This window comes from Microbacterium sp. Y832, assembly GCF_057669765.1.
Window position 1 is genome coordinate 57,672 of record NZ_JBYHFM010000001.1, and the last position, 230,686, is coordinate 288,357.

Genomic DNA, 230,686 nt, shown 5'->3' on the forward strand with positions numbered 1-230,686 from the left:
GGCCAATCCCGCGGCGATCAGCTCGTTGGCGCGCGTCGCGATCCATCCGGTCGCGTCGGTGTCGGCGGGCCCGCCGTGAGGCGGGTTGTACTTGAAGCCGCCGTCGCGCGGCGGGTTGTGCGACGGCGTCACGACGATGCCGTCGGCGCGCCCGGTGTCGGCGATGTCGCGACCGCGGTTGTAGGTCAGGATCGCGTGCGAGAGGGCTGGGGTGGGCACCCACGAATCGCGGCTGTCCACGCGCACGTCGACGCCGTTGGCCACGAGCACCTCGATCGCGCTGCGTTCGGCGGGGCGGGAGAGGGCGTGCGTGTCCCGGCCCAGGAAGAGCGGCCCTTCGATGCCCTGGCTGCGGCGGTAGTCCACGATCGCCTGGGTCGTGGCGAGGATGTGGTCCTCGTTGAAGCTCGACGACAGCGACGAGCCGCGGTGGCCGCTCGTGCCGAAGGCGACGCGCTGCGCGGGTTCGTCGGGGTCGGGCCTGCGGTCGTAGTACGCCGCGATCAGGTCGTCGACGTCGATCAGGTCGGATGCTTCGGCGGGCTGTCCAGCTCGGCTCATCGTCCCAGTCTGCCCGCAGCGGGCCTGCAACGCACGGGACACGTCCGATGAGCCGCAGGACACCCGGTGCCCGGATGCGGGTGCGGCGTAGGCTGAGCGGGTGACTGCCGAGCCCGGAACCCGCACGTACAGCTTCCTCGGGCCCGCGGGCACCTTCACCGAAGCAGCCCTCGCGCAGGTTCCCGAGGCCCGCGGCCAGCGCTGGCGGCCCGTGCGCAACGTCGGCGAAGCGCTCGGCGACGTCGTCACGGGGCGGTCGGATGCCGCCATGATCGCGATCGAGAACTCGGTCGACGGCGGGGTCTCGACGGCTCAGGATGCCCTGGCCACCGTGCCGGGGCTGCGGATCGTGGGGGAGTACCTCGTGCCGGTCGAGTTCGTGCTCGTCGCAGCGCGCGGCACGCGGCTCGACGACGTCTCACTCGTCGCGGCGCACCCCGTCGCCTACGCGCAGTGCCTGCAATGGCTCACCAAGAACCTTCCCGCGCACGCGCATCTGCCCGCCGCGAGCAATGTCGCCAGCGCTGTCGGCATCGTGGACGGCTCCAGCAACGCCGATGCCGCGATCGCGCCGCCCGGCATCCTCGATCATCACGATCTCGAGCTGCTCGCATCGAAGATCGGCGACAACCCGAACGCCGTGACCCGCTTCGTGCTGGTGAGTCGCACGGTGCAGCCGCCCGAGCCGACGGGCGCCGACAAGACCTCGCTCATCGTCGAGCTTCCCGAGGAGTACCCCGGCGCGCTGCTCGAGATGCTCGAGCAGTTCGCGACGCGGGGGATCAACCTGTCGCTGCTCGCGTCGCGTCCGATCGGAGATGAGATGGGACGCTACCGCTTCGTCATCGACGCGGACGGGCACATCCGCGACGAGCGCGTCGCGGACGCCCTCATGGGGCTGCGCCGGTTCAGCCCTCGCGTGATCTTCCTCGGCTCGTACCCGCGGGCCGACCGCCAGGTCGTGCGCTATCCCGACCGGTATGCCGACGATGTCTTCGTCGAAGCGCGGGATTGGCTGCGGGCCCTCGTCAGCGGCGAGCCCGCGGCCTGATGGTCACGCCGCGGTCATCGCGGCGGCGAGAAGCTCGAGCGTCTGTGCGCGGCCGTGCGCGGTGTCCATCGGCTCGTTCTCGTACGAGCCGGCGACGGGCGATATCATCACTTCGTCGACCTCGTGCTTCGCGGCGAACGCCGTGACGGATGCCGCGACCTCGGCACCCGTGCCGATGAACCAGTTCGCGCGCGACGACGCCATGATCGACTGCGCGAGGGCGTCGAAGTCGGCCGCCCCCGAGATCGACTGTTCGACGGACTCGAGCGCCGTGAGCGGCCGGTTCGTGCGCAGCCGCGCCATCATCCGCAGCTGCGGAAGAGCGCGCTCCTCGGCTTCGTCTGAGGTCGGAGCTGCGATCGCGTTCGCCGTGAGGAACGTCCGCGGGGCGTCGAGCAGCGCGGAGGGCTGGAACCGCGAGCGGTACAGATCGAGCGCTCGGTCCAGGCCCTCACCCGAGAAGTGGTTCGCGAAGACGTACGGCAGGCCGAAGCTCGCCGCCAGCTGAGCCGAGTAGTCGCTCGAGCCGAGCAGCCAGACCTCGGGCACGGTGCGCGCCGCCGGGGTCGCATGCACGTCGTACGTGCCGCCCGAGGTGAACCGCACGGTAGCGCCGTCGGGCGAGACGAGTCCGAGGATGTCGCGGATGTGCTCGGGGAACCGCTCCACGTCGCTCGTCGTTCCGGACATGCGCAGCAGCTGCGAGATGACCGGGTCGCTGCCGGGGGCACGGCCGATCCCGAGGTCGATGCGCCCGGGGGCGATCGCCTCGAGCGCCGCGAACTGCTCGGCGACGACGAGCGGCGAGTGGTTGGGCAGCATGACCCCGCCCGAGCCGACGCGGATCGTCGTCGTGCGTGCTGCCGCCGTTGCGATCAGGACGGGCGGCGACGTCGAGGCGACCGCGGGCATGTTGTGGTGCTCGGCGAACCAGTACCGGCGATAGCCGAGCCTGTCGGCGTGCTGCGCGAGACCGAGCGACGCCGCGACGGCCTCGGGGCTGGTCTGCCCCGTGCGCACGGGCACGAGGTCGAGGACGGACAGGGCAGGAGCGGCGGAAGCAGACATCCTCTGGCACAACCCGCCGGGGCCGGGGATGATTCCGGACAGTCGAAGGGGCGGGGCTGCTGCCAGCCCCGCCCCTCACGATCGTGCGACTCAGCGGGAGGGGAACACGCCGAACGGCGCGGTCCGCGTCTCGGTCACGGTATCGCCGTCGACGGTCCAGGTCGCCGTGACGCTGGCCTGGCCAGCAGGCACCGCGGCCAGACGCGAGTTCACCGACACGGCGACGGTCTTGCCCGGTGCCACCGCGGCGAACGTCTTGGCGCCGTAAGGCGTCGTGATCACGATGTCGGCCGGCGTCGTCTGGTTGTTGGTCGCCGAGACCGATACGTACACCTTGCCGCCGAGTGTGCGCGGGGTCGCGTCGACCGCGAGCGCTTCCTCTATCAGGCCCGACGAGCGGAAGCTGTCGGAGTGCATGCCGAACGAGTCGCTGAGGTGCGGCATCCAGCAGGCGTCGTTGTGCCGGCCCTCGGCCTCGACGAGCCACGTGTGCGGCACGCCCTTCGCGGTGAGCGTGGCGCTCATGGTGCGGGCGGCGTTGTCGAAGCGGTACTCGTCGAACTCGCACGCATCGAAGTAGAACGAGTACTGCGACAGCTGCTCGGTGCTCATGGCGGCCGCCTGCGAGAGCGGCGTCGACAACCCCGCCGACGAGAAGCTCAACGCGCCGATGTGCGAGGCGAGCGACGAGAACAGCTGGGGGTTGGCGAAGCCGATGGAGTAGGCGCCGAACCCGCCCATCGAAACCCCCGACAGGCCACGGAACTCCCGCGAGGGCAGCGTGCGGTACTCGGCGTCCACGAGAGGCATCATCTCGGTGAGGAACATGCTGCGCCAGGGCGTGCCGCCGGGCTGATCGGCGTACCAGAGGGATTCGCCGTCGGGCATGACGACGATGGTCTCGGCGAGCCCGTCGGCCCACAGCGCGTCCAGTACGTCATCCATGTCGCGCGGCTCCCATTCGCGGCTGCCGCCGTTGATGCCGTGCAGCAGATAGACCACGGGGTAGCGCCGGTTCGGCTCTTCGAGGTACGACGGCGGAAGGTAGGTCACGAACTCCCGAGGGGCACCCTCGAGCGTGGAATCGACGGTCTCGCGAAAGAAGCGCGACTGGTTGCCGGTTTCGCGCAGGGTCTCGGGCGAGAAGCGCAGGAACTCCTGCGCGGCCGGCTGGAAGACGTGGCTCGCGCCGTCGCGGGTGCCGGTGATCGTACGGTTCGTGTCGACGATGAGCGTTCCATCGGGACCGGCGACCACCTCGACCTCGCTGTCGCTGAGGGAGAGCGTTCCGGACTCGGCCAGCCATGAGCGCACTTCGCGGTCCCGCCGCTCTTTCGTGCGGCCGTCGTGGAAGTACGACTGCTCGAGGGTCGCGAGGTAGGCGTCGGCATCGCCGGCGGCCAGCGCGGCGCGCTGCGCAGCGAGGACGGCGCTGACGGCAGCGGTCTGCGCGTCATCGGCGAGCGGACCCGAGATGCCGTAGACGTTCTCGCGCACGGCGTCCTTCGAGAAGATGCCGACCGGCCCCTCGTACCAGCCGCCGCCGCCGCTCATGTCGTAGAGGCGCACGGCGAGGGTGTTCTCGCCGCCGAAGACGGGCGCGTCGGCGGGCACGGGGTAGAGGCGCTTCTCGAACCACTGGCTGCTCGCGGCGGGCGGCATGGTGCCGGACCCACCGATGCGCACGCCGTTGAGGAATGCCTCGTCGACATCATCGAGGAACCCGAGGGATGCCACGAGGTTGGCGCCCTGCGCCTCTGCGGGCAGGACGAAGTCCAGGCGGTACCACCCGAAGCCGTCGTAGTCGGCGAAGGGCGTGCCATCGCCGGGCACGCGGATGTCCGACCAGGCCGAGTCGTCGAAGCCCGGCGCGGCGAAGGCGGGGTCGTCGCCCTTGGTGAACTTCCATGTGCCTTCGAGGTCGATCGACACCGAGGCGGGCGGTGCGGTCTGCACGGCCTGCGGGACCGGCGCGGGGGTCTGCGCGGTCGCGGGAGGAGAAGCGAGGAGGGACACCGCCACGGCGGCGGCGATCCCTCCGGCGAGTGCGGCTCTGCGCCGCGGGGGGACGGTGATGTTCACGTGCTCCTACTTCGTTGTGGGTGAGCGCGTCATCGGTGCGATGCGCCTCGGCGGGGGTGTTCCGAGTGTGTGCACGTTCACAGGTAAGAGCGGTTGGCCCTGTGCACGTACACAGGGTGACACCGGGCCCCGGCACTGTCAACCGTCTGGCGCGATGGCCGATCGGTCAGGCTGAGGCGCGCCACACGATGGGGCAGTCCAGCACCGTCGCCTTGCTCGCGGCCGGTTCGCCGCGCAGCTGGCGCAGTACCGACTCGGCCGCGGCGCGTCCCAGCTGGTTCGCCGGCTGATGCACGGTCGACAGCGGCGGGTCGCATCGCAGCGCCCAGGAGCTGTCGTCGAACCCGACGATGCCGACATCCCGTGGCACGACGCGCCCCGCTGCCTGCAGGACTTCCATCGCGCCGGCGGCCACCGCATCGCTCGAGGCGAAGACGCCGTCGATGTCGGGCGCGCGCTCCAAGAGGGCGCGCATGCCCTTCTGCCCGTCCGAGAAGGAGTACAGCGGCACGCTCTCGACGAGCTGCGGGTCGAAGTGGTGCCCGAGCGCGTCGACGAAACCCGCCAGGCGGTCCGAACCGGAGTCGCGGTCCAGGGCGGCGGCGATCATGCCGATCCGTGCGCGGCCGGTCTCCGCGAGGCGCGTCGTGACCTGCCGCGCGGCGCCCCGGTTGTCGATCGCGACGTATGCGGCCTCGCCGATGTCGCGCGGGTGACCGACGAAGGCCGCGGGCAGCTGCAGCTTCTGCACGGCCTGCGTGATCGGGTCGCCCACGCGGGCAGAGACGATGATGACGCCGTCGATGAGCCCGGCGCCGAGGTAGTGGGACAGCCGCTCGATGTCGCGCGGCGAGTCGGCGATGAGACATGCCATCTGGTAGTCGGCCTCGGACAGGGCGGCGTTCGCGCCGAGCAGGATCGAGGCGATGTTCGGGTCCTCGACGAACAGCGAGTGGGGTTCGTGCACGACGAGGCCGATGGCCTGCGAGCTCTGCATGACGAGGCTGCGCGCGGCGCGGTTGGGGACGAATCCGACCTTCTCGATCGCCGCGTCGATGGCGGTGCGGGCCTCGTCGGACACGTAGCGCTGTCCGTTGAGAACCCGGCTGACGGTGCCGCGTGAGACGCCTGCCTCAAGGGCGACGTCCTTCACCGTGGCTCGACGGCGGCGACCTGTGCTCTCCACGACGCCCATCGTAGGGGCACGCGCGCACCCGGCCGCGCCGCCGCCATCCGGCCGTGAGGTCAGGGCGGACGATCGGGACGACGCGGTATGCCCGCCCGGATGCGGCCGGGCCAGTCGCCGGAAGGCCGGCGCGGTGTTGACAGCGTCGAGGGCCGTGCTTACTCTGTACACGTTCACAGCGTCGTAACGCAGATGCATCTCGGTTCCAGCTGTGCACGTTCACAGAGTCGAGGACCGCAGCATGACCCGCCCCCACCGCCCCTTCGAGCACGACGGCATCGCCTTCGGCTGCGATTACAACCCCGAGCAGTGGGCTCCGGAGGTGTGGGAAGAAGACATCGAGCTGATGCGCGAGGCGGGCGTCGATATCGTCGCGATCAACATCTTCGGCTGGTCGCACATCGAGCCCCGCGCCGGCGAATACGACTTCTCCCGCCTCGACGACATCCTCGAGCGACTGCACGCCGCCGGCATCCGGATCAATCTCGGCACCGGCACGGCCTCACCGCCCGCGTGGCTGACGCGACAGCACCCCGAGCTCTTCCCGATGGCCGAAGACGGCACGCGCCACTCGTTCGGCGGCCGCCAGGCGTTCTGCCCCAGCTCGTCGGTCTTCCGCGAAGCCGCGCTGCGCTTGGTCGAACAAGTCGCCGGTCGGTACGGCAACCACCCCGCGGTGAGCCTGTGGCACGTCTCGAACGAACTCGGATGCCACAACGCCCTCTGCTACTGCGATGAGAGCGCCGCCGCCTTCCGTCGCTGGCTGCAGGCCCGCTACGACACGATCGAGGCGCTCAATACCGCGTGGGGCACGGCCTTCTGGAGTCAGACGTATCGCGAGTGGGACGAGATCCTGCCCCCGCGGTCCACGCTGTCGCTCGGAAATCCCGGCCAGGCGCTGGATTTCCACCGCTTCAGCTCCGACCAGCTGCTCGACTACTACCGGGCCGAGGCCGAGGTCATCCGACCGCGCAGTGACCGGCCCATCACGACGAACTTCATGGTGACGGCGCACATCGAGAACCTCGACTACTGGTCGTGGGCACCCGAGATGGACGTCATCGCCAACGACCACTACCTCGACAACCGGCTGGCCGATCCCACCGTCGAGCTGGCCTTCGCCGCCGACCTCACCCGCGGGCTCGGTCATGGCGCGCCGTGGCTGCTCATGGAGCACTCCACCGGCGCGGTCAACTGGCAGCCGCTCAACCTCGCCAAGCAGCCCGGTGAGATGGTGCGCAACTCCCTCACCCACGTCGCTCGCGGCGCCGACGGCGTGTGCTTCTTCCAGTGGCGGGCATCCGTGCAGGGCGCCGAGAAGTTCCACTCCGCGATGCTGCCGCACGCCGGCACCGACTCGGCGCTGTGGCGCGAGGTGGTCGAGCTCGGTCAGGCGGTGCAGCGTCTCGGCGAGGTCGCCGGCACCCGCGTCGTCGCCGAGGTGGCGCTGGTCTACTCGTGGGAGGCATGGTGGGCGACGCAGTCGATGTCGCGCCCGAGCCAGGCCGTGGGATACCTCGATCAGGTGCACGCCGCCTACGACGCGCTGCACGCGCTCGGCGTCACGGTCGACGTCGTCGCGCCCGGTGCCGACCTGAGCGGGTACCGTCTCGTCGTCGTTCCGGGGCTGCACCTCGTGCGCGCCGAGGAAGCCGCCGTCATCACCGATTGGGTCGCTGCGGGCGGCACGGCCCTGGTCACGTTCTACAGCGGCACGGTCGACGCCGAGGACCGGGTGTGGACGGGTGGGTACACCGGTCCCTTCCGCGACGCTCTCGGCATCCGGGTAGAGGAGTTCGCACCCACCGCCCCCGAGACGACGCTGAACCTCGACGACGGCACCACGGCATCGCTGTGGTCCGAGCGCACGCGCACGACGACGGCAGAGGTCGTGGCATCCTTCGTCGACGGCCCCTCGGCGGGGGCCCCCGCCGTCACGCGCAACACCTGGGGCGACGGCGACGCGTGGTACGTCGCGACATTGCCCGACCCGCAGGCGTACCGTGCACTTATGGCACGCCTCGTCGCCGCCGCCGGTGTCTCGGCTCCCGCTGCCGTCAGCGCAGAGGGTGGCCGCTACGAGATCGTGCGCCGTCGCGCCGACGACCGTTCCTACGTCTTCGTCGTCAACCACGGCGACGTCGACATCACGGCGACCGTCGCCGGCACAGAGCTGATCACCGGGATGCCGACGGCCGGAGCCGTCGTCGTGCCGGCCGGCGCCGTGCGTGTCGTTCGAGAGGAGAGGGCATGACTGTTCTCGAGGCACAGGCGCCTCGCCGCCGACGGGCACCCGCCGACAGGCCGCCCCGCCGCAAGACCCCGCACAAGGGCGCCATCGCGATCTTCACGGCACCCTTCGGAGTGCTCTTCCTGCTCTTCTACCTCCTGCCCATCGGCTACGCCGTATGGCAGTCGCTGCTGGTCGTGCAGCGCGAGGGTACATACGGCGCGCCACAGCAGGTCTTCGGCGGACTGACGCAGTACATCTACGTCTTCCAGAATGCGCCGTTCTGGGAGGCGGTCGGCCGCGTGCTGCTGTTCGGTGTCGTGCAGGTGCCCATCATGCTCGGGCTCGCGCTGCTGTTCGCGCTGCTGCTGGACTCGCCCGCCCTGAAGGGCAAGAAGTTCTTCCGGCTGGCGTTCTTCGCGCCCTATGCCGTTCCGGGGGTCATCGCGGCGATCATGTGGGGCTTCCTCTACTCGCCCAACCTGTCGCCGTTCACCGACGTGACGCGCGCGATCAACTTCCTCTCGCCGGAACTCGTCCTGTGGTCGATAGCCAACGTGGTCACGTGGGTGTTCGTCGGCTACAACATGCTCATCATCTACTCGGCGCTGCTGGCCATCCCGTCCGAGGTGTACGAGGCAGCGAGACTGGACGGAGCCGGACAGATCCGGATCGCGTGGTCCATCAAGATCCCCATGGTCGCCCCCGCGCTCATCCTCACCGCTGTCTTCTCGATCATCGGCACCCTGCAGCTGCTCGCCGAGCCGCAGGTCTTCCGCTCGTTCAGCGCCGCCGTCTCGTCGAGCTTCACGCCGAACATGACGATCTACGCAACGAGCGCCATCCCCAACACGAACCTCGCCGCGGCCTTCTCGGTCGTGCTGGCCCTGGCGACCTTCGCGCTCTCGTTCGTGTTCCTCAGACTCACCCAGCGGAAGGCGAACCCATGAGCCTCCTGACCCGCACCCGCGGCGCGACCGCGGACGACCTCGCCCCGTCGCGAGGGCCGCGCGAGAGCATCCTGTCCCGCGGGGCCGCGCTCATCGTCATGGGCGTGTTCACGCTGTACTTCCTGGTTCCGATCTGGTGGCTGTTCATCGCCTCCACGAAGGACCGCGGCGATCTGCTGACCACTCCCGCACTGTGGTTCGCCGATTGGAACTTCTTCGACAACGTCGGCGACCTGCTGGCGTATGGCAACGGGGTCTACCTGCGGTGGTTGCTGAACAGCCTCGGCTACGCGGGCATCGGCGCGCTGCTGGCGACGGTCGTGGCCGGCATGTGCGGGTATGCGCTGGCCAAGTACCGCTTCCGCGGGCGTGAGACGTTCTTCAACATCGTGCTCGGCGGTGTCCTCGTTCCGGCGACGGCGCTCGCGCTTCCGCTCTTCCTGCTGTTCAGCCAGGTCAACCTCACCAACACGTTCTGGGCGGTGCTGCTGCCGAGCATCGTGAGCCCGTTCGGTGTCTATCTCAGTCGCATCTACGCCGCGTCGTCGGTGCCCGATGAGCTCATCGAAGCGAGTCGGATCGACGGGTCGAGCGAAGTGCGCACCTTCTTCACAGTCTCGGTGCGCCTCATGATGCCCGCTCTCGTGACGGTCTTCCTGTTCCAGTTCGTGTCGATCTGGAACAACTTCTTCCTGCCGCTCATCATGCTGCGCAGCGAAGAGCTCTTCCCGGTGACCTACGGCCTCTATGCGTGGAACACGCAACTGAACCAGATCCCCGAGCTGCGCACGTACGTGCTCGTGGGCTCGTTCCTCTCGATCGTCCCGCTCATCATCGCCTTCCTGTTGCTGCAGCGCTTCTGGCGCAACGGACTGGGCAGCGGCTCCGTGAAGTGATCCCCGCGGTCGGCCCCGGCCGGCGGCATCCGAAATACAGCAGAACACCCCCACCAAGTTAGGAACATCATGAAGAACACCAAGAGGGCAGTCGCCACGGGCGTCGCACTGCTCACCGCGATCACGATGACCGGATGCGCCGCCGGTGACGGTGGCAGCGACGGCGTCGACGCCGCCGCGTGCGCCCCCGCCGACGGCGACGTCACGCTCGACTTCACGTCGTGGATCCCCGGCATCGAAGATGTCGTCGAGGTCTGGAACGAGGAGAACCCCGACATCCAGGTGCGCGTGCAGACGGGCCCCAACGGCAACTCGGGCACCTACAAGAGCTTCTTCAGCCAGCTCGAGGCGGGGAACGCCCCCGATCTCGGCCAGATCGAGTACGACGCGCTGTCGAGCTTCCGCGTGCAGGACGGCCTCGAGAACCTCGCCGCGTGCGAAGACGTCGTCGCCGCCGAATCCGAGTTCATCCCGTGGACGTGGGGCCAGGTCACCCTCGGCACCGACGACGGCGTGTTCGGCATCCCGCAGGACTCGGGCCCGATGGCGCTGTTCTACCGCTCCGACCTGTTCGAGCAGAACGGCATCGAGGTTCCCACGACGTGGGCCGAGTACAAGGATGCCGCCGTCAAGGTGCGCGAGGCCGGCGGCTACATCACGAACTTCTCCACCGCCGACATCAACCAGTTCGCGGGCTTCGTCTGGCAGGCCAACGGTGACTGGTTCACCAACGACGGCGACCAGTGGACGGTGGACCTGACCGGCGAGGAGTCGACGACGGTCGCCGACTACTGGCAGGAGCTCCTGGACGAGGACCTCGTCGCGACGTACCCGGCATGGACCGAGGAATGGAACAACGCCTACAACTCCGGCGAGGTCTGGAGCTGGGTCTCGGCCGTCTGGGGTGCCAACTCGATCTCCAGCGGCGCACCCGACACCGCGGGTCTGTGGTCGGTCGCTTCGGCACCGCAGTGGGAAGCCGGCGAGCAGAGCGCCGGCAACTGGGGCGGCTCGTCGATCGCGGTCTTCAAGGGCACCGATCACCTCTACGAGGCGACGAAGTTCGCGCTGTGGCTGAACACGTCTGAGGAGTCGCTGACGGCGCTCAACGTCTCGGCGAACATCTACCCCGCCACGACCGAGGGGCTCAGCCTCGCATCGCTGCAGGAAGGGGTCGAGTTCTACGGCGGGCAGAAGATCTACGATGTCTTCGCCGAGGCCGCCGAGCAGGTCAACCCCGACTTCGTGTGGGGTCCGACCATGACGCAGACCTACGCCGACGTCTCGGACGGCTTCCAGAAGGCCGTCACGGGTCAGGGCACGCTCCTGCAGGCGCTCGAGTCGGCGCAGTCGTCGACGATCTCGACGCTCAAGGCGCAGTCCATCCCCGTCGCGGAGTGATCTGCGCGTGATTCATCACCTCCGCGCCGCGGGAGTCAGCCTCGTGCTCGACTCCCGCGGCGCGGGCGTTCCCCGTGTCACCCACTGGGGTGGCGATCTGGGGGCGCTCACCGACGCCGACCTCGCCGCTCTGGGCGACGCGGGCATCCCCGCCGTCGGGCCGAGTTCGATCGATGCCCCACTTGCCGTGCCCCTCCTGCCCGCTCTGGGCGAGGGGTGGTCAGGTCGCCCGGCGCTGTCGATCGACGCCGTACGAGGCATTCCTCGACATGTCTCGACGACGCGCGAGGGCGATGTCGTCGAGGTCACGAGTCGGTGGGCGGATGCCGCGGTCACGACCCGCCTCGAGATGACCGTGCACGGGGTGCTTCTCGTGCGGCAGATGGTCCGCAACCTGGGCTCGACGCCCTTGCGGCTGCGCGCAGCCGACGTCGTGCTTCCGGTGCCCGCGCGCGCCCGCGAGGTCGTCGACTTCTCGGGCCGCTGGGCCCTCGAGCGTGAACCGCAGCGACTTCACCCCGCGCACGGGGTGTGGCTGCGCGAGAGCCGGCACGGCCGCGGCGGGCACGACGACCCGTTCCTGATGATGGCGGGCACGACCGGGTTCGGGTTCGGCGCGGGCGAAGTCTGGGCGACCCACGTCGCCTGGAGCGGGGACCGGCGTCAGTGGTTCGAGCGCACCGCCCTGGGGCCCACCGTCGTAGGCGCGGGGGAGCGGTTCGAGCACCTCGACGTGGCCGCCGGTGACGACTACGTCTCGCCGACCGTCGTCGCGGTCTGGTCCGACGAGGGGATCGACGGGCTGTCCGATCGACTGCACCCGTGGGTGCGGTCGTGGTCGACGCATCAGGGTCCGCGTCCCGTCTCGCTCAACACGTGGGAGGCCGTCTACTTCGATCACTCCCTGTCGCGCATCGAGCCGCTCGTCGCAGCGGCCGCCGACGTCGGTGTCGAACGCTTCGTCCTCGACGACGGGTGGTTCACCGGGCGCACCGATGACCGGCGCGCGCTCGGGGACTGGGTGGTCGACCCGGCCAAATGGCCCGAAGGCCTCGCGCCGCTGGCCGAGCGGGTCACGGCGGCGGGCATGCAGTTCGGGCTCTGGGTCGAGCCCGAGATGGCGAGCCTGGAATCCGACCTCGTGCGGCAGCATCCGCAGTGGCTGCTCACCGATCCCGAATCGGTGACGTGGCGTTGGCAGCACGTCCTCGACCTCGCGAACCCCGAGGTGGAGGACCACCTCTTCGCCCGGCTGGACGCCCTGCTGCGCGAATACCCGATCTCATACCTGAAGTGGGACCACAACCGCGATCTGCTCATCGAGGGGTCACGTGACCAGGTGCGCGCTCTCTACCGCCTGCTGGACCGCCTTCGCACGGCACACCCGCTGCTCGAGATCGAGTCGTGCGCGTCCGGCGGCGCCCGCATCGACCTCGAGATCCTGCGCCGTGTCGACCGGGTCTGGACCAGCGACACGAACGACCCGCTCGAGCGTCAGCGCATCCAGCGCTGGACCGGTGTGCTCGTGCCGCCCGAATACCTCGGCTCGCACGTCGGCGACGCCCGCGCCCACACGACCGGGCGCGTGTCCGACCTCTCGTTCCGCCTCGCCACGGCCCTCTTCGGCCATGCCGGTATCGAGTCCGACCTCACCGGGATCACCCTCGCCGAGCGTGACGCGCTCCGGCGGTGGACGAGCGTGCACCGCCGGCACCGCGATCTGCTGCACACGGGCCGCGTCGTGCGACTGGACGACTCCGACCCGGCGATCATGGCGCACGGGGTGGTCGCGCACGACGGCGGTCGCGCGCTCTTCTCGTACGGGGTCGTCGCGGCGACGGATGCCGCGCTCCCGGCGCCGCTTCGCCTCTGCGGTCTCCACCCCCACCGCCGCTACCGCGTCGAGACCCTCGACATCGGGGCTGAGCCTCGGGTCGTGCAGGATGCGCCACCGCCCTGGCTGGCGGAGGGTGTGGAGCTGCCCGGGTCGGTGCTCACGTCGCTGGGCCTGCCGATGCCGCTGCTCACTCCCGGCGGGGCACTCGTGATCTCGGCGACCGCGATTGGAGGGTGATCGAATGCTTCCGGATTCGCCGGGTTCTTGATACGTTGCATGCGGGAGCGCGGGGCTTCCGTTTGGGGAACTGATCGCAAGATCACAGCTGGGGAGTTGTCCTTTGCTAACGCACCGTCGTGGGCGCGCTGTCGTGGGCTGCCTGGCCGCAGTCATCGTCGCGCAAGCCTTTTTCATCGCCGTTCCGGCGACCGCCGTCGCATCCACCGCCACCGGGTTCTCTGACTCCGTGGGCACCGCCTCGCCGGCGCTCGCGATCGAGTCGCCCGCCGCGGGCGCGTCGCTCGTGCGGGGCAGCCTCGGCGACGTCACGCTGTCGGCGGCGCACGCCGCACCGCTGGAGCGGCTCACGATCGACCTCTACGACGCCAACGGCACGTTCATCGCAGCGGTCGGCTCCACGTCGGCCACCGCCTCGATCGGTGCGCACACCTGGATCGGCTCGTACGCGCTGCCGGCCGACCTCGCTGCCGGTGCGTACACGATCAGCGCGACGGTCACCGACGCAGCCGGCAGCGCCCGCACCGTCACGTCGGCCTTCGACGTGACCGAGCACGAGCCGCCGTCGCTCGAGTGGCTCAGCGAACTCGTCGCCCGGGTCATCGCGGGAGTCTTCGCTTCGCTCGGACGCTGATCGTCAGCTCCGCTTGACGACCTCGTATGCCGCGAGGGCGGCCCTTCGTGTCTCGCCGAGGTCGACGATGGGCTCGGTCGGCGCGTCGCCGGCCCACTGCGAGACGTAGTGGCCGTCGGCATCGAACTTCTTCGCCTGCAGTTCGGGGTTGAAGACCCGGAAATAGGGCGCAGCATCGGCGCCTGACCCGGCGACCCATTGCCAGTTGAACGGGTTGTTGGCGGCATCCGCGTCGACGAGCGTGTCCCAGAACCACTCCTCGCCGCGCCGCCAGTCGATGAGCAGGTTCTTGATGAGGAACGACGCTGTCACCATCCGCACGCGGTTGTGCATGAAGCCCGTGCGCCACAACTCGCGCATGCCCGCATCGACGAGCGGGACCCCCGTCTCACCCCGCTGCCAGGCGTGCAGGTGAGCGGTGTTCAGCGCCGGCCACGGGAATGCATCGAACTCGCTCCGCAGGTTGCGCCCCGCCAGGTCGGGCTTGTGGAACAGGGTGTGCCAGGCGAACTCGCGCCAGCCGAGCTCGGATAGGAAGCCGCCCGACTCGCCCGCCGCGATCGCCTCGTGCCACACGGTGTGCGGGCTCACCTCGCCCCAGCGCAGCCGCGGCGACAGCAGCGACGTCGCTCCTGCCGCGGGTTCGTCGCGTGCACGGTCATACGAGGCAACGTCGTTCCTCAGAAACTCTGACAGGCGTCGGCGGGCTGCCGGCTCGCCCGGCTCCCACGTCTCGCGCAGGCCCCCGGCCCAGTCCGGGGCGGTGGGAAGCAGCGCCCAGTCGTCGAGGTCGTCCGACGCGGGCGCACGGCCGGGGCCCGGGATCTCGTGCGGTTCCGGCAGAGGGGACCGGGGAGCGGGCAGTGCAAGGCAGGCGCGCCAGAACGGCGAGAAGACCGAATAGTGTGTCCCGGTTCCTGTGCGCACCTCCCATGGTTCGTGCAGGAGAGAAGCCCCGAACGAGGCGACGTCGATCCCCGCGTCCCGCAGGGAGGACTTCAGCTCGGTGTCGATCTCGCGTTCGGGCTCGCTGTAGCGGCGGTTCCAGAAGACGGCGGCCGGGGCCGTTTCGGCGACGACCTGGCGCAGCACCCGGCCGGCGGGTCCGCGGCGCAGCACGAGTCTGCAACCCCGCTCGCGCAGGCGCGCCCCGAGCGAAGCGAGCGAGTGATGCAGCCACCAGCGCGCCGCTGCCCCCAGTGCGCGGACGCCGGGCGACTCCTCATCGAGCACGTAGAGCGCCACGACCGGTCCACCCCGGTCGATCGCCGCGTGCAGCGCGGGGTTGTCGGCCAGGCGCAGGTCGTCGCGGAACCAGACGACCGACGGGGCGATCACGGCGTCAGAGCCCGCTGAGGTCGTGTCCGCGGGGTACCGCTATCGTCAGTGCGCCGGCGTCGATCCGTGTGTCGACCTCGACGGCCTCGCCGAACTCGTCGCCGTCGAGTTGAACAGGGTGCGGCTCGCTCGCGCCGATCGCGATCCCGGTTCCACGCGAATAGATGATCGAGCTGTCCTTCGTGCGGATCGCCAGCACACGCCGCCCCGCGCGGAAACGCCGCAGCACGCTGTTGTCCCATGCGACGCGTCGCCAGACGAAGAGCCAGCCGAACGCGCCCTTCGGCTGCACGATGACGATGTCCAGGGCCCCGTCGACGAGCGACGCATCGGGCACGAGCTCGAGTCCGGCCGGCAGGGACCCGCAGTTCGCGAAGAGGATGCTCTGCACGCGGGCCGAATGCAGACGCCGCCCGGCGAGCTGGTACATGACGCGGAAGCGCTTGGCCTTGGCGAGCGAGCGCGCGGCGCCGTCGACGTACGCGACCCACCCCACGGTCTTCTTCAGCTGCGGACTCGTGTTGGCGATCATCGCGGCGTCGAGGCCGATGCCGCCCATGACGACGAACGCATGCTCGGCGCGCTCGCCGTCGGCACGGCGCAGGCGCGCCCAGCCGATGTCGATCGGGTGCCTGTCCCCCTCGAACGCGGCGCGGATCATCGCCTCGGGCTCGGTCAGCGGCAGGCGCAGATTGCGGGCGAGCAGGTTGCCCGTACCGCTCGGCACGATGGCGAGGGGAACACCCGAGCCCGCCATGGCCTCGGACACGGCGCGCACGGTGCCGTCACCGCCCGCGACGAGCACGACATCGGCTCCCGCGTCGAGGGCCTGACGAGTGATGTCGTCGCCGAGGTCGTCGACGGTCGTCTCGTAGAACAGCGGCTCCGACCACCCGGCATCCGACGAGATCCGCGACACGGTGTCGCGCAGCTGGTCAGCATCGGTCTTGATGGGGTTGTAGACCAGCGCCGCCTTCGGGACCGGCTTGTCACCGGCCCCCGCCATGCGGGCCGTGTCGCCCTCGGCGTCGACGCGGCGCGCTTCGCCGGTGTCGCCGTCGGTCTTGTCGGGGGCGATGTCCTCGGGCTCGCGGATGACATCGTCAGGGGCCGCCGCCGTCACCGGATCGGGTGCGTCTGCGTTGTGAGAACTGTTCCGATCGGGGGTGGCCATTCGACCATTATGCGCAGGATGCCGTGCGGGAGCCCGCATGCGAGGATTGTCGGGTGATCGATCCCGTCCTTCTCCGTGATAATCCCGAGCTGGTCAAGCGCTCGCAGGAGGCGCGTGGGCACTCCTCCGACACCGTCGACGCTGCGCTCGAGGCCGACCGTGCGCGTCGTGCTGCCATCACGACCTTCGAAGAGCTGCGCGCGGCGCAGAATGCGCACGGCAAGACCGTCGCACGCGCGCCCAAAGACGAGAAGGCCGCCCTCGTGGCCGAGGCCAAACAGCTCAGCGAGCGCGTGAAAGAAGCCCAGCACGCCGTCACCGCCGCCGAAGAGGCCGCGGATGCGGCCCTCGCTCGCATCGAGAACATCGTGATCGACGGCGTACCTCCCGGGGGCGAGGCCGACTTCGTCACCTTGCGCACGCATGGCGATGTGCCGGCATTCGACTTCGAGCCCCTCGATCACCTCGCGCTCGGCGAGAAGCTCGGCGCGATCGACATGGAACGCGGCACGAAGGTGTCGGGCAGTCGCTTCTACTTCCTCACCGGCATCGGCGCGCGTCTCGAGCTCGCTTTGATGTCGCTCGCGCTCGATCGTGCCCTGCAAGAGGGGTTCACCCCGCTCATCCCGCCGACGCTCGTGCGCCCCGAAGTCATGCGCGGCACGGGCTTTCTGGGCGAGCACGCGGCCGAGGTGTACCACCTCGAAGACGACGACCTGTACCTCGTCGGCACGAGCGAAGTGCCGCTGGCCGGTTACCACATGGATGAGATCCTCGACCTCACGAAGGGCGCGAAGCGTTACGCCGGATGGTCGACGTGCTACCGCCGCGAGGCCGGTTCGTACGGCAAGGACACCCGCGGCATCATCCGGGTGCACCAGTTCAACAAGCTCGAGATGTTCGTCTACACGCTGCCCGACGACGCCGAGGCCGAGCATCTGCGGCTCGTCGGGTTGCAGGAGCGGATGCTGCAGGACCTGGGTCTGAGCTATCGCGTCATCGACGTCGCTGCGGGCGACCTCGGCTCGAGCGCGGCGCGCAAGTACGACATCGAGGCGTGGGTGCCGACGCAGGGGGCCTATCGCGAGCTGACCTCCACCTCGAACTGCACGACCTACCAGGCTCGTCGCCTCGATATCCGCCACCGCCTGCCCGCCGATCAAGGCGGCAAGACGCAGCCCGTCGCGACGCTCAACGGCACGCTCGCGACGACGCGCTGGATCGTCGCGCTGCTCGAGACGCACCAGCGGGCTGACGGATCCGTCGTCGTACCCGAGGTGCTGCGCCCTTATCTCGGCGGGCTCGCCATCATCGAGCCGGTCGTATGACCGACGACGAGCTGTCGAGCCTGCCCGCAACGGGCGAGATCGACGTCGTCGAGCCGGCCGAGGCAGTTGAGCTCGTCGACGAGCTCGCGCGCGACACCGAGGCCGCCGGCATCCGTGTCGAGCACATGCTGATCGTGCTCGATATCGACGGTACCGTCATCCTCGAAGACGAATCGCTGAGCCCCGGCGTCGTCGAGGCCGTCGAGCACGCGCACCTCGCGGGGCACGAGGTCATGATCGCGACGGGCCGCAGCTGGGAGGGCACGCGCGGCATCCTGCGTGTGCTCGGCATCGCTCCCGAGTACGTCGTGTGCTCCAACGGCGCCGTCGTGCTGCGCAGAATCGACGCCGACGATCTGCAGTACGAGCGGTGGCACATCGAGACATTCGACCCGCGCGAAGTGCTGACGCTGCTGCGCGAGCACCTGCCCGATGGGAAGTACCTCGTCGAACTGCCCGACGGGCACCGGCTCTACACCGAGTACCTCGACGACTGGAACCTCGTCGCGGCGCAGCGAGTGCCGTTCGATGATTTGGGCACGCAGGACGTCTGCCGCATCGTCGTGGTCTCGCCCGAGAAGGCCGAGCAGGACTTCGTCGAGCTCGTCGCGCGGATCGGCCTCAACCAGGTCTCGTACGCCGTCGGCTGGACGGCGTGGCTCGACATCGCCCCGCGCGGCGTCGACAAGAGCACGGGGCTCGAGCGCGTGCGCACGACGCTCGGCATCCAGCCCGAGAACGTGCTCGTCATCGGCGACGGACGCAATGACGTCGGCATGTTCGCCTGGGCGCTCGAGCACGGCGGCCGCGCCGTCGCGATGGAGCAGGGTCCGCAGGAAGTGCGCGACGCCGCCGGTGAGGTCACGGCGTCGGTCGAGGCCGGCGGGGTAGCCGCCATCCTCCGCGCGCTCTGACCCCCGGCCTCCGACGCCGCGGTTCGTCTGCCGCCCGCTCGCTCTCCGTCGAACCGCACCGATCGCGCCGAACCGCACGCCGACGACGTCGGTCTCGGCGGGATCGGTATGGTTCGGGGCGCGGCGCGGCGGGGCGGGCGCGGGACGGCGCGGGGCGGCGGGCGCGGCTTTCAGAAGTCGCACAGCCGCCGCTGGAACAATGACTCAGCAGTGCCGTCGGCTAGACTCGACGCCTGTTCGACGGATGCCGGTGGCATCCGCCGGGAGGGTTGTCCGAGCGGCCGATGGACCTGGTCTTGAAAACCAGTGGGCAGAGATGTCCCGTGGGTTCGAATCCCACACCCTCCGCGTATTCAAGGGGTGTGCGGGAACCGATCCGAACCGAATGTCCTGAGAGGACCCCGTGAGCCAGACGACCAAGCCCGTCAAGCGTGGCCGTCGCACCGTCGCGCGTCACGGGGCTCTGACGTCTCCGCATCCGATGTCGATGCTGCTGAAGATCGTCGGAGTCATACTCGGCGTCGTGCTCGTCTCTGGTCTGGGCGTCGCGTCCTACGCCGGTTACGATCTCGCGGCGAGCGTCACGGATGACGCGGTCGAGCTCGAGGGCCAGGCTCCTGTGCCGCCCGACATCGGTGCGATCGAGACGGGCGTCGATCTGCTCGTCGTCGGCACCGACGAGTGCGAGCCCGAGTACGCCTACCTTTTCGGCGACCGCTGCACGGGCCCGGATGCCAACGGCCAACTCAACGACGTCAACATGCTCGTGCACATCTCGAACAATCCGCGGCGCGTCACTGTCGTGTCGTTCCCGCGTGACTTGATGGTTCCGATCCCGTCGTGCACGCGCGAGGACGGCTCGACGACCGCGGCGATGAGCAAGCAGCAGATCAACACGGCGTGGTCGTACGGCGGCCTGTCGTGCGTCGCCAAGACGATCTCGGCGCTCAGTGAACAGAGCATCCCGATGGCGGCGAAGGTGAGCTTCGGCAACGTCATCAACATCACCGACGCGATCGGCGGGGTCGATGTCTGCATCGGCAACGGCGGGATTCGCGATCGCTACACGAACATCGACTGGCCGGCCGGCATGCGCAACGTGCAGGGCGTCGAAGCTCTGCAGTTCCTGCGCACGCGCCACGGCCTCGAGAACGGCAGTGACCTCGCCCGCATCTCGAATCAGCAGCAGTACATGTCCCGCCTCGCGCGCAAGCTGGTGAGCGAAGAGGTGCTGTCGGACTTCGGGGCGCTGTACCGCCTCGCCACGACCGCGGTCGACAACATCACGCTGTCGAAGAGTCTCGCGAACCCCGTCACGCTCGCCCAGATCGGCCTGGCCGTCAAGGATGTGCCGTTCGATCAGATCGTGTTCGTGCAGTACCCCGTCGTGACCGATCCTGCCGACCCCAATCGGGTCGTGCCGGACTATGCCGCCGCCGACCAGCTGTGGGCCGCGCTCGCGGCGAACCAGGCGATCGAGGTCACGAACGACCCGAACCGCGGTGGCGGTGTCGTGACGGTCGAGCCGTCCGAGGATGCGATCGACGCGGCGCCGACCGAGCCCGCACCCGACGTGACGGATCCCGCGCCGTCCGAGACAGCGGTGGCGCTGCCCAACTCGATTCCGGGTACGTCGGCCGCAGACCAGACCTGCTCGGCCGGCAACCTGAAGTCGAACGGCTGATGTCGACGACGTCTGTTCGGCCGGAAGGTGGGCGTCCGTTCGCGCGGCACGCCCGCTTCGGTGCGCTGCATCCGCTCACGCGCATGCTCGCGATCCTGGGTGTCGTCCTCGCGGTCGTCGGGCTGAGTGCTGGCGGGGTCGGGGCCTTCGCTGTCTGGAATGCCGCGCAGGCGGTCGCCGACAGCTCGGTCGCGATCGGCGACGAAGACGCGATCCCCCCGTCGCTGGGCGCGATCGAGGGTGGCGTGAACCTGCTGCTCGTCGGATCGGACTCGTGCGAGGGACAGGACGTCGCGCTCTTTCCGCGCTGTGCCAACGAGGATGCCGAGGGTGAGCGCAACGACGTCACGATGCTCGTGCACATCTCGGATGCACCGCGGCGAGTGACCGTCGTTTCGTTTCCCCGCGACATGATCGTGCCGATCCCCGCGTGCCCGCGCGAAGACGGTGGGGGCGAGCACTCCGCGATGAGCGCGCAGATGATCAACGCGTCGTACATGTACGGCGGTCTGCCGTGCACCGTCAAGACCGTCGAAGAGCTCACGGGCGAGACCATCCACTTTGCGGCATCCATTCGCTGGACCGGCGTCATCAACATGTCCGACGCGATCGGCGGCGTCGATGTGTGCGTCGCCGGTGACATCAGCGACGGACATACGGGCCTGAACCTCGCCGCCGGGCCGCACACGCTGCAGGGTGTCGAGGCGCTCCAGTTCCTGCGCATCCGCCATGGGATCGGCGATGGGTCAGACCTCGGCCGCATCTCGAACCAGCAGCAGTTCATGTCGTCGATGGTGCGGAAGCTGCAAGGCGACGGTGTACTCGGCAATCCCGGCACGCTGTTCTCGCTCGCGACGACCGCGATCTCGCAGGTGAATGAGGGACAGCTGGTGCTCAGCCAGTCGCTTGCGAACCCGACGCTCATGGCGCAGATCGCGATGGCAGTGAAGGACGTCCCCTACGAAGACATCGTCTTCGTGCAGTACCCGACCGAGTATGGCGACCACTTCTCACGCGTGCTGCCGGTTCGGGATGCTGCGGACGAGCTGTTCACCGCGCTGCGCGAGAACAAGGCGTTGAACCTCACGGGCGAAGCCAGCCAGGGCCAGGGTGTCGAAGTGACCGGCGAGGCGCCGCAGCCTGGAGTCGACGCCGAGCCGACGCCGGCTGACACGGGTGCACCAGCAGTGCCCGAGGACCGTGTCGATCTGCCGTCGAGCATTGCCGGCCAGACGGCGGCGCAGGTCACCTGCACGGTCCCTGAACGCTGACGTTCGTGGGCAAGGGCTTGACCGGTTATGATGGCTGAGCGCGGGTGCTTTTCGAGTGCTCGCACGGAGACGTCGCATAGTCCGGCCTAGTGCACCACCCTGCTAAGGTGGAGTCCCCTTATGGGGACCGAGGGTTCAAATCCCTCCGTCTCCGCCACATTTCCTGGTGCGGTTCCCTTGTAAACACTGGGATCGCGGCACATCTCGGATGCCGGTTTTCCGGACTTGCGTAAGACTTGCGTAAAGTCTGCGGGAGTTCGTCTCTGCGGCGTGCGTAAAGCGTGCGTAAACCAACGGATAGTCCAGCCAGCGACGGCCTCGGCAGACCGCTTCTGGGTTTGTGCTCGGGGGCCTGCCGTCATCGACTGACTGTAGTCGCCGAGGTGTTGAAGACGTGCAGATTGACTCTCCTCTTACGGGAGGCTGCAAGCTGGATTCATGTTGAAGATCGGCGAGTTCGCAGGGTTGACGGGGCTGAGCGTGAAGGTGAATCAGACCGGCGCCACACTTGCACGCTGACCCAACAACAGGAGCGGGCGAGAGTCACTGTACTCCCGCCCGCTCCGCATGTCAGCGGCGACGTCGCTGTCGCCGAAGCGAATGAGCGGCGCGCGCGGGTGTTCGTCGCCTCGTCGCGAGTTCCGCAACTGTCGCTGTATGGCCGCTGCATCAGCGTGGAGGCGGCGCTCCCTGGAGCGACGCCTGTCTCGACCGGCCAATTCGGAAGGTGGGTGATGTGGTCCGAGAAATCTGCGATGCCGGTGGCGGCCCGCGCTTTCGAGGAATCGGGGAGAGCGTAGTAAAGCCGCTCGGCCTCGACGGGGGAAAGGTCATCGATCGAGCCGTAGGTGCGCTCGGTGTTGAACCACTGCATCCAGCCCGCGGTAGCGACCTCGACCTGACCGACGCCCCGCCACGGGCCCTCGTGATGGATGAACTCGGACTTATAGAGGCCTATCGGCGATTCCGCGACGGAGTTGTCATCCCCATCGCCGACGCTGACGCTGACGACGGAGGGGTATGTCCTTATCGGCGCGCTGATCGGTGAATGCAATTGTCGTATAGACATTGGGCTCACCTCAGAATTTGCTGGACGTTGGGTCTGCCCCGAGTCTTGTTGACAGTCGAGGGTTGGGGTGATCAGGCCGCTTCTGCGTCCTGATAGATCATCTCAAACTCGATGGGGGTGAGTCTGCCGAGGCCGCGCTGACGGCGTCGGCGGTTGTACTTCGTCTCGATCCAGACGACCATCGCGAGGCGGAGTTCCTCGCGACTATCCCAACGCCGGGTGTTCAACACGTTCTTCTGGAGCAGGCTGAAAAAGCTCTCCATGGCCACTGCCACGACATCGTCGCGGAACTCTTTCGGGTAGGGCTTTGCCACAGGAACATCCTTCCAGCGAGGACGAATCCTCACAGTTCAGATGACCTGCCCCACGGAAAGGGTTCCAGGTTCGGTGGCTAACTGGCGGCCTGATTCGGAAGGCTCATCCTCATGCCACGTCCCTCTCCGCCGGAGTTGCGTGCTCGCGCTGTCGCGCTCGTGCGTGCCGGTAAGCAGGCCAAGCAGACCGCCGTCGAACTCGGTATCCACCCCTGTCACGCTCTCGAACTGGATCCGCCAGGACGATATAGACAACGGCCGTCCAGGCCGTATGGGAGTTCCGTGATGATCTCGAGTGCGTGGTTCAGAACCACGCCTGCGCGCGAGGGTTGAGGGCGCGTCGTCGTTCCAGGTTTCGCCCAGGTGACCGAGATCGGGCGTTACGTCGTCAGCTGCGAGACGTGAGAAAGATTTGTGAAAACTTGAGCGACTCCGAGCTGTTCTTGATCACCTCAAGTTCCCCTCGAACCCGCGTGATTCCGCGGCAATCTACCTGAACCACCGCCCATCACCCTTCGATCGGTGGAGTTCAAATCCCTCCGTCTCCGCCATAAAAGCCCAGGTCAGTCGGGAATTCGCCATTTGTCGGGCCCCGCTGCTGAGGGCACATTCCGGAGCTGGACGGACCCCAAGTGTCCCCCGATTTCCGTGGAGGTCGGCGCGGACTGTTCTGCGCCGGTGAGGCGAGCTGCGCGGGTTCTATTTCGATCTGGCAGCGCACGCCCCTGGGCCGATTGTGCAGACACAGGACGATGTGGTGCGCACTGCTCGACGGCGATCCGACCGAGTTCTCGGACCGCTACGCCGTCTGGCGGGACAGGTTCAACGCTCGCGGCGATGGTCACGCGGCCGAGCGCCTGGTGGCCCGCATCCTGGATCAGGGGTGTGTCGAGCCCTGAGGTGGGCCGGTCGCCCCCGGGCGATCGCGGAGCTGAGCTTCAGGGTTTTCATCGATGCGCGTCGGGTTGCGCGACCGGCAGGCTCGGGGCCGTGTCCGTCATTTTTCGGACCCAGCGAAACCTGCAGGAGGACTCACGATGACACCTCTCACGCCCGGGCGGGGCCGGGGAGCGCTCGCCGTGGCCGCGCTGATCGTGACGCTCGCGCTGAGCGCGACCGCACCCGTTTCGGCGCTCGAGACCAGCGATGACGGTGCCGGACAGGTCACCTTCACCATCCCGGCTGTCGTGGCCGCTGCCGAGACGTGGATCGATGTCGAATCTCCACGGGCGGATGCCTCGAACACGACCGTCGCGATCGACGGTGTCATCCAAGCCGTGCGCACGACGCCGTTCGGAGTGACCGCCCAGCTGGCATCCGATGGCAGCGCGCGGCACGCATCGATCGTGATGTCGGTCGCCGCGGACCCCGACATAGCGATCACCGTGCTCGCGGCCGATCGATCGATCTTGCACGAAGACCACGTTCGCGTCAGTCTGACGCCCACGCCCACGCCGACCGAACCGAATCCTGAACCGACGGCGACTCAGATCGCGGCACCAGCGCCTGTCGCGGCGGGCAGCTCGGGTGCTGCGTCGAACCCCTCAGGAGCTTTGGGTAACACCGGTGCTGAGATGCCGCTTGTCGGGATGCTCACCGTGGCCGCTCTGCTCACACTCGCCGGTCTTTGGGCGTTCACCCGACGGAGGAGAGCATGACCACGCGCAACCATCGCACCGCCGTGATGCGAGCCGTCGCCGTCGCCGCGACTGCAGCAGTCACCATCGGCCTGGTCGGATTGGCCGCGACGCCCGCCACTGCAGCACCGGCCGGCCTGCCGGCGGACGGCATCGCCACCGCGTACGCCGTCATGTCCGGGTTCCCGCTGCGAGAGGTCGGTGAGAGCCCCACCCCCGTGCACGAAACGCCCACCGCCATCGCGCTCGGCCAGGACGGTCACTCCGCCCTGGTGCGCTTGTCGGTGTACGACGTCGATGTCGCGACCGAACTTTTCGCGGCGGGCAGCCCTGCCCTGGCCGTGCCGGTCGGTGCATCGGCATCCACTGCCGTCCTGCTTCCTGTGCGCGCGGGCGCCATCGAGCTGTCGGCGTCCGTTCCCACCGACGTCCGCGTCGAGATCCTTGCCGTCTTCTCGGGGGCCGCCGATGCGGCAGGATCCACTATTGCCCTCGACACGGCGGTGACTCGTCCCGCAGCCGGGACGATCTCGGTCCCCGCCGCCGCGCCCGTCGTCGTCGGTCTGACCGGAGTCGGCGGCGTGCCGGTGATCGATGTCCGTGCCGTGCATCTCAGTCTCACCATCGAGGCGGTGAGCTCGACGATCGTGACCGTCGACGGTCAGCCCCTGGCTGCCGGTCAGGGCCGCACGGTGATCTCGACGATCGTGACGCCCGACCTGGAGGGCAATGTGCAGGTCGGCAGCGATGCGGATGTCGACGTGCGCGTCGATATCCGCGGTTACGTCGCCGAGGCCCCGGCATATGCCGAGTCATCCAACGGTCCCGGCGCGTACTGGCCGCTCGTGCACGGCGATGCCGATACGTACGACATCACCGACGCCGCATCCGTCCCGTACCAACCCGGCGAGATCGCCGGCGCCGACCACGTCATTGCGCTCGTGACCGCCGACGGCGGCGATCACCTCACGACCCTCGAGGTCGGTGCGAGCTACCGGGGGCGCGCACGCGGCGCCGCCGTCGACCCGGTCCTCGGCGCCCAGCCACAGCTGGCTGTGCTGTCCACGGATGATCCGCGCCTGACTCTGCGTCGCGGTGCGGTGCAGGCGGATATCCTCGCGCTCGGTGTCATGGGCTCGGCCGAACCCTCCGCACCGACGAGGTCCACCGCGATTGCGGTGCGCACACCGGCCGAGGTCCCGCAGCAGCTGGAAGGTTACACGCTCGACTTCCGCGGGGTGGCCGACACCGGCGGTGTCGCCCCGCTGCGCATCGAGGTGCGCCGTGATGGCGAGCCGCACGGCGTTGCGACTCTGCACCCGGATGACCGTGGAGTGACCTGGAGCTTCCGCAGCACCTTCCCGACAGACGGCGATTTCGAGTACGAGTTCACCCTCGTCAGTCGTGACGGAACGCGCACCACCACGACCTGGCGGAACTCGATCGTCCTTCCGGGCCCCGACGAGTTCATCATCTTGCACGCCGACACCGTTTTGCTCGGTCATCCGGGGCACGACGCTTCGATTCTCCAGACCACCGCCGACTCGGTCAGCTTCGGTGCTGATCCGGATATCGAGCCCGGCGACATCATCATCGCCGGTGTCGGCGTTGGCTCGCCTGTGGGGTTCCTGCGTCGCGTTGTCGCGCTCGACGTCGGCGGCGGGGTGTGGACAGCGACGACCGTAGCCGCTTCGTTCACCGACGCGTTCGTCTACGTCGACTATGCGCGCACCCAACCACTGATCAACATCGATGGCGGCCCGGACGTCGAGGTCGCTCCCGCGGTACCGGAAGGGGGCGCGGCTTTCGATCTCACCTGGCGGGAGGTTCCGGTCAGAGAGCTCGACCTGGCTGCGTTCCCCGATGAAGCCCAACTGACCGAGCTCGATGACACGTACCCCTATGTCGCGGGTGACGAGAGCACGGACGCTGCAGGAACGCTCTCCTCCAACGCCGCCCTGTCGGGACTGGCGCGTGGAGGGGGGCGAGGCGGCGGGATGGTTTCGCAGACCCGCTCGCCCAGCGTCGTTCCGATGCGGATGCCTGTTCCTCCCCATCCCTCTCCCGAAACGCCGACGGGGGGAAGCCCGCGACCGCCGGCCGGGCAGAACGTATCTCTGGAAGGCGCTCCCGAGAAGGGTCACATCTTCGAGCACACGCTCACCAGCAAAGGGGAGGAGAGTGGGCTGTGGTACGACATCACACTCAAGGGTGCTCTCGCGTTCGCCATCACCCTGAACTTCGAGTTGTCGATCGACATCGTCTGGCGTGACGACGGCTCATGGGTGCCGCCCTATCCCGAGCCGACGATCAAGAAGTTCGGTCTCGCGCGCAGCACGTCCCTCAAGGCGACCCTCAATGGCAACGTGGATTTCGGCGGCAAGTACGTCAAGAAGTTCGCGGGCCCGACCGTGGCGCTGAAGTTCAATCCGGTGACGTTCTGGATCGGCCCGGTGCCGGTTGTGATCACGTCACAGTTCGATCTGAAGTGGCAGGCGCAGTTCTCGGCGCAGGCGACATTCAAGGCGAGTGTCAGCAGCGCAGCGGAGAACACGACGAAGTGGGGCTTCCTGTATTCCGACGGCGCCTGGCAGAAGGTCGACGAAGTCAAAGCGAGTTATAAGGAACCGACCTTCGGGAAGGGGTCGGGTCTGTCCGGCGAGGTCAAGGTGCACGCCGGGGCCGAAACCACCGTCAGTGCGTCGATCTACGACCTCGCGGGGCCCTCCGTGGGCGGGAGTCTGGCACTGGGGATCGCATTGAAGGCTGACTTCACGAACGGGGCCAAGCAGATCGCGCTGCTGCGGCTGTACTTCACCGGCAACTTCTTCGTGAAACTGAAAGCAAAGCTTCCGATCATCGATTGGGAACTCGGCGAGTTCACGCTTGTCGATGTGCCGTTCACCTGGCAGCTGAAGGCGTGGGAGGTGCCGTACGAGACGGTGTTCGACACGAAGCCCGGGACGACGCCGCCAGACCCAGACCCCGATCCGAATCCCGGCGGTGTGATGAGGGCCTTGGACTGGGTGAACGCGATCAACCGATCCACCGATCGTGTACCGGTCGAGATCGTCGGCGCCGAGTGGGTGAGCGGACCGCCCGCGGCCGCGGCGGTGGGCATCGACAGGCTTTACGAGCCGGATCGCCCGATGCCGGTGCTCTCCACCGGCGCGGCCGATGTCACCACGACCAGCAGCGTGCGGTACGGCGCTGCCGCGACCGGACGGGGGACAGCGCACGATGCCACCACCATACGCATCGACTACAGCGCCCCGACGGATAGTTGCCTGAATCTGCACTACTACGTCAGCAGCCGTGAATATCCGGGCACATACGACGAAGACGGACAGCAGGTAACCTCGCGACCAGGTGATGTCGTCGTGGTCGAACTCGACGAGTCGACCTGGCGTGCGGATGGTGCGACGGTGACAGCGCCAAACAGCCTGATCAGATTCTACGAGTACCTGGACTGGAGCCCGGAGACCGGGCAGGTCGAAGAGTACCGCGATGACGTCGTACGTTCGACGGACGGCGGCAGGGCCAGCGAGGGTGAAGCTCAGCGCCCTCAGTTCGTGGACACGTCAGCGCCTCTTCCCGCGGGACAGCACTCGCTCTACATCAGCATCGCCGATCTCGGAGACGATGACGCCGATACCGTCATGGGTATCGGGTCCATCGGGTTTCTTGAGGCCGGCCCGGATTGTCAGATGCACACCGCTGGCGCCCGCTGACGCCCTGATCGACCTCGAGCCCGCTACGGTGAGAAGGCGGCGGGCTCGACGTCGAAGCGCGCCAGGGCGCAAGGAGAGCCATGCTCGCGGACGGGTTCGTCGGTCGCGGCGCTCAGTTGCACGCGATCGGAGCTGCGGCCGCGCGTGCGAGGGCAGGCGAGCGAATGCTGGTGTGGATAGACGGCGAGCCCGGCGTCGGCAAGACGGCGTTGCTTGATGCCTCGCTTGACGCCGAGCGCGCTTCCCACCCCGGCCTGCGGATCCTGCACGCGGCGGGTTCACTCGAAGAGCAGGTGATCGAGCATGGGGTCATCCAGCAACTGCTCGGCGAAGCATCCGCTGATCTTGTCGCGCAACCATTCGGGACGGGCGAACCGCTTGCCGCAGCCGGAAGGCAGCTGCTGGCGGCCCTCGAAGCCGAGGCGTCGACGATCCTGGTCATCGACGATGCACATTGGGCCGATCGTGCGTCGCTGGCGGCGCTCGCGTTCGCCCTGCGCCGCACCGCCGGACCCGGGCTGCTGGTGGTGGTTGTGCACCGACGCGGAGAGCGTCCCGACGTGTTGGAGCGGGCCGGCCAAGGATGGATCCAGACACGGCTCTCGCTGTTGCCTTTCGACCCGGTGGAGGTGCGGGCTCTGGCCGCTGCGGCCGGCGTCGTGTTGACGCCCGACGCCGCGCGCCGACTGCACCTGCACACCGATGGGCACCCGCAACTGACTGTCGCGGTGCTCTCAGAGACTCCGGTCGAGGAGTTGCGTCGGCCCGACGGCCCCCTTCCCGCGCCGGCGACGATCGCAGAGTTCACGACGCGGGCGTATTCGCGGTGCGACCTTGCCGCACGGCGAATGGTGGCGGCATCCGCCGTGTTCGGCCGTCCCGCGACGCTGCCGACGCTGGCGGCCATCGCCGGCACGGCCAACGCTGCCTGCGCGATCGACCGCGCGGTGGAGGCGGGGTTGCTCGTGCTGGCCGATGACCACGGGCGGGTGGTCATCCAAACGCCGCACGCGCTGACGCGTTCGGCGATCATCGAGCTGTTGAGCCTGAGCGAGCGGCGCGGGTTGCACGCACGGGCCGCTGAGGTCGCCGATGATCCCGTGCGGGCGTTGCTGCATCGTCTGCGCGCTGCTGATTCGTTCGATGCTTCGTTGGCGGCCGAAGCTGTCGAGATCGCCGAGGCATGCGCGATCCGGGGGGCGCTGACCGCCTCCGCATCGATTCTGATCTGTAGTGCGGAGTTGTTGCCTACACGTGCTGCGCGTACCGCGGCCCGGGTGCTGGCGACGGACCGCTTACTGCGCGCGGGGCACACCGACCGTGCCTCAGAGCTGTTGGCGCGGGTGGTGGAATCCCGCAGTGGTGAGCCGTCGGCGCGTGAGCTGCTCGTAGAGGGTCACCTTGCGTTGCAGAGGCGCTCGCCCTCGCGGGGTGAGGAAGCGATCAGGCAATCATGGGAGCGCAGTGCCGAACCGGAGATCTCGGTGCGCGCAGCGGAGTTACTGGCGTTCCTCGCGCTCGACAGCGGGGACGGTGAACGGACGCATGTGTGGGCGGAGCGCGCGCTCGCGGCGGCCTCCGAGGGCGGTGTGATCGAGGGCGCTGCGCCGATCTTCGTGGCCGGCTGGGCGCTGCGGGGCACGCTGTCGCCGGCCCGAGACGCCCTTGAGGCGATCGCCGCCGGATTCGCGGATTCCCCGAGCGCGCCGAGTATCGCCCTCGGCCGTGCGCTGGTGGAGCTGTGGGACGGCAACCTCGCCGGGGCCGTTGCGATGACCGAATCGCTGGACATCGACAGCGCGGCCCATCCGGCGATCGTGCGCGCAATCGTGCGCCTCACCCATGCGGACGTGAGCTTCCGCAATGGACAATGGGACACCGCGCTCGAGCATGCGCGGTCATCAGTCGCCTACGCGACGGCGGGATGGGACGGTCGTACCGCGCCTATGGCTTTGACCGTGGCCGCCTTCGTGCACGCCGCGCGCGGCGAGGATGCCGAGGCATCCGACTGCTGCGCTCAGGCCGAGCAGTTCATGAATGGTCGGGGCTACGCAACCGGACGGATGTGGGTGGCCATTGCCCGCGCCCATCTGGGCGCCGCACGCGGGGACGCCGATACGGTGGTGGCTGCCCTCGCACCGGTACGACGGGCGGTGCAGTCGATGCGGCTGATCGAGGGCTATCAGCCCTGGCGAGGGTACCTCGCGGAAGCGCTCATCACCCGCGGACGCATCGAGGATGCCGCGCGCGTGCTGGATGAAGCAACGCCGGCAGCCGGCGGAGACGCACTCGCCCCGCTGCTGAGCGCGCGTGCGCAGTTGGCCGCAGCCCTCGGTCATATCGAAGAGGCGGCTGCGCTGTTCGGGCGAGCAGCCGACTGTCCCGCGGGGCCGTTTGTGCGAGCACGAACCGTGTTGGCCTACGGAGCGTTCGAGCGGCGACGCGGACATCGCAAGAGAGCGGCCGAACTGCTCGGGTCTGCTGCGGCGTCCTTCGGGGTCTTGGGCGCGATCCCGTGGGAGCGTCGTGCCCATGAGGAGCTCGGTCGGTGTGCGTTGCGACGAAACCCCGCGGATGCGCCGCTGCTCACACCCGCCCAAGCCGGGGTTGCGCGCCTGGTTGCCGCGGGCCGCACCAATCGAGAGATCGCACAAGAGCTCTCCGTCAGTGTCAAGACCGTCGAGAGCCACCTTCGCAATATCTTCGCCCGCCTGGGGGTGCGAAGCAGAGTCGAGCTGGCCGCCACGAGTTCGCTGGCCGGTTGAGGGGGTCCATGCGGCCGTGTCGACTAGGGCAGCGGCGTGTTTCGGGTGCCGATTCGTGAGGTGTCGACAGTGTCTTGTTGAGTCCAGTCACCGGCTCGTTCTCGTCCGACGCGCGAAATGACGGCGAGGCGTCCCCAATCACACGGACCCGTCCCGCACCGGGCCACTCCTCCCGGACATCGCCCACCATAGGATCCGTGGCGGTCCTCGTTCCGGTCATCACGCGAGATGCCCGGACGACCCTTCCACAATGACTTCACGAGCTCCCCGCGTTACTGATCCCGGACGAGCCCACGAGCCCACGAGCCCCGGCGTGCGGTGACGCTACAAAGCGGAACCATTGCGAGGCGACTGGGCAGTCTGCGCCGGGAGGTGGGAATGGGTCCGCCGCTTGGGTCCCGATTGCGTCCCGTTGGACGATTTGGAACACCGCTGAACCGCACCGAACGCGACTGCGAACCGCGCCCAATCAACGCGAATCACCATGAGCGAATGCTCGACGTTTGCCTCCCGACCGGGTTCAAATCCCTCCGTCTCCGCCACAAAGAGCCCGGCTCAGGCGGTATCGGCCCGCACGTGGCGCGCGTCCTCCACGTGAGGGGATTCCGGTGGCGCAGGTCGTCGACGTCGTGACGCGTGGCGGCGCGCCGTCGAAGCGTTCCACCGGGCACAGCCCTCGAACGCGTGTGTCTGCCGGGTGATGTGCCAGAAGCGGTGGGGTGATATTCAGAGGCACGGCAGAGCAAGAGCGGCACGAGCTGGCAACGCTCCGATGGCGCCGGCTTCTGGTGGATCCGCCGTCTTCACCCGGGGGCTCACCCGCGAGATGTCCCGATTTCACCCTGCTGCGACGCTCCGCACGGTCGGTATGGTGTGGCCATGACGATGAACGCGCAATCCGTGACGCTCGATGGCACTTTCAATTTTCGTGACACGGGTGGGATGCCTCTCATCGGTGGGGGCGTTTCGGCACCGGACGTGTTCTTCCGCTCGGATGCACTGAGCGACCTCACTCCCGAGGGTCTGTCGGCGCTGGCGGCGAGCCCTATCGGCGTGGTCGTGGACCTGCGCACCGACACCGAACGGCAGATGGCGCCGGATCGCTTGCCCACCGAACGCCCTTTCGATCTGATCGAGCTGCCGCTACTGCAGGGTGCGGTGACCGGCGTGGCCAAGCAGGCGGGCGCAGCCCTGCAAGCGGGCACTGACCGATCGAAGGTCGCAGCCGCGATGCAGCAGGCGCTCGCAGAGATTCCCCCGCTGGGTGACATGTATGTGGACATGCTGTCCTCGGGCGCGAGTACGTTCGCGGAACTCGCCCGCCTCGTCGCTGCGGCAACAACTGAGCCGCCGACGGCCGTCGTGGTGCACTGCACCGCGGGAAAGGATCGCACGGGAGTGAGCACTGCGCTCGTTCTGGATGCGGCAGGTGTCGAACGGGACGCGATCATCGCCGACTACGCCAGCTCACAGGAGCACCTTGCCGGCCCGTGGCGGGATCGGATGTTCGGCATGGTGGCGCAGATGGGAGTGCCGCTCGATGACAAGGTTCGGGATCTGATTGCGGGCACCCCTCCGGCGGCACTCGAGCAGGCGCTCGCCTGGATCGATGAGCACGGGGGCACCGTCGCGTACCTACGCTCGGGCGGCCTCACGGACGCGGAGCTCCACGCCCTCCGCGCCCGCCTGACCGGTTGACCTCGAACGAGATCACGCTCGGATCCGAGGCCAGCGAGACCTGCCTGGCCCGGGGGCCGCGCGGCAGATCACTCGGAGCTTTTAGCCGGTGCCGTCGTCTCATCCTCGTCGTGGGTGCCGTGTAGAGCCTTCTCGGCCTGAGTGCGGCGGTCCCATCCGGGACGCCGGAGGGCATAGAAGATCAGCGGAGGTGCCCCCAGCACGACGATCACCGCGCCCACGATCCAGGGATACACGGCGGGCGAGAACGTCGTGAAGCCATCGGGCGGGATGAATGCGAGGACGAATGCGGCGAGGCATCCGATGAAGCCGACACCGGCCACGAAGTTCATCGCCGGCACGCGATAGGTGCGTTTCACGTCAGGCTCCTTGCGGCGCAGCACGATCGCCGCGGCGAACATGAGCATGTACATGATGAGGTAGATCGCCGCGGCCATGTCGACCAAGGCGACGAAAGCAGAACTCACGTTCGGCACCACGATGAAGAACGCAGCCAGGAGCGTCACGATCGTCCCCTGGAGCATGAGGATGCCGGACTGCACGCCGGCCTTGTTGCGCTTCTGCAGGGCGGGAGGAAGCAGCCCTGTTTCCGCGGCGGCGAGCAGGCCCTTCGACGGACCGGCGATCCAGGTGATGACCGATGCGAGCGCGCCGGCGGCGATCAAGGCGGAGACCACTGCCGTCCCCCAGCCCATGTCCCACTTGTCGAAGTAGGCCTGGAAGGCGAGCATGATGCCGTTGGTGAGTCCGAGTTCCTTCTCTGGCACGGCGATCGAGATCGCGAGGGTGGGGAGGATGAACACCAGCAGGATCAGGATCGAGGCCAGCAGCACCGACCGCGGGTATCCCTTGCCGGGATCCTTCATCTGGTTCACGTGGACGGCATTCACCTCCATGCCCGCATACGCGAGCACGTTCGAGACGATCAGCACGATCGAGGCGATGCCGGTGAACGGCGGAATGATCGCCGCCGCGTCAAGCGGCACCTCACTCTTCTGCCCGGTGCCCAGCCAGATGAAGCCGAAGATGATGAGCAGCACGGCGGGCAATAGCGTGCCGAGGATGCCGCCCCACGAGCCGAGCTTGGCGAAGAGGTTGCCGCCGCGCAGCGTCACGAGGGTCGAGCCCCAGTAGAGCACCAGGATCACGACCGCTGTGAACAGCCCCGAGTTCGACAGCGACGGATCGACGAAGACGAACGCGAGCGCGGCTGCGATGAATGCGAGCTGCGTGGGATACCAGACGACGTTCTGGATCCACTGGAGCCAGACAGCGGTGAAGCCCCATCGGTTGCCGAAGGCCTCGCGCACCCACACGTACACGCCGCCCTTCCACCCCGTCGCCAGTTCTGCGGCGACGAGGGCCGTGGGGATGAGGAAGAGGATGGCGGGGATGATGTAGAGGGTGATGCTGCCGAGCCCGTACACCGCCATCGCGGGAAGGGAACGCAGGCTCGCCACCACGACGAGGGTCAGCAGCGCCAGCTGACCGACCCCGAGGTAGTTGACGACCGTATGGCGAGATGCGAGGGGATGGTTCGACGCGGCCTGCGCGGCAGCGTCCGGCGCCTGCTTGGATGTGTTGGACATGGCGCTGCCTCAGTGGTGGAAGCTCGGATGCTGACCCTCGACGGGCATGGGCGACTCGAGGGCGTCGAGGTACGCGGTCTCGGTCTGGATGCTCTCGAGCAGTTCGGCGGCGATATCCATGCTCAATCCGTTCCGCACGACGATTCTCTGCACCGTCAGGCTGCTCAGATCGTCGGGCATCGGATACGCCGGCACGAGCCAGCCCTTCATTCGAAGCCTGTCCTGAAGGTGGTACAGGTTCCAGTTCTTCGTGTGCCCCTCCTTGAGGTACCACGCGAAGACCGGGATGTCGCTTCCGTCGTTCCACAGTTCGAACGCACCGATCTTCGCGATGCCATGGGCGAGGTACTGGGCGACGTCTTGCGACTCCTGCTGCACGGCGCGATAACCCTCGAACCCCAGCCGCAGGAACATGTAGTACTGCAAGAGCACCTGTGCGCCGGGACGGGAGAAGTTCAGCGCGAAGGTGGGCATCTCGCCACCGAGGTAGCTGACCTCGAAGATGAGATCCTCGGGCAGCCACTGAGTGTGCCGCCAGACCACCCAGCCCAGTCCCGGGTAGACGAGCCCGTACTTGTGGCCGGAGGTGCTGATGGAGTGCACGCGCTCCACGCGGAAGTCCCAGGGCAGATCGGGCTGCAGGAACGGCGCGATCATCGCTCCCGACGCTCCGTCCACGTGGATCGCGATGTCGAGCCCCGTTGAGGCCTGGATCGCATCCAGCGCCTTGGCGATCTCTGCCACCGGCTCGTACATGCCGGTGTAGGTGACACCCATGATCGCGACAACGCCGATCGTGTTCTCGTCGACGTACTTCTCGAGGTCGTACCCGTCGAGGGTCTTGTGCTCCATGCTGATGGGCACGAAGCGGGGTTCCACATCGAAGTAGTTGCAGAACTTCTCCCAGCACACCTGCACGGCAGATGACATCACGAGGTTCGGCTTGGAGGTGTCCTTCCCTGCGACGCGACGGGAATGCTGCCAGCGCCGCTTGAGCGCGAGACCGCCGAGCATGCATGCTTCGGACGAACCGATCGTCGACGTGCCGATGCTCTGCGACGCATCCGGTGCGTTCCACAGGTTCGCCAGCATGTGCCAGCAGTTGTCTTCGATCGCCGCGGTCTGCGGGTACTCGTCCTTGTCGATCATGTTCTTGTCGAAGGATGCCTCGTACACCTGCTTCGCGTCATCATCCATCCACGTGCCGACGAAGGTGGCGAGATTGAGTCGGGAGTTGCCGTCGAGCATCGTCTCGTCATCGATGATCTGTCTGGCGGTGTCCGGCAAGGACTCCTGCGGTGGAATGACGTGACGCGCCGCGACGGTCGCTTCCCCCGGACGGGTGAACAACGGTGCCGCACCACTGCCGGCCTGAGATGCACTCATGGGAATTCTCCTGCCTCGCTCTCAAGCGGCCACGAGCGTGGTCGCCGCGGGTGCGACGGCGTCTGCCGCCTGCACCCGTGGTGAGGGTATGCCCGGGTTCCCCGCGCGGCCAGGGACGTAGGTCCCGGGCCCGGTCCCGAACACGCGGGCGGTGTTTCGTCATGGGCCTTTAGGCCATGCCGTTCAGATGTCCGCGCGCGTAGGGTTTCCCCACCGCACCCCGCGGACCACTCGATTCGGAGGACCACGACATGTGCACAGGGGCGAATTACACCACCCGCGACCATTACTTCGGCCGCAATCTCGATCTCGAGTTCTCATACAACGAAACGGTCACTGTGACGCCTCGGAACTTTCCGTTCGAGTTCCGCAAGGCGGGCCCGCTCCCGACCCATCACGCGATCATCGGGATAGCAACCATCTCCGACGGGTATCCGCTCTACTACGACGCGACGAATGAGAAGGGCCTCAGCATGGCTGGGCTCAACTTCCCGGAGAACGCCGACTACAAGCCTGAGGCGCCCGACAAGACGAACATCACGCCGTTCGAGTTCATCCCGTGGATCCTCGGCCAGTTCGAGACCGTGGCCGAGGTGAGGACCGCGCTGCAGACGCTGAACCTCGTCAACATCTCGTTCAGCGAGGCCTTCCCCCTCTCTCCGCTGCACTGGATCATCTCGGATCGCAACGAGTCGCTCACCGTGGAGTGCGTGAAGGAAGGGCTGAAGGTCTATGACAACCCCACGGGTGTCCTCACGAACAACCCCACCTTCGACATCCAGTCCTTCAACCTCAACAACTTCATGCACCTGTCGAAGAACCCGCCTGAGAAGAACTTCTCGGACGCGCTGGAGTTCGATGTCTATAGCCGGGGAATGGGCGCGATCGGCCTGCCCGGTGATCTGTCGTCGGCGTCACGCTTCGTCAAGGCGGTCTTCACGAAGATGAACTCCACCTCTGGGGACTCCGAGTCCGAGTCGATCAGTCAGTTCTTCCACATCCTCGGATCGGTCGCGCAACAGCGAGGATGCGTAGAGGTCAGCCCGGGCAAATTCGAGATCACCATCTACTCGTCGTGCTGCAACACCGACAAGGGGATCTATTACTACACGACCTACGAGAACAGCCAGGTCACCGGGGTGGACATGCACAAGGAAGACCTCGACGGCCAGACGCTGGTCGATTACCCCCTGATCAAGGGGCAGCAGATTCAGATGCAGAACTGAGCGCGCCTCCGTCGGGCCATCGCTTCGGCCCGGCGGAGGACGGGCTCGGTCACGAGTCGCGGTTCCAGCGCAGAATGGCGTGCGGAACGTGCCACCGGAAGTGCAGCGACGCGAGCCTGAACACGAACACCAGGATGCCGGCGAGCACCTGCACCACCGGGCTGTGCCAGCCCGCCAGCCACGCGGCCGTGACCAACCCGGCGCCCACCATCGCGGGGACCGCGTAGATGTCGTCGGGGTTGAACAGCTCGGGGTCGCGGTTCGCGACGACGTCGCGCAGAAGACCGCCACCCACGCCGGTCGTCACACCCAAGAGCGCCGCGGCGACCGGATTCATCCCCAGCTCGAGAGCCTTCGCTGCCCCCGCCGTGCAGAACAGGCCGAGCCCTGCCGCGTCGAAGACGAGCAGAGTGCGCGGAAACCGCTCGACGGCGGCGTAGAGGAAGAAGACCAGGACCGCCGCCGCGACAGGCGCGAGGAAATAGATCGGTTGCGAGAATGCCGTCGGTGTGACTCCCAGCACCAGGTCGCGCACGACTCCGCCGCCCACCCCCGTCAGGGCGCCCAGCAGCACCGACCCCACGATGTCGAATCCACGGTGAGCGGCGACAAGAGAGCCTGAGATCGCGAAGAAGAACGTGCCGAGGAAGTCAAGCCACATGTCGAAGGGCTTCCCGTGAACGCGAGGACCCCCGCTGATCCGCCGTTGGCCGGGGGATCAGCGGGGTGTGGGCGTCGGTGTCAGGAGGCGAGAGCGTCGACGATCTTCTCGTCACCCTCGTTCACAGCCTTCACGACGGCGTCGTAGTCGCCCTTGTCGATGGCCTTGTTCAGCTTCTTCGCCGCCTTGTCGACGGCCTTGTCGACTCGGTCGAGGTAACGGTCGTCGACGATCGCGACGATCGCGGAAGAGCCGTTCGGCAGCCAATCCTGCGCGTCGACGCCGATTTCCTTCTCCTCGTGGCGCTTCATGATGGCTCCGACGCCCGCACCGATCGCGGCGCCGACGACACCCGTCAAGAGCAGAGGAGGTGCGAACAGGCCGACCACGAGGCCGGCGACAGCGCCGATCGCGCTTCCCTCTCCGATCAGGCGGCCGCTGTGCTCCTTGACCTCGACCTTTCCGTCATCGCCACGAGAGAGGACGACCGCAGCGTTCACGCTCAGGTCATCCATCGATTTGATCGCGGCGAAGTCCTCTTTTGCTGCCGTCTCGTCGTCATAGGTGGCGACGAGGAGCGAATAATTCCGATCGGTCATGGGTCTGTCCTCCGTTGTCTGCGAGGTGCCAGCCTGACGTCGCATCGGGCATCCCGAAAGAGTCGATGGTCCCATCACGCCGTCAAGAGGTCGTACCCGTCACAGCAAAGTGGGGTCGAAATCCCGTGTGGCGAGGGCATACGCGGCCGCCACGACTTCGATGGCGCGCCTGAGTTCGCGGTTCTCCGCTTGCAGGTACCGGATCCGGGCGGCATCCTCCGGCCTCTTCGACGGCCGCTCGACGGGCGCCTCGGCCTGCCTGCACCAGGTGCGCAGTGTGTTGGCGTTGATCCCCAACTGCTGCCCGACGATGGCCGCCGCTCTCGTCCAGGACAGCTCTGGATCGTCTCTTCTCGCCTGGGCAGCAAGCTGCACGGCATGGTCTCGAAGCTCGCGGGGGTATCTGCGTGGTGAGGGCACGATCAGCCTCGTCTCGGGAGTCAGGGCTCTGAGAACCGAGGGATTCGATGGGCGCACACGAGCTCACGGAAGCCGACAGGTCGGCCGTCGCTCTCATCGAATGCCCTTCGGGTAGGGCGTCCGGTTTGATCAAGACGGTACATCACGTTTCTCGGCGCAGTCCAGGCTTTCGGCCCCGAGACTTCGGATGGCACGGGCGGCGTCGGGGGCCCTATACATTCGCTGCCACTGCGTGCTTAGCTGTGTGCGTATAGGGGATGGGCATGACCGAAAAGTCGCCAGAATCTGCTGTGACGCCGGAGGCCCTCGACGAGGGCGACGTCAAAGTCTTTCTCGTGAACCGGCGAGACATCGTGCGGCGCGGTCTCCATGCGGTCATCGAGGAGTCCGACGACTTGGTGATCGTCGGCGAGGCCGCCGGCCCCGAGCCCGACATCACCGCCGTCACCACCGCCCGCTCCGATGTCGTGATCGTCGACGCGGCGTCATCCGCCGACGCCGTGGCGTTGGTGCAGACCCTGCACGACGAACACGGCGACGTGCCGACCCTGGTCCTGGACCACGCAGACGGGGACCGCGTGAGGCAGGCCGCGCTGGCCGCCGGTGCCGACGGATACCTGCCCGACGACGCAAGAGAGACAGACGTCCGTGACGCGGTCCGCCGCACCGCCCACCGAGGAGCAACGGAGGCACCTTCGACGGACGGGGCCTCGGCCGATGGTCGCCCCGCCGAACTGCTGCCGGACCTCACCTATCGAGAACGACAGATTCTGCGTCTGATCGCGCGGGGGATGACGAATCGTCAGATCGGCGACCGTCTCGGGTTGGCGGAGAAGACCGTGAAGAATTACATCTCCACCCTGCTCTCGAAGCTGCATGTCGAACGCCGCACCCAGGCGGCGATCTACCAGATCACTCACGAGGACCCCCCTGCATCTCCCCCCTCCACGGGGCATCGCGACCGCTGAAGGTCGGCGCTGGCGGAGAGGACCAATGGCTCTACGCGTCCAGCGCATTGCGGGCGAGTGTGTCGCCTACGCACAAGCGCAGCAGTGAGGGAGCATCATGACGCAGTCGAGCCCCATTGGCGTGACGCCCCGGTCGCCACGAGACATCAGCCCCAGCGATCTGGCGCTGCCGCCGACGCAGCCCATAGACATCTCTGCACTCATCGCCGCCGAGTCGGCGGCCACGCTCCTGCACGATTCCGCGGGCTGCTGACGGGGCCGCCCCTCAGTGGGCGGCCGCCGCCCTGCAAGGGGGGACCAACGGCCCTGCCGTCATCGCCCCACGTCCTGGAATCTGGCCGAACGCTGCTCGCGCTGCCGCTCCAGAAGCGTCGGGGTCGGTCAGCCCAACGAAGGCGAAAGGAAGAGACGATGGCTCGCAATCTTGCACGATTCGACCCGTTCTTGGGACTCGACGCGCTTCGACGGGAGGTCATGGGCGAAGGCCTGCTCAGTACCACTCGGGCGAAGATGCCGACCACCGACATCTACACCAAAGGAGACGAGGCTCTGATCGTCGAGGCGCACCTGCCGAACTTCGACGAGAAGGAGGTATCGGTGACCGTCGACCGCGGCGCGCTGGTGATCCAGGCGGAGCGACGCGAGAAGGAAGAGGACAAGGGCAAGAACTACGTCATCCGCGAGAGCAGCACGAACTTCTACCGGAGCATCGGACTGCCCGACCAAGCCGACGAAGATCGCATCTCCGCGGACTTCAAGAAGGGCGTACTGAAGGTGACGGTGCCCCTGCGCGGCGGCGGCTCTCCGCGCAACATCACCATCGGCTCGACGAACGGTCAGTCCGCCGGCGGCGCGGACTCCGAGAAGTCCCCGACCGCGAGCGACAACACCGGAGCTGCGGAGGGTCAGAAGGGTTGAGAAGCCCGCGAGTGTTTCCGCCGGTCAGGCTTTCCTGACGGAGGCCTCGCGGATGTGGTCGTCGCGCCATTCGCGGCCGACCTCCTCGCCCCGCGCGATCCGGTCTTCGCGCTGACGCAGGTCGACGCGTCGGATCTTGCCGGAGATCGTCTTGGGCAGGTCGAAGAACTCGATCCGGCGGATGCGCTGATACGCCGAGAGGTTGTCCCGCGCGTAGAGCAGGATCGCGTGTGCCGTCTCGGCGGTGGGTTCTACGCCGTCCGCCAGGACGACGTAGGCCTTCGGCACCGCGAGCCGCAGGTCGTCCGGGGCGGGCACGATCGCCGCCTCGACGACGGCGGGGTGCTCGACGAGCACGCTCTCCAGCTCGAACGGGCTGATCTTGTAGTCGGAAGACTTGAAGATGTCGTCCGTTCGCCCGACGTACGTCAGATAGCCGTTCTCGTCGCGCACGGCGATGTCACCGGTATGGAAGTACCCGCCGGCGAACGCCCCGCTGTTCCGGGCGGCGTCCCCCACGTACTCCGTCATCAGGTTCGTCGGCGCCGTGCTCATATCGACACAGATCTCGCCCTCATCGGCGGGCTCGCCTGTCACGGGGTCGACCAGCACGATCGGACAGCCCGGAAGCGGTCTGCCCATCGCGCCGTCTCGGATCTGCTGGCCGGGGGAGTTGGCGATCACCGCCGTCATCTCGGTCTGACCGAACCCATCCCGGATCGTGAGCCCCCACTGCGTGCGAACCTGCGCGATCACTTCGGGATTGAGGGGTTCGCCGGCCGAGACCGTCTCGCGCAGTGCGCCCGGCCCCGCCGAGAGGTCGGCTTGGATCAGCATCCGCCACACCGTCGGCGGAGCGCAGAACGACGTGACCCTCTCAACGCGCATCGTCTCGAGCAGGCGCTCTGCGTCGAACCGCCCATAGTTGTAGACGAAGATCGTCGCCTGCGCGATCCACGGGGCGAAGAAGCAGCTCCAGGCGTGCTTGGCCCATCCGGGTGAGCTGACGGCCAGGTGCACGTCGCCCGGCCGTAACCCGAGCCAGTACATCGTCGTGAGATGACCCACCGGGTAGGAGCTGTGCGTGTGCTCCACGAGTTTCGGCCGGCTGGTCGTGCCCGACGTGAAGTAGTGCAGCAGGGGGTCGGTCGCCCGCGTGCCAGGGTGCGAGACGGGGGCAGCCGGCGCGCGGAAGGCATCTTCATAGACTGCCCACGTTGCGGGGCCCTCGCCGATCCGGATGCCGGTGACCGCGGTCGCCATGCCGTCGAACTTCGACGCGTGCTCGGTCGCGGCGATGACGTGCGTGACCGAGCCGCGCACGAGACGGTCTTCGAGGTCGCTGCCGCCGATGGCGAGTGTCGTGGGCAGGATCACGGCGCCGATTTTCATGAGTGCCAGCATCGATTCCCACAACTCGACCTGGTTGCCGAGCATCAGCAGAACCGCGTCGCTGCGGGAGACCCCGAGGCCCATCAGCCAATGCGCGAGCTGATCAGAGCGTGACGCCATCTCGTCGAAGGTGCGCGTCGTGCGTCTGCCGTCCTCCTCGACGATCACGAGCGCAGGAGCGTCGTTGCCCCGTGCGATCACGTCGAACCACTCGATCGCCCAGTTGAACTCGCCGTCGATCGTGGGCCACGAGAACTCCGAACGTGCCCGGGTGTAATCCTCGCGGAGTGCGACGAGCTGATCGCGCGCCTGCCGGAAGCGCTCGCTGTTGACGGTCGTGGCCATCGGATTCCTCCCCATCGAAGACATGCTGCGACAAGCTTCGCGATCCGTGCACCCGCGCACCATCCCCCAAAGGGGGGTGCGTGGCGGGGCGAGGATACAATCGGCGCGACACGGCAAGGAGGCGGTCGGATGCGCAGACGCGAAGATATCGACGCACTGCGACGGATGCTGCGCGGCATTCGCGTCGCCTCCCGGTTTCCGATCGTCTTCGGAGGCGTCGTGCGGGGCGGTGGGCTGCGGCTGACGGAGTTCTCCGGAACGACCACCGACAGCCTGCGTGAACTGGTCGTCGAGCCGGGCAGCGGTGCGGGCGGACGGGCGCTCGCGGGCAAGAGCATCGTCGTCGTCACCGACTACCGTCGTGCGACATCGATCAGCCACGACTATGACGAGCCTGTCCTCGCCGAAGGCATCCGGTCGGTCATGGCGGCGCCGATCGTCGTGAACGGCGCGACGAGGATGGTCGCGTACGCGGCGACGCACCACCCGGTGACGTGGGGCACTCGCGCGCGCGACGACTTCGCCGACGCGGCAGTTGAGCTCGCTCGAGAGATCGAGATCCGTGACGAAGCGGACCGCCGCGTCGCTCTGCTCGAAGCGGCCGCGAGCACGATCGCCAAGCTCGGCACGAACAGCCGCCACCAAGCCGTCATCCACGCGCGCAGGCAAGGGCTTCTCGGGGCGGTCGGGGAGCGCTGAGACACGCTGACGTGGGCAGACCTGCGCGAACGTTGACACGCTGAGAAAAGCCTGAGAGCGTTTGGCGGGCAAGGATGTGCGCCCCCACGTGCATCTGCCTCTAGCCAGGGAGTTCACCAACATGCTTAAGAAGCCACTTGCACTGACACTAGGCGTGTCTTTGCTTCTATCCATGGGCATCGCCGGCGGCGGCGCCGCGGCCCAGGAGGGCACGAGCGGCGTCGGCGCAGACGACCGCTTCGAGCCGACCGTCACCTACGACCTGTCGGTGTCAGGCGATGAGCGCGATCAGATCCACGCCGAGGTCGAGGCGCTCGCCGGTCTCGTCGAGCGTGCGCGTGTGGGCGATGGGACGTATGACCCCCTCACCCTCGTGGGCGCGATGCTGGACGGATCGAGCTACGACTCGATCTCGCGCGGGGGTACGGCTCCGACGGCCTACCCGTTCCCGGTCAGCAACACCGAGTCCAACCAGTACGAGTACGACCGGAAGGTCGCCAAGCTCGCGTGGGTGGTCAAGCTGGCCAAGGACCTCGGCTTCCCCGTGGTCGTCCAACGCCAGCCCGACAAGTACGTCTACATGGAGATCGGCGATCCGGATGCACCGGAGATGATCATGGCGCTGAGCCACCTCGACTCGCCGACCTCGTCGGTGACGGCGGCGCAGCTGGAGCGGTGGCGGGATGCCGACGGCAACCTCGGCATGGATGGCGCCTACCACTCCCCGTACATTCAGGACGGCTGGATCTACGGAGCAGGAATCCAAGACGACAGCGGCCCGACGCTGGCCACGCTGCTCGCGGCCAAGGCGCTCATGGAGGCAGGGCTTCCGATGGACCGCCGCATCCGCATCGTGATGGGCATCTACGAAGACGGCGGCCCCGGTACTCCCACGGCGGCCAACACCGCCACCTTCCAGTCCATCCCGTACAACGCCAACCCGAGCTTCTACGACAACTGGGCCTACAAGAACCTCAACCGTGAAGAGATGCCGATCGCGGCGTACACCTCTGACTCGCGCTTCCCGGTGATCGTCGGCAACTCCGGCTCGGTCACGCCGTCGGTGTCGATGGACCTCTCCGCGGACAGCACCAAGGCGTTCCGGCTGACGGACGCCACCGCGGGGGTGACCCTGCGCGCCGGCGACCCGACGCTCAAGGACATCGCCTACGGGAGCACGACGCAGATCGCGTCGCGAGCCACCTTCACCCTCGACGTGGCGGGCGCAAGCGACGCCGACCGGGACGGATTCGTCGCGGCGGTCACCGCGGCTGCGACGGCGAAGGGCTGGCTCCCGGCGGCTGCCGGCACCATCCCCAAGGTGCAGACCACGATCACGGGCGACTCGCTCACCCTCGAGGTCAACACCGACGTCGCGATGGAGATGCCGACCCCGCAGTACGGCAAGAACGCCGTCGTGTGGGGCATGTTCCTGCTCTCCGAAGGGCTCGGTTCGCGGGGCGTCACTGCGGCGGACATGCAGCTGAAGAAGGCCGCCGAGGGCATCGCCGACCTGTTCTTCCGTGACGGCGTCGAGGGCGAGGCGTACATCGGCCGGTACATGGGGATCCCCGAGGCGCTGCTGCGCAACCCGAGCAACGGCACCCCGAACCTGACGTTCGCCCTCATGGCCAACATCAACTCCGAGGTTCCGCGGAGCTTCTACACGGCCGAGACGAGCAGCCTCAGCATGCCCATGTACGTGCGCAGCATGCACGTCACGGCCGAAGACTCCACGCAGGCGATGACGGCGGTCGCGGCGGCGTTCGAGTCGAAGGGCTTCACGATCGGCGCTCTGGGAGCACCCATCGGCGCCGGGCTGTACGTCACTCACGACAACCCCCTGACGGCTCTTCAGTACGGCAGCTACAAGGCCTCCATCGATCACGACCCCGCGGCTTTCGCTGACCCGTACGCGCTCAGGGACATCGTCTATCCGCAGGGAACGACTGGTGGCACCCTCGCCAGCAACTTCCGCAACAAGATGACCGCCTTCGGAGCGGTGATCCCGGGTAACGAGCGCTGGTGGCACACGGCCAACGAGCGGATGTCGCTGGACTCGGCCGTGCAGATGACCAAGATGATGGCCGACGGCATGCTCGAAATGGCCCGGTACACCGGACCCGCTGGCGCGAAGTTCATGTGGGCGGACATCGCCGGCCTGAACGCCGATCGCTCCGACCTCGACCTGCTCGATGTCACCATCGGGACCTTCCAGGACGCATCGGCCGAGGTCGGCGCGAGCCAGCTGGGCGGCAAGGCGCTGCTCGGCGCCACCTCGTTCAACATCCCCATGTGGGAGGGACGCGGCAACAACACCCGACCGGCGGCGGCATTCGAGCTCGGACATGCGCCGGGCGGGGTCTACCTTCCGCTCGACAACCCCGAGTACCTCAGCTCGACGTACGTGGCACCGATGCGGCTCGAGTTCAAGGTGGAGCGGCCGGATCACCTGTCGGATGCCGCATGGGCGACCTTCGTGGACGGCGGGTACGGCGACTTCGGGTTCAACGTCCTCGTCGGCGACGAGGTCGTGCCGCTGGCGGTTCCCGAGGGGCAGAGCGCCGACGCGTACTTCTCGTCACGCACGTCGGCGACGAACCCCGACGTCGTCTATCTGGCGGTCAACCTCGCGATCACGGATGCGCCCTACACCGGGGTGCAGACCGTTCTGGCGGATTCGAAGACCGACCTGTACACGGTCAACCCGACGTTCCTCGAGACGAACGCCGACCCGTTCCCGGAACGCGGCGCCATCGAGCAGCGGGGCTTCTTCGTGCTCGGCGACGGAGCGAAGAACGCCGAGTTCGCATCGCCCGACGCGGTGTACGTGACCGTCGACAACGCGGTCGTCGACGCCGAGCCGACGGCGGTCGTCAAGAAGCTGACGGGCAACACGAATGAGTTGACCATCACGGTGCACGAGACGCGTGTCGACGGCAGCGAATCCTCTGTCACGGACACCTTCACGATCGACAACAACGCCGCCGGCACCTACACGGTCGGCCCGTACAAGGTGTATGTCGACACGAAGGGCAACACGCAGGTCCGCGAGATCTACCTCGTCGAGGGCGAGCTTGTCGGTATCGATGTCGACGTGACGCCGCGGACCCTCGCGGGAAAGGTCTACCTTTCGGTCGAGGCGACCAACACCGCGTCGGTACCGGCGGACATCGTGATCACCACCGCGTACGGCAGCAAGACCTTCCCCGCGGTTGCGCCCGGAAAGTCGGTCGCGGTGTCGGTCAACTCACGCCTGGCCGCCGTGCCCGCCGGTGAGGCGTCGGCGACGGCGAGCACCCTCGTCGACGGTGAGCGCATCACCGAGACGAAGGTCGCTTCGCACACGGCGTATCCGACCGAACGCTGATCCAGCAGTAATGCAGGGCGGGGATGCGCTTTCCGGCATCCCCGCCCTGCGCATGCTTGGTGCTGACGAGAGGAAACCGTGTCCCTTCGCCCTCCGGTCGTCCGGGCAGTCCTCGCGGCGATCACCGCCGGCATCGTCCTCATGACCACCGCCTGCGGCGTGGCCGGCGGCGAGCCTCAAGCTAGACCCTGCGGCGGGCGATCCGACTGCTGCACGGTGACACCACGGCGGAACAGCTCGTGGACCGGATGGGCTCCCCGTCGAGGTGCTCGACCTCTTGCCTCATCATCTCTCCAGCGGCCAGAAGCAGCGCGTCGCGATCGCGCGCGCCTTCGCAGGCCGCGCGCCCATCGTCATCTGCGATGAACCGACGTCGGCCTTGGACACCCGCGTGCAGGCGTCGGTGCTCGATCTCCTCGTCGGACTGCAGGAGCGCACGGGGGTGTCGTGCGTGTTCATCTCGCACGATCTCGCGGTGGTGCGACGCGTCGCCCACCGGGTTGCGGTGATGCAGTACGGTCGCGTTGTGGAGACCGCTTCTACGTCGGCATTCTTTCGAGTCGCGTCACACCCGTACTCGCGCGACCTCATCGCGGCGTCCCGCCGCGCGGGGGAATGAGCGCTGGCTTGTGACGTCCGCCGAGCATCTGCCGGGCCACGGTCGCGGGAAGGATCCACCGTGAACCTGAACGATTCGACGCGTGCGATCGACGAGCCCGACCGGGCAGTGCGGTCCGGTGCTCCGGATGTCATCGCCCGCGTGGCCATGTTCAACATCTGGCCGCTCCTGACCGCACCCACCGCGGCGCTGATCGCGGCGGTGTCCGGCCTTCCCAGCGCAACGCTGGACAACTATCCCGCGCTGCGCCTGGTGCACCCGATGACGGCGGTGCTGGCCCGCACGACGCGTCCGTTCACGCCCGTCGTCTACCCGGACGACGCTCGCTCGATGAGCGCCGAAGAAGTCGAGATCATCCTCCTCACGCAGATGATCGCCTTCCGCGCCAGCGGGGATATCGACGCCGCCTTGCTCTTCGCGAAGCGACTCCGGGGCCGCATCCGGGACGTGCGTGTGGAGTCCCGCGACCGCCCTGACGGTCCGATCTGGTTCTTTCATCACCAGATCGGGTCGACGCCGGCGTGCTCACCCGGACAACCGCCGAATCACTACGACGGTGCCACGGCAGCTGATCGACCGCACGCGCGAGAAGATCGACGGGGCAGTCGTGCACGAGTTCGACCTGGTCACGGGCGCGCTGACGTATGTCGAGGCGGCGCCCCGACCTGTGCTCACTCCGGGCGAAGTGCGCGTTCTGAATGCACTGCTGCGCCACGACTCGACGGCGTCGATGGCCGCGGCCTTCCAGGTGTCCCCGAACACGGTCACGTCGCAGCTGCGCTCGCTTTACCGGAAACTGGGTTGTTCGACGAGAGGCGAAGCGTTGCGGATCGCGACGCGGATGCACCTTCTGTCCGCAGGCGGGTGATCCGAGGGTGACGCCGCGGGTGATGTGTGGGAACGGCCCCATCACCCCGTCGACCCCATGCGCTATACAGGAGTCATAGCGGCGAGTCAGGGGTGGTTCGACGTTCTGGAACAGGTCGAGGGGGACCTGCACGGCAGACACGCGGAATCGAAGGATCAGATCAGTGAAAACTACTGTGGACCACTCGGGTGCGCTACCGACCGTGCGAGCAGCAGCGTCGACCGCCGCCGATCCGGAGTCTGTCCGAGGGGCGCGGTCGTGAACTTCAACGACTCTCGCCGGGCTGAAGAAGAACTCCGCCGGGCGATCGACTCCGGGAATGCGGACTCTATCGCGCAGGCCGCCATATCGAACATCTGGCCGCTGTACTGCGAACACTACGAGATGCTCGTGACGACCATCGTCGCGCTTCCGAGCGCGACGCTCGAGCGCCATCCCGTGCTCCGGGTGCTGCACCCGATGACAGCCGTGCTTGCGCAGACGTCGCGTCCGCTCCTGCCCCTCGCACCTCCCGACGATTCACGGTCGATTCCGCCCGCAGAGGTCGATGCGCTCGTGCTCGCGCACATGATGGCGTGTCGATTGAGCGGGAACATCGCCGCTGCCCTGGGCTATGCACGCCGCCTCGAAGATCGCATGCTGCGCACCCGCGTCGAGGCTCGAGACCGGATGGACGGTCCGCTCTGGTTCTACCACCACCAGATCGGCACGACGCTTCTCGTCGCCGGCGATACCGGCCGGGCCCTGCTCGAGTTCGCAACGTCCCGCCAACTCGGGTCGTTCTCGATGCAGCCCTACGCGGAACGGGTGGCGCTCGGTCAAGCCGCAATAGCGCACGCCGTGCGCGGCGCGCTGTCCGAAGCGGAGCGCGCCCTTGCTGACGCCGCACGGATGCCGGCGCCCTCGCCCGGGTTCGCGGTGTCGAGCGCGACAGCGGAGAGGACCGCGGCAGCGCTCATCGCCGTCGAACGCATGTCGGACGACATGGATGCGCGGCTGAGCGAGCTCGAATCGTACGACAGTGTCGATGTGACGTGGCCCTTCGCACTCCTCGCGCGCACGCGCGCCTTCCTCGCCCGGCAGCAACCTGAGGACGCGCTCGAGGCGATCCAGCTGGCCGCGGGATCGCACCGCACCGACCACAGCTCTTTCGCAGCGGAAGTGATCGCGGCCACGTCGATCAAGGCACTCCTGGCGATCGGAGACATCCCGCGCGCTCGCAGCATCGCGGACGAGCGGGCCGACACGGGCGTGCTCACCCGGCTGGCGACCGTGCGCGTTTCTCTGCACGAAGGCCGGTTCGAAGCCGCGTCGCAGGCCCTCCAGTTCCTCGCCCGCGATCGCAGACTCGGACCCGCCCAACGTGCGGAATCCGTGCTGCTGTCGGGATGGCTCGAGCTTGCCAGCACCGATGATCTCGGTCGCGACACGGCGCTCCAGATCTCTCGGATCGCCCGGAGGGCCGACAACCGGCGTCTGCTCGAGATCATGCCGCGCCAGCTCGTCGACCTGGTGCGGGAGCGGTTGTCGAGCGAGTCCGCGGCGGATTTCGCGGAGATGACCGCGGGTCTGGCGAACTTCGAGATGCGCGCCCGGCCGGCGCTGACTCAGGGCGAACTGCGTGTTCTCAACGCCCTCCCGGGGAACGATTCGATCGCTGAGATGGCGTCGAGGTTCCATGTGTCGCCGAACACGATCAAATCCCAGCTGCGTTCGCTGTACCGCAAGCTCGGGTGTTCTACGCGAGCCGAAGCGATCAGTGTGGCGCAGCGACTGAACATCCTGGAGCTCACAACGGGGTCGAAGATCTCAGCGCGGGCGTGAAGCGCGCATCCGGACGCGCGCACGGAGGTGAACGCGGGGTGATGCCGCGGATGAGGCGTCGGGCGATTCTGCAGCGGCGCAGGGTGTGCGCGGGGTGGGCGGGGGATAGTCTCCGGGTGGCCGTCGTCATGTCTGTGCCTCGACAGATGTGACTCCGCACGAGCACGAGAAGGTCGCCATGTCCTCACCGCTACCCCGCGCCTTCCCGGGCATCCGCATCGCCCGGGCCGCCCCAGCCGACGCGAGCGTCTAGGCGGTGGCCCCGGTGTCCGATCGCGAACGGGAAGACAGCGTCCTGCAGGCGCGCATCGCAGAGCTCGAGGCCGAGAACAGGCGTCTGATCGAAGCGGACGCCGCGCTCTCGGCGCCTGATGTCCGCCCACGCCGATCGTGGCGAGCCTTCCTCTCGGCGATGTGCATCGTGCTGGCAGGACTGCTCGTTCCCGTGTCGATCGTGGGCGGCTGGGTGCGGGCGGAGCTCGTCGACGCCGACAGGTTCGTCGCGACGTTCGGGCCGCTCGCCGAGGATCCTGCCGTCCAGGCGATGCTCATCGAAGAGATGTCAAGTGTCGTGGATGACCAGGTCGACATCGGACAGCTGACCGACGACCTCTTCGATGGTGTGGCGACGCTGGACCTGCCGCCGCGCGCTCTCGCGGCTCTCGACCTGCTGCGTGCGCCAGCCGCAGCCGGGGCCCGCAGCATCGTCGACAACACGATCACGCGGGTCGTGGAGTCAGAGACCTTCGCGGATGTCTGGCGCACCGCGCTCGCCGCGAGCCACCGTGCTCTCGTCATCGCGGCGACCGGGGGTGCCGATGACGGCCCTGTCACGATCGATGGCGCCGGCGCCATCGGCATCCAGCTCGGTCCGATCATCGCCGAGGTCAAAGCACAGCTGATCGATCGTGGGGTGACCTTCGCGAGCGTCATCCCGCCGATGGACCGAACGATCGTTGTCGCGCAGAGCGACGCCCTCGTCACGGTCCGGCTCGTCTACGGCCTTGCCTCGACCGTGGGGTGGTGGCTGCCGGTCGTCACGCTGGCTCTGTTCGCAGGCGGTGTGCTCCTCGCCCGCCGCCGTACGACGGCGATCCTGGGAGTCGGCGTCGCGGCTGCTTTCGGGGGCGCGACGCTGGCGGTCGCACTCGGTGTCGGCCAGCTCGTCCTCGAGCTGGCGCCCCTGGACACGGGCGTGAGGTCTGACGCGCTGCTGGCGATCTACGAGCAGGTGATCGCCGCGATGCGTCAGACGGCGGTCGTCATGACCGTTGTGGGGATCGTCGTGGCGGTTCTCGCATGGAGCCAGGGCCGCTGGCGCACCGCGACGTCGCTTCGTCGTTCCGTCTCGGCCGTCAACGCGTCGATCCGCGAAGGGCTCGCGCAGCGGTCATTCAGCACGGGGGCGTTCGGTGCGTGGATGGATCGTCGCCGGGTGCTCGTCCGGGCGATCATCGCGGCGGGCGCCGTGGTCTGGCTCGCGGCGTTGCGTCCGCTCGGGATCGGTGACGTCGTTCTCGTGCTCGTCGTGGCGCTTCTCGCGTGGTGGTTCAGTGAGCTCGCGCGGCGGCCGAGAACCGCTGCGGCGCGAGACGTTCCGCATCCGACGATCCCGCGCGCGGGATGAGGTCGGGCAGAGCGGTCACGCCTGTGGGCGCCGCCACCCCTTTGCCACTACCGAGGCGTCCCGACTGAGGCCGGCGCCCAGCACCATCCCGATCGCGATGGCGATGAGCGAGCCGAACGTGCGCAGGATCGTGCTGGTGGCTCCCGCCGTACCGGAGGCCGCTTCACTCAACCCGATGAAGCCCATCGATCCGGGCACCAGCACCCAGTAGGCGCACGTCAGCATGATCGCCGTCGACGCTGCGGGTCTGAGCCGACTGGCGAGGTACACGGCAGGAATCACGATGAGCGCGCCGATGAGTCCCGACAGTTCGGCTCCGACGAGAAGGTTGCCGAGCAGCTGCGCGGAGTGCGCGATGACGAGGGCGTACACGATCCAGATCAGAGACCCGGACGGCGCCGAGGAGAAGAGGTAGTAGCCCAGGCTGACGAGGAGCAGGCCGACCCACGGCGCCCATGCGCCGAGTTGAGTGGGAGCCGTGGTGATGGCTGGCGGCTCCCCGGCGACCGTGATGCCCGCGAAGACCCCGAACGCGAGAAGTGCCAGCCGTGCGACACCGAAGACCAGCCGGCTCGCTCCCGCCATCACCTGACCGGAGGTGAGTTCCACCGCGGCGATCGTGAGGGTGAGTCCAGGAAGGAAGGAGACGAGCGACGGTGCGACGAGTCGCAGCACGTCGTCGTGGACGAGCGGGCGCACCAGCAGCGATATCAGGAGGGTGACCGCGAAAGCGGTCGCGACCGGCAGGAGCAGCGAGAGCGTCGGGGCGCGGGCACCGATGAGCACGATGGCGCCGACGATGACGCCGAGCACGACGTACACCGGCAGGGCGGTGACGGTGGGATTGAGCACCATGCCGAAGCCGACGGTTAGGAGCGTGTAGCCGACGACCGTCAGGATCGAACCGAACCGGGGCGGTGCGGCTTTGATCTCGGCGAGGTCCGCGACGACCTGGGCCGGATCGGGTACTTTCGCGAACGCGCGCTGGACGACACGTTCCACCGCTCCCGCCTGATCCAGTCGAAGGGGCTCCGGGTCGGCGGCGACGAATGCCGTCTGGGACGGAGAGGTCGAGGGGTCTTCGAGGAGTACGAGCGTCGGAAGGACGAAGATGCGCAGTTCAGGTCGTCCGTATCGGACGGCGAGCTGTTGAAGTGTCTCCTCGACATCGCTCGTGGCTTGCGAAGAGGCGAGCAGCGTCGCGCCGAGCTGCCCGAGCATCCCCGTGACGCCCGCCTCGCGATCGGTCGTCACGCCGGTATCGGCGCTCGGGTCCGTCGGACGCAGTGCGAGCAGCGCGCCCCGGGCTCGCGTGAGGAAACCGGATTCTCGCCGTCCACGACGCGACATCATCGCCTCCTCATTCGACGGGCAGGGCGATGAGGTGATGGCGCATCGCGATCTTGAGCGCCTCGTCGCGCGTCGAGCAGCCGAGCTTGCGGTAGATGGACTTGAGCTGCGACTTCACCGTGTTGGGGGAGACATGGAACGATGCGGCGATCGCAGCCGTCGTCGATTGCTGAGACAGCGCGTTCAGTACGCGCAGCTCACCGTGGGTGAGGTCGGGCTTTCGACGGGTCTCGATGTGGGTGAGCCCGGCTGTCGCAACGTCGAACCCGGCAACCTCTGAGGCCGGAAGTTCGCTGCGCACGAGCGAGATCAGCTGCTGCGGCATCGTGGCGAGGAGCCGGCGGATATTCCCCTTCTCGGTGAGGCGCGCGATCTGCCGCGCGGTCTCGGTGTCCACGGTGTCGGTGCGCATCATCTCGAGCCAGGTCGAGAGCAGGAGCGCCTCGACCCGTTGCCCCGGGCCGAGGGTCAGATCGGCCGAAACCCGCCGCACACCCCGCGCAGCGAGATCCAGACGGGAGTCCTGCAGGGCGAGCCGAACAGACGCGATCGTCGTGAGCGAGCCTGCTTGAGTGCTCGACGCGACCTCGCGACGCGCTCCTGCGACATCGCCCGCGGCCCACAGTGCCTCGATGGTCGCGGAGTGGATGACGTCGGATGCGAAGGATCCGTGTCGGGTCGGGTGCGCTTCGCTTGCCAGATGCAGGGCTTCGATGGCCTCGTCGGGCCGATGGCGCGCCAGGAGGGATCGCGTGCGCGCAAGAAGCGCGAACGGCCAGCTCAGCTCGATGCTGTCGTAGGGTTCGAGATCCGCGAGCATGTCGTCCGCGTCGTCCGCCATGCGCTCCACCGCGACGAGTGCGGCGGCGCTGCGTTCGGTCATCGTGCTCGAATTGACGTGCGCGCTGGTCGCCGGCGGTTGGTGCGCGAGGTCGCAGAGCGCGAGCTCGGCGTCATCGAGTGACCCACGCACAGCGTGCGCGAGGGCCGTGCGTCCGAGGGCGAGGCGTTCGGCATCCGGCTGATTCGACAGTCGTCCGAGCTGTCGTGCGGTGGCGAACTCCAGCAGTGCGCCAGAGGAGTCGCCCGCCGCGAGCAGGGTCGAGCCGATCTGCTGGTGGTAGTACCAGAGCGGTCCGTCGGTGCGCTCGCGCGATTCGACCCGGACGTGGTTGATGCGCTCCTCGAGGCGATGCGCATAGATGAGGGCCGCGGAGACGTCACCGCTGAAGCGGAACGCGATCATCTGCACGAGAGTGAGGATGTCCAGTTCGTCCGGGGACATCGATCGCGCGTCCTCGGGATAGATGAGGGGCTTGAAGGGGCGCGTCGTCCGGGCGAGCACCGGTGTCATGCGATGCGCGACCTGCAGCACCGGATACCGCGTGAGGATGGCGCTCGGGAGGGCCTCGACCGCGGCGGTCAGCAGCTCGAAGTGCGCGCTGTACAGAGGCCAGACGTTGGACATCGCCGCCTGGGCGATCGTCTCCGGCTTGCCCGATGCCATGGCCCGTCGCAGTTCGGCTTCGGCCCTGACCTCGTCATGGAGGTTCACCAGCGACCTGTTCGTCGACCTGAGCGGCGCCGATGCCTCCCGGTGAGGACGGGGATCGTCATGACCCGTTGGTTTCGGCCGACCGCGCTGCGCGCGCGGCGGCAGCCTGGCGCAGGTCGGTGAGGGTGAGCAGCCGCAGCTCGCGCCCGGCGTCGAAGCTCTCGGTCACGTTGCCGGCGATGCCCCCCTCGACGGCGAGCCTGCTCGCGAGGTCCAAGACGCGCTGCGGCGCTCCCTCGCTGAAGTCGGCATCTGCCAGATCCACCCACACGATGTTGGGGCGGGTGGTGGACTCGAAGACGTAGCGGCGCCGGGTGAGGTCGGCGACCACCTGCCAGATGGTCTGCGAAGCGTCGGGCTTGCCGGGATCGGGGATCCGGAACGGCTGCGCGGCGTTGCGGACGACACTGAGCATCGACGCGATCGCCTCGACCTGCGTCGCAGGCTGGGGCAGTCGGTCGACGTAATACGCCGCGCGGGCGAAGCGGTCCGTCGCCAGCGTCGTGCCGGGAAGAGGGCGGTCGCCGCCGAACGCTTCCAGCTGGGCGAGAAGCGCGAGCTGTTGGTCGTACTTCGGTGAGTTGGTCATGACGCGGTACTGGGCACCGTGGTGCAGTTCGATCACGCCGTCGATGTACTCGATGATCGCCGAGTCGCCCGAGGCATCGTCGAGTGCGAGGTGGATCGCGGGGACCTCGCCGGTCGCGGGATCGCTGAGAGGCACGAGCTGCACCTGCGTCTGTTCTACCCAGGCGACGGCTTCGGCGACGGTGGCGAACCCGTCGAGGAAGAACTGCAGCCAGACGGCCTGGCTGAGTGCGGGGCGGGAGGCGTCCAGCTCACCGTATTCCGATTCGGCGAGCCACAGCACATGACCCGCGAGACCGGCCTCGTTCATCCCGTCGACCGTGATCATGTCGAATGCCGTCGCCACGACACTGCCGTAGCGGGCGGTCCAAGCGAGATCACCGTTGACCCCGTCATCGCGGTGAACACCCCGGGGGAGCATCCATAGGTTCGTCGCGAGGTCACGGTGGTAGTCCATGTTCCTGCCGACGATGACGGCGCCGGAGGCGTCCGGCCACACCACTCTCGTGCACATGCGGTTCATTCCTCACTCAGTGAACGTCACAGAGACGTCAAGACAGAGACGGCAAACATGCCGTCGCGATCATGTGCCCGGTGATCTCGGCCGCGGGCATCGGCGCGGCGCTACTTCTTGCGGGGGCGGAACCAGGGAAAGAGCGATCCGATCACGACGCCGGCGATGAGGACGGCGAGGAACCAGCCCCAGGCGGGCATCGTGAACTGCAAGAACAGGAATCGCAGCGTCGCGGGTCCGACATTGGAGAACACGAATGTCAGCGCGGCGACCGACAGGATGATCGCGAGGATCACTTTGCCGTTCGCAGCGCGTGCGTCCTTGTCGGTGGTGACGGTTTCCTTGTCTGGCATACGTTCTCCTTCTCGCTCTACGCCGAGTGCGTCGGCCCCGCGTGGACCGCGCGACGAGCGCCTCGAACGGACCTTATCCACAAAACGCGGCCGTGCACGACGGGGTGATAGCGGGGTGATCAGCGGGCTAAAGACCGGATGACGACGCGGGCGAAATCTCCCGGCATCCGTCTCTCGGTATCAGGGCGCGGAATAGTCTCACCGGCATGACCCCAGGTACCAAGGCACCCCAGCGCATGATCATCCGGAACGTCCGCGTGTTCGACGGCGTGAACGACGCGACGCAGGACAACGTCGACGTGCTCGTCGAGGGCGCCCACGTGGTCGCTGTGTCGTCGTCGCCCGTCGCCGGCGATGCTTCGGACGGTGTGCTCGAGATCGATGGTGGCGGCAAGTTCCTGATGCCCGGACTGAGCGATGCTCACGTTCACCTCATGGGCAACGCGAACAGCATGGTGGAGTTCCTGCAGGGTCCGACCGGGGCCCTGTACGGCAACACGATCGCCGAAGCCAAGCGCATGCTGCTGCGCGGCTTCACGACCGTTCGCGACATGGGCGGCGACACCGCGCCGGTGAAGTCGCTCATCGACCGGGGCGTGTTCGAGGGGCCGCGCATCTTCCCGAGCCAGGCGATGATCTCCCAGACGTCGGGTCACGCCGACTTCTCGTTCGTGTACGACGTGCCCGAGGAGTTCGGCGGCAAGCCCAGCCGCACCGAGGACATCCACTTCACGCGCATCGCCGACGGCGTCCCGCGCGTCCTCGCCGCGGTGCGCGAGCAGCTCAAGCACGGCGCAAGCCAGATCAAGCTCACCCTCGGCGGTGGCGCGGCGTCGATGTACGACCCGCTCAACACGCTGCAGTACACGCCGGATGAGATCCGCGCCGCCGTCCAGGCAGCGAACGACTACGGAACGTACGTCGCGACGCACGTCTACACGCCGGCCGGCATCGCGCGTGCCATCGATGCCGGTGTGGCATCGATCGAGCACGGCCATCTGGCCGACGAAGAGACGATCAAGCGCATCGCCGACGCGCAGATCTGGCTCTCGATGCAGCCGTTCGCCGAAGACGACCACCACTATCCCGACCCGTCGCGCGCGGCCAAGAACACCGAGATCTGCCACGGCACCGAGCAGGTGTACGAGTGGGCGAAGAAGTACGGCGTCAAGACGGCGTGGGGCACAGACCTGCTGCTCGAGCCGCAGTCCGCACCGCGGCAGAGCGCCATGGCGGCCCGCCTGAGCGAGTTCTACACGAACGCCGAAGCCCTCAAGATGCTCACATCGGGCAACGCCCAGCTCTTCGAGATGGCCGGCGAACGCAACACCTACCGCGGCGGCAAGCTCGGCGTCATCGCCGAGAACGGCTGGGCCGACATGATCCTCGTCGACGGCGACCCGCTCACCGATCTCTCGCTCATCGCCGACCCCGACACCAACTTCCGCCTCATCGTCAAGAACGGGCAGGTCGTCAAGAACACCCTCTGATCGGGCCGCGGACCCTTCACCCGCAGGTCGAGGTCTGGGCGGCCACGCTCGGAGCGCTCGACGCCTACCAATGCTCGATGTCCCCGAAATGTCAGGAGTGAAAGTGCCTTCCAACACCACCAAGGCGCGTCAGTCGACGAACATCGACCCGACGCTCGCCATCAACCCCGTCTTCGTGCGGCCCGGCGAAGCGACCGAGTTCAACAAGTTCGTCATGCCGGACGGCCCGAGTCTTCCTGAGACCGCCTACCAGATCGTGCACGACGAGGCGGTCCTCGACGGCAACTCGCGCCTCAACCTCGCGACCTTCGTCTCCACCTGGATGGACGACTACGCGTTGAAGCTGTACTCCGAGGCAGCCGACAAGAACATGATCGACAAGGACGAGTATCCGGCGACGGCGGCGATCGAGGACCGCTGCTGGCGCATGCTCGCCGAACTGTGGCACGTCCCCGACACGGCCGACACGATCGGCACGTCCACGATCGGCTCGTCCGAAGCATGCATGCTCGGCGGTCTCGCTCTGAAGCGCCTGTGGCAGGAGAAGCGCAAGGCCGAGGGCAAGTCGACCGAGAAGCCGAACCTCATCATGTCGGCGGCGGTCCAGGTCGTGTGGGAGAAGTTCTGCAACTACTGGGACATCGAGCCCCGCTACGTTCCCGTGACCCCGGACCACATGGTGCTGGATGGATTCGAGCTCGAGAAGTACGTCGACGAGAACACCATCGGCGTCGTCGCGATCCTCGGTCAGACGTTCACGGGCGCCTACGAGCCCGTCGAGGCGATCGCGAAGAAGCTCGACCAGATCCAGGCCGACACCGGACTCGACGTGAAGATCCACGTCGACGGTGCATCGGGCGCCATGGTCGCTCCGTTCTGCCAGCCCGACCTCGTGTGGGACTTCCAGATCGACCGGGTCAACTCCATCAGCACATCCGGTCACAAGTACGGGCTCGTCTACCCCGGCGTCGGATGGGTCGTGTGGCGCGACAAGGCCGTGCTCCCCGAGAGCATGATCTTCCACGTCAGCTACCTCGGTGGCGACATGCCGACGCTCGCCTTGAACTTCTCGCGGCCGGGCGCCCAGGTGCTGCTGCAGTACTACCAGTTCCTTCGTCTCGGTCGTGAGGGCTACCGTGCCGTCCAGCAGAACTCGATCGACGTCGCGACCTACCTCTCGAGCGAGATCGCGAAGATCGGTCCCTTCGACCTCATCAGCAAGGGTGACACCATCCCGGTGTTCGCGTGGGTGCTCAAGGACGGCTACACCGACAAGTGGAGCCTCTACGATCTCGCGGACCGCCTGCGGATGAAGGGCTGGCTCGTGCCGGCGTACCCCATGGCCGACAACATGTCGGACATGGTGCTCCAGCGCATCGTGGTCAAGGTCGGCCTCAGCCGTGACCTAGCCACGGCGCTCCTGGCAGACATCAAGGGTGAGGTGGAGTTCTTGGAGTCGCTCACGGCGCCGCTTCCTCGCGAGGTCGCCAGCGGGTCCCACTTCCACCACTGATTCGACTGTGTGCGGGGAGGGCGCCGGGCTGGCCCTCCCCGCACACGCGATTCATCGATCGAAACCCGGATGGAGAGACCATGACGACGGCGGCCATGGCGGCGGACCTTCCGCGGCGCTTATTCGTGCCGACCCTGACGAAGCAGTGCTGGATCTTCGTGATCGGCTCGTCACTGTTCGCGCTGGGGTCTGCACCCGGACTCGGCGACCTGATGGGTGCGAGTGCATCGAACCTCTGCTACTTCGTCGGCGCATGGTTCTTCACGACGGCCGGTCTCATCCAGCTGTTCTTGAGCGGCGCCATCGCGGTTCCGGTGGCGTACGCTCCCGGCCGGATGGTGCGCGCGGAGTGGCTCGCCGCCGCGACGCAGACCTTCGGGACGCTCATGTTCAACGTGAGCACGACGGCTGCTCTGCACGCCAGGACGATCACGTCCGAGGAGCGCTTCGTCTGGAACCCGGACGCCGGCGGCTCGGTCGCCTTCCTCGTGAGCGGTGTCCTCGCCTTCGTCGCCTACGCGCATCAGGCCCGCCTGCTCGACCTGGGCAAGCGTGCGTGGTGGGCGGTGCTGGTCAACTTCCTCGGCTGCGTCGCCTTCGGCGTGTCAGCGGTCGGGGCGTACATCCTTCCCAGCGGCGACACGGTCAATGACGCCGTCGCCAACGGCGGGACCTTCATCGGCGCGCTCTGCTTCCTGCTCGCGTCCCTCATGGTGCTGCCGCAGTGGGATCGTTCGGCGACTCGGGGCGTCGCATCCCGCGGAGCGCGCGCCACCACCCCGGACGTCCAGTGACCTCCGAGAAGACGTCGGCCCCGCCGAAGCCGCGTCGCGCGCTCATCGACGACGAGTCCGCGGCGATCATCATCGCGGCATCCGTCTTCGCCGTCACCGCCGCAGTGGCCGCGGTCGTGTTCTGGGGTCGCGAACTCCCGATCGCGGGGCGAGGATCGCTCGGCGAATTCGTCGCGATCGCCGGAGCGGTCGCTGCCGCACTCGCCTTTGCCGGTGGTCGGCTGGTGGCATCCGTCCTCAAGATCGGGGGGATCCCCGGCGAGACCCGCGCTCGCTATCTGTGGTTCGACCTCGTGGCGCTGTCGGTCGCCCACGCCGCGATCGCGCTCCTGGGCTGGACGGGAGTGGCGACGGTCCTCGAGCACAGTTTCGTCGGCGCGACCGTGTTCACCACCCCCGCCGTCGTGCTGGCGGCATCGGCGACGGCGCTGAGCGGATACGCGGCGTACCTGTCGGGCCTCAGCCTGTCCCCGCGCCAGCTGTCGCTCGTGCTCGCGCTTTTCCTCGCCGTCGGGATGATCACCGCGATGCTGAGCTCGAGCGATCCGCAGTGGTGGCAGATGAACCTGTCCGCGCTGGGGATCACGCACGACATCTCCTCGCTGACGTTCAATCTGACCCTGATCATCTCGGGCGTCATCGTCACGACGATCGCACGCTTCGGCACGGCGTCGCTGCCGGCGACGACGGTGGCAGAGCGTCGTCGCCGTGCCGTCGTCCGCACTCTGTTCGTGCTCATCGGCGTCATGCTCGCCTGCGTCGGCGTCTTCCCCGTAGACCGTTTCTTCCTGCTGCACAACACCGTCGCGACGGGGATGGCGGTGGCCTTCGGCGTGCTCGTCATCGGTGCACCGTGGCTGCTGCCCACGGTGCCGAAGACGTTCATCGTGCTCGGGTACGTCTTCGTCGCCGCCGTGGTGGGACTGACCGTGCTCTTCGCCGCAGGCATCTACAACCTCACGGCCGTCGAGCTCATCGCCGCCGTGCTCATCTTCGCGTGGATCATCCTGTTCCTGCGCAACGTGCAGACGAGAACCTGACGTGCTCGTCCTCCTCGCCGACCTGCTGACTCTCGCCGTCGCGGTCGCGATCAGTCCGCTCGCGATCGTCGCCGTCATCCTCATGGCGACGGCCGGCAAGGGCCGCTCCAACGGCACGGCGTTCGTGCTGGGCTGCTACGTCTTCATGGTCGTCTTCGTGGGGGTGCTCGTGCTCATCGGCCGTTCCGCGGGAACCGAAGACGCGCATTCGGTTCCCCGGCTGCTGGTCGACGTCATCGAGATCCTGCTGGGCGTCGCGCTGCTGACCATGGCCGTGCTGCAGTGGCGCAAGAGGGGTCTGAAGGACACTCCGGGCTGGATGAACCAGATCGACGGACTCACGATCGGCAAGGCGTTCGTCGTCGGCGTGCTGCTGTCCGGTCCGCTGTCGCCCAAGGACCTGCCGCTGCTGATCGCCGCCGGCGGGCGGATCTCGCAGGCCGACCTGCCCGTCGAGCAGATCGTCTCGGTCGTCCTGATCTTCGCCGTGCTCGGCGTCACGGCGGTCGCGATCCCGTGGATTGTCAGCATCGTGGCGCCGGACCGCGCCGAGGCGACACTCGCCAAGCCGCGGGACTGGCTGGTCGCCAACCACGCCGTCATCGTGACCGTGCTCTTCATCGTCCTCGGGTTCAAACTGGTGGGCTCAGGCGTGGCCGACCTGGTCGGGTGACGCGCCGGAATGACCATCGAACTGCTCATCGTCGCGGTGATCGCGATCATCGCGATCACCCTGACCTCGACGCTCGCCGACCGCATCGGGGTCGCGGGACCGCTCGTCCTCGTCGCTCTCGGCGTCGCGGTCAGTCTCGTTCCCGCCATTCCCGCGCTGAGCGTTCAGCCCGAGCTGATCCTGGTCGGGGTCCTTCCGCCGTTGCTGTACTCGTCGGCGGTGTCGGCGCCCGCGATCGAACTGCGGCGTGATCTGCGTGCGATCAGCGGGCTGGCGATCCTCCTCGTCATCATCAGTTCCCTCGTGCTCGGGCTCTTCTTCGCCTGGGCGATCCCGGGCCTGGGGCTTCCGCTCGCGATCGCCCTGGGCGCGATCCTGAGTCCCACGGATGCCGTCGCCACCTCGATCGTCCGAAAGCAGGGTGCGCCGCGCCGGGTCGTGACACTGCTCGAGGGTGAAAGCCTCCTCAACGATGCGACGGCGCTCGTGCTGCTGCGCACGGCGATCGCCGCGGCGGCGGCGGGTTTCTCGTTCGCCGCGACGCTCGGCGCCTTCGCCTGGGCGGTGCTGTCCGCTGTCGTGATCGGCACCGTCGCTGGTGTCCTCGCTCTCCGGCTGCGGGAGTGGACGCGCAATGCGGCGGCGAGCACGGCGGTCGGCCTGATCGTGCCGTATCTCGCCTATCTGCCGACCGATGCGGTCAACGGCTCGGGTCTGGTGGCGGCGGTCGTCGCCGGGGTTGTGTGCGGTCAAGGCGCCGTGCGCCGACTCACCCCGGAGCAGCGGATCTCGGACAAGCTCACATGGCGCACGGTCGAGTTCATCCTCGAGGGCGCCGTCTTCCTCGTGATGGGGCTCGAGCTCTACGGCATCGTCGAGAAGAACATCGCGGCGCATGAGGGTCTGCTGCACGGGGCGATGATCGCCGGCGCGGCGTTCCTGATCCTGATCCTGGTGCGCGCCGCCTATGTCTTCCCCATGCTCGCGTTCCACTCCTCGCGCGTCGGCCGCGCCACACGCAGACGGCTGAACACGGCAAGTGGTGAGAGCCGACGCGCCAGCACGAAGCGCGCCGGCCGGATCCGGGCCGACATCGACTACTTCGATGCGTCACCGCTCACCTGGCGCCACAGCGTCATCGTGACGTGGGCGGGGATGCGGGGCGTCGTCACTCTCGCCGCAGCGCAGACGCTTCCCAGAGACACGCCCGAGCGCGACCTGCTCGTGTTCATCGCCTTCGTCGTCGCGGCAGGAAGCCTGCTTCTGCAGGGGATGTCGCTGCCCCTGGTGGCACGGCTCGTGGGGCTCGGCTCGTCGGCGCAGACGCGGTTGCCCAGGCATGCGCTCACGTCGGTCAACCAACAGCTCCGGGATGCCGCGCAGAGCGCGATCGTGGACCGCTCGTTGCACCGCGAGAAGGGTGCTTTTCCCGAGACGCTGTACGCCCGTCCCCCGTCACGGCTCCTCGCCGGGCTCGGATCCGACGCGGAGGTCGCCGGCCCCGAGGCGCTGGAATTCGAACTCGCCCTCATCGGCGTCATGAGGGTACGGTTGCGTCAGATCGCGGCATCCGGAGCGCATGACACAAGCGTCGTGCGACACGTGTTCGACGAACTCGACGCGTACGAGATCAGTGTGCGGCTGCGCCTCGAGAGCGAAGGGTGACAGAGGGATGGACCTCACTTCCCTGCCGCTGGCGGGCATCGCCCTGGCGGTCGCCTCGGCCGCGGTGCTCTCGGTCGGCAACCTCCTGCAGGCGCGCGGCGTGCGCTCCGTGGAAGAGCACACGGACCACGGGGCAGGCGGCTCGCGGGCGATCCAGCTCATCCGCAGCCGTCTGTGGCTTCTGGGAGGGGCGCTTCTCGGGGTCGCGATCCTGCTGCAGATGGGCAGTCTCGCGTTCGCGCCGCTCATCGTCGTGCAGCCCATCGGGGTCGCAGCCCTCGTCTTCACCGTGCTCATCACGGCGATCGCGCTCGGACGGCGACCGACGCCTGCGGTCATTCGGGCGATCGTCGTCTGCGTCGTCGGCGTCGCGGCATTCGTCACGGTGGCAGCCCTCGTCAGCACGCAGCACGCGATCACGGACGTCCAGCTCATTGCCGTCCTCGCTGTGCTCGCGGGAGTGCTCGTCGTGTCGGGTGTGGTCCTCATCGCCGGTCGGGCCCGACCCGCTCCGCCGATCCTCTGGGTGCTTCTCGGCGGAGTGTTCTCGGCGTTCGTCGCGACGCTCGGCAAGACCGTCATCCTCCGGGTCCAGACGGCGTGGCATCACCGCGACTTCGCGATCGACAGCTCGAATCTCCTCACGATCGGCTGTCTCGTGGGGATCGGCATCGCCGGGGCGCTGTCCATCTATTTCGTGCAGCGGGCACACGTGTCCAACCGGCCCGAGGTTGTCGTCGCGGGGCTGACCGTCATCGACCCGACGGTCGCGGTGGTCTTGGGCATCACGATCCTCGGAGAGGCGAGCGACGCACCCCTGTGGGCGGTTTTCGCGTTCATCGCGGCGGGGCTCGTCGCCGTCACGGGAGTGTTCGCGCTGTCCCGGGCCGAGCGCAGTGAGCCGGTCGGGTGATGGACGGGTGATCCGGAGAGTGCCCGTCGGGTGAAACCCGGCGGGATCGCCCGAGCACGTCTCGCGGCGAAGTTAGAGTCTGGGAGGCCTGGGAGGTTCGATGTTCGAAGTCGTCGGCACGATCGTGCTGGGCGCCGTCTTCGCGGTGTGTGCCGGGTGGGTCGCGCAACATGTGCTCGGCACGTCGATCGGGTGGGTTCGGGCCATCCTCTTCGTCGCGATCGTCTATGCGGCGACCGTCCCGATCGTGCGGGCGGCGCTCGAAGCCGGCGATGTCATGGTCGACGGCCGATTCGTGGTTTCCAGCCCGATCGGCATCGTGTTCGTCGCGGTGGCTCTCGGCTGGCAGTTCGCCATCGCCGTCGCCGTCATCATGGTCTCCGAGCTGTTCTGGCCTTCGGGCCGAGGGTGGCACCCGATCCACGCGGTGAAGGAGCTGCTCAGCCGTCGCAAGCGCATGCTGCGCTACGCGCAGACCCTGCGGATCGCGTCCAAGCACGGTCTCAGCCTCTTCGGCAGCCACCGCAGGGGAGAGGACCAGGACGTCCCGGCGGCACTCGTGGCCGCGATGAACGAAGCCGGCGTCACCTTCGTCAAGATCGGGCAGGTGCTCTCGACGCGCGACGACATCCTCCCGAAGGAGTTCACCGAGGCATTGGCGACGCTGCAGATGCAGACCACGCCCCTGCCCTGGGACGACGCCAAGGCGGCGATCGAGGCCGAGCTGCCGGGCACCATCGACGAGGCGTTCGCGTGGGTGGATGAAAAGCCGATGGCGGCGGCCTCGCTCGCCCAGGTGCACGCCGCGCGGCTGCACCCCGCAGACGGCGAGACCGAAGGGGCGAACGTCGTCATCAAGATCCAGCGACCGGATGCCCGCGCGTCGGTCAAGATCGACTCGGACATCATCGTGCGCCTGGCGGAACAGGCCGAGCGTCGGGCGGCGTGGGCGCGCGCCTACGGGCTGAACGCTCTTGCGGGTGAATTCGTGCGGTCCCTCAACGAGGAACTCGACTACCGCATCGAGCTGGCCAACACCGAACTGCTGCGCGACACCCTGGCGCGTTCGACCGTCGGCACGGTGCAGGTGCCCGAGGTGTACCCGGCGCTGTGCACCGAGCGGATGATGGTGCAGGAGCGGATCGAGGGCGTCCCCTTCTCGAACCTCGCCGGGGGACTGCCCGCCGCCATGACCGACGCCCCGCCGCGTGTGCGCACCGACGAGGAGCACTTCGAGATCGGCGACATGGTGGGGACGGTCGCCTGGACGAGGCCCGACCCGCTCCCCACGGCGCGCGAGATCGCGGACTCCCTGGTCGACACCGTCTTCGAGCAGATCGCCGTCCGAGGGATCTTTCACGCCGACCTGCATCCCGGAAACATCATCCTGCGGCCCGACGGGCGCATCGCCCTCATCGACTTCGGTTCCGTCGGCATCCTCGAACGCAGCATGCGACGGGTTCTGGTCGCGATGATGTCCTCCATGGCGGCCGAAGACGACATCGCCCTCACCGATCTGCTGCTGATGATCACCAGCGAGCCCGAAGACGGTGCGGAACTGGACCGACGGGCACTGCAGCATGAGATCGGTGTCATCCTCACGCGCGTGCACAACGCACGCACCGACGCGAGCATCTTCACCGAGGTGATCGATGTCCTCCGGCGGCACCAGCTCTCACTTCCGCCTGCGCTCGTTCTCGTCTTCCGCACGATCGCCTCGGCGGAGGGGGCCCTCCGACAGCTCGTGCCCGACTACGACATGGTCGACCGGGCCCTGACCCGCACATCGTATTTCGCGCGTCAGGCGTTCGACCCCCGGGAGATGCTGGCCGATGCCCGTGTCCAGGTGCAGGTGCTCGGTGAGCAGCTGCGCCGGATGCCGAGACGGATCGAGGCGATCACGTCGCAGCTCGAGAGCGGCACCTTCGGGATGAGCCTGCGGATGTTCCGCGACCCGCGGGAACGCAGCTGGGTCGCTTCGCTGGTCAGTCAGATCACGACGGCGCTCGTGGGTGTCGTCTTGGTGACCGCGTCGGTGTTCCTCGTCGTGTTCGGGGGTGGCCCGTCCCTGACGCCCGATGTCGCCCTGTTCCCGTTCCTCGGCGCCGTGCTCGGCCTCGGGGGCATGCTGCTGGTGCTCAGGTCGCTGCGCACCGCGCTCATGCGCGACGACGGGACCGGGCTGCGATGACCGGACGCCCTCCGGGGTCTCCGGTGTCTAGCGCACGGCTGCATCCGCATCGAGTGCGGCGGTCGCGGCACGCCGACCCTCGGCGATGAGGCGGTCGACGTCGCGCATCGTCCACTGCGCCATCCGCTGCATCTCGGGCTGAACGAGCACGACGCTCGGATCGCGTGCCAGGTCAGCAGTGCGTGTGGTGGTGCGCATCATGCGTACGCTCTCCCACTTCGCGTGCAGGTGCACGACGATGACGCGCTCGGCGCCGAGTTCTCGCGCCGCGGCGTGCGGCACGTTGTCGACCATGCCGCCGTCGGCGAGCAGTTGGTCGCCGACGCGCACGGGGGGAAGCAGACCCGGCACGGCGATCGTCGCCCGCAGGGCCGTGCTCAGCGGTCCGCTGTCGATGGTGACGGCGCGGCGGGTGCGCAGATCCGTCGCGACGGCCCCGAAGCGGCGGGGCAGGTCTTCGATCCTCGGGTCTTCTCGGAGCAGCCCGCGGATGGCATCGGTCACGACCTGTGTGTCCAACAGGCCCCACCGGGGCCGGAAGGTCCAGCGGGCGATACGTCGCCAGCGGAAGGTCCGTGCGATGCGCTCGATGGCGTCACCGTCGAGACCCGCCGCGAATGCGGCGCCCACGAGCGCACCCGAGCTCGTGCCGGTCACGATGCCAGGGCGGATGCCCCGTTCTTCCAGCACCTGCAGAACCCCGACGTGCGCTGCACCGAACGCACCGCCTCCGCTGAGGGTGATGCCGAGCGTCGCATCGTCGACGGCGGTCGGTGTTTCGGGGATCACGTGGTGACCGTATCACCGGGTGCGAGCGGGCCGCGGCAGGGTCACAGCGGGATGATTCGGCGGGTGAGAAGCCGGGTGATCCCGCGAGAACACGAGGGTGGAGCGGTCGATAAGGTGAAGCAGGGATACGCCCGATGCGAGGAGACGTGATGGTGCGCGTGGCGGTTGCTCAGGTCGGCTCGGTGCTCTTCGACACCGCCGGGACGATGCGCAAGCTGCGCGCCTGCGTCGATGAGGCCCGTGCGCAGGGCGTCGCGTTCCTCGTGCTTCCCGAAGCGCTCGTCGGAGGCTATCCGAAGGGGCTGTCGTTCGGTGCGGTGCTCGGCTCGCGAAGCGATGCCGGCAGAGACGAGTTCCTCCGCTACGCCCAGTCCGCGATCTCCATTCCGGGGCCCGAGATCGACGAGATCGCCCAGCTCGCGCGCGACGCCCGGATGACGATCGTGGTGGGCGTGATCGAACGTGACGGCGGCACGCTCTACTGCACAGCCGTGTACGTCGGGCCGGACGGGGAGTTCCTCGGCAAGCACCGCAAGCTCATGCCCACGGGCAGCGAACGCCTCGTCTGGGGCCAGGGCGACGGCTCCACGATCAACGTCGTCGATTCTCCGGCCGGCCGGTTCGCCGCGACGATCTGCTGGGAGAACTACATGCCCCAGTTCCGGCTCGCGACCTACCAGCAGGGCGTGCAGCTGTGGTGCGCTCCGACCGTCGATGACCGCGACATCTGGCAGGCGACGATGCGTCACATCGCCTACGAAGGCCGGTGCTTCGTTCTCAGCGCGTGTCAGTACCTCAACGTCGACTCGCTGCCCGACGACTACGACCTGCAGCGGTCCGGCGATGCCCGTGGCGACCTGATCCGCGGCGGCAGCGTCATCGTCTCACCGTTCGGGGAGGTGCTGGCGGGACCCGTCTACGGCGAGGAGGTGCTCCTGGTCGCCGACATCGACCTCGAAGACCAGGCGCGCGGAAAGTACGACCTCGATGTCGTGGGTCATTACGCCCGGCCCGATGTGTTCTCGCTCACCGTCGACACGACGCCGAAGTCCGTCGTCGTGCGGTCCGGTGCGTCCGACCAGGACGGGCCCGAAGCGGCGCGCTGACCGGGGTCGGCGGTGCGCGAGGCGCGTGCTGCGACCTCAGGCGGGAAGGAAGTTCTCGCGCGCGAGCGGGGCGATCTCGAGCCCGTCGGCGTCGGCACGCGTGATCCATCGCAGCTCGGCGATCTCGGCGGCGATCGCCGGCACCTGGGCGCCGATATCGGCGACGAACACGTCGGCGACCACGACGAACCCGGGCTCGTTGGCGGCGGCGGCCGTGAACTCCCCGAGCGGGCGCAGGTCGCGGGGATCCACGCGCAGACCGAGCTCCTCCTCGAGTTCACGGCTGAGCGTCTCGTCGGGCGACTCTCCCGGCTCGGGCTTGCCGCCGGGCTGCATGAATGCCGAGGTGCCCTCCTTCCGCACCAGCAGCAGACGACCATCGCCGTCGGCGATGACGGCGGCCGACACACGGATGCTGCGCGGGGCCGGTTCAGCGGAAGAACTCACCCCGGAACGCTAACAGCCCGCGCGTCGTAGAATCTCGTGTGCCTCCCGAGACTTCTGCCGCGACCGACCTGCCGCCCAGCGGCATCGACCCCTCAGACCTCGAGGTCACCCTGCGGGTGCTGGACGGGATGGCCGGGCTCGACGAGACGCACCCGGACTTCGTCGCCGTGCGCCGCGCGACGGCCGCGATGTTCAAGGCCGTCAAGAAGGTGCGCCGCCGCGAGATCCGCGAGGCGATCGCGCAGGCCGATCGCGACGTCGTCGCCGCGACGGCGACCGGAGCACCCGACCGCATCGACGATGAGACGCGCGGCATCCCGATCTCGACGGCGACCACGGCGCCGACGGCCGGCACGCTCATCAAGGCGCGCGCCTGCTACATCTGCAAGCAGCCGTACACGCTCGTCGACGCGTTCTATCACCAGCTCTGCCCCGAATGCGCCGCCATGAGTCACGCCAAGCGCGACGCGCGCACCGACCTCACGGGCAAGCGCGCCCTGCTGACGGGCGGCCGCGCCAAGATCGGGATGTACATCGCGCTGCGACTGCTGCGCGACGGGGCGCACACCACGATCACGACCCGGTTCCCGCGCGACGCCGTGCGGCGCTTCAGCAGCCTGCCCGATGCGCCCGAGTGGATCGACCGGCTCAAGATCGTCGGCATCGACCTGCGCGACCCCGCGCAGGTCATCGGGCTCGCGGACGACGTCGCGGCGGCCGGGACCCTGGACATCCTCATCAACAACGCGACGCAGACGGTACGGCGCTCGCCGGGCGCCTATCAGCCGCTCGTGGACGCCGAGCTCGCACCGCTTCCCGACGGCCCCCTGCCCGAACTCGTGACGTTCGGCCACACCAATGACCGTCATCCCCAGGCTCTTGAGCGCTCGATCACGGCGCACCCGATCCTGGCTGCCGCCGCCGCGCGCGCCGACGAGCTCACCGAGCAGGCGATGACGGCGGGATCGAGCTCGCTCGAGCGACTCGCCGCCGGCACAGCGATCGATGCGGGCGGATTGCTTCCCGATCTCGACCACGTCAACTCGTGGACGCAGCACGTGCAGCACGTCGACCCGCTCGAGATGCTCGAGGTGCAGCTGGCCAACACCACGGCGCCGTTCCTCCTCGTCTCGAAACTCCGCCCGTCGTTGGCGGCGAGTCCCGCGCGTCGCACCTACGTCGTCAACGTCAGTGCCATGGAGGGCGTGTTCGGCCGCGGGTACAAGGGTCCCGGGCACCCGCACACCAACATGGCGAAGGCAGCCGTCAACATGCTCACCCGCACGAGCGCGCGCGAGATGTTCGAGAGCGACGGGATCCTCATGACGAGCGTCGATACGGGGTGGATCACCGACGAGCGCCCCCACTACACGAAGGTGCGCCTCGCCGAGGAGGGCTTCCATGCTCCGCTCGATCTCGTCGACGGTGCGGCGCGCGTCTACGACCCGATCGTGCGCGGCGAAGCCGGCGAAGACCTCTTCGGCGTCTTCCTCAAGGACTACGCCCCGGGAGCCTGGTGACCGCTGACGAACGTGCGGCCGGGCGCGGACGCATCGCGATCCCCGCACCCGGCCACCGCGTCGTGGTGCGCTACCTGCTCGCCTCCGGTCTGGCGACGGATGCCCTCGGTGAGCTGCTCAGCGCCGATGAGACCACCGTCGTGGTCGATGGCAAACGGGGCATCGACCGCATCGCGAGGGCGGACATCATCGCGGCGAAGGAAGTGCCGCCCGCTCCCGAGCCGCGACCGCGGTGACGCGCCCGTAGCGGACCGGCCGAATCCTAGCCCGGGTCCGCCCCTGCTGACCTCGTCATCGCCGGCTTCACCGACGACACCCCGTGGACCGAGACGGCCGCCACGACGGCGCCGTATACGGAATCGACCAACGCAGACGGCGCAGCCCGGCGCCATGTGATGCTCGCCCCGATGGGCGAGAACGCGTTCCTCGTGAGCGTCGAGCGGTTCCTCCGGAACGCGGAGGGCTGAGGCATGGCGATCCGTTTCGGAAGAAACGAGCTTCCGTCCGGCCAGGAGGAGGCGCTGCGCCGCGCGATCCGCATCGAGTGGTTCACGATCGCGCTCGTCTACCTGGTGATGGGCAATTCACAGGCCATGAAGGCCGCCTGGATCGAAGACATCCTCTCGCCGGCTCCGCCGATCGCCTTCCTCCCGGCCGTGCGCATCGTCAACCGGCCTCCCGTATCCCTACGGATTCCATCGCGCGGTCGGGGTCGCCCACCTCGTCGCCGGGGTCGCGCTGCTCGCGATGGGTCTGTTTCTCATCGTCGATTCCGCAACGGGCCTCCTCGCGGCCGAGCATCCGCCCATCGGGTCGGTCGAGCTCTTCGGCCAGACGGTCTGGCTGGGCTGGCTCATGATGTTCGTCATGGCGCTCACGATCCCGCTGCCGGTGTACTTCGGCCGCGTAAAGATGAAGCTCGCCCAGCAGCTGCACGACAAGGTGCTGTACGCCGATGCCGACATGAACAAGGCGGACTGGATGACCGCCGTCGGTTCGATCGTCGGCGCGGGCGGCATCGGGCTGGGCTTGTGGTGCACCGACTCCGTCGCGCCCCTTCATCGCCGCGAGCATCCTGTGGGACGGGTACAAGAACATGAAGTCGGCCATCACCGACCTGATGGACACCGCAGCGACCACCTTCGACGACAGTGAGCCGCACCCCCTCACGGCTCAGATCGACGAGGTGCTTCGGCGCCAGCCCTGGGTGCGGGCCGCCGTCGAGGAGCTGCCCGAAGAGGTCGGCGCTCCCTCCGAGCGCCAGACCGAGCGCAACCTCTGAACCGCGCGGCTACACGACATCGCGCGCCGCGCGCCATCCACCGGCGGCCCGCCGTGACGGCGGTGGATCCTCAGGCTGTGTCAAGGGCGTTCCCCCACCGGGCGGTGCGACGCACGATGGTGTGCATGGACAGACACGACCCGGACCGTACCCGCCCAGGATCCGACCTCGCGGGCGATGACTTCACCGAGCAGATGCACGAGGGAGAGCAGCAAGCCGATGCCGCGAGCGGATCGACCGAGGGGGCCGCCGATGCTCCCGCGGAGCGCTAGCGTCCATCTTCCGAAATCCCGGCCGTCGTCGGCGCATGGGATGAGTCCTTTCTCCTCCACGCGACGCTAGGCGAGCCACCCCGCCGCCGCACCGGGGTTGACGTTCGACCCATCCCGTGGAATCGGCCCCGCGCCAGCCCGGGGCGTCGCGCTCACGGTCAGAAGGCGGGCTGGATCGTTGGGTTGGATTCGATCACCTCGCGCACCTCGTCGCTCGCGAACGCGGCTTTGAGAGCCTGCGTCGCGGCGGAGCTGGCGTCTTCATCGCGCACGACCAGGTTCAGCACGAAGCGATCGTCGAGCTCGGTGATGAGGCCGTCGTCGTCAGGGGTGAGTCCGAGCGCACTGATATGCGAGGGCCACTGGAAGACGAGGTCGGCCTCGTCGTAGGCGGCGTTGAGGGCGCTGATGCCGACCTCGAGGAACTCGAGGTCCTTCGGGTTGGCGGTGATGTCGGCGACGGTCGCGGCGTACGGGTCGACGGCGGGGTCGAGGGTGATGACGCCTTCGTCGGCGAGCAGCTTGAGTGCGCGACCGAGGTTCGACGAGTCGTCGGGGATCGCGACCGTGCCGCCCTCGGGAAGGTCGGCGATGTCGTCGATCGTCTTGGAGTAGAACGCGATGACGAAGTTGTAGACCGGCTGCACCGCAACGAGCGTGCCGTCGTTGCCGGCGTTGAACGTCTGCATGTACGGCTCGTGCTGCGAGAAATTCGCGAACACCTCGCCGGAGTTCACGATGACGTTCGCCGTCACGTAGTCGGACACCTCGACGAGCTCGATCTCGTAGCCGTCCTCGATGGCCTCGGCGGCCGCCTTGACGACATCGGTCATGGGCGAGGTGACCGCGGCGACCTGGATCGTCACCGGCTCGTCGCCGGCGGGCTCGGTCTGCGCGTCGCCGCCCGATGCACAGCCTCCGACGAGGAGCGCGGAGGCGACGAGGCCGGCGAGGATGCCGAAGCGGGCTTTTGCCATGGTGGTTCTTCTCTTCTCTCTGGTGGGGTTTTCTGCGCGGAAGACTCAGCGGTGATCGAGGCGCTGCGACGTGCGGTAGCCGACCGCCTGGATCGCGAGGACGCACACGATGATGATGAGGATCGTGATGTACATGAGGGCGTCGTTGTACTCCTGGTAGCCGTAGCGCATCGCGAAGTCGCCGATGCCGCCGCCGCCCACGACGCCGAGCACCGTGGAGTAGGACAGCAGGCTGATAGCCGCCGAGGTGAGCGCGTAGACGAGGCCGGATCGGGCCTCGGGAAGCAGTACGCGCAAGACCGCCTGCGGGAGTGTCGCCCCCATGGCATCGGCGACTGTCGAGATGCCCGCGGGGATCTCGCGCAGGATCTGTTCGACCAGGCGCGCGTAGATGGCGACGGCGACGAAGCAGAGGGGGAGGGTCGCCGCCTGTGTGCCGAAGCTCGTGCCCATCACGAGGCGCGTGAACGGGATGAGGAAGACCACGAGCAGCAGGAACGGGAAGGAGCGCACGATGTTGATGTACATGTTCGCCGCCGTCCAGAAGACGCGGTGCTCGGCCAGTCCGCCGCGCTGGGTCAGGAAGACGACGACGCCGAGCGGCAGACCGATGAGCACGGCGGCGGCGAGTGACACGACGAGCATGTAGCCCGTCTCGGCGAGCGCCTCGACGATGGCGTCGCCGTACTCGCTGAACAGGTCGGTGAGCCAGGTCACGACATCAGCTCCCGTCGCACCTGTTCGCGATACGTCGGCAGCGTGGGGTACTCGGTGCGCGCGACGCGGAACACCTCTTGCAGCACGCCGCGCTCGAGCAACGCCGCGCGGTCGCAGAGCGCCTTGACGACATCGAGGTCGTGCGTGATGACGACGACCGTCGTGCCGAGCTCGGCGCGTGCGTCGCGCAGCACCCGAAGCACGTCGGAGGTCGTCGCCGTGTCCAGCGACGAGGTCGGCTCGTCGCAGAGCAGCAGGGTGGGTCGCGCCACGAGAGCCCGCGCGAGGCCGACGCGCTGCCGCTCCCCGCCGCTCAGCTGGGCGGGGTAGTGGTCGGCTCGGTGAGAGAGCCCGACGAACGCGAGAATCTCATCGACGGCTTCCTGCTGTTCCCGGCGGTTCGTCCGCTTCGCGAGTGTGAGGGGTAGGGCGACGTTGTCACGCACGGTGCGACTGCTGAGCAGGTGGATGCCTTGGAACACGACGCCGATGTCACGGCGCAGCCTGCGCAGGGAGCGCCGCCCGAGCCGGGCGACGTCGGCACCGTCGACGGTCACGGTTCCCGCCGTCGCCGTCGTGAGCCCGTTGATGAGTTGCAGCAGCGTCGACTTGCCGGCGCCGCTTTCGCCGATGACGCCGAAGATCTCGCCGCGTTCGATCGTGAGGTCGACGTCGCTCAGGGCGGGTCGCCCCTCGGTGTGCGCGCCGAAGCGCTTCGTGACGGCGTCGAACGTCACGATGGCCGGCTCGATTGTGCCCATCGGGTCTGGTCGCTTCCTGATCGCGCCGTACACCGCCCGGCTAGTTTCTGTACAGCGTCCAATTATACTGATGGGATGAGTGCACGGTACCGAACCGAAGCTGTCAACCGCGACGGAGGCGGCGGCGTGAGCCTCGTGCCGGGAGGTCTCGAGGTGACCGTGGCCTCCCCGCTCGCGGAGGGTTCGCCCACCGCCGCCGCGACCAATCCCGAACAGCTCGTCGCCCTGGCCTGGGCGACCTGCCTCAATGCGACGGCGCAGGTGATCGTGCGCGGCGCACAGCGCACGGCCGTGCGCGTCGAGGTCGAACTGCACGACGCAGACCCCGGCCCCGGGCTCGAGTTCCACGTCGACGCCTACCTGTCGGTCGAGGATGCCGACGCCGCCGAAGCGGAGCGCGTTCTCGGCGCCGCCCACGCACGGTGCCCCGTGTCCAAGCTGCTCGCCGGAGCGGCGACGGTGCGCGTCCATGCCGAGGAATACTCGGCCGCATGATACGTAGTCGCACGTAGACTGACCCGCAGTGTCACTGTCGTCGTCGCGTGAAAGAGGCTCACATGGTCGATTCGTACCGTCCCCCGATCGAGGACTACACGTTCCTGCTGAGCGAGGTGTTCGGCACCGACCTCGTCGCCCGCGCGACCGCAGGGGAGCTCACCGCTGATGACGCGACCGAGATCCTCGCCGCGGCGGGTGAGTTCGCGGCGTCGGTCATCGCCCCCCTCGAAAGGATCGGCGACCAGGTCGGCGCCCGCCTCGAAGACGGCGACGTGCACCTGCCCGGCGGCTTCGCCGAGGCCTACCAGGCTTTTGTCGAGGCCGGATGGGTCACCGCCGAGGCTCCCGTCTCGGCGGGCGGCGACGGGCTGCCCGGCGGCATCCGCGCGGGTCTCGGCGAAATGTGGAACGCGTCGAACGCGGCGTTCGCGCTGTGCTGGCTGCTGACGGCCGGGCAGATCCACGCGCTCGACGCTGCGGCATCCGATGAACTGCGCGAGACTTACCTGACCCAGCTCGTGTCCGGGCGCTGGACGGGCACGATGAACCTCACCGAACCTGCCGCGGGCACCGATCTCGGCGCCATCCGCACGCTTGCGACGCCGCGCGGCGACGGCAGCTGGGCGATCCGCGGGCAGAAGATCTTCATCACGTGGGGCGATCACGACATCGCCGAGAACATCGTCCACCTCGTGCTGGCGCGCACGCCGGGAGCACCCGAGGGGGCGAAGGGCCTTTCGCTGTTCGTCGCGCCGAAGTTCCTCGTGGCCGGCGACGGCTCGCTCGGGGAGCGCAACGCCATCACGACGGTCGGGATCGAGCACAAGCTGGGCATCCACGGCAGCCCGACCTGTGTGCTGGACTACGCCGACGCGACCGGTTACCTCGTCGGCGAGCTGCACGGGGGCCTTGCAGGCATGTTCGTCATGATGAACTCGGCGCGCGCCGGCATGGGATTCCAGGCGACCGGCATCGCCGATCGCGCGTACCAGGGTGCCGCCGACTACGCCCTGCAGCGCCTGCAGGGTCGCGTGCTCGACCGTCCCGCGGGGACGCCGATCGCCGAGCACCCCGACGTTCGTCGACTGCTGCTGTCGATGTCGAGCAAGATCTTCGCGATGCGGGCGCTCGGGGTCTACGTGGGCGACCTGCTCGACCGTGGCGAGACCGATCCGGCGGTCGCGACCCTCGCCGAGTTCTTCGTGCCGATCCTCAAAGGCTGGACGACCGAAGACGCCATCGGCGTCACGAGCGACGCGGTGCAGGTCTTCGGCGGAATGGGCTTCATCGAAGAGACGGGCATCGCGCAGCACTACCGCGACGTGCGCATCACGACGATCTACGAGGGCACGACGGCGGTCCAGTCCAACGATCTCGTCGGACGCAAGGTGCTGCGCGACAGCGGCAAGACGGCAGAGCACCTGTTCGACCTGATCGACGAGACGGTGGCCGCTCTTCGTCCTCTCGACGCGGCGACGGGCGACCCGCTGGCGCGCGCCGTCGAGGCGGCCCGACGCGCCACGACCGCCCTGCTCGCGTTCGACGGATCGCGCGACGCGTACGCCGTCAGCGTGCCCTACCTCATGCTGCTCGGCACACTCGCCGGCGGATGGATGCACGCGCAGGCGGTCGCCGCCGTGCTCGCGCACCCTGCCGAGACCGAGACGGATGCGGCACGGCTGACCGCCGCGAGGTTCTACAGCGCGCACCATCTGCCCCGCGTGCACGCGCTCGCCGAGACGGTGGCCGCCGGCGAGATCGCCTGATCCCTGCGCTGCCGCTGCAGCTGATGACGCTCGTCGCGAGCACGGAGCGAGCGCTGCGGCTGCGATACAACGGGCTCCTCGACGGCGGAGATTGAGCGCATACCACACGGCGAGCCCGGTAGCGCGCTATCCTTCGGCATGATCGCGATCCTCGCCGCGGTTGCCGCAGCGCTCGCGGCCCTCCTGCACGTCTACATCTTCGTCATGGAGAGCGTGCAGTGGAGTCGACCGCGGATCTGGCGTCGGTTCGGCGTGCGCGATCAAGCGGCGGCCGACGCGACGAAGTCCATGGCGTACAACCAAGGGTTCTACAACCTGTTCCTCGGGATCGGCGCGATCATCGGGATCGTGCTCTTCTTCGCGGATGAGCGCGGGACCACGGTGTCGGTGGCGGGGTTCACGCTCGTGCTGTTCGCGCTCGGGTCGATGGCCGCGGCGGCGCTCGTGCTGCTGACCACCGGTCGCGGCTATCTGCGGGCGGCGCTCGTGCAGGGGACCCTGCCCCTCGTCGGGTTCGTGCTGATGCTCTTCGCGTGATGCCCTGAGCGCGGGCCGTTGGCAACCCCCTCGCCACTATTCGCGGGATGCGGGATGGTGGGGTGAGCCGCGTCGACCGGTCGACGGTGGCGAACTGTCTCGGCGATGACGAAGGGGGTCGGATGACGGTGCAGGCCACGTCTTTCTGGGTGGAAGAACCCGGCCGCGGTGCGCTTCGACGCGAGAAGATACGCGATCCCGACTTCGGTGAAGCCCGCGTGCGCACGACGTACACCGGCATCAGCCGGGGAACCGAGTCGACGGTGTTTCGCGGTGAGGTGCCCGAGCGCGAGCACTCCCGCATGCGGGCGCCCCTCCAAGAGGGGGACTTTCCGGCGCCCGTGAAGTACGGCTACCTGAACGTCGGCGTCGTCGAGACCGGGCCGTCGAGTCTCGAAGGCCGCACCGTCTTCACCCTCGCGCCGCACCAATCCGCCTTCGTCGTGCCCGAGGACGCACTCCTCCCCGTGCCCGACGGCGTGCCCGCCCGCCGCGCGGTGCTCGCGGGAGCGGTCGAGACGGCGGTCAACATTCTGTGGGATGCCGCACCTCTCGTCGGCGACCGCATCACCGTGATCGGTGCGGGCATGATCGGCTGTGCCGTCGCCCGTCTGGCCCGCGGCATCCCGGGCGTGCAGATCGCGGTCGTCGATGTCGACGAGACGAAGGCCGACGTGTGCGCCGCGCTCGACGTCGCGTTCCACCTGCCCGACGACGCTCCTCCCGGCCGGGAGATCGTGATCGACACGAGCGGATCCGCCGAGGGCCTGCGCACGGCGCTTCGCACCGCGGCGACCGAGGGCGAGATCATCGAGGCCAGCTGGTTCGGCAGCCGCGAAGTCAGTCTGCCGCTGGGCGAGGACTTCCACTCGCGAAGGCTCACGATCCGCTCGAGCCAGGTCGGCGTCGTGCCCGCGCGCCGACGCGGAACCCGCACAACCGGGGATCGGCTCGAGATCGCGCTGCGGCTGTTGCGCGACCCCGCCTACGACGCACTTCTCACGGGCGAGTCGTCGTGGACCCGACTGCCCGAGACGATGGCGGCGATCGCCGCCGGAGAGCTGCGCGGGCTCTGCCACGTCATCGATTGGAAGGACGACGAATGACCTACACGCTCACGGTGCGCGACCACATGATGATCGCGCACAGCTTCAGCGGCGAGATGTTCGGCCCCGCGCAAAGGCTGCACGGGGCGACTTTCGTCGTCGACGCGGCCTTCCGCGCCGCCGAGCTCGATGCGAACGGTGTGGTCGTCGACATCGGCCGCGCCTCTGAGGTGCTGAGCGGCATCCTGTCGTCGCTGACCTACAGCAACCTCGACGATGATCCGCGCTTCACGGGCGTCAACACGACGACGGAGCGACTGTGCGAGTACGTCGCGCAGCAGCTCGTGACGGCGGCGCGCGACGGTGATCTCGGGGAGGGCGCCGACAGGATCGACGCCATCGCCGTGACGCTGCACGAATCGCACATCGCCTGGGCCACCTACGAGGTCTCGTTGTGACGGATGCCCTGAGCTTCGTCGTGCCACGTGGGCTCGATGATCCCGCGCGGGTGAGCGGGGGGAACGTGTACGACCGTCAGGTGCGCGACGGGCTCCTGCGCACGGGGTGGCGCGTGCGCACCGTCGAGGTCGAGCCCGCGGAGGCCCGGCGCGCGCTCGAGGCAGAACCCGACGGCGCCCTCGTGCTCGTGGACGGGCTCGTGGCGGGGGCCTCGGCTGGGGCGATCGAGGCCGCCTCTGAGCGACTGCGGATCGTCGTGCTCGCGCACATGGTGTCCTCGGCGTTTCCGCAGCCCGAGCCCACCATGGTCGAACGCGAGCGGCGCGCTGTGCGCGCGGCACGCGCTGTCATCGCGACGAGCGATTGGACGGCGGCGCAGCTCGAGCGGGATGACATCGCGGTGGCCGCTCCGGGCACCGCTCCCGCCGCCGTCGCGAGCGGGACGCCCGATGGCAGAGGCCTGCTGTGCGTCGGCGTGCTCGCGCCGCACAAGGGGCAGGACGTCCTGATCGCGGCGCTGACTGAACTCACCGGCATCCCTGACTGGCACTGCACGCTGGCGGGCGCGACCGATGTGGATCCTGCCTTCGTCGAGGGCCTCCGCGATCAGCTGCACGAGGCCGGTCTGCATGAACGCGTCGACCTCGTCGGTGTGTGCTCGGCGGAGGAGGTCGACCGCCTGTACGACCGCACCGATCTGCTCGTCGTGCCGACGCGCGTCGAGGCGTACGGCATGGTCGCCGGCGAAGCGCAGGCGCGGGGTATCCCCGTCATCGCGAGCAGGGTGGGCGGTGTGCCCGAGGCGGTCGCCGAGGACGCCGCACTGCTCGTGCCGCCCGGCGACGCCGGAGCGCTCGCGGACGCCCTTCGGCAGTGGATGACCGACCCGGCTCTGCGCGGTCGTCTCACGAAGGCAGCCCGGCGCGCCCGTCCGCTCCGACGCGGGTGGGACACGACCGTGGCACGCGTCTCGGATGCCCTGGCGGGTGTGCGATGACGCGGCCGTACGTGACGCTCAGCGCAGCGATGTCGCTCGACGGATGCCTCGACAGTGCCGCGCCGCACCGGCTGGCGATGTCGAACGAGGCCGACTTCGACCGCGTCGACCAGCTGCGAGCCGACAACGACGCCATCATGGTCGGCGCCTCGACGGTGCGCCGGGACAATCCGCGACTGCTCGTGCGCAGCGAAGAGCGTCGTCGCGAACGGGTCGCGCAGGGCCTTCCCGCGACGCCCGCGAAGGTCACGATCACGGCGACCGGCGATCTGCCCGCCGATTCGTCGTTCTTCACGCTCGGCGATGTCGAGAAGATCGTCTACTGTCCCCGCAGCGCGGTCGGGCACCTCACGAGAGAACTGGGGCATCTTGCGGCGATCGTGGGCTTGGACGGCGAGACGCCGATGGCCGAGCTCATCGCCGACCTCGGGGCGCGGGGCATCGGGAGGCTCATGGTCGAAGGCGGCGGGCGTGTGCACACGCAGTTCCTCGTGCAGCGCCTCGCCGACGAGCTGCAGCTCGTGATCGCGCCGTTCTTCGTGGGGGAGGCAGGCGCGCCGCGCTTCGTGCACCCGGGAGAGTTCCCGTGGGACGACGAGCACCGTGCGCAGCTTCTCGAGACGCGGCCCATCGGCGATGTCGTGCTGCTGCGCTACGCGCTGTCGTCGCGGTGTCCGAGCGAGGCCGCCGGGGCGACGACGCCGTGAGCCGCCGCGGCCGCGACGACCTGGATCGTCGCGAGAGTCGGGTCGGCCGCATAGGCGATGCGACCGCCGTCGGCGCGCGTCGCGCGCAGCGCATCGAGTGCGGCCTGCGTCACGACCTCGCCGGGAGCGAGGACGGGCACTCCGGGCGGGTAGGGCGCGATCAGCTCGGCGCAGGGGCGCCCCACCGCGGCGTCGGCGTCGACGCTCTCGTGCGCGGCGAAGAACGCTTCGCGCGGGGTGAGCGCCTGACGCGGTTCGACGACCCAGGCCGATGAAGCCGCGACCTCGCGCGCGCTGCCGCGGTGACGGTCGACGGCCACGATGAGGCCGTCGACGAGACGGTCGACCGTCTGCTCGTCGTCGGCGAGCGTGATCATCGGCACGAGCACGTCGCGGTCGGCCATCTCGAGGCTGATCCCGCGGTCGAGCAGGTCGGCCTCGATCGCGTGCCCGTGGGCGCCGGTGCCGGCGATGAGCACGACCAGCTTCGCGGGATCGACGGCGAGCCCGGCCCGGCTCTGCAGCACCTCGACGCCCTCGACCGCGCTGAGCCGGGCGCGGGCGCGCGCGACCAGGGCGACGAGCCGGCCGATGAGGCGCTCGCCGTCGTGCTCGAGCAGCGCGCGCGACGCGTCGGTGCTCGCGAGGATCGCTCCGGCAGGGCTCGTCGAGTGCGACGCCTCGAACCCGCGCTCGAGCCGGTCGGGGTCGAGCAGGCCGCCCGCGCGCGTCGTGCGGGCGATGAGCAGGGCCGCTTGACTCCAGGCCGGCAGCGTCTTGTGTGCGCTCGTCACGAGCGCATCCGCGCCCCGGGCGAGAGCGTGACCGGGCACGAGCGGCGAGAAGCCGAAGTACGCCGCCCACGCCGCATCCACGACGAGCGGCACCCCGGCCGCATGCGCGACCCGAGCGATCTCGCCGATGTCCGAGAGGGTGCCGGTATACGAGGGGTCGCCGATCAGGACACCGCACGCGTCAGGGTTCGCCGCGAGCGCCGATGCCACCACCTCGACCGGCACGGCGCCGGGGAGCCCCGTCACGGCATCGATCTCGGGCCGCACCCACACCGGTCGCAGGCCCGCGAACACGATGCCGAGCAGCACCGAACGGTGCAGCGTGCGCGAGACGACGACGGACTGGCCGGGGCGGCCGAGTGCGAGCACCACCGCCTGATTCGCGTGCGTCGATCCGCCCGTCGACAGCCGCGCCCAGTCCGCGCCCCACGCTGCCGCGGCGCGCGCCTCGGCGTCGGCGAGCAGACCGTGTGACTGCTTCATCGTGTCGAGACCGGCGAACAGCGGCACATCGCCGCGGATCACCTCGCCGACGAGGTCGCGTCCGTGCTTGTGGCCGGGGATGCTGAACGGCGTGACGGCGCCGGCGTCGGCGGCCGCCATGTAGCGCTGCCATGCGTCGAGGAGCGGCGCATCGTGGGGGATGAGGCTGGGCACACGCACGACCCTAGCGAGGACGGCGCCGAGGGGGCCTCGGCAGGGCGCGCCCCGCTGCGGCGCGTGCGCGATAGCATCCCCACAGTGAATCCCGAAGACTCGACCTCGACGCCCGACGCAACGCTCGGCGAGACCGTCCTCGTCGTCGGTGCCGGACGGATGGGCGCCGCCCTCACGGCGGCCCTCGCCGATGCCGGCGTCGCGGTGCGCGGGCCCGCCGCACGGGGTGCGACGGGTGAGGACGTCGACATCGTGCTGCTCGCCGTGCCGGACACCGCGATCGCCGAGGCCGCGGCCCACATCGCGCCGGGACGACTGGTGGGGCATCTCTCGGGTGCGCTGACGCTCGACCCCCTCGCGGGGCACGAGGCGTTCAGCATCCATCCGCTCATGACCGTCACGGGTGCCGGCGCCCGCTTCGCGGGGGTCCCCGCCGCGCTCGCGGCCTCGACGCCGCGGGCCGCGCGCGCGGCCGCGATGCTCGCGACGGCTCTCGGTCTGAAGGCTTTCGAGGTCGACGACGTCGATCGCGTCGCGTACCACGCCGCAGCGAGCATCGCCGCGAACTTCCTCGTGACCGTCGAGGGATTCGCCGCGGAACTCGCCGCGACCGCCGGTGTCGACCGGTCGGCCCTCGTGCCGCTCGTGCGTGCGGCGGTCGAGAACTGGGCGGACCACGGCGCCTACGTCGCGCTCACGGGCCCGATCGCCCGCGGAGACGACGAGACCGTGCGACAGCAGCGTGCCGCTGTCGCCGAGCGTCTGCCCGGACGCCTCGAGCTCTTCGACGCGCTCGTGTCGGCGACGCGGGACCTGGCCGCCGCAGAGCCGCAGGGGAGACCGTCATGATCGTCGTTCGCACCGTCGCCGAACTGCGCGACGCGCTCGCCGCACGCGGAAGCGGGAGTGTCGGCTTCGTCCCCACCATGGGTGCTCTCCACGAGGGCCACCTGACCCTCCTGCGCGCGGCGCGCGAGGCCGACGACACCGTCGTGCTGTCGATCTTCGTCAACCCGACGCAGTTCACGGACGCCGCCGACCTCGATGCGTATCCGCGCACCGAGCAGCGCGATGCCGAGCTGGCGGCATCCGTCGGCACAGACATCGTGTTCGTGCCGACAGCCTCTGAGATGTACCCCGCCGGTTCTGCCACGACGGTGAGCGTCACGGGCCACATCGCCGAGACGCTCGAGGGTGCGCACCGCGGCCGCGGGCACTTCGACGGCGTCGCCACCGTCGTCGTCAAGCTGCTGCTGGCGGTGCGGCCCGATGTCGCGTACTTCGGTGCCAAGGATGCGCAGCAGGTCGTCATCGTGCGCCGTGCCGTCACGGATCTCGGACTGCCCGTGCGCATCGCCGTCCGCCCCACCTCACGCGACGCCGACGGGCTCGCGCGATCCAGTCGCAACGTTCTGCTGTCCCCGTCTGAGCGCGAGCGGGCTCTTTCTATTCCCCGTGCGCTTCGCGCGATCCGGGATGCCGCGGCCTCGGGGGAGCGCGACACGCGTGTGCTCCGGGCGCGCGCCGCCGAAGTGCTCGCCGCAGCGGGGTTGACCGCCGAGTACGTCGCGATCGTCGACCCGGATACCCTCGAGGAGATGCGGGAGGTCGATCGCGCCGCGCTCGTCGCCGTCGCCGTCCGGGTGGGGGCGACCCGCCTGATCGACAACGTCGTGCTCGCGCCGGAGGGAGAGTCGTCATGACGCACCGTGCGCCGATCACGATCACGCGTTTGACCCAGATGAAGGCCGATTCCGAGCAGATCGTCATGGTGACGGCATACGACCATCCCTCGGGGCGCATCGCCGATGCGGCCGGAGTCGACATGGTGCTCGTGGGTGACTCGGGCGCCCAGGTCGTGCTCGGCCACGCCTCGACGGTGTCGGTCACGGTCGACGAGATGCTCGTGCTGGCCGGCGCCGTGCGGCGCGCCGTGCACACCGCGTTCGTCGTGTGCGACCTGCCGTTCGGCTCGACCGAGGTGTCGGACGAGCAGGCCGTCGCCACAGCTGTGCACTTCGTCAAGCGCGCGGGCGCCGACGCCGTCAAGCTCGAGGGAGCGACCCCGCAGCGGCTGTCGCGCATCCGGGCCATCGTCGACGCCGGCATCCCCGTCGTCGGTCATGTCGGCCTCACGCCGCAGACCGCCGTCGCGCTGGGCGGCCTGCGAGCCCAGGGCCGCACGGAGGATTCCGCCGCGCGTCTGGTCGACGATGCCCTCGCCGTGCAGGATGCCGGAGCGTTCGCGCTCGTCGTCGAAGCCGTGCCCGCCGAGATTCTCGCCGTCGTGCTCCCGGCGCTGCGCATTCCGGTGATCGGCATCGGCGCAGGACCGGCCGACGGGCAGGTGCTCGTGCTGCACGACCTGCTGGGCATCACGCCGGGCAAGCTCCCTACCTTCGTCAAGCGGTTCGCCGACATCGGCGATGCCATGACCGCCGGCGTCGCCGCGTATGCCGACGCCGTCCGAAGCGGGGCGTTCCCCGCCGCCGAGCACACGTACCGGTCGCGCCCCGAAGCCGTCGAAGCTGCCCGCGCGGCGCTGGAACGGCGGACCTCAGCGCTGTGATGCCGGAGGCGAAGGGGCAGTGAGGGCGCTCACGGTCGTCGTCGCGCCGGACTCGTTCAAGGGCACTCTCGATGCGCGGGCGGTGGCCGAGAACATCGCGCGCGGATGGCGTTCGGTGCGCCCGTACGACACGATCGTGACGCTGCCGCAGGCCGACGGCGGAGAGGGAACGCTCGACGCGATCGCCGCGTCCGTCGCGGGGGCGCGCTGGGCGGAGCCGGCGCCGGTCACCGGTCCCGACGGCTCCCCGGCGCCGGGGAGCTATCTGCTCCTGCCCGACGGCACGGCGTGCATCGAGCTCGCGCTGACGTCGGGGCTCCCGCTCATGCGCGCACCCGACCCGTTCGGCGCGACGACGCGCGGCGTCGGCGAGGTCATCGCGCGGGCACTCGCCGACGGCGCTCGGCGTGTGCTGCTCGGACTGGGCGGCTCGGCATCGACCGACGCCGGAGCCGGCGCGCTGGCCGCCCTCGGACTGCGCCTGCTCGACGGGCAGGGGAGGCCCATCGCGGACGGGGCCGCCGGGCTTTTCGACGTGCGCGTCGTCGAGCGTGCGCACCTCCTCGCGCCGCCGCCGGGTGGCATCCGCCTGCTGTGCGATGTCACGGCGCCGCTGCTCGGGGCCGGCGGCGCCGCGGAGACGTTCGGGCCGCAGAAGGGCGCGACGCCCGATCAGATCGCCGATCTGGAGCGCGCGCTGCGGCTCTTCGCGGATGCCGCGGGAGCATCCGATGCCGCCCGGGCCCTGCCCGGGGCGGGGGCGGCCGGCGGCACGGCGTTCGGGTTCATGGAGTTCTGGGGCGCGGTCGCCGAGCCCGGCGCCGCGACGATCTCGCGGCTGACGGGGCTCGACGACGCGCTCGCGCACGCCGACGTCGTGATCACGGGTGAGGGGCGGTTCGATGCCACGAGCCGGACGGGCAAGGTCGTGGGCTCCGTGCTGAGTGCCGCCCAACGGGCGCGCGCCGGGTCGATCGTGATCGCCGGCGCTGTGGAGGGGGAGGCCCCGGGCAGCACGACGGTGTCGCTCACTGAGCTCGCCGGCGACGCGGAGGCCGCGATGGCGGACACCGCTCGATGGCTCAAAGTGGCGGGCGCGACGGCGGCAGACCGCGCGCGCTGCTAGGCCGTGTTGATCAAGAGGATGACTCGTTGCTGGGCCACTCGGCCCATGGCCCGGAGACGTTCCGCAGGATTGCTTCCGCGGCCTTGAGTCGCTCGGGCGCAATGCCTTGCTCCCGGGATCCCCCCGAGTTCGCGCCATCGGGATACGTGAACGCATACCCGACCCAGGCGTCGAGGTCTCGTCGTTCGATGGTCTCGTGATAGTGCCCGGTCACGACGGCGAGCACTTGTCGCTCGAGGTTGTCGGCTTCGGCTTGCCAGTTCGAGTCGCAGGCGTCGCATCCGCAGACCGGATAGTGGAAGTCATTGAGCACTCCCGCGTGCATGTAGATCCCCGGGTACGCGGTGAAGACCAAGGTCACGGATGCGCATGTCGGGTCCTTCGGTCGAATCCGTGCGGCTCGCACCACCTCGTGATACGAGGCATGGAGCAGATCCTCGGCTGCTTCCACGCCCTCCTCGACTTCGACGTCGTAGGTGTCACGGAGGTGCGCGATGAGAGCGTCGGCGACGGTGTGGAGCGGCGCGAATCGTTCGGGGTGCGTGTCTACCGAGTATGTGTCCTCCGGTGGCGACCCATCCCACCGGTTCCCGTAATCGATGATCTGCCCATCGGCGTCACGGAAGATCGGCGCGTCGATCGACGGACGCACGTAGGAACTCACCTCGTCATCCTCGCGCATAGACGCGACATCGGTCGAGCCGTCGCTCAGGCCGAATGGGAGAGGTCCGTCTTGATCCAGATGAGCGTTGCGGCGAGACAGGGTAGTTACGGGCGAGCTTGTCGGAGCGCATCGCGATCCCGCGCCCCTGCTTGAGCCGATTGAAGCACCGCTCGACCACATTGCGGTCCTTGCAACGCTCCTTCTGTTGCTCGCCGAAGTCGATCGGCCGTCCCCTCCTCTTCCGGCGATGCGCGATCTGACGGGCGGATTCCTCCCCCTCATAGCGACGGCGCTCATCGCTTCGTTCGGTCACTGGTGGATCATCATCGTTTACCTGGGATTCTTGACTGCGGTCACCTTGGTCGCGCTGGCCTTCGGTCCGGAGACGAACAAGGAAGACATCGAGGCGGTGCCCGCCGACGACGTCTCGCGTGTGACTGCCGACTAACGGAGCAGCATCTGACGTGCCCGATCGTGAATCTGAGATCGGGCACGTCGGCTGTCCCTCGAGCAGTCAGCCGCCCGGGCGCCCCGTGAACTCGTCCATCGAGGAGTAGACCTTGAAGACGCGCGCCGCGACGGTGTCCCATACCCGGGTCGGCAGCACCCCGCGCAGCGCCATCGCGAGCTTGACCGTCCACGGTCGCAGGACGACCGGGGTGCCGCGCAGCATGCCGTTCCACGCGGCGGCCGTTGCCTGTCTCGGCGTCATGATGGGGGTCATCAGCGGCCCGCGCGCGCCCGCGAACATGCCCGTCGAGACGTAGCTCGGGCAGAACGTCGTGACGGCGACGTGGCGATGTCCGGCCTTTTCGAGCTCGAGGCGCACCGAGTCGCTCCAGCCGATCATCGCCCACTTCGAAGCCGCGTAAACGCTCATGTTCGGGTTGGCGAGGGTGCCCGCGGCCGAGGCGATGTTGAGGATGCGCTTGGGTCTGGCGGCATCCGCGATCATGTCCGGCAGCACTTCGCGCGTGAGCCACATCGCGGCGAGCACGTTGACCCGTATCGTCGCCTCGATGTCGCGTTCGGGATCGTGCTCCCAAAAGGGTGCGCCCCGCACGATGCCGGCGTTGTTGATCACGATGTCGGGTGCGCCGAGATCGTCACGCACCTGGGCGATTCCGCGCCGGATGTCGTCGAGCTGCGAGATGTCGACGCGATAGGCGCGCGCATCGACACCGGATCGCGACAGTTCGGCGGCGACCTGCTGCGCGAGAGTTTCGTCGATGTCCCACAGGGCGATCGCGCGGGCCCCCGCGGTCACGGCGCGCCGCGCGTAGATCTCGCCCATCCCGCGGGCCGCGCCCGTGATGAGCACCGTCGCCCCGCGGACGGGGTTGTTCTCGCGTCGGTCGGTCATGGATCCTCCGGTCGCTGTGATTCGTCGGTCTTCGAACCATAATCGAGCTCCTCAGGAGGTGAGGGGCCCGGCAGGGACGGGACTGCGCTACTCGTTCGCGCCTGCCCTTCGGGCGGCGCCTGTCTCGATGAGTTCCGCGCAGGCCGCCAGCCACTGGTTGCGGTGCACCGTCTCGCGGGCGAGCAGGAAGCTCAGCAGGTCTCGCACGCCGTGGTCGTCGGTCAGGCGATGGAGTCTGGCGATCTGCAGGCGGCCGTGCACCTCGGCGTGGACGTTGGATCGGAACTCCGAGAGCAGATGCCCACCCGCTGTGGTGGACGACCCCGACGAGAGTGCGCCGATGCCGTCGGCGGCGGGTGCGCCCGCGACGATGCCGTGCTGCACGTCGGTGCCGCCGATGACGGCGGCCACGGTGGGATCCGCCCGCACGGCGTGCTCGGTGATGTCCGGTGGAGACTTCTCGAGCAGCTGCGCGATCATCACAGCGAGCATCTCGACGTGGCCCATCTCTTCCGCCCCGATTTCGACCACGAGGTCGCGGTACCTGCCGGGGAGAGACATGCTCCATGCCTGGGACTGGTACCGCAGGGCGACCGTGATCTCGCCGTACTGGCCGCCCAGCACGTCTTGCAGCTTGCGCGCGTAGACGGCGTCGGGGCGCTCCGGGCTCACCGTGCGCAGAAGATCTCGCCAAGGGACGAACATGGCCCCCTCCTCACCCGCCGCCCGTCGACGAGACAGCGGATGGGACCACTCCACGCCGATCGAGACGGCAAAGCACGGGGATTGCGGACCGGGCGAGGACCGGCTAATGGCAGGGGGGAGACCGTCGATCGCAAGGGTTCGGCGGTCGAGCGTGAGGGGCGCGCTATTCCCGCTTCAGTTTGTCCTGCGCGGCGCCCGCGAGCTTCTCGACGGTGTTCGGCAGCTCGGTCGTTCCGTAGAACCGAGAGTCGGGGTGCGTCGGGGGCGGCATCGGTGCCTCTGCCGTCGGCTCGGCGACGTACGAGAACTCTCCGTGGCCGTCGGGGGTGGGGCCGCTCGCCCAGCGACCGTCGGCGGCGGCTGGGCCGTCCGAGAAATTGATGTACTGGTACGAGACGTCGCGTTCCTCTTTCGAGAGTGGGAAGTTGCTGGGCACGGGAAGCTCCTCGGTGCCTTCCTCCATGAGCTCAGCGCAGGCCGCAAGCCACTGATTCTGGTGCATCGTGTCGCGGGCGAGCAGGAAGCTCAGCAGGTCTCGCACGCCGTGGTCATCGGTCATGTGGTAGAGCCGGGCGACCTGCACGCGACCCTGCATTTCGGCGTTGGCGTTCGCCTGGAAGTCCGCCAGCAGATTGCCGCTCGCCGTGATGTAAGACCCCGACCAGGGGTTGCCCATGCTGTCCACGGCGCGCGCTCCCGCGCCCGCGACGATGCCGTGCTGCACATCGGTGCCGCCGATGACGGCGGCCACGGTGGGATCCGCCTGGACGGCATCCTCGGTGATGCCGAGCGGAGACTTCTCGAGCAGTTGCGCGATCATGACCGCGAGCATCTCTACGTGGCCCATCTCCTCTGCGCCGATACCGAAGACGAGGTCGCGGTACTTGCCGGGGATGTGCATGTTCCACGCCTGGAACTGGTACTGCAGCGCGACCGTGATCTCGCCGTACTGGCCACCCAGCACTTCTTGCAGCTTGCGCGCGTAGACGGCGTCGGGGCGCTCCGGCGTCGCCTTGTGCTGGAGCTCTTGCCGGTGGAAGTACATGTCACTCTCCTCACCCGCCGCGGGTTAGGGGAACGGCGGATGAAATCACTCCACGCCGATTGACGCTGCAATGCACGGGGGTTGCAGCGGGAGCGAGGAACCGATATTGGCAGAGGGTCAGGACACGGGGTTCGCGGGGCGCTCGGTTCCGGCCAGGCGCGCATCGGTCATCGTGTCGCGCAGGCCGAGTCCGCTGCGGACGTCGTCGCTGATCGCCCGTCGGCTTGCGACGACCGTCTCGGCCTGACGGAGCACGGTGTCGATGTGAGCGCGCGGGACGACGACGAAGCCTGTCGGATCAGCGAACACCAGATCGCCTTCGTGCACGACGCGACCGGCGATGTGCACGGGCTGCCCGGCGGTGCGCTGCTGCAGTCGGCCGCGCGCAGACGCAGGGACCGTGGCGCGGGCGTAGACGGCGAGGCCGAGCCGGCGGTTCTCCTGCACGTCGCGCATGGCGCCGTCGATGATGACGCCGCGGATGCTGCGAAGACTCGCGCCCAGTCCGAGGATGCCACCCCACGCCGCGACGTCGGTGCGTCCGTCGTTGTCGACGACCAGGACGTCGTCCTCGCCGGCGGCATCCACCACCTCGGTGAGGATATGCGTGTGCAGCACGTCCTGGTGGCGCGGCTCGAGCTGCGCCGTGCGCGCATAGCCGATGACCGGCGCGTCGACCGTGAGCGGGAGGAGCCCGCCCACTCCGGACAGCAGGCTCAGAGAATCCAGCGCATCGCTGACGGCGGAGGTCTCCAGGGTGGCGTAACGATCGAGCAGGCTCATACGTCCATGACATCGCACGGCGCCCCCGGAGTACAGTGCGGCGCGCGGGCGACTCAGGTTGCCGTCTCGCGGGAATCGGGGCGTGCTTCACTGGAGACGACGTCGGGAACGGAGCTCGCCATGGACGCACAGCACGTGCAGGTGTGCGTCATGGGAGTGTCGGCCTCGGGCAAGTCGACGGTGGGGGCACTGCTGGCAGATGAGCTCGGCGCCGAGTTCATCGACGCCGACGATCTGCACCCGATCGAGAACACGGCCAAGATGGCGTCGGGCCGTTCACTCACCGATGACGATCGATGGCCCTGGCTCGACGCGGTCGGCGCACGATTCGCGGATGCCGCGACCCGGCGTCGAGACCTCGTGATCGCCTGCAGCGCACTCGCGCGCCGCTATCGCGACCGCATTCGGGAGGTGGCGCCGAGTGTCGTGTTCGTGCACCTCGGCGGATCACCTCAGCTGCTCATCACGCGCGCCGCGCGGCGTCGCGGTCACTTCATGCCGCCCGCCCTTCTCGCGTCGCAGCTCGAGGCGCTCGAACCCCTCGGGCCCGACGAGCTGGGGGTCGAACTCGACGTCGCCGCGGATCCGCCGGCACTCACCGCCGGGGCGGTCGCCTGGCTCGGTCGACGAGCATTGCCCTAGGGCGGCGAGTGCCGGGGGAGCGGTCAGGCTTCGACGTCGCCGCGCCAGCCCCCGGTCTCGACACCGCGGGATTCGATGAACTCCTTGAAGTTCTTCAGGTCCTTGCGCACGGCGTGGCCTCCGGCGCCGACGAGGGCACCGAGCTTCTCGGCGACGCCCTCGGGCTCCCAGTCGAGCTGGACCGTGACGCGCGTCGACGTATCGGTCAGCTTGTGGAAGGTCACGACACCGGCGTGCTCGGTCTCGCCCCCGACGCTTCTCCACGCGACGCGCTCGTCGGGGTGCTGCTCGGTGATCTCGGCATCGAACTCGCGCTGCTGCCCTGCGACGGTCACCTTCCACCGCGTGTGGGTGTCGTCGATCTGCGTGATCTCGTCGACCTCGTCGAGGAAGTGCGGAAAGCTCTCGAACTGCGTCCACTGGTTGTAGGCCGTGCTGACGGGGACGTCGACGTCGATGGTCTCGATGATCTGCACCACGATGGGTCCTCTCTGTTGGTCGTCTTCCCCCCATTCCACCCCGCGGCCGCCCACGTGGTCACGGGGTTGACACGACCGCACTCCGACGACACCTCGCGGATTCTCTCGGTTCCGCACCGTCCGATCAAGGGTCTGACAGATGTTCGTGCGAGCCGTCAGTGTGGGAACCCCGCCCCCAACGCAAGGAGACGCGCAATGAAGGCACTCACGTGGCAAGGCACGCGCAGCGTAGCGGTCGAGGAGGTGCCCGATCCCGTCATCATCGAGCCCACAGACGCGATCGTGAAGATCACCTCGACCGCCATCTGCGGGTCGGACCTGCACCTGTACGAAGTGTTCGGTCCGTACCTCGACCGCGGTGACATCCTGGGACACGAGCCGATGGGGGTCGTCGTCGAGGTCGGTGACGGCGTCACGAGCCTCGCGGTCGGCGACCGCGTCGTCGTGCCGTTCAACATCTCCTGCGGGCACTGCTTCATGTGCCGGCGCGGACTGCAGTCGCAGTGCGAAACGACGCAGGTGCGCGAGTACGGCAGCGGAGCGGCCCTGTTCGGCTATACGAAGCTCTACGGTCAGGTTCCCGGCGGCCAGGCGGAGTACCTGCGCGTGCCGCTGGCCGACTACAACCATGTGCGGGTCGGCGCCGACCTGCCCGATGACCGCTACCTCTACCTGAGCGACATCCTGCCGACCGCGTGGCAGGCGGTGGAGTATGCCGACGTGCCGGCGGGGGGCACTCTGGCCGTGCTGGGACTCGGTCCCGTCGGCCAGTTCGTCGCCCGCATCGGTGTTCAGCACGGCTTCCGGGTTCTCGCGATCGACCCCGAGCCGGAGCGCCGGGCGATGGCCGAGCGGCACGGCGCGCTCACGTACGACCTGACCGACACGGTCGTCGATGCGCTGCGCGATTTCACCGAGGGCCGCGGCGCAGACTCGGTCGTCGACGCCGTCGGCCTCGAAGCGCACGGCAGCAGCATCGCGGGTTTCGCGCAGAAGGCCGTCGGCCTGCTGCCGGATCCGCTCGCTCAGCGCCTTATGGACAAGGCCGGCGTCGACAGGCTCGCGGCGCTCTACGGAGCGATCGACCTCGTCCGCCGCGGTGGCACCGTCTCGCTGAGCGGCGTGTACGCCGGCGACGCCGATATCCTCCCCATGAAGACGATGTTCGACAAGCAGCTCTCGCTGCGCATGGGCCAGTGCAACGTCAAGCGCTGGATCGATGACCTCATGCCGCTCGTCGAGGATCCCGCCGATCCCCTCGGCGTCATGGACCTCGCGACCCACCACGTGCCGCTCAGCGAGGCGCCGCGCATGTACGACACGTTCCAGAAGAAGGAGGACGGGTGCATCAAGGTCGTCCTGACCCCGTGACCCAGACGGATGCCGCGCCCGAGACGGCGTGGCCGGGATCGGCCTATCCGCTCGGGGCGACCTACGACGGCAACGGCACCAACTTCGCGATCTTCAGCAGCGGCGCCGAGCGGGTCGAGCTGTGCCTCTTCGCCGGCGACGTCGAGACGCGCGTAGACCTCGTCGATGTCAACGCCTTCGTGTGGCACGCCTACCTTCCGGGCGTGCAACCGGGCCAGAGGTACGGCTACCGCGTGCACGGACCGTACGACCCCGCGAACGGGTTGCGCTTCAACGCCAACAAGCTGCTCCTCGATCCGTATGCGAAGGCGGTGGACGGGCGCATCCAGTGGTCGCAGGAGATGTTCGGCTACGACTTCGGCGACCCTGACTCGCGCAACGACGCGGATTCGGCGGCGCACATGATGAAGGGCGTCGTCGTCAATCCGTACTTCGACTGGGCGGGCGACCGTCACCCCGAGACCCCCTACGCCCAGACCCTCATCTACGAAGCCCACGTGAAGGGGCTCACGCAGCTGCATTCGCTCGTGTCCGAAGAACTGCGCGGCACCTACGCCGGCACGGCGCATCCCGCTGTGATCGAGCATCTGACGAAGCTCGGCGTGACGGCGCTCGAGCTCATGCCCGTGCACCAGTTCGTCGACGATTCGACGCTGCAGCAGAAGGGACTGTCGAACTACTGGGGCTACAACACGATCGGCTTCTTCGCGCCGCACAACGCCTACTCGTCGTCAGGCGAAGGCGGCGAGCAGGTGCAGGAGTTCAAGGCCATGGTCAAGGCTCTGCACGATGCCGGGATCGAGGTCATCCTCGACGTCGTCTACAACCACACGGCAGAGGGCAACCACCTCGGTCCCACCCTGTCGATGCGGGGCATCGACAACCGCGCGTACTACCGCCTCGAAGCCGACGATCCCCGCTACTACACCGACTACACCGGCACGGGCAACAGCCTCAACGCGGGCGACCCGCACGCGCTGCAGCTGCTCATGGATTCGCTGCGCTACTGGGTGCTCGAGATGCACGTCGACGGATTCCGCTTCGACCTCGCCTCGACCCTCGCGCGGGAGTTCTACGACGTCGACCGGCTCGCGACGTTCTTCGAGCTCGTGCAGCAAGACCCCGTCGTGTCGCAGGTGAAGCTCATCGCCGAGCCGTGGGACGTCGGCCCAGGCGGGTACCAGGTCGGCAACTTCCCGCCGCAGTGGACCGAGTGGAACGGCAAGTACCGCGACACGGTGCGCGACTTCTGGCGCGGCGAACCGCAGGTGCTCGGGGAGTTCGCGGCGCGGCTGACCGGTTCGGCCGACCTGTACGAGCACTCCGGGCGCCGGCCCGCGGCATCCATCAACTTCGTCACGGCGCACGACGGCTTCACGCTGCGCGATCTCGTGTCGTACGACGACAAGCACAACGAGGCCAACGGCGAAGACGGTCGCGACGGCGAATCGCACAACCGGTCCTGGAACGGCGGCGTCGAAGGGCCGACCGACGACCCTGCCGTGCTCACACTGCGCGCACGGCAGCAGCGCAACTTCCTCGCGACGCTGCTGCTGTCGCAGGGGGTGCCGATGATCTCGCACGGCGACGAGCTCGGCCGCACGCAGGGTGGCAACAACAACGTTTACGCGCAGGACAACCCGACGGCCTGGGTGGATTGGGAGGCCGCAGACCTGCCGCTCATCGAGTTCACCGCCGCCGTCGCACGCCTGCGACGCGAGCACCCCACCTTCCGGCGCAGCCGGTTCTTCGACGGGCATCCGGTCGAGATGGCGGAGGGCGATCCCATCCCCGACGTCGTGTGGCTGCGACCCGACGGCACCGCCATGCGGCCCGAGGACTGGGACTCGGGATTCGGGCAGGCCATCGGGGTGTTCCTCAATGGCAGGGGCATCCGCGAGCGCGACCGCCGCGGCGAGCCCGTCACCGACCTGCACTTCATCGTGCTGTTCAACGCGGGCGCCGAGCCGATCGACTTCGCCATTCCGAGCGTCGCCTTCAGCCCGCAGTGGGGTGTGCGCGTCGATACCGCTGGTGAGCTGCCGTCGGACGAGCCCGTCGCGCCGGGGTCGGTCGTGCGGGTGGAGGCGCGGGCGCTCGTCGTGCTCGGCGAGATCGATGAGCAGACGCGCGATGTCGAGGGCTCCGTCGCGGCATCACTGCGGCAATACGCCGTTGCCGCCTCTGGAGGGCGACCCGATCAGCGACACGTCTCGCTCGGATAGGAGCCGTACGCGGTGCGGTAGTGCTGGGCGAACCGCGAGGGGTTCGAGAACCCCCAGCGTCGTGCGAGGTCGGCGATCGTTCCCGTCGTACCCTCAAGCAGTTCGGCGCGGGCCCCCGCGAGTCGCGCCGAGCGCAGGTATGCGCTGGGAGTCTGCCCCGTTGCACGGCGGAAGGCGTACTGAAGCCCCCGTGTCGACATGCGCACGGCGGCGGCGACGTCGTCGATCGTGACGGCCTCACGGGCGTGATCGTCCATGTAGGCCATGGCGCGGCGCACGCTCGCCGAAGCGACGGTGCTCTGCCGATTGCGCTCGACGGCATCGAGGTAGGTCGTCGAGAAGGTCGACAGCGTCATGATGAGCGCGTGCCGGCGTATCTCCGCTTCGAGGATGGCGTCGCCCTCGCTCATGACGCCGAGCCCGTGCATGACGTGGCGGAACGTCGACTCCCACGCGCGAGCCGCCTCGGCGGTGCGAGGAGCCGGATCGGTCACCTCGAGCACGAGACGCTCGTCGCCGGACGCGTGCCGGGCGAGCTCCTCAGCGTGCGCCCGGTCGAAGACGAACGCGCGCACGTGCGCCGTGCCGTCCCACCGGGCCCGTGTCGGAGCGTCGGCCGCAAGCCACGGAAGAGAGGCGTCGAGAGTATGCCCGCCGCTGCTGACACGGCCGTGCTTGGTGGCGACACGACAGGCCATGAGCTGGTTCTCAGGCTCGATCGTCGAACTCACCCGCGCCGTCAACGATGTGGAGACGACCGACAGGCCCTCGATCTCGGCCGAAGCCCACTCGAAGGGGAACCGGTCTGGTTCGGCAGTCTCGAACCGGGCCGACGGCACGTGCCGCTGCCACATCTCTTCGGCCGAGCGTGCTCCGCGGCTCTGCAAACGCAGGACTTCTGCCATGTTCACTGGGTCTTTCAAGTCGTGGCCGCCCCAGCGTCCGCCACTGTCATCCTGACACGAATCGGACGTGGAGCGGCACATTGCCGGCGGACGCGGGCCACATCCGCGACCTGGCAGAATCGTCGTCATGCGTGAATCCTTCGTGTACGACGCCGTACGCACTCCCTTCGGTCGCGCGGGCGGCGCCCTGGCAGGCATCCGGCCCGATGATCTGGCCGCCGTCGTCATGCGCGCCACGATCGAGCGCACGGGTCTGGACCCCGCGCGGATCGATGACATCGTGTTCGGCGACGCCAATCAGGCCGGCGAAGACACCCGCAACGTCGCGCGCATGAGTGCCCTGCTCGCGGGTTTTCCCACGACGGTGCCCGGCGTGACCGTCAACAGGCTGTGCGGGTCGTCGGTCGAGGCTGTCATCCAGGCATCGCGGGCGATCGAGGCAGGTGACGCCGACATCGTGCTTGCGGGCGGTGTCGAGTCGATGAGTCGAGCGCCGTACGTCGTTGAGAAATCCCCGCGGCCGTGGCCGTCGCTCGGCAACCAGACGATGTGGAACACCGCGATCGGCTGGCGCATGACCAACCCTCGGCTGTCGCGCGAGTGGACGATCTCGAACGGGGAGTCCGCCGAGAAGCTGGCCGGCATCTACGACATCTCGCGCGAAGAGCAGGACGCCTTCGCGCTGCGCAGCCACCGCCGCGCCGCCGAGGCCTGGGCCGACGGGGTGTACGACGACGAGATCGTGCAGGTACCCGGGGCCGCGCTCGCGCGAGACGAGGGCATCCGGGATGGCACGACGCTCGAGAAGCTCGGCGGCCTGTCCGCGCTGTTCGCCGCCGACGGCACCGTGACGGCGGGCAACTCCTCGTCGCTCAACGACGGGGCCTCGGCCGTGCTGGTCGGCGGGGCCGGCGTGATCGACGCCGAACCGCTCGCCCGGATCGCCGGTCGCGCGGCGTTCGGGAACGCCCCCGATGTCTTCGGCGTCGCCCCCGTCGAAGCGGCGAACCGGGCGCTGGCGCGCGCGGGACGCACGTGGGCCGACGTCGATCTCGTCGAGCTCAACGAGGCGTTCGCGTCGCAGAGCCTCGCGTGCCTGCGCGGCTGGCCCGACCTCGACCCCGAGAAGGTCAATGTGCACGGTGGGGCGATCGCGATCGGGCATCCGCTCGGGGCATCAGGCGGCCGCATCATCGGGCACGCGGCGCATGAGCTGCGCCGTCGCGGGGGCGGTGTCGCCGTCGCGGCGATCTGCATCGGCGTCGGGCAAGGGCTCGCGGTCGTCCTCGAGCGCTGACCCGCATCTGCCGGCGCTGACGCCGGTGCGCGAGGGCTGACCCCGCCCGAAAGGAGGTGGTCATGAGCCCGAAGGCGTACCGGGGGGTGGACCGTGTGCGCGGCGAGGTGTCGAGACGGCATAAGATCGTCATGAATCTGTCTCAGAGGGCCCGTTGTCGCGTGTCCCCAGCACGTAATGCACAGACCGTCCCCCAGCGGTCGACAACCGGCTGACAGATCGAAAGGGCCCCTCGAGTGGTCAGCGCCAACTGCACCACTCGAGGGGCCGCCACGCAGTCTCGAAGACTGCATGTGTTGAGCGCGTCGCGACTTCGCCAGGGGTTACGAATAGCCCTCGACGCGCTCCGCGACCGCTTTCCCCAAGAATGCGGTCGGCCCCAGTGCTGAGACGACAATACTCCCTGAGCCCGTGTCCACCAAATGGTGGACACGGAGTTGTCACATGCTCGACACGTTTCCTATACCGAGTCCATCCAGAGCGACCCGCAGAATGTCGGTCGCGAGAGTGTCGGCATCGAGTCCGCCACCCGGCCGATACCACTCCGTGAGCGAGTTGATCATGCCGAACATGAGACGCGTCGCGACCGCGCCGTCGACATCGGAACGCACTTCGCCCGCGTCCTGCGCGGCCGTCACGAGCGCCGTCACGCGGTGATCGAACGTGCGCCGACGCTCGAGCGCGCGGCGCTCGACGTCGCTGTTGCCCCGCACGTGCAGCAGCAGAGTCACCGACGGAAGGCGTTCGACGAGCACGAGCACGGCCCCGTGCAGCACGAATCGCAAGCGGTCGATCGGGGGGCCTGTGACGGCGGCGGGGGCGTCGAGGAGCGTTTCCAGCCCCGTCAGGGCGTCGTCGACGGCGACCTCGAGCAGCTCTTCGCGCGAGGCGAAATGGTGGTAGAGCGCGGACTTCGTCACCCCGAGGCGGGCCGCGAGATCGGCGACCGACGTCGCGTCGTACCCGCGCTCGTTGAACAGGTCCACCGCGACGGCGAGGATCGCTTCGCGCGAATAGCCCGGACGACCGCGGCGCGCGGGTGTCTCATGCTCGGCTGACGGAACGGATGCCACGCCTCAGTCTCCCATCGCCGCCTTGGGGCTCGCGGCTGATTCTGACATGATTACTGAACGATCGGTGAGAAAATACCGGTCGCGATCATCGCGCACCGTGGCGAGAGGACGAGGATGTCAGGCGAATCGACGGCTCTGCGCGTCGAGTACGCGAACGATCGCGTGCTGGCGACCCTTGATCGTCCGCAGACGCGCAATGCGATCGACCAGGCGACGATCGACGGCCTGCATGCGCTGTGCGAAGAGCTCGAGGCCTCGCCGCGCATCCTGATCCTCGCCGGTGCGGGGGGCGTGTTCGCGTCGGGTGCCGACATCGCCCAGCTGCGCGAACGCCGTGCCGCCGACGCTCGTCGGGGCATCAACACGACCGCCTTCCGGCGAGTGCGCGCGCTGCCGATGCCCGTCATCGCCGCCGTCGACGGATATGCCCTCGGCGGCGGAGCCGAGCTCGCCTATGCCGCCGACATCCGCATCGGCTCGCCCTCGCTGAAGATGGGAAACCCCGAGACGGGGCTCGGCATCATCGCCGCAGCCGGCGCGACGTGGCGCCTGCCCGAGATCGTCGGCGAGGCTCGCGCCGCCGAGCTGCTGCTGACCGGTCGCATCCTCGATGCCGACGAGGCCCTCGCGTGGGGCCTCGTCTCAGCCATCCACCCCTCGGACGAGCTCGTCGGTGCGGCGCACGCGATCGCCGACCGGATCGCGCGCAACGACCCGCTCGCCACGATGCACACCAAGCGGGCCCTGCTCGCGCCCGCCGACGCGCACCCGGCGATCGAGCTCGAGCTGCAGGCCGAGCTCTTCGAGAGCCCCGAGAAGGAGCGACGCATGACCGCCTTCCTCACCCGGAGGTCGCGATGAGCCCCGCCGCGCCCTCAGCTCCCGACGCGGCTGACGGGTCGGCTTCGGCCCCCCGGCACGTCGGCGTCCTCGGCGGCGGGCGTATGGGTACCGGCATCGCGCACGCCTTCGTGCTCGCCGGTGCCCGCGTCACCGTCGTCGAAGTGACCCCGGATGCCGCAGCCTCGGCCCGCATGCGCGTGCTCGAGTCGCTCGACCGGTCGGTCGCGCGCGGTGCGACCGCTCGCTCGCTCGACGACCTCGCAGGCGCCGTCTCGGTCGACAGCGACGCGCAGGCCTTCGCGTCGTGCGACCTCGTCGTCGAGGCCGTGCCCGAAGACCGCGGCCTCAAGCGCGACGCTCTCGCCCGCGTCGAGGCAGTGCTGCCCGGTGGTGCTGTGCTCGCCTCGAACACGTCGTCGATCTCGATCGACGACCTCGCCGCCGACCTCGCGCACCCGCAGCGGTTCTTGGGCCTGCACTTCTTCAACCCCGTGCCCGCGTCGTCGCTCGTCGAGGTCGTGATCGGCGGCGCGACCGCCCCCGACCTCGTCGACACAGCCCGAGGATGGGTCGAAGCCCTCGGCAAGACACCCGTCGTCGTCCGTGACGCGCCGGGGTTCGCCTCGAGCCGGCTCGGCGTCGCCCTCGCCCTCGAAGCGATGCGCATGCTCGAAGAGGGCGTCGCCTCGGCGCAGGACATCGACCGTGCGATGGAGCTCGGCTACCGGCATCCGGTCGGCCCGCTGCGCACGACCGACATCGTCGGCCTGGACGTGCGGCTCGGCATCGCCGAAGAGCTGCACGACAAACTCGGAGACCGGTTCGCACCGCCCGCGCTGCTGCGCCGGATGGTCGCCGACGGTCACCTCGGACGCAAGAGCGGTCGGGGCTTCTACGAATGGAGTGAGACATGACCCGGATCCTGCCCAGCTACGTGCTCGACGCGTGGTGGACGCCCGACGCGTCAGAGGCCGAAGGCGGCACCGAAGTGCGCGACGCGTCGACGGGTGAGGTCATCACGGTCGTCAGCACCCACGGGCTCGATCTCGCCGGCGTGCTCGATCACGCGCGCACGACGGGGCAGCGCAGCCTCGGTGCCCTCACGTTCCACGAGCGCGCGGTGCTGCTCAAGCAGTTCGCGCTGGTTCTCAACGATCACCGCGAAGAGCTCTACGAGCTGTCACTGCGCGCCGGGTCGACCAAGCGTGACTCGCTGAACGACATCGACGGCGGTATCGGGGTGCTCTTCGCCTACTCGTCGAAGGGTCGCCGCGAACTGCCCAACTCGACCGTGTACGTCGACGGCCCCGTCGAGCCGCTCTCGAAGGACGGCTCGTTCCTCGGGCGTCATGTCTTCACCCGCCTGCCCGGCGTCGCCGTGCAGATCAACGCCTTCAACTTCCCGATGTGGGGCGCGCTGGAGAAGTTCGCCCCCGCTTTCCTCGCCGGTGTGCCGACGGTCGTCAAGCCCGCGACGCCCACCGCGTACATCGCCGAGGCGTGGGTGCGCATCCTCGTCGGTTCGGGCCTGCTCCCGGACGGATCGCTGCAGCTGGTCAGCGGCTCGGTGCCCGACCTGTTCGACCACGTGCGGCTCGGCGACCTCGTCGGATTCACCGGCAGTGCCTCGACGGCCGAACGCCTGCGCGACAAGGCCGACCGCGACGTGCGCTTCACGAGCGAAACCGACTCGATCAACGCCTCGGTGCTGGGCCCCGACGCGACGCCGGGCACCCCCGAGTTCGACGCGTACGTCAAGCAGCTCCTGGTCGAGATGACGACCAAGGCCGGGCAGAAGTGCACCGCGATCCGCCGAGCCATCGTGCCCGCGGCATCCGTCGACGCATTCGTCGAGGCGGTCCGCGAGAAGATCGCCGAGCGCGTCGTGATCGGCGACCCCCACGTCGAGGGCGTCACGATGGGACCGCTCGTCTCGACGCAGCAGCGTGACGAGGTGCTGCGTCAGATCGCGGCCCTGCAAGACGCCGGTGGCCGGCTGCTCGTCGGATCGACGGATGCGCCCGAGGTCGTGCGCGCCGACGGAACGACGGGCCCCGCCCCCGACGGCGGCTTCGTCGCCCCCGTGCTGATCGGGTTCGCGGATGCCACGACCCCCGCCGTCCACGACATCGAGGCGTTCGGGCCGGTCGCGAGCGTCCTCGCGTACGACACGCTCGAAGAGGCGGCGCACCTGGTCGATCTGGGCGGCGGATCGCTCGTGACGAGCGTCGCCACGAACGACCCCGACGTCGCGGTCGAACTCATGACCCGCATCGCGGCGTTCAACGGGCGCGTGCTCTTCCTCAGCCGCGACAATGCCCGCACCTCGACCGGTCACGGTGCACCCGTGCCTCATCTCGTGCACGGCGGGCCCGGTCGCGCCGGCGGCGGAGAAGAGCTCGGCGGCATCCGCGCTGTGCTGCACCACATGCAGCGCACCGCCGTGCAGGGATCGCCCGAAATCCTCACGGCCCTCACCGGTGTGTGGCACGCGGGCGCTCCGGCGCAGGCGAATGGACGGCACCCGTTCCGCAAGTCGGTCTCCGAGCTCACGTTGGGCGACCAGATCGCGTCGGCATCCCGCGTCGTGACGCTCGAGGACATCGAGACCTTCGCGACCTTCACCGGTGACACGTTCTACGCGCACATGGACGAGGAATCGGCCGCGGCGAACCCGTTCTTCCCGGGGCGCGTCGCGCACGGCTACCTGCTCGTCTCGTGGGCGGCGGGGCTCTTCGTCGACCCCGACCCGGGACCCGTGCTCGCCAACTACGGGCTCGAGAACCTGCGGTTCATCACGCCCGTCTCACCCGACGACGAGATCCGCGTCACCCTCACGGCGAAGCAGATCACCCCGCGCGAGACCGACGAGTACGGCGAAGTGCGCTGGGATGCGGTGATCCACAACCAGCGAGACGAGATCGTCGCGACGTACGACGTGCTGACGCTCGTCGCCAAGGAGCCGGCGTGACCGACCCGGCCGAGTGGTTCGCCGGCCAGCGCGCGATGCTCAGATCGGATCGCGCGTCGGCCGCCCTCGGGATGGTCATCGAGCACGATGGTCCTGACTACTGCGCCGTGTCGATGCTCATCCGCGATGACATGACCAATGGGTTCGGCATGACGCACGGCGGCATGGTGTTCGCGCTCGCCGACACGGCGTTCGCGCTCGCGTGCAACGACGACGAGCAGGTGACGGTGGCTGCGGGCGCCGACATCTCGTTCCTCGCGCAGACGAGGGCCGGTCAGAGACTGCGCGCCGAAGCCCGCCGTCGTGCGGGCACGGCGCGCACGGGGCTGTACGACGTCACGGTGACCGATGAAGACGGCACCGTCGTCGCGGAGTTCCGCGGGCGCTCGGTCACGACCCGCGCTACACTTACTTAACGAGTGTTCTGTTATTCGAGGACGCTCAGAATCCGGAGTCGACGATGACATCACCAGAACTGGCCGCAGTGGACACCGCGGACGACCTCGCGACCTTCGACGCGCTCATCGCCGCGGAGCAGCGGATCGAGCCGCGTGACTGGATGCCCGACGCTTATCGGCGCACGCTCATCCGGCAGATCTCGCAGCACGCGCACTCCGAGATCATCGGCATGCAGCCCGAGGGCAACTGGATCACGCGCGCGCCGAGCCTCAAGCGCAAGGCGATCCTCATGGCCAAGGTGCAGGACGAAGCGGGCCACGGGCTCTATCTCTACTCGGCCGCCCAGACCCTCGGCATCACGCGCGACGAGATGACCGACCAGCTCATCGCGGGGCGGGCGAGGTATTCGTCGATCTTCAACTACCCGACGCCCTCGTGGGCCGACATGGGCGCCATCGGATGGCTCGTCGACGGCGCAGCGATCTGCAACCAGGTGCCGCTGTGCCGCGCGTCGTACGGGCCGTACGGACGCGCGATGGTGCGCATCTGCAAGGAGGAGTCGTTCCACCAGCGCCAGGGTTTCGAGATCCTGCTGACGCTCATGCGCGGCACGGAATCCCAGCGCGAAATGGCGCAGGAGTCGGTGAACCGCTGGTACTGGCCCTCTCTCATGATGTTCGGCCCGCCCGATGACGCGTCGCCCAATTCGGCGCAATCGATGGCGTGGAAGATCAAGCGCTTCTCGAACGACGAACTGCGCCAGCGCTTCATCGGGATGCTGGTGCCCCAGGCCGAGATCCTGGGGGTCACACTGCCCGACCCTGAACTGCGCTGGGACGAAGCCGAGCAGCGCTGGCACACGAGCGAGATCGATTGGACCGAGTTCAACGAAGTGCTCTCGGGCCGCGGGCCTATGAACGCCGAGCGGATCCGCAACCGCCGCAACGCTCACGAGGAAGGTGCCTGGGTGCGTGAGGCTGCCGCCGAATACGCGCGCAAGCAGGCAGCGAAGGCAGAAGGGGTGGCGGCATGATGACCACGGCGGGAGCATCAGACCGCGAGACCTGGCCCATGTGGGAGGTCTTCGTCCGCGCGAATCGCGGCCTGTCGCACGTGCACGCGGGGTCGTTGCATGCGCCCGATGCGGACATGGCTCTGCGCAACGCGCGCGACCTGTACACGCGCCGCGGCGAGGGCACCTCGGTGTGGGTCGTGCCGGCTGAAGCGATCACGACGAGCGACCCCGACGCCAAGGGCGCCTACTTCGAGAGCCCCGCGGGCAAGAACTACCGCCATGCCGTGTACTACACGGCATCCGAAGGGGTGCCGCACCTGTGAACGAGACGACGTCGAACCCGCACGGCGATGTGACGGTCGACCAGATCGAGCTCTCGGCCGAGCTCGCCGGCGGCGACGCCGTCGCCTCGCCCGAGGCGGGGGAGTACGCCCTCTGGCTCGGTGACGACGCGCTCGTGCTCGCACAGCAGCTGGGTGGCTGGATCGCCAAGGCGCCCGAGCTCGAAGAAGACGTCGCCCTGGCCAACATCGCGCTCGACCTGCTCGGCCACGCCCGGTCGCTCCTGCGCTATGCGGGCACGGCGACGGGTCGCACCGAGGACGATCTGGCCTACTGGCGCGACGAGCCCGAGTTCCGAAGCGCCTGGCTCTTCGAGCAGCCCAACGGCGACTTCGCGCAGACGATCGCGCGTCAGCTCGTGGCATCGGTCTACCTGTTCGAGCTCTACACGGCGCTGCAGCGGTCGACCGACGAGACCTTCGCGGCGATCGCGGCGAAGTCCGTGAAAGAGGTCGAATACCACCGCGACCACGCCGTGCAGTGGACGCTGCGCCTCGCCGGCGGAACCGACGAATCGCGGCGCCGCATGATCCGCGCGGTCGGCGACGTCTGGCCGTACGTCGACGAGCTTTTCCGCGACGAGCCGCTCACCGACGCCCTCGCCGAGGACGGCATCGCCGTGCGCCCGTCGGCGCTGCGTCCCGCGTTCGACGACGTCATCGCAGCAGTGTTCGCCGAAGCAGAGCTCGAGGTGCCCCAGGTGCCCGGCTCATCGGCCGGCGGACGTCACGGGCACCACTTCGCGACGCTCGGCTACCTGCTCGCCGAGATGCAGGTGCTCGCCAGGCAGCACCCGGGAGCGACATGGTGACCGTGCTTCCCGATGCCTGGACCGTCGCCGCGAGTGTGCTCGACCCCGAGGTTCCCGCGCTCACGATCGAAGACCTCGGCGTCCTGCGCGACGTCCGCGTCGACGGTGCTCACGTCACCGTGACGATCACGCCCACCTATTCGGGCTGCCCTGCGATGGACACGATCCGCGAAGACCTCGAGCTCACCCTCGGGGCCGCCGGCTTCGACGACGTCGACGTCCGCCTCGTGCTCTCGCCCGCGTGGACGACGGACTGGATGACGGACAACGGCAAGCGCAAGCTCGAGGAGTTCGGCATCGCCCCGCCGACCGGCCGCTCCGGGACCGGCGTCGTGCGGCTGCAGCTGGGTGTGCCGTGCCCGCGCTGCCGGTCGCTGCAGACCCGCGAGATCTCGCGGTTCGGCTCGACCTCCTGCAAGGCGCTGTGGGAATGCCGCGCGTGCCTTGAGCCCTTCGACCACTTCCGGGTGCACTGATGACGAACCTTCAGCAGACCGACGCGCCGACGGCCCGTCGACGCGGACGCTTCCACACGCTCCGGGTGGGCGCCGTGCGCGCCCTCACCGACAACGCGGTCGAGGTGACCTTCACCATTCCCGAGCAGCTGCGCGGCGACTTCGACTACTTCGCGGGTCAGCACGTGGCCCTGCGCACCATGATCGACGGGCACGAGATGCGCCGGTCGTACTCGCTGTGCCGGGCGCTGGACGCGGGCGGCGGAGGCGACGGCCCCCGCACGATCAGCGTCGCGATCAAGCGCGACCAGGGTGGCCGGTTCTCGACGTGGGCGCAGACCGAGCTCAAGCCCGGCGACTCGATCGACGTCATGAGCCCGCAGGGCACATTCACGTCGGGCCTGGCCGATCTCGACGGCGCGCACGTCGCCGGGATCGCAGCGGGATCGGGCATCACGCCGCTCATGGCGCTCGCTGCGACGGTTCTGGGCAGGTCGGACACGTCGCGATTCACGCTCGTGTTCACGAACCGCTCGACGACCGACGTCATGTTCCTCGAAGAACTCGCCGACCTGAAGGACCGCTACCCGACGCGGCTTGCGCTTCACCACGTGCTCTCGCGCGAACAGCGGTCGGCGCCCCTGCTGTCGGGGCGTATCGACGAAGAGCGACTGCGGCGCATCCTCGACGCGCTCGTGCTGCCCGAAACGGTCGACGAGTGGTTCCTGTGCGGACCGTTCGAGCTCGTGCAGCTGTGCCGCGACACCCTCGAGGACATCGGCGTGGATCCCGCGCACGTGCGGTTCGAGCTGTTCACGACGGGCGAGCCCGGCGCTGAGCTGCCCAATGCGGGCCGGCCCGTCATCGTTCGTGAGGACGAGCCCGTGCGGCGCGTGGAGTTCTCGCTCGACGGGCAGTCGCAGAGCGTCGACAGCCCCGTCAGCGCCAACGAGACGATCCTCAACGCCGCGCTGCGGGTTCGCGGTGACGTGCCGTTCGCGTGCTCGGGTGGGGTGTGCGGCACATGCCGCGCGCTGCTCGTGGACGGGTCGGTGACGATGACCGAGAACTATGCGCTCGAACCCGACGAACTCGAGCGCGGCTACGTGCTCACATGCCAATCGCATCCGACGAGCGACCGGGTCGTCGTCGACTACGACGTGTGAACGGATGCCGCGGGCCGCGGCATCCGCGAAAGGACAACCATGATCGACCTCACGCTCGACGGCGACGTCGCGCACATCGTGCTCGACAACCCCGACAAGCTCAATGCGCTCGATGAGACGGCCATCCGCGACCTCGACCGCGCTTACGCCGAAGCGGCGGCCGCGGGCGTGCGTGCCCTCGTGCTGCGCGGCGAGGGGCGGGCATTCTGTGCGGGGCGCGATATCTCGGGGGTCGACCCGCGCGACGACGATGTCATGGGTTACCTCGGCGGGCTCGTGACACCGCTGCTGCGGCGCATGGCCGACTTTCCCGCACCGACCTTCGCGGCAGCGCACGGGGCATGCCTGGGTGTCGGCCTCGGCCTTCTCATCGCGACCGACGTCGTCTACGTCGCTGATTCGGCCAAGATCGGGTCGCCCTTCGCGGGACTCGGCGCGACGCTGGACTCGGGTGGGCACGCGCTCTTCTATGAGCGCCTCGGCGCGCACAAGACGCTCGACCTGATCTACACGGGCCGCCTCATGTCGGGTACGGAAGCGGTCGAGTCGGGTTTGTTCTCACGCGTTCTTCCGGCGGAGGACGTGCAGGCGGCGACGATCGAGGCCACTCAGCGCGCGGCATCCGGAGCGACCGCCGCCTTCGTCGCGAGCAAGAAGCTCGTGGCTCGGCTGCGCGACGAGCGCCTGGCCCTGTGGGACTCGGTCGACATCGAGAACTCCGCGCAAGCGGCCCTGTGCGACACCGACGACTACCGCGAAGGGTTCGCGGCGTTCCAGCAGAAGCGCAAGCCGCAGTTCACGGGCCGTTGACGCCGATCCTGCGGTAGCCGCCCGGCACCGGCTCGATGAGGCCGAGGTCTTGGAAAGCGTCGAGCCAGCCGCCCATCGGCCAGGTGCCCCAGCGGTCGCGGAACAGTGCGCCGTTGCGCAGGATGTCGTCGAGGTGGCGGATCGGGGGGTTGTCGATCTGGTGGTGCTGGTGGAAGGCACGCGCGTCACCGATCCACGCGAGGTCGACTCCCTTCGCTCGCGCTGTCCAGGCGAAGTCGGTGTCCTCACCGCCGTACCCGACGTATCCCTGGTGGAATCCGCCGATGCGGTCCCACGTGTCCGCGCGCAGGGCGAAGGAGAGGGACCAGAAGAGGTCGTGCGATCCGCCGAGCCGGGTCTCTCCGCGCACGGGTGCCGGGCGCGCCGGGTGCGGGTCGTCCGAGGACGGCAGGGCACCCAGGTCGTAGCCGCCGGCCGGGGGAGCGGGGAGGTAGGTGACGGGGCCGCAGAGCAGACGGCGTTCGCCGGCGGCGCTCTCCGCCGCCGCACGGTAGCCGCCGATGAGCTCGGGACCCGGGAGGCAGTCGACGTCGAGGAACACGAGCACGTCGGCTCCGCCGTCGAGCGCCGTTGCCGCGCCGAGGTTGCGCGCGGCGGCGAGCGGCAGGCCGTCGGACGAGCACGGCAGTGAGACCACGCGGGGCGGCGGTCCTTCTGTTTCCCTGTGGGCGAGCGCGGGGTCGTCGATTGCGACGAGGATGTGCTCGTCGGGCTGTTCGTGCGAGAGGGACAGCGCCCGGCGCTGGTGGGCGAAGTGGTCATGCCGACCGTGCGCGATCGTGATGAGGGCGACGCGGGTCATCCGGGTCATCTGCTCTCGGAGATGACGGAGCGGATGACCGCGGCGGCCCGCTCGGCACCTGAGCCGTCGTTCCACGTCGCCCAGGCGCTTCCATCGAGTTCGCCCGCGGCCGCCAGGACGCTCGGCCAGTCGTCGCTGCCGTGCGGCCCCAGCACGATCGCCGGCCACGACGAGGTGCCGAGCACGCTGGCCGTCGTGGTCTGCTCGTCGTGGGGGCGTGTCTGCGGGAGGACGACGGCCGGTCGCCGCGCGGCCGACACTTCGGCGAGGATCCCTTCGCCCGCGTGGGTCACGACGACGTCGGCATCCAGGAGGGCGGTCCATGGTGCGGGGGACCAGCGACCCGACGATCCGCCGAGGTGCTCCCACTCCCAGTCCGGTGCGAGGGAGTCGCCCGCTGCGGCGAGAGAGCCGGAGTACTCGTCGCCCCCGGCTCCGCTCAGCACGAGCACCTTCCGTCTCGCTCGCGGTGCGCGGGTCTGGGGGGCATCGGCGGGTGGGGCGAATCGGGAGATCGCACCCACGGGATGAAGTCGCACCACGGCGTCGGCCGACAGTCCCGTGACCATCCCGGTCGCCTCCGCCGGCCAGGCGGCGATGATGGCCGCCGACACATCGAAGCCGAGAGTGTGTGCTGGGTCACCGCGCTGTCCGGGCAGAGCGACGGTGACCACGGGAACGCCCAGCAGTCGGGCCAGGAGCGCGACCTCGACGGACACGTCCACGACGATCGCGTCCGGACGCGCACGCGCGATCCACTCGGCGATCTCCGTCATGCGGTCGCGAAGCCCGGACGAGCCCAGCGGCACCCAGTGCAGCCGGCCGTTCGCTCGCGGGTCGAGTGCAGGGTCTGCGTCGTCGGGCGGGATCGAGACCCACAAGCCCGGCCATTCGGTCGGTCTTCGCGTCGACGAGAGGGCCGTCACCTCGTCGCCGAGGACGTTCGCGATCGCGGTCGCGCGCGAAAGATGTCCACGCCCGTGGTGGTGGATGTAGTAGCCGATCACGCCGCGCGTCGCCCGCCCATCGCGTACACGTCTTCGTAGGCGTCGAGCATCGCGTCGAGAGAGCAGCGGCGCACAGCATCTTCGCGCACATCCGTCCGTGAGAGGGCGGATGCCGCAACGATGGCGGCCGCGAGGCTCTGGGCGTCTCCGGGATCGGCGAGCCGCCCGCCCCCTTCGCCGATCGCCTCCGGCAGGCCACCTCGGCGGAAAGCCGCCACGGGCGTGCCGCAGGACATCGCCTCGGCGGCGACGAGCCCGTACGGCTCGTCCCACTGCGGGCTGGCGATCGCGACGGCGGAGCGTCCGACCAGCGTCGCCAGGGGCCCGGCGGCCAGGTGACCGCGGTAGCGGACGTCGGGCCCGAGGCGCGGGGCGATCTGCTGAGCGAAGTACGCCGCATCCAGTGCCGGTCCCGCGATGTCCAGGTCGAACCCCGCGAGGCGGGCGGCGTCGATCGCGAGATGCGGCGCCTTCTCGGGAACGAGCCTGCCGAACCAGACCGCAGAGTCACCGCCCGGCCCCGCCGGCCAGCGGTCGGCGTCGACGCCGTTGAGGACGATGCGTGCGGCGACCGAGGACGCCCACTGACGGGCCGTGAACGCGCTGACGGCGACGAACTCCGACGACGGGGACGCCCTGCGTATCGCCGACTCGAGCCACGGAGTGGGCGGTGTGTGAAGCGTCGTCAGCATCGGGACGCGCACCGCCTTCGACATCGCGATCGGCAGGTGATGAAGGCTGTTGTTGTGGATGACGTCGAAGCGCTCGTGGGCGGATTCGGCGAGCTCGAGCATGAGCTGCAAGTAAGCATCGTGCTCCTGCATCCACTGGTCGGGCGGTGCCGCGACGTCGCGCCGCGCGTCGTCGCTCGGGACGAACGGGTCGACGGACAGGTTTCGGCTGCCCAGGCTCGGGTCCGATCCAGGCGCGGCGAAGAGGGAGATGCTGTGGCCGCGCGCAGCAAGTGCACGGGCGAGGCTGTGCGTGTGCGCCTCAAGTCCGCCCGTGAACGGTTCGGCGACGGGGAATCGGCTGGACGCGATGAGGCAGATGCGCACGGGCGTCACCCCACCAGATCCTGATAGAGCCGTGCGTGGGCGCTCGCCACGTGCTCGCGCTGAGCCGCGCGCACGTCGATCGGGACGGGGGCTGGCCGCCCGTTGCGGTGTGCGCGCACGATCGCGTCGGTGAGGGATGCCGCATCCAGCCCCGTCTCGTCGTGCTGGTAGGTCTGGACGGGGCCCTGGTCCGCGTAGTATCCGCAGCTCGGCGCGACGACCGCCGTGCCGAGGTCGCGGCAGGCTTCGAGCCATCCGGAGTGCGTGCCGAAGCGGTAGGGGAGCACGGAGACATCGAGCGACTCGAGATAGTCCCAGAGGGCGGCGTCATCGAGGAAGTCGTGGACGTGGAGCTCGAGACACCCTGCTGCGGCCTCGGCGCGCAGAAGCTCCGCGAGCGCCCGGTCGTAGCGGGCGCCGTCGGCCTCGAGCACGTCGCGGTGGCCGTTCACCTGGAGCACCCCGCCGGGGATGTCTCGGACCGCCTCGACGAGCGTCGCGATCACGGGACCGGGATCCATGCTCGCCCGGATGCTCTTGACGTGGACGCCGACCCGGAAGGTGGCGGGCCGGTGTCGGTTGTCGCGAGTCCGGGACATCCGGTCGAAATCCACGACGTGCGGGTGCGGCAGGACGAGCGCTTCGCGCCCCCATCGCCGCGCGATCTCGGCGGCTGCGCCGGGGGTGAGGGTGATGAGCGCGTCGGCAGCGGGAATGAGGACGTCGAGCTGCGCGTCGTGCTCGGCGCGATCCAGGTGATGCGGGTTGCGCAGGTCGTGCACCGTGCACACGAGGGGGCGACCGGCTCGGCGCAACGCGTCGACGAGCTCTTGCAGCTCTGCGGGCGAGCGCGCATCGAAGCCGAACTGGATGTGGAACACGTCGAACTCGTCCGCGTGCGCCTTCGCCCATGCAGGCTCGAGCATGACCGGCGGCCACCAGCGCGACACGGCGGACCGCGCGGGGTCGTCGGGATCGGGGTCGGCCGGGCGGATGATCGTCGGGAGGGCGTTCTGCGCTACTGCGGCGTCGATGTGGCGCACGTAGACGTGGTCGGCGGGAACGGTCGCGACGCGGATCTCGCCTGTGCGAGGTTGGGTGCCCGCGCGGAGCGTGCGTACGTATGCGATGCTCATCGAGCTCCTTTTCGCGGTATGGGCAAAAAGGTATGTCGGGAGCTGGGCACGGTCATGGGGGTAGCCAGAAGCGCTTCTCGCGTGTATGACGCGGACGGTGTACGCGCATCTGTCTGGAGTCCGGGTTGCTGTTGCTGTTGCTGTTGCCGTTGCCGTTGCCGTTGCCGTTGCCGGCGGACGCGGCCCCGAGGCGGCGCTTGCCGATCCGCGGTGAGTCGGTCGAGAAGTCGGGTGGGCGAGCTGGTGACGGGTCGCCATTTCAGGTGGGGGTCCCACCAGGCGGGTCCACGGACTTCGGGAACACCGCGTCTCATTCGGATGCGCCACCCGCTGGTGTCGAGGGTGCGATGCTGCCACCAGCACAGGGGTATGCCGTTGTCGGTGTGTGGGGGACCGCCTCGGGAGTGTTCGTCGACGTGGTGCATTTCGCACCATTCGAAGGGGACGTGGCAGCCGGGGATGATGCACCCTCCGTCGCGGAGACCGATCGCACGACGCTGCCGCCGGCTGAATACCCGTTCCTGGGTGTAGATCGCGACGATCTGGTCGTTGTCGCCGAGCACGACCCGCCGCAGCCCCGGAACATGCGATGTGCCGGGCCACGGACAGGGACACCGGCTCGTCCAGGCCGCTCAAGATGAAGCCGTCTTTACGATCTGTGGAGAACCCGTTCCCGGAGGCCCCGGGGAGGACCGGATGCGGCGCCCTCACCCCCTGAGCCCGCCGCATCCGAGTGACCCCGAGACTGCAACGGACCGCCGAGACTGAGGGGTTCCCCCACTGTCTCGGCCTGCCGATGCAGTCTCGCGGTCAGTGGGGACGGCACTCGACGCGACGGCGGGAGTCGAACCCGCAACACACCCAGGTATGAGCCGGTGTCCGGGACCACCCGGATCGCCGCGATGCCCCACGGTACCGACCCGATCCGGCTCGCCGACGGTATGTGTCGATACGTTTCGCCGTGCGTCGCCAGATGACGATCCCCCGGGGCGACGGTGATCAGCCTCGATCGCGACGGGTGGGCGGTGGCGGCGCCGTCAGGGCGCGCAGCATCCGCTCGACCGTTTCGCGCAGCTCGGCCCGCGCCGGCTCGACGAGATCGGTCGTGTACTCGACGCCGGTGGGGATCCAGCTGAGGCCGTACATCGTCTCGCGGAAGTCCGCGCCGCCGACGGGCCAGCGCGTGTGCGATTCGTCTTCGGCCTCAGCGCCCTGCCCCCACTGCCCGAAGTACTCGCGCATCTGCTCGAACGGAAGCTCCATGACGGCGTCGGCTTCGAGCGGCTGCCGCGCCCAGGACCGAGCGACGAGGATGAACTCCTCGATCTCTTCGGGGGTGAGCGGCGTGGGCTCGAACAGAACGCGCGTGTGTTCGACGGAGGTGAGCCGGTCGACGCGGAACGTGCGCCAATCATCCCGATCGAGGTCCCGGCACAGCAGATACCAGTGCCGATCGGCGGGCGCGAGCACGTGCGGATCGACGCGTCGTCGCGTCACCTCGCCCGAGGCCGCGGTGTAGGTGAAGCGCACGCGCTCGTGGTCGCGGCACGCGAGCGCGAGCTCGCCGAGCACGTCGCTCGACACCGCTGCACCGGCGTTGAGGCCCGCCGGCTGCACCGTCTCGGCGAGAGCATTGACCCGTCGGCGCAGGGGAGCGGGCAGTACCTGTTCGAGCTTCGCGAGCGCCGTGAGAGTCGTCTCCGGCCCGGACACGAGACGCTGCGACGCCGCGACCCGCAGTCCGATCGCCATGGCGACGGCCTCTTCGTCGGTGAGCAGAAGCGGCGGCACGGCGCTGCCGGCTTCGAGCCGATACCCCCCGGATGCACCGGGGGACGACTCGATGCGGTAGCCGAGGTCGCGCAGTCGTTCGACGTCCCGACGCACGGTGCGCTCGGTCACACCGAGCCGGGAGGCGAGTACCGAACCCGGCCAGTGCCGGTGCGTCTGCAACATGTTGAGGAGCGAGAGCGCGCGCGTCGTCGTGTCGGACATGTCCCCACACTGCCCGACAATGCGGACGGATACTGACCGGGTAGGGGATTACCGTCGCGGCATGACGAACGAACCGATCATCGAAGCGCAGGGGCTCACCAAGCGCTTCACCGTGAAGAAACAGACAGTCGAGGCGGTCACCGACCTCACCTTCCGGGTCGCGCGGGGCGAGCTCGTCGCGTTCCTCGGCCCCAACGGCGCGGGCAAGTCGACGAGCTTGCGCATGCTGACGACCCTCATTCCTCCGACATCCGGCACGGCGCGCGTCGTCGGCTTCGACATCCTGCGTCGCCCGTCGGCGGTGCGCGCCCGCATCGGCTACGTGGGGCAGCTCACGAGCGGCAGCTTCTCGCAGCGCGTGCGCGACGAGCTGCTGAGCCAGGGCGCCTTCTACGGGATGTCGACGGCTGCATCGCGCGCCCGCGCCGACGAGCTCATCGAGTCGCTCGATCTGGCCCCATTCGCGACGCGTTCGGTGCAGCAGCTCTCGGGCGGACAGAAGCGCCGGCTCGATATCGCCCTCGGCCTCATGCACGCGCCGCCGCTGATCTTCCTCGACGAGCCGTCGACGGGCCTTGACCCGCAGAGCCGCGCGAACCTGTGGCAGCACATCCTCGACCTGCGCACCCAGCACGGCACGACCGTCTTCCTCACGACGCACTACCTCGAAGAGGCCGACCACTACGCCGAGCGGGTCATGGTGATGGACAAAGGGCGGATCGTCGCCGACGATACGGCGCAGCGGCTCAAGGCCAACCTCGCGGGTGACGTGCTGACCCTGGGCTTCGCGACGGAGGCGGATGCGGCGCGGGCCGTCGCCGTCGTGCAGGAGCTGACCGACCGGGAGGTGCGGCGCGAGGGTCCGGCATCCGTCGCGGTCACCGCACCTGACGGCGCCGCGCTGCTTCCCGCAGCCGTGCGGGTGCTGGACGCATCGGGCGTGCGGGTCGAGCGTGCGACGGGGGCCCCGCCGACCCTCGACGACGTCTTTCTGGCGCTCACGGGACGCACCCTGCGGGAAGCCGGCGAGGGCGAGCCCGTCGCCGCCACCGACCAGACCGAGACGACAGGAGCCCAGCGATGACCTCTACCGACACCGCCGCGCGCACGAACGCCGCGCGCGACACATGGAACGTGCTCACGCGCGAGCTCAAACCGGTGCTGCGCGACCCGTTCACCCTCATCTTCAGCCTCGTGCAACCGCTCGTCTTCCTCGGGCTGTTCGCCCCGCTGCTCGTCGGATCGTCAGGGCAGCCGGTCGGCGAGACCCTGCAGTGGTTCGTGCCCGGTGTCCTCGTCATGATCGTGCTGTTCGGCACCGGCGCGGTCGGGTCGAACCTGCAGTACGAGATGATGACGGGCTCTCACGAGCGCACGCTCGTCGCACCGCTGTCCCGCTCGTCGCTGCTCGTGGGGCGGGCGCTCAAGGAGGTCGCGCCGATCGTCGTGCAGGCCATCATCATCGTGCTCATCGCGTGGCCGTTCGGGTTCCGCATCGACGTGCCGGGCCTCGTGATCGGGCTCGCGCTGCTGGCTGTCTTCGGCGTCGGGCTCGGGTCGCTGTCCTATGCCCTCGCGCTCAAGACGAAGGACCGCGAGTGGCTGTTCTGGGGAGTGCAGCAGACGCTGATCTTTCCGCTGCTGATCCTCTCGGGCATGCTGCTTCCGCTCGACGAGGGCCCCGGATGGATGCGGGCCGTCGCGACGGTGAATCCCGTCAACTGGGTCGTGCAGGCAGAGCGGGCGCTGTTCGCCGGCGAGCTGGCCTCGCTCACGGTCGTTTGGGGCTGGGTCGCGGCGGTCGCCCTTGCGGCCGTCGGGTTGTGGGTCGGCATCCGGGCCATGCGCAGGTCGAGCTGATCGGATCCCTTCGAACGACGAGTTCGGCGATGTGCACGAACGGATGTGGTGCGGGTCGGTGTCGTCGTGCGACACGCGTCGCACGACGATCATCCATCGTGCGCGCGGCGCGCCGAGAGTGGCGAAAACGGGGTCGCTCGCCCCACTAGGCTCGGACAATGACGACGGCGAGGCGGAGAGACATCCCCGCTGTCGTCACGGCCATGACACTCGGGGCGCTCGCCGCCGTTGCTCTGGGTGTGAGTCCCGCTGCGGCCGTCGAGCTCGCCTCGAACGCCGATGTCGCGCCGGCTGCTGCTCGCGCCGACCGCGACGCCGTTATGGCATGGCTTGCTCGCGTGCTGCTCGTGCTCGCACTGGCCTGGCTGATCATCGGCACGCTCGCGGCGCAGACGCGACTCGTCCGCCGCCCGGGCGCGGCCGCCGCGCGCGTGACCTGGCTCGCCTCGACGAGGCCCTGGCGTGCGCGCGAGTCCACTCTGGGCATGCTGACCCTCGACCGGGTCCTGCTCGTGGTCGTACCGGCGGGGCTCCTCATCGCGACCCGTGCCGTCCAGACGTCGTTCCTGTCGTGGACGTATCTCGCGGTCGACATCGGCGCGTGGATCGTCTTCGCCGCCATCGCGCGCGTGCTCGTCGGTCCCGGACGCTCGCCCTACCCCCTCATGGCCGCTGTCGGCGGAGTGATCGTACTGCGCTGCGTGCTCTCGCTCGCGGTCGTGTCCGTCACCGGTCCCGGCGGCTACTGGTCGACCCTGTGGGACGTGCCGGTCCTGCGCCTGACCTACATCGTCCTCGCCGGCGGGCTGCTGCTGTGGGTGTTCGTCGCGGCCGTCTGGGCGTTGGCAGCGCAGTTCGGAACGCGTCGAGCGAGCGGCATCGTGCTCGCCGCGGCCGGCGGAGCACTGGTTGTTCCGGCCACCGCGCTCGGCTTCGTCGGCCTGGATCGGGCGCTGGAGCTCTGGCACGACGAACTCGGCTTCCTGCCGCCCGGGCTCGGGCTCACCTCATACGTCGAGCTGCCGGGTGAAGCCGCCTGGGTGGTCGCCGGTTCGGGCGCTGTGCTGTGCACGGTCGGACTCGTGCTTGCGCTGTCGCGTGCCCGCGAGGCATCCATCGGTCGCTGACCGACCCGTTCGGCCGAGCGTCAGAACGCGCGGTCGCGCGTTGAGACGATCTCTTTGCCGAGTGGCATGAGCGAGATGGGCACCATCTTGAAGTCGGCGATCGCCATCGGGATGCCGATGATCGTGAGGCACAGGGCGATGCCCGAGGCGATGTGGATGAGGGCGAGCCACCATCCCGCGAAGAGCACCCAGATGACGTTGCCGAGGAACGATCCGACGCCGGCCGTCGGCCGCGCGACGATGGTGCGGCCGAACGGCCAGAAGACGTAGTTCGCGGTGCGGAACGAGGCGATCGCCCACGGGATCGTGATGATCGGGATGCAGAGCAGGATGCCGGCGAGCACGTAGGCGGTCGCGAGCCAGAAGCCCGCGAAGATCAGCCAGATGATGTTCAGGAGGATGCGCACGATGCCCATTCTGCTGTGTCGGGCTGTGAGCCGCGCCCCCCTGAGTTCGTTTGCCTCAGGATGCTGCCCTGGCGCGCTGCGGTCGCCGGTTGAGGCAAGTGAACGGTCGGGCCGCCGGTTCACTTGCCCCGATCTGCGGCGGTTCGGGGTCAGGGGCAGCAAAGTGGGGCAAACGAACTGAGGGGCAGGGCAGGGGCAAGACAGGACAGGGCAGGGGCAGGGCAGGCGTGCGTGCGCGCGGGGGCATGGTGTCGGCCGGGGCGCTTAGGCTTAGCGGGCAATGTCTGAGCCCCTGCAGCCCCTCATCGCCGGCGACGATCGCGGATCCGCGACGCCCGGCGTCCGTCCCGACGAAGACCTCCTCGCCGGCCTCAACCCGCAGCAGCGCGAAGCGGTCATCTACCGCGGACCCGCGTTGCTCATCGTCGCGGGCGCCGGCTCGGGCAAGACGAGCGTGCTCACGCGACGCATCGCGTCGCTCCTGCGCAGTCGCGAGGCGTGGCCCAGCCAGATCCTCGCGATCACGTTCACCAACAAGGCCGCCGGCGAGATGCGCGAGCGCGTCGGGCAGCTCATCGGCGACCGCGCACAGGGCATGTGGATCTCGACGTTCCACTCAGCGTGCGTGCGCATCCTGCGCCGAGAGGCCGAGCAGTTCGGCTTCACGAAGGCGTTCACGATCTACGACTCGGGCGATTCGCGCGCCCTCATCAAACGGCTCGTCAAAGAGCACGAAGCGGATGCCTTCGGCCTGACCCCGGCAGCCGTGCAGAGTCGCATCTCGAAGCTCAAGAACGAGCTGGCCGACGCCGAGTCCTACGCGCGCTCGGCGAACCTCAGCGACCCCGCCGAGCGGATCTTCGTCGAGCTCTTCGCGGACTACCAGCGCGCGCTGCAGCGGGCCAACGCGTTCGACTTCGACGATCTCATCGGCCAGGTCGTCTACCTCTTCCGGGCGTTCCCGCACGTCGCCGACGTCTACCGCCGCCGCTTCCGGCACATCCTCGTCGACGAGTACCAGGACACCAACCACGCGCAGTACTCGCTCATCCACGAGCTGACCCGGCCGCCGGGCGCCTCGTCGAGCTCAGGGTCCGGGTTCGAGGGGTCGAGCGGCATGATGATCTTCGAGCCGTCGGCAGGCGCCGGAGCCGCGGGCGGCGACGACGAAGCGGCGTCGCTCACCGTCGTCGGTGACTCCGACCAGTCGATCTACGCCTTCCGCGGGGCTGACATCCGCAACATCAGCGAGTTCGAGCGCGACTTCCCCGGGGCGAAGGTCGTGCTCCTCGAGCAGAACTACCGGTCGACGCAGAACATCCTGAGCGCGGCGAACGCCGTCATCGGCAACAACTTCGACCGCAAAGACAAGAAGCTGTGGACCGATGTCGGCGCGGGTGAGCCGATCATCGGGTTCACCGGGTACTCGCAGCACGACGAGGCCCAGTTCGTCGCCGACGAGGTCGAGGCGCTGCACCGCGCTGGCTTGGACTACTCGCAGATGGCGGTGTTCTACCGCACGAACTCGCAGTCCCGCGCGCTCGAAGAGATCCTCATCCGCTCGGCCGTCCCGTACAAGATCATGGGCGGCACGAAGTTCTACGATCGCGCCGAGATCAAGGACGCGCTGGCGTATCTCGTGGCGGTGGCGAACCCCGCCGACGAGATGTCGGTGCGTCGCATCCTGAACCGTCCGCGTCGAGGGATCGGCGATGTCACCGAGACGACCATCGCGCGGTACGCCGCAGACGAGGGCATCACGTTCCGCGATGCGCTCGCGAACGCCTCGGCGCTCGGTGTCGGGCCCAAGATCCAGGCCGCGATCACGCAGCTCGATGCCGTACTGGCCGAGGCGACCGAGATCATGCTCCCGCGAAGCGGCGAACTCGCCCCGCCCACGGCGGTCGCCGAGGGGCTGCAGCTGCTGCTCAACAAGAGCGGCTACCAGGATGCCCTGCGCGCGAGCCGCGACCCCCAAGACGAAGCCCGCCTCGAGAACCTCGACGAGCTCGTCGCCGTTGCCCGCGAGTTCGCTCGCAACAATCCCGAGGGCACCGTCATCGATTTCCTCTCCGAAGTCGCGCTCGTCTCGGACGCGGACGATCTCGAGGATGCCTCGGGGTCGGTGTCGCTCATGACACTGCACACCGCGAAGGGTCTCGAATACGACGCCGTGTTCATCACGGGTGTCGAAGAAGACCTGATCCCGCACCGCATCTCGGCGGGCGAGCCGGGCGGTCCCCAGGAGGAGCGTCGCCTCTTCTACGTCGGGGTGACGCGGGCACGGAAGCGTCTCTACCTGTCGCTCGCGATGACCCGCGCGCAGTTCGGCGAGGTCACCGTCGCGATGCCGAGCAGGTTCCTGCAGGAGATCCCCGCCGACCTCGTGCAGTGGCGCCAGTCCCCGGGAGACGTCAATTCGCGCGGCGGCACGCGCACGCGTGCGCTCAACGGCCGGGCCCCGGCCGGCTCGAAACGCTACGGCGATGACCTCGTGCCGCTGCCGCGTCGCGACACTCCCGCGCGCGACGGTGAGTCGATCAAGCGGTTCGCGAACCGCATCCCGGCCAAAGTGCGCGACAACGGCGACATGCAGCTCGCTCCGGGTGACCGCATCCGTCACGAGGACTTCGGTGAAGGCAAGGTCGATCTCGTGACGGGCGAGGGCGCCAAGCGCGTCGCGCACGTGCGGTTCGACTCGGCGGGCGCGAAGAAGCTGCTCATCAAGATCGCGCCGATCGAGAAGCTCTAGCCGCGCGGTCTCGGTGGGCGCCGCGGGCTAGGCTCGACCCATGGCCCTCTTCTCGCGCCGCCCGAAGCGCCAGCCCGACGGATCCGAGGCGACCCCTGAGGTCGAGACGTCCGAAACGACTCCCGAGGACGCAGCCGACGGCAATGACGCCGCGGCATCCGTCGGCATCTCGGTGTCGGCGTTCCGCGGACTCGGCACCCCTGAACCCGCCCCCGCCCCGGCCACGCCGCGTCCGACCGGGGTCGACGCCGACGCCGCGACGCAGCGCCCCGTCGAGACGATTCCGGGTCTGCGCGACAATGTGCTGCTGCGTGAGAGCCTCGCGAGCCTGCCCGAGAACCCGACGCCCGAGCAGGTCCTCGCTCTCGCCCGGCAAGTGCTGCAGGGGCACCTCTTCCTGCGGGTCAAGGGTGACGCCCGCGAACTCATCGCCGAGGGCAAAGAGCTGCCGATGGCGATCGCCACCGCCGGTGACCGCCAGTACGTGATCGCGTATTCGAGCGGCGCGGGCCTCGCCGCGAGCGTGCGCGCCGACGGCGACGCCGACACATCGGCCATGGGACAGCCGACGATGGCCGTGCTGCGTCACGTGCTCGCCAGCCAGACGGCCGGGCTCGTGATCGATCCCGCGTCGGCGCCCGCCCGCATCGTGCTGCAGCGCCCGCTCATCGAGCGCATGCTCGCCGCCGTCGACGAGAAGCTCGCGATCAAGACCCTGCTCGCCGAGGAACGCACCGATGCGACCCCCGCAGCCGTCGCCGAGGCGATGACACAGGCGCCGATGTGGGTCGCGGTCAACCGCTCCGAAGACGGTGCTCCGGTCGGCATCGCCGAGGGCCGTGCGCCCGACGGAACGCGCTACGTCGAGGTCTACTCGCACCCGCTCGAGGTGGTCGCGACGGGCCGTGGTGACCAGGCAGCGCCGCTCACCGCCCCGCAGCTGGCAGCGATGCTCGTCGCCGAGGAAGGACTCGCCGGCGTGATCGTCGACCCCCGCGGGCCCTGGATTCGCCTGTCGCGCAGCGAACTGGCGCCCGTCCTCGCGCTCGCTCCGTAGGCATCGCGCGCGCGTTCGCGCAAACCAGGTGACGGATGCCGCGCTGCGGCCTATCGTCGAGGCATGGCGTCCGAACGCATCGCACTCACGATCCCCGGCCCTGACGGCGACCATGAAGTAGGGCTGTCGAGTCCCAACCGCGTGCTGTGGCCGGACCTCGGCATCACGAAGCACGAGCTCGTCGACTACCTCCTCGCGGTCGCGGTGCCGTTCCTGTCGACGAACGGCGATCGGCCTGTCTCGCTCGAGCGCTTTCCCGACGGCGTCGACGGCGAGCGGTTCTATTCGAAGAACCCACCCCAGGGGGCGCCCGACTTCGTGCACACCGTGACCGTCACCTACAACAGCGGCCGGCGGCATCCGCAGATCGTGCTCACCGAGCCGGCCGCGATGGTGTGGGCGGCCCAGATGAACACCGTCGTCTTCCACCCGTGGGCCTCGCTCGCCTCGAACCCTGACAACCCCGTCGAGCTGCGCATCGATCTCGATCCGCAGCCGGGCACAGACTTCTCCGACGCTGCGGCCGTGGCACCCGCCCTGCGCGACGTGCTCGCCGAGGCAGGACTCGAGGCGTGGATCAAGACGAGCGGCAACCGCGGCCTGCACGTCTTCTGCCCCATCGAGCCGGAGTGGGAGTTCCTCGATGTGCGGCACGCCGTGATCGCGGCGGGACGCGAACTCGAGCGACGCATGCCGGAGCGCGTGACGACGAACTGGTGGAAGGAGGAGCGCGGTCGGCGCATCTTCCTCGACTTCAACCAGGCCAATCGCGACCGCACGATGGCCGGTGCCTACAGCCCGCGCGCGCTCCCGGGTGCGACCGTGTCGGCCCCGCTCGCGTGGGACGAACTGGCCGATGTCGACCCTGCGGCGTTCACCGTGCGCTCGATGCCGCAGCGACTGGCCGACGGGGGAGACCCGTGGGCGGAGATGCAGAAGAACCCCGGGCGCATCGATACGCTGCTGCAGTGGTGGGAGCGCGACCTCGCGTCGGGGCTCGGCGAGCTGCCCTTCCCGCCCGAGTTCCCCAAGATGCCGGGCGAACCGCCGCGCGTGCAGCCGAGCCGGGCGAAGAAGACCGACTGACCACGCGCGGCTTCAGTCCAGGACCTCGCCGAGGTCGTACGCCGAGACGAGCTCGAGCTGGTCGAAGGTGCACGAGCGGGCCTCGCGGTCGGGGCGCCACCGCTGGAACTGCACGGTGTGCCGGAACCGCTGGCCTTCGAGCTGGTCGTAGCGCACTTCGAGCACCCGTTCGGGGCGCAGCCGGACGAACGAGACATCCTTGGCGGCCGAGAAGCGCGACCGATCGGTCTCGCCCTTGACGGTCGCACCCTCTTTGTCGCGCTCGACGTAGGGCGCGAGTTCGTCGATGAGTTCGAGGCGCCGTGCGTTGCTCCACGCGGCCACCCCGCCGACCGAGACGAGCATGCCGCCATCGGTATACAGTCCGACGAGCAGGGATCCCACGCCCGCGCCCGACTTGTGGATGCGGTAGCCGAGCGCGACGACGTCGGCCGTGCGGGAGTGCTTGATCTTGAACATCGCGCGCTTGTTCGGTGCGTAGGGCTGTGCGAGCGGTTTCGCGACGACGCCGTCGAGCCCGGCACCCTCGAACTCGGCGAGCCAGCGCTCGGCGAGGTCGCGGTCGCGGGTCGCGCGGGTGACGTGCACGGGGTGCGGCACGCCACCCAGCAGGCTCTCGAGCTCGGAACGGCGCGTGGAGAACGGCTCGGGCTGCAGGTCGCGATCGCCGCGGGCGAGCAGATCGAACCCGATGAACATGGCCGGGGTCTGAGCGGCGAGCATCGTGACGCGCGATTCGGCGGGGTGGATGCGCTGCGAGAGGGCTTCCCAATCCAGTCGCTGCGCGCCCGCCGCGCCGGTCGGCACCACGATCTCACCGTCGATGAGGCAGGGCTCGGGGAGCAGCCTCTGGAACGCGTCGACCAGCTCGGGGAAGTAGCGGGTGAGGGGCTTCGCCCCGCGCGAGCCGATCTCGACGTCGGTGCCGTCCCACGCCACGAGGGCGCGGAAGCCGTCCCACTTCGGTTCGAAGCTCAGCCCGCCCGGTGTCTTGCCCGGGTCGGGGACTGCCGGCACGGACTTCGCGAGCATGGGCGCGGGAATGTCGTACGGCATGCCCCCATCCTGCGACCCCTGACCGCGAGAGGGCAACGGCCCGGTTTCGTCTCCCGGAGTTCAGTCGAGGTGCGGCGCGAGCCGGCGGGCGAGTTCGGCAGAGGGCATTCGGCGAGGGAAGACCGCCACCACGACGTCGTCGCCGGCGGGCTCGGTGGGACCGGGGTGCACCCCGAACCGGCGCATCGCATCGTCGAGGGCGCGCCGCAGCACCGCGACGGGCACCCGTTTGGGGCCGCGCAGCAACTGGCGCAGCACGTGATTGTGGACGGCCGTCACGAGTGCCGAGAAGCCGACGGCATCGAGCGGATCGAGCCCCGGCAGGGCGTGGCGGAGGTACTCGTCGAAGAGCCGCTCATAACGGAAGACCGTGACGATCTCGCGGTCGCGCAGGGCGGGCACTCCGCGCACGATCGCGTAGCGGCGCCGCGCGAGCTCGGGGTCGGAGGCGAAGTGCGTGAAGACGCGGACGGATGCCTCGCACACGGCCAGCCACGGATTGTCGTGCGGCTGCGCCAGGTCGTCGCGCAGCTCGTCGAGCAGTAGCTCGTGATCGGCGAAGACAACGTCATCCTTGCCGCCGAACTGGCGGAAGAAGGTCGAGCGGGACACTCCCGCGGCCTTGGCGATCTGCTCGACCGACGTCTGATCGAAGCCCTGCGCGGCGAACAGCTCGAGCGCCGCAGCGACGACGGCGGCGCGCGAGGCGACGGGGGTGGCAAGAGGGTCGGACATCTCGCAGCGAGCCTAACGGTCTGCGGGTCGCCGGTCGCGGTGTCAAGCCCGTCGACCGGACGAGCCTCGTGCAGTTCACTGAGGTGATGACCCCCTTGTGGAAGCATGACCGCACGGTGCCGTCAGGCACTGCTTTCGATGCCGGCACGCGCCACGATGTCGTCGTGGTCGGTGCCGGCATCACGGGCTTGAGCACAGCGCTCCTGCTCGCCCGCGACGGACGGGACGTCGCCGTCGTCGAGGCGGGCGGTGTCGGCGAGCTCGCGACAGGCGGCAACACGGGCAAGGCGTCGCTCCTGCAGGGCAGCGTGCTCTCGACGCTGCGGCGCCATCACCCCGCCTCGCTCGTGCGCGCTTATGTCGACGCCAACCGTGCCGGTGCCGAGTGGCTCACGGACTTCGCCGCGGAAGCGGGCGTGCCCTTCTCGCGACGGACCGCCTACTCGTACGCGCAGACGCAGGACGGCGTCGACACCGTCGCGGCGGAGGCCGCTGCCGCCGCCGAAGCAGGGCTGGCCGTTCGCCGCATCGCGGGAGACGGCGTGGACTGGGGGTTCCCCCTCGTCGATGCCGTCGCGCTCGACGACCAGGTGGCCATCGATCCGCAGTCCGTCGTGATCGCGCTCGCCGAGGCGTTCGTCGCCGCGGGCGGCGCGTTGTACCTCGGCACCCGGGTGCGGCACGCGCGCGTCGTGCCCGAAGCGATCGTCGAGACCGCTCAGGGCACCCTGCGGGCCGGTCACGTCGTCCTCGCGACCGGCACGCCGATCGTCGACCGCGGCCTCTACTTCGCCAAAGTGCAGGGCATGCGCTCGTACTGCGTCGCCTTCGAGACGGATGCCGCCCTGCCTGACGGGCTGTTCCTCTCGGTCGACGGCCCTACCCGGTCGGTGCGGTCGGTGACCGACGCCGACGGCCCGGCCGGCCGGGCGCAACTCGTGGTCGGCGGCAACGGGCACGTCGTGGGCCGCGGCGGCGACGAGCAGGAGCGCATCGATGACCTCATCGCCTGGACGCAGCGGCATTTTCCCGGCGCCCGGCCGGTCGACGCGTGGTCGGCTCAGGACTACGAATCGCACAATCTCGTTCCCTTCGTCGGTGCGATGCCGCGCAGTCTCGGGCGGATCCGTTTCGCGACGGGGTATGCGAAGTGGGGACTCACGAACGCTCCGGCGGCTGCGTTGCGGATCGCCGCCGAAGTGCGACGCACGCCGTGGCGTGAACGCCCCGAGTGGATGAACACGATCGCGCGCCGGATCACGGTGCCCGCCGACCTCGCCCGCGGCGGCGTCGAGAACGTGAAGGTCGGATGGGAGGCCGCATCCGGGTGGATCGATGCTCAGCGCACGCCCGTTCCCGTGCCACGCCCGGCCGAGGGCGAAGGCGTCATCGCGCACCGCGGTGCCAAGCCCGTCGGCGTGTCGACGGTCGACGGCGTCACACGTGCTGTCAGCGCTGTCTGTTCTCACCTCGGCGGGGTCGTGTCGTGGAACGACGCCGAATGCACGTGGGACTGCCCGCTTCACGCATCGCGTTTCGCCCCTGACGGCACGCGTCTCGAAGGACCCGCGGTGCGCGATCTCGAGCGCCTTCCGCGCACGCCCTCCGAAGCGGCCGGGTCTGAGGTCTCTGCCGCGCAGTAGTACGCTGAGTCGGTCGATCTCTCTCGACTTTGAGCCGCTTCTTCTGCGGCCCCCACCCATTCGCCACCTGCGAAGGAATGCACTGTGGATCTATACGAGTACCAGGCACGAGACCTTTTCGAGAAGTATGAGGTGCCGGTTCTCGCCGGCATCGTCGCGGACACGCCCGAGGAGGTGCGCGCAGCGGCCGAGAAGATCGGCGGCGTCGTCGTCGTGAAGGCGCAGGTCAAGACCGGAGGCCGCGGCAAGGCCGGCGGCGTCAAGGTCGCCAAGACACCCGACGAGGCGTTCGAGGCAGCGCAGGCCATTCTCGGCCTCGACATCAAGGGCCACGTCGTCAAGCGCGTCATGGTCGCCCAGGGCGCACGCATCGACAAGGAGTACTACTTCTCGGTGCTGCTGGACCGGGCCAACCGCTCCTACCTGTCGCTCGCGAGCGTCGAGGGCGGCATGGAGATCGAAGAGCTCGCCGTGGAACGCCCCGAAGCGCTCGCGCGCATCGCGGTCGACCCGCAGCAGGGCATCGACAAGTCCAAGGCCGTCGAGATCGCCGAGGCGGCGGGCTTCGCCCCCGAGCTCGTCGACAAGGTGAGCGACGTCTTCGTCAAGCTCTACAACGTCTACACGGGCGAGGACGCGACCCTCGTCGAGGTCAACCCGCTCATCCTCTCGGAAGAGGGCGACATCATCGCGCTCGACGGCAAGGTCTCGCTCGACGAGAACGCCGAGTTCCGTCACCCCGATCACGCGCTCCTCGAAGACAAGGATGCCGCGGATCCGCTCGAGGCCAAGGCCAAGCAGAACGACCTCAACTACGTCAAGCTCGACGGCGAGGTCGGCGTCATCGGCAACGGCGCGGGCCTGGTCATGTCGACGCTCGACGTCGTCGCGTATGCCGGTGAGAACCACGGTGGCGTGAAGCCGGCGAACTTCCTCGACATCGGCGGCGGCGCCTCGGCCGAGGTCATGGCCGCGGGACTGGACGTCATCCTCGGCGACCCGCAGGTGAAGTCGGTCTTCGTCAACGTCTTCGGCGGCATCACGGCGTGCGACGCCGTCGCCAAGGGCATCGTCGGTGCCCTGGCCGAGCTCGGCGCGAGCGCCTCCAAGCCGCTCGTCGTGCGCCTGGACGGCAACAAGGTCGAAGAGGGACGCGCGATCCTGCGCGACGCGAATCACCCGCTCGTGACCCTCGCCGAGACCATGGACGAAGGCGCCGACAAGGCCGCCGAGCTCGCCAACGCGTAAAGGACTGCAGAACATGTCGATCTTCCTCAACAAGGATTCCAAGGTCATCGTCCAGGGCATCACCGGCGGCGAGGGCACGAAGCACACGGCCCTCATGCTGAAGGCCGGCACCCAGGTCGTGGGCGGCGTCAACGCCCGCAAGGCCGGCACGACCGTGCTGCACAAGGCGAAGGACGGCTCCGACGTCGAGCTGCCCGTCTTCGCGTCCGTCGCCGAGGCGATGGAGAAGACCGGCGCCGACGTGTCGATCGCGTTCGTGCCGCCCGCCTTCACGAAGGACGCGATGGTCGAGGCCATCGACGCCGAGATCCCGCTTCTCGTCGTCATCACCGAGGGCGTGCCCGTCGGTGACACCGCCGAGGCGTGGGCGTATGCGCAGTCCAAGGGCAACACGACGCGCATCATCGGCCCGAACTGCCCCGGCATCATCACGCCCGACGAGTCGCTCGTGGGCATCACCCCGGCCAACATCACGGGCAAGGGACCGATCGGTCTCGTCTCGAAGTCGGGCACCCTGACCTACCAGATGATGTACGAGCTTCGCGAGATCGGGTTCTCGACGGCCATCGGCATCGGCGGCGACCCGGTCATCGGCACGACGCACATCGACGCGCTCGCCGCTTTCGAGGCCGACCCCGAGACGAAGGCGATCGTCATGATCGGCGAGATCGGCGGCGACGCCGAAGAGCGTGCGGCCGACTTCATCAAGGCGAATGTCACCAAGCCCGTCGTCGGCTACGTCGCAGGATTCACCGCTCCCGAGGGTAAGACGATGGGCCACGCCGGCGCCATCGTCTCGGGCTCGGCGGGCACGGCACAGGCCAAGAAGGAAGCCCTCGAGGCCGCCGGAGTCAAGGTCGGGAAGACCCCGTCCGAGGCCGCCGCGCTCATGCGCGACATCATCAACTCGCTGTAGTCGAAAGACTCCGCACACAGGCGGATGCCGGGCCTCGAGCCCCGGCATCCGCCTTTGTCGTTGGGGCGCGGCAACCTGTGGTCGACGTATTTCGTCGGGCGCATCTCACTCCTGCACTTGTGGAAGGCCGCCCCGAGCCCTATGGTTCGAACCGGGATGCGGGCTGCTCATCACAGCTCGCATGGGGGGACGGGGATCTCAGCAGGAACCTTGCGGGCGGAAAGGCCCGAAAAGAGTCGGAGACCCCTTTGATCAGGGAACGTACGAGACGTCCCGCGCGCGCGGCGACCGTCGGCGCACCATCTGCGTGGCCCACGGCTCTCGTCGGAGCGCTCTGCGCGGGTCTCGCGATCGGCCAGATGGCCGGGGTCTCGGCCGCGTTGGCTGTGGAGACGACCGCCGTAGCTCCTGCGCCCCGCACCTGGACTTCACCGGCTCCTCTTATCGACAGCGGGACCGAGCCAGCGCAGCCGCTGCCTCCCGTCGTTCTCGACGTCGAGGTGCCAGCGCCGCCGCTCGTTCCGACGACGCCCGTCCTGCCGCGCTCCGGCGATCGGATCGTCGTCCGCGTCGAGCTCGTTCCCGTCGCGCCGTCCGCGCCGCAGCCCGTCTCGCCGTTCGGACCCAACTGCCGTCAGGTCGACACCGGGTCGAAGCCCACGACGGGCGGCACCGGCTCGACCACGTCGACGAGCACGAGCAGCACGAGCCTCACCTGCGGCCCGGGAACGGTCGGACCCGGCACGATCGGGTCGACCCCCACACCGCCGCCCATCCCGAACATCCCGGGGCTGCCGACACCGCCGGTGCCTCCTGCGCCTCCTGCGCCGCCCGTGCCGCCGATCCCGGCTCCGGATCCCACGCCCGTCCCGACTCCGACCCCCGCACCCGACCCGGCACCGACGCCGGGTGAGACGTTCGACCCGGACGAGGTCGTCGGGGCTCCGGCGATCGTCTCGGTGCGTCCGCTCGACGTCGGCGATGCGACGCCGCAGCAGACCGCAGAGACCGAGCAGGTCGTCGCCGATCCGAGCGCAACCGTGCCGACGGGCGTCGATGAGTCACCGTCCGTTGCAGAGCCCACGCCGGAAGCCCCCGCCGCGCCGGTCACCGGAGCCACCGAACTCCCGGATGCGCCCGCGGCGCCCGCGCCCGTCGCACGCGCCTCCGCGCCCGCGGCACCGGCTGTCGCGGACGTCGACGAGGCCGCGACCGACTGGGTCGTCTCGGCGAGCGGCGACGTCACAGTGACCGTCGAGGGTGCAGAACTCGTCGTCGTCGCGGACGGAGTCACGACGCGGCGGGATGCGGCATCCGTCATCTCGCTCACGATCTCAGCCGGCGGCCGGGTGAGCCTGCCCGCTTCGCTTCCGGTGCCGACCACGGTCACGAGCGCTGCCGTGCTCGCCGTCGCGGGCACAGACCTCGCATGGACGACCGACGGCGCCGGCGCCGGACAGGTCGGCGACGTCACGTTCACGTCCGTCGGCGAACTCGCCGCGATGGGCGCCGGGCACCGTCTGCACGGCCCTGCGGCCGACACGACGTGGCGCATCATGGGCGACGGCGCAGGTACCGTCGGCGCCCAGAGCTTCTCGGGTTTCGCGGGCATCGTCGGCTCTGCCACGGGCCGCGACGACGTCATCGTCGTCGGTGCCGGCCACATCGGATCGATCCACGGCGGCGCCGGCGGAGACGACGTGCTGCGGTTCGAGGGAGCGCAGACCGCGATCACCTCGCGCCCGAACGGGCCCGAGTCCGGCACGCTCACCATCGGCGGCCGCGTCATCGCCTACACCGGCATCGCGACCCTCGGTCCCGTGGACACGACCGACTTCGACGTCGCAGACACGACCCCCGACGACACGATCGAGATCTCGGCCGATGCCGACAACCTCGGCCACATCCTCGTGCGCAGCCTCACGAACGCGTTCGAGTCGCACTCGGTGCGGCCGATCGGCTCGTTCACCGTCACGACGACGGGCGCCGGGTCGATCATCCGGATCACGGGAGTCCTCGTCTTCCACGGCGTCACTTTCCTGTTCGAGGCGACCCAGATCATCCTCGTCGCCGGCACGACGCTCGACGCCGGCGACGCCGACGTCACCCTCACGGCGATCGCCGCCTCGGCCGACGAGACCGCTGCGGTCGCCGAGGTGCTCATGACCGATGCGATCATCCGCGGTGGAAACGTCACCGCGACCGCGACCGCGACGAGCACGGTGGATGCGGGAGCGACGGTCGGCCTCGCGATCGGCGAGAGCACGTCGTCGGCGACGGTCCGCCTCGAGGGCACCTCGCGCATCGAGGCGACGGCCGATGTGACCCTCGCGAGCTTGTCGACGGCGACGCTCGTCACGACATCCCAGGGCGCGGGAGAAGACGCCGACGTCGATGCCGCCGTGGCCATCGCGACCATCGACAACTCCGCGGCCACGACCGTGACCGGCATGTCGTCGATCGCCGCCGGCGGCGTCGTGACCCTGGCGGCGACCACCGTCACGACCGCGACGACCACGGCGGACGCGACGGCGGCGACAGCCGGTGCCGGCATCGCGACGACCCGGGCCACGACCCGCACCGCCGCCGTCATCGACACCGCCGCTCCGGCCGGGATCGTCGCCGCGGGGGGCCTGCGCGTCGCCGCCGATTCGACGCACACGCTCACGACGTCGGCGACGGGGAGCCCCGGCGGCGCGACCTCGAACGGAACGACTCCGAACCAGGCGACGGCGACCGCCTCGCAGCCCGGCGGCTACGCCACCGCACCGGGCGGTGCGATCGGCGTCGCCGGTGCCCTCGCCTTCTCTGAGTTGGACCAGCAGTCGACGGCACACATCGGGGGAGCGACCCCGGTCGTGATCGACGCGGCCGGCGGCATCGCCGTCACGTCGACGAGCTCGGGCTCGGCCTCGACCGACGCCGACGCCTCAGCGGTCGCCGGATCGGCGACGGGCGTCGGGGTGGCCGTCTCGATCAACGTCGCATCCACTCGCACGCAGGCGAGCATCGGCAACGCCGACATCTCGTCGCCGGTCGTCGCGGTCAGCGCGACGGCAGCCCCCCGGACGGCGGCCGAGACGAACCAGTACCGCGCGCAGGCCGTCTCGGGCGCGGGCGGAGCGTCGTCGGTCGGTGCCGCCGGAGCACTCGCGATCAACGTCGCGTCGTTCTGGACGCACGCCGCGATCCAGCCCGGAGTGAGGGTGACCGCCCCGGCGACGGACTTCTCGTTCACGGCACGCACCGACAACACCACGATCGCGCGAGCGCTGCCCGGATCGCAGGGAGGTGCCGCGACCGGCATCGGCGCGAGCATCGCCCTGAACATCGTCAACGACTCGGCACTGGCCGAGGTCGCCGACGGCGCGACGCTCACGGGTGCCGCCGACCTCTCGCTGACGGCATCGACGACGGCGCCGGCGGTCACCGAAGCACGCGGCGGTGTCTCCTCCGCCGCTGCGATCTCGATGGTCCTCGCGGTCACGATCTCGAACGTCTCGACCCGCGCCCGTGTGGGCACGGGGTCGCCGCTCGTCCTCACCGGCGCCTACTCGGCCACCGCGACGCAGGCCGCGCCCGTCGCGACGACCGCGACCGGCGACGTGTCGGCCGAGGGCGGCGCCGCCGTCGCCGCGGTCATCGCGCTCACGTTCGCCGACCACACCGTTCGCTCCGAACTCGCGCGCAACGTCACGGCCGGGGAGTCCATCACGCTGCGTGCGACCGGGATGGCCTCGTCGGCCACGACGGCGTCGGCGTCGGCGACGGGTGCTCCCGGCGAGGACTCCGCGGATGCGCAGGCTCCCGCGGCGCAGGCTGTCGACGCACGAGCCTGGGCAGACGCGGCGGCTCCGGCATCGGGTGCCGCCGAGGGTGGAACGGGCGGCAGCGGATCGACGCCGATCCCGACACCGAGCACACCGCAGGGCGACGTCACCGTGACAGCCGCGTTCGCCCTCACCGTCCACCAGCTCGCGGTCGACACGTCGGTGTCGGGCATCGCCCTCATCGCCCCGACCGTTCGCCTCGAATCGCTCGCCAACCTCTCGGCCTCCTCGACGGCGACGGGATCGCCCGCGACGCGCGGCCCCCCGAGCGGCACCACGATCGCAGCGGCCGTGGCGATCACCGTGGCGGACGTCACCGTCCGCGCCGAGGCCGGCCCCTCGGCCAGCATCACCGCAGACTCGTTCCAGCTCATCGCGGGCATCGCCCCGCAGAACGCGGCGGGCGTATCCGACGCCTCGCACCGCTTCACCACCACCGCCACCGGCGGAGCCGGATCCGGAGGCGACCTCGGAGTCGCCGGATCGGTTGCCATCTCGGTCGTCGTCCTCCGCACGACGGCAGGGCTCGCGCCGGGTGCAGCCGTCGCCCTCGGCGGCGGATCGCTGTCGATCTCCGCCACATCGGCGTCGCAGAGCACAGCCTCCGCCCTTCTCGCAGACGGCGGTGCGGGCACCCCGACGACCGGCATCGGCGCGGCCTTCGCGCTCACCAGCATCGACCACACGACGACCGCATCGATCGGCGACGGAGCAACCGTCACCGGCGGCGGTGACGTCACGATCGCGGCGACATCGACGGATGCCGCATCCGCCGTCGCGCAGGGCTCGGCCCGCGGCGGGGACATCGCCGTCGCACCGTTCGTCGCCGTCACGCTCTCGACGATCACGACGCGCGCCCACATCGGCAGCGGTGCAACGCTCGCCCTGACCGACGCCCTCTCGGTGACGGCAGGACAGCGTGCGACGGCCTCGACCGAAGCGCGCTCGGCGACCGGCACGACGGCGGGAGCCGCGGTCGGGGCGGGAGTCGCCCTGACCATCTCGACGCACACCGTGACCGCGGGCCTGGCGCGCAGCGCCACCGTAGGAGGAACCGCGACGCTCGCGGCCGCCTCGATCTCGCGCTCGACCGCGACGGCGTCGGCTTCGGCGGGCGGTGCCCCCGAGAACCCGGCCGAGTCCGGCGATGCGACGAGTCCCGGAGGAGCCGCGGGATCGGGCGTCGACGACACCATCGCTGCGACCCGCGACCACGCGGGCGCTGTCGCGACCGGCGCCGGCGGCTCGGGCAGCGGTTCCGCCGCCACGCCGAGCGCGTCGACGTCGCAGGGCGAGATCAACGCCGCCGCCGCTGTCGCGGTGACCCTCGCGACGGTCGACGTCGCGGCTACCCTCGGCAACGGCATCACGCTGACAGCGACGGGTGCCGTCTCGCTCAGCGCGGGGCAGAACACCGACGCGACGTCGACGGCCGACGGCTCGGCGTCGCAGGGAACGGATGCCACGATCGGCGCCGCGGTCGCGATCACCCTCGCGACCGTGACGAACCGGGCGAGCATCGGCACGGGCGCGACCGTCCGTGCGCCCTCGACACTGCTGCTGGCATCGACCGTGGCCGACGACGCCGATGTCACCTCGACGATCGGCGCGCACGCGACGGCCGGCGCCGGCGGAGGCAAGGTATCGGTCGCGGGCGCCTTCGCCCTCGCGATCGTCGACATCGACACGGCCGCGACACTCGCAGGCGCGGTCGGAGGCGGCACCGTCACGATCGGGGCCGGCGCGAACTCGACCACCGCGACGACGGCTCTCCCAGCCGGACGGGGGGTGACGGAGGCGGGCGACCTGGGACTGGGGGGCTCAGTGGCGCTCGCCCTCGTTACCGTCGCCGTGCTCGCCGAGGTTTCGGACACCGCGACGCTTCCCGCGGCGACGGCCCTCACGATCACGGCGGACACGACCGTGCTCACGACCGTCGAGGCGCGGATGGGTGCCGCCGGCGGAGGCGTCGCGATCACGCCCGTCGTGGCCCTGGCACTCTCTGACGTCGCAACGGTCTCGCGCATCGGCACGGGCGCGCTCACGACCGTGGCGGGTGCCGTGCAGCTCACCGCCCGGCAGTCCGCCACCGCGACGACGACGGCGGGCGCGATCGTCGTCGGAGCCGGCGATGCGGGTATCGGCGCCGCGCTCGCCCTCACGATCTCCGATCACCGAGCCCGAGCGATACTCGCCCGCAGCATCGGCGCGCAGAGCGTGCTGCTCGCCGCGCACGGGCAGTCCGACACGACCGCAACCTCGACGGCCTCTGTCGCCGGCGCCCCCGAGAACACCTCAGGCGGGGCTGACGCCGGCGGCGCGGCAGGATCTGGCGTCGACGAGGCCATCGCGGCGGAACGCGGGCACGCCGACACCGTCTCGACGGCGCACGGCGGCGCCGGAACAGGAGCCGCGACGACGCCCTCGGCCGAGACGTCGCAGGGTGGCGTCAACGCCGCCGCGGCCGTCGCCGTCGTGATCGCGACGACGCGCTCGACGATCGACCTCGCCTCAGGCGTCGCCGTCACCGCGACGGGAACCGTGCGGCTGGACAGTGCGCTCGACACCGACGTGCTCGCGCGGGCCGACGGATCCGCGTCGCAGGGCACGGACGCCACGATCGGGGCCGCCGTCGCGGTGGTCCTCGTCGATGCCGCGAACACCGCGGTCGTCCCCGTGGGCGTCTCGATCACGGCGGGCAGCCTCGAAGCCACGGCACGTGCCCTCACCGACTCCGACGACGGCGTTTCGCGCATCGGCGCCGAGTCGGTCGCCGGTGCGGGCGGCGGTGACGTCTCGATCGCCGGATCCGTGGCGATCGTCATCGCGACGCTCGACACGCGCGTCGCCCTCGCCGGAACCGCGACGCTGACGGGGGCGCTCGCCCTCGCGGCATCCGATGCTCATGCCGTCACGGCCAAGGCGCTTCCTGCCGGACAGGGCGTGACCGACGCGGGCGACCTGGGCATCGGCGCCTCCTTCGCCCTCGCCCTCGTCACGGCGGCGACTTCGACCCGGCTCGACGGTGCGGTCACCGGCGCGACCAGTGTCGCGCTCACCGCCGTCGGCGCCTCGGACGTGAGCGCTGAGGCACGCATGGGCGCCGCCGGCGGCGGCGTCGCCATCGCCCCCGCTGCCGCCGTCGTGCTTGCCACGACGGTCGTCACAGCCGCCATCGGAACGGGCACCGCGCTCACGACGCCGGGCGCCGTCACGGTGCTCGCCGACCAGCGGGCGACGGCCGGAACGACGGCAGGCGCCATCGTCGTCGGTGCAGGCGATGCGGGCATCGGCGCCGCGCTGGCCCTCACGATCGCCCATGCGACGACGACGGCCCAGCTGGGCCGCGCCATCACTGCAGCGACGCTCACTCTCGAAGCACGCACGCGCACCGTGACCACGTCGACGGCGACGGCATCGTCGTCGGGTGCCCCCGAGAACGCGGGCGGCGGCGGCGGAGCCGGGGTCGACTCCGCGATCGGTGCCGAGCGTCAGCACGCCGACTCGACCGCTTCCGCGCACGGCGCCGCCGGCTCGGGTACCGCCGCGACGCCGAGCGCGCAGTCCTCGCAGGGCGGCATCAACGCAGCCGCCGCGATCGCCGTGACGGTGGCGGGAACCGACACGCGGGCAGCGATCCTGCCGGGCGCCGTGGTCGTCGCATCCGAATCCGTGACGGTCCTCGCCCGCGCCGATGGCGACGCCTCATCGTCGGCCGACGGATCCGCATCGCAGGGCGCGGACGCCACGATCGGCGCCGCGGTCGCGATCACCCTCTCGAATGTCGCGACCGATGCCGCGCTGGCCGCCGGTGCCTCTGTCCGCACTCCGGTGCTGACGGTGCGGGTGGACCAGGTCGTGCCGTCGGGCGACGGCACCTCCACGACGCAGGCTCGCTCCGTCGCGGGCGCCGGCGGCGGCACCGTGTCGGTTGCCGGCTCGTTCGCCCTCGCGGTCGTGGGACACGCCGCGCGCGCATCCGTCGCGGGAACCGTGACCGGCGGGGCCGTCGCGGTCATCGCGGTCACAGCGACCCAGACGACGGTCGCGGCGCTCCCCGCCGGAATCGGCGTGACCGACGCCGGCGACCTCGGCGTCGGCGCATCCGTCGCCCTCGCTCTCATCACCGAGCGTACGACCGCCGACATCGCCGACGGCGCCGCGCTCTCGGGGGTCGGCGCCCTGTCCCTCACCGCCGATGCGGCCAGCGGAGCCTCGAGCGAAGCACGCATGGGCGCGCGCGGCGGCGGTGTCGCGCTGGCTCCCGCCGTCGCGGTCACCCTGTCCGATGTCACCACGACGAGCCGGATCGGCACGGGAGCCCTCACGACCCTCACGGGCGCCCTCACGGTATCGGCAGCACAGCGGGCGACGGCGACCGCGACGGCCTCGTCGCAGACGCTCGCCGCGACCGACGCCGGGATCGGGCTCGGGCTGGCCCTCGTGCTCGCGACGCACTCCGCGCGCTCCGTGCTCGCGCGGAGCCTCACGACCAGCGGCGCGGTGACTCTGCAGGCGACCGCCATCTCCACCGCCACCTCGACAGCGTCCGCCTCGGCAGCCGGCGCCCCCGACAACGAGACGGGCGGTGCGGCGGGCACGGGCGTCGACGCCGCCGTCGAGTCGGAGCGCGCGCACGCCTCGAACGCCTCGCTCGCGAACGGCGGAGCGGGCGCGGCGACCGCCGCACCGAGCGCCGCATCGTCGCAGGGCGGCATCAACGCGGCGGCCGCCGTCGCCGTGACGATCTCGTCGGTGCGCTCCGAGACGGTGCTCGGCACGGGGGTCGCCCTCGTCGCCGGCGCGGTAACGCTTCTCACCGGCGCCAACGCCGACGCCTCCTCGAACGCCGACGGCTCCGCATCCCAGGGGGCGGATGCCACGATCGGAGCTGCCGTCGCCATCACGCTCGCCGACATCGTCAACCAGGCCGTCGTGCCCGTCGGAGCTTCCGTGCGCGCATCGTCGCTCACGGCGACGGCGACCTTCGTGCTCGACGGCGCCGATGACACCTCGACCGTCGGTGCGCACTCCGTCGCGGGGGCGGGGGGCGGTGCGGTCTCGGTCGCCGGTTCCTTCGCACTCGCGATCCTGGATGGCTTCACGCGTGCCGGGGCCGACGGCAGCGTCGTCCTGACGGGCGGAGCGCTCTCTGCCAGCGCCGTGTCGCGTTCGACCACGACCGTGACGGCGCTGCCTGCGGGCGTCGGCGTCACCGACGCGGGCGACCTGGGCCTCGGCGCCTCCGTCGCCCTCGCGATCGTCACGCACCGCACGACGGCGGACATCGCCGACGGCGCGACCGTCACCGGCGCGGGGTCGCTCACCCTGTACGCGACGGGCCGTGCGGTGACGACCGTCGAAGCGCGCATGGGAGCCGCGGGAGGCGGCGTCGCGCTCTCGCCCGCCGTCGCGATCGCTCTGACGACGGACGCCGCGACCGCGCGCATCGGAACCGGTGCCCTGCTCTCCATCGCGGGGCTGGTCGATCTCGACGCCGTGCTCGAAGCGACCGCGACGGCCACCGCGTCGTCCTCGACGCTCGGGGCGGGCGATGCGGGCATCGGCATCGGAGTCGCCCTCGCGATCGCCAATCACTCCGCTCTCACCGAGCTCGCCCGCAGCCTCACGGCGGCCGGCGACATCACCCTGTCGACCTTCCTCGCGTCGGCATCCACCGCGCGGGCCTCGGCGTCTGCGGCCGGTGCCCCTGGTGCCGACGCGGGCGGCGGTGCAGGGTCGGGTGTCGACGACGCCGTCGCCTCGGAGCGCGCACACGCCGATGGCGTCGCATCGGCCCACGGCGCCGGCACGAGCGGTACGGCGGCGACCCCCAGCGCATCGTCGTCGCAGGGCGGCGTCAATGCCGCGGCGGCTGTCGCCGTAACTCTGAGCACGGCGCGTGCCCAGGCACGCCTCACGGGTTCCGTCGTCGTCACGAGCGCGGGACGCGTTGCGCTGGACAGTCTCGCGAACGCGGATGCGTCGTCGTTCGCCGACGGGTCCGCGTCGCAGGGCGCCGACGCCACGATCGGCGCCGCCGTCGCGATCACCCTCGCCGACTCCCTCAACCAGGCCGTCGTCCCCAGCGGCGCACGCATCGCCGCCCAGCATGCGTCGGTCATCGCGGGCGTGCACGTCGTGGGTGCGGATGCCGCTTCGGACGTCGTCGCGCGGTCGGTCGCCGGCGCGGGCGGCGGCAGTGTCTCGATCGCGGGGTCCTTCGCCCTCGCCGTCGTCACACCCAGGACCCTCGCGGCCATCGACGGAACGCTCGCCCTCACCGGCGGAGACGCGACCGTCGGCGCCGCAAGCGCCCTCACCTCCACCGTGTCGGCGCTTCCGGCCGGTGCCGGCGTGACGGATGCGGGTGACTTCGGCTTCGGTGCATCGGTCGCCCTCAACCTCATCACCGACCGCACGACCGCCCGTGTCACGAACGGCGCCGTGATCACCGGTGCTCGTCATGTGTCTGTGTCGGCGTCTGCGTCGAGTGCGGGTGTGACGGAGGCGCGGATGGGTGCTGCCGGTGGTGGTGTTGCGTTGTCGCCTGCGGTTGCTGTGACTCTTTCGACGGTGGAGACGGCGGCGGTGGTGGGCACGGGTGGTGCGACGTCGTTGTCGGGTTCGTTGTCGGTGGGGGCGACGCAGAAGGCGTCGGCGTCGTCGGTGGCGTCTGCGGCTGTTGTCGGGGCGGGTGATGCGGGGATCGGTGTGGGTCTTGGTCTCACGATCGCGGGTCATTCTGTTGCTGCTCGGCTGGGTCGGAGTGTCACGGCGGGTGTGGATGTCACGCTGCGTGCGAGTGGGGTCTCGTCGTCGTCGTCGACGGCGTCGGCGTCCGCTGCGGGGGCTCCGGAGAATTCCAGTGGCGGTGCGGCCGGGACGGGTGTGGATCAGGCGATCGAGGCGGAGCGGTCGCATGCATCGTCGACGTCGAGCACGAATGGTGGTGCGGGTGCGGCTGGTGGGCCGGCGCCGGCTGCGGAGTCGTCGCAGGGTGGTATCAATGCTGCGGCGGCGGTCGCGGTGACTCTTGCGACGGTCACGGCTGAGACGGTCATCTCTTCGGGTGTGTCGATCACGGCGGGTGGCGCGGTTGTGCTGGCGTCGAGTGCGAACGCTGATGCTGCGTCGGCCGCTGACGGGTCGGCGTCGCAGGGGTCGGATGCGACGATCGGCGCGGCTGTGGCGATCACTCTGGCTGATGTGCGCAACCGGGCGGCCGTGCCTGCCGGTGTCACGGTGCGCGCGCAGAACCTGACGGTTTCGAGCGCGGTCGCTGCTGATGGTGCTGATACGACGTCGACGTTCGGTGCGCGGTCTGTCGCGGGGGCCGGTGGTGGAGGGGTGTCGATCGCGGGTTCCTTCGCGCTGGCGGTCGTGAATCAGACGACGCGTGCGGGGATCGATGGCACGGTGGTCCTCACCGGCGGTGACGTCACGCTCACGGCGGCAAGCGATATGTCCTCCACGGTGTCGGCGCTTCCGGCCGGTGCCGGGGTGACCGATGCGGGGGATCTCGGTTTCGGTGCGTCCGTCGCTTTGAACCTCATCACCGACAAGACCAGCGCCGAGATCGGCAACGGCGTAACCCTGACCGGTGCTCGTCATGTGTCTGTGTCGGCGTCTGCGTTGAGTGCGGGTGTGACGGAGGCGCGGATGGGTGCTGCCGGTGGCGATGTATCGCTCGCGCCCGCCGTCGCCATCACGCTCTCCAACGTCACGACGTGGACGAGAATCGGCACGGGCGCCCTGTCGGTGACCGGCTCGCTGACATCGACGGCATCGCAGAAGGCGAGCGCGTCGACGACAGCCTCGTCGTCGACGGCGGATGCCGCGACCGCCGCGATCGGCGTGAGCCTCGCGCTCACGATCGGCAACCACGCCGTCAGCTCGACCCTGGCACGCAACGTCACAGCGGGGGTCGATGTCACCCTCGGCGCGTCGAGCATCTCTTCGACGGCCTCGATCGCAGTTGCCTCGGCCGCGGGGGCGCCTGAAAACAGTTCGGACTCCGGCGACGCGGCGAACCCCGGCGGCGGCGCGGGCACGGGGGTCAACGACCTCGCCGCGAACGAACGCCAGCACGCAGACACCGTCGCGGCGGCCAACGGCGGCGATCCTTCCGGCGACCAGGCCGCTCCTGCCGCAGAATCCAGCGACGGCGGCGTCAACGCGGCGGCAGCCATCGCCATCACGATCGCGACGGTCCGCGCGCACACCGTCGTCGACCCCGGTGTCACCGGCGTCACGGCGGGCGGCCACGTCGTGTTCGCCTCCGGTGCGAACACCGACGCCGCGTCCTCGGCAGACGGCTCGGCTGCCGGCGACGCCGATGCGACGATCGGCGCGGCCGTCGCCCTGACCCTCGCCAACGTACGCAACACCGCCCATGTGCCGGTTACCCTCACGGTGCGCGCACAGCACCTCACCCTCCGCGCGACCGTCACCGCCGACGGTGCCGACACGACCGCGACGATGGGCGCCGCGGCGGTGTCCGGCGCGGGCGGCGGCAAGATCTCGGTCGCGGGCTCGTTCGCCCTCGCCGTCGTGAACCACACGACCCGCGCCGGCATCGACGGAACGGTCACCCTCTCCGGCGGCGACGCGACGCTCACGGCGGCAAGCCGCATCTCGACCACGGTCACCGCCCTGCCCCACGGCGCGGGCGCCGTCGCGACAGGAGACGCCGGCGTCGGTGCATCCGTCGCTCTCTCCCTCATCACCGATCGGACGACCGCCGAGATCGCCGACGGCGTCGCCCTGACCGGGGCACGCAACGTCACCCTGTCGGCGACGGCCCACGACACGGCGGTCACCGAGGCACGCATGGGCGCCTCGGGCGGTGCCGTCGCGGTCGCTCCCGCCGTCGCCGTGACGCTCTCGAACGTCACGACCGCGACGCGCATCGGCAGGGGCACGCTGACGACCTCGGGAACCCTCGAGATGACCGCGACCGAGAAGGCGACGGCCGACACGACGGCGTCGTCGGCCGTCGTGGATGCGACCGATGCCGCGATCGGCGTCGGATTCGCCCTCACGATCGCCAACCACGGCGCACTGTCGACACTCGCGCGCAACGTGACTGCGGGTGTCGCCGTGACGCTGCGCGCCGCGAGTGTCTCGGTGTCGAGTGCGGTCGCCTCGGCCTCGGCGGCGGGCGCCCCCGCCAACGAAGCATCCGATGACCCCGCCAACCCCGGCGGCGCAGCCGGCACGGGGGTCGACCAGCTCGCACAGCGGGAACGCAGCCACGCCGACAGTGTGTCCGTGGCCAACGGCGGCGAGTCCTCCGGCACGCAGGCCACGCCGACCGCCGCGACGAGCGACGGTCCCGTGAGCGTCGCCGCCGCGATCGGCATCGTCATCTCGAACGTGCGCGCTGAGACCGTGATCGATCCGGTCGTTTCCCAGATCACGGCCGGAGGCGCCGTGACCCTCGCGTCGAGCGTCAACACCGACGCACGCTCGGGGGCCGACGGCTCCGCGGCGGGCGAGGGCGACGCGACGATCGGAGCGGGTGTCGCCCTCACGCTGTCGACGACGACCAACCGCGCCACGGTGCCCGCGACGCTGACGATCACCGCCCGCGATGTCGCCTTGTCGGCGACGGTCACCGTCGACGGAACCGACCGGACCTCGACGTTCGGCGCTGCAGCATCGTCGGGGGCCGCGGGTGGCAACGTCTCGGTCGCCGGTTCGGTCGCCATCGCGATCGTGACGACTCGCACCCTCGCGGCCGTGTACGGCAGGCTCGTTCTCACGGGCGGCGATGTCACGCTCACCGCCGCGAGCGACGTGGCCGGCACCGTGACGGCCCTGCCCACGGGTGACGGCACGACGGGCGCGGGGGATGCCGGCATCGGCGCGGCCTTCGCGCTCACCCTCGACACGCACGAGACGACGGCGCTCATCGACGACGGGGTCTCGGTGACGGGGGCGCGCGACGTGCTGCTCGTCGCCGATGCCCGCGACGCCACGGTCACCGAAGCGCGCATGGGCGCAGCCGGCGGCGGTGTCGCCGTCGCCCCCGCCGTCGCGATCGTGCTGTCCAACGTCACGACCCGCGCGCGCATCGGTGCGGGCACGCTGGCGGCATCGCGCGACGTGCTCCTGCGCGCGACGCAGCATGCCGCGGCAGACAACGCCGCGAGTGCCTCCGCGATCGCGTCGGAAGACGCGGCCGTCGGCGTCGGCCTCGCGCTCACGATCGCGAACCACACGGTCACGGCGACGCTCGCGCGTGCCGTGACCGCCGGTAGGCACTTCACGATGCAGGCGTCCAGCTGGTCACGCTCCAGCGCGCGCGCGTCCGCATCGGCAGCCGGTGCCCCCGAGAACAACGCCGACGGCGCCGACCCGGCGAACCCGGGTGGCGCGCCCGGGACGGGCGTCGATGACCAGGTCGGCGGGCAACGCGACCATGTCGACGGTGTCGCCGCCGCCAACGGCGTCGAGGGCTCCGGCGGCGCTCAGACGCCGAACGCCGAGACGAGTGGCGGGCCCGTCAACGTCGCCGCCGCGATCGGCATCGTCATCTCCACCGTGCGCACCCTGTCGATCATCGACCCTCAGGTCGGGGCGATCACCGCCGGCGGCACCGTGACGCTGTCTTCGTCGCAGAACACCGATGCGGCATCCGCCGCAGACGGCACGGCCTCGCGCGGAGGCGACGCCGCCATCGGCGCGGGCGTCGCGATCACCTACGCCGACGTCGTCAATCACTCCGTCGTCCCCGCGACCCTCACCGTCCGCGCGCGCACACTCACGGTCTCGGCGACCATGACCGTGGACGGCACAGACATCGTGTCGACGATGAGTGCGACGGCGTCCTCGGGGGCAGGCGGCGGAAAGGTCTCGGTCGCCGGATCCGTCGCGCTCGGCATCATCACGATCGACACGCTCGCGGGCGTCTCGGGCACCGTCGTCCTCACGGGCGGCGACGCGATGCTCGCCGCCGGCAGTGCGCTGGACACCACGATCAAGGCGCTCGCCGCCGAAGACGGTGTCGTCGCGACCGGCGATGTCGGAGTCGGCGCCTCGTTCGCGCTCGCCCTCGTGACGCTCCAGACGCACGCGCGCCTCGACGACGAGGTTTCCCTCACCGGTGCCGCGCGCATCGTCCTCGTCGCCGCATCGACGAGCGTCACGGTCACCGAGGCTTCGATGGGGGCGAAGGGCGGTGACGTCACCGTGACGCCTGCGATCGCGATCACGGTCTCGAATGTCCGCACGAGCACGGTGCTCGGCTCGCTCGCCTCCGGGCCGATCCGAGCCACCGGTGACGTGCAGCTCTCGGCGAGCCAGCACACCTCTGTCCACACGACGGCCGGCGCCGTCGCGACCGAGGGCGCCGATGCCGCAGTCGGCATCGCGATCGCCCTGACGTTCGCGTTCGACGAGACATTCGCCACGACCCGGCGCAGCATCGAATCGGGCGGATGGACGACGCTGTCCGCCGTGGGGTCATCGCGCAACGGCGCGACCGCCAACGCGTCCGCGAGCGGTGCGCCCGGCGAGGAGAGCCCGGATGCGCCCTCGGGAGACGTCGACGCGCAGGTGCAGGACCAGCGTGACTACGCCAACGCCGCGAGCGTCGGCAACGGCGGCGGGGGGGTGCAGAACAGCGGGAACCCCTCGGCATCGACGAGCGACGGCGGCGTCTCGGTCGCGGGTGCCGTGGCCCTCACCCTCGCCGATGTGAGTTTCACGGCCTGGCTGCCCGACGAGCTCGAGATCACCGCCGGCGGGCACGTGTGGCTGCTCACGGCCGCGCAGGTCGACGGGATCTCCGCCGCATCCGGAACCGCTCTGGCCGGAGAGGACGCCGGCGTCGGCGTCGCCGTCGCCCTCACGCTCGTGTTCCTCGAGAATCGCGCATGGGTCGGCGAGAACGCCGTCATCGACGCGAACGGCTTCGCGGCAGCGGCCACGATGACCGTGATCGGCGACGACAGGACGCACGACTTCTCGGCTGTCGCCGAAGCCGGGGCAGGATCCAAGGACGTCGGCGTCGCCGGCGCCGTCGCGCTCAACATCGTCACGAACTCGACCGAGGCGTGGATCCCCGGCAGCGCCCGCGTCGATTTCGGAACGGGCGACGTCACGATCGCAGCCGAGACCCGCCGCGCCGACACCGCCAAGGCCACCGCCGACGCGGTCGGCGGTGCTTCCGGCACGGGTGTCGGCGCATCGTTGGCGGTCAACGTCATCGCCGAGGACGTGACGCGCGCCGAGATCATGGACGGCGCCGATGTCACCGGCGGTGCGGCAGTCACGATCCGCGCCGATCACGCCGACACGGTCGTCGGCGAGGTCACGGCGGGTTCTGAGGGCGGCACCGCGGTGAGCCCGGCCGTCGGCATCAACGTCGTCCTTCCGGTCGTCCTCGCCCGACTCGGCACGCCCGGCCCACGCGCGTTCGTCGCGACCGGGCCCGTGACGGTGCGCGCGACGTACACCGGATCGGTGACGCTCACCGGTGATGCGGATGCCGCCGGCGGCAGCGTCGCGATCGGCGCCATCATCGTCGTCAACGTCGTCGACGCCGATGTGCTCGCCGCCGTCGAACGCAACGTGACGGCCGGGGCGCTGTGGATCATCGCGACGACCGAGCTGCACGCGAGTGCGTCAGCGAAAGCCAGTGCGCGCGGCACGGTCGGCGGCTCCGAGAGTGACGACGACGCGGAGAACGCCGACGCCCAGGCCCAGGAGCAGGTCGACCGAACCCCCGCCACGAGCGGTCGCAGCGCCACGCTGCCTTCCTCGAGCGACGGGGTCGCGCAGGGCAACGGGCAGGCACAGGGACAGTCGGGTCAGCAGAGCGACGGTGTCGGGGTCGGAGCCGCGATCGCCGTCGATTGGATCCTGGTCGGCAGTCAGGCCGTCCTCGCGCCCGGGCTCACGGTCGTCGTCGACGGCGTGTTCGCCGTGCTGGCGACGAACGAGACGGATGCCGCGGCGAAGGCACTCGGCACGGCGGCGAGCATCGAGAACGACAACAACACCGTCGGCGTCGCCGTCGCGCTCAACGTCGCCGACGTCGTCAACCGCGGATCCATCGGCGCCGGTGCGTCGATCACAGCCGGCTCGGTCGCCGTCACCGGCCGGACGCCCGCGGATGCGCGCAACGACTTCCAGGCGTGGGCGATCGCGGCCGCGGCGGGCCGGGGCGACGCCGCCGTCGCCGGATCCGTCGCCGTGCAGGTGATCGACCTCGTGAACGAAGGCGTGATCGGCGCGGGCTCGACGCTCACCGTCGCCGACGGCATCTCCCTCGACGCGAGCAACCCCATGGGGCTGCAGGGTCTCGCCGCGTCGGGTGCCATCACGACCAACGGCAGCGGTGTCGGTGCGGGCATCGTCGTCCAGATCGTCACGACCCGCACGCTGGCTCACATCGACTCGACGTTCGAGGCCCCCACGACGATCAATGCGGGTGGCGCGGTCATCGGCCGGGCCACGGCCTCGCTTGTGCCGCTCGCAGCGCCCGAGATCCCCGAGCTCGACCTGCCCGCCTTCACGGGCGTCGCCCTCGGAGCAGCGCTCGGCGGCGGTGATGCAGGAGTCGGTGGCTCACTCGTCGTCAACGTCGTGAACCGCGCCACGCGCGCGTGGCTCGGCGATGCGGCATCGGTCAACCAGGGTGTTGCCCTGGCGGCGCCCCAGGCGCTGTCGTTCACCGCATCGGACCAGACGTCCTTCGTCGACGTCGCCGGAGCGCTCGGCCTCTCGACAGGCAGCGCCGGCGTCGGCTTCGCGCTCGTCGTGGGCGTGCACAACAAGGATGTGCGCGCGTACATCGGCCGCGGCGTGCAGGCCGACGTCGGCGGCTCGGTGTGGCTCATCGCGACGGCGGGGGAGAGCTTCACGCAGATCGTCGCCGGCGGCGCGGCCGCATCCGATGCGGGCGTCGCGGGGTCCTTCGCCGTGCTCGTGGTCAACGAAGGCAGCGACGACCCCGGAACGCGCTCCTACATCGACAGTTCGGCGCAGACACCCACGGCGGTCCGTGCCCGCGGCGCGGTCACGATCACGGCGGCCGATCCGGTCGACATGACCCTGTTCGCCGGAGCGGTCGGGGCAGCAAGCACCGCGGGCGTCGGCCTGTCCTCGGTCGTGTTCGTTCGGACGGGCATCGTCGATGCCTATGTCGGTCCCGACGCCCTGCTCTGGGCCCGCGGCGCGACGGGTCTCGTCCTCACGGCGTCGCAGAGTGAGGACCTCTGGCTCGTCGCGGTCGGCGGTGCCGCCGGCGGCACGGCCGGCGCGGCCGGCGCGGCGACGGTCGGCGTGCAGAGCAACACGACGCACGCGCACCTCGACCGTGGAGTGACCCTCGACGGCGTCGGGGGCGGTACGGCGGGCGCACGGATCGCGGCGACCGACGCGACGACGCTGCGCGGCATCGCGGGACAGCTCGCCATCGGCGGAACGGCCGGGGTCGGCCTCGGTGCCGACATCCAGGTCGTCGGCAAATCGACGCAGGCGTGGATCGCGCCCGAGGTGCTCGTCACGGTCGACGGAGACGTCACGGTCGATGCCACCTCGAACGAAGAGGTCACGAGCGTCGCGGCCGGAGCAAGCGTCGGGGGCACCGCCGCGGTCTCCGCCAACGCGACCGTTTCGGTGTACACGATCATCACCCGGGCATTCATCGGTGAGGTCTGTGGTGCGTCGACCGTCACGGAAGCCGCGTGCGGCACTTCGCGGTCGATCGTCGTCGCGGGGGGCAGCGCACGCATCGCCGCCAACGAGATCCTGACGATGGACATCGTGTCGGGCTCTGTCGCGGCGTCGGGTACGGCCTCGGTCGGGCTCACAGCGGCGGTCCCCGTCCTGAACAAGACCACGGCCGCCTTCGTCGGAGACCTGTCGCGGGTCACGGCACTCGGCGGCGGCGCAGGCCTGACCGCGGCGGGTCCGTTCCGGATCGACTACATCGACACGCGCTTCGCCCCGCAGGCGGCGATCATCGGCGGCAACCAGCTCGACCTCGGCTACGCGCACGGCATCCGCGACGGCGAACGCGTCTCGTACGATGCGGGCGGCGGCCAGCCGATCACGGGTCTGACCCCCGGTGCCACGTACGTCGCCGTCGTCGACGCTGCCTTCCCGACGCGACTGCGGCTCGCGCTCACGCCGGGCGGCGCGCCCATCGCGCTCGCCTCGCCGGCGCGCCCGGGTCAGTCCCACCGCATCTTCGCGACCGACGAAGCGACCGTGCCCGGCCGGTTCGCCCCTTACTTCACGCCGTCGACAGACGTCGACGGCGGCAGCAACATCGTGCACCTGCCGTACGACATGCCCGAAGGCGACGCCGACTCGACCAGCGGCGGCGGCGGGACGCCACTTCAGACGGGCGATGCCGTCGTCTACACGGCGAATGGCGGCACCCCGATCGGCGGACTCGTCGACGGCGGCGTGTACTACGTGGTCATGACGGGCCCCGACAGCTTCCGGCTCGCCGGCACGGCGTGCGACGCGCGGCCGACGGGCGACGGATGCGGCGGGGGAGCGGTCTCGACGATCGACCTCAACCCGGGTGTGGCGACCGGTCGCGCCCACAGCTTCGTGCGGCAGGGGATGCAGCCTCCCGGAGACCCCGCGCGCATCACGGGCAAGCGCGTCATCACGCAGGCCCCCGGCGCTGTCTTCGGCGTCGCCATCATCGCGAACAACAGCGACGAAGTGCTCGCCGTCGGTGCGAGCGCCGCGGTCGCCGCGACCGCGGGAGTCGGCGCGGCGGGCAACGTCAACGTCGTGACGTCCGACACCGACGCGTTCGTCGGTCGCCAGGCCCGCATCAACGACGACAACACGGGCGCGGCGGCGTGGCAGTCCGTGACCGTCGCCGCATCGGGCGACTTCCGTCAGTTGATGATCGCGGCGGGCCTCGGCGGGGGCATGGCGGGTATCGCGGTGAACGCCGCGGTCGACATCGTGAACCTCGACGTCGATGCCACGATCGGCGACGGTGCGGTCGTGCGGGCAGCCGGAGACGTGTCGCTCGAGGCGCGGAGCGCGCAGGAGGTCGTCGCGGTCGCCGCTTCGGCCGGTGCCGGCGTTGCGGGCATCGCCGTCGCTGTCGCAACGATCGTCGTCGACAGTCACACTTACGCCCGCACCGGCCAGTCGGTCGTGATCGACGCGGGCAACAACGTCCTGGTCCGCGCACTCGACGCGACATCGCTCACGGTCGCCTCGGGCGGCATCGGGGTCGGCTTCGTGGGAGGTGGCGCGGGTGTCGCCGTTGTCGTCTTCACCAAGGACACGCGTGCGTCGATCGGCGCCTTCAACACGGTCGAGGCCCGCGCGCGCGGCGGCTGGGCGATGAGCGGCATCCCCGTCGGGACCGCGACCGACGCCGGCTTCCCCACGGCCGCGCAGAGCGGCCTCGCCGTCGTCGCGACCAGCGAGCAGGACGTCTTCGGCATGGCGATCGCCGCCGGCGGCGGGTTCGTCGGTGTCGCAGGCGCCGTCAACGTCACCCTCATCACGGGCTCCACGGTGGCCCTCATCGACGCCCGCAGCGTGGTCAACGCCGATCGCGCCGGTGCCGGGGCGGCGCAGTCGGTATCGGTCACGGCGGCCGACCGCACCGACACATTCACCCTGGGCGGCGGGCTCGGCGCGGGCTTCGTCGGCGTCGCCGGTGGCGTCGACATCGGTGCCATCGACGTCTCGGCCGGCGCGGGCATCGGTGATTTCACGACCATCAACGCGCGCGGATCCATCCGCATCCAGGCGATGTCGATCCGCAGCATCCAGACATTCGCGCTCAGCTTCGGAGCCGGCGCGGTCGGCGTCGCGGGCTCGGTCTCGGTCTGGGGCGCGGGCGTCACGCCCTCGGGCTCGTACGACGACGGCGGCGGCGCGCAGGACGGACTGTCCTCAACCGAGGGCACCCCCCAGGGCCAGGCCGATCAGTACGCCTCCGGCACGGGATCCGAAGGCTACGGCTCGATTCTCAACGGCGCGCAGGACTCGTCGGGAACGAGCACGGCGGATCGCAAGCAGCAGGGCCTCGCGTCGGCGCAGGCTGGCATCGCGGCGGCGACGCCGGGCGTCGGCATCGTCACGAACCGCTTCTCGAGCGTGCCCGCCGTGCGCGGCACGACGAGTCGCATCGGCACCGGCGCGGTGATCAACGCCGGCGGCGACGTCACGGTATCCGCCGTGGCCCGCGACAGCTTCTTCGCCGTCGCGGGGTCGGCGTCCGGTGGCATCGGCGCGGTCGGGCTCTCGCTCGTCGTCGCGAAGCTCACCTCGGTCATCGATGCGGGCATCGCCTCGCGTGCCGTCGTCACCGCCGGCGGAGGCACCGCGGTGCGGGCCGAGACCCGGGAGCGCACCGAGGCCGTCGCCTTCTCGGGGCAGCTCGCCGGAGTCTCGGTCGCGGGTCAGATCGTCGACATCGACACCGACGCGCGCCAGACGGCGCACATCGACGACGGCGCCGCCATCCCGGCGGCGGGGGGCACCGTCTCGGTCACCGCTCACGCCGACCGTCGTGTCGCCCCCACGGTCATCGGCGTCGCGCTCGCCCTCGGTGCGGTCGGCGCCGCCGTCGCACTCGGAGAGGTGCGCGGCGACACGGTCGCCCGCATCGGAGCAGCGCCGCTGGGTACCGGAACCACCCCCGTCGGAGCGGTCGCCGTCTCGGCGACATCCGTCATCGAGGTGCCCGTCATCGCCTTCTCGGTCTCGGGCGGTGTCCTGGGCAGCCTCACCGGTGTCGGCGCGGCGGCGCAGATCTCGGGGCGGACAGCCGCCGAGTTCGCGGGCACAGCCCGCGTCGCGGGCCGCGTTCAACTCGTCGCCGACGCGCGCAACACGGTGAACACCGAGACGTACAACATCCAGACGGGTGCCGTGACCGTCGGCGTCACATTCGCCCGCGCGACGGTCTCGCGCGCCACGACCGCCCTCGCGGCGCCCGGGTCGTGGATCACGGCGGGCGGCGCGATCGCGATGCGCGCAACGAGCCGCAACCACACCGGCGCCAGCATGGGCGGCGGCAGCCTCGCGGGCATCGCGGCGCTGTTCATGAACCCCGTCGCCCGCGTCACCGGCGCGACGCAGGCGCGCTTCGCGTCCGATGTCGCGGCATCCGGATCGCTCGTCGTCGAGGCCCAGGGACAGAACCAGGCGCGCGCAGATGCGCTCGTCGCGAGCATCGGCATCGGGGGCAGCGGCCAAGGCGTCGACGTCCAAGCCGTCGTCGCCGAGAGCGCCTCGGTGCGCGCATCGATCGACACGGGCACCGTGTTCAGTCAGGGCCTCGTCGCCGTGCGCGCACGCATCCTCGAAGAGGGCGGATCCGGCAACCTCGCGACCGCCACGGTGCGCGGCGTGTCGGGCGGGCTCGTCTCGCTCGGTGTCTACGTCGCCAGCGCGCTCCTCGAGGGCGCGACGACGGCCGAGCTGTCGAGCACCGTCGGTGGGTCCGGGGCGGTCGAAGCTCGCGCGGAATCCCGCGCCGACGCGACAGCAGAGAGCTGGACATTCGGCGTCGGGCTGTTCCAAGCGTCGGGGTCGGTCGTGAACGCCGAAGTGCGGGCGTCGGCGCGCACGTACGCGGCGATCCTCTCGCCCGTGTGGTCGGCGGGCGGCACGACGGTCGCAGCCATCGCGGCCAACGGCGCGAGCGCCGAGACGGATGCCGCGAGCATCGGCTTCATCAACCTCGGTGTCACGATCCCCACGGCCCTCATCGGAGCGGCGACCACGGCCGAGCTGCGGGGGGGCCTGGTCGGAAACGGACTGTCCGTCCAGGCGCGCGGCACGAACACCGCCCGCACCGCGGTCGACTACGTCTCGATCGGCTTCATCGACGGCGGCATCGGCGGTGCGACGGCGGTGGTCCTGAACTCGGCGGCCGTCACGGCGCGCGTGGATGCGGGCAGCGCTGCGGTGCTCGCGGGCTCCGGCGCCGTCTCGGTCACGGCCTGGTCGGCGCACTCGGCTTCCGCAGACATGCGCAAATCGACCGCCGGTGCCTACACGATCGGCGGACTGCTGCCGATCGCACGGGTCGAGGCGGCAACGTCGGCGTCGTTCACGGCGCCGAGCGCCCAATCCGGGGCGTTCACGATGGATGCCTCCTCGCGCAACAGCGTCGACGCGACAGCACGGCTGCTCTCGCTCGCGATCGTCGGGGTGCGCGGCACGGTCGCCACCGCCACCATCGAGCAGTCGGCCGCGACGAGCGCGGACGTCGCCGCGCAGGTCGTCCTGTACGCAACCGGCATCGTCGCGGTGCGTGCCGAGAACCGCGCCGGAACCCACGCCAGGGCAGACATCGACAGCGCCGGCGGCGGCCTGATCGACGCGGGGATCTTCGCGGCGTTCGCCTTCACCCGGGCCCCCGTCACGGCAGCGTTCGACGGCGTGCTCGGCTCGTCGACGGGCGTGCGGATCGCGGCCGCCGGCGGTACGACGGTCACCGCGACGATCCAGGCGCTCTCGGTCGGTCTCGGCTCCATGACCGGCAGCGTCGTATCTGCCGATATCTACGAGCAGGCCGCCGTCACCGCGCGCTTCGGTACGGGTGCCCTGGCGACCTCGGGCACGGTGCAGGTCGCGGCGACGACGGTCGACGCGGCCACCGCGGCCACCGACCTGGCCTCGGGTGGCCTCGTCGTGGGCGCCGTCTCGGTGCCGACGTCGCGCATCGCGAACGCGCTCACGGCCGACTACTCGGCACGCCAGATCGGCGGCACGGGCATCGCGGTGAGCGCCGACGCCACGCGCACGGTGCACACGACCTCGGGTTCGATCTCGTTCTCGCTCATCGGTGCCGCACACTCGTCGGGAAGGGCGCTCATCACCAACGGTGCCGTGACCCAGGCCCGGGTGCGCCCCGGCGCCACGATCAATGCGCCGTCCGCCGCCGTCTCGGTCACCTCGCACGCCGTCAACACCGCGACGGCCGAGGCCGGTGGCATCAACGTGGGTCTCCTCCTCGCGGCGACGACCGCCGAACCTCTCGCCTGGATCGACGCACGCGCCCACGCGCACATGCAGGCGTGGATCGGCGGAGCCGGTGCGAACGGCGCAGGCGCGGCATCCCTCGTCGTCGACACCCACTCGCAGGATCAGGCCGAAGCGTCGCTGGTCAACAAGACCGGCGGCACCATCGCGATCGGCACCGGCAAGGCCGTGGCGCAGGTCACCTCCGTCGTCGAGACGATCGTCGGCAACGCGCAGCCGATCGCCATCAGCGGAAACGTCGTCATCGGCGTCGCGGAACAGCCCGTGTCGCGCTCGTTCGCACGCACCCTCGGCGCGGGTGGACTGGCGATCTCGACGAACGCGGCGAGCGCGGTCACGAACCCGACGGTGCGGCTGTCGATCACGCCGAGTACGCACCTCGTCGCGGGGGGCACCGTGACGCTGAACGCCCTGCAGAACTCCCTCACGCCCGCGGTTCCGCCCGGCCTCGTCTTCGACGCCGTCACCGGGGTGAACACCGCGAACGACACGATCCGGATCACAGGTCCGCACGGGCTCCAGACCGGCGGCAGCGTCACCTACACGCCCGGGGCGGGCAGCGTGATCGGAGGCCTCGCCGACGGCAGCCGCTACAACGTCATCGTCGTCTCGGTCGACACGATCCAGCTCGGGTCGACCTTCGAGGGTGCCCAGATCGACGCGGCATCCGACATCATCACCTTCGGCCGCACGACCGACAGCGGGTTCTCCGAGCTCCCGCACCAGTTCGTCGAGGGGCAGCGCGTCATCTACTCGTCGCTCTCGTCGCCCGCCGCCTCCGGACTCGTCAACGGTCGGGTCTATCTCGTTCACGTCATCGACGAGTTCCGCATCCAGCTCATCGACGCCGCGACGCCGCAGGCGCCCGTCGAGTTCACCGGTGGCGACATCGACACCGACCGGATCGGGGCAGTCAACGACTACGTCGACGGACAGGCGGTGCAGTACCTCGGGCCCGACGCCCGCGCCACGTTCACGAGCAACCGCGTCGACATCGTCGTCGATGCCAAGGGTGCTCCGGTGCGGGTCGGCGGCCCCGGCACGCCGTACCAGACGGAGGACAACAACCGCATCGCGCTGCGCAACCACACGTTCACGACGGGCCAGCAGGTCATCTACCGCGCGAACGGCGGCGCCCTCGGGGGCCTGTCGAACAACACGCCCTACTGGGTCATCGTCGTCGGACCGCACGAGATCCAGCTCGCCGGTTCGTACTGCGAGGCCGTAGGGACGTGTGCCGACCCCGGCGATCCCGACCTGCTCATCCCCGTCTCACCGCGCCCGCTCGTCGGCAGCGCCGACCCCGCGCTCATCGGGGTGGGCCATGGCCTCTATCTGCCGGGGCAGCAGCCCATCGAAGGTCTGGAGCACGGTGCCCGCTACTACGTGTACGACCGCACCCCCACATCGTTCCGGCTCTCGCTGCTGTCCGGTCCGCTCGCCGGGCTCGGGGCGCTCACGATCACGGCCAACGGCAGCGTCGGCACGAGCAGCGTCGTCCCCGCTGTCGTCGACCTCGGCGGCGGAACCGCCGCGGGGTCCGTGCACGCTGTGATCATCGATCTGCTCTCGACGGGCACGGGCACCCAGACGCTTCATTCGCAGCCGTTGACGCCGACGCTTCCCGGGGGCGGAGTCTTCTCCGAGGCCAAGGTGTACGGCAGCGGGGTCGGATTCATCTCGTCGACGGCGAGCCGTCCCTCGGCGAGCTACACGGCCAACCTCGAGCTGACCGTCGGCGAGAACGCCCGCATCCACGCCGGCGGCGACATCACGATCGGGGCCACCTCGACCGCGTCGGCGTTCGTCGACGCCTCGTCGGCCGGTCTCGGCTTCGTCGGCATCGGGTCCTCCCGAGCCGTCGTCGACGCGACGGCGAACACGACGGTCTGGCTGCGCTCGGGATCCGACGTCCGCTCGACGGGCGGCAGCGTGCGGATCGCACCCATCACCGTCGTCGCCGGCAAGGCGATCGCCCAGTCCACAGCGGGCGGGTTCGGACACGGCGTCGATTCCCAGACGCAGGGCCGTCTCGACCTCACGGCCCGGACCATCCTCGATGGGCACGTCGTCGCGTGGAACGACATCGACGCACGGTCCACGAGCGCGATGCAGGCCGACCTGATCGCTTCCGCTTCCGGCTCGTCGTTCGCCGGCAGCTCCTCATCGGGGGAATGCGATTCGCCGGGCTGCCACCTCGAGGCACAGAACCACGGCACGACCCTCACGGTGGGCGGCGGCGCGTACCTCGAGGCAGACAATCTTCGCCTCGTGGCCGAGCTGATCTCCAGCAGGCTCAACGTCGAGAACCGCGCGAAGGGCTCGGGCGCGTTCGAAGACTCCGACGCGCGTTCCGACGCGAGCCTCCATTCCCTCGTGCGCGTGCAGCTGAATGCCCCCGCCAAGATCGTGGGCCGGCAGAGCGTCACGATCACGGCGCAGCACCGCGGCGTCGAGGTCCGCGCGTACGCGCGGGCCAGCTGCAGCTGCTTCGGCGGAGACAGCGATGCGGACGCCTACGTCCTCTACGACGCCCGCTCGAGCGTCGTCGCCGACGAGGGCGTGCGTATCCGCACCTCCGCCCTGCTCGTCCAGGCCCTCCACCAGCTGATCTCCACAACGCCGCAGGCCTCGACGGGCGGGGGCTTCATCGACTTCGGCGGGTCCAGCAACAGGATCGACAACTTCCGCCATCGCACGATCGAGTGGAACGCGGACGTCGTGCTGCACGCCGCCAATCCGACGCTCATCATCGACGCGTCGGGGCGAATCGTGAAGAAGTACGCCGTCACGGTGCGCGATCTGAACGGCGTCGTCTACAACGTGGGTGCCGTCATCCCCGTCGGCCAGACGATCATCGTCGACCCGACCGAGAACACCGGGGGCGGAACGGCCCGCTACGAGATCAACAGCACGACGGGCTCCGTGATCGGCATCCTCACGGGTGACCGGGGAACCCTGCAGGTGCAGAACACGTTCGACGTCGTCCGACTACACAACCACTCCGACCGCGACATGCGGATCCACGACATCAGCGTCGCGAACATCGACGGCGTCGGCGCGACGGTCGACGTCGCCGCAGAGAACAGCGCAGCGTTCCGGTTCCACATCGGGCGCCCCATCTTCATCCCGACCTTCGTCGACATCGCCAACTGGTGGAACGCGGGACGGGCCGACCTGCAGCTGCACGGTCGCATCGACAGCCCGATCGGCACGACTCGGATCATCGCCGAGAACGGCGACATCGTCGCAACGGCTGCCGGATCGATCCGCACGAACATCGCCCAGCTCTACGCCGAGCGCGGCACGATCGGTGCCGTCAACGCCGGCGTTCGGGCGCCCATCACGATCGTGCTCGTGCAGAGCGACTACCTCATCGACGACGTCGACCCGACGCGCCTGGTCGAGCTCATCGCCGATGCGCGCGATGACGTCGTGCTCACGGTCACCTACAGTGCCCGGATGCCGGTGGGCTCGCCGTACGCCGACACGATGTTCCGGCCGGTGCTCGGCCCCATCCACGCGGGCAGGAACATCGACATCCTGGTGCACGACAGCGCGTTCGGGGCGGATGCGCCGCCGCTGACGTCCTACCTCGTCCAGGTCAACGTCACGCAGCCGCCGAGTGTGACGAACGTGCCGCCGTCGGGGCTCTACCACACGTACTTCCACCCCGACCCGGGCCCCTGGCCGGGCTTCACCGACCCCGTCCTCGTCGCATGGGGCACAGCGAACGAGCTGCGCGACAGCGCGTACACGTTCGGCGACCTGCGTGCGGGGAACGACATCGTGGTGCGGCATCCGTCGACGGCGACGACGATCTCGTTCGACGTCTTCTCCGACGTCGACGCGACGCTCGTCAGCATGCGCTTCCCCGAGATCTCCTACTCGGCACCCGACGGCGACGGCGAGATCACGCTCCACACGAACGGCGACATCTCCGTCCTCGAGCTGATCGGCGATCTGAGGGCCGGCACGATCACCTCGACGGCGCAGGACGTCTGGCTGCAGACCGCCGAGAACACCGCGTCGATCCTCGACGACGGCACGATCGACGACGGCACGCCGCGCGTCGCGGGCCGCGACATCACGCTGGCCGCCGGACTGGTGTCCGGCCGCATCGGCGGTCCGGCTGCCGAGACGCCCGACTTCCTCGAGATCCACTCGTCGCTGGCCGAGCGCGGTCGCGTCAGGGCGTTCGCCGCGGGCGACATCCTGCTCGACCAGGTCGGCGGATCCCTCTTCGCGCATACCGTCTCGTCGTCCGCGGGGGATGTGGCGCTGCGCACCCGTGACGGCGGCATCTTCTCGGACACTGCCGGCACCGTGACGCGCATCGTCGGGCGCAACATCGACCTCATCGCCGTCGGCGGCGCGATCGGTGCAGACAGCCCCGACCGTTCGCTGGACCTGGTCGTGGACACCGCAGTCGGCGGGCGCCTGTACGCGCACTCGCACTCGGGGATCGTCACGGGTGTGTTCGTGACGGAGGCGACGGGGGCTCTCTTCGTCCTGCGGGCAGAAGCCGACCAGGGAGACGTGCGGCTCACCGTGCCCTTCGTCGAGGGTGGCCCCGACGAGAGCCTCTTCATCCTCACCGAGGGACGCACGATCGACGGGCTGACTGAGGTGACCCAGGGCCGGGTCGTCGCGGGCGGACATGTCACGCTGCTCGTCGCTCAGGACGTCATCGCGCCCCTGGGCACGGTCATCCAGGGCGAGACCGTGACGATCCGCGCGTCGTTCGGCAAGACGCTCGCGAGCCAGGGTGGATCGCTGCTCTCCTTCGCCGGCGAGGTCACGGGACACGCGACACAGATCTTCGGGGGTCGCGGCGACGATGTCTTCCTCTTCGACTCGACCGTGCTGGGCGGGCACACGATCGTCTACGGCGGTGCCGGGAGCACACCGTCGAGTGAGGACGGCGACGACGCGTTCTTCGTCCTGCGGCTCGAGACGATGACCGGCACCCACATCGCGGCCCCCGGCGATGACTTCGCCGGCACCGAAGTGCGCGACGCGCTCGTGCTGTTCGGTCTGTCCGGAGACAACCACTTCCACATCCAGACGTGGGGCGGCGACGACGACCTCGGCCACGACTACCGCATCATCGTGCGCGGCGGGGGTGTGCGGGGTGGGTTCAACACGCTCACCATCGACGGCACGGATGCGCCCGACCTCTTCCTCTTCCGCGGACTCGCCGCGATCGCAGAGCACCCCGACAGCAAGCGCCCCGCGTTCGTCGCCCACGTCAACGCCGATGCCGGCACGGTGGAACGCATCTCGTACGACGGAGGCATCAACCAGCGGGTCACCGTGAACGGTCTCGCGGGCGACGACGTCTTCGTATTCGACGACAACAGCGCCGTCACGACGGTCTACGGCGGCGAGGGGAACGACACGTTCATTGTCGGCCAGTTCTTCGCTGCGCCGCGTATCGAACCCGACGTCCAACCCGGCGACGGCATGCAGACGTTCGAGACGGAGTTCGGTCACGGCAGCCGCGGGATCACCTTCCCGGCCGTCCTGTACGGCGGCGCCGGCGATGACACGTTCATCATCCGTGGTCACATCGCCGAGCTGCGCGTCGAGGCGACGACGGGCGCCGACACCTTCCACCTTCTCGCTGTGCGGCTGCTCGACGGGACCTACCGCGCGAACGGCCTGCTCTCTCTCGACGGCGGCGCGCAGACGTCGACGGTGACGGTGTACACGGCGGGCCCCGCCTCAGGCATCGTCGCGACCACCAAGGCGGTGTCCGGGGGCGGACTGCGCGGCGATCTGTACTCCGTGAAGGCGCCCGTCGTCGTCGGCGCCATGGCGCCGGCGGTGCCCTTCGCCCTGCCCGATGAGGACGCTGCACTCCCGGCACCGCTCGTGATCCCGGTTCCCCCGCGTGACGGTGGGACGGGCGAGGTCATCGTCGTGGAGTCCGACGGGTCGACGACGCTGAAGACCGGTGTCAAAGAGACCGACAGCTACACGATCGCGCTCGGCACTGCGCCGACCGCGCGGGTCTACATCACGATCTCGGCGGCGTACGCGGGCGGGACACCGTACGCACAGATCTCGATCGACGGCGGGCTGACGTTCCACGACCAGGTCATCCTGATCTTCGAGGCGGGCGAGACCGGGCCCAAGACCGTCATCGTGCGGCTCGTGCCGACCGTCGACCCGCACCCCTTCCCGGTGCGGGCGTTCCCCTCGCCCGAGCCGGGTCCCGGCATGGTGGTCGAGACCGTGAGCCACGTCTTCTCGAGCGACGACCCGCTCTATGATCACGCGGCGGCGCGCAACGTGTACATCAACCTCGTCCGCGAGGCGGACCCCGTCGATCCCGTCGATCCCGTCGATCCCGTCGATCCGATCACCCCGGACGACGGCGCCGACGGCCAGCCGGCCGGAGGCGCGGCGGCAGACCGTCTGCCCCAGACGGGCGGCAGCGACCTCACCGGATGGCTGCTCGTGAGCCTGCTGCTGTTCGCCGGCGGCGCGGCCCTGCTCCTGCGCCGCCGCCGGGCCTGATCGCCTGCGGGGGGAACGCCGTTACCCTGAGGTCATGCCACTGACCGGAGAATACAAGCCGTCCACCTCGGAATGGGCTCGCACCCAGGCTGAGACGTACGAGGCGAGCGGGGGTGCCGAGGCGAACGAGCTGCGCGGCATGCCGATCATCGTGTTGACGACCCTCGGTCGCAAGACGGGCGCCCTGCGAAAGACCGCGCTCATGCGCGTCGAGCACGAGGGGCGCTACCTCGCCGTCGCCTCGATGGGCGGCGCGCCGAAAGAGCCCGCGTGGGCAGGCAACATGCGCGCACACGACCGCGTCGAACTGCAGGACGGCGCCGTCACGCGCGACTACCGCGCCCGGGAGCTGACCGGCGACGAACGCGCTGCATGGTGGGAGCGCGCGGTCGCGGTGTTCCCCGACTACGCCGCGTACCAGGAGAAGACCGACCGCCTGATCGCCCTCTTCATCCTCGAGCCGATCGAGGACTGATCCGGACACGCAGAAGGCGGGGTGCCACGGAGGCACCCCGCCTTCTCGGATCGATCAGCCGCCGAGGATCGCCTCGACGGGACCGCGTGCGAAGTACACCAGGAACCCGGCTGCGACGATCCACAGCAGCGGGCTGATCTGCCGGGCCTTGCCCGAGAGCGAGCGCACGATCACCCAGCCGACGAAGCCCGCGCCGATGCCGTTGGCGATCGAGTAGGTGAGCGGCATGACGGTGACGGCGAGGAAGACCGGCAGCAGTACCGAGAACTCCGAGAAGTCGATGTACTTGATCTGCGACATCATCAGCGCGCCGACGATGACCAGCGCAGCCGAGGCGACCTCGGTCGGCACGATCGACACGAGCGGCGTGAAGAACATCGCGATGAGGAACAGCGCACCCGTCACGACGTTCGCGAAGCCCGTGCGGGCGCCCTCGCCGATGCCTGCGCCGGACTCGATGAAGACGGTGCTCGACGAGCTCGACGTGAGACCACCCGCGACGGCGCCGACGCCCTCGACGATGAGCGCCGACTTGATGCGCGGGAAGTCGCCCTTGTGGTCGGCGAGGTTGGCCTCTTTCGACAGGCCCGTCATCGTGCCCATGGCGTCGAAGAAGTTCGTGAAGACGAGGGTGAACACGAGCATGAGGGCGGCGAGCGCGCCGATCCGCTCGAACGAGCCGATGAACGAATCGGGGGTCACCTGACCGAGGAGCGACAGGTCGGGCCAGCTCACGACGGATGCCGGCAGCTCGGGGACGGACAGGCTCCAGCCGCCCGGGTTGAAATCGTCGCCGGCGAACATCGGACCGATCTTCCAGATCGCCTCGACGATGACGGCGACGACGGTGCCCGTCACGAGGCCGATCAGGATGCCGCCCTTGACCTTGCGGGCGACGAGGATGCCGGTGAGCAACAGCGTCGCGACGAAGATGAGCGTCGGCACGGTCGTGACAGACCCGTCCACGCCCAGGCCCACGGGCGGCGATGATGCACCGGTCGAGGTGACGAACCCGGCGTTGACGAAGCCGATGAAGGCGATGAACAGGCCGATGCCGACCGTGATCGCGAGCTTCAGCTGGATCGGGACGGCGTCGAAGATCATGCGGCGCAGGCCGGTCGCCGCCAGCAGCACGATGATGAGGCCGTTGATGACGACGAGGGCCATCGCTTCGGGCCACGTGACCTGACCGACGACGGACACAGCGAGGAACGAGTTGATGCCGAGGCCGGCCGCGAAGGCGAAGGGCAGTCTCGTGACGAGGCCGAACAGGATCGTCATGACACCGGCCGTCAGCGCCGTGGTCGCCGCGACCTGCGTGAACCCGAGCTCGTTCCCCACGACGTCCGGAGCGCCGGACAGGATGATCGGGTTGAGGATCACGATGTAGGCCATCGCGACGAAGGTCACGACACCTCCGCGGACCTCTGCTCCGAGCGTGGAACGACGCTTGGTGATCTCGAAGAAGCGGTCGAAGCCGTTCTTCGGTGCCGGATCTGTGATCTCGGGCGCGGACGAGGGGGCTGATGTCATGTCGGGGACCTCCTCGGACAAGATAGCGGCACCCAGACGGCAACCGCATATCCGGATGCCACGGCGGGCGCGCCGACCGAACTCACAGGGGCGCCGTGGGTAGGGTCGACAGCGCATGCATCGCCTCATCGTCGCCATCCTTGCCGCGGTCGACGCTCTCATCGCGGTCGCCGTCGGGCTCGCCGTCGTCCTCGCATCGCTGACGCTCCTCTGGGCTGTCGGGGTCGGGACGGGGGCCGATTGGGGTGCGCTCTGGCCCGCGAGCGCGACGATCTGGCAGCTCGGTCATCTCGTGCCCGTCGAGGTGGTGCTCGCCCCCGACTACCTCGCTGAGACAGGCATCGATCCCGCGGCCGCCGCCTTCACGATCTCGCTCGCACCGCTGGCTTTCGCCGCCTTCACCGCCGTCTTCGCCGCCCGCTCGGGGCGGCGGGCATCGCAGTCGGGAGCGTGGGTCACGGGGCTCCTGACGGGCGCCGTCGTGTTCACCGGGGCGACCGTGCTCATCGCACGCACGAGCCACGGCGCGCTCGCCGAGGTTCAGCTGTGGCAGGCCGTGCTCTTCCCCGCGCTCGTGTACGTCGTGCCCGCCTTCGTCGGCGCTCTCGCGACGGAGTGGAGTGAAGCCGGTGACGGCGTCATCGCGAGGGTGCGCGACCGTGTCGAAGCGCTCCCCGACGGGTGGGGCGAGGTGCCCGGCGTGATCGCACGCGGGACGGCGGTCGTCGGCACGGGACTGCTCGGACTCGGCGCGCTCGCGACAGCCGCCGCCGTCGCCCTGGGCGGAGGCGAGATCATCGCGCTCTTCGAAGCGTCGCACGTCGACGCCTTCGGGGCGAGCGTCATGATGCTCGCGCAGCTCGCCTACCTGCCGACGCTCATCGTGTGGGCGATGTCCTTCCTCGCCGGGCCCGGATTCGCCATCGGAACGGACACGGTCATCGGACCGGCCGGCACCCAGACCGGCATCCTGCCGGGCATCCCCGTGCTCGGCGCGATACCCGAATCCACGACGACGTGGCTGCTGCTGCTCGCGCTGCTGCCCGTCGCGCTCGGCGCGTTCGCGGGCTGGATCGCCCGCTCCCGGCTCGCCGAAACCCGCGGTCCCCGGCTCGATGACGGGCACGACCCGTTCGGGGCACGGCTCGCCGCCGCGGCGGGCATCGCCGTCGGTGCCGCCGGCGTCGCCGCTCTGCTCGCGCTCCTCGCATCGGGGTCGATGGGGCCCGGAGCCCTCGCGCACTCCGGCCCCGAGCCCGGCCCGCTCGCGCTCGCGGTTGGGCTCGAGACGGCGCTGGGGGCGGGCATCCTCCTTCTGGCGCCGCGGGGCCGCGGCCCGGGGCGCGACGTGCGGGAGCCTTCGGTCATCGAGTCGTCGACCGTCGCTCGTTCGGCGAACGCCGCGATCTGGGCGGACTCCGCGACCTGGTTCGAAGACGAACCCGTGACGGTCGCCCCCGCGACGGACGACCCTGCGACGGGCCCGGAGACCGGGGCGGACTCCGGGGTCGGGGACGCAGACGAGTCCGTGACCGAACCGCTGGACCGGCTCCCCCCACGCCCGCCGCTAGACTGACGGCGTGCTCACGGTCGCCGTTCTCATCTCGGGCACGGGGTCGAACCTGCGCGCCCTGCTCGACGCCGCCGCCGATCCCGGGTTCCCCGCGACGATCGTCGCCGTCGGTGCCGATCGAGAAGCGCCCGGGTTCGCGCACGCCGAGGAATACGGGATCCCGACGTTCCTCGTGCCGTGGCAGAGCTACGACTCGCGCGAGGAGTGGGGCGCCGCGCTCGGCGAGCAGCTCGCCGTGTGGAACCCCGACGTGGTCGTGTTGAGCGGCCTCATGCGGCTGCTCCCGGCCTCACTCGTCGAGCAGTGGGAGCCGCGCATCCTGAACACCCACCCCGCATACCTGCCCGAGTTCCCCGGCGCGCACGGCGTGCGTGACGCCCTCGCCGCCGGAGTCACGCAGACCGGCGCGAGCGTCATCGTCGTCGACAGCGGCATCGACACCGGCCCGGTCCTCGCGCAGGAGCGCATCCCGGTGCACGTCGGCGACGACGAGCATTCTTTGCACGAACGCATCAAGCCCGTCGAACGGCGGCTGCTCATCGACGTCGTGCGTCGCATCGCCACGGGCGACCTCGACCTCGCCGCCCTGCGGCGCACCGCCGAATCCACCCCCTGACGACCTACCGAGGAGTCCCCATGGCCGGCCCGAGCCACGATCCCGCCCTCTATCGCGAACGCGATGTCGTGCCGATCCGTCGCGCGCTGATCTCTGTCAGCGACAAGACAGGTCTTCTCGAACTCGCCGAAGCACTCGCGGCGGCCGGCGTCGAGATGGTGTCGACGGGCGGCTCCGCGTCACTCATCCGCGACGCCGGCTACGACGTGACCGATGTGTCGGCCGTCACAGGGTTCCCCGAGTCGCTGGACGGGCGCGTGAAGACCCTGCACCCCAGCGTCCACGCAGGGCTCCTTGCCGACATGCGGCTCGAGGACCACGAGCGCCAGCTCGACGAACTCGACATCGCCCCCTTCGAGCTCGTCGTGGTCAACCTGTACCCGTTCGTCGAGACCGTCGCCTCGGGGGCCTCTGCCGTCGACGTCGTCGAGCAGATCGACATCGGCGGCCCCGCCATGGTGCGGGCATCCGCCAAGAACTTCGCCAACGTCGCGATCGTCGTCTCACCCGAGTCCTACCCGGCCGTCATCGAGGCCCTCGGCGCATCGGGGACGAACCTGGCACAGCGCCGCGACCTCGCTGCGCGCGCCTTCGCCCACACCGCGGCATACGACCGCGCCGTCGCGCAGTGGTTCGCCGAGCAGACGCTCGCCGACGAGCAGACGCTGCCGCAGCACCTCACGATCAAGGCCGAGCGCCTCGCGACGCTGCGGTACGGCGAGAACTCGCACCAGCGCGCCGCGATCTACACGCGCGTCGGCGGCCACGGCATCGCGCAGGCGACGCAGCTGCAGGGCAAAGAGATGTCCTACAACAACTACGTCGACGCGGATGCCGCGCTCCGCGCCGCGTTCGACATGCTCAAGCCCGCCGTGGCGATCATCAAGCACGCCAACCCGTGCGGCATCGCGACCACGGCGCCGCAGGCGCTCGACCCCATCGCCAGCGCTCACCTGCGTGCGCACGAGTGCGATCCCGTATCGGCGTTCGGCGGTGTCATCGCGGCGAACCGCACGATCACGCTCAAGATGGCCGAGAACGTGCGCGACATCTTCACCGAGGTCATCGTCGCGCCCGCCTTCGAGCCCGAGGCGCTCGAGGTCTTCCGGCTCAAGAAGAACCTGCGCGTGCTGCAGCTGCCCGCCGACTGGCAGCAGGAGCGCATGGACGTGCGGCTCGTCTCGGGCGGACTGCTGCTGCAGGATGCAGACCGGTTCCCCGACGACATCGACTCGGTCGCCAAGGACTGGGAACTCGTCTCGGGTGAACGGCCCGCCGACGAGGACATGACGAACCTCATCTTCGCGTGGAAGGCGTGCCGCGCCGTCAAATCCAACGGCATCGTGCTCGCGAAGAACTCCGCGACCGTCGGCATCGGAATGGGTCAGGTCAACCGCGTCGACTCGTGCCGCCTCGCGGTCGAGCGCGCGGGGGACCGCGCCGCCGGCTCGGTTGCGGCATCCGACGCCTTCTTCCCTTTCGCCGACGGGCCGCAGGTGCTCATCGACGCGGGCGTCAGCACGATCGTCCAGCCGGGCGGATCGGTGCGCGACGAAGAGGTCATCGAAGCGGCGCGGGCAGCCGGTGTCACGATGTTCTTCACGGGAGAGCGTCACTTCTTCCACTGACCGGTGACGGACCCTCGTGTCCGTTTTCCGCGAGCCCGTGGGCCCTGAGCGTGTCAGGCTGGGGAAGTGAGCATCCCGGTCATGACGTTCGACGAGCGCTACCGCGCGATCGATTCGCGCGACGCGCGATTCGACGGGCAGTTCGTCACGGCCGTGCGATCGACCGGGATCTACTGTCGGCCGAGCTGTCCCGCGCGCACGCCCAAGCCCGAGAACGTCACGTTCTACGCGACCTCGGCCGCGGCGCACGAGGCCGGGTACCGTGCGTGCAAGAGGTGTCTGCCCGAGGCGGCGCCCGGGTCGCCGCAATGGGACCTGCGCAGCGATACGGCCGGCCGTGCGATGCGGCTCATCGCCGATGGAGTGGTCGAACGTGAAGGTGTGCCCGGCCTGGCACGCCGCCTGGGCTACTCGCCGCGCCATCTGACCCGGCTGCTCACGGCCGAGCTCGGTGCCGGACCGCTCGCCCTCAGCCGTGCGCACCGCGCGCAGACGGCCCGGATGCTGCTGGTCGGCACCGACCTCGCCGCCGCCGACGTCGCCTTCTCTGCCGGGTTCGCCAGCGTGCGGCAGTTCAACGAGACGATCCGCGAAGTGTTCGGGGTGACGCCGCTCGAACTGCGCGCTCGACGCACCGTGCGGCAGGCGCGAACCCCGAGGGACGGTGCCGCGACGGGAATCGATCTCGTGCTGCCGCATCGCGAGCCATTCGATGCGGACGGACTGTTCGCGTGGATGTCCGCCCGCGCCGTCGACGGCGTCGAAGCGGCGACCGCGACGTCGTTCGGCCGCGCCGTGCGGCTCGCCGGTGGGCCCGCGTGGTTCGAGCTCAGCCTCGACGGGGCGGGCCGCATCCGGCTGCGCGCGCAGCTGACCGAGCTGTCCGACCTCCCGTCGCTCGTGGCCCGCGCGCGCCGATTGTTCGATCTCGACGCCGACCCCGTCGCCGTCGACGCGGACCTCGCGCGGCGCCCTGAGCTCGCGCCACGGGTGGCGGCGCTTCCGGGCATCCGTGTTCCCGGGGCCGCCGACCCGCACGAAATGCTCATCCGCGCCATGATCGGGCAGCAGATCACGGTCGTCGCTGCGCGCACGGTGCTGTCGCGCCTGACCGCCGAGCTCGGCGACCCGGTCGACGGGGTCGGATCGGCGACGCGTCTCTTCCCCACGATGGCGGCGATCGCCGAGCGCGGCCACGAGGTGCTGCGCGGACCCGCCGCACGCATCCGCGCCGTCACGGGAGCCGCCGCCGGCTTGGCCGACGGCTCGCTCGTGCTCACAGCGGGTGACGACGCCGCCGATCAGCGCGCCGCGCTGCTGGCCATGCCCGGGATCGGGCCGTGGACGGCCGACTACGTGCGCATGCGGGTCATCGGCGACCCCGACGTGTTCCTGCCCGACGACGTCGCCGTGCGCGCGGGCGCCGCGGCGGTCGGCCTGCCCTCGGCCTCCGCGCTCACGGCGTGGGTCGCCCGCGCCGCCCCCTGGCGCAGCTATCTGACGGCCCACCTGTGGAGAGCCGTGCCCCCGCGACCGGTGCGATCTGAAAGACCCTCGCGGCGCGACGAACCCCCGGCGACTGCCGAGACGGCGCCGCGCACACCTGATCCCGCACACCTCACACAAGGACGCCCCGCATGACGACGATCGAGACCCTCGACACCCCCGACGGGCCCTTCACCCTCATCGCCGACGACGAGGGCCGGGTCCTGACGTCGGGGTGGACGGCGGAGCCCGAGCACATTCTCGACCGCCTGCGGCCGGCAGACCGTCCCTCGTCGTTGCGCTCCGGTGCGACGGCGGCGGGCGAGGCCGTCACGGCCTACTACGGAGGCGACCTCACCGCGATCGATGCCGTCGCGGTGCGTCAGCACGGCACCGCGCTGCAGCACGCCGGGTGGAAGGCGCTGCGCGGCATCGAGCCCGGGCATCCGCTCACCTACGCGGAGTTCGCTGCCGTGCTCGGGTCGGCACGTGCCGTGCGGGCTGCGGCCTCGATCTGCGCCCGCAACGCCCCGGCCCTGTTCGTGCCCTGCCACCGGGTGCTGCGCACGGGCGGGGCTCTGGGCGGCTTCGCGTGGGGCATCGACGTCAAGCGCGCACTGCTCGACCGCGAGGCCCGCTTGCAGTCGGCGAGCACCGGGTTCTAAGCTGGTGGGCTGCCGCAATCGCGGCACGGCTCCAGGGAACATGACCATCATCGCTGAACCGAAACGGTCCGACCTGTCCACAGTGAAGGCCCTTGCGCGGCTCGTGCCGTTCGCGAAGCCCGTGCTTCCGCGCCTCCTGCTGGGCGCTGTCAGCGCGCTCATCGCGAGCCTGCTCGCCCTCGCCATCCCGCTCGTGCTCGAGGCCGTCGTCGAAGGTCCCCTCTCGACGGGCGACATCACCCAGATCATCTGGGGTGCCGCGGCGATCCTCGCGCTCGGCCTGTTCGAGGCCCTCATGGTCTGGGCGCGGCGCTGGTTCGTGCTGGCCCCCGCGACGCAGGTCGAGTACGACCTCCGCACGGGATTCTACGAACGCCTGCAGCGGCTGCCTGTCGCCTTCCATGACCGCTGGCAGTCCGGTCAGCTACTGAGCCGCATGATGCAGGACATCAGCATGCTGAGGCGCTGGCTCGCCTTCGGCGTGATCCTGCTTCTGGTGAACGTCATCACGATCGTCGTGGGCATCGCGCTGCTGTTCCGCTGGCACTGGGTCCTCGGAGTCATCTTCCTCGTGTGCTCGGCGCCGCTGTGGTACGCCGGGTACCGGTTCGAGAAGACCTACGGCACGCTCGCGCGCCAGAGCCAGGATCAGGCCGGCGACCTCGCGACCTCGGTCGAAGAGAGCGTGCACGGCATCCGCGTTCTCAAGGCCTTCGGACGCGGAAAGCACGCGCTCGTGAAGTTCACGCGGCAGGCCGAGAGCCTGCGCGAGACCGAGATGAGTAAAGCTCGCGCCGTCGGCTGGATCTGGTTCTGGCTCGTGCTGCTGCCGGACATCGCCTTCGCGCTGTGCCTCGGCGCCGGGATCTACCTGACCCAGCTGGGTGAACTGCAGGTCGCCGAGTTGTTCGCCTTCTTCGCGATGGCGACGGTGCTGCGCTGGCCCATGGAGTCCATCGGGTTCCTCTTCTCATTCCTCATCGACGCACGCACCGCCACCGATCGCATCTTCGAGGTCTTCGACGAGCCGAACCCGATCGTCGACCCGCCGACGCCCGTCACGATCGCCGAGCCCCGCGGCGCGCTCGCCTTCGAGGGCGTGCATTTCCGATATCAGGATGCCGACGCTCAAGAGCGCGACCTGCTCGACGGCATCGACCTCGTGCTGCGGCCCGGTGAGACGATGGCGCTCGTCGGTCTCACGGGCTCGGGCAAGACGACGCTGACGACGCTGCCCGCGCGGCTCTATGACGTGACCGCCGGTCGCGTGACGCTCGACGGCGTCGATGTCCGCGACATCCGCCTCGCCGAGCTGCGCCGCCACATCGGCATGGCCTTCGAGGACTCGACGCTGTTCTCGCAGTCGGTCCGCGACAACGTGCTGCTCGGTCGCGACGACCTCGTGCCGGGTTCTGCCGAGGCCGAGCGCGTGCTGCGCGAAGCTTTGGGCGTGGCGCAGGCAGGCTTCGTCGACGACCTTCCGAACGGCGTCGACACGATCATCGGCGAAGAGGGACTGTCTCTCTCGGGCGGGCAGCGACAGCGTCTCGCGCTCGCGCGAGCCGTCGCCGCGCGACCCGCCGTGCTCGTGCTCGACGACCCGCTCTCTGCGCTCGATGTCGACACCGAGGCGCTCGTCGAAGACGCCCTGCGCGAGATCATGCACGAGACCACGACCCTCGTCGTCGCGCATCGTCCCTCCACCGTCATGCTCGCTGACCGCGTCGCGCTGCTCGAAGCGGGCCGCATCACCGCCGTGGGCACCCACTCCGAACTGCTGCGCACGAGCGAGCATTACCGCCACGTCATCTCGAGCCTCGCAGACGAGCAGGCGCAGCTACGTGAACTCAGGTTCGAACCGTACGGCTCGGGCCAGGAACCCGAGGTGGCCGAGTGAGCACCGTCGTCGGCACGAGCGGCGAAGACCGCTCTGACTACACGCGCGAAGAGAGCCGTGCCGTGCGCCGCCGCTCGCTGCAGCTGCTCGGCTCGCTCGTGCGGCCCGTGCGCGGTCAGCTCGTGCTCGCAGCCGTCGTTCTCGTCATCTCGACCGCCCTGCGCGTCGCCGGTCCCGCGCTCATCGCCATCGGGATCGACACGGCTCTGCCCGCCGTCGTCGAGCGGATGGACTGGATGCCGACGGTCCTCGTCGTGCTCGCGTACCTCGCCACCGCGATCGGCGGGGCGGCGCTCATCGGCTGGTACGTCGTCGTGACGGCGCGGCTGACGCAGGCGATCATGCTCGATCTACGCAAGCGGATCTTCCTGCACACGCAGAAGCTCAGCCTCGAGTTCCATGAGTCGTACACGTCGGGCAGGATCATCTCGCGGCAGACCAGCGACCTCGACACGATCCGCGAGCTGCTCGACGGGGGACTCAACGAACTCGTCTCGGGCATCCTCTACGGCGTCTTCACCCTCGTCATGCTGCTCGTGTGGGATTGGCAGTCCGGACTCATCCTCGTCGTCATGGGCATCCCGCTGTACCTCCTGATGCGCTGGTTCTACACGCGCTCGCAGCGGGTCTATCGCGAATCGCGCGTCATCAGTGCGACGGTCATCGTCAAGTTCGTCGAGACGATGACGGGTATCCGCGCCGTCAAGGCGTTCCGTGAAGAGAAGCGCAACGACGAAGAGTTCGGTGAGCTGGCCAGCGGCTACCGCGAGATCAACATGCGCTCGATCCGCCTCTTCGGCACGTTCGAGCCGGGCCTCATGGCCGTCGCCTCCGTCACGCTCGCCGTCGTCGTCGCGTGGGGCGGACTGCGCATCGTCGATGACACGCTTCTGGTCGGCACCCTGCTGGCGGCCGTGCTGTACGTCCGCAACTTCTTCGCGCCTCTGCAGGAGGTCGCGTTCTTCCTGAACTCCTACCAGTCCGCCACCGCGGCACTCGAGAAGGTCTCGGGCGTGCTCGAAGAAGAGCCGACGGTGCCCGATCCGGTGCATCCCGTCGACCTGTGGAAGGCGCGCGGCCATGTGCGCTTCGAGGATGTGTCGTTCGGGTACTCCGATGAGCGGGTCATCCTGCCCGACTTCTCGCTCGACATCCCCGGCGGGCAGACGGTCGCCCTCGTCGGAACGACCGGTGCGGGCAAATCGACACTCGCCAAGCTCGTCTCGCGGTTCTACGACCCGACGCGCGGACGCGTGACTCTCGACGGCGTCGACCTGCGCTTGCTGCACCCGAAGGACCTGCGCCGCGCGATCGTCATGGTCACGCAGGAGGCGTACCTGTTCAGCGGCACCGTGGCCGACAACATCGCGCTCGGCAAGCCGGATGCGACGCTCGACGAGATCCGGGCGGCAGCGCGTGCGGTCGGCGCGGACGCCTTCATCGAGAAGTTGCCCGACGGCTACGCGACCGATGTGAACAAGCGCGGCGGGCGGGTGTCGGCGGGGCAGCGCCAGCTCATCTCCTTCGCGCGCGCGTTCCTCGCCGACCCCGCCGTGCTGATCCTCGACGAGGCGACCGCGTCACTGGACATCCCCTCGGAGCGGATGATCCAGAATGCCCTGCAAACCCTGCTCTCGGACCGCACGGCGATCATCATCGCGCACCGCCTGTCCACCGTGGCGATCGCCGACCGCGTGCTCGTCATGGAGCATGGCCGCATCATCGAAGACGGCACACCCGCCGAGCTGATCGGGGGCACAGGCAAGTTCGCTCAGCTGCACGCGGCCTGGCGGGACTCGCTGGTCTGACGATCGGATGCGCGGCCGCTTCCGCCGGTGGGGGAACGGCGGATCCGACAAACGTCGTGCACGTTCGGCCGATCACCAGACGCCCGCACCGTGATTCGGCTGGACATCGTCCCTAGGCTCTCACGCGTGAGCCGACCGCTCCGACAAAGGTGTCATGCCATGGCGCGTGCGGGTCACAGCCCATTCGAGCCGAAAGTGGAGACCATGACCAGTACCCGAACTGCGGTCGCTCCGAGGCGGCGCTGGGGGGCGATGCTCACCGCATCGACCCTGGCGGCGTCCCTCGTGGCACTCGCGCCCCCCGCCGTCGCAATGGCAGCCTCCGCCGAGGTGGGCTCTTCCACCGTCGTGCCGATGCAGATCACCGGTGACGATGCTGAGCGCTTCTCGCTCGTCATCCTCGGTGACGGCTACACCGCCGACGAGCAGCAGAAGTTCTACGACCAGGTAGAGGTGCACCTCGAGACGATGTGGAGCATCGAGCCCTTCAAGAGCTACCGCAACCACTTCAACGTCTACGCGATCGGCATCGTCTCGGGCGAGTCGGGCATCAGCTGCGACCGTACGCTCGACGCCCCCCGTCGCACGACGCCGCTCAGCATGTCGTTCTGGGGCGGATGCCGCGCCTCGAGCGTCGAGCGCCTCATCACGATGAACAACTCGGCGGCGCAGCGTTACGCTTCCCAGGCGCCGAAGGTCGACCAGATCCTCGCGCTCGCCAACAGCGACACCTACGGCGGCGCGGGCGGCGCGTACGCGACGGCCAGCGGTGGAAACCCGCTGTCGGCGCTCATCTCGCCCCACGAGATCGCCCACTCGCTCGGTGGCCTGCAGGACGAGTACGACTACTACACGCGCGGCATCACGACGGGTGACTACACCGGTCGCGAGCCGAGCTCCGCTCACCACACGCTCATGACGGCCGAGCAGATGGCGCAGACCAAGACGAAGTGGTGGCGCTGGCTCGGTGAAGAGAGCGAGTCCGGTGGCATCATCGACGTCTACGAGGGTGGAATGTACTACTCGACGGGCATCTTCCGTCCGAGCAAGCACTCCATGATGAAGTCGCTGGGTTACCAGATGGACCAGGTCAGCCGTGAGGTCATGACCGAGAAGGTCGCCGGCCGCGCTCCGCTCGTGCCCGCGTCGACCCCCACCGATGCCGCCGTCGCACCCAACCAGGTGCTGTACGTCGAGACGTCGCACCCGGTCTACCACGAGAACGACGTGACCTGGGCGGTCAACGGTGAAGCGGTGGACAACCCCGCCAACCTGCGCACGCTCGAGCTCGGCAAGCTCGGCGTCAAGGCCGGCGACACCGTGACGGCGACCGTCGTCGACAACACCGAGTTCGTCCGCGACCCCGCGATCCGCGCCAAGGCGTCGATGACGCAGACGCGCACCTGGACCGTCGGCACCGGCTCGGCCAACGGCGGCACCGTCCGCCCCGGCATCATCGAGGCGTTCCCGACGTTCAAGCCCGCGGGCGCCGAGGACATCCTCTACGTCAACACGACGCACCGCACCGACCGTGCGTTCGACATCACGTGGCGTGTCGACGGCGAGGTCGTCGCGACCCCCGCCGGCAAGAACACGTTCGACCTGGGCGCGCTCGACCTGAGCGGCACGCACGAGGTCTCGGCGACCGTCTCCGACCCGGGCAACCCCGGTGCCGGACGCGTCGTGCAGGAGTGGGACGTCGACGCATCGGGCCCGACGGTCGAGGCGACCGTGACGGCTCCGATCTCGACCACGACGGGCGCCAACGGCGAGCCGCACTACATCGTGAACGAGTCGTTCGCGATGAAGCTCGTCGCGAGCGACGACCGCGAGGGTGCGCTCATCTCTGAGTTCCGCCTGAACGGCCAGGGCTGGCACAACTACTACGGTTCGCCGACCAACCCCGATGATCCGTTCCTCTTCACGCCCTCGGGCACGAACGTCGATGACCTCATCTACGGCAGCCTCGGCTCCGCCGGTATGTCGGCCTCGCCGTTCCAGCCGACCGAGCCCGGTTACGGCACCCACCGCGTCGAGTACCGTGCGACCGACGCGTCGGGCAACATCGGCCCGGTGAAGGCCTTCACCGTCACGGTCCTCGGCGGCGATGACTCCGACAGCCGTCAGATCATCACGACCGAGGTCACCGGCGGCGCCCTGTCGCTCGCGATCGCCAGCGACGAGCCCGTCGTCCTCGACGGTGTCGCGCTGAACGGCGTGGACCAGACGGCGACCGGTGCTCTGCACGACGTCGCCGTCCGCGACTCGCGCGGTACCGCTGCGGGTTGGGACCTGACCGGCGAGGTCTCGGACTTCACGAGCGGCTCCGGCCTCATCGTGGCTGAGAACCTCGGTTGGGCGCCGCGCGCAGAAGCCGTCGTCGGCGACCTGCCGCAGGCTCCCGGCCAGTCGAGCAAGGTCACGGCCGGAAACGTCGCCGTGCCCGGTGCGGGCATCGGCGTTCCGTCCACGCTCTGCGAGTCGCCCGCGGGCAACAGCGCAGGTGCGTTCGTCTGTGGCGCCGACCTCACCCTCGGCGTCCCCGGGTCGACGCGTGCCGGTACCTACGCCGGTGTGCTGACACTCACGCTCATCTGAGCGGATCTCCCCAACGGATGGGGCCCCGGAGCGCACGCTCCGGGGCCCCATCCCGTTTTCGGGGCACGGGTCTCGGTGCACGCCGAACGAACGGACGCGGCGAGGTGACGGCATCCGCGGGATACGGAGAGGCGCCGGCGTCCGCCAGGTCTGCGATCAGGCGCGCGGACGACCGCGCCGCGCGAAGCGGGGGATGCCGGGTCTAGAGGCCGACCTCGGCGATGACCTCGCCGTACTCCGTCTCACCCACGGGAGTGAAGCCGACACGGCGGAAGAACGCCTCGGGTCCGCCCTCGCCGGCTTCGTAGATCACCGCGACGCGACTCATGCCGCGGGAGCGCGCCTCTTCGAGGAGCTGCTCGACAGCGAAGCGACCGACGCCGCGACCCTGGTCATCGGCGTCGACGTTGATGCGCCAGAGAATCGACTTGAAGTGCTCGATGGGTGCCTCGGGGTCGAAGCTGGCGCTGACGAACCCGACGACCTCGTCGTCGTCGACGACGACGCGCTGCCAGGTCGTCTGCGGATTCATGACGGTCGCTGCGATCCCGTAGCTCACCGGCGCGAGGAACTGCTCCTGGCCGGGTTTGAGGGACATGTGGTTCACGGCGACGATCGTCGCCGCTGACAGTTCGACCAAACGCAGCTCACCCATAGACGACAGGCTAACCGCATTCTCGGTCGCGGGTCACGTATCCGCGCCTCACATCCGTGTGAAGACGGCCCCGATTATCTTGATATCGAGATATCTCGACCGTGTGCGGTAGCCTGGAATCTTGACTGAGGACTTGAATTTCCGACTGAACGAAAGACGTGACCGGTGACAGATTCGACCATCATCTACACCTACACCGACGAGGCTCCGGCTCTCGCTACCGCATCGTTCCTGCCGATCGTCAAGGCCGTCACCGGCCGGGCGGGCGTCGATGTCGAAACGCGCGACATCTCTCTGGCAGGCCGTATCCTCGCGGCGTTCCCGCAGGCGCTCACGCCCGAGCAGCAGGTCGGTGACGCTCTGGCTGAGCTCGGTGGTCTCGCGACCCTGCCCGAGGCCAACATCATCAAGCTTCCGAACATCTCCGCGTCCGTCCCGCAGCTGAAGGCCGCGATCGCCGAGCTTCAGGCGCAGGGCTACGACGTCCCCGATTACCCCGATGACGCCACGACGCTCGAAGAGAAGGACGTCCGCGCGAGGTACGACCGCATCAAGGGCTCGGCCGTGAACCCCGTGCTCCGTGAGGGCAACAGCGACCGCCGTGCGCCGCTGTCGGTGAAGAAGTACGCGCGCAAGCACCCGCACCGCAACAAGCCGTTCGCCGAGGGATCCAAGACCCGCGTCGCGACGCTCGGCCATGATGACTTCAAGGCGAACGAGACGTCCGTGCTCATCGAGGCCGACGACGTGCTGTCGATTCAGCACGTCGCCGCCGACGGGACCGTGACTCCGCTCAAGACCGGTCTCAAGGTGCTCCCCGGCGAGATCGTCGACGCGACCTTCCTCTCTGCCAAGGCGCTCGACGCCTTCCTCGCCGAGACGCTCGAAACGGCCAAGGCCGAAGACGTGCTCTACTCGGTGCACCTCAAGGCGACGATGATGAAGGTCAGCGACCCGATCATCTTCGGCCACGTCGTGAAGGCCTACTTCGATGACGTCTTCGAGCGTTACGGCGCCGAGCTCGCCCAGGCGGGTCTGAGCCCGAACGACGGACTCGGCACGATCCTCGCTGGTCTGCCGGCCCTCGAGCACGGCGAAGAGATCGCCGCCGCCATCACGGCCGACCTCGAGAACGGTCCCCGACTGTCCTACGTCAACTCCGACAAGGGCATCACCAACCTGCACGTTCCCTCCGACGTGATCGTCGACGCGTCGATGCCGGCTCTCGTGCGCAACGGGGGCAAGCTGTGGGGCGCCGACGGCGGCGAATCGGACACGCTCGCGGTCATCCCCGACTCGTCCTACGCAGGGGTCTACCAGACCGTCATCGAAGACGTGATCGCCCACGGTCCCCTCGACCCCGCCACGATCGGCACGGTGCCCAACGTCGGTCTCATGGCCCAGGCCGCCGAGGAGTACGGCAGCCACGACAAGACGTTCGAGATCGAAGCACCCGGCGTGGTCCAGGTGCTCAGCAGCACCGGCGAGGTGCTGCTCTCGCACGAGGTCGAGGCGGGCGACATCTGGCGCGCGACGCAGACGAAGGACGTCGCGGTCCGCGACTGGGTCAAGCTCGCCGTCACGCGCGCGCGGGCCACCGGATCGCCGGCGGTGTTCTGGCTCGACGAGAACCGCGCCCACGACGCCCAGCTCATCGAGAAGGTGAAGACCTACCTCGCCGACCACGACACGACGGGTCTCACGATCGAGATCCTCGCGCCGGCCGAGGCGACGCAGTACTCGCTCGACCGACTGCGCAAGGGCGAGGACACCATTTCGGTGACCGGCAATGTGCTGCGTGATTACCTGACGGACCTGTTCCCGATCCTCGAGGTCGGTACGAGCGCCAAGATGCTCTCGATCGTCCCGCTCCTCGCGGGCGGCGGCCTCTTCGAGACCGGTGCCGGCGGTTCCGCACCCAAGCACGTGCAGCAGCTGCTGGCCGAGAACTATCTGCGCTGGGATTCGCTGGGCGAGTTCTTCGCTCTCGCGGCCTCCCTCGAGCACCTCGCGACCGTGACGGGCAACGTCAAGGCGCAGGTCCTCGCCGACACGCTCGACGCCGCGACGGGGACCTTCCTCGAGAACGACAAGTCGCCCGGCCGTGCGCTCGGCACGATCGACAACCGCGGCAGCCACTTCTACCTCGCGCTGTACTGGGCGCAGGAGCTCGCGAACCAGCAGGCGGACCCCGAGCTCGCCGCGGCATTCGCGCCCGTCGCCGACTCTCTCGCATCGGCCGAAGACGACATCGTCGCGGAGCTCCTCGCCGTGCAGGGCGTACCGACCGACATCGGCGGCTACTACCGCCCCGACACCGAGCTCGTGACCGCGATCATGCGGCCCTCCGCGACGCTCAACGAGATCATCGACGGGATCTGACCCGCCCGATCACGAAGGCCCTGTCCGCTCAGCGGGCAGGGCCTTCGGTCGTTCACACCGGATGACGCAGGCAACCGGGCGCGGGGGCGGTCAGGCGCGGACCTGAACCTCGGTGCCGACGGGCGCCCAGTCGAAGAGGAATTTGGCAGCGCCGACGGGCATGTTCACGCAGCCGCTGCTGACGTGCGCGGCACCGAAGCTGTTGTGCCAGTACGCGCCGTGGAACGCCTGGTCGCCGTTGAAGTAGGCCACCCAGGGCACGTTCTCGGTGCAGTATGGCGCTCCGGGGAAGCATCCCATGTCCTGAATGTTGCGCTTCCAGTTGATGCGGAACGATCCCGTGAACGTCGGCGACGAGGCCTTGCCGGCCGAGATGGGGTACGAGTTGACGAGGTTGCCGTTCTCGTAGAGGTAGGTGCGCAGATCGCTGAGATCGACCACGACGTTGCGGGCGAGGGTCGTCGTGGCGAACGGGACCTCGGTGACCGGCAGTGCGAAAGCGGCTTCGCCGGCGGCGAGCTGCTCGGCGAACGCCGCCGCGATACCGGACGTATCGCCCAGTTCGCGCCCGACGACGCCCGTGGCCAGCTCGCTGAGGACGCCGCCGCCGGAATCGGTGATGACCGTCGCGTTCGCAGCCTCGCGGTTGACCGCCTCGGGAAGCGTGTCGACGACGGACTGGATCGCCGCCTCGTCGACGCCGACCTCGAAGGTGCCGCGCGCGCCGGGAGTGACGGTGAGCCACGAGGCGACCTGCTCGCGGGCGATCGGCACCGTGCGCTCGTCGCCGATGTAGAACCCGGCGGTGTCGAGGATGTCGTTGAGGTTCGCCGCGGCCGACTCGGCGACGAATGTCGGGGTGCCGGCGACGATGGGTGCCGCGACGGGTTCGAACACGACCGCTGTCTTGCCGGCGGCGAAGGCGGTGTCGAGCGTCTCGCCGAGCGCGACGAGGTCGACGCCGGTGCCCTCGACAGCGGGGGTCGTGACGTAGCTGATGGTCTCGGCGTCGAAGACGAGGGTCGCGTCGACGGGATCGACGTAGAGGTCGGGGGCAGCCTGGCGCAGCGCTGCCGTCGCAACCTCGGGGTCGATCGTCACGGACGCCTCGATGGGTTCGGGGAACCACTGCGTGACGTTCCACATGGGGCTCGTGGCGAACGCGCTGTCGGCGAGGGCGCGGGCCTCGACCGTGGCGCCCAGGTCGAGCGCGTTGATCTCGACGTCGCCGCCGGCTCCGCTGAGGACGACGTTCGTCTCGGCCAGGCGTGCATCGATGGCGTCGGTCGCCGCACCCGAGGTGAGCAGGCCGACCGGAACGCCCCCGACCGACGTGCCCGGTGCGATGAGCACGAGCGAGGTCGCGACGAGGGCGACGGCGAGGGTCGCGGCTCCGGCACCGATCCAGATGCCCGTGCGACGCTTCTTCGGGCCGGGTTCGTTCGGGGCCCACTGGACCGACTCGGTTCCGTCAGTGGGCGGGATGGCCGCGGTCGTCGCCTCAGCACCGTCGGTGGGCGTGCCTCCGCCGGTGTCAGCCCCTTCGGCTCCAGGCTTGATCGCGAGATCCGTCACGCAGAAACCCCCCGGGTTGAACGGACATATCGCTCTATGGTATCCGAGCGTGCGAGGCGCGCGGGGTGAAGTTCGATCAGGGTCCCGATAACGGTTCGGTAAAGGGCCGTGGGCTGCGTCAGGTCTCGAAGACCTTTCCGGGGTTCATGATGCCCTGCGGATCGAACACGCGGGCGATCTCGCGCTGCAGCTGCCACTGGGCGTCGCCGAGTTCGTCGGCGAGCCAGCGACGCTTGAGCACACCGACGCCGTGCTCGCCGGTGAGAGTGCCTCCCAGGCGCAGAGCCGCGCGGAACAGGTCGTCGGCGGCATCCCAGATGTGGGGCGGAGTCTCGACGATGCCGTGCTCGTCGGGCCGCCCGTCGAAGATGAAGTTGGGGTGCAGATTGCCGTCTCCCGCGTGGGCGACCGTCGGGATCGAGACGCCGTGTTCGCGCTCGACCCGGGCGATCTCGTCGAACATCGACGGCATGGCGCTGCGGGGAACTGCGATGTCCTCGATGAGCGTCGTGCCCAGCGTCTCCATGGCGGGGTGCATCGAGCGGCGGATCGCGAGCAGCCGCTCGCCCTCTTCGGGATCGCGTGAGACCACGACGGTCCCGCCCGCGTGCCGCAGCACATCGGCGATGGCCGCGGCCTCGTCCTGGCTCGCCGGGCCGTCGGTCTGGATCGTCAGCTGCGCGGCGCCGGGCGTCGGTGGCGCGAGCGCGAGGAGAGCGTGGACGGCGGCGAGCGAGGCGGCATCCATCAGCTCCATGATCGACGGCTGCAGTCCCGCGGCGGTGACGGCCGAGGACGCCGTCGCGGCGGCGCGCACGTCGGGGAACGTCGCCGCGATCGTCTGCACCTCGCCGGGCACGAGCCGGCGCAGCTTGAGCGTCGCGCCGACGATGACCCCGAGCGTGCCCTCGGATCCGATCAGGAGCGACGTCAGGTCGAGGCCGGTGACGCCCTTGACGGTGCGCCGGCCGAGCTGCAGAAGACGGCCGTCGGCGAGTACGACGTCGAGCCCCAGCACGGCATCGCGCACAACGCCGTACTTGGTGCAGAGCAGGCCGCCCGCTCCCGTCGCGATGTTGCCCCCGACCGTCGAGATCGCGCGGCTGGCCGGATCGGGCGCCCACCACAGCCCCTCGGCGGCGAGGGCATCGTTGAGATCGGCGTTGAGGATCCCCGGCTCGACGACGGCGACGAGGTCGTCGGGGCGCACCTCGAGGATTCGCTCCATGCCGCGCACGGACAGCGCGATCTCACCGTCACCGGCGTTCGCCGCGCCCGCGAGTCCCGTGCCGGCACCGCGCGTCACGACGGGAGTCCCCGTCGCGCTCGCGATCCGCATCGTCTGCTGCACATCCTCGACGCTGCGTGCATGCACGACTGCGAGGGGCGTTCCGGAGGCCACATGGCCGGACTTGTCTGCACGGGCCGCTTCGCGCGCGGCATCCGTCGTGTCGATCCGCTCTCCGAGCGCCGCGCGCAGCTGCGCGAGAACGTCGGCGGGTCCGGTCACGCCAAGCGCCGCCGGCCCACGAAGACGCCCACCGTGACGGCGACGACACCGAAGCCGAGGCCGATCCAGGCCATGTCCATGCTCCACCACGCGATCGTCGCGGCGGCGTAGACGAGAAGCTCGACGAAGCCGCGCACGAACGGATGCACGGCGAAGACGGCTCGCGGCGAGACGAAGAGCGCCCACACGAGGATCGCGAGGGCGGGGGCGCCGATGCCCGCGACGATGTTCCACGGGAAGGGCCACGCGACGAAGCCCCAGAACGCGAGCGAGCCGAACGCGAGGATCTGGCAGAGGAAGGCGAGCACGTCGATGCCGGAGAGCGGCGCGCGCGTTCCTGCCGCCGGTGCGGCGGGCTTCTGAGGCGTCACGTACGGGGTCTCGGGCATGGGCTCCAGTCTACGCGCGGCGTCTCGCGCACTGTCGTCGCCGGCTCAGAGCAGGTCGTCGAACGGCACGAGATCCCGCACGTTGTGCGACCGGCCGGGACCGACCTGGTCCCCCGCGATGTATCGGATCTCGAGGCGTGCGCCCAAGAGCAGGTGCGCGACCGTCGGACGCAGGGTCATGGTCGCGGTGCCGGCCTCGTCGAGCAGCAGGACGCCGCGAGCCGCGCCGTCGTAGGTGACCCGCACCTGCGCGCCGGGGGCTCCCGTGACGGCGAAGCCGAGAGTGAGACGGGTTTCCTCGAACCACGCCGAGATGTCGTCGACCGACGGGCTTCCCTCGGGAAGCACCGGCCCCGGCAGCTCGGTCGGCTCAGGCTCAGGCTCACGCTCGGGGTCGGGGTCGGGGTCGGGGTCGGGGTCGGGGTCAGGGTCAGGGGTCGGTTCGGGGGACGGAGTCGGGGAGGGGGCCGGGGTTGGGATCGCCGACGGCGGCGGAACGGGGGCGGGCGAAGCGCTTGGCTGCGGCACCGTGACGCGCGGTTCGGGGGACGGCGCCGTGCCGGCGGGAGGTGCAGCTTCGGTGAGCGGAGCGAAGAGTGGGGGAGTCGGCTGGGGGGTGGAGGTTTCCCTCAGCCCGTCGCCCGGCGTCTGTGCGACCGGTTCGACGATCGCATCCCGCGCAGCGACCGGAGCCGAGGTCAGGGCCGGCACGACGACGGCGGCCGTGACGACAGAGCCGATGACGAGCAGGCCCGCCGCGGCGATGCCTGTCATGACGCCGATACCCGACAGTGCGCCACCGGCGACGGTCGCACCTGCCGCTCCCGCTGCTGCGCCGCCCGATGTCGCAGCTGCCGCCGATGCGGCGCCGCCGAGCGCGGCCGCGGTCCCCACCGCACCGTCGGTCACCGCCGCGGGCATGGCGGCGAGAGCGGTCATCGGTGTCGCGCCGCCCTGCAACGAGGCGAGATATCCCGCAGCTCCGGTCGCGCCGATCGTGAGCGGCAGCAGCACGAGCGCGAGGCGGCTGCCCACCTCTTTGGCCTCGCTGGCCACGATGGCGCAGCGCGCGCACTCCGCGAGGTGCGACTGGACCTTGTCGTGGTCGCGCCGGCCCAGGTTGTTGCGCACGTGCGCACCGAGCCTCTCGATCGTCCACTGGCAGTCGGACCCGTCGACGACCGCGCGCAGGTGCGCTTGGATCCACGCTTCGCGGAGCCCTTCGCGCGCCCGAAACGCCAGCTGGGCGACAGCGGTCGCCTTGAGTCCGAGCAGGGGCGCGATCTCGGCGGGCTTCATGCCCTCTATCTCGGAGTACCAGAGCACCTCCTGCCAGCGGGTCGGAAGGCTGCGGAACGCTTGGTGGGTGAGGCCGCGGTCGAGCGCCTCGTTCGTCGCCTGCTCGGCGGTCGCGGGGTCCTCGACGGCGTCGAGTTCGTCGATCGCCGTCTCTTTGCGCGCGCGACCCCATCCGGCCGCCGTATTGCGGATGCTCGTGAACAGGTAGGCGCGGAACGAGCCGGTCGGACCGCCGCCCTTCTGAATCGACTGGTAGATCCGCGTGTACGCCTCTTGGACGAGGTCGTCGGCGTCGAACGACGACACCGACCGCGCCACAGCGATGCCGGAGCGGTAATGGCGACGCCACAGCTCGCCGAAAGCCGACGTGTCACCGGACCGCGCGCGCAGCACGAGGTCGGCGTCGCTGAGCTCGGTCGCGCTCTGTGCGTCGTTCATCGTCATGCGGACTCCAGGTGGATGAGGGAAGGTCCAACGGCTTCACTCAAGAGACGCGTCATGGCGGGTTTCATCACGCGGCTTTCCATTCTGCTCGTGCCGACGCCGTTCGCCTCGAAAAAGAACTCTCGAAACCCGCGTCATAGATCGTGCCGACCCCCATCTCATGGGTGAGAGACGTTGCTCGCACTCCCCGCCTGGGGCAGGGGTCGGGCACGGCGATTCGCCGGACGCACAGTCCGGAGTCGTCGGAGGCGGGCTCGGAAGACTGCTCTGGGGAGGGCTTCCGGGTTTGCCTGATCTCACTGGGGGAGTCGCGGCCGCTGCACGTGGGGTGCAGCGGCCGCCTCATTCCTCGCCGACGATCGGGGTGCCGCCGAGCCATACGGCGCGCACGTCGAGGTCGCTCGTGAGCAGAACAGCATCGGCCGACCGGTCGGGTTCGAGCGCGCCGAGATCGTCGCGGCCCAGCACGCGGGCCGGTGTCGTGGTGAGCGCCGCGACGGCATCCTCGAGGGCGACGCCCGCCGCTACCGTTTGCCGCAGCGCGGCATCCTGCGTGAGAGTCGACCCCGCGATCGGTCCGCCGCCGGCGAGGCGGGCGACGCCGCCCTCGACGTGGACGGCCTGCGAACCTAGGTCGTACCGTCCGTCCGGTGCCCCCGCCGCGGCCATGGCGTCCGTCACGAGCGCGATCCGACCCGGCGCCGCCGCGAACGCGATGCGCACGATCTCGGGATGCAGGTGCACTCCGTCGACGATGAGCTCGAGCGTCACCCGGAGGTCGCGCGTCGCCGCGCCCACCGGACCGGGCCCACGGTGGTGCAGTCCGGGCATCGCGTTGAAGGCGTGTGTGATGAGCGTCGCGCCCGCGTCGAACGCCGATGCGGCGGTGCCGGCATCTGCACTCGTGTGCCCCACGGCGGCGACCGCGCCCGCCGCGACGACCGCCCGCACGGTGTCGAGACCGCCGGGCAGCTCCGGGGCGAGGGTCATCTGGCGCACCGTGCCGCGACCGGCTGCGAGCAGGCGCGCGATGGACTCGGCGTCCGGATGCCGCAGGAGCGACTCGTCGTGCGCGCCTCTGTGGCGGGGGTCGAGGAACGGCCCTTCGAGGTGCGAACCGAGCACGGTCGGGTCGGACTCGGCCAGCTCCGCGATGTCGGCTGTGCGCGCGGCGAGCACGTCCAGCGGAGCCGTCACGAGTGAGACCACGGCGCGCGTCGTGCCGTGACCCAGGTGGAACCGGCGCGCCCGGCGGATCGCGTCGGGCCCGTCGTCGTGGGCGGCACCGCCCCCGCCGTGCGTGTGCAGGTCGATGAACCCGGGGGTGAGCACGGCGCGAGGGCCCGCGACCTCCTCCGCGTCGACGATCGTGTCGGCGCCCTCGACGAGCGGTCGCCATGTGTCACCTGTTCCGACCCCGAGCACCCGGTCATCCGCGAAGGCCACCCAGGCGTCCTCGAGGATGCCCCCGCCGTCGACGAGTCGAGCGGAGTGTATGACGGTCGTCACTGCGCGACCTCAGAGCGTGCGCTCGCCGATCGTGCCGCGGCATCCGGATCGTGCGTCGCCGCTGACGGGGGACCGAGACGGCCGGGAGGGGTCACGTCGGGCGTCCTAACGGTCGGGAGCGCGGGGAGCCCACACTACCGCCCGCGTCGGGGTGGCCGAGGGTGGCATCGGATATGCTCGGTGCGTCGCGACTGGCGTTGAGGTGGGCCACCACCGGGGAGCGGCTGACGACGGCATTCGACCGCACGCCTGGGCCGATGCGTGACCTTTCGCACCCTCCGATTGCCGCAGTCAAGGAGATCGTCATGACCGATAAGTTCTTCAACGCCCCGCTCGCCGAGGTCGACCCCGAGATCGCGCAGGTGCTCGAGCGCGAACTCGAACGCCAGCGCGGGTACCTCGAGATGATCGCCTCCGAGAACTTCGTGCCCGTCTCGGTGCTGCAGTCGCAGGGATCCGTGCTCACGAACAAGTACGCCGAGGGGTACCCCGGCCGGCGCTACTACGGCGGATGCGAAGAGGTCGACGTCGCCGAAGAGCTCGCGATCCAGCGTGCGAAAGAGCTGTTCGGCGCCGAGTTCGCCAACGTCCAGCCGCACTCGGGTGCGTCCGCGAACGCGGCCGTGCTGCACGCCATCGCCCGCCCCGGCGACACGCTGCTCGGCCTGTCGCTGGATCACGGCGGCCACCTCACGCACGGCATGAAGATCAACTTCTCGGGCCGGCTGTACGACATCGTCGCGTACGGCGTCGACGCCGAGACCTCGGTCGTCGACATGGACGAGGTGCGTCGCCTCGCCCTCGAGCACAAGCCCAAGGTCATCATCGCGGGCTGGTCGGCATACCCCCGCCAGCTCGACTTCGCCGCGTTCCGCGCGATCGCCGACGAGGTCGGGGCGCTGCTGTGGGTCGACATGGCGCACTTCGCCGGACTCGTCGCTGCGGGCCTCCACCCCAACCCCGTGCCGCACGCGCACGTCGTCTCGTCGACCGTGCACAAGACGATCGGCGGGCCGCGCTCGGGCTTCATCCTCACCAACGACGCCGACATCGCGAAGAAGATCAACTCGGCCGTGTTCCCCGGCCAGCAGGGCGGACCGCTCATGCACGTCATCGCAGCCAAGGCGACGGCGTTCAAGCTGGCCCGCACGCCCGAGTTCGCCGAGCGCCAGGAGCGCGTGCTGCGCGGAGCGGCGATCCTCGCCGACCGGCTGATGCAGCAGGACGTCAAGGATGCCGGGATCACGCTGCGCTCGGGCGGAACCGACGTGCACCTCGTGCTGGTCGACCTGCGTGACGCCGCGATCGACGGCAAGCAGGCCGAAGACCTGCTGCACGACATCCACATCACGGTGAACCGCAACGCGGTGCCGAACGACCCTCGTCCGCCGATGGTCACGTCGGGTCTGCGCATCGGCACGCCCGCACTCGCGACGCGCGGTTTCGGCGACGCCGAGTTCACCGAGGTCTCCGACATCATCGCCCTCGCGTTGCTGCCCGGCGCCGACACCGAGGCGCTGCGCGCCCGCGTCGCCGCGCTCACGGCTGCCTTCCCGCTGTACCCCGACCTGCAGCAGTAAGCCCCGCGCGGTCCAGAGCCGCAGACCGCGAGACGGCGAGAGCGCGGGGGGATCGCACCCGTCGCGACGTGCCGTCGCCGTTTCGCGGACACAGACAGAGAGATGAGGATGCCGGTGATCACGCTCGACGGCAAAGCAGCGGCCGCTGAAATCAAGGACGAGCTGAGAGGACGCGTCGAGGCGCTGCGCGAACGCGGTGTCGTTCCCGGCATCGCCACGGTGCTCGTCGGATCCGATCCCGCCTCACAGCTGTACGTCGGCATGAAGCACCGTCAGTCCGAGGCGATCGGCATGAACTCGATCCAGATCGAGCTCGCTTCAGACGCGACGCAGGCAGAGGTCGAAGCCGTCATCGACGACCTCAACGCGGATGCCTCGTGCCACGGCTACATCGTGCAGCTGCCGCTGCCGAAGCACATCGACACGGATGCGATCCTCGAGCGGATCGACCCGGCGAAAGACGCCGACGGGCTGCACCCGACCAACCTCGGGCGCCTCGTGCTCAACGTCAATGCGCCGATCACGACGCCCCTGCCGTGCACGCCCCGCGGCGTCATCGAGCTGCTCGTGCGCAACGGCTACGACCTCAACGGCAAGCACGTCGTCGTCGTCGGACGCGGCGTGACGATCGGCCGTTCGATCGGTCTGCTGCTGACGCGCCGAGACATCAACGCGACCGTGACCCTCACCCACACCGGCACGACCGATCTCGCCCACCACCTGCGCGAAGCCGACGTCATCGTCGCGGCGGCGGGGGTCAAGCACATCGTGCGGCCCGAGCACGTGAAGCCCGGGGCCGCCGTGCTCGATGTCGGAGTGACGCGCGAGACCGACCCCGAGTCGGGCAAGAGCACGGTGCACGGCGACGTGCATCCCGATGTCGCCGAGATCGCCGGCTACCTCTCGCCCAATCCCGGCGGGGTGGGCCCCATGACGGTCGCCCTGCTCATGACGAACGTCGTCGAGGCCGCCGAGCGCTCCCTGGCCTGAGCGCGTCAGAGCTCGTCGAGCAGCTTGCGCTGCTCGTCGGTGAGGCCGTCGTTCAGTTCGCGACGACCTGCCGCTGACGCGGGTGCCTCGGGGGCGGCGCCGGCGGGGCGGACCGACCGGCCCGTCGCCCGGTCGTAGAGCGCGCCTGCGCGGGCTTCGATCTTGTCGTCGACGGCGTCGTAGATGACCCAGGCGAGCAGCAGCGCGAGCGGCGGGATCACCCACCCCCAGAACCAGCCGGACACGTTGACGCCCGAGAAGACGACCACGAGGATCCACACGATGAGCTCGACGACGAAGACGAGCGCGAACTGCACGATCTTCTCGGCGAGCCGTGTGCGCTGACCGGCCGACTTCGCCGCGGCGCCGCGGAACATCCGTCCGATGAGCGGTTTGAGCCAGATCGTCGCGGCCGTGAGGACGATACCCGCCCACAGGGCAGCCCAGCCCACGCGCACCGCCGGGAGCAGCCCGCCGACGACGAGCAGAACGACGACGTTGAACACGTAGAGCGAGACGAATCGCACGAGCCAGGCTTTCACAACGCCCAGACTGTCACGTGACTCCGCCGGCGACAACGTTCGGCGAGTCAGACGAATCGGACGTGCCACCTTCATCCGATCGGACGAAAGCAAGGGGGCATCGGCTTCCTATGGTGAGGGGATGCAGAACATCGCCGATGTCGCCGATTTCCTCCGCACCGACTTCTCCCGGCTCGTGGCCGAGCACGGAGTACCCGGTGCGGCCGTTGCCGTGCTGAAGGACGGCGAGGTGATCGACGCGGCCGCCGGCGTGCTCAGCACGGCGACCGGCGTCGAAGCCACGCCCGACTCGGTTTTCCAGATCGGTTCGATCACCAAGGTGTGGACGGCCACCCTCGTCATGCAGCTCGTCGACGACGGGCTCCTCGACCTCGACGCACCCGTGCGGCAGTACCTGCCCGAGTTCCGGATCGCCGACGAGAGCGCGGCATCCGTCATCACGGCGCGGCAGCTGCTCAGCCACCAGGGCGGTTTCGAGGGCGACGTCTTCACTGACACGGGCCGCGGCGACGATGCGATCGAGACCTACGTCGCGACGCTCGCCGAGCTGCCGCAGGTCTTCGCGCCGGGCGAGCTGTTCGCCTACAACAACGCCGGCTACATCGTGCTCGGTCGGCTCATCGAGGTTCTTCGCGAGAAGACGTGGGAAGCCGCGCTCATGGAGCACCTCGTGGCGCCGCTGGGTCTGACCCACACCGCACCGAGCGCGTACGAGGCGATCCTGCACCGCGCCGCCGTCGGGCACGTCGGCCCCGGCGAAGACGGCGTCGAGACGCCCGCGCCCATATGGGCTCTGGCGAAGTCGAACGAACCGGCCGGTTCGATGCTCGCGATGCGCGCCCGCGATCTTGCGACGTTCGCCCGCATGCACATCGAGGGGGGCCGTGCCGAGGACGGCACGAGCGTGCTGTCCGCGGCCTCGGTCCGCGCGATGCAGGACACGCACGTCGATCTGCCGCTCGTGACCGGAATGGGCGACGCGTGGGGCCTGGGGTGGGAGATCTTCGTCGATGGATCGCCTCGGATCATCGGCCACGACGGCGGCACGATCGGGCAGTCCTCGTTCCTGCGCATCCTTCCGGACGCCGGCATCGCCGTCGTGCTGCTCACCAACGGCGGCGACGTCATGGGGCTGTTCTCGTCGGTTGTGAAGCGCATCGTGAAGGATGCCGCGGGCGCAGAGCTGCACGGGTTTCCTCTGCCGCCGGCCGAGCCGTTCCCGGTCGATCCGGCCGCGTTCGTGGGCGCCTTCTCGAACTCCACCTTCGACATGACCGTGAGCGTCGACGACGCCGGGCGTCTGTGGATGGACACGACGCCCAAGGGTCTCGCGCTCGAGATGGGCGAGCAGGCCGAGCGCGTCGAGATCGTCGGCCTCGCCGGCAACTCGCTCATCGCGCTCGAACCCGCCATGAAGGACATGCACATGGTGTACACGTTCCTCGGCGATGACGGCTCGGGTCGCCGGAAGTACCTGCACTACGGCCGCGCCATGAGCCGCGCGGACTGACCGCATCCAACGCACTGCGAAACTCCAGGAGAACCCGAATGAACGCTGTCACCAGGCCGGCGCTGGTCGCCGCCACCGCCGTCGTCGCCGTCGTCGCGCTCGCCGCCTGTTCGGGCGGCGGAGGCGGTGGCGGCGGAGAGTCCACGGGCGCAGGAGAGTATGTCGACGGAGCCGCGTTCACGTTCGCGCAGGTCACCGATCCCGGCGCCCTCGACCCGCAGGCATCCGCCGCGAGCGCTCTCTTCCAGCTCACGGCGTTCGCCTATGACGCGCTCGTCAGCGTCGACGAGGAAGGCGCCATCCGAAGCCAGCTCGCCCAGGAGTGGAGCGTCGACGGCGACACCGTGACGCTGACGCTCACCGACGGCATCACATGCTCCGACGGCTCGGAGTTCACCGCCGAGACGGTGGTCGCCAACCTGGACTGGATCGGCGACCCCGAGAACCAGAGCCCCTTCCTCGGTTCGTTCCTCGCGCCCGGCCTCACGGCGACGGCCGAGGGCAGCACCGTGACGCTCACGCTCGGGGCCCCGGCGCCCTTTGTGCTGCAGGGCCTCGCGAACGTACCGATGGTGTGCGATGCGGGCCTCGCCGACCGCGACCGTCTCGCGACTGAGACCCTCGGCACGGGTCCGTACGTGCTCACCGAAGCGGCTCCCAACGACCACTACACGTACGAGTTGCGCGAAGGCTACACGTGGGGTCCCGGCGGAGCGACGACGGACGAGCAGGGCATGCCCGCGACGATCACCTCGCGCATCATCCCGAACGAGACGACCTCGGCGAACCTCGTGATGTCGGGCGAGATCAACGCCGCGCAGGTCGTCGGGCCCGACGCGCAGCGTCTCGCCGGCGCGAACCTGTTCTCGACCGAGATCGAGGCGCTGGTCGGCGAGCAGTGGTACAACCAGGGCGAAGGGCACGCGACGAGTGATCCCGCCGTGCGGATGGCGCTGACGCAGGCCGTCGATCTCGCCGAGCTGCAGAAAGTGCTGACCGGCGGCGCGGGCGCCCCCGCCAAGCGCCTCACGATCGTCGCTCCGTCGGCCTGCACGTACGACTCCGTGACCGGAAACGTGCCCGAGACCGATGTCGACGCCGCAAATGCGCTACTCGACGATGCGGGCTGGACCCTCGGTTCCGATGGTGTGCGCGAGAAGGACGGCCAGCGCCTGGAGTTCACCTTCCTGTACGCCAACTCGCTCGGCACGGGCGGCACGTCGGCCGCCGAGCTGGCGACGAAGGCGTGGGAGCAGATCGGCGTCAAGGTCAACCCCGCGCAGAACGACTCGACGACCCTCACGAACGCGATCTTCGGCACGGGCGCGTGGGAGATCGCCTGGGTCCCGCTCAACGTGAACAACCCCGACCAGGTCGTGGGCTTCGTGTCGGGTCCCGCCGCTCCCGAGGGGACCAACTTCGCGGGCATTCAGAACGACGCCTACGAGGCGGGCATGGCTGAGGCCATGACGATCTCCGGCGTCGACGGCTGCGACGCGTGGAGCGCCGCAGAAGCCGAACTCTTCCGCGCCGCCGATATCGTGCCTTTCGCCAACAGCGTTGTGAAGATCTTCGGCAACGGCGCCGAGTTCGATCAGGTCGACACGATCATCCCCACCAGCATCCGGATGCTGGCCTCCTGAGTCGCACCCCCGTGTACGCGCCGGACGATATCCGGCGCGGGAAGGAACACCGCTCATGACTACCGCCGTCGCCCCGCCCGCTGTGGAGGTGCCCCGAGCCCGCGATCATCGCTGGCTCCGGTTCATCCTCCGCCGGACGGGGCGTCTGCTGGTGTCGATATGGGTGCTCATGACGGCGGCGTTCCTCATGATCCACCTCATCCCCGGAGATCCGGTGCGTTCGGCCCTGGGAGCGACGGCGTCGGCAGAGCTGGTCGCCGCGCGCCGCGAGTCTCTGGGGCTCAACGACCCCCTCCTCGTGCAGTACCTGAACTACTTCGCGGGCGTCTTCACGGGCGACTTCGGCACATCCATCCAGACGAACGTGCCCGTCGTCGACATCATCGCGCAGCGCCTCCCTGCCACCGCGAGTCTCGCGGTCCTGGCCTTCCTCTTCGCCGTCGTCGTGTCAGTTCCGATCGGCGTCGCCGTCGCCGTCGCGACGCGCCGCGGACGCGGGCGCCGCCTCGAGCTCGGCTTCGCTTCGGGCAGCGTTTTCGTCTCGGCGATTCCGGACTTCCTCCTCGGCGTCGCCCTCGTCGCCGTCTTCGGGGTCGGCCTCGGCTGGCTTCCGATCGCGGGGCGAGGCGGTCCGGAGTCGTACATCCTGCCGGTCATCGCGCTCGCGCTCGGGCCGGCGGCCGTGCTCGCGCGCATCGTGCGCGTCGAGATGCTCGGTGTGCTCGAGGCCGACTTCGTCCGCACGGCCCGCGCCAAGCGCCTCACACCGTGGCGGATCTATCTGAGCCACGCGCTCCCCAACGCCGTCACGGCGGCCCTCACGCTCGCGGGTCTGTTGCTCGGCGCACTCGTGGTGGGAACCGTGCTCGTCGAGAACGTCTTCGCGTGGCCGGGACTCGGCTCGACGATCGTCTCGTCCATCCAGATGAAGGACTACCCCGTCGTGCAGGCCACCGTGCTCGTCTATGGCGCGGGCGTCCTCGTCATCAACACCGTCGTCGACGCGGTGCTCGCGCTGCTGGATCCGCGCACGACGGTGGCGGAGAACTGATGCGTGCCGTACGCCGCACGCTCGGCACGCCCCTCGGCCTCACCGCCGCGATCCTCCTCGCGCTCGTGCTCGCGACTGCCGCCTTCGCGCCGCTCCTGTGGGGCGCGCAGGCCGACGTCATGGACACCGGCAACATCCTCGCGGGGCCGTCGCTCGAGCATCCGGTCGGAACGGATGGGCTCGGGCGCGACCTGCTGCTGCGCGTGCTCGTCGCGACGCAGCTGTCGGTCTCGCTCGCGCTCACCGCCACCCTCGTCGCCGTGACGGCGGGGCTGATCCTCGGCGTCGCGCCCTTCCTCCTCGGGCGCGCGGGGCGCGCCGTCACCTGGTTCGTCGGCATCGCGGTCGCCTTCCCCGGCCTGCTCCTGGCGCTCTTCTTCGCCGTCATCTTCGGCACCGGCTGGCTCGGCGCGACGCTTGCGATCGGACTCGCCGGCGCTCCCTCCTTCGCGCGGCTGTGCCACACGCTCGTCGCGGGCATCGCGGCGCGGGACTTCGTCGCCGCCGCGCGCATCGGCGGTGTCGGACGCATCCGCGTGCTCTTCCGCCACATCCTGCCCAACATCGGCGAGCCGCTCATCGTCAACGCGACGATCGGCGCGGGCGGATCGCTCCTGGCCTTCGCGGGACTGTCGTTCCTCGGCCTGGGCGTCCAGCCCCCGCAGTACGACTGGGGCCGTCTCATGATGGAGGGCCTCTCGGGCATCTACATCAACCCCGTCGCCGCCCTCGCTCCCGGCGTCGCCGTCGTCATCGCGGGGCTCGCATTCAACCTCGTGGGCGAAGCCGCCGCGCGGGCGCTCGATGTGCACGCAACGGGGCTCATCGCGCAGCTCGCCCGCGTGCAGCCGCGACGTCCCCAGCCGGCACCGGCCACCACGGCCGCGAACGACGTGCTCGCCGTGCGCGACCTCACGGTCACCTTCCCGGGCGGCGCAGGTCCCATCCAGCCCGTGCGTGGCGTCTCGTTCTCGCTGCGTGCGGGAGAGATCGTCGGCATCGTCGGCGAATCCGGCTCGGGCAAGTCGCTGACGGCGCTCGCCATCGCGCAGCTCGTCGAGGCGCCGGGGGTCGTCGGCGCCGAGACGCTGCGGTTCGCCGGGGCCGACCTTCTCGCGGGAAGCCCCGCCTCGCACCGCCGACTCCTCGGCACGTCGCTCGCGATGGTCTTCCAGGACCCGATGACGAGCTTCAACCCCACCAAGCGCATCGGCGGACAGCTCGCCGAGCTCTCGGCGCAGCACCACGGCATGACGCGCCGCGAGGCGCACGCGCGCGCCGTCGATCGCCTCGGGGCGGTGCGCATCGCCGACCCCGAGCGCCGCGCGCGGCAGTATCCGCACGAGTTCTCCGGCGGCATGCGCCAGCGCGCCATGATCGGCATGGGGCTCATGGGCAGCCCGCGCCTCATCATCGCCGACGAGCCGACGACGGCTCTCGACGTGACGGTGCAGCGCCAGGTCCTCGATCTGCTCCGGACCATCCGCGACGAGAACGACGTCGCGATCCTGCTGATCAGTCACGACGTCTCGGTCGTCTCCGAGATCTGCGATCGGGTGCTCGTCATGTACGCCGGGCGGATCGTCGAGGACCTGCCCGCGGCAGAGCTCTCGCGCGCGCAGCATCCCTACACCAGAGCTCTCCTCGCGGCCGTCCCGGACATGACCACCGACATCGATCAGCCCCTCGCGACGATCGGCGGTCGACCCGTCGACCCCGCCCAGGTGCCGCCGGGCTGCGCCTTCGCGTCGCGCTGCCCCCTCGCCGATGCGCACTGCCGCGCGGCCTCACCGCCCCTCGTGACACATGCCGCCGGCATCCGCGTCGCGTGCTGGCACGCCGGCGAACCGTTGCCAGCCGTGACGGAGCCCGCGCGCGACGCGGAGGAGGTCGTCGTATGAGCGAACTGCGCTTCGAGGCCGTCACGGTGCGCTTCGGACGAGGTGCCGGGGCGATGACCGCCGTCGACGACGTGAGCCTCACGGTGCCGCACGGCGAGGTGCTCGGCCTCGTGGGCGAGTCCGGTTCGGGAAAATCCACCCTCGCCCGCGCGGCGGTGGGCCTCACCCCGCTGCACGCGGGGCGCATCCTGCTCGATGACCGACCGATCGATGTGCGTCGCGGCCGGCGTCCGCTGCAGATGGTGTTCCAGGACCCGTACTCGTCGCTGGATCCGCGCATGACCATCGGCGCGAGCATCGCCGAGACCCTCCCGAAGGGGCTGTCCCGCGCGGCGCAGCGCGCCGAGGTCGAGCGGCTCCTCGAACTCGTGCACCTCGACCCGGCCCGTGCCGGGGCCTACCCGTCGCAGCTGTCCGGCGGTCAGCGTCAGCGCGTCGCGATCGGCCGCGCCCTCGCGGGGCGACCCGACGTGCTCATCGCCGACGAGATCACCTCGGCGCTGGACGTCTCGATCCAAGGCGCGATCTTGAACCTCGTGCGCGAACTGCAGGCCGAGCTCGGACTGTCGATGCTCTTCATCTCGCACAACCTCGCCGTCGTCCGCTACGTCGCATCGCGTGTCGCGGTCATGCACCGCGGGCGCATCGTCGAAGAGGGTCCGACCGCCGACGTCCTCTCCCGACCGTGCGATCCCTACACGCGCGAGCTTCTCGCCGCCATTCCCGGCCGAGTACCTTCCCATTCCGATCCTTCGAGGAGCACCCCGTGACCCGCAGACTCCGCACCGACGACCTGGTCCAGCTCACTCTGCCGAGCCAGCCGGCCCTCGCGCCCGGTGGCGCGCGCATCGCGTACGTCGTGGGCGGCGTCGACGGCGACGCTGATCGACCCACCACGACGCTGTGGACGACGGATGCCGCGGGCTCGGCCCGCCGCCTCACGCAGGGCTCGTCCGACTCGGCACCGGTGTTCTCGCCCGACGGTCAGACCCTCGCCTTCCTGCGCGAGAGCCAGCTGTGGACGCTACCGGTCGCCGGCGGCGAGGCGCAGCAACGCACGCACCTGCCTCTCGGTGCTGGATCCGCGGTGTTCTCGCCCGACGGCACCCGCATCGCCTTCGTGGCACCGGTCGAGCTCGAGGCGCACGGCGATGAGACCGATGACGACCGCGCGAAGCGCTCGACGAGTCCCATGGTGACGGACGGTGTCGGCTACGAAGCCGACGGCACGGGGTACCTCCGCGGCATGCGGATGCAGGTGCACGTGCTCGACCTCGCCTCGGGCGACGTGCAGCAGCTCACGTCTACGGACGCGCAGGCGATGAGCCCCGCGTGGTCGCCCGACGGCTCGCGCATCGCGTACACGGCCGCGCCCGACGGCACGAGCGACCTCGTCTTCCGCGCGGCCGTGCACGTCGTCGATCCCGCCGATCCCGCCGCAGCGCCGCGCGTCGCGGCATTCGCCGAGGGTTGCGCCATGACCGTTTCATACACGCCGGATGGCACGCAGTTCGTCGTCGTGGGTTGGGCGGCTGAGCCCCTCGGCATCGCGCGGCTCTACCGCGTGGATGCCGCCACCGGCGAGGCCGTCGAGCTCGCGGCATCCCTCGATCGCAACGTCATGCCCGGCGCACCGGCTTATCCCGGCGCGATCCCGCAGGTGACCGCTTCGGGCGATGTGCTCTTCGCCGTGCGCGACCGCGGGTGCTCGCACCTGTATGCCGTCGCGCTCACGGGCGGCGAGCCTCGGCTCGTCCACGGCGGCGACGGCATCGTCGTGGCGGGCCTGTCCGTCGCCGGTGACGTTGCGGCGATCGCGGCGTCGGGGCCTACCTCGTTCGGCGAGATCGTGCGGCTCGATCTCGCCGCCGGCACGCGCGAGGTCGTGACGTCGCAGGGCTCGGCTCCCGAGGGCGTCGAGCTGTTCGTGCGGGAGTCGCGCGAGTTCGAGATCAGCGACGGCGTGACGGTGCAGGGGTGGATCCTGCGCGACCCCGAGGTGTCCGGTGCCACGCCTCTCCTCGTCGACGTGCACGGCGGCCCGCACAACGCCTGGAACGGAGCGGTCGACGACATGCACCTGTATCACCAGGTGCTCGCCGCACGCGGCTGGACGATCGTGATGCTCAATCCGCGCGGCAGCGACGGCTACGGCGAGGAGTTCTTCACAGCCGTCAACGGACAGTGGGGCGTCATCGACGCGAAGGACTTCCTCGAACCGGTCGACCAGCTCGTCGCGGAAGGACTCGCCGACCCCGCGCGACTCGCGGTGACCGGGTACAGCTACGGCGGGTTCATGACGTGCTACCTCACGAGCCGCGACGACCGTTTCGCGGCCGCTGTCGCGGGCGGTGTCGTGAGCGACCTCGTGAGCATCAGCGGGACGAGCGACGACGCGCACCTGCTCAACGTCTTCGAGATCGGGGCGATGCCGTGGAGCAGCGCGGATCGCGAACGTCTCTCCGAGATGTCGCCCTACGCGCAGGTCGAGAACGTCACGACGCCGACTCTCGTGCTGCACGGCGACGCCGACCTGCGCTGCCCCGTCGACCAGGCGCGCCAGTGGCACACGGCACTGCGCGAGCGCGATGTGCCGACGCGGCTCGTGCTCTACCCCGGCGGCAGCCACATCTTCCCGATCCTCGGGCGACCGAGCCACCGCATCGACTACAACGAGCGCGTCATCGACTGGGTCGAGCGCTACGCCGGCGATGCCGCAGGGCCCCGACCCGCCGCGATCGACGCGGAGCACTGGGAGCGTCGGCTGACCGCCCTCGCGAAGCGCCACGGCGTGCCGGGGGCGCAGCTGGGCATTTTGCGGATGCATGAAGGTCGCACCGACGAGGTCATCACCGCCGTCCACGGCACGCTCAACAAGAACCTCGAGGTCGCGCCCGTCACAAAGGACTCGATCTTCCAGATCGGGTCGATCTCGAAGGTGTGGACGGCGACCGTCGTCATGCGCCTCGTCGACGAGGGCAGGCTCTCGCTGGACACGAAAGTCGCCGACATCCTCCCGCGCGTGCGGCTCGTCGACGACGAGATCACGGAGGGCGTCACCGTCTGGCATCTGCTCACCCACACGAGCGGCATCGACGGCGACATCTTCACCGACACGGGCCGCGGCGACGACGCCGTCGAGAAGTACGTCGACCTGCTCGGCACCGCGGGCCGCAACCACCCCCTCGGTGCGACCTGGTCGTACTGCAACTCGGGGTACTCGATCCTCGGCCGGATCATCGAGGTCGTGACGGGCAAGACGTGGGATGCGGCCCTCAGCGAGCTGCTCTACGAGCCCCTCGGCCTCACCCACACCGTCACGCTCCCCGAGGATGCGATTCTCTACGGCGCCGCCGTCGGTCACGTCGACGCTGGCGGCGAGCAGATCGTGACGCCCGCCTTCCTGCTGCCGCGCTCGGTGGGCCCCGCCGGTCTCATCACGGCACGTGCCGAGGACGTCCTGGCGTTCGCGCGCCTCCACCTCGCGGGCGGTCTCGCCGCCGACGGCACGCGCCTGCTCGAGGAGCGCTCGGTCGCGGCGATGAATGAGTTCCACGCCGAGGTGCCCGACAAGCACGTGCTCGGCGACTCGTGGGGCCTCGGCTGGATCCGCTTCGAGTGGAACGGCGAGCGTCTCTACGGTCACGACGGCAACACGCTCGGGCAGGCGGCGTTCCTGCGCATCCATCCCGAGTCCGGCGTCGCCGTAACGCTGCTCACGAACGGCGGCAACACGCGAGACCTCTACGAAGACCTCTACCGCGAGGTGTTCGCCGAGCTCTCCGGGCTCAAGATGAAGTCGCCCGTGTCGGTGCCCGACGAGCCCCTCGACATCGACATCACGCCCCTCGTCGGCACGTACGAGCGGGCCTCGGTGCGGATGGAGATCCTCGAGGTCGACGGCGGTGCCACGCTGCGCACGACGACCCTCGGGCCGCTCGCCGAGATGATGCCCGACCCCGTCGAGGAGTACGACCTCGTCGGACTCGACGAGCGACTGTGGGCCGTGCGGGCCCCCGGTACGCAGACCTGGGCGACGCTGACGTTCTACGCCCTGCCCACGGGCGAGGAGTACGTGCACTTCGGCGCACGCGCGACCCCGAAGGTCTCGAGCGATGTGGCCCCGGCTGCGCCCTCCGAGGACCGTGAGAAGGTCGGAGCGCCGGCATGATCACGGCCCACGTAGACATCGACACGCTCGTCGACTCGATCCGCCGGTTCGTCGAGTGCGAATCGCCCTCGGCCGATCTTGCTGCCGTCGCCCGCTCCGCCGACGTCGTCACCGCCGTGGGCGAAGAACTCCTCGGCGTCGCTCCGGAGCGGATCGTGATCGACGGAGTGACGCACCTGCGCTGGCGCTTCGGCGACACCACCCGCGTGCTCGTCGTCGCCCACCACGACACCGTCTGGCCGATCGGCACCCTCGGGCGTCTGCCGTTCTCGGTGATCGACGGCGTGATGCGCGGACCGGGATGTTTCGACATGAAGTCGGGTCTCGCGATGGCCCTGCACGCCCTGGCCGCCCTCGACGATCGCGACGGCGTGACGCTGCTCGTGACGGGCGACGAAGAGCTCGGCTCGCCGACGTCGCGCGGTCTCATCGAGGAATCCGCTGCCGGCGCGCGTGCCGCGCTCGTTCTCGAGGCCTCCGCCGACGGCGGCGCCCTCAAGATCGCACGCAAAGGCGTCTCGTTGTACGAGATCGCCGTCGACGGCCTCGGCGCCCACGCGGGACTGGAGCCCGAGAAGGGCGTCAACGCCACGATCGAGCTCGCCCACCTCGTGCTCGCCGTCGCCACCCTCGGCGACGCGACCGCGGGCACCTCGGTGACTCCGACGGTCGCGGGCTCCGGCACGACCACCAACACGGTGCCCGCCCGGGCTTCCTTCTGGATCGACGTCCGCGCGCAGACGGCGCTCGAGCAGGAGCGGGTGGATGAGGCGCTGCGCTCACTCGTCCCGACGGTCCCGGGTGCGAGGGTCCAGGTGCACGGGGGCATCAACCGCCCGCCGCTGGAGTCTGCGGCATCCGCTCGTCTGTTCCCGCTCGCGCAGGCGACCGCCGAGCGCCTCGGCTTCGCGCCCCTCGAGGGGGTCGCCGTGGGTGGAGCGAGTGACGGCAACTTCACGGCCGGCGTCGGTGTGCCGACCCTCGACGGCCTCGGTGCCGTCGGCGGCGGAGCGCACGCCGAGCACGAACACGTGCAGATCGCCGACCTCGTGGCGCGCACCCGGCTGCTCACCGAGCTCGTCACTGAGCTGCGCTCCGACGCGGAAGAGATGCCATCGTGACCGACCTGCTGAACGTCGGGAACGCCGCGACCGACGCGCTCCGGGCGGCACAGAACGCCGCGACGGCGGCGGGGGTCACGGTGCGCGAGATCTCGGGCATCGCCGAGGAGCATGCCGTCGTCGAACTGCTCTGCGCCATCTGGGGTCGAAGTGCCGAGAACCCGCCCATGGCGCCCGAGCTGCTGCGCGCCTTCGCGAAGGCGGGGAACTACATCGGCGGCGCGTTTGACGGCGACGAGCTGATCGGCGCGGCGGTCGCCTTCCACGCCTCGCCCGACCGGCACGCGATGCACAGCCACATCGCGGGTGTCCAAGGTTCGCACGGCGGTCGCTCGGTCGGGTTCGCACTCAAGCTGCATCAGCGCGGCTGGGCGCTCGAGCGCGACATCGAGGCGATCGAGTGGACCTTCGATCCGCTCATCTCGCGCAACGCGTACTTCAACGTCGAGAAGCTGCGGGCGCGTCCTCTCGAGTACCTTCCGAACTTCTACGGGGCGATGTCCGATGCCATCAACGGCGACGACGAGACCGACCGTCTGCTCGTGCGCTGGGAGCTCGCCGACGACGTCGTGCAGGCCGCGGCATCCGGATCCGCTCGCCGGGTCGATCCGCACACAGCGGGGCACGTCAGCGTGGCGCTCCCCGAGCGGATCGAGGAGCTGCGGTCGACCGACCCGGCGGAGGCCCGCGTGTGGCGCCGCGACGTGCGGGAGCAACTGTCCGCTCTGCTCGCCGCGGGAGGACGCATCGTCGGCTACGACCGGTCGGCGGGCTACATCGTGAGAGAAGGAGACCACCGATGAGACTCGAGGGATTCGAGCTGAGACGCGTCGCGATGCCGCTCGTTTCGCCGTTTCGCACGTCGTTCGGCACGCAGACCGAGCGCGACATCCTGCTCGTGCGCGCCGTCACCGACGGTGCGCAGGGGTGGGGGGAGTGCGTCACGCTGCCCAACCCGGTCTACTCACCCGAGTACACCGAGGGAGCCATCGACGTCATGAAGCGGCATTTCATACCGGCGCTCGCCGGTGTGCGGGATGCTCACGGCGTCGGGGCGGCGCTTGCCCGGTTCAAAGGTCACCGCATGGCCAAGGCTGCCCTTGAGATGGCGGTCCTCGACGCCGAGCTGCGTACCGAGGGTCGCTCGTTCGCGCGGGAGCTCGGGTCGACGCGCGACACGGTGCCGTGCGGCGTGTCGGTGGGCATCATGGACTCTGTACCCGAGCTGCTGGACGCCGTGCGCGGCTACCTCGACGAGGGCTACGTGCGCATCAAGCTCAAGATCGAGCCCGGCTGGGACGTCGATGTCGTGCGGGCCGTGCGTGAGGAGTTCGGCGACGACGTGCTGCTGCAGGTCGACGCGAATACGGCGTACACGCTCGGAGATGCGCGCCATCTCGCCAGGCTCGACGACTTCGACCTGCTCCTCATCGAGCAGCCCCTCGAAGAGGAGGATGTGCTCGGCCACGCCGACCTCGCCAAGGTCGTGCGCACGCCGATCTGCCTCGACGAGTCGATCACCTCGGCACAGACCGCCGCCGCTGCGATCCGGCTCGGCGCGACGAGTGTCATCAACATCAAGCCGGGTCGCGTCGGGGGCTACCTCGAGGCGCGTCGCATCCACGATCTGGCGGCGGCGCACGGCATCCCCGTGTGGTGCGGCGGCATGGTGGAATCGGGGCTCGGCCGGGCGGCGAACATCGCGCTCGCGTCGCTGCCGGGGTTCACGCTTCCCGGAGACGTGTCGGCGAGCGATCGGTTCTACGAGGTCGACATCACCGAGCCCTTCGTCATGCGCGACGGTCATCTCACCGTCCCGCAGGGCCCGGGACTCGGCGTCACGCCGCTGGACGACGTGCTCGACGGGCTGACGACGGTGACGGAGTGGGTTCGCCTCTGACCCGGATATGCTCCCCCTCATGACCACCGCTCGGGAGCACGGGTTCGCGCGGTCCAGTCTCGGCCGGATCTACGACGACCTGGGCGGCACGCTCCTCGAGATCGCGCACGGCAGCATCGACACGGCGCGCCTCGTCGGCGGCGTCGTCATCCACGACCCCGCCGATGCGCCGATCTATCCCGAGCACGCGCTCGTGCTCGGGATCGGGATACCGGATGCCGCGCAGCTGGCGGCTGTCCTCCACGATCTCGCGCCGCATTCGATCGCCGCGCTCGTGCTGCGCTCACCCGTGCCGGTCGACGACGCCGTACGGACGGCGGCCGATGCGCACGGCATCGCGCTGCTGGGCCTCGCGCGAGGCGCGACGTGGACCCAGCTGGCCGCCCTGCTGCGCTCGCTCCTGGCCGAGGACGACATCGGCGGCACGCAGATCGAGTCGTTCGGCGGGCTCCCTTCGGGGGACCTCTTCGCGGTCGCGAACGCGATCGCGGCGCTGCTGAATGCGCCCATCACGATCGAGGACCGCTCGTCGCGGGTGCTCGCCTTCTCGGGGCGTCAGGACGAAGCCGACGCCTCGCGCGCCGAGACGATCATCGGGCGCCAGGTGCCCGAGCGCTACGCCCGGACGCTGACCGAACTCGGGGTGTTCCGCGAGCTGTACCGTCACGACCACCCCGTCGTGGTCGATCCGATCCAGCTCGGAGAGGGCGTCACGACACAACGCGTCGCGATCGCCGTGCGCGCCGGGGACGAGATGCTCGGCTCGATCTGGGCGGCGATGGACGGCGCACTCACCGACGAACGCGTCGCGACGCTGCGCGACGCGGCGAAGCTCGTCGCCCTGCACATGCTGCGGGTGCGCGCGGGAGCCGACGTTCAGCGGCGCCTGCGCGCCGAGCTCGTGAGCACGGCGCTCGAGGGTGGTGCGGGTGCGCGAGACGCCCTCGCGCGCCTGAGCCTGGCAGGCGAGCCGGTCAGCGTCGTCGCGGCGTCCCTCACGGCGGCGACACCGAGCGGGGCGGCACGGGATGATCAGCAGCTCCTCGCCGACCGGGAGCGCTTCGCCGATGCGCTCGCCGTGCACCTGTCGGCGGTGCGGCCGGGATCAGCCGCGGCGCTCGTGGGCGACACCGTCTACGGTCTGCTCCCCGTGACAGGCGACGACGATCAGGAGCGCGCTCTGCGGATCGCCCGGGACTTCCTCGAGCGTGTCGGCACGCGCATGCCGGCCGTCATCGCCGTCGGTCCGTGCGCCGACGACATCGCCGGCGTCGCGCGGTCACGCGCCGCGGCGCAGCGCGTGCTGCGGGTGCTTCGCGAGCAGCATCCGCCGACCGATGATCGCCCCGTGCGCCTCGTCGCGCGCATGGCGGATGTGCTGACCGAGTCGCTTCTTCTGGAGCTGCGGGATCTCATCGCGGCGCGCGGTGATGTCGTCACGGGCGTCGTCGCGCGCCTGGGCGAGCACGATGAGCGCACGGGCGGTCACCTCGTCGCCACGCTGAGCGCGTGGCTCGACCACTTCGGCGACGTCGGGAGCGCGGCGGCGACGATGTTCGTGCATCCCAACACGTTCCGCTACCGGCTGCGGCGGGCCGCCGAAGTCGGCAGGATCGACCTCGACGACGCCGATGCGCGGTTCGCCGCGATGCTGCAGTTGCGCATGCTCGGCCGCTGACGCCGAGCGCTCACGCGCGGAGGCGGCGCGAACGGGCCCCGAGGAAGATCGTGAAGGCGAGCGCTGCGGCCGCGGTGATCGACAGCAGCAGAAGCCCCGTCGTATAGCTGTGCGTCACGGCGTCATACGTCGCCCCCATCACCAGGGGAGGGAAGTAGCCGCCCAGGCCGCCGGCGGCACCGACGATTCCGGTCACCGAGCCGACGCGTTCGGTGGGGGCACGCTGCGCGACCCACGTGAACACGGCGCCCGTGCCCAGGCCCAGGAGGACCGCCATGGCGATGAAGCTCGCGCCCGCGAGCAGCTCGGGGGGAGGTTTCAGCGAGATGACGACGGCCATGACCGCCGCTCCGCCGAGCGAGATGCTGAGGATCGTGGCCGGCCCGACCCGGTCCGACAGCCATCCGCCGACGGGGCGCGCGATGACGGCGGCGATCGCGAATCCGGCGGTGCGTGCCCCGGCGTCGGCGAGGTCGAATCCGTAGACCTCCCTGAGGTAGGTCGGCAGGTACGTCGAGAAGGCGACGAACCCGCCGAACGTGACGGCGTAGAGGAATGACATCTGCCAGGTGACGGCGAGCTTGCTCGCACCGGCGAGCTTGGGCAGGACGCGGTCGCGGTTGGGCTTCCACGCGGGGGAGTCCGCCATCCCGAACCACACGATGACGGCGACGACCAGAAGCGCGCCCGCGATGACGACGTGCGTCGTGGTGTACCCCCACGACTGGACCATGCGCGGCGTGAAGAACGCCGACAGTGCCGTGCCGCCCATGCCCGCGCCGAACAGGCCTGTCGCGAAGCCGCGTCTGGAGGGGGGATACCAGGCGTTGACGAACGGGATGCCGATCGCGAACGTCGTGCCCGCGATGCCGAGCACGAAGCCGACGACGATGAGCAGGGCGTACGAGCCGGTCTCGCCCGCCCAGATCAGCAGCAGGACGGGCACCGCAGAGATCGCGGTGAGGATCGTGAACATGACGCGGCCGCCGAAGCGGTCGGTCAGCGCCCCCGTGACGATCCGCCCCACCGATCCCACGAGCACGGGGGTCGCGATGAGCATCGACAGCTGCGTCGGGGTGAGGTCGAGCTCCTCGGCGTAGCGCACTCCGAGGGGTCCGATGATGTTCCAGGCCCAGAAGGTCATCGCGAACGCCAGAAGTGCCAGGCCCAGATTGCGCCCGCGGCCGGGCAGGGTGTCGGCGGAGGAGCTCATCGACGGGTCCTCCTCGAGCGGCGCGTCTCGCGATCAGGTGTTCCGACGGGCACCCAGGCGCGCTGGGTCGCGCCCGCGGTCGTGGGGCGACCGTCGCGGGAGCGGTACACGATGTACGGACGGAAGAGATAGTGCACGGGTGCGGTGAAGGCGTGCACGAGCCGTGTGAAGGGCCAGATGATGAACAGCGCCATGCCGATGAGCGTGTGCAGGTGGAACGCGAACGGCGCGGCCGCCATCGCCTCGATCTGTGGTTGGAAGACGAAGAGCGACCGGAACCAGGGCGATACCGTGTCGCGGTAGTTCGCGTCGGGATGCGGGTCGACGACGCTGATGACGGTGGTCGCGAGCCCGGCGACGATCGCCGCGAGGAGCACGACGTACATCAGCTTGTCGTTCTTCGTGGTGGCCATGAAGACGGGGCCCGTCGTGCGGCGCCGGTAGATGAGGATGCCGATGCCGACGGAGGTCGCGAAGCCCGCGACCCCGCCCAGGCTGAGCGCGACGACGTGGTACGCCTCTTCGGTCACGCCGGCGGCCGCGGTCCAGGAATCGGGGATGACGAGTCCGACCACGTGGCCGATCAAGACGACGAGGATGCCGAAGTGGAACAGCGGCGACCCGATGCGCAGCAGCCGTGATTCGTACAGCTCGGAGGAGCGGGTCGTCCACCCGAACTGGTCGTAGCGATAGCGCCAGACGAGGCCGCCGGCGAGGACCGCCACCATGATGTAGGGCAGGATTCCCCACAGGAACAGGTCCATCAGCGCCCTCCGCTCGCCATCGGCAGGAGTCGCGGGTCGTATGCGTCCAAGCCCACGGACTCGGTCGGCGGGCCCTGGGCTGCCATCGCCATCGCCTGCTGGCGATCCTGGGGCGATCGTCCGGGAAGCGTCGCGCACACCGCCGCGACGACGTCGGCGTACGGTGACGCGCGTTCGGCGAGGGCGAGCCGGATGAGCTCGAGGCTCGCGCGGTACTCCTGCAAGAGCGCGGCCCCGGCTTCGGGCCGGTGGCCGGCGAACTCCAGCACGAGGGGGACGTGATCGGGCAGCTCGCCCGTGCCCGAGATCTCCAGGCCCTGCTCGCGGAATCGGCGCTTGAGGTCGGCGAGCACCTGACCGCGCCGACGGGTGTCGCCGTCAGTCCAGTAGGACAGATACAGCGCGTGCCGCTTGGACATGTCGAACGTATCGACGTAGGCGATCTGCACGGCCTCGGTCGTCGAGGAATCCCACCAGTCCAACAGGTGAGCGAACGAGGCGGATGCACCTCGCGCCGACTCTTCTAGCGCGCGGCGCACGACCCCTCGCAGGGCGAGGATGTCGTCGTCGGGATAGCTCAGCACGATCGATGCGGCCCGATAGACGACGGCGCGGTTCATCTCGGTGTCCCGCCGTCGGCGCCGCGCTCGGGGAACAGCCCGTCGGGGCTGCCGTTGCCGTCCCAGTTGAGCAGGTTGACACGACCGCGCAGCTGCTCGCCGCCCGCCGCTGCCCCCGACGTCTGGCGCTCGCGCAGCGCCTGGAACGTCTCGACCGCGACGGGTGTCGGCACACCGCTCGCCTCGCCGAACGGGCCCGAGGCGCTCTCGTACGGGCCGCCGTCGAAGTCGAGCGAGCAGCCGAGCTCTTCGAGCTCGTGCGCCTGTTCGTAATGGGCGGTGGGGATGACGTACCGGTCCTCGTACTTCGCGATCGCCAGCAGGCGGTACATCGCGTAGATCGATTCGCCGTCCATGCCGACCGACGCGGGGATCGACTCGTCGAGATCGCGCTCGAGCGTCATGTCGCGCAGGTACGCGCGCATCGCCGCGAGCTTGCGCAGCACCCCCGTCACGACGGCGGTGTCGCCGGCGGTGAACATCTCGGCGAGGTATTCGACGGGGATGCGCAGCGCCTCGATCGCGCCGAACAGGGTGTTGCTGGACTCGGCGTCGTGGCCCTGTTCGCTCAGGAGGTCGACGATCGGCGACAGCGGCGGGATGTACCAGACCATCGGCATCGTGCGGTATTCGGGGTGCAGGGGCAGGGCCACACGGTGCTTCTTGGCCAGGATGTAGACGGGCGATCGGCGTGCGGCATCCATCCAGTCGTCGGGGATCCCGTCTCGTCGTGCCTGCGCGATGACGTCGGGGTCGTCGGGGTCGAGGATGAGATCGAGCTGCGCTTCGTACAGGTCGCGCTCGTCGGGTGTCGCGGCGGCGGCGGTCACGCGGTCGGCGTCGTACAGGAAGAGCCCGAGGTACCGCAGGCGACCCACGCACGTCTCGGAGCAGACCGTCGGCAGGCCCACTTCGAGCCGCGGATAGCACAGCGTGCACTTCTCGGCCTTGCCGGTCTTGTGGTTGAAGTAGATCTTTTTGTACGGGCAGCCCGTGATGCACATCCGCCAGCCCCGGCAGCGGTCCTGATCCACCAGCACGATGCCGTCTTCGCTGCGCTTGTAGATCGCACCCGAAGGGCATGACGCCATGCACGACGGGTTGAGGCAGTGCTCGCAGATGCGCGGCAGGTAGAACATGAACGTCTGCTCGAACTCGAACTTGATCTTGTCCTCGGAGTCTCGCCGCACCTTCTCGACCATCGGGTCGAGGTGACCCATCTCGGTCGCGCCGCCGAGGTCGTCGTCCCAGTTCGCCGACCACGTGATCTGGGTGTCCTCTCCCGTGATGAGGGACTTCGGCCGTGCGACGGGAAAGTCGTCGCCGAGCGGAGCGTCGATGAGGGTGCGGTAGTCGTAGGTCCACGGCTCGTAGTAGTCCTCGAGCTTGGGCTGCACGGGCGACGAGAAGATCGTGAGCAGCCGGCTGAGCCGCGAGCCCGTGCGCAGTTTGAGCCGCCCGCGCTTGGTGACGGTCCACCCGCCGCGCCACGTCTGCTGATCCTCGTACCGGCGGGGATAGCCCTGACCCGGCCGGGTCTCGACGTTGTTGAACCAGACGTACTCGGTGCCCGCCCTGTTCGTCCACGCCTGCTTGCACGTGACCGAGCACGTGTGGCACCCGATGCACTTGTCGAGGTTCATCACCATGCCCATCTGAGCCATGACACGCATCAGTACGTCACCTCCTGGCTGCGGCGTCGGATCGTCGCCGTCACGTCGCGCTGGTTGCCCGTCGGACCGAGATAGTTGAACGCGTACGACAGCTGGGCGTACGCCCCGATGAGGTGGGTCGGCTTCACGAGCAGGCGCGTGACCGAGTTGTGGATGCCGCCTCGCCGGCCGGTCGCCTCGGATTTCGGCACGTCGATCGTGCGCTCCTGCGCGTGATGCACGTACACGACGCCCTCGGGCATCCGGTGCGAGACGACGGCGCGCGCGACGAGCACGCCGTTGGAGTTGATGCACTCGACCCACTCGTTGTCGGCGGCGCCGATCGCGGCGGCGTCCGCGGGGCTCATCCACACGGTCGGTCCGCCGCGCGAGAGCGACAGCATGAAGAGGTTGTCCTGGTACTCCGAGTGGATCGACCACTTCGAGTGCGGAGTGAGATAGCGAACGACCACCTGCTGCCGGCCATCGGGCCCGAGCTTCGGTTCGCCGAAGAGGCGATGCATGTCCAGCGGCGGCCGATAGATCGGCAGCGCCTCGCCGAGGTCGCGCATCCAATCGTGGTCGAGGTAGAAGTGCATGCGGCCCGTCAGCGTGTGGAAGGGCTTCAGTCGCTCGATGTTGATGGTGAACGGCGCGTAGCGCCGGCCGCCGGTCTCGGATCCCGACCACTCCGGTGAGGTGATGACCGGCATGGGTGCGGCCTGCGTCATCGCGAACGTGATCCGTTTCTCTTCGGACCCCTCTGCCAGGTCGTGCAGCTTCTTGCCGACGCGCTTCTCGAGCGTGGTGAACCCCTGCACCGCCAGCTCGCCGTTCGTCGTGCCCGAGAACCCGAGGATCGCCTCGGCCATCTTCACGTCGGTGTCGATCGCCGGGCGCCCCTCGGCGGCACCGCCGAGCATGACGCCGTTGGTGCGGGCGAGGCGCTCCACCTCGGCGGACATGTCGTACGTCACGTTCTTGGTCGTGAACCCGAGTCGGTCCGCGAGAGGGCCGATCGTCGCGAGCTTGTCGGCGATGGCGGTGTAATCGCGCTCGACGACCACGAGCTGAGGCATCGTCGTTCCCGGCGTCGGTGCGACATCTCCGCGAGCCCAGTCGCGGACGACGCCGCCGGGCTGCGCCGTCTCGCCGGGGGTGTCGTGCTGCACGGGCACCGAGACGATGTCCCGCCGCACACCCAGGTGCGTCTCGGCGAGCTCCGAGAATCGGCGCGCGATCGCGTGGAACATGTCGAAGTCGCTGCGCGCCTCCCACGGCGGGTCGATCGCGGGGGTGAAGGCGTGCACGAACGGATGCATGTCGGTCGAGGACAGATCGTGCTTCTCGTACCACGTGGCGGCGGGGAAGACGACGTCGGACAGCAGGGTCGTCGAGGTCATGCGGAAGTCCGCCGACACGAGCAGATCGAGCTTTCCCTCGGGCACCTCGTCACGCCACGCGATCTCGGTCGGCCGGATCTCGGCCTCTTCGGCGCCCATCACGTTGTGGTGCGTGCCGAGCAGGTTCTTGAGGAAGTACTCATTGCCCTTGGCCGAGGAGCCCATCAGGTTCGACCGCCACAGCGTGAGAAGGCGGGGCCACGATGACGGGGCGTCGATGTCCGAGATGGCAGTGGTGAGGCTGCCGTCGACGAGCCGCGACGAGACATAGGAGGCGGCATCCGTCGCCTCGCCCGCGGCCACGGCGGCCGCGGCGTCATCGGCGAGGTCGAGGGGGTTCGCGTCGTACTGCGGGTAGAACGGCATCCACCCGAGTCGTGCGGCCTGCGAGATCGTGTCGGCGGTGTGCATGCCGGTGAGGTTGCCCTCGTGCAGCGGCGAGGCGAGTGCGTCGGCCGCGTACCCGTCGTAGCGCCACTGGTCGGTGTGCATGTACCAGTAGGCCGTGCCGATCATCGTGCGCGGCGGCCGAACCCAGTCCAGGGCGTTCGCGAGCGACAGCCAGCCCGTGATCGGTCGGCACTTCTCCTGCCCCACGTAGTGCGCCCAGCCGCCTCCGTTTCGCCCCATCGCACCGGTGAGGATCAGCAACGCCAGGATCGAGCGGTACGTCGCGTCGCCGTGGAACCACTGACAGACACCGGCGCCCATGATGATCATCGTGCGACCGTGAGACTCGGCCGAGTTCTGTGCCAGCTCGCGCGCGATCCGCGTGCAGGCCTCGGCGGGCACGCCCGTGATGTCCTCCTGCCACGCGGGCGTGTAGGGGACGGAGGCATCGTCGTACCCTGTCGGCCAGTCGCCCGGCAGCGCGTCCCGGGCGACACCGTACTGCGCGAGCATGAGGTCGAGAACCGTCGTCACGAGCACCCCGTTCACGCGCGTCGCCGGAACTCCGCGGCGCAGGATGCCGCCCGAGCCGTCGGGCGCATCGAACCGGGGGAAGAGCACTTCGGCCGGCTCCTCCGACACATCCGCGTCTCGCACGGACAGGGCGGGCAGAACCTCGCCGAGGTCGAGGTTCCAGCGGCCCTCGCCCGACTCGGCGTAGCGGAACCCGAGCGACCCGTTCGGCACGCGGGGCTCGCCCGACGCGGCATCCAGCACGACCGTCTTCCAGGCGTCCTCGGGGGCGGTCTCGCCGAGATCGGCGGCGGTGAGGAACTTGCCCGGGACGAGGCCGCCGTCGGCGTGCGGGACGAGCGTGATGAGGTGCGGCAGATCGGTGTACGTGCGGGCGAAGTCGACGAAAAACGGCATGCGCTGGTCGACGTAGCGCTCCTTGAGGATGACGTGGCCCATCGCCATGGCCAGCGCAGCATCGGTGCCCGCCTGGCAGGGCAGCCACTCGTCGGCGAACTTGGTGTTGTCGGCGTAGTCGGGCGAGACGGTCACGACCTTCGTGCCGCGGTAGCGCACTTCGGCCATCCAGTGCGCGTCGGGCGTGCGGGTGACGGGTACGTTCGAGCCCCACATCATGAGATAGGTGGCGTCCCACCAGTCCCCTGATTCGGGCACATCCGTCTGGTCGCCGAACACCTGCGGGCTCGCGACCGGCAGATCGGCGTACCAGTCGTAGAACGACGTCATGACGCCCCCGAGGAGCTGGGTGAACCGCGTGCCGACGCAGTGCGACACCATCGACATGGCGGGGATCGGCGAGAACCCCGCGACCCGGTCGGGACCGTACTCCTTGATGGTGTGCACGTAGCCGGCCGCCACGAGCTCGACAGCCTCTTGCCACGACGCGCGCACGAGACCGCCCTTGCCCCGCGCACGCTGGTATCTGCGGCGGGTCTCGGGGTTCGTCGTCACTTCCCCGAAGGCGAGGACGGGATCCCCCGTGCGCGCTTTCGCTGCGCGGTAGTCCTCGAGCAGCACGCCGCGGACGTAGGGATAGCGCACGCGCGTGGGGGAGTAGGTGTACCAAGAGAACGCAGCCCCGCGGGGGCAACCGCGGGGCTCGTACTCAGGGCGATCGGGGCCGACCGACGGATAGTCGGTCTGTTGGGCCTCCCACGTGATGATGCCGTCCTTGACGTACACCTTCCACGAACACGAACCCGTGCAGTTGACGCCGTGCGTCGAGCGGACGACCTTGTCGTGGCTCCAGCGTTCGCGGTAGAACGCGTCTCCGTCGCGACCGCCCTCGCGGAACACGGCGCGGCCGTCGGCGGTCTCATCCCACCGCGTGAAGAACCTGCCGACCTTCAGAAGAGCGTCGGAAGCCGGACCGTCAACACCGGTGGCAGGCGTCATGTCCCGGACGATACCGAACCGGGGGGTTCTGCGGTAGAGGCGTCAGTATGACGCGCGCTCGTCGTCGCCGCCCGTGCTCCACCGCGCGGCGAGAGCCTCGGAACCGCGCGCGAGCAGTGCCACATCGGCGCCGACGAGCACGAACGCCGCGCCCGCATCGAGGTAGGACTGAGCCGTGGCCGGGTCGAAGGCGTTGACGCCGACGGGCTTTCCGGCAGCGCTCACCGCGTCGAACGTCCGGTGCACGGCGGCGATGACGTCGGGGTGGGTCTGCTGCCCGAGCAGCCCCATGGATGCCGCGAGGTCGCTCGGTCCGACGAAGACGCCGTCGACCCCGTCGACCGCGGCGATCTCAGCGGCCGCGTCGACGCCGGCCGCCGTCTCGATCTGCACGAAGAGCGACACGTGTGCGTCGGCGTCCGCGAGGTAGTCGTCGACGCGGTTCCAGCGGGCCGACCGGGCCAGCGCCGACCCGACGCCGCGTCGCCCCCGCGGGGGATACCGCACCGCCTCGACGACGCTGCGGGCCTCGTCGGCCGAAGACACCATGGGCACGAGCAGATTCTGCGCGCCGAGGTCGAGCACCTGCTTGATCGTCACGACGTCGCCGATCGGCACGCGCACGAGCGGAGTCGCGGGATACGCCGACACGGCGTGCAGCTGCGCGAGAACGGACTCGAGCCCGTTCGGAGAGTGCTCCATGTCGATGAGCAGCCAGTCCAGGCCCGATCCCGCGCCGATCTCGGCGACCAACGGCGAGCCCGAGCAGATCCACATGCCGGCGAGCGGGCGATCGGCCGCGGCCAGCCGATCGCGGAAGGTCGGCGTCAGACGAAACGGCATTCGATGACTCCCATCGGCCCATAGTCGCAGCGCACCTCGTCGCCGCGCGAGACCCACATCGGCCGGGTGAACGACCCGGCGAGGATGATCTCGCCCGCCTCGAGCCGGGCGCCGTGCTGGTGGAACTTGTTCGCGAGCCACGCGACCCCCGTCGCGGGGTGATCGAGCACCCCGGCGGCGACGCCCGTCTCGATGATCTCGCCGTTACGGTACAGCAGGCCCGGCACCCAGCGCAGGTCGATCTCGTCGGGGCGCTTGTGCACATCACCGAGCACCATCGCGCCGTACGCGGCGTTGTCGGCGATCGTGTCGACGATCGTCCGTCCTTCCATCTCGATGTGCGAGTTCAGCACCTCGAGGGCGGGCACGGCGTAGTCGATCGCGGCGAGGGCGTCCTCGAGAGTGCAATCGGGGCCTTCCAGCGGCGCTTTCAGCACGAACGCCAGCTCGACCTCGATGCGGATGTTCGAGAAGTGGTCGGCCGGGATACCGGCGCCGGCGGCATACACGGTGTCGTCGAACATGACGCCGTAGTCCGGTTCGGTGATGCCGGTCGCGTCCTGCATCGCTTTGGACGTGAGGCCGATCTTGCGACCCACGAGTGTGCGGCCCGCCGCGAGGTTCTTGTCGCGCCACACTCCCTGGATCGCATAGGAGTCCTCGATCGTGGCGTCCGGGAAACGGGCCGTGATGCGCGGGATCACGCTGTGCGTGCGATCCGCTTCGGCGAGTTCATCCGCGATCCGGGCGATGGTTTCGGGGGGCAGCATCGTGCTTCTCCTCGGTCATTCGTTCGTGCGTGCGCGCGTGCAGGGAAGAGTGCGGGCGACGCGCACCGGCGCCGCCCGCACTGCAGGTCACAGCTGGTGACCGAGCTTGTACTCGCCCTGCTTGTACTCGGGCATCGAGTCCTCGCCCTCGTCGCGACGGGTGTACGAGAACCCGTCGGCGCCGATCGTGACGGCCATCTCGGACGAGTCCGTGCGGGCGGTGACCGGCTGCGGGTTGCCGTCGAGGTCGAGCACGAGGGATGCCTCGGTGTACCAGGACGGCACGACGGGGTTGCCCCACCAGTCGCGGCGCTGGTTGTCGTGCACGTCCCACGTGATGACCGGGTTGTCCGGGTCGCCTGTGTAGTAGTCCTGCGTGTAGATCTCGACGCGGTGGCCGTCGGGGTCACGCAGGTAGAGGTAGAAGGCGTTGGAGACGCCGTGACGGCCCGGGCCGCGCTCGATCGCGTCCGAACGGCGCAGAGCCCCGAGCTTGTCGCAGATCGCGAGGATGTTGTGCTTCTCATGGGTCGCGAAGGCGACGTGGTGCATACGCGGCCCGTCGCCCCCGGTCATCGCGGTGTCGTGGACGGTGGGCTTGCGGCGCATCCAGGCGGCGTAGACCGTTCCGGAATCGTCCTGGATGTCCTCCGTCACGCGGAACCCGAGGTCCTGCATGAACCCCACCGCGCGCGGCACGTCAGGGGTGACCTGGTTGAAGTGATCGAGGCGGACCAGTTCGCCCGGGGTGTGCAGGTCGTACCTCCAGGCCAAGCGCTCGACGTGCGTGACGTCGTGGAAGAACTCGTACGGGAAACCGAGCGGGTCCTCAACCCGCACCGAGTCGCCGATGCCCCGCGTGAAGCCGTCGGCGCGGCGCTCGACGCGGCATCCGAGCTCCTCGTAGAAGGCGACCGCCTTGTCGAGGTCTTCGGGCGCGCGCACTCGGTACGAGAAGACCGCGACGGCGGCGATGTCGCCCTTGCGCAGCACGAGGTTGTGGTGGATGAACTCCTCGGTCGAGCGCAGGTAGATCGCGTCGTCGTCCTCTTCAGTCACATACAGGCCGAGCACATCGACGTAGAAGGTGCGCGACGCGGCGAGGTCGGTCACGATCAGTTCCATGTACGCGCAGCGCAGGATGTCCGGCGCCGGGGAGGTGGGGGTCGGGACGGGATTGTCGGAGCGGATCGGCGCCTCCTGGCTCACGTAGAAGCCCGAGGAGGTCAGCGTCATGTCGTCACGGTGGGTCATGTCAGCTTCCTTGATTGTCGGTCGACGGTCGCGTCGGCGGGTCAGGACTCGGCGTCTTCGGACGCTTCGGTGATCTCGGCACGCGGCGCCTGCTTGCCGAACGTCGGGTTGTGCACCTTGCCGAGGGTGATGTGCACGGCCTGCTGGTCGGTGTAGAAGTCGATCGAGCGGTAGCCGCCCTCGTGTCCGAGACCCGAAGCCTTGACGCCGCCGAACGGTGTGCGCAGGTCCCGCACGTTGTTGGAGTTGAGCCAGACCATGCCGGCTTCGATGGCCTGCGCGAAGTTGTGTGCGCGCTTGAGGTCGTTCGTCCACACGTAGGCGGCGAGGCCGTACTTGACGCCGTTCGCGAGCTCGAGGGCTTCTTCGTCGGTGTCGAACGGGGTGATGGCGACGACGGGTCCGAAGATCTCCTCCTGGAAGATGCGGGCATCGGGTGCCACGTCGGCGAACACCGTCGGTGCCACGAAGTTGCCCGTGTCGAAACCCTCGGGGCGGCCACCGCCGGCGACGAGCCGGCCTTCGGACTTGCCGATCTCGATGTAGGACATCACCTTGTCGAAGTGCTCGGGGTGCACGAGGGCACCCACCTCGGTCTCGGGCTCGTGCGGGTAGCCCACGACGACGCGCTTCGCCTGCGCGGCGTAACGCGCGACGAACTCGTCGTACACCTCGCGCTGCACGAGGATGCGCGAACCGGCGGTGCAGCGCTCGCCGTTGAGCGAGAACACACCGAAGATCGTCGCGTCGATCGCGGCGTCGAGGTCGGCATCGGCGAAGACGACGGCGGGGGACTTGCCGCCGAGCTCCATGGACAGCCCCTTGAGGTAGGGCGCCGCGTTTCCGAAGATCAGCTGACCCGTGCTGCTTTCACCCGTGAACGAGATGAGGGGCACGCCGGGGTGCTTCACGAGAGCATCGCCGGCCTCTTCGCCGAGGCCGTTGACGAGGTTGAACACGCCCCGGGGCAGGCCGGCCTCCTCGAAGATGCCCGCCCACAGCGACGCCGACAGCGGCGTGAACTCCGCCGGCTTGAGCACGACGGTGTTGCCGGTCGCCAGAGCAGGGCCGAGCTTCCACGACTCGAGCATGAACGGCGTGTTCCAGGGCGTGATGAGCCCCGCGACACCGATCGGCTTGCGATTGACGTAGTTGATCTGCCGGCCCGGCACCTTGTAGGTGTCATCGGCCTGCGCGACGATCAGATCGGCGAAGAACCGGAAGTTCTCGGCCGCACGCCTCGCCTGGCCGAGGGCCTGCGTGATCGGCAGTCCCGAGTCGAACGACTCGAGCTCGGCGAGCCGCGTGTCGCGCGCCTCGACGAGATCGGCGACACGGTGCAGGATGCGCGATCGCTCGCGCGGCAGCATCCGGGGCCAGGGGCCTTCGCGGAACGCGCGGTCAGCAGCGGCGACGGCGCGCTCGATGTCGGCCTTCTTGCCCGAAGCGGCCCGTACGTAGACCTCGTTCGAGACGGGGTCGATCACGTCGAACGTGTCGCCGTCGATCGAGTCGACGAACTCTCCGTCGATGTAGTGCTGGATTCGGTCGGGCAGGTCAGCGGGGACGTATCGGCTGGCGGTGTCGGTCATGGGATTGCTCCTTCGCGGGAGGGGGTCAGAGTGTCGGGATCCCGAGGCTCTCATCGGGGTGCTCGTGGGTCATGTAGGCATCGAGGGTCGCCGAGCGGTGGCGGCGCGCGGCCTTCTCGATCTCGCCGAGCGGTGCGCCCGTCTCGATGAGGTGCAGGATGTTCTCGTGCTCGCGGACGGATTCGGCCGCACGGCCGGGCACGAAGCTGAACGTCGAGTCGCGCAGGTTTCCGAGGCGGGCCCACTCGCCCTGCACGAGCTCGGTCATCCGCGGATTGGGGCACGTCGAGAACAGGACGCTGTGGAACTCCTGGTTCAGCCGTGTGAAGGCGCGCGGGTCGAACTGGTCCAGCGTCTCGATCATGAGCTCGTTGATCGACCGGGCCCGTCGGATGTCGTCGGTCTGCAGGCCGCGCGCGGACAAGGCGGTCGCGGCGCCCTCGAGGATCGACAGGGCCTGCATGCTGTACCGGTACTGCGAGTCGTCCACCATCGACACGCGTGCGCCGACGTTGCGCTCGAACATCACGAGGCCCTCGGCCTCGAGGCGACGGATCGCTTCTCGCACGGGCACGACACTCATGTCGAGTTCGTGCGCGATCGTGCCGAGCACCAGGCGGTAGCCGGGCGTGAACTCCTGGCTTTCGATCCGCTCCTTGACCCACCAGTAGGCGCGCTGGGACTTGCTCGGCAGCGCCGTGCCCGCCGCAGCGTCGTCTTCCGCCGCCGATTCCTGCGGCTGCCGGAGCATCACGAGGGGTTCACCTCGGCGTCGAATCGTGCCCGCCATTCCGCGTTCATCGGGAAGAGTCCGTCGATGGGGTTCCCTTCGGCGACACGGGCGGCGATCCACGCATCCTCGTCCTCCTGGGCGAGAGCCGCGTCGGCGACCTCTTCGGCCAGGGCGGGCGGGATCACGATGACCCCGTCGGCGTCGCCCACGATGACATCGCCCGGCTGCACGGTCGTGCCACCGCATCCGATCGTGATGTCGTGGTCCCACGGCACGTGCTTGCGGCCGAGGACGGCGGGGTGTGCGCCGGCGGTGTAGACGGGGATGCCCACCGCGGTGACGGCGTCGACATCGCGCACGCCGCCGTCGGTCACGATGCCGGCCGCCCGTTGGGCGTGGGCGCGGATCGCGAGGATGTCGCCGAGCGTTCCCGATCCGCTCTCTCCGCGGGCCTCGATGACGATGACCTCGCCGTCTCGGACGGCGTCGAACGTGCGCTTCTGCGCGTTGTAGCCGCCGCCGTGACTCTTGAAGAGGTCTTCGCGGCTCGGGACGAACCGCAGGGTCTTCGCCGTGCCGACGATCTTGGCCGCGGGGTGCAGAGGGTGCACGCCGTCGATCGTGACGTTGTTGAGGCCGCGTTTGCGCAGCTGCTGCGACAGGCCCGCGACCGGCACCCGCTCGAGCTTGGCGCGCAGCCCGGGCGAAAGCGTGGGGGCATCAGCGGGCGGGAGCCCGGCCGCTTGGCGCGAGCCCCAGGCTTCGGCACGCTGCGTGTCGTCGACGGCCGGCAGCGAGCCGACCTCGGCATCGAACGGCACGTCGCCCGCCGTGACGGTCGTGACGAGGCGACCGGTCGTGAGACCGGCAGCGGGTGCATCGACCTCGACCTCGACGACGTCACCGGGCCCGATGACGGTCGACCCGGCGGGCGTTCCCGTCAGGATCACATCGCCGGTCTCGAGCGTGAAGTGCTGCGACAGGTCGGCGACGAGCTGAGTGAGGGGGAAGATCATCCCGGCGCTCGTGTCGTCCTGCGCGAGCTCACCATTGACCCATGCGCGCACGCGGAGGGCGTCGGGGGCGACAGCGCGCGCATCGATCCGGCCGGGGCCGATCGGCGTGAACCCGTCGCCGCCCTTCGAGCGGACGTTCGAGCCCTTGTCGTTCGCGCGCAGGTCGTAGAGTCCGAGGTCGTTGGCGGCCGTCACGAACGCGACGTGGTCCCAGGCGTCGGCGATCGACACGCGCCGCGCCGGGGCGCCGATGACGAGGGCGATCTCGGCTTCGAAGGCGAGCAGTTCCGTCCCGGCGGGCCGCTCCACCGTGCCGCCGGTCGCGGCGACCGAGCTGGAGGGTTTGAAGAAGTAGGAGGGGTGCGCGGGGCGCCGGCCGCGCTGATCCGCGCGTGAGGCGTAGCTGAGGTGGATGGCGATGATCTTGCCCGGGCGGACGGGCAACGCGGCGAAGCGGGGATCGTCGTTCCCGGTTCCGAGTGCGATGTTGTCAGTCATGAGCTCCCTCGCTCTTGCGTCGTATCCGAAATCGTATATGATCCTTCGGAACGGGGCAAGCGAACACCTTTGCCCGACATCGACGTCACATTTCGGGAGCATCGACGATGAGCACACCACAGCAGGGCCGATCCGGGGGCCTCACTCCCACCGGCACCATCGCCTCACACAAAGACCGTCGACGCGTCGTCTTCGCGACCGTCGTCGGCACGACCGTGGAGTGGTACGACTTCTTCGTCTACGCCTCTGCCGCCGGTCTCGTCTTCGGTCAGCTCTTCTTCGAAGGCCTGGGCGTCAACAGCCTGCTGATCTCGTTCGCGACGGTCGGCGTGAGCTTCCTGTTCCGCCCGCTCGGCGCGTTCCTCGCGGGGCACTTCGGCGACAAGTACGGCCGCAAGTTCGTGCTGATGGTGACCCTCATCCTCATGGGTGCGGCGACGACCCTGATCGGTGTCCTTCCGACGTACGAGACGATCGGCGTCGCGGCCCCGATCCTGCTCATCCTGCTGCGCATCGTGCAGGGCATCTCGGCCGGCGGAGAATGGGGCGGTGCCGTCCTGATGGCGGTCGAGCACGCACCCCGCACCCGCCGCGGCGTCTTCGGCGCGGCGCCGCAGATCGGCGTGCCGCTCGGGCTGCTGCTGGCCTCGGGCATCATGGCGCTCATGGCGATCATCGCGCCCGGCGATGCATTCCTCGAGTGGGGATGGCGCATTCCGTTCCTGCTGAGCATCGTGCTGATCCTGATCGGCTACTACGTGCGTCGCAAGGTCGAGGAGAGCCCGGTGTTCACCGAGCTCGCCGCGCGGAAAGAGAAGGCGCAGATGCCGATCGTGCAGCTGTTCAAGCGCCACCTGCTGCTCGTGATCATCGCCGCGCTCGTCTTCGCGGGCAACAACGCGGTGGGCTACATGACGACCGGCGGCTACATCCAGGGCTACGCGACGAACCCCGAGGGTCCGCTCCAGCTCGAGCGCGGTCCCGTGCTGTGGGCTGTCACCGGCTCGGCCGTGACGTGGCTGGCCTCGACGCTGTTCGCCGGATGGATCGCCGACAGGATCGGTCGTCGCACGACGTACCTCATCGGCTGGGTCCTGCAGCTGGGCGGCGTGTTCGCGCTGTTCCCGCTCGTGAACACCGGAAACGTCGGACTGCTCTTCGCGGGCCTGGCGATCCTGACGATCGGCCTGGGCTTCACGTACGGGCCGCAGGCGGCTCTCTACACCGAGCTCTTCCCCGCGAGTATCCGCTTCTCGGGTGTGTCGATCTCGTACGCGATCGGCGCGATCGCCGGTGGCGCCTTTGCCCCGATGATCGCCCAGTGGCTCGTGCAGACGACCGGCACGACGGACTCGGTCACCTGGTACCTGGCCGGCATGACGGTCGTCGGCCTCATCGCGACGCTGCTGCTGCGCGACCGCTCCGGGATTCCGCTCGGACCCGACCACGAGGCCGAGCAGTCGGTCAGCCCGATCTACGGACTGTCCAAGGCGTGAGCCGAACCATAGCCTGACGACAGCGAGGAGGACTCATGCAGTTCCATCACCACGGTTACGTCTCGAAGGATCCGCGCGTCCAGCCGGCCGCCGGGATCGGCCTCCACCGACCCGCGGACCTGCCCGACGAGATGGATGTGCTGATCGTCGGGTCCGGCCCGGCGGGCATGCTGCTGGCAGCGCAGATGTCGCAGTTCCCCGACGTCGCGACGCGCATCATCGAGCGCCGCGAGGGGCGACTGCCGCTCGGTCAGGCCGACGGCATCCAGCCGCGCAGCGTCGAGACGTTCCAGGCGTTCGGCTTCGCCGAGCGGATCATCGCCGAGGCGTACAACATCGGCTACATGAACTTCTGGAACGCCGACCCCGAGAACCCGAAGAACATCATCCGCACGTCGCGGACCGAGGACTACGCGTACGACATCAGCGAGTTCCCGCACCTCATCGTCAACCAGGCGCGGGTGCTGGACTACTTCGCCGAAGCGGCGGCGAACGGCCCGGGGCGCATCGTGCCCGACTACGGGGTCGAGTTCCTCGGGCTCACGGTGCACGACGAGGGGGAGTACCCCGTCGAGGTGCGGGTGAAGTACGTCGGGGGCGACCGTGCAGGGCAGGAGCGCACGGTCCGCGCGAAGTACGTCGTCGGCAGCGACGGTGCACGAAGCGGAGTGCGCGAGGCGATCGGGCGCAAGCACACCGGCAGCGCGGCGCTGCACGCGTGGGGCGTCATGGACGTGCTCGTGAACACCGACTTCCCGGATTGGCGCACGAAGTGCGCGATCAACTCGGCCGCGGGCAATATCCTCCACATCCCGCGCGAGGGCGGCTACCTGAGCCGCATCTACGTCGACCTCGGTGAGGTCGCCGAAGATGACAACCACCGCGTGCGCAAGACGCCCGTCGAAGAGGTCATCCGCCGGGCGAACGACATCCTGCACCCCTACACGCTCGACGTGAAAGAGGTCGCGTGGTCGAGCGTCTACGAGGTCGGACACCGCGTCACCGACAAGTTCGACGACGTCGAGGTGGGCTCTGACCGGGCGCCACGGGTCTTCCTCACGGGCGACGCGTGCCACACGCACAGCGCGAAGGCCGGCCAGGGCATGAACGTGTCGATGCAGGACGGATTCAATCTCGGCTGGAAGCTCGGTTCGGTGCTCACGGGGCGCAGCGGCGTCGACCTGCTGTCGACCTACTCGGCCGAGCGTCAGCCCGTCGCCCAGCAGCTCATCGACTTCGACCGGGAGTGGTCAGCGCTCATGGCGCGCAAGCCCGAGGAGATCTCCGATCCGCAGGACTTGGCGACCCACTACCTCGCGACCGCGGAGTTCCCGTCCGGCTTCATGACGCAGTACGAAGAGTCCTCGATCGTAGGGGATGCCACGCACCAGGCGCTCGCGACGGGATTCCCGCTCGGCAAGCGCTTCGCATCGGCTCCTGTGACGCTCGCGTGCGACGGCAACGCCGTGCACCTGGGGCACCACGCGACCGCCGATGGTCGCTGGCGCGTGTATGCCTTCGCGGATGCCGCGGGCACGGCCCTCGCCGAATGGGGTGAGTGGATGGCCACCGCCGAGGACTCGCCCGTGCGTCGTCACACGCCTCAGGGTGCCGACATCGACGCGGTCTTCGACGTCAAGGCGATCTACCAGCAGTCCTACGACGAGGTCGACCTCTTGGGCGCGCCCGACATCTTCCGCCCGCAGTCCGGCCCGCTCGCGCTGACCGACTGGGAGAAGGTCTTCGCCGCCGGCCCCGCTCGCTGGAACACCGTCGACATCTTCGCCGAGCGCGGTCTGTCGCGTGACGGCGTCGTGGTCGTGGTGCGCCCCGATCAGTACGTCGCGGCGGTCCTGCCGCTGACGGCGACGGCGGAGCTCGCCGCCTTCTTCGACCGCTCGATGTCCTGACCACCCGTCGCTTCGCCGCCCGTTCCTGCGTGGGAGGGGCGGCGAAGCGCGGCGGGTGAGCTTTCGGGGGTCAGCGGCGGTCGTACACGCGCTGGTATTTGCCCTCGCTGCGCGGCAGCGCGCCGGGCTCTTCCAGCTGGACGGCCACGCGTGACCCGATGTGGATCTTGATGCGCTCCGCGAGCACGTCCGTCGCCGCTTCGCAGACGGCCCGTTCCAGATGCGGTGGGCGCTCGATGCGCACCGTCATGGCGTCGAGTCGGCCTGCCCGCGTCAGCTCGATGATGAAGTGCGGCGTGAGCGTCTCGATGCCGAGCACGAGCTCCTCGATCTGCGTCGGGAAGATGTTGACGCCGCGCAGGATGATCATGTCGTCATTGCGCCCGGTGATCTTCTCCATCCGGCGCATCCCCGGGCGTGCCGTCCCGGGAAGCAGGCGCGTGAGGTCGCGCGTCCGGTAGCGCAACACGGGAAAGGCCTCTTTCGTGAGGGAGGTGAAGACGAGCTCACCTCGTTCACCGTCGGCCAGCGGCTCGCCGTCCGGGTCGATGATCTCGGGGATGAAGTGGTCCTCCCACAGGTGCGGGCCGTCCTTCGTCTCGACGCATTCGTTGCCGACGCCCGGACCCATGACTTCGCTCAGTCCGTAGATGTCGACCGCGTCGAGGTCGAGCCGGCGTTCGAGTTCGACACGCATCTCGTTCGTCCAGGGCTCGGCGCCGAGGATCGCCACGGTAAGGCTCGTTCTGCGCGGGTCGATCCCGGCCGCCTCCATCGCGTCGGCGATCGCGAGCAGATAGCTCGGCGTGCACATGATCGCGTCGGGCTCGAAGTCGCGGATGAGCTGCACCTGCCGCGCGGTCTGGCCGCCCGACATCGGGATGACCGTCGCGCCGAGCCGCTCGATGCCGGCGTGCGCACCGAGACCGCCCGTGAACAGCCCGTACCCGTACGCGTTGTGCACCTTCATCCCTGCCCGCACCCCGCTCGCTCGCAGCGAGCGGGCCACGAGTGCGGCCCAGTTGTCCAGATCCCCCTGGGTGTATCCGACGACCGTGGGCCGTCCCGTGGTTCCCGAGGAGGCATGGATGCGCCGCACATCCGCCATCGGGACGGCGAACATGCCGAAGGGGTAGGTCTGCCGCAGATCCTCCTTCGTCGTGAAGGGGAGCAGCGCGAGGTCGCCGAGCGAGCGGATGTCGTCGGGGTGCACCCCCGCCTCGTCGAGCTTGAGGGTGTAGAGGGGGACGTTCGCGTACGCGTGGCGCACGGTCTGCTGCAGCCGCGACAACTGCAGCGCCTCGATCTCGTCCCGTGACATCCGCTCCTCGGGGTCGAGGTCGTCGCCTCGGGTCTCAGGCGCTGTTGTCGGCATCGGGTTCCGTTTCTCGAGAAGGGAGCCGGCGGACCCGGATCATGCCCGGGTCCGCCGGCTCGGGGTCATCCGCCCAGCGGGTACTTGTCGATGATTCCGGCCAGCAGCTCTGCGGCGCGGGCACCCGTGATGACCTCGTCAGGGGATACCGGCGTGACGACCTTGGACTCGGTGTCCTCGGAGACGTGCTCGCCGATCATGAGCTGATTCTCGTCGTACATCCAGGCAAACGCGAGCGTGCGCCGCACGAGGTACCAGCTGTCGGCGTCGTACTCCGAGCTCGCGGCCGACTCGTCGCCGGCCGAGGCGAACACATTGTCGCCGAGCAGCCTGCCCGGCACGAACTGGCTGAACTCCGCTTCTCCCGCGAAGCCCCACTCGGCGACGGCCATGTTCTGCCGGCCGGTCCACATGACGAGCATGTCCATGTCGGCGAGCATCGCGTAGAAGTCGCGCACCTGCTGCATCCCGTCCAGGATGATGCCCGCACCGCCCTCGAAGATGCGGTACTTCGGGTGGCGGACGGTCATGTTCTCGGCGAGCAGCTCGTCGTAACGGCCCGATACCTCCAGCATCCCGTGACGGCGGTAGTTGATCAGGATGCGGCGGCGGGCGGGGATCGTCATCGGTGATGAGCGCGTCGATGTCATCCATCTGATGGACGAACTCGTACTCGTACGAGGTGCGCGGCTCGGCGGCGGGTGGGGTCGTGATCGTCATGTGGAGGCTGCGATGACGGAGTTTCTGAACCTCAATCTCGTGCACTCGCTTGCCGTGCTGATCGAGGAAGGCGCGTTCACGCGCGCCGCGGAACGACTGCACATCACGCCACCCGCGATGACGCAGCAGATCCAGCGGCTCGAGAGCGCCGTCGGTATGGTTCTCGTCGAGCGCGGCACAAAGCCCGTGCGGCTCACGGCGGCGGGGGAGCGCTTCATGGAGCATGCCTCCGTCTCGCTCCCGCACGCTCGCCTCGCGATGGGCGAGACGGTGGATCCCGAGCTGCGCATCGGCTTCATCAACGGCTACCCCGCAGGACCTGACACGGGGTTCCTCGGGACGTATCGCCGGTCGCGCCCGGACACCCGCATCCGACTCGTGCAGGTCGGGTGGGGCGAGCAAGTGAGTCGCCTGCTCGCGGGCGATGTCGACGCCTCGCTCGCGCGTCCGCCCTACGCCGGCACGGACGGACTGGACATGATCCCCGTGCACGTCGAGCCGCGCGTCGTGGGTGTTCCGGTCGACTCAGCGCTGGCGCACCTCGTCGAGGTCACCCTCGCCGATCTCGACGGCCACTCGATGATCGGCGCCGCCGGCACGGCGCGGGAATGGACGCGGTTCTGGGTCGTCGATCCGCGACCGAGCGGCGCGCCGGTTCGTTACGGCACCTGGGCCGAGACGATGGAGGAGGCGCTCAACCAGGTGGCCTTCGAGGGGCACCTGCTGATGACCGCCGCGTCCGTGGCGTCTCGGCTCCAGCATCCGGGGGTCGTGTACCGGCCGGTCGCCGACGCGGGCGAGTGCCACGTCTACCTCTGCACGCGGCGCACCGACTCCCGCTCGGCCATCCGCGATCTGCGCCGCGCCGCGGCGGCCACCGCTGTCTCACACGGGGCTCCGCCCGCGTAGGCGGTCAGGAGTTCACGCGGATGATCTCCTGCTGGTAGGGCGCGACGACCGAGCCCGAGATGCGGACATCCAGCAGCAGGTGGGGGCGAGTGGCGGGGTCTTCTCGGGTCCACGCGGCGAGGCGGTCGAGATCCGCGAGCTCGCGCACGATGACGCCCTCGGCGCCGACGGCGCGTGCGAGTCCGGCGAAGTCGACATCGGGGATCATCATGGGACCCGTTGCGACGCCCTTGAGGCCGTACAGATTCACCTCGGCGCCGTACGCGCCGTCGTTCCACACGACCGTGAGGCCGCGCCCGCCCGCGACGCGCACGGCCGACTCGAGGTCGGCGAGCGCCATCAGCCCGCCGCCGTCTCCTGTCGTGAGCACGATGGTCGCTTCGGGCCTGGCCAGCGCCGCCCCGGGAACCGAGGGGAATCCGAGCCCGATCGACTGGTAGGCCGTGCCGACCATCATCATGCGGTCGGGCGAGGCGACGGGCCAGTACATGTTGGCCCACCCGATGAAGTGCCCGCCGTCCGAGACGACGACACGATCCTCGGGCAGCAGGTCGCCGATGCGGGCCGCGACGCTGCGCGGGTCGAGACGGCCGTCGGCTGCGACGCCCTCGCCCGGCTCCTGCGTGCGCACCGCGGCGATGTCGACCGCCTCGCGCCACCCCGACGATGTCGCACCGAGCGCGGCCAGCTCGATGTTGAGTGCTTCGGCGACGACGCGGGCGTCGCCGCGGATGTAGCCGCCGACATGCGGATGCGTCGCGGTGGGTGCGACGTCGACCTGGACGACGCGCGTGGCGGGCGAGAAGAGCTCGCCGAAGCGCATCGTGAACTGGTTGAGCGAGGCCCCGAAGACGACGGCGACGTCGGCGTCGCGGACGAGTTCCATGGCTGCTTCGGCGCCGAAGCCACCCGTCACGCCCAGGTCGAACTCCGTGAGGGGGAACACTCCGCGCCCGAGTGCCGTGCCCGCCGTGATCGCGCCCGTGGCATCGGCGAGCACGCCGAGAGCGTCACTTGCCCCGGAGACCCACGCCCCGCGGCCCGCGAGCAGGAAGGGGCGTCGCGCTCCGGCCAGGGTGCGGGCGAGTTCGATGACGCTCTCGCGCCCGAACGGGCTCGGCTGCAGGGGGCCGGGCAGGCGCGGGGCGAGGGTCTCGGGCACGGGCCCCGCCTCGAGCGTCGCGACGTCGTAGGGGATCGCGAGCACGGTGGGCACGCGGTAGGTGAGGGCGTGCTCGATCGCGATGAGGGTTGTCGCCGCGGCATCCGCCCGGCCGACCGTGTAGGTGCGCGCACCGACCGCCGACGCGAGGGCGATCTGGTCGACGTCCCACGGGCGCGGGCCCGACGTCGGCTCGTCGCCGGCCACGAGCACGAGCGGCACGTGCGCCTGCACCGCCTCGGCGAGCGCGGTCAGCGTGTTGGTGAATCCCGCGCCGTACGTCGCGGTCGCGGCGGCGAGGCGCCCCGACGCGCGATGGAATGCGTCGGCGGCGACGACGGCGCCCGCTTCGTGCCGGACGGCGGTGTACCCGGCGGGGGTGTCGCGCACGAGGGCGTCGAGGAACCAGGCGTTGCCGTTGCCCATGACACCGAAGACGTGATCGATGTGGCGGGCGAGGGTCACGGCGACGTGGGCGGAGACGGTGGGCATGAGAACTCCCGAGAACAGGGACGACGAAGCAAGGCCGTATGTGTCTCGCGCGCCCAGACCCCTGTCGGGGCGGCTGCGTGCCCATTTTTCGAGCACCGGGCGGCAGCAGCCGCCGGACGGTTCGAGTATAGGTCTCGCCCCCCGGTCGGCTCGGCCCTTTCGATGCGCTCTCTCGTGGTCACAGCGGGGGCCATGATGGAGGGATGAAGACGACCCAGCTGCGCCGGTACACCCTCGTCGACGGACAATACGACGACTTCGTCGCATGGTGGGGCAGGACGATGAGGGTCGTTCGGCCGGCGGCGGGGTTCGAGATCGAGTTCGCGTACGGCATCCGCGAGACGAACGAGTTCATCTGGGCGGTCAGCATCGAGGGGGATGAAGAGGCCTTCCTCGCGCTCGAGACCGAGTACAAGGCGTCCGACGCTCGCGCCGCCGCCTTCGCCGGCGAGCCCGATCGGATCGCCGACACGGACGTGCGGTTCGTCGAGAGCTTCTGATCCGTTCGCCGCGACGGAGGGGTCACGGCCGGGTTCTGTACACGCAGCACATCGCCGCTACGCGTGCGTCGGGGTGACAATAGGACCGCGAACCGCGAGATCGTATACGATTTGAGGATGCCGCGTGAGGCGGCATCCCGGATATGACGAGGGAGTCCCCCGTGAGCCTCAACCGTGAGACCGAGCTGCTGGCATCCGTCGAGGACGGGCTGTTCATCGATGGCCAGTGGCGTGCCGCCGCAGACGGACGCACGCTCGATGTGTTCGATCCCGCGACGGGCGAGGTCGTCAAGACGATCGCGAGCGCGGGACCGGCCGACGGCAAGGCCGCTCTCGACGCGGCTGTCGACGCGTTCCCCGCCTGGGCGGCGACCCCTGCCCGGGAACGCGCCGAGATCCTGCGCCGTGCGTTCGACCTGCTGCAGGAGCGCAAAGAGGACTTCGCGCTGCTCATGACGATCGAGATGGGCAAGCCCCTCGCCGAGGCGCGCGGCGAGGTCGCGTACGGCGGAGAGTTCCTGCGCTGGTTCAGCGAGGAGACCCCGCGCATACAGGGTCGTTACGGGGCGAACCCCGAGGGCACCGGCCGCATGATCGTGTCGCAGCATCCCGTCGGCCCGTGCTACCTGATCACGCCGTGGAACTTCCCGCTCGCGATGGCCACCCGCAAGATCGCCCCCGCCCTGGCCGCCGGGTGCACGGTCGTCATCAAGCCGGCCGCGCTCACGCCCCTCACGACGCTGTACTTCGCGCAGCTGCTGCAGGAGGCCGGCGTGCCGGCGGGCGTCGTCAACGTCATTGCGACGTCGTCGTCCGGCGCCGTGTCCGAGCCGATCATCAGAGACCCTCGCCTGCGCAAGCTGTCGTTCACGGGATCGACCCCTGTCGGCCAGCGCCTGCTCGAGCAGGCGGCCGAGGGCGTGCTGCGCACGTCGATGGAACTCGGCGGTAACGCCCCCTTCGTCGTGTTCGACGATGCCGACCTCGACAAGGCGGTGGAAGGCGCCCTCCTGGCGAAGTTCCGCAACATCGGTCAGGCCTGCACCGCCGCTAACCGGTTCATCGTCCATCGCTCCATCGCCGATGAGTTCGCCGCGCGGGTGACCGAGCGCGTGCAGGGCATGAAGATCGGCCGTGGAACCGACGACGGCGTGCAGATCGGGCCCCTCATCGACGACAAGGCCGTGGCGAAAGCCGAAGAGCTCGTGACGGATGCCGTCGGTCGCGGCGCCACGCTGCGCACGGGCGGCGAGCGGCTCGAGGGAACGGGGACGTTCTACCAGCCGACCGTCATCAGTGACGTGCAGCCCGGAAGCGACATCCTCCGCGAGGAGATCTTCGGGCCGGTGCTCGCGATCATCCCCTTCGACACCGAAGACGACGCCGTGCGGCTCGCGAACGACACCGAGTACGGGCTCGTCTCGTACGTCTTCACCGAGAATCTCGCCCGCGGGCAGCGCATGATCGAACGGCTCGAGACCGGCATGATGGGCCTCAACGTCGGCGTCGTCTCGAACGCCGCGGCGCCGTTCGGCGGGTGGAAGATGTCGGGTCTGGGCCGCGAGGGCGGCGCCGAAGGCATCAGCGAGTACCTCCAGACCAAGTACACGCTCACGGCCAACCCCTTCTGATCCGCGGACGTTGCCGCCCCGGAAAGAAGGGTGCTTCTTGACGCGCGGCGACGGGTTGAAGCCGCGGAATCCTTCATGACGGCCTTCTAGAATTGGTCGCGGTCGATTCGACCGCCCACTTCCCCCAGACGCAGCGCGGCGGGTCGCACTCCCCGGCGCGCAGAGGAGCATGCATGCCCACGTACGACGAAGACCGCGCGGCCTGGGTCGCACTCGAGCAGGTCGCCGAGCGGATGATCCCGCACATCGGCGCGCTCTACCGCGACCGAGGCGTCGTGACGTCTCTGCACGGACACCGCCTCATCAACCTGTCGGTCACCGGCATCATCGAGGCGCACGAGCGCGTCGAGCAGCTGGGCCACGCCGCCATCCCCCTCGAGGAGACCCTGCGTGTCCTCGAGGGCCTGCGCGCGATCGCCCCGGGCCCCGCATCGCTCGATGTCGCGCGACTCATCCTCGGGCACGAAGAATCAGGCGTCGACCTCGAGGAGTACCTGGCCCGCGAGCTCGCCGACGTGCTCGACGCCGATGCGTACCCCGCCGGTGGCGCCGACGTCGTGCTGTACGGCTTCGGCCGCATCGGGCGCCTGCTCGCCCGCATCCTCGTCGCCCACCAGGGCGGTGGCCGCGGCCTGCGCCTGCGCGCCGTCGTCGTGCGAAAGGGCGGATCGAACGACCTCGTCAAGCGCGCGAGCCTGCTTCTGCGCGACTCTGTGCACGGGCCCTTCGCCGGCACGGTCACGGTCGACGAAGATGCACAGCAGATCATCGCGAACGGCACGCGCATCCAGGTCATCTACGCCGATGACCCCGCCGCGATCGACTACACGTCGTACGGCATCCGTGATGCGATCGTCGTCGACAACACCGGTCGCTGGCGTGACGAAGAGGGACTGTCGCAGCACCTGCGGTCGACCGGCGTCGCGCGCGTCCTGCTGACGGCCCCCGGCAAGACCCCGATCAAGAACATCGTCTACGGCATCAACAACGACACGATCACCCCCGAGGATCGCATCCTGTCGGCCGCGTCGTGCACGACCAACGCGATCACCCCCGTGCTGAAGGCCATCGACGAGGCCTACGGCGTCGTTCGCGGTCACGTCGAGACGGTGCACTCGTTCACGAACGACCAGAACCTGATCGACAACTTCCACAACGGCGACCGTCGCGGGCGCTCGGCTGTGCTCAACATGGTCATCACCGAGACGGGCGCCGCGAAGGCTGTCGCCAAGGCGCTGCCGCAGCTCGAGGGCAAGCTCACCGGCTCGGCGATCCGCGTGCCCACGCCGAACGTCTCGCTCGCCGTCCTCAACCTGACGCTCGAGCGCCCGACGAACAAGGACGAGGTCAACGACTACCTGCGCCGCGCGTCGCTGCACTCCAAGCTGCGCCAGCAGATCGACTACGTCGAGTCGCCCGAGGTCGTGTCCACCGACTTCGTCGGCTCGCACCGCGCGGGCATCGTCGACGGTCTGGCGACGATCGCCGACGAGACCAACCTGATCCTCTACGTCTGGTACGACAACGAGTTCGGCTACTCGACGCAGGTCGTGCGCGTCGTCGAGCAGATGGCCGGGACGCACCCCACGGTGCTCCCGCCTCGTGTCGAGGTCACCGTCGAAAGCTGAGCGCACCCGCGCATTCGAGCACCCTCGCCTCGAGCCGGCCCAGTGCCGGCATGGAGCGAGGGTGCTTCGGCTCAGGCGTGCCGGTCGAGGAAGGCGTAGACCTCGTTGTCGTCGACTCCCGGGAAAGCTCCGCGGGGGAGCGGCGAGAACATCTGCATGTGCACGCGCGCGCTCGGCCAGGCCTTGCCCGCCCACCGCGCGGTGACGTCGGCCGGCGCGCGGCGACAGCAGGACTCGCCCGGGCACGTCGACACACCGCGCTTCTGGGTCTCCCGCCCACGGAACCAGCGCGCGTCATCGAACGGCACGCCGACCGTGATCGAGAACTCGCCGTCAGACGTCGAGCCGATCTGGGTCGAGCACCAGTACGTGCCGGCGGGGGTGTCGGTGTACTGGTAGTGCTCGGTCGTGCGGTTCTGCTCTGAGAAGGCCGCGCGCGCCGAGAACTTGCGGCACGCGATCTGGCCGTCCACGGCGCCCGTGACGTCCATGGGCAGTGGCAGGTCGTCGTTCTCGTAGACGCGCGAGATCGTGCCCACGCCGTCGACGCGCAGGAAGTGCATCTTGATGCCCAGGTGGTGCGTGGCGAGATTGGTGAGCCGCATTCCGGCGGCTTCGTGGGTCACGCCGAACGCATCGCGGAAGTCCTCGACGGCGAGGTTCCGGTCCTTCTTGGCCTGCTGCAGGAATGCCACCGATGCCGTCTCGGGCATGAGGCAGCAGGCCGCGTAGTAGTTGATCTCGAGCCGCTGCTGCAGGAAGTCGGCGTAGTCGGTCGGCCGCACATGGCCGAGGAGCCGATGCGCCATCGCCTGCAACGCCATCGACCGCAGGCCGTGTCCGCCGGGGATCGAGGCGGGCGGCAGGTAGATGCGGCCGTTCTCGAGGTCGGTGACCGAGCGCGCGGAGTGCGGCAGATCGTTGACGTAGATGAGCTCGAAGCCGAGCTTCTCGGCCATGATGCTCACGGTGCGGTGCGTGAGAGCTCCCGAGACGTGCCCGGCGGCCCGGAGCTGCTTCTCGGCGAGCTTCTCGATGTCGGGCAGGTAGTTGTCGATCCGGCGCATCTTCAGGCGCAGCTCGGTGTTCGCCCGGCGGGCTTCTTCGGGTGTCGCGATGGCTTCGCTCTCGCGCCGCTGCAGTTCGCGGTGGAGGCCGAGGATCGACTCGATCGTCTCGTCGGTCATGCCCTTCGTCACCTTGACGGGGGCGACGCCGAGCTGACGGAACACCGAGCTCGACTGGGCGCGATCCAGCTCGATCTCGAGCGCCGCGCGCCGATTGGGCGGTTCGTTCGAGAGCAGGTCGGCGACCTCGACTCCGGTCGCCGCCCCGATGGCCTGCAGGACGGACAGTTTCGGCTCGCGCTTGCCGTTCTCGATGAGGCTGAGCTGACTGCCCGCGATCCCCACGATCTCGCCCAGTTCGTCGAGCGTGAGGCCCGTGCTCACGCGCTGATGACGGATGCGATGACCCAGGGTCGACAGTTCGAGCGAGGAGGGTGCCATTCCTTGATCGTATCGAAAGAATGGCAGAATTTGCCACGCTCAAACGCCGAAAGTGCGCCCGAATGCGACCAGAGTGGACGTGCACGCGTTTTCCGTGCCGCCGACCGAGAGGACATCCCCATGGCTCTGGCCGACATCTCCACGCGAATCGCCCCCGGCAGCATCCCCGCCGATGCAGCCCCTGAGGCGGGCTATGGCGCGCACCCGGGGGTCTCGGGCCCGGGCATGGCCGACCTCGAGGCGTGGGTCGACGAGATCGCGGCGCTGACCAAGCCCGACCGCATCCACTGGGTCGACGGCTCGCCGTCCGAGAATGACGCGCTGCTGCGCCAGATGGTCGACGACGGCCAGCTCATCAAGCTCAATCCGGAGTGGCGTCCGGGGTCGTACCTCGCCCGCTCGCACCCGAGTGACGTCGCCCGCACCGAGGGCCGCACCTTCATCGCCTCCGAGCGCGAAGAAGACGCCGGCCCGACCAACAACTGGGTCGCCCCCGACGAGATCCGCCAGACGATCACCCCGCTGTTCGAGGGCTCGATGAAGGGCCGCACGATGTACGTCGTGCCGTTCTCGATGGGAGCCGTCGGCGGTCCGCTGTCGCACATCGGGGTTCAGGTCACGGACAGCGCCTACGCGGTGGCATCCATCGAGATCATGACGCGCGTGGGCACCGACGTTCTGCGCGAGATCGCCAACGGCGCCCCGTGGGTCAAGACCGTGCACACGGTCGGCGCACCGCTCGCAGAGGGCGAGCAGGATGTCGCGTGGCCCTGCAACGACGAGAAGTACATCGTTCACTTCCCCGACACGCTCGAGGTGTGGTCCTTCGGTTCGGGATACGGCGGCAACGCGATCCTGGCGAAGAAGTGCTTCGCTCTGCGCATCGCCTCGGTCATCGGCCGCGACGAGGGCTGGCTCGCTGAGCACATGCTGCTCATCCGTGTCATCTCGCCCGAGGGCAAGGCGTACCACGTCGCGGCCGCGTTCCCGTCGGCCTGCGGCAAGACCAACCTCGCGATGCTGCGCCCGACCATCCCCGGCTGGCGCGTCGAGACGCTCGGCGATGACATCGCCTGGCTCCGCCCCGGTGCCGACGGTCGCCTGTGGGCGATCAACCCCGAGGCCGGGTTCTTCGGCGTCGCGCCGGGCACGGGCGAGTCCACCAACGTCACGGCCGTCGAGACGCTCTGGGGCAACACGATCTTCACGAACGTCGCGCTGCGCCCCGACGGTGACGTGTGGTGGGAGGGCCTGACCGATGAGGTCCCCGCCGAGCTGACCGACTGGCAGGGCGAGCCCTGGACGCCGGCATCCGGTCGTCCTGCCGCCCACCCCAACTCGCGCTTCACGGTCGCCGCGGCGCAGTGCCCGCAGATCGCCTCGGACTGGGACGCGCCCGAGGGCGTGCCGCTGGATGCGATCCTGTTCGGCGGTCGCCGTGCGACCAACGTGCCGCTCGTCGTCGAGGCGACGGACTGGACGCACGGCGTGTTCATGGGCTCGAACGTCTCCTCCGAGCGCACCGCAGCCGCAGAGGGCACGGTCGGGGAACTGCGCCGCGATCCGTTCGCGATGCTGCCGTTCTGCGGGTACAACATGGCCGACTACTTCGGGCACTGGCTCAAGGTCGGTCAGAAGCTGCGCTTCGACCGCGCGCCGCGCGTGTTCCAGGTGAACTGGTTCCGCAAGGGCTCGGACGGCCGCTTCCTGTGGCCCGGCTTCGGTGAGAACTCGCGCGTCATCGACTGGATCATCCGCCGCATCGAAGGCGACGTCTCCGCCGTGGACAGCCCGATCGGGCGTCTGCCGCACACGTCGGACCTCAACCTCGACGGCATCGACGTGCCGCAGGAAGACCTCGACGAGCTCTTCGCGATCGACCGTGCGTCGTGGGCGAAGGAAGCCGACCTGACGGAGGAGTTCTACCGGACCTTCGACGGACGCGTGCCCGCGCCGCTGTGGGCTGAACTCGCCGCGCTGCGCTACCGCCTGCAGCGCGCCTGATCGACCTGACGGATGCCCTGACCCGCCCGCACCGCGGGGGTCGGGGCATTCGCGCGCGCGGCACGATCCGCGGCGCTCGTGCGCGTCTGAGTCGCCCGTTCGTTTGCCTCGGTGTGCGCTGGGGTGCTTGTTCGTTTGCCTCGGTGTGCGCTGGCGTGTCCGTTCGTTTGCCTCGATCTGCACTTCTGTGCGGCCTGGCGCAGCAAAATGAGGCAAACGAACGGGGATGCGGGCACCCTATCCCCGGGCCGGGAGGGGCCGGGGCCGAGTCACACGAGCAGCTGGTGCTTCGCGAGGTCGCGGTACAGCGGCGTCGAAGCGACGAGCTCGGAGTGCGTGCCCTGGCCGACGACGCGGCCGTGCTCGAGCACGACGATGTGGTCGCTGTCGACGACGGTCGACAGGCGGTGGGCGATGACGATCAGTGTGCGATCCTGTGCGACGGCGTCGATCGCCTCGCGCATGCGCTGCTCGTTGAGTCCGTCCAGCGACGAGGTCGACTCGTCGAGCAGCAGGATCGGCGGAGCGGCCAGCAGCGCGCGCGCGATGGCGAGGCGCTGACGCTCACCGCCCGAGAGCATGACGCCGGATTCGCCGACAGGAGCGTCGAGCCCGAGCGGATTGCGGTCGAGCACGTCGCCGAGGTTCACGGCGCGCAGCACCGCCTCGCAGGCGGCGTCGGTCGCGTCGGGTGAGGCGAGGCGCAGATTGTCGCCGATCGTGCCGGCCAGGGTCGGGGCATCCTGCTCGACGTAGCCGAGCTGCGCGCGCAGCGCGGCGCGGTCGAGCGCCCGCACGTCGATGCCGTCGAGCAGGATCGCGCCGTCCGTCGGGTCGTAGAACCGCTCGATGAGCGCGAGCGTCGTGCTCTTGCCGGCGCCCGAGGGCCCGACGAGGGCGACGCGCGCACCGCGCGGCACCGAGAACGAGACCCCGCGCAGGACGTCGCCCGCCGCAGAGGGGGCTTCGGACTCGACGAGCACCGACGAGTCGACGTGCGCGCTCTCGAGCACGGCGATGGCTTCGGACTCGGCTTTGCGGCGGGCTTCGACGACGGCTTCGGGGTAGCGGAAGTGCACGTCGCGGAACTCGATCGCCGGCGAGGCGGAGACCGGAGCCTCCAGGTGCGGCACGCGCGCCGCGATCTCGGCGTCGTGCTGGGACTCGGTGGGCAGCTCGAGCACCTCCTGGATGCGGCCGAGCGCACCGAGCGCCTGATTGACCGAGGTGATCGCACCGAAGAACGACCCGAGCGGGGCGATCAGCATGAACAGGAACATGATGAACATCACGAGGCTCGCGATGTCGATCGCCCCCGTCGCGACGCGGAACCCGCCGAAGCCGATCACGACGAGCAGCGACACCTGCAGCGCGATGCCGGCGATCGGCACGACGAGGGCCGAGATCTTCGCGATGCGCACGCCGACGCGGTAGGCATCGGAGGCGCGCTCCGAGACGGATGCCACCTCGCGGTCGGTCGCCCCCGAAGCGCGCACGGTGCGGATCGAGCCCACGGCGCGCTCGACGCCGGACGCGAGCTCGCCGACCTTCTCCTGCTGCTCGGTCGAGGCCGTGCGGATGCGGCCGCTCAGCGTGACGACGCCGATGACCGAGACGCCGATGACGGCCACGATGATCCCGAGCAGCACGATGTCGATGACGGCCATCGCGATCAGCGCACCGGCGAAGA

168 protein-coding genes, 3 tRNA genes, 3 pseudogenes and 1 riboswitch (2 of these 175 only partly in view) are annotated in these 230,686 nt (G+C 69.5%); of the genes and pseudogenes, 108 read left to right on the plus strand and 66 right to left on the minus strand.

What is annotated here, in order from left to right; all coding sequences use genetic code 11:
• Positions 1-561, minus strand: the beginning of a protein-coding gene (gene pgm, locus AC25YV_RS00215) for a phosphoglucomutase (alpha-D-glucose-1,6-bisphosphate-dependent) (RefSeq protein WP_488121816.1). The gene continues 1,080 nt to the left of window position 1, outside the view; 561 of the gene's 1,641 nt are visible here — the first part of the coding sequence; the start codon lies at positions 559-561; its stop codon lies off the left edge, out of view.
• 100 nt (positions 562-661) lie between these two features.
• On the opposite strand from pgm, the gene pheA reads away from it, so the two are divergent.
• Positions 662-1,612, plus strand: a complete 951-nt coding sequence (pheA, locus tag AC25YV_RS00220) for a prephenate dehydratase (RefSeq protein WP_488121817.1) — start codon at positions 662-664, stop codon at positions 1,610-1,612.
• A 3-nt stretch (positions 1,613-1,615) separates the two neighbouring features.
• On the opposite strand, the gene AC25YV_RS00225 is transcribed toward pheA, so the two are convergent.
• From AC25YV_RS00225 to AC25YV_RS00235, 3 genes are all read right to left on the minus strand, one after another.
• Positions 1,616-2,680, minus strand: a complete 1,065-nt coding sequence (locus AC25YV_RS00225) for an LLM class flavin-dependent oxidoreductase (protein ID WP_488121818.1) — start codon at positions 2,678-2,680, stop codon at positions 1,616-1,618.
• 90 nt (positions 2,681-2,770) lie between these two features.
• Positions 2,771-4,762 (minus strand): alpha/beta hydrolase, encoded by a 1,992-nt coding sequence (locus AC25YV_RS00230; RefSeq protein WP_488121819.1) that lies wholly within the window; start codon positions 4,760-4,762, stop codon positions 2,771-2,773.
• Positions 4,763-4,928: 166 nt separating this feature from the next.
• Positions 4,929-5,957, minus strand: a complete 1,029-nt coding sequence (locus AC25YV_RS00235; protein ID WP_488121820.1) for a LacI family DNA-binding transcriptional regulator — start codon at positions 5,955-5,957, stop codon at positions 4,929-4,931.
• A gap of 232 nt (positions 5,958-6,189) precedes the next feature.
• Between AC25YV_RS00235 and AC25YV_RS00240 the strand changes: the two genes are divergently transcribed.
• The 6 genes from AC25YV_RS00240 (at position 6,190) to AC25YV_RS00265 (ending at position 14,133) form a co-directional block, all read left to right on the plus strand.
• Positions 6,190-8,202 (plus strand): beta-galactosidase, encoded by a 2,013-nt coding sequence (locus AC25YV_RS00240; protein ID WP_488121821.1) that lies wholly within the window; start codon positions 6,190-6,192, stop codon positions 8,200-8,202.
• Complete coding sequence (locus AC25YV_RS00245) at positions 8,199-9,128, plus strand: carbohydrate ABC transporter permease (protein ID WP_488121822.1); 930 nt, start codon at positions 8,199-8,201, stop codon at positions 9,126-9,128. Before AC25YV_RS00240 ends, AC25YV_RS00245 begins: the two co-directional genes overlap by 4 nt.
• Entirely contained in the window at positions 9,125-10,024 is a 900-nt protein-coding gene (locus AC25YV_RS00250) for a carbohydrate ABC transporter permease (RefSeq protein WP_488121823.1), read from the plus strand. The genes AC25YV_RS00245 and AC25YV_RS00250 overlap by 4 nt, the downstream gene beginning before the upstream one ends.
• Positions 10,025-10,093: 69 nt before the next feature.
• Entirely contained in the window at positions 10,094-11,425 is a 1,332-nt protein-coding gene (locus AC25YV_RS00255; protein WP_488121824.1) for an ABC transporter substrate-binding protein, read from the plus strand.
• 7 nt (positions 11,426-11,432) lie between these two features.
• Positions 11,433-13,499, plus strand: coding sequence for an alpha-galactosidase (locus AC25YV_RS00260; protein WP_488121825.1), 2,067 nt, complete (start codon positions 11,433-11,435; stop codon positions 13,497-13,499).
• A gap of 133 nt (positions 13,500-13,632) precedes the next feature.
• Complete coding sequence (locus AC25YV_RS00265) at positions 13,633-14,133, plus strand: Ig-like domain-containing protein (RefSeq protein ID WP_488121826.1); 501 nt, start codon at positions 13,633-13,635, stop codon at positions 14,131-14,133.
• A gap of 3 nt (positions 14,134-14,136) precedes the next feature.
• On the opposite strand, the gene AC25YV_RS00270 is transcribed toward AC25YV_RS00265, so the two are convergent.
• Together AC25YV_RS00270 and AC25YV_RS00275 are read right to left on the minus strand one after the other, a co-directional pair.
• On the minus strand, positions 14,137-15,471 hold the full coding sequence (locus AC25YV_RS00270) for a cryptochrome/photolyase family protein (protein ID WP_488121827.1): 1,335 nt from the start codon (positions 15,469-15,471) through the stop codon (positions 14,137-14,139).
• Between the two features lie 4 nt (positions 15,472-15,475).
• Positions 15,476-16,645: a diacylglycerol/lipid kinase family protein gene (locus AC25YV_RS00275; protein ID WP_488121828.1), complete on the minus strand. Its 1,170-nt coding sequence runs from the start codon at positions 16,643-16,645 to the stop codon at positions 15,476-15,478.
• A 53-nt stretch (positions 16,646-16,698) separates the two neighbouring features.
• On the opposite strand from AC25YV_RS00275, the gene serS reads away from it, so the two are divergent.
• From serS to AC25YV_RS00305, 6 genes are all read left to right on the plus strand, one after another.
• Positions 16,699-17,973: a serine--tRNA ligase gene (serS, locus tag AC25YV_RS00280; protein WP_488121829.1), complete on the plus strand. Its 1,275-nt coding sequence runs from the start codon at positions 16,699-16,701 to the stop codon at positions 17,971-17,973.
• Positions 17,970-18,887 carry an HAD hydrolase family protein gene (locus tag AC25YV_RS00285; RefSeq protein WP_488121830.1) on the plus strand — a complete coding sequence of 306 codons (918 nt, stop codon included), beginning with the start codon at positions 17,970-17,972 and terminating at the stop codon, positions 18,885-18,887. Before serS ends, AC25YV_RS00285 begins: the two co-directional genes overlap by 4 nt.
• 263 nt (positions 18,888-19,150) lie before the next feature.
• A tRNA-Ser gene (locus AC25YV_RS00290) sits at positions 19,151-19,235 on the plus strand.
• A 55-nt stretch (positions 19,236-19,290) separates the two neighbouring features.
• Positions 19,291-20,571, plus strand: coding sequence for an LCP family protein (locus tag AC25YV_RS00295; protein WP_488121831.1), 1,281 nt, complete (start codon positions 19,291-19,293; stop codon positions 20,569-20,571).
• On the plus strand, positions 20,571-21,842 hold the full coding sequence (locus tag AC25YV_RS00300; RefSeq protein WP_488121832.1) for an LCP family protein: 1,272 nt from the start codon (positions 20,571-20,573) through the stop codon (positions 21,840-21,842). The genes AC25YV_RS00295 and AC25YV_RS00300 overlap by 1 nt, the downstream gene beginning before the upstream one ends.
• Before the next feature lie 65 nt (positions 21,843-21,907).
• Positions 21,908-21,999 (plus strand) — tRNA-Ser (locus AC25YV_RS00305).
• Between the two features lie 279 nt (positions 22,000-22,278).
• Here the strand turns inward: AC25YV_RS00305 and AC25YV_RS00310 are convergent.
• Both AC25YV_RS00310 and AC25YV_RS00315 read right to left on the minus strand, forming a co-directional pair.
• Complete coding sequence (locus AC25YV_RS00310; protein ID WP_488121833.1) at positions 22,279-22,911, minus strand: integrase core domain-containing protein; 633 nt, start codon at positions 22,909-22,911, stop codon at positions 22,279-22,281.
• 71 nt (positions 22,912-22,982) lie between these two features.
• Positions 22,983-23,177: pseudogene (locus AC25YV_RS00315) on the minus strand (IS3 family transposase); the annotation flags it as partial.
• A 159-nt stretch (positions 23,178-23,336) separates the two neighbouring features.
• On the opposite strand from AC25YV_RS00315, the pseudogene AC25YV_RS00320 reads away from it, so the two are divergent.
• From AC25YV_RS00320 to AC25YV_RS00345, 6 genes and pseudogenes are all read left to right on the plus strand, one after another.
• Positions 23,337-23,493: pseudogene (locus AC25YV_RS00320) on the plus strand (transposase); the annotation flags it as partial.
• 484 nt (positions 23,494-23,977) lie between these two features.
• Entirely contained in the window at positions 23,978-24,124 is a 147-nt protein-coding gene (locus AC25YV_RS00325) for a hypothetical protein (RefSeq protein ID WP_488121834.1), read from the plus strand.
• A gap of 138 nt (positions 24,125-24,262) precedes the next feature.
• The gene (locus AC25YV_RS00330) at positions 24,263-24,883 is read left to right on the plus strand and encodes a hypothetical protein (protein ID WP_488121835.1); all 621 of its coding nucleotides are present in this window, start codon (positions 24,263-24,265) and stop codon (positions 24,881-24,883) included.
• Entirely contained in the window at positions 24,880-28,593 is a 3,714-nt protein-coding gene (locus AC25YV_RS00335) for a hypothetical protein (RefSeq protein ID WP_488121836.1), read from the plus strand. The genes AC25YV_RS00330 and AC25YV_RS00335 overlap by 4 nt, the downstream gene beginning before the upstream one ends.
• A gap of 80 nt (positions 28,594-28,673) precedes the next feature.
• Positions 28,674-31,358 (plus strand): helix-turn-helix transcriptional regulator, encoded by a 2,685-nt coding sequence (locus tag AC25YV_RS00340; RefSeq protein ID WP_488121837.1) that lies wholly within the window; start codon positions 28,674-28,676, stop codon positions 31,356-31,358.
• Between the two features lie 942 nt (positions 31,359-32,300).
• Positions 32,301-33,056 carry a tyrosine-protein phosphatase gene (locus AC25YV_RS00345; RefSeq protein ID WP_488122281.1) on the plus strand — a complete coding sequence of 252 codons (756 nt, stop codon included), beginning with the start codon at positions 32,301-32,303 and terminating at the stop codon, positions 33,054-33,056.
• A 68-nt stretch (positions 33,057-33,124) separates the two neighbouring features.
• Here AC25YV_RS00345 and gadC read toward each other — a convergent pair whose 3' ends face one another.
• On the minus strand, positions 33,125-34,645 hold the full coding sequence (gene gadC, locus AC25YV_RS00350; protein ID WP_488121838.1) for a glutamate/gamma-aminobutyrate antiporter GadC: 1,521 nt from the start codon (positions 34,643-34,645) through the stop codon (positions 33,125-33,127).
• Positions 34,646-34,654: 9 nt separating this feature from the next.
• Positions 34,655-36,031 (minus strand): glutamate decarboxylase, encoded by a 1,377-nt coding sequence (gad, locus tag AC25YV_RS00355; protein WP_488121839.1) that lies wholly within the window; start codon positions 36,029-36,031, stop codon positions 34,655-34,657.
• A gap of 251 nt (positions 36,032-36,282) precedes the next feature.
• Between gad (AC25YV_RS00355) and bsh the strand changes: the two genes are divergently transcribed.
• Positions 36,283-37,257 (plus strand): choloylglycine hydrolase, encoded by a 975-nt coding sequence (gene bsh / locus AC25YV_RS00360; RefSeq protein ID WP_488121840.1) that lies wholly within the window; start codon positions 36,283-36,285, stop codon positions 37,255-37,257.
• A 49-nt stretch (positions 37,258-37,306) separates the two neighbouring features.
• Here the strand turns inward: bsh and AC25YV_RS00365 are convergent, their stop codons facing one another.
• The 3 genes from AC25YV_RS00365 to AC25YV_RS00375 form a co-directional block, all read right to left on the minus strand.
• Entirely contained in the window at positions 37,307-37,918 is a 612-nt protein-coding gene (locus tag AC25YV_RS00365; protein WP_488121841.1) for a trimeric intracellular cation channel family protein, read from the minus strand.
• An 80-nt stretch (positions 37,919-37,998) separates the two neighbouring features.
• A complete protein-coding gene (locus AC25YV_RS00370; protein ID WP_488121842.1) occupies positions 37,999-38,517 on the minus strand; it encodes a DUF1269 domain-containing protein in 519 nt (172 codons plus the stop codon).
• Between the two features lie 99 nt (positions 38,518-38,616).
• Complete coding sequence (locus AC25YV_RS00375; RefSeq protein ID WP_488121843.1) at positions 38,617-38,994, minus strand: transposase; 378 nt, start codon at positions 38,992-38,994, stop codon at positions 38,617-38,619.
• 233 nt (positions 38,995-39,227) lie between these two features.
• Here AC25YV_RS00375 and AC25YV_RS00380 point away from each other — a divergent pair, with 233 nt between their 5' ends.
• From AC25YV_RS00380 to AC25YV_RS00390, 3 genes are all read left to right on the plus strand, one after another.
• Positions 39,228-39,905, plus strand: a complete 678-nt coding sequence (locus AC25YV_RS00380) for a response regulator transcription factor (RefSeq protein WP_488121844.1) — start codon at positions 39,228-39,230, stop codon at positions 39,903-39,905.
• 97 nt (positions 39,906-40,002) lie between these two features.
• Positions 40,003-40,158: a hypothetical protein gene (locus AC25YV_RS00385; protein ID WP_488121845.1), complete on the plus strand. Its 156-nt coding sequence runs from the start codon at positions 40,003-40,005 to the stop codon at positions 40,156-40,158.
• Between the two features lie 158 nt (positions 40,159-40,316).
• Positions 40,317-40,823, plus strand: a complete 507-nt coding sequence (locus AC25YV_RS00390; protein WP_488121846.1) for an Hsp20/alpha crystallin family protein — start codon at positions 40,317-40,319, stop codon at positions 40,821-40,823.
• 24 nt (positions 40,824-40,847) lie between these two features.
• Here the strand turns inward: AC25YV_RS00390 and AC25YV_RS00395 are convergent, their stop codons facing one another.
• Positions 40,848-42,560 (minus strand): AMP-binding protein, encoded by a 1,713-nt coding sequence (locus tag AC25YV_RS00395; protein ID WP_488121847.1) that lies wholly within the window; start codon positions 42,558-42,560, stop codon positions 40,848-40,850.
• Between the two features lie 129 nt (positions 42,561-42,689).
• Here AC25YV_RS00395 and AC25YV_RS00400 point away from each other — a divergent pair, with 129 nt between their 5' ends.
• The 6 genes from AC25YV_RS00400 (at position 42,690) to AC25YV_RS00425 (ending at position 51,567) form a co-directional block, all read left to right on the plus strand.
• On the plus strand, positions 42,690-43,259 hold the full coding sequence (locus AC25YV_RS00400; RefSeq protein WP_488121848.1) for a GAF domain-containing protein: 570 nt from the start codon (positions 42,690-42,692) through the stop codon (positions 43,257-43,259).
• 160 nt (positions 43,260-43,419) lie between these two features.
• Positions 43,420-46,629 carry a M20/M25/M40 family metallo-hydrolase gene (locus AC25YV_RS00405; protein ID WP_488121849.1) on the plus strand — a complete coding sequence of 1,070 codons (3,210 nt, stop codon included), beginning with the start codon at positions 43,420-43,422 and terminating at the stop codon, positions 46,627-46,629.
• 277 nt (positions 46,630-46,906) lie between these two features.
• Entirely contained in the window at positions 46,907-47,248 is a 342-nt protein-coding gene (locus AC25YV_RS00410) for an ATP-binding cassette domain-containing protein (RefSeq protein WP_488121850.1), read from the plus strand.
• A 685-nt stretch (positions 47,249-47,933) separates the two neighbouring features.
• Entirely contained in the window at positions 47,934-48,116 is a 183-nt protein-coding gene (locus AC25YV_RS00415) for a LuxR C-terminal-related transcriptional regulator (RefSeq protein WP_488122282.1), read from the plus strand.
• A gap of 390 nt (positions 48,117-48,506) precedes the next feature.
• On the plus strand, positions 48,507-49,940 hold the full coding sequence (locus tag AC25YV_RS00420; RefSeq protein WP_488121851.1) for a helix-turn-helix transcriptional regulator: 1,434 nt from the start codon (positions 48,507-48,509) through the stop codon (positions 49,938-49,940).
• Positions 49,941-50,205: 265 nt separating this feature from the next.
• A complete protein-coding gene (locus tag AC25YV_RS00425) occupies positions 50,206-51,567 on the plus strand; it encodes a hypothetical protein (RefSeq protein WP_488121852.1) in 1,362 nt (453 codons plus the stop codon).
• A 15-nt stretch (positions 51,568-51,582) separates the two neighbouring features.
• On the opposite strand, the gene AC25YV_RS00430 is transcribed toward AC25YV_RS00425, so the two are convergent.
• The 4 genes from AC25YV_RS00430 to AC25YV_RS00445 form a co-directional block, all read right to left on the minus strand.
• Complete coding sequence (locus AC25YV_RS00430; protein ID WP_488121853.1) at positions 51,583-52,821, minus strand: threonine/serine exporter family protein; 1,239 nt, start codon at positions 52,819-52,821, stop codon at positions 51,583-51,585.
• A 106-nt stretch (positions 52,822-52,927) separates the two neighbouring features.
• A complete protein-coding gene (locus tag AC25YV_RS00435) occupies positions 52,928-54,472 on the minus strand; it encodes a response regulator transcription factor (RefSeq protein ID WP_488121854.1) in 1,545 nt (514 codons plus the stop codon).
• A 58-nt stretch (positions 54,473-54,530) separates the two neighbouring features.
• On the minus strand, positions 54,531-55,574 hold the full coding sequence (locus AC25YV_RS00440; protein WP_488121855.1) for a linear amide C-N hydrolase: 1,044 nt from the start codon (positions 55,572-55,574) through the stop codon (positions 54,531-54,533).
• A gap of 110 nt (positions 55,575-55,684) precedes the next feature.
• Positions 55,685-55,927 carry a LapA family protein gene (locus AC25YV_RS00445; protein WP_488121856.1) on the minus strand — a complete coding sequence of 81 codons (243 nt, stop codon included), beginning with the start codon at positions 55,925-55,927 and terminating at the stop codon, positions 55,685-55,687.
• 206 nt (positions 55,928-56,133) lie between these two features.
• Here AC25YV_RS00445 and AC25YV_RS00450 point away from each other — a divergent pair, with 206 nt between their 5' ends.
• The 8 genes from AC25YV_RS00450 (at position 56,134) to AC25YV_RS00485 (ending at position 66,206) form a co-directional block, all read left to right on the plus strand.
• Positions 56,134-57,417 carry a metal-dependent hydrolase family protein gene (locus tag AC25YV_RS00450; RefSeq protein WP_488121857.1) on the plus strand — a complete coding sequence of 428 codons (1,284 nt, stop codon included), beginning with the start codon at positions 56,134-56,136 and terminating at the stop codon, positions 57,415-57,417.
• A gap of 103 nt (positions 57,418-57,520) precedes the next feature.
• Positions 57,521-58,930 carry a glutamate decarboxylase gene (gene gad, locus AC25YV_RS00455; protein WP_488121858.1) on the plus strand — a complete coding sequence of 470 codons (1,410 nt, stop codon included), beginning with the start codon at positions 57,521-57,523 and terminating at the stop codon, positions 58,928-58,930.
• Positions 58,931-59,010: 80 nt separating this feature from the next.
• Positions 59,011-59,724 carry a hypothetical protein gene (locus AC25YV_RS00460; protein WP_488121859.1) on the plus strand — a complete coding sequence of 238 codons (714 nt, stop codon included), beginning with the start codon at positions 59,011-59,013 and terminating at the stop codon, positions 59,722-59,724.
• Positions 59,721-60,764, plus strand: coding sequence for a DUF998 domain-containing protein (locus AC25YV_RS00465; RefSeq protein WP_488121860.1), 1,044 nt, complete (start codon positions 59,721-59,723; stop codon positions 60,762-60,764). Before AC25YV_RS00460 ends, AC25YV_RS00465 begins: the two co-directional genes overlap by 4 nt.
• Position 60,765: 1 nt before the next feature.
• Positions 60,766-61,437, plus strand: coding sequence for a GAP family protein (locus AC25YV_RS00470; RefSeq protein ID WP_488121861.1), 672 nt, complete (start codon positions 60,766-60,768; stop codon positions 61,435-61,437).
• A 9-nt stretch (positions 61,438-61,446) separates the two neighbouring features.
• Positions 61,447-63,102 (plus strand): cation:proton antiporter, encoded by a 1,656-nt coding sequence (locus AC25YV_RS00475; protein ID WP_488121862.1) that lies wholly within the window; start codon positions 61,447-61,449, stop codon positions 63,100-63,102.
• 7 nt (positions 63,103-63,109) lie between these two features.
• A complete protein-coding gene (locus tag AC25YV_RS00480) occupies positions 63,110-64,015 on the plus strand; it encodes a DMT family protein (RefSeq protein ID WP_488121863.1) in 906 nt (301 codons plus the stop codon).
• A 100-nt stretch (positions 64,016-64,115) separates the two neighbouring features.
• Positions 64,116-66,206, plus strand: a complete 2,091-nt coding sequence (locus AC25YV_RS00485) for an ABC1 kinase family protein (protein WP_488121864.1) — start codon at positions 64,116-64,118, stop codon at positions 66,204-66,206.
• A gap of 27 nt (positions 66,207-66,233) precedes the next feature.
• Here AC25YV_RS00485 and AC25YV_RS00490 read toward each other — a convergent pair whose 3' ends face one another.
• Entirely contained in the window at positions 66,234-66,995 is a 762-nt protein-coding gene (locus tag AC25YV_RS00490; RefSeq protein ID WP_488121865.1) for a patatin-like phospholipase family protein, read from the minus strand.
• 134 nt (positions 66,996-67,129) lie between these two features.
• Between AC25YV_RS00490 and AC25YV_RS00495 the strand changes: the two genes are divergently transcribed.
• Positions 67,130-68,101, plus strand: coding sequence for a carbon-nitrogen hydrolase family protein (locus tag AC25YV_RS00495; protein ID WP_488121866.1), 972 nt, complete (start codon positions 67,130-67,132; stop codon positions 68,099-68,101).
• Positions 68,102-68,137: 36 nt separating this feature from the next.
• Here AC25YV_RS00495 and AC25YV_RS00500 read toward each other — a convergent pair whose 3' ends face one another.
• Entirely contained in the window at positions 68,138-68,548 is a 411-nt protein-coding gene (locus tag AC25YV_RS00500; RefSeq protein WP_488121867.1) for an NUDIX hydrolase, read from the minus strand.
• Between the two features lie 38 nt (positions 68,549-68,586).
• Between AC25YV_RS00500 and AC25YV_RS00505 the strand changes: the two genes are divergently transcribed.
• The 5 genes from AC25YV_RS00505 (at position 68,587) to AC25YV_RS00525 (ending at position 71,622) form a co-directional block, all read left to right on the plus strand.
• Complete coding sequence (locus AC25YV_RS00505; RefSeq protein WP_488121868.1) at positions 68,587-70,068, plus strand: SDR family NAD(P)-dependent oxidoreductase; 1,482 nt, start codon at positions 68,587-68,589, stop codon at positions 70,066-70,068.
• Positions 70,065-70,304 carry a putative acetyltransferase gene (locus AC25YV_RS00510; RefSeq protein ID WP_488121869.1) on the plus strand — a complete coding sequence of 80 codons (240 nt, stop codon included), beginning with the start codon at positions 70,065-70,067 and terminating at the stop codon, positions 70,302-70,304. The genes AC25YV_RS00505 and AC25YV_RS00510 overlap by 4 nt, the downstream gene beginning before the upstream one ends.
• 502 nt (positions 70,305-70,806) lie before the next feature.
• Entirely contained in the window at positions 70,807-71,223 is a 417-nt protein-coding gene (locus tag AC25YV_RS00515) for a hypothetical protein (RefSeq protein WP_488122283.1), read from the plus strand.
• Positions 71,189-71,350, plus strand: coding sequence for a hypothetical protein (locus AC25YV_RS00520; RefSeq protein WP_488121870.1), 162 nt, complete (start codon positions 71,189-71,191; stop codon positions 71,348-71,350). Before AC25YV_RS00515 ends, AC25YV_RS00520 begins: the two co-directional genes overlap by 35 nt.
• Positions 71,351-71,475: 125 nt before the next feature.
• A complete protein-coding gene (locus AC25YV_RS00525; protein WP_488121871.1) occupies positions 71,476-71,622 on the plus strand; it encodes a hypothetical protein in 147 nt (48 codons plus the stop codon).
• Positions 71,623-71,780: 158 nt separating this feature from the next.
• On the opposite strand, the gene AC25YV_RS00530 is transcribed toward AC25YV_RS00525, so the two are convergent.
• The 3 genes from AC25YV_RS00530 to AC25YV_RS00540 are packed head-to-tail and all read right to left on the minus strand — an operon-like array spanning position 71,781 to position 74,077.
• The gene (locus tag AC25YV_RS00530) at positions 71,781-72,599 is read right to left on the minus strand and encodes a MetQ/NlpA family ABC transporter substrate-binding protein (protein WP_488121872.1); all 819 of its coding nucleotides are present in this window, start codon (positions 72,597-72,599) and stop codon (positions 71,781-71,783) included.
• 45 nt (positions 72,600-72,644) lie between these two features.
• Positions 72,645-73,316, minus strand: coding sequence for a methionine ABC transporter permease (locus AC25YV_RS00535; protein WP_488121873.1), 672 nt, complete (start codon positions 73,314-73,316; stop codon positions 72,645-72,647).
• Positions 73,313-74,077, minus strand: a complete 765-nt coding sequence (locus AC25YV_RS00540) for an ATP-binding cassette domain-containing protein (protein WP_488121874.1) — start codon at positions 74,075-74,077, stop codon at positions 73,313-73,315. Before AC25YV_RS00540 ends, AC25YV_RS00535 begins: the two co-directional genes overlap by 4 nt.
• 75 nt (positions 74,078-74,152) lie before the next feature.
• Between AC25YV_RS00540 and AC25YV_RS00545 the strand changes: the two genes are divergently transcribed.
• The 7 genes from AC25YV_RS00545 (at position 74,153) to AC25YV_RS00575 (ending at position 80,087) form a co-directional block, all read left to right on the plus strand.
• Positions 74,153-74,572, plus strand: coding sequence for an OsmC family protein (locus tag AC25YV_RS00545; protein WP_488121875.1), 420 nt, complete (start codon positions 74,153-74,155; stop codon positions 74,570-74,572).
• Between the two features lie 62 nt (positions 74,573-74,634).
• Entirely contained in the window at positions 74,635-76,341 is a 1,707-nt protein-coding gene (locus tag AC25YV_RS00550) for an acyl-CoA dehydrogenase family protein (protein WP_488121876.1), read from the plus strand.
• 138 nt (positions 76,342-76,479) lie between these two features.
• Positions 76,480-76,878, plus strand: a complete 399-nt coding sequence (locus AC25YV_RS00555; protein ID WP_488121877.1) for a DUF1304 domain-containing protein — start codon at positions 76,480-76,482, stop codon at positions 76,876-76,878.
• A 62-nt stretch (positions 76,879-76,940) separates the two neighbouring features.
• A complete protein-coding gene (locus tag AC25YV_RS00560) occupies positions 76,941-77,984 on the plus strand; it encodes a zinc-dependent alcohol dehydrogenase (RefSeq protein WP_488121878.1) in 1,044 nt (347 codons plus the stop codon).
• Positions 77,981-78,382, plus strand: coding sequence for a 6-pyruvoyl trahydropterin synthase family protein (locus AC25YV_RS00565; protein ID WP_488121879.1), 402 nt, complete (start codon positions 77,981-77,983; stop codon positions 78,380-78,382). Before AC25YV_RS00560 ends, AC25YV_RS00565 begins: the two co-directional genes overlap by 4 nt.
• Positions 78,379-79,380 (plus strand): glycosyltransferase, encoded by a 1,002-nt coding sequence (locus AC25YV_RS00570; protein WP_488121880.1) that lies wholly within the window; start codon positions 78,379-78,381, stop codon positions 79,378-79,380. The genes AC25YV_RS00565 and AC25YV_RS00570 overlap by 4 nt, the downstream gene beginning before the upstream one ends.
• Positions 79,377-80,087, plus strand: a complete 711-nt coding sequence (locus tag AC25YV_RS00575; RefSeq protein WP_488121881.1) for a RibD family protein — start codon at positions 79,377-79,379, stop codon at positions 80,085-80,087. The genes AC25YV_RS00570 and AC25YV_RS00575 overlap by 4 nt, the downstream gene beginning before the upstream one ends.
• Here the strand turns inward: AC25YV_RS00575 and AC25YV_RS00580 are convergent.
• On the minus strand, positions 80,033-81,538 hold the full coding sequence (locus tag AC25YV_RS00580; RefSeq protein WP_488121882.1) for an aminotransferase class I/II-fold pyridoxal phosphate-dependent enzyme: 1,506 nt from the start codon (positions 81,536-81,538) through the stop codon (positions 80,033-80,035). The two genes, AC25YV_RS00575 and AC25YV_RS00580, sit on opposite strands and share 55 nt — an antisense overlap.
• An 84-nt stretch (positions 81,539-81,622) precedes the next feature.
• Between AC25YV_RS00580 and AC25YV_RS00585 the strand changes: the two genes are divergently transcribed.
• The 4 genes from AC25YV_RS00585 to AC25YV_RS00600 are packed head-to-tail and all read left to right on the plus strand — an operon-like array spanning position 81,623 to position 85,233.
• Complete coding sequence (locus AC25YV_RS00585; protein ID WP_488121883.1) at positions 81,623-82,387, plus strand: DUF2520 domain-containing protein; 765 nt, start codon at positions 81,623-81,625, stop codon at positions 82,385-82,387.
• A complete protein-coding gene (gene panC / locus AC25YV_RS00590) occupies positions 82,384-83,241 on the plus strand; it encodes a pantoate--beta-alanine ligase (RefSeq protein ID WP_488121884.1) in 858 nt (285 codons plus the stop codon). Before AC25YV_RS00585 ends, panC begins: the two co-directional genes overlap by 4 nt.
• Positions 83,238-84,107: a 3-methyl-2-oxobutanoate hydroxymethyltransferase gene (gene panB / locus AC25YV_RS00595; protein WP_488121885.1), complete on the plus strand. Its 870-nt coding sequence runs from the start codon at positions 83,238-83,240 to the stop codon at positions 84,105-84,107. Before panC ends, panB begins: the two co-directional genes overlap by 4 nt.
• 19 nt (positions 84,108-84,126) lie before the next feature.
• Positions 84,127-85,233, plus strand: a complete 1,107-nt coding sequence (locus AC25YV_RS00600) for a glycerate kinase family protein (RefSeq protein WP_488121886.1) — start codon at positions 84,127-84,129, stop codon at positions 85,231-85,233.
• A gap of 10 nt (positions 85,234-85,243) precedes the next feature.
• Here the strand turns inward: AC25YV_RS00600 and AC25YV_RS00605 are convergent, their stop codons facing one another.
• The gene (locus AC25YV_RS00605) at positions 85,244-85,897 is read right to left on the minus strand and encodes a DUF6226 family protein (RefSeq protein WP_488121887.1); all 654 of its coding nucleotides are present in this window, start codon (positions 85,895-85,897) and stop codon (positions 85,244-85,246) included.
• Between the two features lie 4 nt (positions 85,898-85,901).
• A pseudogene (locus tag AC25YV_RS00610) lies at positions 85,902-86,087 on the minus strand (hypothetical protein); the annotation flags it as partial.
• A gap of 57 nt (positions 86,088-86,144) precedes the next feature.
• Between AC25YV_RS00610 and AC25YV_RS00615 the strand changes: the two are divergent.
• Positions 86,145-86,345 (plus strand): hypothetical protein, encoded by a 201-nt coding sequence (locus AC25YV_RS00615; protein ID WP_488122306.1) that lies wholly within the window; start codon positions 86,145-86,147, stop codon positions 86,343-86,345.
• Between the two features lie 66 nt (positions 86,346-86,411).
• Here the strand turns inward: AC25YV_RS00615 and AC25YV_RS00620 are convergent, their stop codons facing one another.
• The 4 genes from AC25YV_RS00620 to AC25YV_RS00635 all read right to left on the minus strand — a co-directional run bounded on the left by AC25YV_RS00620 (position 86,412) and on the right by AC25YV_RS00635 (position 89,793).
• On the minus strand, positions 86,412-87,260 hold the full coding sequence (locus AC25YV_RS00620; RefSeq protein ID WP_488121888.1) for an SDR family NAD(P)-dependent oxidoreductase: 849 nt from the start codon (positions 87,258-87,260) through the stop codon (positions 86,412-86,414).
• Positions 87,261-87,347: 87 nt separating this feature from the next.
• Positions 87,348-87,965, minus strand: coding sequence for a manganese catalase family protein (locus AC25YV_RS00625; RefSeq protein WP_488121889.1), 618 nt, complete (start codon positions 87,963-87,965; stop codon positions 87,348-87,350).
• Positions 87,966-88,128: 163 nt separating this feature from the next.
• Complete coding sequence (locus tag AC25YV_RS00630) at positions 88,129-89,010, minus strand: manganese catalase (protein WP_488121890.1); 882 nt, start codon at positions 89,008-89,010, stop codon at positions 88,129-88,131.
• A 117-nt stretch (positions 89,011-89,127) separates the two neighbouring features.
• On the minus strand, positions 89,128-89,793 hold the full coding sequence (locus tag AC25YV_RS00635) for an RraA family protein (RefSeq protein ID WP_488121891.1): 666 nt from the start codon (positions 89,791-89,793) through the stop codon (positions 89,128-89,130).
• A gap of 120 nt (positions 89,794-89,913) precedes the next feature.
• Here AC25YV_RS00635 and AC25YV_RS00640 point away from each other — a divergent pair, with 120 nt between their 5' ends.
• A complete protein-coding gene (locus AC25YV_RS00640; protein ID WP_488121892.1) occupies positions 89,914-90,435 on the plus strand; it encodes a gluconokinase in 522 nt (173 codons plus the stop codon).
• A 23-nt stretch (positions 90,436-90,458) separates the two neighbouring features.
• Here AC25YV_RS00640 and AC25YV_RS00645 read toward each other — a convergent pair whose 3' ends face one another.
• The gene (locus AC25YV_RS00645; protein ID WP_488121893.1) at positions 90,459-90,914 is read right to left on the minus strand and encodes an SRPBCC family protein; all 456 of its coding nucleotides are present in this window, start codon (positions 90,912-90,914) and stop codon (positions 90,459-90,461) included.
• Between the two features lie 195 nt (positions 90,915-91,109).
• Here AC25YV_RS00645 and AC25YV_RS00650 point away from each other — a divergent pair, with 195 nt between their 5' ends.
• Both AC25YV_RS00650 and glgX read left to right on the plus strand, forming a co-directional pair.
• Positions 91,110-92,285, plus strand: coding sequence for an alcohol dehydrogenase catalytic domain-containing protein (locus tag AC25YV_RS00650; RefSeq protein WP_488121894.1), 1,176 nt, complete (start codon positions 91,110-91,112; stop codon positions 92,283-92,285).
• Positions 92,258-94,510, plus strand: a complete 2,253-nt coding sequence (gene glgX, locus AC25YV_RS00655; RefSeq protein ID WP_488121895.1) for a glycogen debranching protein GlgX — start codon at positions 92,258-92,260, stop codon at positions 94,508-94,510. The genes AC25YV_RS00650 and glgX overlap by 28 nt, the downstream gene beginning before the upstream one ends.
• Here the strand turns inward: glgX and AC25YV_RS00660 are convergent.
• Positions 94,486-95,415 carry a helix-turn-helix domain-containing protein gene (locus AC25YV_RS00660; RefSeq protein ID WP_488121896.1) on the minus strand — a complete coding sequence of 310 codons (930 nt, stop codon included), beginning with the start codon at positions 95,413-95,415 and terminating at the stop codon, positions 94,486-94,488. The two genes, glgX and AC25YV_RS00660, sit on opposite strands and share 25 nt — an antisense overlap.
• 127 nt (positions 95,416-95,542) lie before the next feature.
• Here AC25YV_RS00660 and AC25YV_RS00665 point away from each other — a divergent pair, with 127 nt between their 5' ends.
• Positions 95,543-96,712 (plus strand): thiolase family protein, encoded by a 1,170-nt coding sequence (locus tag AC25YV_RS00665; RefSeq protein WP_488121897.1) that lies wholly within the window; start codon positions 95,543-95,545, stop codon positions 96,710-96,712.
• Between the two features lie 440 nt (positions 96,713-97,152).
• On the opposite strand, the gene AC25YV_RS00670 is transcribed toward AC25YV_RS00665, so the two are convergent.
• Complete coding sequence (locus AC25YV_RS00670; protein ID WP_488121898.1) at positions 97,153-97,785, minus strand: TetR/AcrR family transcriptional regulator; 633 nt, start codon at positions 97,783-97,785, stop codon at positions 97,153-97,155.
• A 114-nt stretch (positions 97,786-97,899) separates the two neighbouring features.
• Here AC25YV_RS00670 and AC25YV_RS00675 point away from each other — a divergent pair, with 114 nt between their 5' ends.
• From AC25YV_RS00675 to AC25YV_RS00720, 10 genes are read left to right on the plus strand one after another with little or no spacing between them, the layout of a single operon-like run.
• Entirely contained in the window at positions 97,900-98,646 is a 747-nt protein-coding gene (locus AC25YV_RS00675) for an enoyl-CoA hydratase/isomerase family protein (protein WP_488121899.1), read from the plus strand.
• Positions 98,643-99,542 (plus strand): 3-hydroxyacyl-CoA dehydrogenase family protein, encoded by a 900-nt coding sequence (locus AC25YV_RS00680; protein ID WP_488121900.1) that lies wholly within the window; start codon positions 98,643-98,645, stop codon positions 99,540-99,542. Before AC25YV_RS00675 ends, AC25YV_RS00680 begins: the two co-directional genes overlap by 4 nt.
• Positions 99,539-101,599, plus strand: a complete 2,061-nt coding sequence (paaZ, locus tag AC25YV_RS00685) for a phenylacetic acid degradation bifunctional protein PaaZ (RefSeq protein ID WP_488121901.1) — start codon at positions 99,539-99,541, stop codon at positions 101,597-101,599. Before AC25YV_RS00680 ends, paaZ begins: the two co-directional genes overlap by 4 nt.
• A complete protein-coding gene (gene paaI, locus AC25YV_RS00690) occupies positions 101,596-102,015 on the plus strand; it encodes a hydroxyphenylacetyl-CoA thioesterase PaaI (protein WP_488121902.1) in 420 nt (139 codons plus the stop codon). Before paaZ ends, paaI begins: the two co-directional genes overlap by 4 nt.
• A gap of 44 nt (positions 102,016-102,059) precedes the next feature.
• Positions 102,060-103,031, plus strand: a complete 972-nt coding sequence (paaA, locus tag AC25YV_RS00695; protein ID WP_488121903.1) for a 1,2-phenylacetyl-CoA epoxidase subunit PaaA — start codon at positions 102,060-102,062, stop codon at positions 103,029-103,031.
• Positions 103,031-103,336 carry a 1,2-phenylacetyl-CoA epoxidase subunit PaaB gene (paaB, locus tag AC25YV_RS00700; RefSeq protein WP_488122284.1) on the plus strand — a complete coding sequence of 102 codons (306 nt, stop codon included), beginning with the start codon at positions 103,031-103,033 and terminating at the stop codon, positions 103,334-103,336. The genes paaA and paaB overlap by 1 nt, the downstream gene beginning before the upstream one ends.
• On the plus strand, positions 103,333-104,166 hold the full coding sequence (gene paaC / locus AC25YV_RS00705) for a 1,2-phenylacetyl-CoA epoxidase subunit PaaC (protein ID WP_488121904.1): 834 nt from the start codon (positions 103,333-103,335) through the stop codon (positions 104,164-104,166). Before paaB ends, paaC begins: the two co-directional genes overlap by 4 nt.
• Complete coding sequence (paaD, locus tag AC25YV_RS00710; protein ID WP_488121905.1) at positions 104,160-104,642, plus strand: 1,2-phenylacetyl-CoA epoxidase subunit PaaD; 483 nt, start codon at positions 104,160-104,162, stop codon at positions 104,640-104,642. The genes paaC and paaD overlap by 7 nt, the downstream gene beginning before the upstream one ends.
• On the plus strand, positions 104,642-105,787 hold the full coding sequence (gene paaE, locus AC25YV_RS00715; protein ID WP_488121906.1) for a 1,2-phenylacetyl-CoA epoxidase subunit PaaE: 1,146 nt from the start codon (positions 104,642-104,644) through the stop codon (positions 105,785-105,787). The genes paaD and paaE overlap by 1 nt, the downstream gene beginning before the upstream one ends.
• Positions 105,788-105,826: 39 nt before the next feature.
• The gene (locus AC25YV_RS00720; RefSeq protein ID WP_488121907.1) at positions 105,827-106,597 is read left to right on the plus strand and encodes an enoyl-CoA hydratase/isomerase family protein; all 771 of its coding nucleotides are present in this window, start codon (positions 105,827-105,829) and stop codon (positions 106,595-106,597) included.
• Here the strand turns inward: AC25YV_RS00720 and AC25YV_RS00725 are convergent.
• From AC25YV_RS00725 to AC25YV_RS00750, 6 genes are all read right to left on the minus strand, one after another.
• Entirely contained in the window at positions 106,584-107,420 is an 837-nt protein-coding gene (locus AC25YV_RS00725) for a glycosyltransferase family 2 protein (protein WP_488121908.1), read from the minus strand. The two genes, AC25YV_RS00720 and AC25YV_RS00725, sit on opposite strands and share 14 nt — an antisense overlap.
• 5 nt (positions 107,421-107,425) lie before the next feature.
• Positions 107,426-108,427, minus strand: coding sequence for a glycosyltransferase (locus tag AC25YV_RS00730; protein ID WP_488121909.1), 1,002 nt, complete (start codon positions 108,425-108,427; stop codon positions 107,426-107,428).
• The gene (locus AC25YV_RS00735) at positions 108,424-109,494 is read right to left on the minus strand and encodes a glycosyltransferase (protein ID WP_488121910.1); all 1,071 of its coding nucleotides are present in this window, start codon (positions 109,492-109,494) and stop codon (positions 108,424-108,426) included. Before AC25YV_RS00735 ends, AC25YV_RS00730 begins: the two co-directional genes overlap by 4 nt.
• The gene (locus tag AC25YV_RS00740; protein WP_488121911.1) at positions 109,491-110,621 is read right to left on the minus strand and encodes a glycosyltransferase family protein; all 1,131 of its coding nucleotides are present in this window, start codon (positions 110,619-110,621) and stop codon (positions 109,491-109,493) included. The genes AC25YV_RS00735 and AC25YV_RS00740 overlap by 4 nt, the downstream gene beginning before the upstream one ends.
• An 829-nt stretch (positions 110,622-111,450) precedes the next feature.
• Positions 111,451-111,523 (minus strand) — tRNA-Met (locus AC25YV_RS00745).
• A 97-nt stretch (positions 111,524-111,620) separates the two neighbouring features.
• Positions 111,621-112,616: a helix-turn-helix transcriptional regulator gene (locus AC25YV_RS00750; RefSeq protein ID WP_488121912.1), complete on the minus strand. Its 996-nt coding sequence runs from the start codon at positions 112,614-112,616 to the stop codon at positions 111,621-111,623.
• Between the two features lie 61 nt (positions 112,617-112,677).
• Here AC25YV_RS00750 and AC25YV_RS00755 point away from each other — a divergent pair, with 61 nt between their 5' ends.
• From AC25YV_RS00755 to AC25YV_RS00765, 3 genes are all read left to right on the plus strand, one after another.
• Positions 112,678-113,700, plus strand: a complete 1,023-nt coding sequence (locus tag AC25YV_RS00755) for an ABC transporter ATP-binding protein (RefSeq protein ID WP_488121913.1) — start codon at positions 112,678-112,680, stop codon at positions 113,698-113,700.
• Positions 113,697-114,476, plus strand: a complete 780-nt coding sequence (locus tag AC25YV_RS00760) for an ABC transporter permease (protein ID WP_488121914.1) — start codon at positions 113,697-113,699, stop codon at positions 114,474-114,476. The genes AC25YV_RS00755 and AC25YV_RS00760 overlap by 4 nt, the downstream gene beginning before the upstream one ends.
• A 158-nt stretch (positions 114,477-114,634) precedes the next feature.
• Entirely contained in the window at positions 114,635-115,603 is a 969-nt protein-coding gene (locus AC25YV_RS00765; protein ID WP_488121915.1) for a hypothetical protein, read from the plus strand.
• Between the two features lie 20 nt (positions 115,604-115,623).
• On the opposite strand, the gene AC25YV_RS00770 is transcribed toward AC25YV_RS00765, so the two are convergent.
• Positions 115,624-116,010 carry a YccF domain-containing protein gene (locus tag AC25YV_RS00770; RefSeq protein ID WP_488121916.1) on the minus strand — a complete coding sequence of 129 codons (387 nt, stop codon included), beginning with the start codon at positions 116,008-116,010 and terminating at the stop codon, positions 115,624-115,626.
• 280 nt (positions 116,011-116,290) lie between these two features.
• On the opposite strand from AC25YV_RS00770, the gene AC25YV_RS00775 reads away from it, so the two are divergent.
• From AC25YV_RS00775 to ligD, 3 genes are all read left to right on the plus strand, one after another.
• Complete coding sequence (locus tag AC25YV_RS00775; RefSeq protein WP_488121917.1) at positions 116,291-118,762, plus strand: ATP-dependent helicase; 2,472 nt, start codon at positions 116,291-116,293, stop codon at positions 118,760-118,762.
• Between the two features lie 40 nt (positions 118,763-118,802).
• The gene (locus AC25YV_RS00780; RefSeq protein WP_488121918.1) at positions 118,803-119,819 is read left to right on the plus strand and encodes an SseB family protein; all 1,017 of its coding nucleotides are present in this window, start codon (positions 118,803-118,805) and stop codon (positions 119,817-119,819) included.
• A 63-nt stretch (positions 119,820-119,882) separates the two neighbouring features.
• The gene (ligD, locus tag AC25YV_RS00785; protein ID WP_488121919.1) at positions 119,883-120,905 is read left to right on the plus strand and encodes a non-homologous end-joining DNA ligase; all 1,023 of its coding nucleotides are present in this window, start codon (positions 119,883-119,885) and stop codon (positions 120,903-120,905) included.
• A 12-nt stretch (positions 120,906-120,917) separates the two neighbouring features.
• On the opposite strand, the gene AC25YV_RS00790 is transcribed toward ligD, so the two are convergent.
• Positions 120,918-121,961 carry an ATP-dependent DNA ligase gene (locus AC25YV_RS00790; protein ID WP_488121920.1) on the minus strand — a complete coding sequence of 348 codons (1,044 nt, stop codon included), beginning with the start codon at positions 121,959-121,961 and terminating at the stop codon, positions 120,918-120,920.
• A 60-nt stretch (positions 121,962-122,021) separates the two neighbouring features.
• Complete coding sequence (locus tag AC25YV_RS00795) at positions 122,022-122,696, minus strand: TetR/AcrR family transcriptional regulator (RefSeq protein WP_488121921.1); 675 nt, start codon at positions 122,694-122,696, stop codon at positions 122,022-122,024.
• 86 nt (positions 122,697-122,782) lie between these two features.
• On the opposite strand from AC25YV_RS00795, the gene AC25YV_RS00800 reads away from it, so the two are divergent.
• The 5 genes from AC25YV_RS00800 to AC25YV_RS00820 all read left to right on the plus strand — a co-directional run bounded on the left by AC25YV_RS00800 (position 122,783) and on the right by AC25YV_RS00820 (position 157,331).
• Complete coding sequence (locus AC25YV_RS00800) at positions 122,783-124,339, plus strand: FAD-dependent oxidoreductase (RefSeq protein WP_488121922.1); 1,557 nt, start codon at positions 122,783-122,785, stop codon at positions 124,337-124,339.
• A gap of 84 nt (positions 124,340-124,423) precedes the next feature.
• Positions 124,424-125,587, plus strand: coding sequence for an ADP-forming succinate--CoA ligase subunit beta (sucC, locus tag AC25YV_RS00805; RefSeq protein WP_488121923.1), 1,164 nt, complete (start codon positions 124,424-124,426; stop codon positions 125,585-125,587).
• 13 nt (positions 125,588-125,600) lie between these two features.
• Positions 125,601-126,503: a succinate--CoA ligase subunit alpha gene (gene sucD / locus AC25YV_RS00810; RefSeq protein ID WP_488121924.1), complete on the plus strand. Its 903-nt coding sequence runs from the start codon at positions 125,601-125,603 to the stop codon at positions 126,501-126,503.
• Between the two features lie 500 nt (positions 126,504-127,003).
• A complete protein-coding gene (locus AC25YV_RS00815; protein ID WP_488121925.1) occupies positions 127,004-156,856 on the plus strand; it encodes an LPXTG cell wall anchor domain-containing protein in 29,853 nt (9,950 codons plus the stop codon).
• Positions 156,857-156,890: 34 nt separating this feature from the next.
• Positions 156,891-157,331, plus strand: a complete 441-nt coding sequence (locus AC25YV_RS00820) for a nitroreductase family deazaflavin-dependent oxidoreductase (protein ID WP_488121926.1) — start codon at positions 156,891-156,893, stop codon at positions 157,329-157,331.
• A 54-nt stretch (positions 157,332-157,385) separates the two neighbouring features.
• Here the strand turns inward: AC25YV_RS00820 and AC25YV_RS00825 are convergent, their stop codons facing one another.
• Positions 157,386-158,864 carry an NCS2 family permease gene (locus AC25YV_RS00825; RefSeq protein ID WP_488121927.1) on the minus strand — a complete coding sequence of 493 codons (1,479 nt, stop codon included), beginning with the start codon at positions 158,862-158,864 and terminating at the stop codon, positions 157,386-157,388.
• Between the two features lie 115 nt (positions 158,865-158,979).
• On the opposite strand from AC25YV_RS00825, the gene AC25YV_RS00830 reads away from it, so the two are divergent.
• The 8 genes from AC25YV_RS00830 to AC25YV_RS00865 all read left to right on the plus strand — a co-directional run bounded on the left by AC25YV_RS00830 (position 158,980) and on the right by AC25YV_RS00865 (position 171,134).
• Positions 158,980-160,440: a cell division protein PerM gene (locus AC25YV_RS00830; RefSeq protein ID WP_488121928.1), complete on the plus strand. Its 1,461-nt coding sequence runs from the start codon at positions 158,980-158,982 to the stop codon at positions 160,438-160,440.
• 4 nt (positions 160,441-160,444) lie between these two features.
• Entirely contained in the window at positions 160,445-161,053 is a 609-nt protein-coding gene (gene purN, locus AC25YV_RS00835) for a phosphoribosylglycinamide formyltransferase (RefSeq protein ID WP_488121929.1), read from the plus strand.
• Positions 161,054-161,073: 20 nt separating this feature from the next.
• Positions 161,074-162,681: a bifunctional phosphoribosylaminoimidazolecarboxamide formyltransferase/IMP cyclohydrolase gene (gene purH, locus AC25YV_RS00840; RefSeq protein ID WP_488121930.1), complete on the plus strand. Its 1,608-nt coding sequence runs from the start codon at positions 161,074-161,076 to the stop codon at positions 162,679-162,681.
• A gap of 81 nt (positions 162,682-162,762) precedes the next feature.
• A complete protein-coding gene (locus AC25YV_RS00845) occupies positions 162,763-164,322 on the plus strand; it encodes a DNA-3-methyladenine glycosylase 2 family protein (RefSeq protein ID WP_488122285.1) in 1,560 nt (519 codons plus the stop codon).
• Positions 164,319-164,831: a methylated-DNA--[protein]-cysteine S-methyltransferase gene (locus AC25YV_RS00850; RefSeq protein WP_488121931.1), complete on the plus strand. Its 513-nt coding sequence runs from the start codon at positions 164,319-164,321 to the stop codon at positions 164,829-164,831. Before AC25YV_RS00845 ends, AC25YV_RS00850 begins: the two co-directional genes overlap by 4 nt.
• A 40-nt stretch (positions 164,832-164,871) precedes the next feature.
• Positions 164,872-166,728 carry an ABC transporter ATP-binding protein gene (locus AC25YV_RS00855; RefSeq protein WP_488121932.1) on the plus strand — a complete coding sequence of 619 codons (1,857 nt, stop codon included), beginning with the start codon at positions 164,872-164,874 and terminating at the stop codon, positions 166,726-166,728.
• On the plus strand, positions 166,725-168,536 hold the full coding sequence (locus AC25YV_RS00860; protein ID WP_488121933.1) for an ABC transporter ATP-binding protein: 1,812 nt from the start codon (positions 166,725-166,727) through the stop codon (positions 168,534-168,536). The genes AC25YV_RS00855 and AC25YV_RS00860 overlap by 4 nt, the downstream gene beginning before the upstream one ends.
• 204 nt (positions 168,537-168,740) lie before the next feature.
• Positions 168,741-171,134, plus strand: coding sequence for a M64 family metallopeptidase (locus tag AC25YV_RS00865; protein WP_488121934.1), 2,394 nt, complete (start codon positions 168,741-168,743; stop codon positions 171,132-171,134).
• A 202-nt stretch (positions 171,135-171,336) separates the two neighbouring features.
• Here AC25YV_RS00865 and AC25YV_RS00870 read toward each other — a convergent pair whose 3' ends face one another.
• Positions 171,337-171,789 (minus strand): GNAT family N-acetyltransferase, encoded by a 453-nt coding sequence (locus tag AC25YV_RS00870; RefSeq protein ID WP_488121935.1) that lies wholly within the window; start codon positions 171,787-171,789, stop codon positions 171,337-171,339.
• 165 nt (positions 171,790-171,954) lie between these two features.
• On the opposite strand from AC25YV_RS00870, the gene AC25YV_RS00875 reads away from it, so the two are divergent.
• Complete coding sequence (locus AC25YV_RS00875; protein WP_488121936.1) at positions 171,955-174,171, plus strand: NADP-dependent isocitrate dehydrogenase; 2,217 nt, start codon at positions 171,955-171,957, stop codon at positions 174,169-174,171.
• A gap of 90 nt (positions 174,172-174,261) precedes the next feature.
• On the opposite strand, the gene AC25YV_RS00880 is transcribed toward AC25YV_RS00875, so the two are convergent.
• The 5 genes from AC25YV_RS00880 to nagA form a co-directional block, all read right to left on the minus strand.
• Entirely contained in the window at positions 174,262-175,746 is a 1,485-nt protein-coding gene (locus AC25YV_RS00880; protein WP_488121937.1) for a L,D-transpeptidase family protein, read from the minus strand.
• A gap of 118 nt (positions 175,747-175,864) precedes the next feature.
• Positions 175,865-177,256: an FAD-binding oxidoreductase gene (locus AC25YV_RS00885; protein ID WP_488121938.1), complete on the minus strand. Its 1,392-nt coding sequence runs from the start codon at positions 177,254-177,256 to the stop codon at positions 175,865-175,867.
• A complete protein-coding gene (locus tag AC25YV_RS00890) occupies positions 177,253-177,645 on the minus strand; it encodes a YrdB family protein (protein WP_488121939.1) in 393 nt (130 codons plus the stop codon). Before AC25YV_RS00890 ends, AC25YV_RS00885 begins: the two co-directional genes overlap by 4 nt.
• A gap of 45 nt (positions 177,646-177,690) precedes the next feature.
• Complete coding sequence (locus tag AC25YV_RS00895) at positions 177,691-179,388, minus strand: sigma-70 family RNA polymerase sigma factor (RefSeq protein ID WP_488121940.1); 1,698 nt, start codon at positions 179,386-179,388, stop codon at positions 177,691-177,693.
• A gap of 342 nt (positions 179,389-179,730) precedes the next feature.
• A complete protein-coding gene (gene nagA / locus AC25YV_RS00900; RefSeq protein WP_488121941.1) occupies positions 179,731-180,897 on the minus strand; it encodes an N-acetylglucosamine-6-phosphate deacetylase in 1,167 nt (388 codons plus the stop codon).
• Positions 180,898-181,074: 177 nt separating this feature from the next.
• A riboswitch (ZMP/ZTP riboswitch) is annotated at positions 181,075-181,159 on the plus strand.
• Between the two features lie 43 nt (positions 181,160-181,202).
• Between nagA and glyA the strand changes: the two genes are divergently transcribed.
• Together glyA and AC25YV_RS00910 are read left to right on the plus strand one after the other, a co-directional pair.
• Positions 181,203-182,477, plus strand: coding sequence for a serine hydroxymethyltransferase (gene glyA, locus AC25YV_RS00905; RefSeq protein WP_488121942.1), 1,275 nt, complete (start codon positions 181,203-181,205; stop codon positions 182,475-182,477).
• 108 nt (positions 182,478-182,585) lie between these two features.
• Entirely contained in the window at positions 182,586-183,467 is an 882-nt protein-coding gene (locus tag AC25YV_RS00910; protein WP_488121943.1) for a bifunctional methylenetetrahydrofolate dehydrogenase/methenyltetrahydrofolate cyclohydrolase, read from the plus strand.
• A gap of 5 nt (positions 183,468-183,472) precedes the next feature.
• On the opposite strand, the gene AC25YV_RS00915 is transcribed toward AC25YV_RS00910, so the two are convergent.
• Positions 183,473-184,009 (minus strand): hypothetical protein, encoded by a 537-nt coding sequence (locus tag AC25YV_RS00915; RefSeq protein WP_488121944.1) that lies wholly within the window; start codon positions 184,007-184,009, stop codon positions 183,473-183,475.
• Positions 184,010-184,130: 121 nt separating this feature from the next.
• On the opposite strand from AC25YV_RS00915, the gene AC25YV_RS00920 reads away from it, so the two are divergent.
• The 10 genes from AC25YV_RS00920 to AC25YV_RS00965 are packed head-to-tail and all read left to right on the plus strand — an operon-like array spanning position 184,131 to position 198,984.
• The gene (locus tag AC25YV_RS00920) at positions 184,131-185,519 is read left to right on the plus strand and encodes a serine hydrolase domain-containing protein (RefSeq protein WP_488121945.1); all 1,389 of its coding nucleotides are present in this window, start codon (positions 184,131-184,133) and stop codon (positions 185,517-185,519) included.
• Positions 185,520-185,557: 38 nt separating this feature from the next.
• Entirely contained in the window at positions 185,558-187,162 is a 1,605-nt protein-coding gene (locus AC25YV_RS00925) for an ABC transporter substrate-binding protein (protein ID WP_488121946.1), read from the plus strand.
• A 55-nt stretch (positions 187,163-187,217) separates the two neighbouring features.
• The gene (locus AC25YV_RS00930; protein ID WP_488121947.1) at positions 187,218-188,213 is read left to right on the plus strand and encodes an ABC transporter permease; all 996 of its coding nucleotides are present in this window, start codon (positions 187,218-187,220) and stop codon (positions 188,211-188,213) included.
• Positions 188,213-190,114, plus strand: a complete 1,902-nt coding sequence (locus AC25YV_RS00935; protein ID WP_488121948.1) for a dipeptide/oligopeptide/nickel ABC transporter permease/ATP-binding protein — start codon at positions 188,213-188,215, stop codon at positions 190,112-190,114. The genes AC25YV_RS00930 and AC25YV_RS00935 overlap by 1 nt, the downstream gene beginning before the upstream one ends.
• Positions 190,111-190,884, plus strand: coding sequence for an ABC transporter ATP-binding protein (locus tag AC25YV_RS00940; RefSeq protein WP_488121949.1), 774 nt, complete (start codon positions 190,111-190,113; stop codon positions 190,882-190,884). Before AC25YV_RS00935 ends, AC25YV_RS00940 begins: the two co-directional genes overlap by 4 nt.
• Positions 190,881-194,285, plus strand: coding sequence for a serine hydrolase (locus AC25YV_RS00945; RefSeq protein ID WP_488121950.1), 3,405 nt, complete (start codon positions 190,881-190,883; stop codon positions 194,283-194,285). Before AC25YV_RS00940 ends, AC25YV_RS00945 begins: the two co-directional genes overlap by 4 nt.
• Entirely contained in the window at positions 194,282-195,406 is a 1,125-nt protein-coding gene (locus AC25YV_RS00950; RefSeq protein ID WP_488121951.1) for a M20 family metallopeptidase, read from the plus strand. Before AC25YV_RS00945 ends, AC25YV_RS00950 begins: the two co-directional genes overlap by 4 nt.
• Positions 195,403-196,209 carry a GNAT family N-acetyltransferase gene (locus AC25YV_RS00955; RefSeq protein ID WP_488121952.1) on the plus strand — a complete coding sequence of 269 codons (807 nt, stop codon included), beginning with the start codon at positions 195,403-195,405 and terminating at the stop codon, positions 196,207-196,209. The genes AC25YV_RS00950 and AC25YV_RS00955 overlap by 4 nt, the downstream gene beginning before the upstream one ends.
• Positions 196,206-197,306 (plus strand): o-succinylbenzoate synthase, encoded by a 1,101-nt coding sequence (gene menC, locus AC25YV_RS00960; RefSeq protein ID WP_488121953.1) that lies wholly within the window; start codon positions 196,206-196,208, stop codon positions 197,304-197,306. Before AC25YV_RS00955 ends, menC begins: the two co-directional genes overlap by 4 nt.
• A 19-nt stretch (positions 197,307-197,325) precedes the next feature.
• Positions 197,326-198,984, plus strand: a complete 1,659-nt coding sequence (locus tag AC25YV_RS00965; RefSeq protein ID WP_488121954.1) for a PucR family transcriptional regulator — start codon at positions 197,326-197,328, stop codon at positions 198,982-198,984.
• A gap of 10 nt (positions 198,985-198,994) precedes the next feature.
• Here the strand turns inward: AC25YV_RS00965 and AC25YV_RS00970 are convergent, their stop codons facing one another.
• The 11 genes from AC25YV_RS00970 to AC25YV_RS01020 all read right to left on the minus strand — a co-directional run bounded on the left by AC25YV_RS00970 (position 198,995) and on the right by AC25YV_RS01020 (position 213,661).
• Complete coding sequence (locus tag AC25YV_RS00970; protein WP_488121955.1) at positions 198,995-200,197, minus strand: nitrate/nitrite transporter; 1,203 nt, start codon at positions 200,195-200,197, stop codon at positions 198,995-198,997.
• A complete protein-coding gene (narI, locus tag AC25YV_RS00975) occupies positions 200,194-200,961 on the minus strand; it encodes a respiratory nitrate reductase subunit gamma (RefSeq protein ID WP_488121956.1) in 768 nt (255 codons plus the stop codon). Before narI ends, AC25YV_RS00970 begins: the two co-directional genes overlap by 4 nt.
• A complete protein-coding gene (gene narJ / locus AC25YV_RS00980; RefSeq protein WP_488121957.1) occupies positions 200,961-201,581 on the minus strand; it encodes a nitrate reductase molybdenum cofactor assembly chaperone in 621 nt (206 codons plus the stop codon). The genes narI and narJ overlap by 1 nt, the downstream gene beginning before the upstream one ends.
• Entirely contained in the window at positions 201,578-203,254 is a 1,677-nt protein-coding gene (gene narH / locus AC25YV_RS00985; protein WP_488121958.1) for a nitrate reductase subunit beta, read from the minus strand. Before narH ends, narJ begins: the two co-directional genes overlap by 4 nt.
• A complete protein-coding gene (locus AC25YV_RS00990; RefSeq protein ID WP_488121959.1) occupies positions 203,254-206,955 on the minus strand; it encodes a nitrate reductase subunit alpha in 3,702 nt (1,233 codons plus the stop codon). Before AC25YV_RS00990 ends, narH begins: the two co-directional genes overlap by 1 nt.
• Before the next feature lie 42 nt (positions 206,956-206,997).
• Positions 206,998-207,798 carry an HpcH/HpaI aldolase family protein gene (locus tag AC25YV_RS00995; protein ID WP_488121960.1) on the minus strand — a complete coding sequence of 267 codons (801 nt, stop codon included), beginning with the start codon at positions 207,796-207,798 and terminating at the stop codon, positions 206,998-207,000.
• The gene (locus AC25YV_RS01000) at positions 207,783-208,568 is read right to left on the minus strand and encodes a 2-keto-4-pentenoate hydratase (RefSeq protein ID WP_488121961.1); all 786 of its coding nucleotides are present in this window, start codon (positions 208,566-208,568) and stop codon (positions 207,783-207,785) included. The genes AC25YV_RS00995 and AC25YV_RS01000 overlap by 16 nt, the downstream gene beginning before the upstream one ends.
• Before the next feature lie 87 nt (positions 208,569-208,655).
• A complete protein-coding gene (hpaD, locus tag AC25YV_RS01005; RefSeq protein WP_488121962.1) occupies positions 208,656-209,822 on the minus strand; it encodes a 3,4-dihydroxyphenylacetate 2,3-dioxygenase in 1,167 nt (388 codons plus the stop codon).
• Between the two features lie 41 nt (positions 209,823-209,863).
• Positions 209,864-211,414, minus strand: coding sequence for a 5-carboxymethyl-2-hydroxymuconate semialdehyde dehydrogenase (gene hpaE, locus AC25YV_RS01010; RefSeq protein WP_488121963.1), 1,551 nt, complete (start codon positions 211,412-211,414; stop codon positions 209,864-209,866).
• Between the two features lie 25 nt (positions 211,415-211,439).
• On the minus strand, positions 211,440-212,165 hold the full coding sequence (locus AC25YV_RS01015; protein WP_488122286.1) for a GntR family transcriptional regulator: 726 nt from the start codon (positions 212,163-212,165) through the stop codon (positions 211,440-211,442).
• Complete coding sequence (locus AC25YV_RS01020; protein ID WP_488121964.1) at positions 212,165-213,661, minus strand: fumarylacetoacetate hydrolase family protein; 1,497 nt, start codon at positions 213,659-213,661, stop codon at positions 212,165-212,167. Before AC25YV_RS01020 ends, AC25YV_RS01015 begins: the two co-directional genes overlap by 1 nt.
• A gap of 107 nt (positions 213,662-213,768) precedes the next feature.
• Between AC25YV_RS01020 and AC25YV_RS01025 the strand changes: the two genes are divergently transcribed.
• Entirely contained in the window at positions 213,769-215,157 is a 1,389-nt protein-coding gene (locus tag AC25YV_RS01025; protein ID WP_488121965.1) for an MFS transporter, read from the plus strand.
• A 35-nt stretch (positions 215,158-215,192) separates the two neighbouring features.
• Positions 215,193-217,067 (plus strand): FAD-dependent monooxygenase, encoded by a 1,875-nt coding sequence (locus AC25YV_RS01030; protein ID WP_488121966.1) that lies wholly within the window; start codon positions 215,193-215,195, stop codon positions 217,065-217,067.
• Positions 217,068-217,137: 70 nt separating this feature from the next.
• Here AC25YV_RS01030 and paaK read toward each other — a convergent pair whose 3' ends face one another.
• On the minus strand, positions 217,138-218,442 hold the full coding sequence (gene paaK, locus AC25YV_RS01035) for a phenylacetate--CoA ligase PaaK (RefSeq protein ID WP_488121967.1): 1,305 nt from the start codon (positions 218,440-218,442) through the stop codon (positions 217,138-217,140).
• 65 nt (positions 218,443-218,507) lie between these two features.
• Complete coding sequence (locus AC25YV_RS01040) at positions 218,508-219,068, minus strand: hypothetical protein (RefSeq protein WP_488121968.1); 561 nt, start codon at positions 219,066-219,068, stop codon at positions 218,508-218,510.
• 106 nt (positions 219,069-219,174) lie between these two features.
• Between AC25YV_RS01040 and AC25YV_RS01045 the strand changes: the two genes are divergently transcribed.
• Complete coding sequence (locus AC25YV_RS01045; protein ID WP_488121969.1) at positions 219,175-220,071, plus strand: LysR family transcriptional regulator; 897 nt, start codon at positions 219,175-219,177, stop codon at positions 220,069-220,071.
• 4 nt (positions 220,072-220,075) lie between these two features.
• Here the strand turns inward: AC25YV_RS01045 and AC25YV_RS01050 are convergent, their stop codons facing one another.
• Positions 220,076-221,725 (minus strand): thiamine pyrophosphate-binding protein, encoded by a 1,650-nt coding sequence (locus AC25YV_RS01050; protein WP_488121970.1) that lies wholly within the window; start codon positions 221,723-221,725, stop codon positions 220,076-220,078.
• A gap of 203 nt (positions 221,726-221,928) precedes the next feature.
• Between AC25YV_RS01050 and AC25YV_RS01055 the strand changes: the two genes are divergently transcribed.
• The 3 genes from AC25YV_RS01055 to AC25YV_RS01065 all read left to right on the plus strand — a co-directional run bounded on the left by AC25YV_RS01055 (position 221,929) and on the right by AC25YV_RS01065 (position 225,484).
• Positions 221,929-222,225: a hypothetical protein gene (locus AC25YV_RS01055; protein WP_488121971.1), complete on the plus strand. Its 297-nt coding sequence runs from the start codon at positions 221,929-221,931 to the stop codon at positions 222,223-222,225.
• A 143-nt stretch (positions 222,226-222,368) separates the two neighbouring features.
• Positions 222,369-223,856: an NAD-dependent succinate-semialdehyde dehydrogenase gene (locus tag AC25YV_RS01060; RefSeq protein WP_488121972.1), complete on the plus strand. Its 1,488-nt coding sequence runs from the start codon at positions 222,369-222,371 to the stop codon at positions 223,854-223,856.
• A 173-nt stretch (positions 223,857-224,029) separates the two neighbouring features.
• On the plus strand, positions 224,030-225,484 hold the full coding sequence (locus AC25YV_RS01065) for a glyceraldehyde-3-phosphate dehydrogenase (protein ID WP_488121973.1): 1,455 nt from the start codon (positions 224,030-224,032) through the stop codon (positions 225,482-225,484).
• 71 nt (positions 225,485-225,555) lie between these two features.
• Here AC25YV_RS01065 and AC25YV_RS01070 read toward each other — a convergent pair whose 3' ends face one another.
• Complete coding sequence (locus AC25YV_RS01070) at positions 225,556-226,992, minus strand: helix-turn-helix domain-containing protein (RefSeq protein WP_488121974.1); 1,437 nt, start codon at positions 226,990-226,992, stop codon at positions 225,556-225,558.
• Between the two features lie 120 nt (positions 226,993-227,112).
• Here AC25YV_RS01070 and AC25YV_RS01075 point away from each other — a divergent pair, with 120 nt between their 5' ends.
• The gene (locus AC25YV_RS01075) at positions 227,113-228,996 is read left to right on the plus strand and encodes a phosphoenolpyruvate carboxykinase (GTP) (RefSeq protein ID WP_488121975.1); all 1,884 of its coding nucleotides are present in this window, start codon (positions 227,113-227,115) and stop codon (positions 228,994-228,996) included.
• Positions 228,997-229,265: 269 nt separating this feature from the next.
• Here the strand turns inward: AC25YV_RS01075 and AC25YV_RS01080 are convergent, their stop codons facing one another.
• Positions 229,266-230,686, minus strand: partial view of an ABC transporter ATP-binding protein gene (locus AC25YV_RS01080; RefSeq protein ID WP_488121976.1) — the 3' portion only. Its footprint extends 490 nt past the window's final position; 1,421 of the gene's 1,911 nt are visible here — the last part of the coding sequence; its start codon lies off the right edge, out of view; the stop codon is at positions 229,266-229,268.

What these genes read in the sequence shown, in the direction of transcription:
- AC25YV_RS00330 (WP_488121835.1), top strand. Translation starts at nt 24,263, where the DNA reads ATGACACCTCTCACGCCCGGGCGGGGCCGGGGAGCGCTCGCCGTGGCC.
- AC25YV_RS00830 (WP_488121928.1), top strand. Translation starts at nt 158,980, where the DNA reads ATGCATCGCCTCATCGTCGCCATCCTTGCCGCGGTCGACGCTCTCATC.
- AC25YV_RS00765 (WP_488121915.1), top strand. Translation starts at nt 114,635, where the DNA reads ATGACGACGGCGAGGCGGAGAGACATCCCCGCTGTCGTCACGGCCATG.
- narJ (WP_488121957.1), bottom strand. Translation starts at nt 201,581, where the DNA reads ATGAACCGCGCCGTCGTCTATCGGGCCGCATCGATCGTGCTGAGCTAT.
- AC25YV_RS00895 (WP_488121940.1), bottom strand. Translation starts at nt 179,388, where the DNA reads ATGACGATGAACGACGCACAGAGCGCGACCGAGCTCAGCGACGCCGAC.
- AC25YV_RS00665 (WP_488121897.1), top strand. Translation starts at nt 95,543, where the DNA reads ATGCGTGAATCCTTCGTGTACGACGCCGTACGCACTCCCTTCGGTCGC.
- AC25YV_RS00720 (WP_488121907.1), top strand. Translation starts at nt 105,827, where the DNA reads ATGATCGACCTCACGCTCGACGGCGACGTCGCGCACATCGTGCTCGAC.
- AC25YV_RS00890 (WP_488121939.1), bottom strand. Translation starts at nt 177,645, where the DNA reads ATGCCCGAGACCCCGTACGTGACGCCTCAGAAGCCCGCCGCACCGGCG.
- AC25YV_RS00445 (WP_488121856.1), bottom strand. Translation starts at nt 55,927, where the DNA reads ATGCCAGACAAGGAAACCGTCACCACCGACAAGGACGCACGCGCTGCG.
- menC (WP_488121953.1), top strand. Translation starts at nt 196,206, where the DNA reads ATGAGACTCGAGGGATTCGAGCTGAGACGCGTCGCGATGCCGCTCGTT.
- AC25YV_RS00285 (WP_488121830.1), top strand. Translation starts at nt 17,970, where the DNA reads ATGACCGACGACGAGCTGTCGAGCCTGCCCGCAACGGGCGAGATCGAC.
- AC25YV_RS00930 (WP_488121947.1), top strand. Translation starts at nt 187,218, where the DNA reads ATGACTACCGCCGTCGCCCCGCCCGCTGTGGAGGTGCCCCGAGCCCGC.
- AC25YV_RS01055 (WP_488121971.1), top strand. Translation starts at nt 221,929, where the DNA reads ATGAAGACGACCCAGCTGCGCCGGTACACCCTCGTCGACGGACAATAC.
- AC25YV_RS00940 (WP_488121949.1), top strand. Translation starts at nt 190,111, where the DNA reads ATGAGCGAACTGCGCTTCGAGGCCGTCACGGTGCGCTTCGGACGAGGT.
- paaD (WP_488121905.1), top strand. Translation starts at nt 104,160, where the DNA reads ATGGTGACCGTGCTTCCCGATGCCTGGACCGTCGCCGCGAGTGTGCTC.
- AC25YV_RS00365 (WP_488121841.1), bottom strand. Translation starts at nt 37,918, where the DNA reads ATGTGGCTTGACTTCCTCGGCACGTTCTTCTTCGCGATCTCAGGCTCT.
- AC25YV_RS00640 (WP_488121892.1), top strand. Translation starts at nt 89,914, where the DNA reads ATGGACGCACAGCACGTGCAGGTGTGCGTCATGGGAGTGTCGGCCTCG.
- AC25YV_RS00965 (WP_488121954.1), top strand. Translation starts at nt 197,326, where the DNA reads ATGACCACCGCTCGGGAGCACGGGTTCGCGCGGTCCAGTCTCGGCCGG.
- AC25YV_RS00675 (WP_488121899.1), top strand. Translation starts at nt 97,900, where the DNA reads ATGTCAGGCGAATCGACGGCTCTGCGCGTCGAGTACGCGAACGATCGC.
- AC25YV_RS00995 (WP_488121960.1), bottom strand. Translation starts at nt 207,798, where the DNA reads ATGCCGTTTCGTCTGACGCCGACCTTCCGCGATCGGCTGGCCGCGGCC.
- AC25YV_RS00525 (WP_488121871.1), top strand. Translation starts at nt 71,476, where the DNA reads ATGGACAGACACGACCCGGACCGTACCCGCCCAGGATCCGACCTCGCG.
- AC25YV_RS00820 (WP_488121926.1), top strand. Translation starts at nt 156,891, where the DNA reads ATGCCACTGACCGGAGAATACAAGCCGTCCACCTCGGAATGGGCTCGC.
- AC25YV_RS00225 (WP_488121818.1), bottom strand. Translation starts at nt 2,680, where the DNA reads ATGTCTGCTTCCGCCGCTCCTGCCCTGTCCGTCCTCGACCTCGTGCCC.
- AC25YV_RS00925 (WP_488121946.1), top strand. Translation starts at nt 185,558, where the DNA reads ATGAACGCTGTCACCAGGCCGGCGCTGGTCGCCGCCACCGCCGTCGTC.
- AC25YV_RS00950 (WP_488121951.1), top strand. Translation starts at nt 194,282, where the DNA reads ATGATCACGGCCCACGTAGACATCGACACGCTCGTCGACTCGATCCGC.
- AC25YV_RS00540 (WP_488121874.1), bottom strand. Translation starts at nt 74,077, where the DNA reads ATGGGCACAATCGAGCCGGCCATCGTGACGTTCGACGCCGTCACGAAG.
- AC25YV_RS00480 (WP_488121863.1), top strand. Translation starts at nt 63,110, where the DNA reads ATGGACCTCACTTCCCTGCCGCTGGCGGGCATCGCCCTGGCGGTCGCC.
- AC25YV_RS00345 (WP_488122281.1), top strand. Translation starts at nt 32,301, where the DNA reads ATGCCTCTCATCGGTGGGGGCGTTTCGGCACCGGACGTGTTCTTCCGC.
- AC25YV_RS00910 (WP_488121943.1), top strand. Translation starts at nt 182,586, where the DNA reads ATGCCGGTGATCACGCTCGACGGCAAAGCAGCGGCCGCTGAAATCAAG.
- AC25YV_RS00750 (WP_488121912.1), bottom strand. Translation starts at nt 112,616, where the DNA reads ATGTCCGACACGACGACGCGCGCGCTCTCGCTCCTCAACATGTTGCAG.
- AC25YV_RS00775 (WP_488121917.1), top strand. Translation starts at nt 116,291, where the DNA reads ATGTCTGAGCCCCTGCAGCCCCTCATCGCCGGCGACGATCGCGGATCC.
- hpaE (WP_488121963.1), bottom strand. Translation starts at nt 211,414, where the DNA reads ATGACCGACACCGCCAGCCGATACGTCCCCGCTGACCTGCCCGACCGA.
- AC25YV_RS00725 (WP_488121908.1), bottom strand. Translation starts at nt 107,420, where the DNA reads ATGACCCGCGTCGCCCTCATCACGATCGCGCACGGTCGGCATGACCAC.
- AC25YV_RS00520 (WP_488121870.1), top strand. Translation starts at nt 71,189, where the DNA reads ATGGACACCGCAGCGACCACCTTCGACGACAGTGAGCCGCACCCCCTC.
- AC25YV_RS00780 (WP_488121918.1), top strand. Translation starts at nt 118,803, where the DNA reads ATGGCCCTCTTCTCGCGCCGCCCGAAGCGCCAGCCCGACGGATCCGAG.
- AC25YV_RS00530 (WP_488121872.1), bottom strand. Translation starts at nt 72,599, where the DNA reads ATGGCAAAAGCCCGCTTCGGCATCCTCGCCGGCCTCGTCGCCTCCGCG.
- AC25YV_RS00970 (WP_488121955.1), bottom strand. Translation starts at nt 200,197, where the DNA reads ATGAGCTCCTCCGCCGACACCCTGCCCGGCCGCGGGCGCAATCTGGGC.
- AC25YV_RS00450 (WP_488121857.1), top strand. Translation starts at nt 56,134, where the DNA reads ATGACCCCAGGTACCAAGGCACCCCAGCGCATGATCATCCGGAACGTC.
- AC25YV_RS00250 (WP_488121823.1), top strand. Translation starts at nt 9,125, where the DNA reads ATGAGCCTCCTGACCCGCACCCGCGGCGCGACCGCGGACGACCTCGCC.
- AC25YV_RS00310 (WP_488121833.1), bottom strand. Translation starts at nt 22,911, where the DNA reads ATGTCTATACGACAATTGCATTCACCGATCAGCGCGCCGATAAGGACA.
- narI (WP_488121956.1), bottom strand. Translation starts at nt 200,961, where the DNA reads ATGGACCTGTTCCTGTGGGGAATCCTGCCCTACATCATGGTGGCGGTC.
- hpaD (WP_488121962.1), bottom strand. Translation starts at nt 209,822, where the DNA reads ATGACCCACCGTGACGACATGACGCTGACCTCCTCGGGCTTCTACGTG.
- AC25YV_RS00920 (WP_488121945.1), top strand. Translation starts at nt 184,131, where the DNA reads ATGCAGAACATCGCCGATGTCGCCGATTTCCTCCGCACCGACTTCTCC.
- AC25YV_RS00620 (WP_488121888.1), bottom strand. Translation starts at nt 87,260, where the DNA reads ATGACCGACCGACGCGAGAACAACCCCGTCCGCGGGGCGACGGTGCTC.
- AC25YV_RS01065 (WP_488121973.1), top strand. Translation starts at nt 224,030, where the DNA reads ATGCCCACGTACGACGAAGACCGCGCGGCCTGGGTCGCACTCGAGCAG.
- AC25YV_RS00635 (WP_488121891.1), bottom strand. Translation starts at nt 89,793, where the DNA reads ATGAGCCTGCTCGATCGTTACGCCACCCTGGAGACCTCCGCCGTCAGC.
- AC25YV_RS00795 (WP_488121921.1), bottom strand. Translation starts at nt 122,696, where the DNA reads ATGTCCGACCCTCTTGCCACCCCCGTCGCCTCGCGCGCCGCCGTCGTC.
- AC25YV_RS01070 (WP_488121974.1), bottom strand. Translation starts at nt 226,992, where the DNA reads ATGGCACCCTCCTCGCTCGAACTGTCGACCCTGGGTCATCGCATCCGT.
- AC25YV_RS00325 (WP_488121834.1), top strand. Translation starts at nt 23,978, where the DNA reads ATGTGGTGCGCACTGCTCGACGGCGATCCGACCGAGTTCTCGGACCGC.
- narH (WP_488121958.1), bottom strand. Translation starts at nt 203,254, where the DNA reads ATGCGTGTCATGGCTCAGATGGGCATGGTGATGAACCTCGACAAGTGC.
- AC25YV_RS00565 (WP_488121879.1), top strand. Translation starts at nt 77,981, where the DNA reads ATGACCTACACGCTCACGGTGCGCGACCACATGATGATCGCGCACAGC.
- AC25YV_RS00475 (WP_488121862.1), top strand. Translation starts at nt 61,447, where the DNA reads ATGACCATCGAACTGCTCATCGTCGCGGTGATCGCGATCATCGCGATC.
- paaA (WP_488121903.1), top strand. Translation starts at nt 102,060, where the DNA reads ATGACATCACCAGAACTGGCCGCAGTGGACACCGCGGACGACCTCGCG.
- AC25YV_RS01000 (WP_488121961.1), bottom strand. Translation starts at nt 208,568, where the DNA reads ATGCTGCCCCCCGAAACCATCGCCCGGATCGCGGATGAACTCGCCGAA.
- gad (WP_488121839.1), bottom strand. Translation starts at nt 36,031, where the DNA reads ATGAGTGCATCTCAGGCCGGCAGTGGTGCGGCACCGTTGTTCACCCGT.
- AC25YV_RS00630 (WP_488121890.1), bottom strand. Translation starts at nt 89,010, where the DNA reads ATGTACTTCCACCGGCAAGAGCTCCAGCACAAGGCGACGCCGGAGCGC.
- AC25YV_RS00300 (WP_488121832.1), top strand. Translation starts at nt 20,571, where the DNA reads ATGTCGACGACGTCTGTTCGGCCGGAAGGTGGGCGTCCGTTCGCGCGG.
- AC25YV_RS00370 (WP_488121842.1), bottom strand. Translation starts at nt 38,517, where the DNA reads ATGACCGATCGGAATTATTCGCTCCTCGTCGCCACCTATGACGACGAG.
- paaK (WP_488121967.1), bottom strand. Translation starts at nt 218,442, where the DNA reads ATGCCGACAACAGCGCCTGAGACCCGAGGCGACGACCTCGACCCCGAG.
- AC25YV_RS00680 (WP_488121900.1), top strand. Translation starts at nt 98,643, where the DNA reads ATGAGCCCCGCCGCGCCCTCAGCTCCCGACGCGGCTGACGGGTCGGCT.
- AC25YV_RS00790 (WP_488121920.1), bottom strand. Translation starts at nt 121,961, where the DNA reads ATGCCGTACGACATTCCCGCGCCCATGCTCGCGAAGTCCGTGCCGGCA.
- sucD (WP_488121924.1), top strand. Translation starts at nt 125,601, where the DNA reads ATGTCGATCTTCCTCAACAAGGATTCCAAGGTCATCGTCCAGGGCATC.
- AC25YV_RS00990 (WP_488121959.1), bottom strand. Translation starts at nt 206,955, where the DNA reads ATGACGCCTGCCACCGGTGTTGACGGTCCGGCTTCCGACGCTCTTCTG.
- AC25YV_RS01060 (WP_488121972.1), top strand. Translation starts at nt 222,369, where the DNA reads ATGACGAGGGAGTCCCCCGTGAGCCTCAACCGTGAGACCGAGCTGCTG.
- AC25YV_RS00240 (WP_488121821.1), top strand. Translation starts at nt 6,190, where the DNA reads ATGACCCGCCCCCACCGCCCCTTCGAGCACGACGGCATCGCCTTCGGC.
- AC25YV_RS00495 (WP_488121866.1), top strand. Translation starts at nt 67,130, where the DNA reads ATGCGAGGAGACGTGATGGTGCGCGTGGCGGTTGCTCAGGTCGGCTCG.
- AC25YV_RS00800 (WP_488121922.1), top strand. Translation starts at nt 122,783, where the DNA reads ATGACCCCCTTGTGGAAGCATGACCGCACGGTGCCGTCAGGCACTGCT.
- AC25YV_RS00870 (WP_488121935.1), bottom strand. Translation starts at nt 171,789, where the DNA reads ATGGGTGAGCTGCGTTTGGTCGAACTGTCAGCGGCGACGATCGTCGCC.
- AC25YV_RS00545 (WP_488121875.1), top strand. Translation starts at nt 74,153, where the DNA reads ATGAGTGCACGGTACCGAACCGAAGCTGTCAACCGCGACGGAGGCGGC.
- AC25YV_RS00385 (WP_488121845.1), top strand. Translation starts at nt 40,003, where the DNA reads ATGACGCAGTCGAGCCCCATTGGCGTGACGCCCCGGTCGCCACGAGAC.
- panB (WP_488121885.1), top strand. Translation starts at nt 83,238, where the DNA reads ATGACGCACCGTGCGCCGATCACGATCACGCGTTTGACCCAGATGAAG.
- AC25YV_RS01040 (WP_488121968.1), bottom strand. Translation starts at nt 219,068, where the DNA reads ATGACGATCCCCGCCCGCCGCCGCATCCTGATCAACTACCGCCGTCAC.
- AC25YV_RS01045 (WP_488121969.1), top strand. Translation starts at nt 219,175, where the DNA reads ATGACGGAGTTTCTGAACCTCAATCTCGTGCACTCGCTTGCCGTGCTG.
- AC25YV_RS00740 (WP_488121911.1), bottom strand. Translation starts at nt 110,621, where the DNA reads ATGAGCATCGCATACGTACGCACGCTCCGCGCGGGCACCCAACCTCGC.
- AC25YV_RS00245 (WP_488121822.1), top strand. Translation starts at nt 8,199, where the DNA reads ATGACTGTTCTCGAGGCACAGGCGCCTCGCCGCCGACGGGCACCCGCC.
- panC (WP_488121884.1), top strand. Translation starts at nt 82,384, where the DNA reads ATGATCGTCGTTCGCACCGTCGCCGAACTGCGCGACGCGCTCGCCGCA.
- AC25YV_RS00440 (WP_488121855.1), bottom strand. Translation starts at nt 55,574, where the DNA reads ATGTGCACGAGAGTGGTGTGGCCGGACGCCTCCGGCGCCGTCATCGTC.
- AC25YV_RS01025 (WP_488121965.1), top strand. Translation starts at nt 213,769, where the DNA reads ATGAGCACACCACAGCAGGGCCGATCCGGGGGCCTCACTCCCACCGGC.
- AC25YV_RS00845 (WP_488122285.1), top strand. Translation starts at nt 162,763, where the DNA reads ATGACGTTCGACGAGCGCTACCGCGCGATCGATTCGCGCGACGCGCGA.
- AC25YV_RS00340 (WP_488121837.1), top strand. Translation starts at nt 28,674, where the DNA reads ATGCTCGCGGACGGGTTCGTCGGTCGCGGCGCTCAGTTGCACGCGATC.
- AC25YV_RS00335 (WP_488121836.1), top strand. Translation starts at nt 24,880, where the DNA reads ATGACCACGCGCAACCATCGCACCGCCGTGATGCGAGCCGTCGCCGTC.
- AC25YV_RS01030 (WP_488121966.1), top strand. Translation starts at nt 215,193, where the DNA reads ATGCAGTTCCATCACCACGGTTACGTCTCGAAGGATCCGCGCGTCCAG.
- AC25YV_RS01015 (WP_488122286.1), bottom strand. Translation starts at nt 212,165, where the DNA reads ATGCTCCGGCAGCCGCAGGAATCGGCGGCGGAAGACGACGCTGCGGCG.
- AC25YV_RS01075 (WP_488121975.1), top strand. Translation starts at nt 227,113, where the DNA reads ATGGCTCTGGCCGACATCTCCACGCGAATCGCCCCCGGCAGCATCCCC.
- AC25YV_RS00555 (WP_488121877.1), top strand. Translation starts at nt 76,480, where the DNA reads ATGATCGCGATCCTCGCCGCGGTTGCCGCAGCGCTCGCGGCCCTCCTG.
- AC25YV_RS00575 (WP_488121881.1), top strand. Translation starts at nt 79,377, where the DNA reads ATGACGCGGCCGTACGTGACGCTCAGCGCAGCGATGTCGCTCGACGGA.
- glyA (WP_488121942.1), top strand. Translation starts at nt 181,203, where the DNA reads ATGACCGATAAGTTCTTCAACGCCCCGCTCGCCGAGGTCGACCCCGAG.
- purH (WP_488121930.1), top strand. Translation starts at nt 161,074, where the DNA reads ATGGCCGGCCCGAGCCACGATCCCGCCCTCTATCGCGAACGCGATGTC.
- AC25YV_RS00395 (WP_488121847.1), bottom strand. Translation starts at nt 42,560, where the DNA reads ATGGCCACGACCGTCAACAGCGAGCGCTTCCGGCAGGCGCGCGATCAG.
- bsh (WP_488121840.1), top strand. Translation starts at nt 36,283, where the DNA reads ATGTGCACAGGGGCGAATTACACCACCCGCGACCATTACTTCGGCCGC.
- gadC (WP_488121838.1), bottom strand. Translation starts at nt 34,645, where the DNA reads ATGTCCAACACATCCAAGCAGGCGCCGGACGCTGCCGCGCAGGCCGCG.
- AC25YV_RS00550 (WP_488121876.1), top strand. Translation starts at nt 74,635, where the DNA reads ATGGTCGATTCGTACCGTCCCCCGATCGAGGACTACACGTTCCTGCTG.
- paaB (WP_488122284.1), top strand. Translation starts at nt 103,031, where the DNA reads ATGACCACGGCGGGAGCATCAGACCGCGAGACCTGGCCCATGTGGGAG.
- AC25YV_RS00935 (WP_488121948.1), top strand. Translation starts at nt 188,213, where the DNA reads ATGCGTGCCGTACGCCGCACGCTCGGCACGCCCCTCGGCCTCACCGCC.
- AC25YV_RS00485 (WP_488121864.1), top strand. Translation starts at nt 64,116, where the DNA reads ATGTTCGAAGTCGTCGGCACGATCGTGCTGGGCGCCGTCTTCGCGGTG.
- AC25YV_RS00235 (WP_488121820.1), bottom strand. Translation starts at nt 5,957, where the DNA reads ATGGGCGTCGTGGAGAGCACAGGTCGCCGCCGTCGAGCCACGGTGAAG.
- AC25YV_RS00760 (WP_488121914.1), top strand. Translation starts at nt 113,697, where the DNA reads ATGACCTCTACCGACACCGCCGCGCGCACGAACGCCGCGCGCGACACA.
- paaE (WP_488121906.1), top strand. Translation starts at nt 104,642, where the DNA reads ATGACGAACCTTCAGCAGACCGACGCGCCGACGGCCCGTCGACGCGGA.
- AC25YV_RS00460 (WP_488121859.1), top strand. Translation starts at nt 59,011, where the DNA reads ATGACGACGGCGGCCATGGCGGCGGACCTTCCGCGGCGCTTATTCGTG.
- AC25YV_RS00660 (WP_488121896.1), bottom strand. Translation starts at nt 95,415, where the DNA reads ATGGCAGAAGTCCTGCGTTTGCAGAGCCGCGGAGCACGCTCGGCCGAA.
- AC25YV_RS00390 (WP_488121846.1), top strand. Translation starts at nt 40,317, where the DNA reads ATGGCTCGCAATCTTGCACGATTCGACCCGTTCTTGGGACTCGACGCG.
- AC25YV_RS01020 (WP_488121964.1), bottom strand. Translation starts at nt 213,661, where the DNA reads ATGACTGACAACATCGCACTCGGAACCGGGAACGACGATCCCCGCTTC.
- AC25YV_RS00825 (WP_488121927.1), bottom strand. Translation starts at nt 158,864, where the DNA reads ATGACATCAGCCCCCTCGTCCGCGCCCGAGATCACAGATCCGGCACCG.
- ligD (WP_488121919.1), top strand. Translation starts at nt 119,883, where the DNA reads ATGGCGTCCGAACGCATCGCACTCACGATCCCCGGCCCTGACGGCGAC.
- AC25YV_RS00850 (WP_488121931.1), top strand. Translation starts at nt 164,319, where the DNA reads ATGACGACGATCGAGACCCTCGACACCCCCGACGGGCCCTTCACCCTC.
- AC25YV_RS00255 (WP_488121824.1), top strand. Translation starts at nt 10,094, where the DNA reads ATGAAGAACACCAAGAGGGCAGTCGCCACGGGCGTCGCACTGCTCACC.
- AC25YV_RS00865 (WP_488121934.1), top strand. Translation starts at nt 168,741, where the DNA reads ATGACCAGTACCCGAACTGCGGTCGCTCCGAGGCGGCGCTGGGGGGCG.
- AC25YV_RS00400 (WP_488121848.1), top strand. Translation starts at nt 42,690, where the DNA reads ATGCGCAGACGCGAAGATATCGACGCACTGCGACGGATGCTGCGCGGC.
- AC25YV_RS00615 (WP_488122306.1), top strand. Translation starts at nt 86,145, where the DNA reads ATGCGCGATCTGACGGGCGGATTCCTCCCCCTCATAGCGACGGCGCTC.
- AC25YV_RS00855 (WP_488121932.1), top strand. Translation starts at nt 164,872, where the DNA reads ATGACCATCATCGCTGAACCGAAACGGTCCGACCTGTCCACAGTGAAG.
- AC25YV_RS00625 (WP_488121889.1), bottom strand. Translation starts at nt 87,965, where the DNA reads ATGTTCGTCCCTTGGCGAGATCTTCTGCGCACGGTGAGCCCGGAGCGC.
- AC25YV_RS00650 (WP_488121894.1), top strand. Translation starts at nt 91,110, where the DNA reads ATGAAGGCACTCACGTGGCAAGGCACGCGCAGCGTAGCGGTCGAGGAG.
- AC25YV_RS00755 (WP_488121913.1), top strand. Translation starts at nt 112,678, where the DNA reads ATGACGAACGAACCGATCATCGAAGCGCAGGGGCTCACCAAGCGCTTC.
- paaZ (WP_488121901.1), top strand. Translation starts at nt 99,539, where the DNA reads ATGACCCGGATCCTGCCCAGCTACGTGCTCGACGCGTGGTGGACGCCC.
- AC25YV_RS00275 (WP_488121828.1), bottom strand. Translation starts at nt 16,645, where the DNA reads ATGGCCACCCCCGATCGGAACAGTTCTCACAACGCAGACGCACCCGAT.
- AC25YV_RS01050 (WP_488121970.1), bottom strand. Translation starts at nt 221,725, where the DNA reads ATGCCCACCGTCTCCGCCCACGTCGCCGTGACCCTCGCCCGCCACATC.